Annotated in this window: 222 protein-coding genes, 4 tRNA genes, 1 other RNA gene and 2 pseudogenes (2 of these 229 running past the window's edge); 129 read left to right on the top strand and 100 right to left on the bottom strand. The window is 68.5% G+C overall.

Features of this window, described 5'->3' with window-relative positions:
- Window positions 1-415: the 5' portion of a universal stress protein gene (locus GGQ96_RS08625; protein WP_184113641.1), read on the bottom strand. Its footprint begins 41 nt before the window's first position; 415 of the gene's 456 nt are visible here — the first part of the coding sequence; the start codon lies at window positions 413-415; its stop codon lies beyond the left edge, outside the window.
- 110 nt (window positions 416-525) lie between these two features.
- Here GGQ96_RS08625 and GGQ96_RS08630 point away from each other — a divergent pair, with 110 nt between their 5' ends.
- The 7 genes from GGQ96_RS08630 to GGQ96_RS08660 all read left to right on the top strand — a co-directional run bounded on the left by GGQ96_RS08630 (window position 526) and on the right by GGQ96_RS08660 (window position 7,478).
- Entirely contained in the window at window positions 526-1,893 is a 1,368-nt protein-coding gene (locus GGQ96_RS08630) for a pyruvate dehydrogenase complex dihydrolipoamide acetyltransferase (protein ID WP_184113643.1), read from the top strand.
- Between the two features lie 23 nt (window positions 1,894-1,916).
- A complete protein-coding gene (locus GGQ96_RS08635; protein WP_343058974.1) occupies window positions 1,917-2,159 on the top strand; it encodes a hypothetical protein in 243 nt (80 codons plus the stop codon).
- The gene (locus tag GGQ96_RS08640) at window positions 2,156-2,548 is read left to right on the top strand and encodes an acyl-CoA thioesterase (protein WP_184113647.1); all 393 of its coding nucleotides are present in this window, start codon (window positions 2,156-2,158) and stop codon (window positions 2,546-2,548) included. Before GGQ96_RS08635 ends, GGQ96_RS08640 begins: the two co-directional genes overlap by 4 nt.
- A gap of 128 nt (window positions 2,549-2,676) precedes the next feature.
- Window positions 2,677-4,089 carry a dihydrolipoyl dehydrogenase gene (gene lpdA / locus GGQ96_RS08645; RefSeq protein WP_184113649.1) on the top strand — a complete coding sequence of 471 codons (1,413 nt, stop codon included), beginning with the start codon at window positions 2,677-2,679 and terminating at the stop codon, window positions 4,087-4,089.
- Window positions 4,067-5,503: a hypothetical protein gene (locus GGQ96_RS08650; RefSeq protein WP_246360346.1), complete on the top strand. Its 1,437-nt coding sequence runs from the start codon at window positions 4,067-4,069 to the stop codon at window positions 5,501-5,503. The genes lpdA and GGQ96_RS08650 overlap by 23 nt, the downstream gene beginning before the upstream one ends.
- Window positions 5,504-5,572: 69 nt before the next feature.
- Window positions 5,573-6,667, top strand: a complete 1,095-nt coding sequence (locus tag GGQ96_RS08655) for a catalase family protein (RefSeq protein WP_184113651.1) — start codon at window positions 5,573-5,575, stop codon at window positions 6,665-6,667.
- 31 nt (window positions 6,668-6,698) lie between these two features.
- Window positions 6,699-7,478 carry a metallophosphoesterase family protein gene (locus GGQ96_RS08660; protein WP_184113653.1) on the top strand — a complete coding sequence of 260 codons (780 nt, stop codon included), beginning with the start codon at window positions 6,699-6,701 and terminating at the stop codon, window positions 7,476-7,478.
- A 439-nt stretch (window positions 7,479-7,917) separates the two neighbouring features.
- On the opposite strand, the gene GGQ96_RS08665 is transcribed toward GGQ96_RS08660, so the two are convergent.
- The 6 genes from GGQ96_RS08665 to GGQ96_RS08690 form a co-directional block, all read right to left on the bottom strand.
- On the bottom strand, window positions 7,918-8,478 hold the full coding sequence (locus GGQ96_RS08665; protein WP_184113661.1) for an alpha/beta hydrolase: 561 nt from the start codon (window positions 8,476-8,478) through the stop codon (window positions 7,918-7,920).
- Window positions 8,479-8,536: 58 nt separating this feature from the next.
- Window positions 8,537-9,205 carry an HAD family hydrolase gene (locus GGQ96_RS08670; protein WP_184113663.1) on the bottom strand — a complete coding sequence of 223 codons (669 nt, stop codon included), beginning with the start codon at window positions 9,203-9,205 and terminating at the stop codon, window positions 8,537-8,539.
- Entirely contained in the window at window positions 9,202-12,339 is a 3,138-nt protein-coding gene (locus GGQ96_RS08675; protein WP_425506697.1) for a helicase-related protein, read from the bottom strand. The genes GGQ96_RS08670 and GGQ96_RS08675 overlap by 4 nt, the downstream gene beginning before the upstream one ends.
- A gap of 105 nt (window positions 12,340-12,444) precedes the next feature.
- Entirely contained in the window at window positions 12,445-13,824 is a 1,380-nt protein-coding gene (locus tag GGQ96_RS08680) for a Coenzyme F420 hydrogenase/dehydrogenase, beta subunit C-terminal domain (RefSeq protein WP_184113665.1), read from the bottom strand.
- Window positions 13,811-14,869 (bottom strand): polysaccharide pyruvyl transferase family protein, encoded by a 1,059-nt coding sequence (locus GGQ96_RS08685; protein ID WP_184113667.1) that lies wholly within the window; start codon window positions 14,867-14,869, stop codon window positions 13,811-13,813. Before GGQ96_RS08685 ends, GGQ96_RS08680 begins: the two co-directional genes overlap by 14 nt.
- Window positions 14,866-15,678 carry a TIGR04290 family methyltransferase gene (locus tag GGQ96_RS08690; protein WP_184113669.1) on the bottom strand — a complete coding sequence of 271 codons (813 nt, stop codon included), beginning with the start codon at window positions 15,676-15,678 and terminating at the stop codon, window positions 14,866-14,868. Before GGQ96_RS08690 ends, GGQ96_RS08685 begins: the two co-directional genes overlap by 4 nt.
- A gap of 163 nt (window positions 15,679-15,841) precedes the next feature.
- On the opposite strand from GGQ96_RS08690, the gene GGQ96_RS08695 reads away from it, so the two are divergent.
- The gene (locus GGQ96_RS08695; RefSeq protein ID WP_184113671.1) at window positions 15,842-16,717 is read left to right on the top strand and encodes a glycosyltransferase family 9 protein; all 876 of its coding nucleotides are present in this window, start codon (window positions 15,842-15,844) and stop codon (window positions 16,715-16,717) included.
- Window positions 16,705-17,109 (top strand): DUF6165 family protein, encoded by a 405-nt coding sequence (locus tag GGQ96_RS08700; protein ID WP_184113673.1) that lies wholly within the window; start codon window positions 16,705-16,707, stop codon window positions 17,107-17,109. Before GGQ96_RS08695 ends, GGQ96_RS08700 begins: the two co-directional genes overlap by 13 nt.
- Here GGQ96_RS08700 and GGQ96_RS08705 read toward each other — a convergent pair.
- From GGQ96_RS08705 to lepB, 3 genes are all read right to left on the bottom strand, one after another.
- Window positions 17,045-17,566 carry a hypothetical protein gene (locus GGQ96_RS08705; protein WP_184113675.1) on the bottom strand — a complete coding sequence of 174 codons (522 nt, stop codon included), beginning with the start codon at window positions 17,564-17,566 and terminating at the stop codon, window positions 17,045-17,047. The two genes, GGQ96_RS08700 and GGQ96_RS08705, sit on opposite strands and share 65 nt — an antisense overlap.
- Window positions 17,567-17,654: 88 nt before the next feature.
- Complete coding sequence (rnc, locus tag GGQ96_RS08710) at window positions 17,655-18,317, bottom strand: ribonuclease III (RefSeq protein WP_184113677.1); 663 nt, start codon at window positions 18,315-18,317, stop codon at window positions 17,655-17,657.
- Between the two features lie 2 nt (window positions 18,318-18,319).
- A complete protein-coding gene (lepB, locus tag GGQ96_RS08715; RefSeq protein WP_184113678.1) occupies window positions 18,320-19,141 on the bottom strand; it encodes a signal peptidase I in 822 nt (273 codons plus the stop codon).
- 164 nt (window positions 19,142-19,305) lie between these two features.
- Here lepB and pgi point away from each other — a divergent pair, with 164 nt between their 5' ends.
- The 3 genes from pgi (at window position 19,306) to GGQ96_RS08730 (ending at window position 23,012) form a co-directional block, all read left to right on the top strand.
- A complete protein-coding gene (gene pgi, locus GGQ96_RS08720; RefSeq protein WP_184113680.1) occupies window positions 19,306-20,799 on the top strand; it encodes a glucose-6-phosphate isomerase in 1,494 nt (497 codons plus the stop codon).
- 264 nt (window positions 20,800-21,063) lie between these two features.
- Complete coding sequence (gene gorA / locus GGQ96_RS08725) at window positions 21,064-22,413, top strand: glutathione-disulfide reductase (protein WP_184113682.1); 1,350 nt, start codon at window positions 21,064-21,066, stop codon at window positions 22,411-22,413.
- 86 nt (window positions 22,414-22,499) lie between these two features.
- A complete protein-coding gene (locus GGQ96_RS08730; protein WP_184114182.1) occupies window positions 22,500-23,012 on the top strand; it encodes a thioredoxin family protein in 513 nt (170 codons plus the stop codon).
- A 236-nt stretch (window positions 23,013-23,248) separates the two neighbouring features.
- On the opposite strand, the gene GGQ96_RS08735 is transcribed toward GGQ96_RS08730, so the two are convergent.
- A complete protein-coding gene (locus GGQ96_RS08735) occupies window positions 23,249-24,103 on the bottom strand; it encodes a manganese catalase family protein (protein ID WP_184113684.1) in 855 nt (284 codons plus the stop codon).
- A gap of 206 nt (window positions 24,104-24,309) precedes the next feature.
- Between GGQ96_RS08735 and GGQ96_RS08740 the strand changes: the two genes are divergently transcribed.
- Entirely contained in the window at window positions 24,310-24,777 is a 468-nt protein-coding gene (locus GGQ96_RS08740) for a TM2 domain-containing protein (RefSeq protein WP_184113687.1), read from the top strand.
- Window positions 24,778-25,085: 308 nt separating this feature from the next.
- On the opposite strand, the gene purB is transcribed toward GGQ96_RS08740, so the two are convergent.
- On the bottom strand, window positions 25,086-26,402 hold the full coding sequence (gene purB, locus GGQ96_RS08745) for an adenylosuccinate lyase (RefSeq protein ID WP_184113689.1): 1,317 nt from the start codon (window positions 26,400-26,402) through the stop codon (window positions 25,086-25,088).
- Window positions 26,403-26,602: 200 nt separating this feature from the next.
- On the opposite strand from purB, the gene GGQ96_RS08750 reads away from it, so the two are divergent.
- Window positions 26,603-27,103, top strand: a complete 501-nt coding sequence (locus tag GGQ96_RS08750; protein ID WP_246360348.1) for an EF-hand domain-containing protein — start codon at window positions 26,603-26,605, stop codon at window positions 27,101-27,103.
- A gap of 219 nt (window positions 27,104-27,322) precedes the next feature.
- Here GGQ96_RS08750 and GGQ96_RS08755 read toward each other — a convergent pair whose 3' ends face one another.
- Entirely contained in the window at window positions 27,323-27,757 is a 435-nt protein-coding gene (locus GGQ96_RS08755; RefSeq protein ID WP_184113691.1) for a hypothetical protein, read from the bottom strand.
- A 170-nt stretch (window positions 27,758-27,927) separates the two neighbouring features.
- On the opposite strand from GGQ96_RS08755, the gene uvrA reads away from it, so the two are divergent.
- The 7 genes from uvrA (at window position 27,928) to GGQ96_RS08790 (ending at window position 40,839) form a co-directional block, all read left to right on the top strand.
- Complete coding sequence (uvrA, locus tag GGQ96_RS08760; RefSeq protein WP_184113693.1) at window positions 27,928-30,837, top strand: excinuclease ABC subunit UvrA; 2,910 nt, start codon at window positions 27,928-27,930, stop codon at window positions 30,835-30,837.
- Between the two features lie 307 nt (window positions 30,838-31,144).
- Window positions 31,145-33,151, top strand: coding sequence for a threonine--tRNA ligase (gene thrS, locus GGQ96_RS08765; protein WP_184113695.1), 2,007 nt, complete (start codon window positions 31,145-31,147; stop codon window positions 33,149-33,151).
- Window positions 33,152-33,165: 14 nt separating this feature from the next.
- Window positions 33,166-33,738, top strand: coding sequence for a sugar O-acetyltransferase (locus GGQ96_RS08770; protein WP_184113697.1), 573 nt, complete (start codon window positions 33,166-33,168; stop codon window positions 33,736-33,738).
- Window positions 33,739-33,850: 112 nt separating this feature from the next.
- On the top strand, window positions 33,851-34,384 hold the full coding sequence (gene infC, locus GGQ96_RS08775; protein WP_184113699.1) for a translation initiation factor IF-3: 534 nt from the start codon (window positions 33,851-33,853) through the stop codon (window positions 34,382-34,384).
- Between the two features lie 626 nt (window positions 34,385-35,010).
- A complete protein-coding gene (locus GGQ96_RS08780; RefSeq protein ID WP_184113701.1) occupies window positions 35,011-37,875 on the top strand; it encodes a TonB-dependent receptor in 2,865 nt (954 codons plus the stop codon).
- Between the two features lie 152 nt (window positions 37,876-38,027).
- Entirely contained in the window at window positions 38,028-40,109 is a 2,082-nt protein-coding gene (locus GGQ96_RS08785; protein WP_184113703.1) for a catalase, read from the top strand.
- A gap of 553 nt (window positions 40,110-40,662) precedes the next feature.
- Window positions 40,663-40,839 carry a hypothetical protein gene (locus GGQ96_RS08790; protein WP_184113705.1) on the top strand — a complete coding sequence of 59 codons (177 nt, stop codon included), beginning with the start codon at window positions 40,663-40,665 and terminating at the stop codon, window positions 40,837-40,839.
- An 8-nt stretch (window positions 40,840-40,847) separates the two neighbouring features.
- On the opposite strand, the gene GGQ96_RS08795 is transcribed toward GGQ96_RS08790, so the two are convergent.
- Window positions 40,848-43,550, bottom strand: coding sequence for a [protein-PII] uridylyltransferase (locus GGQ96_RS08795; protein WP_184113707.1), 2,703 nt, complete (start codon window positions 43,548-43,550; stop codon window positions 40,848-40,850).
- Between the two features lie 434 nt (window positions 43,551-43,984).
- Here GGQ96_RS08795 and GGQ96_RS08800 point away from each other — a divergent pair, with 434 nt between their 5' ends.
- On the top strand, window positions 43,985-45,433 hold the full coding sequence (locus GGQ96_RS08800) for a DMP19 family protein (protein WP_184113709.1): 1,449 nt from the start codon (window positions 43,985-43,987) through the stop codon (window positions 45,431-45,433).
- 148 nt (window positions 45,434-45,581) lie between these two features.
- Here the strand turns inward: GGQ96_RS08800 and mutS are convergent, their stop codons facing one another.
- Complete coding sequence (gene mutS, locus GGQ96_RS08805; protein ID WP_184114186.1) at window positions 45,582-48,155, bottom strand: DNA mismatch repair protein MutS; 2,574 nt, start codon at window positions 48,153-48,155, stop codon at window positions 45,582-45,584.
- A gap of 154 nt (window positions 48,156-48,309) precedes the next feature.
- Entirely contained in the window at window positions 48,310-48,555 is a 246-nt protein-coding gene (locus tag GGQ96_RS08810; RefSeq protein WP_184114250.1) for a hypothetical protein, read from the bottom strand.
- Window positions 48,556-48,669: 114 nt separating this feature from the next.
- Here GGQ96_RS08810 and GGQ96_RS08815 point away from each other — a divergent pair, with 114 nt between their 5' ends.
- A complete protein-coding gene (locus tag GGQ96_RS08815) occupies window positions 48,670-50,928 on the top strand; it encodes an NADP-dependent malic enzyme (RefSeq protein ID WP_184113711.1) in 2,259 nt (752 codons plus the stop codon).
- A gap of 1 nt (window position 50,929) precedes the next feature.
- Window positions 50,930-51,595 (top strand): peptidylprolyl isomerase, encoded by a 666-nt coding sequence (locus GGQ96_RS08820; RefSeq protein WP_184113713.1) that lies wholly within the window; start codon window positions 50,930-50,932, stop codon window positions 51,593-51,595.
- 159 nt (window positions 51,596-51,754) lie between these two features.
- Here the strand turns inward: GGQ96_RS08820 and GGQ96_RS08825 are convergent, their stop codons facing one another.
- The gene (locus GGQ96_RS08825) at window positions 51,755-52,540 is read right to left on the bottom strand and encodes an SDR family oxidoreductase (RefSeq protein ID WP_184113715.1); all 786 of its coding nucleotides are present in this window, start codon (window positions 52,538-52,540) and stop codon (window positions 51,755-51,757) included.
- A gap of 205 nt (window positions 52,541-52,745) precedes the next feature.
- Between GGQ96_RS08825 and GGQ96_RS08830 the strand changes: the two genes are divergently transcribed.
- Entirely contained in the window at window positions 52,746-53,291 is a 546-nt protein-coding gene (locus GGQ96_RS08830) for a CHAP domain-containing protein (RefSeq protein ID WP_184113717.1), read from the top strand.
- A gap of 8 nt (window positions 53,292-53,299) precedes the next feature.
- Here GGQ96_RS08830 and msrB read toward each other — a convergent pair whose 3' ends face one another.
- Genes msrB through GGQ96_RS08845 form a run of 3 tightly spaced genes read right to left on the bottom strand, consistent with a single transcriptional unit; the run spans window position 53,300 to window position 56,003 of the window.
- Window positions 53,300-53,797 (bottom strand): peptide-methionine (R)-S-oxide reductase MsrB, encoded by a 498-nt coding sequence (gene msrB / locus GGQ96_RS08835; RefSeq protein WP_425506693.1) that lies wholly within the window; start codon window positions 53,795-53,797, stop codon window positions 53,300-53,302.
- Between the two features lie 38 nt (window positions 53,798-53,835).
- Window positions 53,836-55,068 carry an ABC transporter permease gene (locus tag GGQ96_RS08840; RefSeq protein WP_184113721.1) on the bottom strand — a complete coding sequence of 411 codons (1,233 nt, stop codon included), beginning with the start codon at window positions 55,066-55,068 and terminating at the stop codon, window positions 53,836-53,838.
- Entirely contained in the window at window positions 55,065-56,003 is a 939-nt protein-coding gene (locus tag GGQ96_RS08845) for an ABC transporter ATP-binding protein (protein WP_184113731.1), read from the bottom strand. Before GGQ96_RS08845 ends, GGQ96_RS08840 begins: the two co-directional genes overlap by 4 nt.
- Window positions 56,004-56,041: 38 nt before the next feature.
- Here GGQ96_RS08845 and queG point away from each other — a divergent pair, with 38 nt between their 5' ends.
- Window positions 56,042-57,097 (top strand): tRNA epoxyqueuosine(34) reductase QueG, encoded by a 1,056-nt coding sequence (gene queG / locus GGQ96_RS08850; RefSeq protein ID WP_184113733.1) that lies wholly within the window; start codon window positions 56,042-56,044, stop codon window positions 57,095-57,097.
- Window positions 57,098-57,152: 55 nt separating this feature from the next.
- Here the strand turns inward: queG and GGQ96_RS21385 are convergent, their stop codons facing one another.
- The 4 genes from GGQ96_RS21385 to GGQ96_RS08870 all read right to left on the bottom strand — a co-directional run bounded on the left by GGQ96_RS21385 (window position 57,153) and on the right by GGQ96_RS08870 (window position 59,839).
- Complete coding sequence (locus GGQ96_RS21385) at window positions 57,153-58,133, bottom strand: PEPxxWA-CTERM sorting domain-containing protein (protein WP_184113735.1); 981 nt, start codon at window positions 58,131-58,133, stop codon at window positions 57,153-57,155.
- Window positions 58,134-58,437: 304 nt separating this feature from the next.
- The gene (locus GGQ96_RS08860; protein ID WP_184113737.1) at window positions 58,438-58,767 is read right to left on the bottom strand and encodes an SMR family transporter; all 330 of its coding nucleotides are present in this window, start codon (window positions 58,765-58,767) and stop codon (window positions 58,438-58,440) included.
- Entirely contained in the window at window positions 58,764-59,129 is a 366-nt protein-coding gene (locus GGQ96_RS08865) for a hypothetical protein (RefSeq protein ID WP_184113739.1), read from the bottom strand. Before GGQ96_RS08865 ends, GGQ96_RS08860 begins: the two co-directional genes overlap by 4 nt.
- Window positions 59,126-59,839 carry an EI24 domain-containing protein gene (locus GGQ96_RS08870; RefSeq protein ID WP_246360350.1) on the bottom strand — a complete coding sequence of 238 codons (714 nt, stop codon included), beginning with the start codon at window positions 59,837-59,839 and terminating at the stop codon, window positions 59,126-59,128. Before GGQ96_RS08870 ends, GGQ96_RS08865 begins: the two co-directional genes overlap by 4 nt.
- Before the next feature lie 56 nt (window positions 59,840-59,895).
- Between GGQ96_RS08870 and GGQ96_RS08875 the strand changes: the two genes are divergently transcribed.
- Window positions 59,896-60,894, top strand: coding sequence for an adenosine kinase (locus GGQ96_RS08875; RefSeq protein WP_184113741.1), 999 nt, complete (start codon window positions 59,896-59,898; stop codon window positions 60,892-60,894).
- Between the two features lie 152 nt (window positions 60,895-61,046).
- On the opposite strand, the gene GGQ96_RS08880 is transcribed toward GGQ96_RS08875, so the two are convergent.
- The 10 genes from GGQ96_RS08880 to hisB form a co-directional block, all read right to left on the bottom strand.
- Window positions 61,047-62,585: an amino acid permease gene (locus GGQ96_RS08880; protein ID WP_184113743.1), complete on the bottom strand. Its 1,539-nt coding sequence runs from the start codon at window positions 62,583-62,585 to the stop codon at window positions 61,047-61,049.
- 184 nt (window positions 62,586-62,769) lie between these two features.
- Window positions 62,770-63,147 carry a histidine triad nucleotide-binding protein gene (locus tag GGQ96_RS08885; protein WP_184113745.1) on the bottom strand — a complete coding sequence of 126 codons (378 nt, stop codon included), beginning with the start codon at window positions 63,145-63,147 and terminating at the stop codon, window positions 62,770-62,772.
- Window positions 63,148-63,177: 30 nt separating this feature from the next.
- A complete protein-coding gene (locus GGQ96_RS08890; RefSeq protein ID WP_184113747.1) occupies window positions 63,178-63,492 on the bottom strand; it encodes a phosphoribosyl-ATP diphosphatase in 315 nt (104 codons plus the stop codon).
- Window positions 63,493-63,562: 70 nt separating this feature from the next.
- A complete protein-coding gene (locus GGQ96_RS08895; protein WP_184113755.1) occupies window positions 63,563-63,931 on the bottom strand; it encodes an STAS/SEC14 domain-containing protein in 369 nt (122 codons plus the stop codon).
- 50 nt (window positions 63,932-63,981) lie between these two features.
- Window positions 63,982-64,356 carry an STAS/SEC14 domain-containing protein gene (locus GGQ96_RS08900; RefSeq protein WP_184113757.1) on the bottom strand — a complete coding sequence of 125 codons (375 nt, stop codon included), beginning with the start codon at window positions 64,354-64,356 and terminating at the stop codon, window positions 63,982-63,984.
- A 35-nt stretch (window positions 64,357-64,391) separates the two neighbouring features.
- Window positions 64,392-65,162 (bottom strand): imidazole glycerol phosphate synthase subunit HisF, encoded by a 771-nt coding sequence (gene hisF, locus GGQ96_RS08905; protein WP_184113759.1) that lies wholly within the window; start codon window positions 65,160-65,162, stop codon window positions 64,392-64,394.
- Window positions 65,159-65,893 carry a 1-(5-phosphoribosyl)-5-[(5-phosphoribosylamino)methylideneamino]imidazole-4-carboxamide isomerase gene (hisA, locus tag GGQ96_RS08910; protein WP_184113761.1) on the bottom strand — a complete coding sequence of 245 codons (735 nt, stop codon included), beginning with the start codon at window positions 65,891-65,893 and terminating at the stop codon, window positions 65,159-65,161. Before hisA ends, hisF begins: the two co-directional genes overlap by 4 nt.
- Window positions 65,894-65,925: 32 nt before the next feature.
- A complete protein-coding gene (gene hisH, locus GGQ96_RS08915; protein ID WP_184113763.1) occupies window positions 65,926-66,531 on the bottom strand; it encodes an imidazole glycerol phosphate synthase subunit HisH in 606 nt (201 codons plus the stop codon).
- Window positions 66,528-66,827, bottom strand: coding sequence for a YciI family protein (locus tag GGQ96_RS08920; protein ID WP_184113765.1), 300 nt, complete (start codon window positions 66,825-66,827; stop codon window positions 66,528-66,530). The genes hisH and GGQ96_RS08920 overlap by 4 nt, the downstream gene beginning before the upstream one ends.
- The gene (hisB, locus tag GGQ96_RS08925) at window positions 66,824-67,432 is read right to left on the bottom strand and encodes an imidazoleglycerol-phosphate dehydratase HisB (protein ID WP_184113767.1); all 609 of its coding nucleotides are present in this window, start codon (window positions 67,430-67,432) and stop codon (window positions 66,824-66,826) included. Before hisB ends, GGQ96_RS08920 begins: the two co-directional genes overlap by 4 nt.
- A gap of 75 nt (window positions 67,433-67,507) precedes the next feature.
- On the opposite strand from hisB, the gene GGQ96_RS08930 reads away from it, so the two are divergent.
- Together GGQ96_RS08930 and GGQ96_RS08935 are read left to right on the top strand one after the other, a co-directional pair.
- Entirely contained in the window at window positions 67,508-67,993 is a 486-nt protein-coding gene (locus GGQ96_RS08930; protein ID WP_184113769.1) for an SspB family protein, read from the top strand.
- Window positions 67,990-68,406 carry a GNAT family N-acetyltransferase gene (locus GGQ96_RS08935; RefSeq protein WP_184113771.1) on the top strand — a complete coding sequence of 139 codons (417 nt, stop codon included), beginning with the start codon at window positions 67,990-67,992 and terminating at the stop codon, window positions 68,404-68,406. The genes GGQ96_RS08930 and GGQ96_RS08935 overlap by 4 nt, the downstream gene beginning before the upstream one ends.
- Window positions 68,407-68,543: 137 nt before the next feature.
- Here GGQ96_RS08935 and GGQ96_RS08940 read toward each other — a convergent pair whose 3' ends face one another.
- From GGQ96_RS08940 to crcB, 5 genes are read right to left on the bottom strand one after another with little or no spacing between them, the layout of a single operon-like run.
- Window positions 68,544-69,227, bottom strand: a complete 684-nt coding sequence (locus tag GGQ96_RS08940) for an ATP12 family chaperone protein (RefSeq protein WP_184113773.1) — start codon at window positions 69,225-69,227, stop codon at window positions 68,544-68,546.
- Window positions 69,224-69,442: a hypothetical protein gene (locus GGQ96_RS08945; protein WP_184113775.1), complete on the bottom strand. Its 219-nt coding sequence runs from the start codon at window positions 69,440-69,442 to the stop codon at window positions 69,224-69,226. The genes GGQ96_RS08940 and GGQ96_RS08945 overlap by 4 nt, the downstream gene beginning before the upstream one ends.
- Window positions 69,439-70,092, bottom strand: coding sequence for an HAD-IA family hydrolase (locus tag GGQ96_RS08950; RefSeq protein WP_184113777.1), 654 nt, complete (start codon window positions 70,090-70,092; stop codon window positions 69,439-69,441). The genes GGQ96_RS08945 and GGQ96_RS08950 overlap by 4 nt, the downstream gene beginning before the upstream one ends.
- A 7-nt stretch (window positions 70,093-70,099) precedes the next feature.
- Window positions 70,100-71,197, bottom strand: coding sequence for an RluA family pseudouridine synthase (locus GGQ96_RS08955; protein ID WP_184113779.1), 1,098 nt, complete (start codon window positions 71,195-71,197; stop codon window positions 70,100-70,102).
- Window positions 71,194-71,568, bottom strand: a complete 375-nt coding sequence (gene crcB / locus GGQ96_RS08960) for a fluoride efflux transporter CrcB (RefSeq protein ID WP_184113781.1) — start codon at window positions 71,566-71,568, stop codon at window positions 71,194-71,196. The genes GGQ96_RS08955 and crcB overlap by 4 nt, the downstream gene beginning before the upstream one ends.
- A 47-nt stretch (window positions 71,569-71,615) precedes the next feature.
- Between crcB and GGQ96_RS08965 the strand changes: the two genes are divergently transcribed.
- Window positions 71,616-71,873: a hypothetical protein gene (locus tag GGQ96_RS08965; protein WP_425506694.1), complete on the top strand. Its 258-nt coding sequence runs from the start codon at window positions 71,616-71,618 to the stop codon at window positions 71,871-71,873.
- A gap of 60 nt (window positions 71,874-71,933) precedes the next feature.
- Here the strand turns inward: GGQ96_RS08965 and GGQ96_RS08970 are convergent, their stop codons facing one another.
- The 9 genes from GGQ96_RS08970 to GGQ96_RS09010 all read right to left on the bottom strand — a co-directional run bounded on the left by GGQ96_RS08970 (window position 71,934) and on the right by GGQ96_RS09010 (window position 75,129).
- Window positions 71,934-72,236 carry a glycine zipper 2TM domain-containing protein gene (locus GGQ96_RS08970; protein WP_246360351.1) on the bottom strand — a complete coding sequence of 101 codons (303 nt, stop codon included), beginning with the start codon at window positions 72,234-72,236 and terminating at the stop codon, window positions 71,934-71,936.
- Window positions 72,237-72,377: 141 nt separating this feature from the next.
- Window positions 72,378-72,620: a hypothetical protein gene (locus GGQ96_RS08975; RefSeq protein WP_184113783.1), complete on the bottom strand. Its 243-nt coding sequence runs from the start codon at window positions 72,618-72,620 to the stop codon at window positions 72,378-72,380.
- A 14-nt stretch (window positions 72,621-72,634) separates the two neighbouring features.
- Window positions 72,635-72,901, bottom strand: a complete 267-nt coding sequence (locus GGQ96_RS08980; RefSeq protein WP_246360352.1) for a hypothetical protein — start codon at window positions 72,899-72,901, stop codon at window positions 72,635-72,637.
- A 24-nt stretch (window positions 72,902-72,925) separates the two neighbouring features.
- Window positions 72,926-73,255, bottom strand: a complete 330-nt coding sequence (locus tag GGQ96_RS08985) for a hypothetical protein (protein ID WP_246360354.1) — start codon at window positions 73,253-73,255, stop codon at window positions 72,926-72,928.
- Window positions 73,252-73,560, bottom strand: a complete 309-nt coding sequence (locus GGQ96_RS08990; protein WP_184113785.1) for a hypothetical protein — start codon at window positions 73,558-73,560, stop codon at window positions 73,252-73,254. Before GGQ96_RS08990 ends, GGQ96_RS08985 begins: the two co-directional genes overlap by 4 nt.
- Before the next feature lie 27 nt (window positions 73,561-73,587).
- The gene (pspC, locus tag GGQ96_RS08995; protein ID WP_184113787.1) at window positions 73,588-73,965 is read right to left on the bottom strand and encodes an envelope stress response membrane protein PspC; all 378 of its coding nucleotides are present in this window, start codon (window positions 73,963-73,965) and stop codon (window positions 73,588-73,590) included.
- 1 nt (window position 73,966) lies between these two features.
- Window positions 73,967-74,278, bottom strand: coding sequence for an envelope stress response membrane protein PspB (gene pspB, locus GGQ96_RS09000; RefSeq protein ID WP_184114198.1), 312 nt, complete (start codon window positions 74,276-74,278; stop codon window positions 73,967-73,969).
- A gap of 7 nt (window positions 74,279-74,285) precedes the next feature.
- Window positions 74,286-74,954, bottom strand: coding sequence for a phage shock protein PspA (gene pspA, locus GGQ96_RS09005; protein ID WP_184113789.1), 669 nt, complete (start codon window positions 74,952-74,954; stop codon window positions 74,286-74,288).
- Between the two features lie 37 nt (window positions 74,955-74,991).
- Complete coding sequence (locus tag GGQ96_RS09010; protein ID WP_184113791.1) at window positions 74,992-75,129, bottom strand: hypothetical protein; 138 nt, start codon at window positions 75,127-75,129, stop codon at window positions 74,992-74,994.
- 172 nt (window positions 75,130-75,301) lie between these two features.
- Between GGQ96_RS09010 and pspF the strand changes: the two genes are divergently transcribed.
- Both pspF and GGQ96_RS09020 read left to right on the top strand, forming a co-directional pair.
- Window positions 75,302-76,363, top strand: coding sequence for a phage shock protein operon transcriptional activator (pspF, locus tag GGQ96_RS09015; protein ID WP_184114200.1), 1,062 nt, complete (start codon window positions 75,302-75,304; stop codon window positions 76,361-76,363).
- Window positions 76,364-76,430: 67 nt separating this feature from the next.
- Complete coding sequence (locus GGQ96_RS09020; RefSeq protein ID WP_184113793.1) at window positions 76,431-77,042, top strand: superoxide dismutase; 612 nt, start codon at window positions 76,431-76,433, stop codon at window positions 77,040-77,042.
- Window positions 77,043-77,118: 76 nt separating this feature from the next.
- On the opposite strand, the gene GGQ96_RS09025 is transcribed toward GGQ96_RS09020, so the two are convergent.
- The 3 genes from GGQ96_RS09025 to mtaB are packed head-to-tail and all read right to left on the bottom strand — an operon-like array spanning window position 77,119 to window position 79,975.
- Window positions 77,119-77,823: an inner membrane-spanning protein YciB gene (locus GGQ96_RS09025; protein WP_246360356.1), complete on the bottom strand. Its 705-nt coding sequence runs from the start codon at window positions 77,821-77,823 to the stop codon at window positions 77,119-77,121.
- On the bottom strand, window positions 77,820-78,755 hold the full coding sequence (gene ftsY, locus GGQ96_RS09030; RefSeq protein WP_184113795.1) for a signal recognition particle-docking protein FtsY: 936 nt from the start codon (window positions 78,753-78,755) through the stop codon (window positions 77,820-77,822). The genes GGQ96_RS09025 and ftsY overlap by 4 nt, the downstream gene beginning before the upstream one ends.
- Window positions 78,752-79,975, bottom strand: coding sequence for a tRNA (N(6)-L-threonylcarbamoyladenosine(37)-C(2))-methylthiotransferase MtaB (gene mtaB, locus GGQ96_RS09035; RefSeq protein WP_184113797.1), 1,224 nt, complete (start codon window positions 79,973-79,975; stop codon window positions 78,752-78,754). The genes ftsY and mtaB overlap by 4 nt, the downstream gene beginning before the upstream one ends.
- A gap of 221 nt (window positions 79,976-80,196) precedes the next feature.
- Here mtaB and GGQ96_RS09040 point away from each other — a divergent pair, with 221 nt between their 5' ends.
- The 6 genes from GGQ96_RS09040 to GGQ96_RS09065 all read left to right on the top strand — a co-directional run bounded on the left by GGQ96_RS09040 (window position 80,197) and on the right by GGQ96_RS09065 (window position 86,554).
- A complete protein-coding gene (locus tag GGQ96_RS09040) occupies window positions 80,197-82,062 on the top strand; it encodes a methyl-accepting chemotaxis protein (protein ID WP_184113799.1) in 1,866 nt (621 codons plus the stop codon).
- 177 nt (window positions 82,063-82,239) lie between these two features.
- Window positions 82,240-83,760: a signal recognition particle protein gene (gene ffh, locus GGQ96_RS09045; RefSeq protein ID WP_184113801.1), complete on the top strand. Its 1,521-nt coding sequence runs from the start codon at window positions 82,240-82,242 to the stop codon at window positions 83,758-83,760.
- A 49-nt stretch (window positions 83,761-83,809) separates the two neighbouring features.
- Complete coding sequence (rpsP, locus tag GGQ96_RS09050; protein WP_184113802.1) at window positions 83,810-84,199, top strand: 30S ribosomal protein S16; 390 nt, start codon at window positions 83,810-83,812, stop codon at window positions 84,197-84,199.
- A 267-nt stretch (window positions 84,200-84,466) separates the two neighbouring features.
- Window positions 84,467-84,634, top strand: a complete 168-nt coding sequence (locus GGQ96_RS09055) for a hypothetical protein (RefSeq protein ID WP_184113804.1) — start codon at window positions 84,467-84,469, stop codon at window positions 84,632-84,634.
- The gene (gene rimM / locus GGQ96_RS09060; protein ID WP_184113806.1) at window positions 84,615-85,127 is read left to right on the top strand and encodes a ribosome maturation factor RimM; all 513 of its coding nucleotides are present in this window, start codon (window positions 84,615-84,617) and stop codon (window positions 85,125-85,127) included. The genes GGQ96_RS09055 and rimM overlap by 20 nt, the downstream gene beginning before the upstream one ends.
- Window positions 85,082-86,554 (top strand): amino acid permease, encoded by a 1,473-nt coding sequence (locus GGQ96_RS09065; protein ID WP_246360358.1) that lies wholly within the window; start codon window positions 85,082-85,084, stop codon window positions 86,552-86,554. Before rimM ends, GGQ96_RS09065 begins: the two co-directional genes overlap by 46 nt.
- Before the next feature lie 4 nt (window positions 86,555-86,558).
- Here GGQ96_RS09065 and GGQ96_RS09070 read toward each other — a convergent pair whose 3' ends face one another.
- Window positions 86,559-87,506, bottom strand: a complete 948-nt coding sequence (locus tag GGQ96_RS09070) for an NAD(P)/FAD-dependent oxidoreductase (RefSeq protein WP_184113808.1) — start codon at window positions 87,504-87,506, stop codon at window positions 86,559-86,561.
- On the opposite strand from GGQ96_RS09070, the pseudogene trmD reads away from it, so the two are divergent.
- The 3 genes and pseudogenes from trmD to GGQ96_RS21765 all read left to right on the top strand — a co-directional run bounded on the left by trmD (window position 87,502) and on the right by GGQ96_RS21765 (window position 90,074).
- Window positions 87,502-88,244: pseudogene (gene trmD / locus GGQ96_RS09075) on the top strand (tRNA (guanosine(37)-N1)-methyltransferase TrmD). The gene GGQ96_RS09070 and the pseudogene trmD sit on opposite strands and share 5 nt — an antisense overlap.
- On the top strand, window positions 88,241-88,633 hold the full coding sequence (gene rplS, locus GGQ96_RS09080) for a 50S ribosomal protein L19 (protein ID WP_125992964.1): 393 nt from the start codon (window positions 88,241-88,243) through the stop codon (window positions 88,631-88,633). The pseudogene trmD and the gene rplS overlap by 4 nt, the downstream one beginning before the upstream one ends.
- Before the next feature lie 130 nt (window positions 88,634-88,763).
- A complete protein-coding gene (locus tag GGQ96_RS21765) occupies window positions 88,764-90,074 on the top strand; it encodes a DUF418 domain-containing protein (RefSeq protein WP_184113810.1) in 1,311 nt (436 codons plus the stop codon).
- Here GGQ96_RS21765 and GGQ96_RS09090 read toward each other — a convergent pair.
- From GGQ96_RS09090 to GGQ96_RS09105, 4 genes are all read right to left on the bottom strand, one after another.
- The gene (locus GGQ96_RS09090; RefSeq protein ID WP_184113812.1) at window positions 90,071-90,817 is read right to left on the bottom strand and encodes a glycosyltransferase family 25 protein; all 747 of its coding nucleotides are present in this window, start codon (window positions 90,815-90,817) and stop codon (window positions 90,071-90,073) included. The genes GGQ96_RS21765 and GGQ96_RS09090 overlap by 4 nt on opposite strands.
- A gap of 11 nt (window positions 90,818-90,828) precedes the next feature.
- Window positions 90,829-92,856 carry an RNA polymerase sigma factor RpoD gene (gene rpoD / locus GGQ96_RS09095; protein WP_184113814.1) on the bottom strand — a complete coding sequence of 676 codons (2,028 nt, stop codon included), beginning with the start codon at window positions 92,854-92,856 and terminating at the stop codon, window positions 90,829-90,831.
- Entirely contained in the window at window positions 92,856-94,757 is a 1,902-nt protein-coding gene (gene dnaG / locus GGQ96_RS09100; protein WP_184113816.1) for a DNA primase, read from the bottom strand. Before dnaG ends, rpoD begins: the two co-directional genes overlap by 1 nt.
- Before the next feature lie 201 nt (window positions 94,758-94,958).
- Complete coding sequence (locus GGQ96_RS09105; RefSeq protein ID WP_184113818.1) at window positions 94,959-95,411, bottom strand: GatB/YqeY domain-containing protein; 453 nt, start codon at window positions 95,409-95,411, stop codon at window positions 94,959-94,961.
- Between the two features lie 145 nt (window positions 95,412-95,556).
- Here GGQ96_RS09105 and carA point away from each other — a divergent pair, with 145 nt between their 5' ends.
- The 4 genes from carA to GGQ96_RS09125 all read left to right on the top strand — a co-directional run bounded on the left by carA (window position 95,557) and on the right by GGQ96_RS09125 (window position 101,375).
- A complete protein-coding gene (gene carA / locus GGQ96_RS09110; protein WP_184113825.1) occupies window positions 95,557-96,750 on the top strand; it encodes a glutamine-hydrolyzing carbamoyl-phosphate synthase small subunit in 1,194 nt (397 codons plus the stop codon).
- 62 nt (window positions 96,751-96,812) lie between these two features.
- Complete coding sequence (gene carB, locus GGQ96_RS09115; protein WP_184113832.1) at window positions 96,813-100,172, top strand: carbamoyl-phosphate synthase large subunit; 3,360 nt, start codon at window positions 96,813-96,815, stop codon at window positions 100,170-100,172.
- Between the two features lie 76 nt (window positions 100,173-100,248).
- Entirely contained in the window at window positions 100,249-100,725 is a 477-nt protein-coding gene (gene greA / locus GGQ96_RS09120) for a transcription elongation factor GreA (RefSeq protein ID WP_184113834.1), read from the top strand.
- Window positions 100,726-100,730: 5 nt separating this feature from the next.
- A complete protein-coding gene (locus GGQ96_RS09125; RefSeq protein WP_184113836.1) occupies window positions 100,731-101,375 on the top strand; it encodes a rhomboid family intramembrane serine protease in 645 nt (214 codons plus the stop codon).
- 204 nt (window positions 101,376-101,579) lie between these two features.
- On the opposite strand, the gene GGQ96_RS09130 is transcribed toward GGQ96_RS09125, so the two are convergent.
- From GGQ96_RS09130 to GGQ96_RS09150, 5 genes are all read right to left on the bottom strand, one after another.
- Window positions 101,580-101,807 carry a DUF4170 domain-containing protein gene (locus tag GGQ96_RS09130; protein ID WP_184113838.1) on the bottom strand — a complete coding sequence of 76 codons (228 nt, stop codon included), beginning with the start codon at window positions 101,805-101,807 and terminating at the stop codon, window positions 101,580-101,582.
- A gap of 65 nt (window positions 101,808-101,872) precedes the next feature.
- Complete coding sequence (locus tag GGQ96_RS09135; protein WP_184113840.1) at window positions 101,873-102,313, bottom strand: hypothetical protein; 441 nt, start codon at window positions 102,311-102,313, stop codon at window positions 101,873-101,875.
- Window positions 102,310-102,651, bottom strand: a complete 342-nt coding sequence (locus tag GGQ96_RS09140; RefSeq protein WP_184113842.1) for a phosphatase — start codon at window positions 102,649-102,651, stop codon at window positions 102,310-102,312. Before GGQ96_RS09140 ends, GGQ96_RS09135 begins: the two co-directional genes overlap by 4 nt.
- Complete coding sequence (locus GGQ96_RS09145) at window positions 102,648-102,998, bottom strand: phage holin family protein (protein WP_184113844.1); 351 nt, start codon at window positions 102,996-102,998, stop codon at window positions 102,648-102,650. Before GGQ96_RS09145 ends, GGQ96_RS09140 begins: the two co-directional genes overlap by 4 nt.
- 5 nt (window positions 102,999-103,003) lie before the next feature.
- The gene (locus GGQ96_RS09150) at window positions 103,004-103,579 is read right to left on the bottom strand and encodes a hypothetical protein (protein ID WP_184113846.1); all 576 of its coding nucleotides are present in this window, start codon (window positions 103,577-103,579) and stop codon (window positions 103,004-103,006) included.
- 126 nt (window positions 103,580-103,705) lie between these two features.
- Here GGQ96_RS09150 and eno point away from each other — a divergent pair, with 126 nt between their 5' ends.
- Together eno and GGQ96_RS09160 are read left to right on the top strand one after the other, a co-directional pair.
- Window positions 103,706-104,986 carry a phosphopyruvate hydratase gene (eno, locus tag GGQ96_RS09155; RefSeq protein WP_184113848.1) on the top strand — a complete coding sequence of 427 codons (1,281 nt, stop codon included), beginning with the start codon at window positions 103,706-103,708 and terminating at the stop codon, window positions 104,984-104,986.
- A 10-nt stretch (window positions 104,987-104,996) separates the two neighbouring features.
- Window positions 104,997-105,314, top strand: a complete 318-nt coding sequence (locus GGQ96_RS09160) for an FtsB family cell division protein (protein WP_184113850.1) — start codon at window positions 104,997-104,999, stop codon at window positions 105,312-105,314.
- Between the two features lie 41 nt (window positions 105,315-105,355).
- Here GGQ96_RS09160 and GGQ96_RS09165 read toward each other — a convergent pair whose 3' ends face one another.
- Window positions 105,356-106,183, bottom strand: a complete 828-nt coding sequence (locus GGQ96_RS09165; RefSeq protein ID WP_184113852.1) for an alpha/beta fold hydrolase — start codon at window positions 106,181-106,183, stop codon at window positions 105,356-105,358.
- Between the two features lie 142 nt (window positions 106,184-106,325).
- Between GGQ96_RS09165 and GGQ96_RS09170 the strand changes: the two genes are divergently transcribed.
- A complete protein-coding gene (locus tag GGQ96_RS09170; protein ID WP_184113854.1) occupies window positions 106,326-108,059 on the top strand; it encodes a DUF885 domain-containing protein in 1,734 nt (577 codons plus the stop codon).
- Window positions 108,060-108,129: 70 nt separating this feature from the next.
- On the opposite strand, the gene GGQ96_RS09175 is transcribed toward GGQ96_RS09170, so the two are convergent.
- Window positions 108,130-108,882: an Npun_F0296 family exosortase-dependent surface protein gene (locus GGQ96_RS09175; protein WP_184113856.1), complete on the bottom strand. Its 753-nt coding sequence runs from the start codon at window positions 108,880-108,882 to the stop codon at window positions 108,130-108,132.
- Window positions 108,883-109,174: 292 nt separating this feature from the next.
- On the opposite strand from GGQ96_RS09175, the gene GGQ96_RS09180 reads away from it, so the two are divergent.
- The gene (locus tag GGQ96_RS09180) at window positions 109,175-111,289 is read left to right on the top strand and encodes a prolyl oligopeptidase family serine peptidase (RefSeq protein ID WP_184113858.1); all 2,115 of its coding nucleotides are present in this window, start codon (window positions 109,175-109,177) and stop codon (window positions 111,287-111,289) included.
- 140 nt (window positions 111,290-111,429) lie between these two features.
- On the opposite strand, the gene GGQ96_RS09185 is transcribed toward GGQ96_RS09180, so the two are convergent.
- Entirely contained in the window at window positions 111,430-111,924 is a 495-nt protein-coding gene (locus GGQ96_RS09185; RefSeq protein WP_184113860.1) for a hypothetical protein, read from the bottom strand.
- A gap of 137 nt (window positions 111,925-112,061) precedes the next feature.
- Between GGQ96_RS09185 and GGQ96_RS09190 the strand changes: the two genes are divergently transcribed.
- The 4 genes from GGQ96_RS09190 to GGQ96_RS09205 all read left to right on the top strand — a co-directional run bounded on the left by GGQ96_RS09190 (window position 112,062) and on the right by GGQ96_RS09205 (window position 114,010).
- Complete coding sequence (locus GGQ96_RS09190) at window positions 112,062-112,403, top strand: WYL domain-containing protein (protein WP_184113862.1); 342 nt, start codon at window positions 112,062-112,064, stop codon at window positions 112,401-112,403.
- A 132-nt stretch (window positions 112,404-112,535) separates the two neighbouring features.
- Window positions 112,536-113,732: an AI-2E family transporter gene (locus GGQ96_RS09195; RefSeq protein ID WP_246360403.1), complete on the top strand. Its 1,197-nt coding sequence runs from the start codon at window positions 112,536-112,538 to the stop codon at window positions 113,730-113,732.
- A gap of 56 nt (window positions 113,733-113,788) precedes the next feature.
- Window positions 113,789-113,865: transfer RNA gene (locus tag GGQ96_RS09200), tRNA-Asp, on the top strand.
- Window positions 113,866-113,933: 68 nt separating this feature from the next.
- Window positions 113,934-114,010 (top strand) — tRNA-Asp (locus tag GGQ96_RS09205).
- A gap of 25 nt (window positions 114,011-114,035) precedes the next feature.
- Here the strand turns inward: GGQ96_RS09205 and GGQ96_RS09210 are convergent.
- From GGQ96_RS09210 to GGQ96_RS09225, 4 genes are all read right to left on the bottom strand, one after another.
- Entirely contained in the window at window positions 114,036-114,242 is a 207-nt protein-coding gene (locus GGQ96_RS09210; RefSeq protein ID WP_184113866.1) for a DUF2842 domain-containing protein, read from the bottom strand.
- Window positions 114,239-114,802, bottom strand: a complete 564-nt coding sequence (locus GGQ96_RS09215; protein WP_184113868.1) for a 5-formyltetrahydrofolate cyclo-ligase — start codon at window positions 114,800-114,802, stop codon at window positions 114,239-114,241. Before GGQ96_RS09215 ends, GGQ96_RS09210 begins: the two co-directional genes overlap by 4 nt.
- 198 nt (window positions 114,803-115,000) lie before the next feature.
- Window positions 115,001-115,306 carry a cell division protein ZapA gene (locus GGQ96_RS09220; RefSeq protein WP_184113870.1) on the bottom strand — a complete coding sequence of 102 codons (306 nt, stop codon included), beginning with the start codon at window positions 115,304-115,306 and terminating at the stop codon, window positions 115,001-115,003.
- The gene (locus GGQ96_RS09225; RefSeq protein WP_184113872.1) at window positions 115,306-115,533 is read right to left on the bottom strand and encodes a hypothetical protein; all 228 of its coding nucleotides are present in this window, start codon (window positions 115,531-115,533) and stop codon (window positions 115,306-115,308) included. The genes GGQ96_RS09220 and GGQ96_RS09225 overlap by 1 nt, the downstream gene beginning before the upstream one ends.
- 153 nt (window positions 115,534-115,686) lie before the next feature.
- Here GGQ96_RS09225 and gap point away from each other — a divergent pair, with 153 nt between their 5' ends.
- The 3 genes from gap (at window position 115,687) to GGQ96_RS09240 (ending at window position 118,408) form a co-directional block, all read left to right on the top strand.
- Window positions 115,687-116,697: a type I glyceraldehyde-3-phosphate dehydrogenase gene (gene gap, locus GGQ96_RS09230; RefSeq protein ID WP_184113879.1), complete on the top strand. Its 1,011-nt coding sequence runs from the start codon at window positions 115,687-115,689 to the stop codon at window positions 116,695-116,697.
- Between the two features lie 101 nt (window positions 116,698-116,798).
- Window positions 116,799-117,221: an MOSC domain-containing protein gene (locus GGQ96_RS09235; RefSeq protein WP_184114208.1), complete on the top strand. Its 423-nt coding sequence runs from the start codon at window positions 116,799-116,801 to the stop codon at window positions 117,219-117,221.
- A complete protein-coding gene (locus tag GGQ96_RS09240) occupies window positions 117,218-118,408 on the top strand; it encodes a phosphoglycerate kinase (protein ID WP_184113881.1) in 1,191 nt (396 codons plus the stop codon). Before GGQ96_RS09235 ends, GGQ96_RS09240 begins: the two co-directional genes overlap by 4 nt.
- A 158-nt stretch (window positions 118,409-118,566) precedes the next feature.
- Here GGQ96_RS09240 and GGQ96_RS09245 read toward each other — a convergent pair whose 3' ends face one another.
- Window positions 118,567-119,025: a TlpA family protein disulfide reductase gene (locus GGQ96_RS09245; RefSeq protein WP_184114209.1), complete on the bottom strand. Its 459-nt coding sequence runs from the start codon at window positions 119,023-119,025 to the stop codon at window positions 118,567-118,569.
- A gap of 174 nt (window positions 119,026-119,199) precedes the next feature.
- Here GGQ96_RS09245 and GGQ96_RS09250 point away from each other — a divergent pair, with 174 nt between their 5' ends.
- The 26 genes from GGQ96_RS09250 (at window position 119,200) to GGQ96_RS09375 (ending at window position 143,104) form a co-directional block, all read left to right on the top strand.
- Entirely contained in the window at window positions 119,200-119,430 is a 231-nt protein-coding gene (locus tag GGQ96_RS09250; RefSeq protein WP_184113883.1) for a ribbon-helix-helix protein, CopG family, read from the top strand.
- Window positions 119,427-119,780 (top strand): type II toxin-antitoxin system PemK/MazF family toxin, encoded by a 354-nt coding sequence (locus tag GGQ96_RS09255; protein ID WP_343058979.1) that lies wholly within the window; start codon window positions 119,427-119,429, stop codon window positions 119,778-119,780. The genes GGQ96_RS09250 and GGQ96_RS09255 overlap by 4 nt, the downstream gene beginning before the upstream one ends.
- Window positions 119,781-119,814: 34 nt before the next feature.
- Window positions 119,815-120,723, top strand: a complete 909-nt coding sequence (locus tag GGQ96_RS09260; protein ID WP_184113885.1) for a class I fructose-bisphosphate aldolase — start codon at window positions 119,815-119,817, stop codon at window positions 120,721-120,723.
- Window positions 120,724-120,808: 85 nt separating this feature from the next.
- The gene (thiE, locus tag GGQ96_RS09265) at window positions 120,809-121,498 is read left to right on the top strand and encodes a thiamine phosphate synthase (protein ID WP_184113887.1); all 690 of its coding nucleotides are present in this window, start codon (window positions 120,809-120,811) and stop codon (window positions 121,496-121,498) included.
- A gap of 63 nt (window positions 121,499-121,561) precedes the next feature.
- On the top strand, window positions 121,562-122,560 hold the full coding sequence (locus GGQ96_RS09270; RefSeq protein ID WP_184113889.1) for a L,D-transpeptidase family protein: 999 nt from the start codon (window positions 121,562-121,564) through the stop codon (window positions 122,558-122,560).
- Window positions 122,561-122,563: 3 nt separating this feature from the next.
- The gene (locus GGQ96_RS09275) at window positions 122,564-123,145 is read left to right on the top strand and encodes a M23 family metallopeptidase (protein ID WP_184113891.1); all 582 of its coding nucleotides are present in this window, start codon (window positions 122,564-122,566) and stop codon (window positions 123,143-123,145) included.
- A gap of 52 nt (window positions 123,146-123,197) precedes the next feature.
- Window positions 123,198-123,761 carry an elongation factor P gene (gene efp / locus GGQ96_RS09280; RefSeq protein WP_184113893.1) on the top strand — a complete coding sequence of 188 codons (564 nt, stop codon included), beginning with the start codon at window positions 123,198-123,200 and terminating at the stop codon, window positions 123,759-123,761.
- 117 nt (window positions 123,762-123,878) lie between these two features.
- Complete coding sequence (locus GGQ96_RS09285) at window positions 123,879-124,691, top strand: inositol monophosphatase family protein (RefSeq protein ID WP_184113895.1); 813 nt, start codon at window positions 123,879-123,881, stop codon at window positions 124,689-124,691.
- 181 nt (window positions 124,692-124,872) lie between these two features.
- Window positions 124,873-125,247, top strand: coding sequence for an NADH-quinone oxidoreductase subunit A (gene ndhC / locus GGQ96_RS09290; protein ID WP_184113897.1), 375 nt, complete (start codon window positions 124,873-124,875; stop codon window positions 125,245-125,247).
- A complete protein-coding gene (locus GGQ96_RS09295) occupies window positions 125,238-125,807 on the top strand; it encodes a NuoB/complex I 20 kDa subunit family protein (protein ID WP_184113899.1) in 570 nt (189 codons plus the stop codon). Before ndhC ends, GGQ96_RS09295 begins: the two co-directional genes overlap by 10 nt.
- The gene (locus GGQ96_RS09300) at window positions 125,804-126,691 is read left to right on the top strand and encodes an NADH-quinone oxidoreductase subunit C (RefSeq protein ID WP_184113901.1); all 888 of its coding nucleotides are present in this window, start codon (window positions 125,804-125,806) and stop codon (window positions 126,689-126,691) included. Before GGQ96_RS09295 ends, GGQ96_RS09300 begins: the two co-directional genes overlap by 4 nt.
- Before the next feature lie 62 nt (window positions 126,692-126,753).
- Window positions 126,754-127,968 (top strand): NADH-quinone oxidoreductase subunit D, encoded by a 1,215-nt coding sequence (locus GGQ96_RS09305; protein ID WP_184114213.1) that lies wholly within the window; start codon window positions 126,754-126,756, stop codon window positions 127,966-127,968.
- Window positions 127,968-128,675 (top strand): complex I 24 kDa subunit family protein, encoded by a 708-nt coding sequence (locus tag GGQ96_RS09310; RefSeq protein ID WP_184113903.1) that lies wholly within the window; start codon window positions 127,968-127,970, stop codon window positions 128,673-128,675. The genes GGQ96_RS09305 and GGQ96_RS09310 overlap by 1 nt, the downstream gene beginning before the upstream one ends.
- A complete protein-coding gene (gene nuoF, locus GGQ96_RS09315) occupies window positions 128,672-129,976 on the top strand; it encodes an NADH-quinone oxidoreductase subunit NuoF (protein WP_184113905.1) in 1,305 nt (434 codons plus the stop codon). The genes GGQ96_RS09310 and nuoF overlap by 4 nt, the downstream gene beginning before the upstream one ends.
- Window positions 129,976-131,970 (top strand): NADH-quinone oxidoreductase subunit NuoG, encoded by a 1,995-nt coding sequence (gene nuoG, locus GGQ96_RS09320; RefSeq protein WP_184113907.1) that lies wholly within the window; start codon window positions 129,976-129,978, stop codon window positions 131,968-131,970. The genes nuoF and nuoG overlap by 1 nt, the downstream gene beginning before the upstream one ends.
- Entirely contained in the window at window positions 131,967-133,013 is a 1,047-nt protein-coding gene (gene nuoH / locus GGQ96_RS09325) for an NADH-quinone oxidoreductase subunit NuoH (RefSeq protein WP_184113909.1), read from the top strand. The genes nuoG and nuoH overlap by 4 nt, the downstream gene beginning before the upstream one ends.
- Window positions 133,014-133,015: 2 nt before the next feature.
- The gene (gene nuoI / locus GGQ96_RS09330) at window positions 133,016-133,501 is read left to right on the top strand and encodes an NADH-quinone oxidoreductase subunit NuoI (protein WP_184113911.1); all 486 of its coding nucleotides are present in this window, start codon (window positions 133,016-133,018) and stop codon (window positions 133,499-133,501) included.
- A gap of 43 nt (window positions 133,502-133,544) precedes the next feature.
- Window positions 133,545-134,156, top strand: coding sequence for an NADH-quinone oxidoreductase subunit J (locus GGQ96_RS09335; RefSeq protein WP_184113913.1), 612 nt, complete (start codon window positions 133,545-133,547; stop codon window positions 134,154-134,156).
- Window positions 134,153-134,458, top strand: coding sequence for an NADH-quinone oxidoreductase subunit NuoK (gene nuoK / locus GGQ96_RS09340; RefSeq protein WP_184113915.1), 306 nt, complete (start codon window positions 134,153-134,155; stop codon window positions 134,456-134,458). Before GGQ96_RS09335 ends, nuoK begins: the two co-directional genes overlap by 4 nt.
- A 4-nt stretch (window positions 134,459-134,462) precedes the next feature.
- On the top strand, window positions 134,463-136,571 hold the full coding sequence (nuoL, locus tag GGQ96_RS09345) for an NADH-quinone oxidoreductase subunit L (protein WP_184113917.1): 2,109 nt from the start codon (window positions 134,463-134,465) through the stop codon (window positions 136,569-136,571).
- 7 nt (window positions 136,572-136,578) lie between these two features.
- The gene (locus GGQ96_RS09350) at window positions 136,579-138,135 is read left to right on the top strand and encodes an NADH-quinone oxidoreductase subunit M (RefSeq protein WP_184113919.1); all 1,557 of its coding nucleotides are present in this window, start codon (window positions 136,579-136,581) and stop codon (window positions 138,133-138,135) included.
- Window positions 138,135-139,598 (top strand): NADH-quinone oxidoreductase subunit NuoN, encoded by a 1,464-nt coding sequence (gene nuoN / locus GGQ96_RS09355; protein ID WP_184113921.1) that lies wholly within the window; start codon window positions 138,135-138,137, stop codon window positions 139,596-139,598. The genes GGQ96_RS09350 and nuoN overlap by 1 nt, the downstream gene beginning before the upstream one ends.
- Window positions 139,598-140,323 carry a biotin--[acetyl-CoA-carboxylase] ligase gene (locus GGQ96_RS09360; protein WP_184114215.1) on the top strand — a complete coding sequence of 242 codons (726 nt, stop codon included), beginning with the start codon at window positions 139,598-139,600 and terminating at the stop codon, window positions 140,321-140,323. Before nuoN ends, GGQ96_RS09360 begins: the two co-directional genes overlap by 1 nt.
- Window positions 140,324-140,332: 9 nt before the next feature.
- Window positions 140,333-141,169, top strand: coding sequence for a type III pantothenate kinase (locus GGQ96_RS09365; RefSeq protein WP_184113922.1), 837 nt, complete (start codon window positions 140,333-140,335; stop codon window positions 141,167-141,169).
- 10 nt (window positions 141,170-141,179) lie between these two features.
- Window positions 141,180-142,817: a ribonuclease J gene (locus GGQ96_RS09370; RefSeq protein ID WP_184113924.1), complete on the top strand. Its 1,638-nt coding sequence runs from the start codon at window positions 141,180-141,182 to the stop codon at window positions 142,815-142,817.
- A 5-nt stretch (window positions 142,818-142,822) separates the two neighbouring features.
- A complete protein-coding gene (locus tag GGQ96_RS09375; protein WP_184113926.1) occupies window positions 142,823-143,104 on the top strand; it encodes a DUF1467 family protein in 282 nt (93 codons plus the stop codon).
- Between the two features lie 6 nt (window positions 143,105-143,110).
- Here the strand turns inward: GGQ96_RS09375 and dcd are convergent, their stop codons facing one another.
- The 7 genes from dcd to GGQ96_RS09410 form a co-directional block, all read right to left on the bottom strand.
- Window positions 143,111-143,665: a dCTP deaminase gene (gene dcd, locus GGQ96_RS09380; RefSeq protein WP_184113928.1), complete on the bottom strand. Its 555-nt coding sequence runs from the start codon at window positions 143,663-143,665 to the stop codon at window positions 143,111-143,113.
- A 175-nt stretch (window positions 143,666-143,840) separates the two neighbouring features.
- Window positions 143,841-144,710: an SGNH/GDSL hydrolase family protein gene (locus GGQ96_RS09385; RefSeq protein WP_184113930.1), complete on the bottom strand. Its 870-nt coding sequence runs from the start codon at window positions 144,708-144,710 to the stop codon at window positions 143,841-143,843.
- Window positions 144,710-145,795: a PLP-dependent cysteine synthase family protein gene (locus tag GGQ96_RS09390; RefSeq protein WP_221239877.1), complete on the bottom strand. Its 1,086-nt coding sequence runs from the start codon at window positions 145,793-145,795 to the stop codon at window positions 144,710-144,712. Before GGQ96_RS09390 ends, GGQ96_RS09385 begins: the two co-directional genes overlap by 1 nt.
- A gap of 49 nt (window positions 145,796-145,844) precedes the next feature.
- Window positions 145,845-149,186: a trifunctional glycoside hydrolase family 18/polysaccharide deacetylase/glycosyltransferase family 2 protein gene (locus tag GGQ96_RS09395; protein WP_184113934.1), complete on the bottom strand. Its 3,342-nt coding sequence runs from the start codon at window positions 149,184-149,186 to the stop codon at window positions 145,845-145,847.
- A gap of 75 nt (window positions 149,187-149,261) precedes the next feature.
- Window positions 149,262-149,819 (bottom strand): CHAP domain-containing protein, encoded by a 558-nt coding sequence (locus tag GGQ96_RS09400; RefSeq protein WP_184113936.1) that lies wholly within the window; start codon window positions 149,817-149,819, stop codon window positions 149,262-149,264.
- 227 nt (window positions 149,820-150,046) lie between these two features.
- Window positions 150,047-150,895, bottom strand: coding sequence for an AAA family ATPase (locus GGQ96_RS09405; protein ID WP_184113938.1), 849 nt, complete (start codon window positions 150,893-150,895; stop codon window positions 150,047-150,049).
- 40 nt (window positions 150,896-150,935) lie between these two features.
- The gene (locus GGQ96_RS09410; RefSeq protein WP_343058983.1) at window positions 150,936-151,532 is read right to left on the bottom strand and encodes a DUF6975 family protein; all 597 of its coding nucleotides are present in this window, start codon (window positions 151,530-151,532) and stop codon (window positions 150,936-150,938) included.
- A gap of 371 nt (window positions 151,533-151,903) precedes the next feature.
- Between GGQ96_RS09410 and GGQ96_RS09415 the strand changes: the two genes are divergently transcribed.
- The 4 genes from GGQ96_RS09415 to GGQ96_RS09430 all read left to right on the top strand — a co-directional run bounded on the left by GGQ96_RS09415 (window position 151,904) and on the right by GGQ96_RS09430 (window position 156,628).
- Entirely contained in the window at window positions 151,904-154,159 is a 2,256-nt protein-coding gene (locus GGQ96_RS09415; protein ID WP_246360362.1) for a S9 family peptidase, read from the top strand.
- A 189-nt stretch (window positions 154,160-154,348) separates the two neighbouring features.
- Window positions 154,349-155,065: an MgtC/SapB family protein gene (locus tag GGQ96_RS09420; protein ID WP_184113949.1), complete on the top strand. Its 717-nt coding sequence runs from the start codon at window positions 154,349-154,351 to the stop codon at window positions 155,063-155,065.
- 88 nt (window positions 155,066-155,153) lie between these two features.
- Window positions 155,154-156,182, top strand: a complete 1,029-nt coding sequence (locus tag GGQ96_RS09425) for an aspartate-semialdehyde dehydrogenase (protein WP_184113957.1) — start codon at window positions 155,154-155,156, stop codon at window positions 156,180-156,182.
- 2 nt (window positions 156,183-156,184) lie between these two features.
- Entirely contained in the window at window positions 156,185-156,628 is a 444-nt protein-coding gene (locus GGQ96_RS09430) for a hypothetical protein (RefSeq protein WP_184113959.1), read from the top strand.
- A gap of 24 nt (window positions 156,629-156,652) precedes the next feature.
- On the opposite strand, the gene GGQ96_RS09435 is transcribed toward GGQ96_RS09430, so the two are convergent.
- On the bottom strand, window positions 156,653-157,273 hold the full coding sequence (locus GGQ96_RS09435) for a YitT family protein (RefSeq protein ID WP_246360366.1): 621 nt from the start codon (window positions 157,271-157,273) through the stop codon (window positions 156,653-156,655).
- Between the two features lie 188 nt (window positions 157,274-157,461).
- On the opposite strand from GGQ96_RS09435, the pseudogene GGQ96_RS21395 reads away from it, so the two are divergent.
- Window positions 157,462-158,343 (top strand): annotated as a pseudogene (locus tag GGQ96_RS21395) (acyltransferase family protein); the annotation flags it as partial.
- Window positions 158,344-158,481: 138 nt separating this feature from the next.
- On the opposite strand, the gene GGQ96_RS09440 reads toward GGQ96_RS21395, so the two are convergent.
- Window positions 158,482-158,940, bottom strand: coding sequence for an NfeD family protein (locus GGQ96_RS09440; RefSeq protein ID WP_184114219.1), 459 nt, complete (start codon window positions 158,938-158,940; stop codon window positions 158,482-158,484).
- Window positions 158,941-158,942: 2 nt separating this feature from the next.
- Entirely contained in the window at window positions 158,943-159,929 is a 987-nt protein-coding gene (locus tag GGQ96_RS09445) for an SPFH domain-containing protein (protein ID WP_184113963.1), read from the bottom strand.
- A gap of 118 nt (window positions 159,930-160,047) precedes the next feature.
- Between GGQ96_RS09445 and guaB the strand changes: the two genes are divergently transcribed.
- The 10 genes from guaB (at window position 160,048) to GGQ96_RS09495 (ending at window position 170,431) form a co-directional block, all read left to right on the top strand.
- Window positions 160,048-161,505 (top strand): IMP dehydrogenase, encoded by a 1,458-nt coding sequence (guaB, locus tag GGQ96_RS09450; protein ID WP_184113965.1) that lies wholly within the window; start codon window positions 160,048-160,050, stop codon window positions 161,503-161,505.
- 1 nt (window position 161,506) lies between these two features.
- On the top strand, window positions 161,507-162,679 hold the full coding sequence (locus GGQ96_RS09455) for an RsmB/NOP family class I SAM-dependent RNA methyltransferase (RefSeq protein WP_184113967.1): 1,173 nt from the start codon (window positions 161,507-161,509) through the stop codon (window positions 162,677-162,679).
- Window positions 162,680-162,689: 10 nt separating this feature from the next.
- Window positions 162,690-163,211: a tetratricopeptide repeat protein gene (locus GGQ96_RS09460; protein ID WP_246360408.1), complete on the top strand. Its 522-nt coding sequence runs from the start codon at window positions 162,690-162,692 to the stop codon at window positions 163,209-163,211.
- A gap of 208 nt (window positions 163,212-163,419) precedes the next feature.
- Window positions 163,420-165,480, top strand: a complete 2,061-nt coding sequence (locus GGQ96_RS09465) for an alpha/beta hydrolase family protein (RefSeq protein ID WP_246360368.1) — start codon at window positions 163,420-163,422, stop codon at window positions 165,478-165,480.
- Between the two features lie 217 nt (window positions 165,481-165,697).
- On the top strand, window positions 165,698-166,423 hold the full coding sequence (gene ccmC / locus GGQ96_RS09470) for a heme ABC transporter permease CcmC (protein ID WP_184113975.1): 726 nt from the start codon (window positions 165,698-165,700) through the stop codon (window positions 166,421-166,423).
- A gap of 100 nt (window positions 166,424-166,523) precedes the next feature.
- Window positions 166,524-166,958, top strand: a complete 435-nt coding sequence (gene ccmE / locus GGQ96_RS09475; protein WP_184113977.1) for a cytochrome c maturation protein CcmE — start codon at window positions 166,524-166,526, stop codon at window positions 166,956-166,958.
- Window positions 166,955-168,877, top strand: a complete 1,923-nt coding sequence (locus tag GGQ96_RS09480) for a heme lyase CcmF/NrfE family subunit (RefSeq protein WP_184113979.1) — start codon at window positions 166,955-166,957, stop codon at window positions 168,875-168,877. Before ccmE ends, GGQ96_RS09480 begins: the two co-directional genes overlap by 4 nt.
- Complete coding sequence (locus GGQ96_RS09485) at window positions 168,874-169,398, top strand: redoxin family protein (RefSeq protein ID WP_184113981.1); 525 nt, start codon at window positions 168,874-168,876, stop codon at window positions 169,396-169,398. Before GGQ96_RS09480 ends, GGQ96_RS09485 begins: the two co-directional genes overlap by 4 nt.
- Window positions 169,395-169,802, top strand: a complete 408-nt coding sequence (locus tag GGQ96_RS09490; protein WP_184113983.1) for a cytochrome c-type biogenesis protein — start codon at window positions 169,395-169,397, stop codon at window positions 169,800-169,802. Before GGQ96_RS09485 ends, GGQ96_RS09490 begins: the two co-directional genes overlap by 4 nt.
- On the top strand, window positions 169,802-170,431 hold the full coding sequence (locus GGQ96_RS09495) for a tetratricopeptide repeat protein (RefSeq protein WP_184113985.1): 630 nt from the start codon (window positions 169,802-169,804) through the stop codon (window positions 170,429-170,431). Before GGQ96_RS09490 ends, GGQ96_RS09495 begins: the two co-directional genes overlap by 1 nt.
- 13 nt (window positions 170,432-170,444) lie before the next feature.
- Here the strand turns inward: GGQ96_RS09495 and GGQ96_RS09500 are convergent, their stop codons facing one another.
- Window positions 170,445-170,663: a DUF3072 domain-containing protein gene (locus GGQ96_RS09500; RefSeq protein ID WP_184113987.1), complete on the bottom strand. Its 219-nt coding sequence runs from the start codon at window positions 170,661-170,663 to the stop codon at window positions 170,445-170,447.
- 280 nt (window positions 170,664-170,943) lie between these two features.
- On the opposite strand from GGQ96_RS09500, the gene GGQ96_RS09505 reads away from it, so the two are divergent.
- From GGQ96_RS09505 to GGQ96_RS09515, 3 genes are all read left to right on the top strand, one after another.
- Entirely contained in the window at window positions 170,944-172,860 is a 1,917-nt protein-coding gene (locus GGQ96_RS09505) for a potassium transporter Kup (protein ID WP_184114225.1), read from the top strand.
- A complete protein-coding gene (locus GGQ96_RS09510; RefSeq protein WP_221239879.1) occupies window positions 172,857-173,393 on the top strand; it encodes a 2'-5' RNA ligase family protein in 537 nt (178 codons plus the stop codon). The genes GGQ96_RS09505 and GGQ96_RS09510 overlap by 4 nt, the downstream gene beginning before the upstream one ends.
- Before the next feature lie 54 nt (window positions 173,394-173,447).
- A tRNA-Met gene (locus tag GGQ96_RS09515) sits at window positions 173,448-173,524 on the top strand.
- Between the two features lie 32 nt (window positions 173,525-173,556).
- Here the strand turns inward: GGQ96_RS09515 and fdhD are convergent.
- From fdhD to GGQ96_RS09530, 3 genes are read right to left on the bottom strand one after another with little or no spacing between them, the layout of a single operon-like run.
- The gene (fdhD, locus tag GGQ96_RS09520) at window positions 173,557-174,357 is read right to left on the bottom strand and encodes a formate dehydrogenase accessory sulfurtransferase FdhD (RefSeq protein WP_184113989.1); all 801 of its coding nucleotides are present in this window, start codon (window positions 174,355-174,357) and stop codon (window positions 173,557-173,559) included.
- A 48-nt stretch (window positions 174,358-174,405) separates the two neighbouring features.
- Window positions 174,406-174,942, bottom strand: coding sequence for a molybdenum cofactor guanylyltransferase (mobA, locus tag GGQ96_RS09525; protein WP_184113991.1), 537 nt, complete (start codon window positions 174,940-174,942; stop codon window positions 174,406-174,408).
- On the bottom strand, window positions 174,939-177,218 hold the full coding sequence (locus GGQ96_RS09530; protein WP_184114229.1) for an FdhF/YdeP family oxidoreductase: 2,280 nt from the start codon (window positions 177,216-177,218) through the stop codon (window positions 174,939-174,941). The genes mobA and GGQ96_RS09530 overlap by 4 nt, the downstream gene beginning before the upstream one ends.
- Window positions 177,219-177,406: 188 nt before the next feature.
- Between GGQ96_RS09530 and trxB the strand changes: the two genes are divergently transcribed.
- On the top strand, window positions 177,407-178,375 hold the full coding sequence (trxB, locus tag GGQ96_RS09535; protein WP_184113993.1) for a thioredoxin-disulfide reductase: 969 nt from the start codon (window positions 177,407-177,409) through the stop codon (window positions 178,373-178,375).
- A 177-nt stretch (window positions 178,376-178,552) separates the two neighbouring features.
- Here trxB and GGQ96_RS09540 read toward each other — a convergent pair whose 3' ends face one another.
- A complete protein-coding gene (locus GGQ96_RS09540; RefSeq protein ID WP_184113995.1) occupies window positions 178,553-180,196 on the bottom strand; it encodes an alkaline phosphatase family protein in 1,644 nt (547 codons plus the stop codon).
- 68 nt (window positions 180,197-180,264) lie between these two features.
- Between GGQ96_RS09540 and GGQ96_RS09545 the strand changes: the two genes are divergently transcribed.
- From GGQ96_RS09545 to GGQ96_RS09575, 7 genes are all read left to right on the top strand, one after another.
- Window positions 180,265-182,298, top strand: coding sequence for a protein-disulfide reductase DsbD family protein (locus GGQ96_RS09545; RefSeq protein ID WP_184113997.1), 2,034 nt, complete (start codon window positions 180,265-180,267; stop codon window positions 182,296-182,298).
- A 136-nt stretch (window positions 182,299-182,434) separates the two neighbouring features.
- Window positions 182,435-183,934, top strand: coding sequence for a circularly permuted type 2 ATP-grasp protein (locus GGQ96_RS09550; RefSeq protein ID WP_184114231.1), 1,500 nt, complete (start codon window positions 182,435-182,437; stop codon window positions 183,932-183,934).
- Window positions 183,928-184,863 (top strand): alpha-E domain-containing protein, encoded by a 936-nt coding sequence (locus GGQ96_RS09555; protein WP_184113999.1) that lies wholly within the window; start codon window positions 183,928-183,930, stop codon window positions 184,861-184,863. The genes GGQ96_RS09550 and GGQ96_RS09555 overlap by 7 nt, the downstream gene beginning before the upstream one ends.
- A 69-nt stretch (window positions 184,864-184,932) precedes the next feature.
- Window positions 184,933-185,682, top strand: coding sequence for a transglutaminase family protein (locus GGQ96_RS09560; protein WP_246360370.1), 750 nt, complete (start codon window positions 184,933-184,935; stop codon window positions 185,680-185,682).
- Window positions 185,683-185,873: 191 nt separating this feature from the next.
- Window positions 185,874-187,538 (top strand): DNA polymerase III subunit gamma/tau, encoded by a 1,665-nt coding sequence (locus tag GGQ96_RS09565; protein WP_425506695.1) that lies wholly within the window; start codon window positions 185,874-185,876, stop codon window positions 187,536-187,538.
- On the top strand, window positions 187,535-187,858 hold the full coding sequence (locus tag GGQ96_RS09570; RefSeq protein ID WP_184114003.1) for a YbaB/EbfC family nucleoid-associated protein: 324 nt from the start codon (window positions 187,535-187,537) through the stop codon (window positions 187,856-187,858). Before GGQ96_RS09565 ends, GGQ96_RS09570 begins: the two co-directional genes overlap by 4 nt.
- 71 nt (window positions 187,859-187,929) lie before the next feature.
- A complete protein-coding gene (locus GGQ96_RS09575) occupies window positions 187,930-188,175 on the top strand; it encodes a hypothetical protein (protein WP_184114005.1) in 246 nt (81 codons plus the stop codon).
- Between the two features lie 189 nt (window positions 188,176-188,364).
- On the opposite strand, the gene mtgA is transcribed toward GGQ96_RS09575, so the two are convergent.
- The 4 genes from mtgA to GGQ96_RS09595 form a co-directional block, all read right to left on the bottom strand.
- The gene (gene mtgA / locus GGQ96_RS09580; RefSeq protein WP_184114007.1) at window positions 188,365-189,039 is read right to left on the bottom strand and encodes a monofunctional biosynthetic peptidoglycan transglycosylase; all 675 of its coding nucleotides are present in this window, start codon (window positions 189,037-189,039) and stop codon (window positions 188,365-188,367) included.
- A 68-nt stretch (window positions 189,040-189,107) separates the two neighbouring features.
- On the bottom strand, window positions 189,108-190,340 hold the full coding sequence (locus GGQ96_RS09585) for a flavin monoamine oxidase family protein (RefSeq protein ID WP_184114009.1): 1,233 nt from the start codon (window positions 190,338-190,340) through the stop codon (window positions 189,108-189,110).
- A 1-nt stretch (window position 190,341) separates the two neighbouring features.
- The gene (gene rpoH, locus GGQ96_RS09590; RefSeq protein WP_184114011.1) at window positions 190,342-191,247 is read right to left on the bottom strand and encodes an RNA polymerase sigma factor RpoH; all 906 of its coding nucleotides are present in this window, start codon (window positions 191,245-191,247) and stop codon (window positions 190,342-190,344) included.
- Window positions 191,248-191,303: 56 nt separating this feature from the next.
- On the bottom strand, window positions 191,304-192,251 hold the full coding sequence (locus tag GGQ96_RS09595; RefSeq protein WP_184114013.1) for an RluA family pseudouridine synthase: 948 nt from the start codon (window positions 192,249-192,251) through the stop codon (window positions 191,304-191,306).
- 18 nt (window positions 192,252-192,269) lie between these two features.
- On the opposite strand from GGQ96_RS09595, the gene GGQ96_RS09600 reads away from it, so the two are divergent.
- The 10 genes from GGQ96_RS09600 (at window position 192,270) to GGQ96_RS09645 (ending at window position 201,801) form a co-directional block, all read left to right on the top strand.
- Entirely contained in the window at window positions 192,270-192,692 is a 423-nt protein-coding gene (locus GGQ96_RS09600) for a M67 family metallopeptidase (RefSeq protein WP_184114234.1), read from the top strand.
- Between the two features lie 27 nt (window positions 192,693-192,719).
- On the top strand, window positions 192,720-193,373 hold the full coding sequence (locus GGQ96_RS09605) for a histidine phosphotransferase family protein (RefSeq protein WP_184114015.1): 654 nt from the start codon (window positions 192,720-192,722) through the stop codon (window positions 193,371-193,373).
- 53 nt (window positions 193,374-193,426) lie between these two features.
- A complete protein-coding gene (locus GGQ96_RS09610; protein WP_184114017.1) occupies window positions 193,427-195,772 on the top strand; it encodes a chemotaxis protein CheA in 2,346 nt (781 codons plus the stop codon).
- Complete coding sequence (locus GGQ96_RS09615) at window positions 195,769-196,200, top strand: chemotaxis protein CheW (RefSeq protein ID WP_184114019.1); 432 nt, start codon at window positions 195,769-195,771, stop codon at window positions 196,198-196,200. The genes GGQ96_RS09610 and GGQ96_RS09615 overlap by 4 nt, the downstream gene beginning before the upstream one ends.
- Before the next feature lie 79 nt (window positions 196,201-196,279).
- Window positions 196,280-196,645: a response regulator gene (locus GGQ96_RS09620; RefSeq protein ID WP_184114021.1), complete on the top strand. Its 366-nt coding sequence runs from the start codon at window positions 196,280-196,282 to the stop codon at window positions 196,643-196,645.
- A gap of 133 nt (window positions 196,646-196,778) precedes the next feature.
- A complete protein-coding gene (locus GGQ96_RS09625; protein WP_343058984.1) occupies window positions 196,779-197,822 on the top strand; it encodes a chemotaxis protein CheB in 1,044 nt (347 codons plus the stop codon).
- Window positions 197,822-198,670 (top strand): CheR family methyltransferase, encoded by an 849-nt coding sequence (locus GGQ96_RS09630; protein WP_184114023.1) that lies wholly within the window; start codon window positions 197,822-197,824, stop codon window positions 198,668-198,670. The genes GGQ96_RS09625 and GGQ96_RS09630 overlap by 1 nt, the downstream gene beginning before the upstream one ends.
- 46 nt (window positions 198,671-198,716) lie before the next feature.
- Window positions 198,717-199,406, top strand: coding sequence for an N-acetylmuramoyl-L-alanine amidase (locus tag GGQ96_RS09635; RefSeq protein ID WP_184114025.1), 690 nt, complete (start codon window positions 198,717-198,719; stop codon window positions 199,404-199,406).
- Between the two features lie 11 nt (window positions 199,407-199,417).
- Window positions 199,418-199,786, top strand: an RNA gene (gene rnpB, locus GGQ96_RS09640) — RNase P RNA component class A.
- Window positions 199,787-199,833: 47 nt separating this feature from the next.
- Window positions 199,834-201,801 (top strand): hypothetical protein, encoded by a 1,968-nt coding sequence (locus tag GGQ96_RS09645; protein WP_184114027.1) that lies wholly within the window; start codon window positions 199,834-199,836, stop codon window positions 201,799-201,801.
- Between the two features lie 48 nt (window positions 201,802-201,849).
- Here the strand turns inward: GGQ96_RS09645 and GGQ96_RS09650 are convergent, their stop codons facing one another.
- Together GGQ96_RS09650 and GGQ96_RS09655 are read right to left on the bottom strand one after the other, a co-directional pair.
- On the bottom strand, window positions 201,850-202,491 hold the full coding sequence (locus GGQ96_RS09650) for a carbonic anhydrase (protein WP_184114029.1): 642 nt from the start codon (window positions 202,489-202,491) through the stop codon (window positions 201,850-201,852).
- Window positions 202,488-204,065, bottom strand: coding sequence for a SulP family inorganic anion transporter (locus GGQ96_RS09655; protein ID WP_184114031.1), 1,578 nt, complete (start codon window positions 204,063-204,065; stop codon window positions 202,488-202,490). Before GGQ96_RS09655 ends, GGQ96_RS09650 begins: the two co-directional genes overlap by 4 nt.
- A gap of 173 nt (window positions 204,066-204,238) precedes the next feature.
- Between GGQ96_RS09655 and GGQ96_RS09660 the strand changes: the two genes are divergently transcribed.
- Window positions 204,239-204,769 carry a J domain-containing protein gene (locus GGQ96_RS09660; RefSeq protein WP_184114033.1) on the top strand — a complete coding sequence of 177 codons (531 nt, stop codon included), beginning with the start codon at window positions 204,239-204,241 and terminating at the stop codon, window positions 204,767-204,769.
- On the top strand, window positions 204,766-205,065 hold the full coding sequence (locus tag GGQ96_RS09665; protein WP_184114035.1) for a (2Fe-2S) ferredoxin domain-containing protein: 300 nt from the start codon (window positions 204,766-204,768) through the stop codon (window positions 205,063-205,065). The genes GGQ96_RS09660 and GGQ96_RS09665 overlap by 4 nt, the downstream gene beginning before the upstream one ends.
- Before the next feature lie 10 nt (window positions 205,066-205,075).
- On the opposite strand, the gene GGQ96_RS09670 is transcribed toward GGQ96_RS09665, so the two are convergent.
- Window positions 205,076-205,480, bottom strand: a complete 405-nt coding sequence (locus GGQ96_RS09670) for a SufE family protein (protein WP_184114037.1) — start codon at window positions 205,478-205,480, stop codon at window positions 205,076-205,078.
- Between the two features lie 291 nt (window positions 205,481-205,771).
- On the opposite strand from GGQ96_RS09670, the gene GGQ96_RS09675 reads away from it, so the two are divergent.
- Window positions 205,772-206,425 (top strand): trimeric intracellular cation channel family protein, encoded by a 654-nt coding sequence (locus GGQ96_RS09675; protein WP_184114039.1) that lies wholly within the window; start codon window positions 205,772-205,774, stop codon window positions 206,423-206,425.
- Here the strand turns inward: GGQ96_RS09675 and GGQ96_RS09680 are convergent.
- Window positions 206,401-208,365, bottom strand: a complete 1,965-nt coding sequence (locus tag GGQ96_RS09680; protein ID WP_184114041.1) for an OPT family oligopeptide transporter — start codon at window positions 208,363-208,365, stop codon at window positions 206,401-206,403. The genes GGQ96_RS09675 and GGQ96_RS09680 overlap by 25 nt on opposite strands.
- 149 nt (window positions 208,366-208,514) lie before the next feature.
- On the opposite strand from GGQ96_RS09680, the gene GGQ96_RS09685 reads away from it, so the two are divergent.
- The gene (locus GGQ96_RS09685) at window positions 208,515-209,804 is read left to right on the top strand and encodes a homoserine dehydrogenase (protein WP_184114043.1); all 1,290 of its coding nucleotides are present in this window, start codon (window positions 208,515-208,517) and stop codon (window positions 209,802-209,804) included.
- Between the two features lie 70 nt (window positions 209,805-209,874).
- Here the strand turns inward: GGQ96_RS09685 and GGQ96_RS09690 are convergent, their stop codons facing one another.
- On the bottom strand, window positions 209,875-210,660 hold the full coding sequence (locus tag GGQ96_RS09690) for a 3-hydroxybutyrate dehydrogenase (protein ID WP_184114045.1): 786 nt from the start codon (window positions 210,658-210,660) through the stop codon (window positions 209,875-209,877).
- Between the two features lie 116 nt (window positions 210,661-210,776).
- Between GGQ96_RS09690 and ypfJ the strand changes: the two genes are divergently transcribed.
- Window positions 210,777-211,700 carry a KPN_02809 family neutral zinc metallopeptidase gene (gene ypfJ / locus GGQ96_RS09695; RefSeq protein ID WP_184114238.1) on the top strand — a complete coding sequence of 308 codons (924 nt, stop codon included), beginning with the start codon at window positions 210,777-210,779 and terminating at the stop codon, window positions 211,698-211,700.
- A 42-nt stretch (window positions 211,701-211,742) separates the two neighbouring features.
- Here ypfJ and GGQ96_RS09700 read toward each other — a convergent pair whose 3' ends face one another.
- Window positions 211,743-212,729, bottom strand: a complete 987-nt coding sequence (locus GGQ96_RS09700; protein ID WP_184114046.1) for an NADP-dependent oxidoreductase — start codon at window positions 212,727-212,729, stop codon at window positions 211,743-211,745.
- A gap of 127 nt (window positions 212,730-212,856) precedes the next feature.
- Complete coding sequence (locus GGQ96_RS09705) at window positions 212,857-214,314, bottom strand: DUF2171 domain-containing protein (RefSeq protein WP_246360371.1); 1,458 nt, start codon at window positions 214,312-214,314, stop codon at window positions 212,857-212,859.
- Between the two features lie 278 nt (window positions 214,315-214,592).
- Here GGQ96_RS09705 and GGQ96_RS09710 point away from each other — a divergent pair.
- Window positions 214,593-214,668: transfer RNA gene (locus tag GGQ96_RS09710), tRNA-Ala, on the top strand.
- A gap of 95 nt (window positions 214,669-214,763) precedes the next feature.
- Entirely contained in the window at window positions 214,764-215,162 is a 399-nt protein-coding gene (locus tag GGQ96_RS09715; RefSeq protein WP_184114048.1) for an MAPEG family protein, read from the top strand.
- Window positions 215,163-215,169: 7 nt separating this feature from the next.
- Here GGQ96_RS09715 and GGQ96_RS09720 read toward each other — a convergent pair whose 3' ends face one another.
- The 5 genes from GGQ96_RS09720 to GGQ96_RS09740 are packed head-to-tail and all read right to left on the bottom strand — an operon-like array spanning window position 215,170 to window position 218,228.
- Window positions 215,170-215,754, bottom strand: coding sequence for a hypothetical protein (locus GGQ96_RS09720; RefSeq protein WP_184114050.1), 585 nt, complete (start codon window positions 215,752-215,754; stop codon window positions 215,170-215,172).
- A gap of 8 nt (window positions 215,755-215,762) precedes the next feature.
- Window positions 215,763-216,725 (bottom strand): cation diffusion facilitator family transporter, encoded by a 963-nt coding sequence (locus tag GGQ96_RS09725; RefSeq protein ID WP_184114052.1) that lies wholly within the window; start codon window positions 216,723-216,725, stop codon window positions 215,763-215,765.
- Complete coding sequence (locus tag GGQ96_RS09730) at window positions 216,722-217,681, bottom strand: aldo/keto reductase (RefSeq protein ID WP_184114054.1); 960 nt, start codon at window positions 217,679-217,681, stop codon at window positions 216,722-216,724. Before GGQ96_RS09730 ends, GGQ96_RS09725 begins: the two co-directional genes overlap by 4 nt.
- Window positions 217,678-217,881 (bottom strand): hypothetical protein, encoded by a 204-nt coding sequence (locus GGQ96_RS09735; protein WP_184114056.1) that lies wholly within the window; start codon window positions 217,879-217,881, stop codon window positions 217,678-217,680. Before GGQ96_RS09735 ends, GGQ96_RS09730 begins: the two co-directional genes overlap by 4 nt.
- A complete protein-coding gene (locus GGQ96_RS09740) occupies window positions 217,878-218,228 on the bottom strand; it encodes a lipoprotein (protein ID WP_184114058.1) in 351 nt (116 codons plus the stop codon). The genes GGQ96_RS09735 and GGQ96_RS09740 overlap by 4 nt, the downstream gene beginning before the upstream one ends.
- Window positions 218,229-218,346: 118 nt before the next feature.
- Here GGQ96_RS09740 and GGQ96_RS09745 point away from each other — a divergent pair, with 118 nt between their 5' ends.
- From GGQ96_RS09745 to metH, 4 genes are all read left to right on the top strand, one after another.
- Complete coding sequence (locus GGQ96_RS09745; protein WP_184114242.1) at window positions 218,347-219,300, top strand: ArsR/SmtB family transcription factor; 954 nt, start codon at window positions 218,347-218,349, stop codon at window positions 219,298-219,300.
- The gene (gene metF, locus GGQ96_RS09750; RefSeq protein WP_184114060.1) at window positions 219,297-220,238 is read left to right on the top strand and encodes a methylenetetrahydrofolate reductase [NAD(P)H]; all 942 of its coding nucleotides are present in this window, start codon (window positions 219,297-219,299) and stop codon (window positions 220,236-220,238) included. Before GGQ96_RS09745 ends, metF begins: the two co-directional genes overlap by 4 nt.
- Window positions 220,239-220,251: 13 nt before the next feature.
- The gene (locus tag GGQ96_RS09755; RefSeq protein ID WP_184114062.1) at window positions 220,252-221,301 is read left to right on the top strand and encodes a homocysteine S-methyltransferase family protein; all 1,050 of its coding nucleotides are present in this window, start codon (window positions 220,252-220,254) and stop codon (window positions 221,299-221,301) included.
- 85 nt (window positions 221,302-221,386) lie between these two features.
- On the top strand, window positions 221,387-223,226 hold the 5' portion of the coding sequence (metH, locus tag GGQ96_RS09760) for a methionine synthase (protein ID WP_184114064.1). Its footprint extends 758 nt past the window's final position; only the first 1,840 of its 2,598 coding nucleotides appear in the window; the start codon lies at window positions 221,387-221,389; its stop codon lies off the right edge, out of view.

The raw sequence follows: 223,226 nt of genomic DNA on the forward strand, positions 1-223,226 counted from the left end.
GGATGATCATCACCGGCACCGGCAAGGCGCCAGCATCGGTGCCGGTGAAATGGCTGATCAACGCGCCCGGCGCGCCGGCCGGGGCGGCGCCCAGCACCAGCGCCGCGATCTGCGGATCGGCGTCGATGATCTGGCGGATCACCTTGGGCGCGTCGCCCTCGCGCACCGTGATCGCCGGCCGCAGGCCCGATTCGCGGAAGATGGCGCCGGCCGCGACGCCGACCACCGCCTCGGCCTGCTGGCGCGCCTCCGCCTCGATCGTCGCCTGCACGCCGGCGAATGCGATGAATTCCTGCGGCGGCAGGATCGACAGGATGTTGACGCCGCCGCCGGTCTTCACGGCGCGACGCGCGGCGAAGCGCAGGGCGATTTCCGCCTCCGGACTGTCGTCGACCACCACCAGATAGATGCGCATGGCCCCCGGTGTGGCGCGTGGGCCGATGCGGCGCAAGAGGCGTCGGGGTTGACCCGGCGGCCCGGGGCGGCAAGAGACGGTCGCCGCTACGGAATGCCTTGAGGACCTTCATGTCGATCGAGATCAAGATGCCCGCGCTTTCGCCGACGATGGAGGAAGGCACGCTCGCCAAATGGCTGGTCAAGGAAGGGGACACCGTCAAATCCGGCGACATCATGGCCGAGATCGAGACCGACAAGGCGACGATGGAGTTCGAGGCGGTGGACGAGGGCGTGATCGCCAAGATCCTGGTCGCCGAGGGTAGCGACAATGTGAAGGTCGGCACCGTCATCGCCATCCTGGCCGAAGAGGGCGAGGACGCGTCTTCGGTCGGCACCCCGACCAAGGCTGAAATGCCCGTTCCCGCCAAGCCGATGCCGACCGACCCGACCGATCCCAACAAGACCGGCAGCGAGGCCAAGCCGTTCGACCGCACGGTCGAGCAGGCCGAGGATCATGGCAAGCCCGCCGATTCGAACGGCGCATCGGGCGGCGGCACCAGTGTCGGCAACGGTCGCGCGATCGCCAGCCCGCTGGCCCGCCGCATCGCCGCGCAGAAGGGCCTGGACCTGGCGAGCCTGACCGGCTCCGGCCCCAACGGCCGCATCGTCAAGGCGGATGTCGAGAACGCCCAGCCGGGCGCCGCGCCCGCCAAGGCGGCCGCGCCCGCCCCGCACGCCTCTGCCGAAGCGCCGGCCGCCGCCGCCGCTGCGCCGGCTCCGGCGGCCAAGCCCGCCGCCGTGCCGGACATCCCGCACGAGGCGACCAAACTCAGCAACATGCGCAAGACGATTGCGCGCCGCCTGACCGAATCGAAGCAGCAGGTGCCGCACATCTACCTGACGGTGGACGTGCGCCTGGACGCGCTCCTCAAGCTGCGTGGCGAGCTGAACGCATCGCTGGCCAGCCGCGGCGTCAAGCTGTCTGTCAACGACATGCTGGTGAAGGCCCTGGGCGTGGCGCTGATGGCGGTGCCCAAGTGCAACGTGATGTTCACGCCCGACCAGCTGATCAGCTTCAAGCGCGCCGACATCTCGGTCGCGGTGTCGACGCCGTCGGGTCTGATCACGCCGATCGTGACCGAGGCGGATACGCGCTCGCTGTCGTCGATCTCGACCGCGGTGAAGGACCTCGCCGCGCGCGCCCGCGACAACAAGCTGAAGCCCGAGGAATTCCAGGGCGGCACCGCCTCGATCTCCAACATGGGCATGTTCGGGATCAAGCAGTTCGAGGCGGTGATCAACCCGCCCCAGGGCATGATCCTGGCGATCGGCGCGGGCGAGAAGCGTCCCTATGTCATCAATGACGAACTCGCCGTGGCGACCGTGATGTCGGCGACCGGCAGCTTCGACCACCGGGCGATCGACGGGGCCGATGGTGCCGAGCTGATGAAGGTGTTCAAGGAACTGGTCGAGAATCCCCTGGGGATGCTCGCCTGAGGCTGATGGAAGGACCAGGGACGGTGGGCCGGCGGACGCTGATCGAAATCTTCTTCATCGTCGCCGGGCTGGTGATGGCCGGCCTGCTGACCCATGCCGCGCTCTGGGCCTATCCGCTCGGGCGCGAGCCGATCCTGTGGAGCGGGATCGGCGGCATGGTCGCGACGATCGCGATGGGGCTCGCCCCGCTGCGCCGCGCCATCCTGCACGATCGGGGCGGACGTGACCGTGCCGAGACGCGGCGCGGACGCGGGGAGGCCGCATGACGATGTTGCCCGACCGGTCGCCGACGATCCGCGTCACCGCCATGCCCGCCGATTCCAATCCCTATGGCGATATCTTCGGCGGCTGGTTGATGGGCCATATGGACCTGGCGGCGGGCTCGGTCGCCTCGCATCATTCGGGCGGCCGCGCGGTCACCGTCGCGGCGGAGGGAATGAAGTTCCACCGCCCGGTCGTGATCGGCGACGAGGTCTCCGTCTATGCCACGCTGGTCGCGACCGGCACCACGTCGATGACGATCGATGTCGAGGCGTGGCGACGCGGCCGCCACAGTGACGAGGCCTATATGGTGACCCAGGCGCGCTTCGTCTTCGTCGCGATCGGCGAGGACCGGCAGCCGCGCCGCGTGCCGCCCATGCCTGCAGGGGCCTGAGGCTCCGGCATCACGCGACGGATGCGGCCGGTGCGGCGAGACGCTAGGAAGGGCCGCACCGGACAGACTATCAACATCGGCCCGGCCAAGCCGCACCGCGCGGCGACCGGCCCAAACGGGATCAGATCATGGCAGACACTTTCGACCTCATCGTTCTCGGATCGGGCCCGGGCGGCTATGTCGCGGCGATCCGGGCGTCGCAGCTCGGCATGAAGGTGGCGATCGTCGAGCGCGAGCGGCTGGGCGGCATCTGCCTCAACTGGGGCTGCATCCCGACCAAGGCGCTGCTGCGCACGTCGGAAGTCTATCACTACATGACCCATGCCGAATCCTACGGCCTGTCGTGCGAGAAGCCGGGCTTCGACCTCGCCAAGATCGTCGATCGCAGCCGCAAGGTGGCGGGCCAGCTCAATGCCGGCGTCAAAGGATTGATGAAGAAGAACAAGGTTCAGGTCTACGAGGGCGTGGGTACGCTGGCGGGCCAGGGCAAGCTGACCGTCAAGCAGGGTGACAAGTCGGTCGAGCTGGCCGCCAAGAACATCATCGTCGCCACCGGCGCGCGCGCCCGCGACCTGCCCTTCGCCAAGGCGGACGGGAAGCGCGTCTGGACCTATCGCCACGCGATGGTGCCGGAGGTGATGCCGACCAAGCTGCTGGTCATCGGATCGGGCGCGATCGGCGTGGAGTTCGCCAGCTTCTACAACGACATGGGCGCGGACGTGACGATCGTCGAGATGCTGCCGCGCATCCTGCCGGTCGAGGACGAGGAGGTCTCCGCCTTCATGGACAAGGCGCTGACCAAGCAGGGCATCAAGATCCTGACCGGCGCTGGCGTCGAGAAGATCGACAGTGGCGCGAACGCGGTCAAGGCCGCGATCAAGGGCAAGGACGGCAAGGTGACCGAGGCCGAGTACAGCCACGTCATCGTCGCGATCGGCATCGTCCCCAACACCGAGCAGATCGGGCTGGAGGCGCTGGGCGTGAAGACCGAGCGCGGCCACATCGTCACCGACGGCTATGGCAAGACCAATGTCGAGGGGCTGTGGGCGATCGGCGACGTCACCGGCGCGCCCTGGCTGGCGCACAAGGCGAGCCATGAGGGGGTGATCGCGGTCGAGAAGATCGCGCAGCTCGCCGGCAACACGGATGTCCACCCCCATGCGATGGACAAGGGCAACATCCCCGGCTGCACCTATTCGCGTCCCCAGGTCGCCTCGGTCGGCATGACCGAGGCCAAGGCCAAGGAGGCCGGCCATGCGGTGAAGGTCGGCAAGTTCCCCTTCATCGGCAACGGCAAGGCGATCGCGCTGGGCGAGGCCGAAGGGTTCGTGAAGACGGTGTTCGACGCGAAGACCGGCGAACTGCTTGGCGCGCACATGGTCGGCGCGGAGGTGACCGAGCTGATCCAGGGCTATGTCGTCGCCCGCCAGCTCGAGACGACCGAGACGGAGCTGATGCAGACGGTGTTCGCGCACCCGACGCTGAGCGAGATGATGCACGAGAGCGTCCTCTCCGCCTATGGCCGCGCCATCCATATCTGACCGCGATCGGCCCGGCGCGACCGGGCCGGTCCTTATCCTCGCCGCCGGCCTCGGCCTGGTGGCGATCCTGGTCTTTTGGCCGGGCTTCGCATCCTATGACAGCGTCCTGCAATATGGGCAGGCGCTGTCCGGCCGCTATGACGACTGGCATCCGCCGGTCATGGCGCGGCTCTGGTCGCTGACCCACGGGGTGATGGCCGGGGCGGGGCCGCTGCTGGCATTGCAGATGGCCGGCTATTGGCTGGGCCTGGGACTGATCGCCGGACGAATGCGCCAGGTCGGCCGGCCCCGCGCCGCCTGGGCGGTGCTGGCGGTGGGGATCTGGCCGCCGTTCCTGGGCTGGCAGGCGATGGTGCTGAAGGATGCGCAGATGCTGGGCGCGATGCTGGCGGGCGTGGGGCTGGTCGTCGCCGCGCCGGGCCGGCCCGCGCCCGGACGGACGCGCGCCATGGTCGCCGGCGCGGCGCTGCTGCTGGCCTATGCGCTGCTGGTCCGCGCCAATGCCGTCTTCGCGGTCGCGCCCCTGGTCGCGATGCTGGCGCCGGGATGGCGCACACGCGCCCGCGTCACGCTAGCCCTGGGTCTGATCGTCGCGACGCTGGCGCTGTCGCCGCTCGTCAACCACCGGCTGCTGGGGGCGAGCGAGAGCCGGGTCACCCGCACCCAGCCTCTGTTCGACCTCGCCGGCATCGCGGTGCGGGTCGGACCGCAGGCCGCGATCGGTTTCACCCCCGCCGAGACGAGGGGACTGATCGCCAAGGGCTGCGTCCGCCCGTTCTTCTGGGACCCGCTGGGCGACGACAGCCGCTGCGCCGCCATCACCGAGCGCCTGTTCGCCCTGCCGTCCGGCCGGCTCTATCCGATGCTAGCGGCGGCGGCGCTGCGCCATCCGCTTGCCTATCTGTCGCAGCGCTTGGCGCATCTGAACTCGACCTGGCGCTGGTGGGTGCCGGCGGGCTGGATCAACGCCGCGCCGCCGCCGGGCGGCGAGCCGAACGACCTGGGGCTGGCGCAACCGGGTCGGGCGGGCATCGCCTGGGAAGTCCTGGCGGGCCGGGTGTCGGAGTGGCCGACGGGCTGGCCGATCGTCTGGATCGTGGTCGCCGCAACCTTGCTGGCGGCGACCCGCCGGTCGCGCGATCCGGGTCTTCGCCTGCCGCGCGCCTTGCTGGTGTCGGCGCTGACGCTGGAGGCGAGCTTCGCCGCGTTCAGCATCGCATCGGACCTGCGCTATCATCTCTGGCCGATGATCGCGACCGCGCTGGCGATCGTCACCCTGCCGCCGGGCAGCCTGGTCGACCGGCGTGCGCTGCGCGCTGGTACGGCGGTGCTGGCGCTGGTGCTGCTGGTCGGATTCGCTGCCCGCGCATCGCTGCCCGCGCCGCCAACCACCTATGTCGGGATGATGGGATAGCCGCGATGGAACGACCTGGATCAGCAAAGGGTTTGTAGCGCCAGATTTTCCAGACACGGGACGCCGCCCATGACTCTCCATGCCCCGACCCGCTACACGCCCGATGTCGAGGAGGTGCAGCCGGACGAGGCAGAGGTCGTCGACCAGCTCAAGGAGTCGTTCCGCCATATCCTGGACACCACGTCCCAGGATTATGGCCACGCCGTGCGCTCGGTCCATGCGAAGGCGCATGGCATCGCCAGGGGTACGCTGACCGTCCATCCCGGCCTGCCGCCCGAGCTGGCGCAGGGGCTGTTCGCACAGGCCGGCGATTACGAGGCGATCTTCCGCATTTCGACCAATCCCGGCGACATCCTATCCGACGAGATCGGCCTGCCGCGCGGGCTGGCGCTGAAGGTGCTGGGCGTGGCGGGCGATCGGCTGCCCGGCTCGGAAGGCGACACGGTGCAGGACTTCGTCATGGTCAACGGCCCGGTCTTCGCCGCGCCCGATGCCAAGGCCTTTTCCAAGAACCTGAAGCTGCTCGCCGCGACTACCGACAAGGCGGAGGGCGCGAAGAAGGTCTTCTCGCACATCCTGCGCGCGGTGGAGGCGCCGCTGGAGGCGGTCGGCCTGCCCTCGACCACGCTCAAGCAGATGGGAGGCGCGCCCAACACGCATCCGCTGGGCGAGACCTATTATTCGGCGACGCCCTATCGCTATGGCGATCATATCGCCAAGCTGGCGCTGTTCCCCGTGAGCCCGGCGCTGACTCGGCTGACCGGCGAGATCGTCTCGACGCGCGGTCGGCCCGATGCGTTGCGCGAGGAAGTCAATGCGGTGCTCGGCCGCGAGGGCGGCCAGTGGGAGCTGCGCGTCCAGCTCAACCGTGACCTGGAGGCGATGCCGGTCGAGGATCCCACGGTCGAGTGGAAGGAGGCGGATAGCCCGTTCCTGACCGTCGCGACGCTGACCGTCGACCCGCAGCCGGGCTGGACGGAGGGCGCGTCCGAGCCGGTCGACGATGCGCTGTCCTTCAATATCTGGAACGGCATCGCCGCGCACCAGCCGCTCGGCAACGTCAACCGCGCGCGGCGCGACACCTATCGCTTCTCGGCCGAGTATCGGGGAACGTTCAACGGCTGCCCGATGCACCAGCCCCGTCATCTCGCCGACCTGCCTTGACGCGCGCGGCGGCCATCGGAAAGGGTCGGACATGACCAAGCTCTTTCACGTCAGCGACGTTCATTTCGGCAAGGAGGATCCTTCCGCCATCGCCTGGTTCGCGGAGCGGGTGGCGGCGGAGAAGCCGGATGCCGTGATCATGACCGGCGACCTGACGATGCGCGCCCGCACGCACGAGTTCGAGGCGGGCGGTGCCTGGCTAAAGAGCCTCGCCGCGCCGGTGACGGTCGAGATCGGCAATCACGACATTCCTTATTACTGGGACCCGATCCGGCGGTTCCTGGCCCCCTATACCCGCTATGCCGCGATCGAGCGGATGATCGAGCGGCCCCTGGCGCTTTCGGGCGTGACGATCGTGCCGCTGAAGACGATCGCGCGCGCGCAGTGGCGGATGAATTGGTCCAAGGGCTATGTCGGCCGGTCGTCGCTGCGCCGGGCGCTGGCGCTGATCGCCGACGCGCCCAAGGGCAATCTGATCTTCGTCGCCGCGCACCACCCGCTGATCGAGGGCGGCACCAAGGGCACGGCGCGCACCTATCGCGGCGAGGAGGCGCTGGAAGCCCTGGCGGCGGCGGGCGCGCATGCGGTGCTGTCGGGCCATGTCCACGACCCGTTCGACCTCCCGGTCGAACGCGCCGGGCGGACGATCCGGATGATCGGCGCCGGCACCCTGTCCAAGCGGACGCGCAACAGCCCGCCGGGGTTCAACGAAATCCGCGTGATGGGCAGCCGGTTCGAGACGTTGGCGCGCACCCAAAGCCCGGAGCCGGTGCATCCACTGGGCGCGAGCCGCGCGGCCGATCTGGTGTGAGGACCGGCTCCGACGGCCGCCCGTTTCCCCTCCCGGTCTTTGCGGGAGCTCGGCGGAAGGCGCTGCTTCACGTTCGCCAGAGCGATTTCCCATCAGAGTGGATCATCGACCCGGCGCGGGTTTCGGTTCGGGATTGGGAGGTCGGAGTGAGCGATGCCGAGGCATCGTCACGAACACGCAACGTCCTCCGGATCGAACCCTCCGCGCCGCGACACGGCCGCCCGCATGGCGATGACGTGGAGCCTAAGCAGGTGGAAACCGCGCCAGCCTCCACTCCCGGCAGAGGCTGGCATCCCGTCATGTAAGCGATCCCCACAGCGTGCCGATGCCCCCTATGGGCCCGGCCTGCGCGGGGGGTGTTGCTTGGGGACCCTTGGCGAAGTTCCCGCTTGCGCCGGGATGGACGTGATCGGGGCTGAGAGCCGGGCCTTGCGAACGCTTAACTTCCGCCGAACCGGGCCTGGGCGCGGGCGATGTCCTGTTCGACCACCTGGCGGGTGAGGCGCTGGAACAGGCGTTGCGCATTGTGCCAGGGCGCACTGCCGCCCGTGCGGTCGGGTTGACGGTGGCGAGTGACGATGCGGCTGCCCCATTCGCCGATCTCGGCCGGCGGCGCGGCATCGCCGCCGGGGCGTACCACCAGCGAGGGGAAGGGCAGGCGGGTGCGCGGCGCGGCGAAACCGGTGTCGGTCGGGTCGCCGGACGGGAAGAGCAGCGCTCCGGCGATGCGGTCGACATAGTCGCTCGGCGACAGCCGCGCCCACCAAGCGCTGGCCGCGCAGCCGATGCCGTCCGCGACCAGCAGCACGGCCCGGTCGGCGTCGCGCACCACCCGGTCGAGCTTGGCGGCCCAGATGGTGCGGTCCCCGGCCGAGTGGATCGGCAGATGCGCCGCGCCGCCCGAGGGCCAGCCGAACATCCGCTGCCAGGCCGGCGGCGGCCCCTCCGAATCGAAGATGGTGACGATCGAGAATCGGTCCTGCGCGACGGTGGCGATCATGCGGCATCTCCCTCGTAGGCGGATTAGGCCTCTTTCGCGCGTGCGACGCAAGGGCCGTTCATCGTGCGGCCAGCGGCGATTCGTCGTAATCGGCCAGCAGTGCGGCGACATCGTCATAGATCGCCATCGCTCCCGCCCCGGCCAGCGCCGCGTCGGTGAAGCCGCCCGACCGCAGCCCGATCGCCGGGATGCCACAGCGGCGTGCCGCCTCCATGTCATACGGCGTGTCGCCCAGCACGATCGCCGCATCGGGCGACAGCGGCGCGATGCGGTCCAGCGCGGTGGCGAAGATGTCGGGCGCGGGCTTGGTCCGCTCGACATCGTCGGCGCTGGTGCCGGCATCGATCAGGTCGCGCACGCCGATCAGGCCGATATAATGGTCGAGTTCCGCCTTGGACGCCGAGGAGGCGAGCACCGCGCGCCGGCCATCGCCATGGACGCGCGCGATCAGGTCGCGCGCGCCCGGGAAGGGGCGGACCGCGTCGAGATAGTCCGCCTTGAAGATGCGGCCATGCGCCTCGCCGAGCGCGGTCTGCTCCGCCTCGTCACTGTCGGGCAGCAGCGTCGGCACCAGCATGTCGGTGCCCTTGCCGATCTGGTCGTGGATCGTCTGGCGGTCGAAACCATATCCCGCCTCGGCGAAGGCCCGTTCCCAGGCCAGGATATGCGCGTCGTTGCTGTCGACCAGCGTGCCGTCGATGTCGAACAGGATCGCCTGGGGGGTCATGATGCGTCCTTCGTGGCGGGCGTGGGGAAGGTGTCGAGCAGCGCCTCGATCCGGTCGAGCCGGTCGTGCGGATCGTCGATCCGCTCCGGCAAGAGCAGGCGGCCGTTCTTCTCGACCAGCCCGTCGGGCACGGGATCGGGCATCTGCCGGGGCGTGAGGGCGATGGCGGCGGGGCCGGCGTCGATCCGGGCGATGCCGGCCCCGCGCGCCGCCACCCGAATGCGCGCGACCGCGAGCAGCAGGCGCACCGGTTCGGGCAGCTCGCCGAACCGATCCTCCCATTCGTCCGCCAGCGCGTCCAGCCCGGCCATGTCCTCGACCCGCGCCAGCCGGGCATAGTTGGTGACGCGCAGTTCCTGCTCGGGCATCCACTCCTCGGCCAGCCGGCCGTCCAGCCCCAGGTTGAGTTCCGGACTCCACCGCTCCACCGTCTCGCCGCGCGCAGTGCGCAACGCGCTTTCGAGCAGGTGCTGGTAGAGGTCGATGCCGATCAGCTTCATATGCCCGGCCTGCGTCTCGCCGAGCAAGTCGCCCGCGCCGCGCATGTCGAGATCGCGCGCGCTGATCGCGAAGCCCGCGCCCAGCCGGTCGAACGCTTCCAGCGTCTTGAGCCGCTTGAGGGTACGCGGCGCGATCGTGGCATCGGGATCGGTCAGCAGCAGCACCTGGCCCCGCCGCGCGCCACGCCCGACCCGGCCGCGCAACTGGTGGAGCTGCGACAGGCCGAACCGGTCGGCGCGCCAGATCGCCATGGTGTTGGCGCGCGGCACGTCCAACCCCGCCTCGATGATGTTGGTCGCCAGCAGCACGTCGCCATCGCCCGCCGCGAAGCGGACCATCGCCTCGTCGATCGCGGCGGCGGGCATCTTACCATGCGCCTGGACGACCTCCAGCTCCGGCACCGCGCGCGCCAGCTTGTCGGCAAGACCCGCCATGTCCTCGATGCGCGGCACCACGACGAAGCTCTGCCCGCCGCGACTGCGCTCGCGAAGCAGGGCGGTGCGCAGCGTCGCCGGATCAAACGCGCCGACGCTGGTGCGGATCGGCTGGCGGCGCGCGGGCGGGGTGGCGATGACCGAGAGCTGTTGAAGCCCGATCAGCGCGGTCTGGAGCGTGCGCGGGATCGGCGTGGCGCTGAGCGTCAGCACATGGCCTGCCCCCAGATCGCGCAACCGCGCCTTGTCGGCGGCGCCGAACCTTTGCTCCTCGTCGATGATGACCAGCGCCAGGTCGGCATAGCTTACGCCCTTGGCCCCGACCGCGCCGGTGCCGACGACGACGCGGATCGACCCATCGGCCAGTCCCGCCTTGACTCGCTTGCGCTCGGCGGCGCCGGTAAGCCGTGACAGGCCGGCCACGGCGATGCCGCTCTCCTCCAGGCGCTCGGTGAAGCTGAGCAGGTGCTGGCGCGCCAGCACCGTGGTCGGCGCGGCGATCGCGACCTGATGGCCGGCCAGCGCGGCGAGGGCGGCGGCCCGCAGCGCCACCTCGGTCTTGCCGTAGCCGACATCGCCGATCACCAGCCGGTCCATCGGCCGCCCGCTCGCCAGATCGGTCCGCACCGCCGCGATCGCGCGGGCCTGGTCCGGCGTCTCGGTATAGGGGAAGCCGGCGGCGAAGCGTTCATAGGCGGCCGGGTCGGGCTCCAGCGCCGGCGCGGTGCGGCTGGCGCGCGCCTCTGCCAGTTCGGTCAGCGCGCGGGCGCTTTCCGCCACCGCCGCGTCGATCGCCCCGCGCCGCTTCTGCCAGCTCGCGCCGTCCAGCCGGTCGAGCGTCACCCCCTCGGCATCCGCGCCGTAGCGCCAGATGCGGTCCGCCTCCGCCACCGGGACCAGCCTGTGCCCGCCATCGGCATAGCTGAGCGCGATGGCGTCGCCGCCGGTCTCCGCCAGCGCTTCCAGCCCGGCGACGATCGCCAGGCCATGGTCCTCATGCACCACCACGTCGCCGACACGGATCTCGCCAAAGTCGAACAGCGCGGTGTCGGTGGCGGCGGTCGCATGATCGTCGCGCTCGGCGCGGCTGCCGAGCAGGTCGGCGGCGGCGACCGCGAGGATGCCCGCGCAACGGAAGCCCCGATCGGCGGCGAGCGGCAGCGCCAGCAGCGAACCCGCATCGGCGTCGCGGACCGCCTGCCACGAGTCGACGTCGGTCACGGTCAGCTTCAGCGTGCGCGCGACGCGGCGGCGCAGGAAGCGCAGGTCGCGGGCGCTGCCGAGCAGCACCAGCCGCTCGCCGGCTTCCAGCGCCTCGCGCGCGGCCTTGGCGAAGGCGCGCAACGGAGCCTTGCCTTCGACGAAGCGCGGCGGGGGTTCGGCATGGCGTTCGACCGGGGGCAGGGCGCGGTCGCCCACCGCCTTGGACCAGCGCGCCTCGCTGACGGTATCGGCGCTGGCCCGCTTGGGCCGGCGGCGCGCGGCATCGGCGGCGAGCGCCAGGAAGCGGGTGCGGCGTTCCTCCGCCGCCGGCTCAACACATATCCGGGCGTCCGGCAGATGATCGGCCAGCGTCACGCCCTTGCCCGACAGCTCGGGTTCGGACACACGGCCCAGTTCGCGCCGCTCGATCGTGCCGATGGTGCGCTGGTCGCCGGGGTCGAAGCAGCGGAGCGAATCGATCCGGCCCTCGACCGCCTCGATCCGCAGCGGTTCGAGCGAGTCGGCGGGGAAGATGTCGAGCACCTGCCCGCGCAGCGCGACCTCGCCAGGTTCGTCGACCCGCTCGTCCGCGACATAGCCGATGCCGGTCAGCTCGCCGAACAGTTGTTCCAGATCGACCGCCGCGCCCCGTTCGACCACCGGCGGCGCGGCGGAGAAGGCGGAAGGCTCCGGATAGGCGCGGGCCAGCGCCTCGCCGGTGGTGATGCAGGCAACCGGGCGATCCTCGCCCGCCTGCGCGCGGCGATAGAGGCGGTGGAGCGCGGCGACGCGCTGCCCGACATTGGCGGGGGAAGCGGGGGCGGCCTCGCCGGGCAGGGCGTCGCTGCCGGGGCAGAAGATGACCTCGGCCTCGGGCGCGGCGATCGACAGCGCGCGGGCGAGCGCGATCGCGCGCACTTCGTCGGCCACCGCATAGAGGATGTCGGCCGCCGCCAGCGGCCGGGTCAGCGCGGCGGCGACCTCCGCGACCGGCAGCGTCTGTTCGGGGGCGGGCTGGGACTGGGGCAGGAGGGGATCCTCTCGGATAGGGGGAGGAGGCAGAAGGGACTGGCAGGGTCCGGAGTTCCGGGCGACGGATAATCAGCCGTCCTGCGGTGGGATGCCCTCCAGCCGGTCGAACCAGCGGCCGACGCGGCCGCGATGGTAGATCAGCCCCTGATAGAGGGCGAGCGCGGCCCCGGCCCAGCCGACATAGAGGCTCGGCCGGCCGGTGACCTGCGCCGCCCGCGCGACCCGGTGGCTCCAGCGCGCGATGGCGAAGCGGGCGCGATAAACCAGTCGCCGCCGCCATGGCAGGCCGGACCGCGACGGGGCGACGCGCTTGCGGATCGCCACGCCGCGCGGCGGTCGCCAGGCGAGACGATAGGCCAGCCCCTCGCGCCGCTGGCGCAGGCCCGCCGCCTGGGTCTCGGCGATGAAGTCGCTGTCGACCGGCGACAGCGTCAGCCGCCCGTCCGCCACCGCGCCCGCGATCAGGTCGCGGAGTTCGGGCGAGCGGACGACCGCGACATTGGTGCCGCGCCCGTCCGAGCTATAGGGTTCGACCCAGGCGTCGCCAAACGCGATGTCGGCGGTCTCCGCGACCACATCGTCGCACCAGTTGCAGGCCGAGGCCTGGAAGAAGCCGGCGCCCCAGTCGCCATCGGCCAAATGCCACCAGTCGCGCGACGCCTGCCGCCCGTCCGCCAGGGTGAGCTGTGCCGTGTACCAGTTGGCGGGGCGGCCTTCATCCTTGCGGCGATATTCCACGGCCCGCACGTCGTCCTTCGGCACGTCGAGCTGCCAGGCGAAGCTGTCGACGAAGCGCGCGCTCTTCATATGCCCGCAGAACAGGCCGAGCAGGTGCGTGACCCGTTCGCCGATCAGCGGGTCTTGGGCGCGGAGCAGGTTGACCGCCTTGATGAAGCAGGGGACGCCGACGATCGCATAGCGGCCGGGCACGCGGCGAATCTCGTCCAGCACCGCCGCCAGGTCGACCGGGAAATAGCGCGAACGGGCACCCGCCGCGACCTGCCCGGGCGTGCGCGAGATGCCATAACGGAAGAAGACGCCGTCCGCGCCATCGGTCGGCGCGACATGCGCGACGCCGTCGATCCGCCCGGTCCGCAGCAACTCGGTCGCGACCCAGCTCACCAGCCCGCCCGAACTGCCGCCGGCGCGGAATCCCCCTTCCGCGACATGGCCGACATAGGCGCGCTCGAACCGGCCGATGCGGGGATCGCGGATCGGCGCGTGGGGGAAGCGCTCGGCAGCGATCGCATCTTCGTCGCGCGCGGCGGGGGAGAAGGGGCAGGTACGGTCGAAGCCGGGCGGCGCCCGGTCCAGCGCGCCCGCCGGCTCGCGGAGGCCGTGGCGAGTCCAGCGCATCGTCCGCTCCGCCGACGTCGCGCAGCCGCCGCAGCCGATGCACAGGCCGGCCCGGACGATGGCGCGCGGGGTGACGGCGTCAGCCAAGTGCATCGTCCAGGAAGGCGGCGGAGCGGACCCGCCCCTCGGCGATCCGGGCGCGGACCACCGGCTCGACCGGCGTCTCCAGCAGCGCGCGGGCGGCGGCGGCCGGCGTCTGCGGATCGATCAGCCGGTGCGTCGCGTCCAGTGAACCGGTCAGCCCCTCCAGCTTCAGCCGGCGATAGGGCGAGGTGGCGGCGACGAATGGCCGGCCATAGTGAAGGGCGAATACCGCGCCGTGGAAGAAGCTGGTCGCCACGGCGCGGGCGCCGGCCATCAGCGTCGCGAACGCGATCGGCCCCGCATCGCTCCGATCCGTGTCGGCGACCGGGTGCGGATAGCCGACCGTGACGATCCCCAAGCCCATCGCATCGGCCTGGGCGCGCACCTGGCGGGCGAACCAGTCGGGCAGGCCATGGCCGTAGAGCAGCAGATAGTCGCCGGAGACGGGCGGGGCGGGGGGCAGCACGTCGGGAAATTGCAGACAGGGGTCGAGCACCAGCGGCGGCGTGCGCCCGAGCGCGGCCGCGACCATGGCTTGCGAATTGGCGTCTCGCACCGACAGCGCATCGAACCGGGCGAGCCGCGCCGCCCAGCCGGCGTCGAGCCCGTGCGAAGCGTCATGGCCGCCGAAGCTGGCGGCATAGGAGACCAGCCGGCCGCGCAGGCCCTCGCCAAAGAAGAGCGGCCGGGCGCTGTACCAGGGATGGGCGAAGTTCCACACTTCGTCGCTGCCGATCACGACCGTGTCGACATCCGGAGCCCGTTCGGGATGGTCGAGCGGGAAGGCGGGCGAGCGTGGCAGATCCGCGACGGCCTGCGCGAAGGCGCGCACCTTGCGGCCGAGCGCGGGGAAATGGCGGCGCGGGGTGCGGCGCGGCAGGTCGGGCTGGAAGGCGCTGCGCAGCTCCGCCGAGCGGACTGCGGCGCTTTCATGGTCGAGCAGGGTCACGGAGCGGCCGCGACCGGCCAGCCCCTCGACCAGGCAGCGCGCCTGCCAGTAGGAGCCGTAATTGATGCTGGCATGGAAGGTGAGGACACCGACCGTCCCGCTCACGCCGCTGCATCTCCCCGGGCGGGATAGACGGCGGCCGGGCCGAGATCGGCAAAGGGCACCGGCGCGGCGCGGCACAGGAACACCTCCGGCTCCGGATTGGCGAGGATCGCAAATCCCGCCGCCCGCAGCATCGCCGCGCTGCCGGCTCGATTGGGGGCCCACCAGTTGGTCCAGTCGTCGGCATAGCGCCGTTCGATGAAGTGCATCTTGGGATAGCCGGGGTCGTCGAAATAGCCGGGCTTGCGATAAGTGCCGGGCAGGAAGAAGGGGTGGTTCTCCGGCACCTCGGCGATCGCGTCCGACCCCTGCTGCATCGTCTGGAACAGCATCAGGTCGCCCGCGACATGTTCGCGGATCAGGTCGAGCGCCAGCAGCGGATGGCGCAGGTGGTAGAGCACGCCCATGAAGATCACGAGGTCGAACCGCTCGCCCAAGGCGCCGACCTGATAGACGTCGAGCTGGCGGAACTCGATGCCGGTGAACCCCAGCGCCCGTGCGGCCAGTCGCGCCTGCGCCAGATAGCGTTCGTCGCTGTCGATCCCCAGCACGCGATCCGCGCCGCGCCGCTTCATCTCGACCGAATAGAAACCGGCATTGCAGCCGATATCGAGCACCGACTTGCCGGACAGGTCCTGCGGGATCGCATCGGCGAAGCGGGCGAACTTGTCGCTTGGATAGTTGCCCAAGAAGTGGTCCGGCGCGGTCTGGATGCCGTTCAGGTCGATATTGTGGAACCAGGGGGCGAGCGCGTCGATCTCGGCGCGCAGCGACGGGGCAGGGCCGTCATCAGCGAATTCCCCCTGTCGCATTCCGTCTCCCACCATTATCGCCCAATCGTTCCGCCAACGATCCGGACCGAGCGGCGTTCCGGTCTAAGCCCTTGATCGATATCAGCTATGTAGCTGCGGAACCGGCAGCCTGCGACGTCATTACGCTATCGTGACGGATGCGATGCAGCGATGGACGAAGGCGATGCGGTCGGGTCGCCACGAAGCGGCCTGGGCGATCCAGTTGGCCGAGCTCGCCGCGCGCGACCCCGCCGCGCGCGACGATCCGCGCCTGCCCTACCATCTGCGTTGGGTGTGGGACGGCCGGCCGTTCGACGGGCGCGACGTGTTGGTGCGTTGCTATCACGGGCTGGGCGATACCCTGCAATACGCGCGCTATTTGTCGGCGCTCGCGGCGCGGGCGCGGTCGGTGACGGTGGAGGCGCAGGCGCGGCTCGTGCCGCTGCTGGCGCAGATCGCGGACGTGACGGTGGTGCCGTTCGACCTCGCCGCGCCGCGCCTGCCGGCCGAATGCGATATCGAGATTACCGAGCTGCCGCTCGCGCTTCGCCTGCCGCCCGACGGCGTCGCCATGCCCTATCTGCACTGGCCCGCCGCCGCGCTGCCGGCCGGGACGATCGGCCTGTGCGGGCAGGCGGGCGACTGGGACCCCGACCGCTCGATCCCGCCGGGGCTGCTGGCGCCACTTTGCGCCGCGCATCCGGTCGTCATGCTGACGCCGGGCGCGACCGATCTGCCTTGTCGCAATCCCCAGGGCTGCCCGTACGACATGGCGGAGACCGCCGCGCTGGTCGCGGGCGTCGATCTGGTCATCACCGTCGACACGATGATCGCGCATCTGGCGGGGGCGCTCGGGCGGCCGACTTGGCTGCTGCTCAAGGCCGAGCCCGACTGGCGCTGGGACCCGACGCGGCGCGACACGCCATGGTATCCGGCGATGCGCCTCTATGCGCAGCCCAGGCGCGGGGACTGGACCTCCGTTCTCGCCGCCGTGCGCGCCGACCTCGACGCCTTCTCCCAGAGTCGATCCAGAAGGAGCCTTGTCGCATGGCCAGCCTAGCCGTTCCGTCCGTGCCCGTGTCCTGGGGCGAGTTGCTGGACAAGCTGACGATCCTCGACATCAAGCGCGAACGCATCGCCGCCGCCGACGCGCGCGCCAATGTGCTGCGCGAATATGAGACGCTGCGCGCGGTCGGCGCGGCGGCGCTGCGCGAGGCGGAGGTGGCGGCGCTGGTCGCCGAACTGCGCCGCGTGAATGCGGAGCTGTGGGAGATCGAGGACGATATCCGGGCCGAGGAGGCGCGGGCGCGGTTCGGCTCGGCCTTCGTCGCGCTGGCTCGCGCCGTGTATCACAAGAATGACGAGCGCGCCGCGATCAAGCGGCGGATCAACCAGGCGCTCGAATCGGAGCTAGTCGAGGAAAAGAGCTACTGGTCGGCGGGACACGCGTGAGCGAGCCGCCGGGCGCGCAGCGCGGGCCGGGCCGTTCGATCCGCTCGACCCCGGCCAGCAGCGTGTCGATCGCGCGGCGTTCCTCGACGACATGCCGGGCCAGCGCATCGAACATGCGCTGCGTGGCGGCGGCATAGTCGGACCACCGGCCATCGATCGCGGCGCTGCTCCAGCAGGCGATATAGGCCGCGAAGGACTCGCCGATCGCGGTGCAGCGCGCCTTGAGGCGGGCCGCGACCCCAAGGCGGTCGCCCTGGGCCAGTGCGGGGTCGAAGATCTCGACATGCTTGAACAGCTGGTATTCGCGCAGCAGCCGCGCCAGCATCCAGCGCCGGGTGGCCAGGGCAGGCCGGGCGCCCTCGCCCTCCGCCGCGAGCAGGGCACGATCGCTGGCGAGATGGGCGAGGATGCGATCCTGATGGCCGGACAGGATGCGGAGCGCGGCGTCGGTTTTCATGCCGCCCATCAGCGGCCATCAGCCTTGCTGGAGCATTAAAAAACCGTTTATGGAGGCGTCTTCGAAATTTTATGTCGTTTCGGTTGAATCAGCCGTCCAGTGCGCGCAGCAGCGCGCGCGCAGCGGCGGTCTCCGCCTCCTGCTTGCTGCTGCCGCTCGCCTGCGCCTCGGGCAAGGACCCGATCGCGACGGCCACGGTGAAGCGCGGCGCATGGCCCGGGCCGGACCGCTCGACCAGGCGATATTCGGGCGGCTTGCGGTTGTTCGCCGCCGCCCATTCCTGGAGCGCGGATTTGGGATGCTGCGGCACCTTGGCCTCGCGCCGCGCCCGGTCACCCCAGGCGCGGCGGATGAAGGCGCGCGCCGCATCAAGCCCGGCGGCCTGGTAATAGGCGCCGATCAGCGCCTCCATCACGTCGCCCAGCACATTGTCGCTGTCGCTGGCGCCATCGTCGCGCGCCTGCTTGCCGAGCCGCAGATGCGCCGGCACGCCCAGTTCGCGAGCCACCGCCGCGCACACCGCGCCAGTGACCAGCGCGTTGAAGCGTTTGGACAATTGCCCCTCGGCTTCGCGGGGGAACAGCTCCGACAGCCATTCCGCCATGACCAGGCCCAGCACCCGGTCGCCCAGGAACTCCAGCCGCTCGTAATTGGCGCCCGACTGGCTGCTGCCATGGGTCAGCGCGCGTTCGAACGGGGCGGGGTCGGTGGGGGTGACGCCGAACAGCGACGCCAGCCAGTCGGTCGACATGATCAGAATCCTTCGCCGATCCGGTTCCAGCGGGTCGCCGTCACCCAGGTCCAGGGCTTGATCCATTCGGCCGAGCCGTCGGTCGAGAAGAAGGTGACCAGCGCCTTGCCCTCGATCCGGTCCATCGGGATATAGCCCATGCCGACCGGCGGCGCGAAGCGGCTGTCGGCGCTGTCGTCGCGATTGTCGCCCATCAGGAAGACGTTGCCGGCCGGCACCATATAGACGCCGGTGTCGTCCGCTTCTGGGATGTCGCGCTGGTCGAGCACGAAATAGCTCTTCCCGTCGGGCAGCGTCTCGCGATAGCGGCGGTAGCGGCAGATCGCGATGCCGTCGGGCAGCGTGTCCTGGAATTGCGGGTCGCAATGCCGCGTGTCGAAATTCGGCGTCAGCTTCAGCGTGAAATCGGCGACCCGGATCTTGGGAATCGGCTTGCCGTTCAGGACGAGCTGGCCGCCGCGCATCTGCACCGTGTCGCCGGGCAGGCCGATCACCCGCTTGATGACGTCATGGCTGTCGGGATCGGGCGACCGGAACACCACCACGTCGCCGCGCGCCGGGGTGGCGGCGAAGACCCGGCCGGGGATCAGCGGCAGCCCCCAAGGCAGCGACCAGCGCGAATAGCCGTAATTCCACTTGGACACGAACAGATAGTCGCCGATCAGCAGCCGCGGCAGCATCGATTCCGAGGGGATCGAGAAGGGCGCCAGCACGAAGCTGCGGAACAGGAAGACGACCAGCGCCAGGATCAGCAGGAAGCGCAGCGTCTCGCGCGTTTCCGACTTTGCGGGGGCGGTGGTCCTTGGAGCGGGGGGCTTGGCCATGATGGCGTGGCGTGGCGCGGCGCGTGCGGGCCGTCAAGTCGGCGCGGGAGCCTTCGTCGGGGCAGGATCGTTTCGCCTGCGCCGTCGGGGCGGCCTTGGTGACTTGTCGAAGGACCTATTTTGGTATTAGCCCCGGCACCGACCCTTCTTACGGAGACTTGCGCATGGCTGACTGGTCCGCGATCGAAGCCCTTCCCACCACCAAGCTGGTCGACCTGTTTGCCCAGGACCCGGACCGGCTGTCGCGTCTCAGCCTGGATGTCGCGGGAATTCACTTCGATTGGTCGAAGACGCATCTGACCGCCGATGCGATCGCAGCGTTCGAGGCGCTGGCCAAGGCGCAGGATCTGGCCGGCAAGCGCGATGCGCTGTTCGGCGGTGCGGTGGTCAACGTCACCGAGGGCCGGGCGGTCGAGCACACCGCCGAGCGCGGCGAGGGCAAGGCGGAAAGCGTCGCGATCGCCCGTCAGAGCCACCAGCGGATGCGCGCGCTGATCGACGCGATCGAGGCGGAGGCGTTCGGCCCGGTGCGCAGCATCCTGCATGTCGGCATCGGCGGATCGGCGCTCGGCCCCGACCTGCTGGTCGACGCTTTGGGCCGCGAGGACAGCCGCTACGAGGTGGCGATCGTCTCCAATGTCGACGGCGTCGCGCTGGAGGACGCGTTCCGCCGCTTCGACCCGACGACGACGCTGCTCGTCGTCGCGTCCAAGACCTTCACCACCACCGAGACGATGCTGAACGCGCAGTCCGTGCTGCAGTGGATGACCGAGGCGGGGGTCGAGGACCCGTATGGCAAGGTGATCGCGCTGACCGCCTCGCCCGACAAGGCGGTGGAATGGGGCGTCGACGAGACCCGCATCCTGCCCTTCTCGGAAAGCGTTGGCGGCCGTTATTCGCTCTGGTCGACGATCGGCTTCCCGGCGGCGATCGCGCTCGGCTGGGACCGGTTCGAGGAACTGCTGGAGGGCGCGGCGGAGATGGATCGGCATTTCCGCCTGTCGGCGTTGCACGAGAACGCGCCGGCCATCGCCGCTTTCGCAGACCTCTACTATACCCAGGTGCGCGGCGCCGAGACGCGCGCGCCCTTCGCCTATGACCAGCGGCTGCGGCTGCTGCCCAGCTATCTCCAGCAGCTGGAGATGGAGTCGAACGGCAAGGGCGTGACGGTGGACGGCCAGCCGGTCGGCCGCCCGACCGCCGCGATCACCTGGGGCGGGGTGGGCACCGATGCCCAGCATGCCGTGTTCCAGCTCCTGCACCAAGGCACGCATCTGGTGCCGGTCGAGTTCCTGGCGGTGATCGAGGCGGGCGATTCGCTGGCCCCCGACCATCATCGCCAGCTCCTGCTCAACGCCTTTGCGCAAGGCGCGGCGCTGATGAAGGGCAAGCAGGTCGATGATCCGGCGCGCAGCTATTCGGGCGACCGGCCGTCCTCGACGCTGCTGCTCGACGATCTCGACGCGCGGACGCTGGGCGCGCTGATCGCCTTCTACGAGCACCGGGTATTCGTGAACGGCGTGCTGCTCGGCATCAACAGCTTCGACCAGTTCGGCGTCGAGCTGGGCAAGGAAATGGCCAAGGCGGCGGACAAGGGCGGGCAGGCGTTCGACCCCTCCACCACCGACCTGATCCGCCGCGCGGGGTTGGAGGGGTAGGACTGGTCCTTCTCGTGGGAGAAGGTTGTTCTCCATTCGCCCCCTCTGTTCCCCGGCGAAGGCCGGGGCCCAGTTGGGGGCGATGGTGACGCCGCGCAGCGATCCATTACATCGACCTTCCCACCTGGGTCCCGGCGTTCCCCGGGGAACAAAAGAGTGGAACGCTTTGAGCTGACTGGTCCCCGCTTCCGCTAATCCATAACGTCAAAGCCTTGCCCCCGCCGCCCCTGCGGGCCATCTCCACGCCTTGAAGCGGAGATGACGATGGCGGAATTCGATTACGACCTGTTCGTGCTGGGCGCCGGGTCCGGCGGCACGCGGGCCAGCCGGGTCGCCGCGGCGCATGGCGCGCGCGTCGCGGTGGCGGAGGAGTATCGGGTCGGCGGCACCTGCGTCATCCGCGGCTGCGTGCCCAAGAAGCTGCTTGTCTATGGCGCGCATTTCGCCGAGGATTTGCGCGACGCGGCGCATTTCGGCTGGGACGTGCCAAGCCCGTGCGCCTTTTCCTGGACGCGGCTGCGCGACAATGTGCTGCGCGAAGTCGACCGGATCGAGGGCGCCTATACCCAGACGCTGAACAGCAAGGGCGTGACCATCCTGCCGCAGCGCGCGGTGGTGACGGGGCCGAACAGCGTCCGGCTGGCCGATGGCAGCGAGGTGACCGCCGAGCGCATCCTGGTCGCGGTCGGCGCGCATCCCGCGATCCCCGAATGCCCCGGCCACGAACATGGCATCACCTCCAACGAGGTGTTCCACCTGGACGCATTGCCGCGCCGCATCCTGATCGCCGGCGGCGGCTATATCGCCAATGAGTTCGCCGGCATCTTCAACGAGTTCGGATCGCAGGTGATCCTGGCCAACCGGTCCAACGACATCCTGCGCGGCTACGATCAGCAGATCCGCGACCGGCTGCTCCAGATCTCGATGACCAAGGGCATCGACTTCAAGTTCAACGCGGCGTTCCGGGGGATCGACAAGGGCGCGGATGGCTGCCTGACCGTGCATCTCGCCAATCACGACCCCGTCGTGGTTGACCAGGTGCTGTTCGCCACCGGCCGCCGCCCCAACACCCACGGCCTAGGGCTGGAGAGCGCGGGCGTCGAGTTGGACGAACTGGGCGCGGTGAAGGTGGACGAGGACAACCGCTCGACCTGCCCGTCGATCTTCGCGGTCGGCGACGTGACCAACCGCATCCAGCTGACCCCCGTTGCGATCCGCGAAGGACAGGCGTTCGCCGACAGCTTCTACGGCAACCAGCCGAGCAGGGTGGACTATGGCTGCGTGCCCTCGGCGGTGTTCAGCCATCCGCCGCTCGCCGGCGTTGGGCTGACCGAGGCGGAGGCGCGCCAGCAACTGGGGTCGGTGAAGGTCTATTCCTCCGACTTCCGCCCGATGAAGAACGTGCTGGCCGACCGCAACGAGCGGGCGCTCTACAAGATGGTGTGCGACGGCGTCACCGACCGGGTGGTCGGCATCCACATGATCGGCCCCGACGTGCCCGAGATCCTGCAGGCGGCGGCGGTCGCGGTGAAGGCGGGACTGACCAAGGCGGATTTCGACGCCACGGTGGCGCTGCACCCGTCGATGGCCGAGGAACTGGTGCTGCTCAAGTAAAGCTGCGCTTGGTGCGGCGGGCGCAGAGCTGGCTTGCCTTTGACGGGCGGCCGGCTTTCAATGGCGACCTGTTCCAGGAGATCGCCATGCGTCGTGCCGCCACCATCCTCGCCTCCTATGCCGCGCTGGCGCTGCTGCCCGCCGCCGCGCCCGTGCCCGCGCCGCGCGTCGGCATCGCCAGCTTCGAGCGACTGCCCCAGCCCTTGCCGCTGCCCTACCATGCCGGCAGCGCCAAGGCGGCAGTGGCGGAGGCGCGGGCACGCGCGCTCAAGAGCCGCAAGCGGCTGTTGATCGACCTGGGCGGCAATTGGTGCCTCGACTGCCGGCTGCTCGCGGGCGTGATGGAGCTGCCGCGGATGCGTCCCTTTGTGGCGAAGCATTTCGAGGTGGTGACGGTAGATGTCGGCCGGTTCGACCAGAATCTCGACATCCCCGCGCATTACGGCATCAAGGACCGGCTGAAGGGGGTGCCCGCGGTGCTGATCGTCGATCCGCGCACCGACAAGCTGCTCAACGCCGGCCGCGAGACCGCACTGGCCGATGCGCGCAGCTTGACGCCGCAGGCGCTCGCCGACTGGCTGGCGGGCTGGGCGGCCTGACGGGTTTGCGCCGACGTGAGGGGGCGGGCCGCGTTTGCCGCACCCTCCACGGTCCAACCCGGTGGAGGCCGGGTCCGGTCACGGAACGATCCCGATAGGTGACTGGCGTCCCTCGGCCCGGGCCCGGCCTGCGCCGAGGTGATATGGTGGGTCTTGGAGAGGCCTCGCCTGCGCCGAGGCGGCGGTGACGATGAAGCGGGCGGCGCATCCGCAGCGATGGGCCGCCCGCTCGTCCCTCAGGCGATCTGCTGTGCCTGAGCGCCGCTGTCCGGGCGCGCCGGGCCAAGCACCGGCTTCTCGCCCAGCGGTTCGTTGCGGAACACGGTGAACTCGCCGCGTCCGTCGACCGTCGGACCACTCGTCCAGCGCCCCTCCGGCACCGATCCGTCGACCGAGGTTGCGTAGAAATTATAGTTGTTCTGCTGATCCTCCATCTCCTGCGGGAAGCTGTTGGGGATCGGCAAATTGGCGGACGGTCCGCCCAGCTCCTCCAGCACCGCCAGCCATTGCTGCTGGTGCATCGTGTCGCGCGCGATCATGTAGTGGAGCATCTTCTTCATGCCCTCGTCCTGCGTCGCGTTGAACAGCCGCACCGCCAGCACCCGGCCGGTGCTCTCCGCCGCGACGTTGCAGTACATGTCGGCCGAGATGTTGCCGCTGGCGTAGATGTGGCTCATGTCGAACGGAATGCCGTCGGAATCGATCGGCATCGCCGCCAAACCCGAGGACAGCAGATTCTTGTGGATCATGCCCTCGACCGCATGGCGGGCGTTGCTGCCGCCCATCACCGCGCCGACGATGCCGTCGGCCGACCCCTGTTCCTGCAACTCGGTCGGCGCCTTGTCGAGGTTGAGCGCGACGGCGGTCGCCAGCATCTCGATATGGCCGATCTCCTCGGTCGCGGTGTGGAGCAGCATGTCGCGATATTTCGGGTTGGGCGAGCGGTTGCCCCAAGCCTGGAAGAAATACTGCATGCAGACGCGGATTTCGCCCTCCACGCCGCCGATCGCCTGTTGCAACAGGGTCGCGAAAGCGGGGTCCGGCTTGTCCACGCGGACGGGATATTGCAGCCGGCTGTCGTGATAATACATGGTGCGCTCCCAAGATGGCAGGACTGGCTGAACGCGCAGGACGCGGATGGATCAGGCGGAAAAGCTCTGGTGCTGATCGGGATTAGGTAAGTTTTTCAGTCGCTTGATCTCGCTTAACCGGTGCCTGGCTGATGCATGGCGGTGGCCAAGCCTTGCATCCTGGGGCGGCTTGGCCATGATGCCCGGCGCTTGTGGGGAACGGCATCATGCGTGGACAGATATTGGGCGTGGACCGGCGGACCGGCGAGGGGCTGGTATCGGGCGATGATGGCCGGCGCTATACCTTCCGCCCCGACGACTGGGCGCATCAGGGCGAACCCTCGGTAGGGGCCTATGTTGATTTCGATGCCGAGCAGAGCCGCGCGCGCAGCATCTTCCCGGTTCCCGCCGCCCCCCAGGCCGTCGCGCCTCCGGCAGTCGGCGCTGTGGCGATGCCGGGCGGGCCGGTCACCGACCGCAACAAATATATCGCGGCGATCCTGGCCTTCCTGTTCGGGACGCTGGGCATCCACCGCTTCTATCTGGGCCGGACCGGGTCAGGAATCGCGATGCTGGTGCTGACCTGCACCGTTGTCGGGCTGCTGGTGACCGGGCTTTGGGCGCTGGTCGACTGCATCCGCCATCTGGTGATGTCCGACGCCGCGTTCGCGGCGCGCTATCCGCGCAAGGGGTGAAGGTTCAATTCGCGCGGAAATCCTGGAAGCCCCTGACCGCCCCCTCATAAGAGAGGGCGGGGGCCGATGCGTCAAAGGGTCGAGATGACCACCCCGATCACCAGCGCCTGTGCCGCGATCGCCAGCACCGAGCTGGTCACGGATTCGAACATACGCATGGTTGGGTCTCCAATGCCGGAGATATATCCGGCAAGGACGATATGGCGATCATGTCGCTCTGGCGCAATTTTGTAACAGGCTGCCGCAGATGCAGCGATTGCATCCTCAGCCGGGCCAGCGCATCGTCCGCTGGCCCGGCCCCTAACCGTTCACGCTTCGCCGAAGACCCGGGCGAAAATCGTATCGACATGTTTCAGATGGTAGGCGAGGTCGAACTTCGCCTCGATCTCCGCTGGCGACAGGGCGGCGGTGACCTCCGGATCGGCCTTGAGCAGGTCGAGCAGCGACAGCGCGCCGTCCGACTCCCACACCTTCATCGCGTTGCGCTGCACCAGGCGATAGGCGTCCTCGCGGCTCACGCCCGCCTGGGTGAGCGCCAGCAGCACCCGCTGCGAATGGACCAGGCCGCCCATCCGGTCGAGATTCTTCTGCATCCGCGCCGGATAGACCAGCAGCTTGTCGACCACGCCGGTCAGGCGCGCGAGCGCGAAGTCGAGCGTGATCGTCGCATCGGGGCCGATATAGCGCTCGACCGAGGAATGGCTGATGTCGCGCTCGTGCCACAGCGCGACATTCTCCAGCGCCGGGGTGACATAGCCGCGCACCATGCGGGCGAGGCCGGTCAGATTTTCGGTCAGCACCGGGTTGCGCTTGTGCGGCATCGCCGACGAGCCCTTCTGGCCGGGCGAGAAATATTCCTCCGCCTCCAGCACCTCGGTGCGCTGCAGGTGGCGGACCTCGGTCGCCAGCCGCTCGATCGAGCTGGCGATGACGCCGAGGGTCGCGAAGAACATGGCATGGCGGTCGCGCGGGATGACCTGGGTCGAGACGGGCTCGACGGTCAGACCCATCTTGCTGGCGACATGCGCCTCCACCGCCGGATCGATATTGGCGAAGGTGCCGACCGCGCCCGAGATCGCGCAGGTCGCGACATCGGCGCGCGCGGCGATCAGGCGGGTGCGGTTGCGGTCGAACTCGGCATAGGCCTGGGCCAGCTTCAGGCCGAAGGTGACCGGCTCGGCATGGATGCCATGGCTGCGACCGATCGTCGGGGTCAGCTTGTGCTCGTACGCCCGGCGCTTCAGCACCGCGAGCAGGGCGTCCAGATCGGCGATCAGCATGTCGGCGGCGCGGGCGAGCTGCACCGCCAGACAGGTGTCGAGCACGTCGGAGCTGGTCATGCCCTGATGCAGGAATCGCGCCTCCGGCCCGGTCCGCTCGCTGACATGGGTGAGGAAGGCGATGACGTCGTGCTTGGTCTCCGCCTCGATCGCGTCGATCCGCGCCACGTCGAACGGGCCAGCGGCGGCATCCGCCTCCCAGATGCGCGCGGCGGCGTCGCGGGGCACCACGCCCAGTTCGGCCAGCGCGTCGGTGGCGTGCGCCTCGATCTCGAACCAGATGCGGAAACGGGCCTCGGGCGTCCACAGGGCGGCCATGGCGGGGCGGGAATAGCGCGGAATCATCGAAGTCCTCGTCGTGCAATCGGCACGGCTCGCCGCGCCCGGCACGAGAGAGTCGTGCCTTTCGCGCCGATTAGCAGCCGGGTCCCCCCTCTGTAAATCCGACCGATCGGAACCTACATCCTCGATCACCGGTTGAATAGCCGGGTAACAAGTTTTCGCTGCACCATGCAGCCAGCGCCAAAATCGCACGGCGCTTAATAATGGAGACCAAGATGCTGAAATATGCCATGCTTGCTTCGGCGATGATCGTTGCTGCTCCGGTGGCCGCGCAAACTGCACCACAGACCGCAACGGCGGCGCCAAATGCCCAGGTGCAGGCCGGCGTGCCCGGTGCGAGCGGATCAGTTACTGGCGGTGCCGCAGTCGGCGTCCAGGCCGATCCGGCGACTGGTGCCGCGGTCGGAGCGACCGCCGATGCCAGCACGACCGCCTCGGCCGCGCAGCCCGCGCAGATCGCGCAGGTCGTCGATCAGGAGTTCGGCACCTATGACAAGGATGGCGACGGCGCGCTGAGCAAGACCGAGTTCGCCGCCTGGATGGACAAGCTGAAGGCGTCGACGCCCGATGCCAAACCGATGCCGGCGGCCAAGCAGACAGCCTGGAACAACGCCGCCTTCAAGCAGGCGGATGCGGACAAGTCGACCAAGGTCGACAAGGCCGAATTGACCGGCTTCCTGAGTGGCTCCGCCAAGGCGGGTTGATCGTTCGGACCGACGATGGAGTGGCGGCCGCCGGGGCGAACCCGGTGGCCGTTTTCGTGTCTTCGGACGGGCGGGGCGGATGGACGGCCGTAGTCCGCCATCCCGCGCGGGCGCGTTGCGAAAGCGCCCGCCGCGCCCTGTGGCCAGCCGCACTTCTCCTCGCGCGAACCTGGACCAGGCCTCGCACCGATCCTGACGAAATAGGGTCGCCGACCCCGCTCAGGCTTTCCGAGACGCGAACAGCTTGGTGAAGAGCTGGTCGGCCATGTCGCCGATCACAGTGGCGATGACCTGCGGGTCGGGTGTTTTGGTCGTGCCCTGCGGCGGCGTCGGAGGGGGTGGCGGCGGGGGCGCGCCGGCCTCCGGCTGAGGCGGCACGGGAGCCTCGGGCGGGCGGGGCGGTTCGGCCGGGCGCTGCGCGGTCTGCGCAGTCTGCGCGGTCGGGCGGGTGAGTGCGGCGCTGGCGGCGGCGGCGGCCATGGTCAGTCCGGTCGCCAGCATGTGCCGACCCTCCGGGCTGGACAGGTGGCGCGACAGCGCGGCGGCGACGCCGGCGACCTGCGGCGGCAGGCCGGATTTGGCGGAATCCGACTTGGGCGAGGTCCCCTCATGGCGATGGTCGTGCTTCTGCTTGTGCTTCTTCTTCTTGCCCATGGCCGACTCCGCATGTGTATTAGCGTTGCAACACAGATGGGGCTTCCGCCGCGAGGAGGCAAGAGGCGGGCGGCGACGGCGATCCGACGCAACTCGGCTGGCGATCGCGCGTCCTGCTTCCTATCTCGGGACACTAGCCTCCCGCGCGGAACGGAAGTAGAACCAAGCCCATGTCCCTGACCCAGATTTCGGTGCGCGGCGCGCGCGAGCACAATCTCAAGGATGTCGATATCGACATTCCCCGCGACACGTTGACGGTCATCACCGGCCTGTCCGGCTCGGGCAAGTCGAGCCTGGCCTTCGACACCATCTATGCCGAGGGCCAGCGTCGCTATGTCGAGTCGCTGTCCGCCTATGCGCGCCAGTTCCTGGAGCTGATGCAGAAGCCGGACGTCGACCATATCGAGGGCCTGTCGCCGGCCATCTCGATCGAGCAGAAGACGACCAGCCGCAATCCGCGGTCGACCGTGGCGACCGTCACCGAGATCTACGACTATATGCGCCTGCTCTGGGCGCGGGTGGGCGTGCCCTACAGCCCCGCGACCGGCGAGCCGATCGCCGCGCAGACGGTCAGCCAGATGGTCGACCGCATCCTGGCGCTGCCGGAGGGGACGCGTCTCTATCTGCTCGCCCCCGTGGTGCGCGGCCGCAAGGGCGAATATCGCAAAGAGCTGGCCGAGTGGCAGAAGGCGGGCTTCACCCGCGTCCGCATCGATGGCACCATCCACGAGATCGACGAGGCCCCGGCGCTCGACAAGAAGTACAAGCACGATATCGAAGTGGTGGTCGACCGGCTGGTGGTGCGCGAGGATATCGCGACCCGGCTGGCGGAGAGCTTCGAGACGGCGCTGAAGCTGGCCGATGGCCTGGCCTATGTCGATCCGGCCGACCCGGTCGAGCCGCATACTCCCAAGTCCGAGGTGCTGGGCGACCACGCGCCGCCGGGCCGGATCGTCTTTTCCGAGAAGTTCGCCTGCCCGATCAGCGGCTTCACCATCTCCGAGATCGAGCCTCGGCTGTTCTCGTTCAATGCCCCGCAGGGCGCGTGCCCGGCCTGTGACGGGCTGGGCGAGAAGCTGATCTTCGACGAGGATCTGGTCGTCCCCAACCACGAACTGTCGATCAAGAAAGGCGCGGTGGTGCCCTGGGCCAAGTCGAACCCGCCGTCGCCCTATTACATGCAGGTGCTGGGCAGCCTGGCCAAGGCCTATGATTTCAGCCTCGACACGCCGTGGCAGGATCTGCACCCCGAGGTGCAGGACGTCATCCTGTTCGGGACGCAGGGCAAGGCGGTGACGCTGACTTTCGTCGACGGGAAGAAGAGCTACGACGTCAAGAAGCCGTTCGAAGGCGTGATCGGCAACCTCAACCGCCGCCTGCTCCAGACCGAGAGCGCGTGGATGAAGGAGGAATTGGGCAAGTACCAGTCGTCGCAGCCTTGCGAGGTGTGCAAGGGCGCGCGGCTCAAGCCCGAGGCGCTGGCGGTCAAGGTGGCGATGCAGGACATCAGCCATGCGACGCATTTGTCGGTGGTCGACGCGCTCGCCTTCTTCACCGACCTGCCCAACCATCTGGGCGACCAGCAGCGCGCCATCGCCGAGCGCATCCTGAAGGAGATCGTCGAGCGGCTGGGCTTCCTCAACAATGTCGGGCTCGATTACCTGAACCTCAACCGGACCAGCGGCACGCTGTCGGGCGGCGAGAGCCAGCGCATCCGGCTGGCCAGCCAGATCGGCTCGGGCCTGTCGGGCGTTCTCTATGTGCTGGACGAACCGTCGATCGGTCTGCACCAGCGCGACAACGATATGCTGCTGGCGACGCTGCGCCGGCTGCGCGACCTGGGCAATACGGTGCTGGTCGTCGAGCATGACGAGGATGCGATCCGCACCGCCGACTATGTCATCGACATGGGGCCGGGCGCGGGCGTCCATGGCGGACAGGTGGTGGCGCAGGGCACGCTGAAGCAGCTCCTGAAGTCCAAGACCAGCATCACCGCCGATTATCTGAACGGCGTGCGCGAGGTGCCGGTGCCGGCCAAGCGCCGCAAGGGCAGCGGCAAGAAACTGACCGTCCACAATGCGCGCGCCAACAACCTGACCGGCGTGACCGCGTCGATCCCGCTCGGCACCTTCACCTGCATCACCGGCGTGTCGGGATCGGGCAAGTCGAGCTTTACGATCGACACGCTGTTCGCCAGTGCCGCGCGCCAGTTGAACGGCGCGCGCATCCTGGCGGGCAAGCACGACAAGGTGTCCGGGCTCCAGCATCTCGACAAGGTGATCGACATCGACCAGTCGCCGATCGGCCGCACCCCGCGGTCGAACCCGGCGACCTATACCGGCGCCTTCACCCAGATCCGCGACTGGTTCGCGGGGCTGCCCGAAGCGCAGGCGCGCGGCTACAAGCCCGGCCGGTTCAGCTTCAACGTCAAGGGCGGGCGGTGCGAGGCCTGCCAGGGCGACGGCGTGCTCAAGATCGAGATGCACTTCCTGCCAGACGTCTACGTCACCTGCGACGTGTGCCACGGCGCACGCTACAATCGCGAGACGCTGGAGGTGAAGTTCAAGGGCCATTCGATCGCCGACGTGCTCGATATGACGGTCGAGGATGCTGCCGAGTTCTTCAAGGCGGTGCCGCCGATCCGCGACAAGATGGCGATGCTGGTCGAGGTCGGCCTGGGGTACGTCAAGGTCGGGCAGCAGGCGACCACCCTGTCGGGCGGCGAGGCGCAGCGCGTCAAGCTGGCGAAGGAACTGGCCCGCCGCGCGACCGGCAATACGCTCTACATCCTCGACGAACCGACGACCGGCCTGCATTTCGAGGATGTGCGGAAGCTGTTGGAAGTGCTGCATGCGCTGGTCGAGCAGGGCAATACGGTGGTGGTGATCGAACACAATCTCGACGTCATCAAGACGGCGGACCATATCATCGATCTTGGGCCGGAAGGCGGCGTCAAGGGCGGCGAGATCGTCGCGGTCGGCACGCCCGAGCAGGTCGTGAAGGAGCCGCGCAGCTATACGGGCAAGTATCTCGCGCCCTTGCTGAAGGGACGAGGGGTGGAAGCGGAGGCGGCGGAATAGGGTGTTTCCAATGCACCGACTTACCTCTTCCCTTTGATACGATCATCGCAAAGTCAGGCGTTTCGGCCTCCGGTGGGTCCACCTCGCGGAGGCGATGCCTTTGCGGAAGCCCCCGTCCTCCGCCGGGGTGGCCCGGTGTTTCGGGCAGTGCCGTGACTCTTGTAAAGATCCGGCCGTTGCCGGGGTGGCACGGTGGGATCCGGCACCGGCCCCGTGAAGGGGAGGGACGGCGGAAACCCCTCCACCCTTGCCCCCGCATCACGCGTCGCATAAGCCTCGGCCCCCTCTCCAATCACCGAGTGTCATCATGTCCGCCCATCCGGCCGAGTTGTTCCGCATCACGCTTCCCGACGGTTCCGTCCGCGAGGTCGCGCCCGGGACTACCCCCGCCGATGTCGCGGCGGCGATCGGGCCGGGCCTTGCCAAGGCGGCGATCGCGGCGCGGATCGATGGCGAGGTGCGCGACCTGTCGCGGCCCTTCGCGGGCGATACCCAGCTCGCCCTCATCACCATGAAGGACGAGGCCGAGGCGCTGGAGCTGGCGCGCCACGACTTCGCGCATGTGATGGCGGAGGCGGTGCAGCATCTGTTCCCCGGCACGCAGATCACCTTCGGCCCGGCGACCGAGGACGGCTTCTATTATGATTTCGCGCCGAAGGACCGGCCGTTCACCGACGACGATCTGCCCGCGATCGAGGCGGAGATGCGCGCGATCATCGCCCGCAACGAGCCGTTCGTGCGCGAAGTGTGGAGCCGCCAGGACCTGATCGACCGCTGGACCGCGCAGGGCGAGACGTTCAAGGCCGAATGGGCCGCCGAACTTCCGCAAGGCGAGGAACTGACCATCTACCGCCAGGGCGAATGGCTCGACATGTGCCGGGGGCCGCACATGCCCTCGACCGGCCGGCTCGATCCTGCCGCGTTCAAGCTGACGCGCGTATCGGGCGCCTATTGGCGGGGCGACCAGAAGAACGCGATGCTCAGCCGCGTCTATGGCACCGGCTGGCTCAACAAGAAGCAGCTCGACCAGCATCTCTTCCGCCTGGAAGAGGCCGCTAAGCGCGACCATCGCAAGATCGGGCAGGAGATGGACCTGTTCCACCTCCAGTCGGAAGCGCAGGGGTCGGTGTTCTGGCACCCCAAGGGCTATCTGCTGTGGCGGTCGCTCGAGGCCTATATGCGCCGCCGCCTTGACGCGGCGGACTATGCCGAGGTCAAGACGCCGCAATTGATGGACGCGCGCCAATGGGAGCAGTCCGGCCATTGGGGCAAATATCGCGAGAACATGTTCGTCGTCCCCGACGAGATCCCCAATACCGAGGATGAGGGCGCGGTGCTGTCGGGTGAGGCGGACCTGATGGCGCTGAAACCGATGAACTGCCCGGCGCATGTCCTGATCTTCAAGCAGGGGATCAAGTCGTACCGCGACCTGCCGATCCGCATGGCCGAGTTCGGCTGCTGCCATCGCAACGAGCCGCATGGCGCGCTGCACGGCATCATGCGCGTCCGCCAGTTCACGCAGGACGACGCGCACATCTTCGTGCGCGAGGACCAGCTGGTCGATGAAGTCCGCAAGTTCTGCGAGCTGCTGCATTCGGTCTATGCCGATCTCGGCTTCACCGACTATGCGGTGAAGCTGGCGCTGCGGCCGGAGAAGCGCTTCGGCTCGGACGACATGTGGGACGTCGCCGAACAGGAGCTGCGCGACGCGGTGCAGGCGTCGAACCTGCCCGACGAGATCAAGGCGAAGTTCGAGGAACTGCCCGGCGAGGGGGCCTTCTATGCGCCGAAGCTGGAATTCCACCTGACCGACGCAATCGGCCGCACCTGGCAGGTCGGCACCATCCAGTCCGACCGCGTGCTGCCCGACCGGCTGGATGCGTCTTATGTCGGCGAGGACGGCAACCGGCACCGCCCGGTCATGCTGCACCGCGCGATCCTGGGCACGTTCGAACGGTTCATCGGCATCCTGATCGAGCATCATGCCGGCCGCTTCCCGCTCTGGCTGGCGCCGGTCCAGGCGGTGGTCGCTACGATCGTGTCGGACGCTGACGATTATGCCGAAGAGGTCGCGGCCCGGCTGCGCGCCGCCGGCCTGCGGGTCGAGACGGATCGCCGCAACGAGAAGATCAACTACAAGGTGCGCGAGCATTCGCTGGCCAAGGTCCCGAACCTGCTGGTCGTCGGCAAGCGCGAGGCGGAGGAGGGCAAGGTCGCCATCCGTCGCCTGGGCAGCCAGCAGCAGCAGATCGTGACGCTGGATGAGGCGATCGCGGCGCTGAAGGGCGAGGCGACGCCGCCCGACCTGCGCTGACCGACGTGGGCGCGATGCGGTCCGAAAAGCAGAAGATGCTGGCCGGGGAGCCCTATCGCGCCGACGATCCCGAACTCGTCGCCGATCAGGCGCGAGCGGCGGACTGGATGATCCGCTACAATGCGGCGCTCGCGGCATCGGCGGCCGAGCGGGCGGCGCTGCTCGCCGAGGGGCTGGGAACGGCCGGGGCGGGGGCGGTGATCCGGCCGCCCTTCCACTGCGACTATGGCTATAACATCCGGCTGGGCGAGGGCGTGTTCCTCAATTTCGGCTGTGTCGTGCTCGACGTGGTGGCGGTGACGATCGGCGATCGCACGCAGATCGGGCCGGGCGTGCAGATCCTGACCGCCGACCATCCGCGGGATGCGGTCGAGCGGGCGACCGGCGCGGAATGGGGGCGACCGATCGCGATCGGTCGCGACGTGTGGATCGGCGGCGGCGCGCTGGTCCTGCCGGGGGTGACAATCGGCGATGGCGCGATCGTCGGGGCGGGTAGCGTGGTGACGCGCGACGTGCCGGCCGGTGCGACGGTCGTTGGCAATCCCGCGCGCGTGCGGACGCCCGGCGCAAGCACGCCCGCCGCCTGAGCCGCGTCGCGGGACCCCGCGGATATTTGCCGGCCACCGTCTTTCCATTACGTCCGGCGTGTCTTATATTGGCAGGGCAACCGTTACAGGAGCTTTACCCATACGTCCTCCCATGATGCGCCGGCCGAACCAGGCGCCGCCAATGAATGGTCCTCGTTTCAACGAGTGGATCCAAAGCCCCAAGGTCCGCGTGATCGACCATGAGGGCGAGAATCTTGGCGTGATGTACACGCGCGAAGCGATGGCCCAGGCGCAGGAAGTCGGACTCGACCTCGTCGAGGTGTCGCCCAATGCCGACCCGCCGGTCGCCAAGTTCCTCGATGTCGGCAAGTATAAGTACGAGGCGCAAAAGAAGGCGAATCTCGCCCGCAAGTCGCAGAAGACGCAGGAGATCAAGGAGATCAAGATGCGTCCGAATATCGACGACCACGACTATGACACCAAGATGAAGAAGGTTGTCGAGTTCATCGAGGAAGGCGACAAGGTCAAGGTTACCATGCGCTTCCGGGGTCGTGAGCTGAGTCACGGCCAGCTTGGCATGAACGTGCTTCAGCGCGTCGCCGAGCAGGTGGCCGAGGTCGCCAAGGTCGAGGCCTATCCGCGCATGGAAGGCCGGCAGATGCTGATGGTGCTCGCGCCGAAGTGAGCGCCCATGGCGGGTGCGGATCGGCGCACCCGCCACGACTCGCGGGGCGAGTCGCGCAGGTCGGTCGGGCTGGTGCGAGCCGATCCATGGAATTGAGCGCTTCATTGGTCCGCCCTGGCGGACGCGCCACCGACTTTCCCAAATCCCACAGGCAAGGCCTCGGCCGGCGGCGCTCTTGCGGGCGCAGGCGGCCAATATGGCTTGATCCGCCGGCTGCCGTTCTGCCCGCCCTTTCGGCCCTGGTGTCGCCGGAGCGCAAGGGTGCTGTCGTGGCGCGATGGCTCCAGCGCATTACGCACGCTGCGCCGTCGGCCATGGCCTTATGGGGCCGTACTCCTGCCCCGGCTTGATCACGCGCGCGAGGCGTCGTCGCCGCCGGCGGCGACGCTCGGCATAATCGGTAAGCCTTCATACCCGATCGCGCCCGCGCATCGCCCGCCCGATCGCCATCCGCCCCGGCCCAGGGGTGATAAACGGCAGCGGTCTCTGCCTGTCGCGCCCGCGCAACACATGGCGACAAAGCGTATTCGTTCTTCGAAACTCTTGCTTTCCCCAAGGCAGCTCATAGGATGGCGTCAAACCAGACATTCAAAATAAAGCGAATGTCATCATAGGGAGAGATGCCAATGCGTCTGGCTGCGTATCTGCTGTCTGCCGTGGCCACCGTCGCCATCGCCGCTCCGGCCCTGGCGCAGGAGGCCACACCGCTGACCGCCAGCGAAAAGCAGGTGCCGAGCCAGGCGACGGCCAATGCGGCGGTCCAGTCGCAATCGCCCAATAGCGGCCCCGCCGCCGACAGCGAACTGAGCGGAGCGAGCGCCGGCGACATCATCGTCACCGCCACCCGCCGCGCCAGTCCGCTCAGCGACGTGCCGATCGCGGTCAGCGCGGTGACGCAGGAGAGCCTGCAGAACACCGGCGGCAACGACATCCGCCAGCTCAACCAGCTGGCGCCATCGCTGCTGGTCTCCTCGACCGGTTCGGAGGCGAACGCCTCGGCACGCATCCGCGGGATCGGCACGGTCGGCGACAATCCCGGCCTGGAGAGCTCGGTCGCGACCTTTATCGACGGCGTCTACCGCAGCCGCACCGGCGTCGGCCTCAACGAACTGGGCGAAATCGAACGGGTCGAGGTGCTGCGCGGGCCGCAGGGCACGCTGTTCGGACGCAATGCCTCGGCCGGCCTCATCAACATTGTCACCAAGGCGCCAGAGTTCGAGTTCGGCGGCATCGCCGAGGCGACCTATGGCAATTACGACAACGTCCGTTTCCAGGGCGGCATCACCGGGCCGCTGATCCGCGACGTGCTCGCCTTCCGCGTCGACGGCATCTACAACAAGCGTGACGGCTTCTATCGCAATTTGACGCAGAACGGCAACGAAGCGCGCGTCAACGATCGCAACCGTTATTTCGTGCGCGGGCAGTTGCTGTTCAAGCCGACCGATGCGATCAGCCTGCGTCTGATCGGCGACTATACGTGGCGGCGCGAAAGCTGCTGCGGGGCGACCTATTACAGCAAGAACGAGACGGTCGACCCGACGCCCGGCACCAACACCACCGCCGCCAATGGCGCGACCGTCAACACCGACGGCGCCTTCGCCTACAATCCGCAAAACCGCATCCTGGAGATCCTCAATCGCCTGGGCGCGGTGCGGCCGACCACCAGCGTCCGCGCCAATCCGTTCGACCGCGTGGTGGCGATCAGCCCCGGCAAGACGTTCCGCAACGTCACCAAGGATTATGGCGGATCTGGCCAGCTCGACTGGGACCTGGGCGGCGCGACGCTGACCTCGATCACCGCCTATCGCGAGTATAAGTCGGGCAATGCCGGCGATGTTGACTATACCAATGTCGACCTGACCAGCCGCGCCGGCGACGGCAACGCCTATCGCCAGTTCCACACCTTCACCCAGGAAGTGCGGCTGAACGGCTCGCTGTTCGATGGCAAGCTCGACTGGCTGGTCGGCGGCTTCTATTCGAAGGAGAAGCTGCGCGTCGTCGACAATATCCAGTTCGGCTCGCAATATGGCACCTTCGCTGCCTGTCGCCTGGTCGCGACGCTCAACCCCGCGACCGCGCTCCAGAACCAGGCCAATCCGGGCTGTCTGTCGGCCGTCGGCCGCGCCACGATCACTGGCGCGTTCGGCGCGACCCTGGGCGGCGCGGTGCTGGGTGGGCTCGATCGCCTGTCGCAGATCCGCAATGTCGGCGACAATGGCTCGACCTATCGCCAGGACAGCGAGAACTACGCCTTCTTCACGCACAACATCTTCAACATCACCGATACGCTGTCGGTGACGCTGGGCCTGCGCTACACCCATGAGCGGAAGGATTTCAGCGCCAATTTCAACAACAACAACACGATCTGCCCGGTCCAACAGGCGTCGCTGTCGCCGCTGATCGCCAATGCCGCCGTGCCCGCCGCGGCGCGGCAATATATCGCCGGCATCGTCACGCTGAGCTGCACGGGCAACAACAGCGCCCAGCTCAATACGCTGAACCTCAATGACGGGTTCAAGGACAGCGAATTCACCGGCACCGGCGTCATCTCGTGGAAGCCGACGCCGCGCCTGATGACCTATGCCTCCTATGCCAAGGGCTACAAGGCGGGCGGCTATAATCTCGACCGATCGGACCTGGGCGGCCTGAACGGCGTGTTCGGCCCGCGCTCCAATGCCGACGCCAGCGGCCTGCGCTTCGACGCGGAGAAGGTGAACGCCTATGAAATCGGCGCGAAGTACAACATCCGCGGCCAGTTCAGCCTGAACGTCGCCGCCTTCCGCCAGGAGTTCAAGGACTTCCAGCTCAACACCTTCAACGGCTCGGTTTTCGTGGTGCAGAATATCCAGGCCTGCAAGACCAGCCTGAACGGCGCGGATACCGACAATGTCGCGGGTAACGGCACCTGTGCCGGCAATGCCGATCGGCCGGGCGTGATCTCGCAGGGCGTCGAGATCGAGTCGACGATCACCCCGGCGCGCAACTTCAACGTGTCGGCGGGCTATACTTATGCGGACACGCATTTCCGCCGCAACCTGGTCGGCAGTTCGGAAGGGGAAGCGCTGGACCCGGCGCTGTTCCTGCTGCCCGGCAGCCAGATGTCGAACGCGCCGCGCCACGTCGTCACCAGCTCGCTGGCCTGGACGCCGGACATCGGCTCGAACGGGATGTCGGCGCTGTTCTACATCGATCAGCGCACCACCTCCGACTATAATACCGGATCGGACCTCGCGCCGGAGAAGCGGCAGGACGGCTTCACGCTGGTCAATGCCCGCATCGGCATTCGCGGCGACAAGGATCTGTGGGCGGTGGAGTTCTGGGGGCAGAACATCTTCAACAAGAATTACATCCAGGTCGCGTTCAACACGCCCTATCAGGGGGCCGGATCGATCGCGAACACGATCCGCTACGGTTCGACCGCCAACGCGCTCTACTCGGCCTTCCTCGCCGAGCCGCGCACCTATGGCGTGACGCTCCGCTCGCGCTTCTGACGGTCCAACAGGGGAAGGGGAGGGGCCGGTCCGCCAGACGCGGGCCGGCCCCTTTCGCCGGGCAGGGGATTTATCCGGCAGTCTGATACCATATCCGCAACTTGCGCGTCTTAGCCCGCGTTTATGTCCTGAATTCAGACAGGACGAACGCGATGCACGATATGGACCCCCGCAATCCCGGCAATGGCGGCGAGACCCACCAGGTCGCCGACGCCGACCATCCGGTCCTCACCACCAATCACGGCATGCCGATCGCGGACAACCAGAACCAGCTCAAGGCCGGCGCGCGCGGCCCCGTGCTGCTGGAGGACGAAGTCTATCGCGAGAAGATGAACCATTTCGACCATGAGCGCATCCCGGAGCGGATCGTCCATGCGCGCGGCACGGCGGCGCACGGCTATTTCGAATGCACCGACAGTCTGTCCGACATCACCCGCGCCGAGCTGTTCCAGAAGAAGGGCCAGCGCACCGAGGTGTTCGTCCGGTTCTCGACCGTCGCGGGCGGGGCGGGGTCGGTCGACACGCCGCGCGACGTGCGCGGCTTCGCGGTCAAGTTCTACACGCGCGAAGGCAATTGGGATCTGGTCGGCAACAACATCCCGGTCTTCTTCATCCAGGACGCGATCAAGTTCCCGGATCTGATCCATGCCGCCAAGATGGAGGCGGATCGCGGCTATCCCCAGGCGGCGACCGCGCACGACACCTTCTGGGACTTCATCTCGCTGATGCCCGAATCGACCCACATGATCCTGTGGGCGATGTCGGACCGCACGCTGCCCAAGAGCTTCGCGACGATGGAGGGGTTCGGCATCCACACCTTCCGCTTCGTCAGCGCCGAGGGGAAGAGCACCTTCGTCAAGTTCCACTGGAAGCCCAAGGCAGGGCTCGCCTCGTCGATCTGGGACGAGACGGTGAAGACCGCGGGCGCGGACCCGGATTACCAGCGCCGCGACCTATTCGAGCGGATCGGGCGCGGCGACTATCCCGAATGGGAGTTGGGCGTGCAGCTGTTCGACGAGGAATTCGCCGCCAGCCAGCCCTATGACGTGCTCGACGCGACCAAGATCATCCCCGAGGAGGTGCTGCCCGTCCGCATCGTCGGCAAGATGGTGCTCGACCGCTATCCCGACAATTATTTCGCGGAGACGGAGCAGGTCGCCTTCTGTCCCAGCCATATGGTGCCGGGCATCGATCACTCGAACGATCCGCTGCTCCAGGGCCGGCTCTTTTCCTACCAGGACACGCAGATCAAGCGGCTGGGCTCGACCAACTGGCACCAGATTCCGGTCAACCAAGCCAAGGGGCGGGCGGGCGGCTGCCCCTTCCACAATTTCCAGCGCGATGGCCATATGCAGATGCAGGTGCCCAAGGGGCGCGCCAATTACGAACCGAATTCGCTTCACCTGGCAGGCGAAGAGGGCGGTCCGCGCGAGGACCCCAAGGCCGGCTTTGTCACCTTTCCGGCGGAGGAACAGGGGCCGAAGCTGCGCATCCGCCCCGAGAGCTTCGCCGACCATTACAGCCAGGCGCGGATGTTCTGGCGGTCGATGGACCCGGCGGAACAGGCCCATATCGCCTCAGCCTTCGTGTTCGAGCTGAGCAAGGTGTCGCTGGAGCATATCCGCCGCCAGGTGATGGCCAATCTGCGCAACGTGGACGAGGCGCTGGCGACCCGCGTCGCCGACGGGCTGGCGATGGACCTGCCGGACGCCGCGCCAGCCGCGGCGCCGATCCTCGACATGGCGCCGTCGCCAGCGCTGCGCATCATTCGCGGGCCGCTGGAGAAACACACGCTGGAGGGCCGCACGGTCGGCATCCTGTTCGCCGACGGCAGCGATGCCGGCGAGCTGGAAACGCTGCGCCGGGGCGTGAAGGCGGCGGGTGGCCATCCGCTGCTGATCGCGCCGAAGGTCGGGCAGGTGCCGCTGTCGGACGGTTCGACCGTGAAAGCGGACGCGCAACTGTTCGGTCAGCCCTCGGTCACGGTCGATGCCTGCGCGGTGATCCTCTCCGCCGAGGCTGCCGCCAAGCTGACGAAGGAGGGCGCGGCGGTGCAATGGGTCATGGATGCCTTCGGCCATCTGAAGGCGATCGGCCATAATCCGGCCGCGCAGCCGCTTCTCGACAAGGCGGGAGTCGAGCCGGACGCTGGCGTGGTGGCGCTGGACGGCTTCGTCGAGGCGGCAAAGCGGCGCTACTGGGACCGAGAGCCGAAGGTGCGCACGCTGGCGTAAGGGTCGAATATCCTCCCGCCGTGACCTGTCGACGGGAGGGTTTGCAGAAGGCGGCGATCCCCGCCCGCCAGCCTTCTGGCCTGGCGGCGGGCGGGGTCCAGTCACGATCCGTATCGAAAGGATCGCGGACTTCTCCTGACGGCATCCGGGCCTCACCGACGGCATGAAAAGGGTGATTACACCGTTTCACCCTGCGTGACCGATGCGCCTCCAGCCCTGTTTCGTCGCACAGGCGCAAGTAATGCTGCGGTGCGGTGCAGCGGTGATGCGGCGGCCCGAACGCTTCACCTTTACCAACGTCAGTATCGTTCTCTTTCCACTGTGCCGTATCGACGGCGGCATTGCTTGACTCGACACGCCGCCACGCCCATTCTTTCCGCATGATCATGCCGGTGGCATACCAGCGGTTTCGCAACCATGGCGGCCAATTGGCCGCACGAGTCTAGCCCGGGCCGTCCCGGCGCGCAGGCGTCGGGGCGGGCCCGGGCCTTGTTCGACTCTTCGCGGGCAGCGTGACGCGCGCCCGCCACCTCGGATAAGCGGACCAGCCGCCATGCACCCGACCAGGATCGACCCGGGCGATCGCCCGACCCTCTATCCCCCCGACCATCCACCCGAGCGCGTCCGCTCCACCCGGATGCTGTGGCGACTGGTGGACATGCCCATCCTGCTGATGGTGCTGCTCCTCGGCGTACCGCTGCTGCTCTACTGCATCCTCACCAGTTCCTGAGCGGGGGATCAGCCGGCGGCGCCGTCCGCCGACTCCAGCAATCGCTTCTCCAGCGTCCGGATGCGGCTGCTGGCGGTCAGCCGGTCGCCGGTCAGGTCGGTGACGTAGAAGGTGTCGACCGCCCGCTCGCCATAGGTGGCGACATGGGCGGAATGGATCGTCACCTTCGACTGGAACAGCGCATGGGCGAGCTGGTTGAGCAGCGCCGGCCGGTCGCGCGCATTGACCTCGATGACGGTGAAGCGGTTCGAGGCGTCGTTGTTGATCAGGACGTTGGGCTCGATCGGAAAGGCGTCGGCGCGCGGGCGCACGGCGGGTTTGGCGACCAGCCGGTCGATCAGCTTGCCGCGATTGGCCAGCGCATCCTCGATCCCCGATTTCAGCCGGGTGAGGCGCGCTGGATCGTCGAACGGGCGGCCGAACGGGTCCTGAACCAGGAAATTGTCGATCGCCATGCCGTCGCGCGTGGTGTGGATGCGCGCGTCGATGATGTTGCCGCCGGCCAGGCTGATCGCCCCGGCGATGCGATAGAAGAGGCCGGGATGGTCGGCGGCATAGATGCTGACTAGGGTCGCGCCGCGCTCGGCATAGACCTGCGCGTCGATGGTCAGCGGCGCGTCGCCGGCCGCCGCGATCAGCCGGGCGTTGTGCGCCAGCACGTCGTCGGGCTCGGCGATCCAATAGGCGGCGGGGAAGCGATGGACGGCGGCGGCGAGCTGGTCGGCGTCCCAGCCCATCGTCTCGCGCAGCCGCTGCTGGCGATCGGCGATCCGCTCGTCGCGGCCGCGCTGCTTGTGGCCGAGGCGCAGCACTTCCTCCGCGGCCTCGAACAGGTCGCCGAGCAGTTGGCGCTTCCAGCCGTTCCAGGTGCCCGGTCCCACGGCCCGGATATCGACAATGGTCAGCACCAGCAGCATCCGCAGCCGTTCCGGACTGGCGACGGTGGTGGCGAAATCCAGGATCGTCTTGAAATCGGCCAGGTCGCGCTTGAACGCGGTCGCCGACATGAGGAGGTGATGGCGGACCAGCCAGGCGACCGTCTCCGTCTCCGCCGGGGTCAGGCCCAGCCGGGGACCGAGCTGCTGCGCCACCGCCGCGCCCAGGATCGAATGGTCGCCGCCACGCCCCTTGGCGATGTCGTGGCAGAGCACCGCGACGCGCAGCGCCCGGCGCGACACGATCTGCTGGACGATGCGCGTGGCGATCGGATGCGCCTCCCGCTCCGCGCCCGCTTCGATCCGGGCGAGCAGGCCGATCGCGCGGATGGTGTGCTCGTCGACCGTATAATGATGGTACATGTCGAACTGCATCTGCGCGACCACACGCGCGAAATCGGGAATGAAGCGGCCCATCACGCCCGCCTCGTTCATCCAGCGCAGCACCAGCTCGGGATCGCGCGGGCTGGTCAGCACGTCGAGGAACAGCGCGTTGGCGCGCGGGTCGCGGCGATGGTCGTCGATCAGCTTGGCGTCGCGGGCGGCGGCGCGCATCGCCAGCGGATGCACCTCCAGCCCATGCAGGTCGGCGAGCTGGAAGATCTCGACCAGCCGCACCGGATCGGCGCGGAAGAAGCCGTCCTCGGGCAGCGCCAGCCGGCCGCGATCGAGCACGAAGCCGTGGAGCTTGCGGGGCTTCCGCCGCAGCGCCGGCAGGCCGAAGCGGCTGCCCCGCGCCGCGAACCGCTCGTCCAGATGCGCCAGGAACACGCCGGTCAGCGTGCCGACGGCGCGCACCTGGAGGAAGTAATATTGCATGAACCGCTCGACCGCCGACTTGCCCGCGCCGTCGCGGAAGCGCATCCGCTGCGCCACCTCGCGCTGCACGTCGAAGGTCAGCCGATCCTCGGCGCGGCGGGTGATGATGTGCAGGTGACAGCGCACCGCCCACAGGAACTCGTCGGCGCGGTGGAACATTCGATATTCGGCCGGAGTGAACAGTCCGACCTCGACCAACTGCCGCGCGCGCTGCACGTCGTAGACATATTTGCCGATCCAGAAGAGCGCGTGGAGATCGCGCAAGGCCCCCTTGCCCTCCTTGACGTTGGGTTCGACGACATAGCGGGTATCGCCCATCCGGCGGTGGCGGGTGTCGCGCTCGGCCAGCTTGTCGGCGATGAACTGGCGTTCGGTGCCGTGCTGCACCTCCGCCTTGAAGCGGCGCGTCGCCTCGGCATGGACGCCCTCGTCACCCGCGACCAGCCGGCGTTCGAGCAAAGCGGTGCGGACGGTGATGTCGCCCTTGGCCTGACGGAGCATCTCGTCGATCGAACGCGAGCTGTGGCCGACCTTCAGCCCCAGGTCCCAGAGCGCATAAAGGATCGCCTCGAACACATGTTCCGCCTCGCGGCTGGCGGTGGCGCGGGTCAGGAAGCCGATATCGACATCCGAATGCGCCGCCATCTCGCCCCGGCCATAACCGCCGACCGCGACCAGCGCGATCGGCTCGGCGGCCGGATAGAGGCGCACGGCGCTGTCGAACAGCAGCCGCAGGATCTGGTCGGTCAGATACGCCTGTCCGCTTGCCGCCTCCAGCCCGCGACTGGGCCGTTCCGCCAGCCGCCGCGCAATTTCCGCGCGGCCCGCCGCCAGCGCATCCTTGAGCAGCGGCACGATGGTGGCGGGAATGGCATCGGGCATCGCCGCGATCCGCTCGGCGATCGCCCGACGGTCGATGATCGCGCGGCGGTTGGCAAGATGGTCGAACTGGCTCATGCCCGCTTCATGGCGGGGTTGGCGGTGGCGCGCCAGCGGGTTTGGGGGGTGATGGGGAAGGGGGGCAGCGGCACGGTCTGCCGACGCTCGACCGGATGCCGTGCGTCGTGATCGACGCCACGCAAGCTTGCCGATCGTTCGATCCGGCTTGTCCTGTTTTTCTGTCCTCGAACGATCGTTTCGGGAAAAGGGGAATCGGGATCGACTTCCGGGGAAGTGTGCAAGAGGAGCGCTGTTACGCAATTGCAATCAGGAGACTTTCCCAGTCAACTTCCGTTGTTGGAGAGTGGATGATCTTCTTGGCGTTTGTCCCAATGTAAGACATGCCATTAGTCAGTCGAGCCTGCGCCTTTTCTCATCGACAGCCGGTTTGCTGGACAGGCAACGCCGGCCTGTTGCAGATAGCGACCCCGTAAAGCAGGATCGATCACAGCATGCCCACCGGAACAGAATTACCGTCCACGCCACAGCTTTTTGTTCCAAACATCTTGGTGCTGAGATGTGATTTTCAAGACCTTGACCCAACCGTGTTGCCTAATGCGGTCATCTCCTTCTGCAACTGGTGTATCCATGAGGCTGACCTGCCAAGCGAATGTGTGCAGCCGGACGCTTGGCTGTTATATTGCACCAGTTTTTATGTAGGACAGGTATGCAACGGTGGGCATGGACAGTTTGCCGGTAATAGCGGAATGGATCATGCTTTCTTGGCTGAAGTCGATGCTGGATTGGAGGCATTCGGACTGAACGAGCTGAGGGAAAATTTTGATCAGTTTGTCGGTATTATGTTGGCTGACCAAGCGCTCCATGACAAGGTTGTGGATGGTTGCGGCTTTGGCGACATTCCGTCCGTTATCGAAACACTCGACGACAAATTCCTGGACTTATTCGATGTTGATCAATTCAGTCGGCGCGCCTCGGAGTGGCTACGTTGCAATCCACACGTACTGGCTCTGACCCCGGCGGAAAAATGGGCTGAGGAAAAGAAGATCATTGCTCAGACAGGTGGCACGTCTGGTCCGCCGGCGCATCCGGCCACGAAGACTGGTGACTTCTGGACGGGGTATTTCGATACACGCCCGCCTATCACCACACGGGACGATTTTGAAGCAGAGGCGGCCCGGCTCCGGAAGGCGTTCGAGGTTGCTATGTTAGAGGATGATGAAAATGGGATCGACGCGGTAATCGCTGGCTATCGGGCGTTGCAGGACGCCTGCCCCCCGGACAACCGCCAGCGATGGAGCAAACAGGTGCTGCATCTGAAAAGCCAGCTATTGTTGGCGGGTGAACGCTGGGGGCGGACGGACCTGCTGGATCAGGCTGCCGATGCCATCAGGCAATCCATAGCGGAAGATGGAGACAAGGCAGAGGGTCCCAACGCGGCCTTTGCGTGGCGTGCGCTAGGCGAGGCGCTGGTCGGCCTCGCGCAAATCAACCCTGCCAGGATTTCCGCCATGCCCGAGGCGCTAGCAGCCTTCGACCGGTCTATCGCCATCGAGGAAGCTAGTGCTGGCGGTCGGGATATAGGAGCCGCAGGTGAAAATTGGATTGGGAAAGCTGAGGCGATGATCTTGCTCGCCAAAGAAGAGGATTATGCCGCCCGACTGTCGATGGCCAGAGCGCTGCTAGACGAGGCCCCCAAATTACAGACCATGGCTGGCCCTGCGCGCATGGCGGCTGCCCGCGCCGATTTGTTGTTAATGTCGCCGTACGATGACATCACCGAGGCCGTGAAGCGGCGCACCCGGCATATGCTTGACGATGCAATAGCATGCGAACGGGATAATGATGGCGCAATTTGGTCCAGCCCATTTCGTCTCAAGCGCCTGCAACATCTACGCGCGCATCCTCGCTTGGCTGCGGCTGATGACACATTGAGTATGTGAAACCACATGGAGCAGATATCCAGGGCTGTGCTGTGGAAATCTGCCGTGCCGCGCAGCCGCGCTTCGGTGCGCCTAGTACCGAGCCTCTCTGCGCGCGCGGACCTCCGCGCGAACCACGTCGCCCGACTCACACGGAGGTGGTACCGCCTCACCCCTCCCGCGCCAGCGCCTTGAGCCGATACAGCGTGTCGAGCGCCTCGCGCGGGGTGAGGGCGTCGATGTCGAGCGCCTCCACCTCGGCGCGGATCGCGTCGCATTGCGCTTCCTCCACGGCCTGCGCGGCGGCGAACAGGGGCAGGTCGTCGAGCCCCGCCGCCAGGCCGCCGGTCTTGGCGCGGCCCGCCTCCAGCTTGGCGAGCACCGCCTTGGCGCGGGCGACGGTCGCGGGCGGCATCCCCGCCAGCCGCGCCACCGCCAGGCCGTAGCTGCGGTCCGCCGGCCCGTCGGCGAGTTCGTGGAGCAGCACCAGCTCGCCCTTCCACTCGCGCGCGCGGACATGGTGGAGCGACAGCGCCGCGCACCGTTCCGCTAGCCGGGTCAGCTCGTGGTAATGGGTGGCGAACAGGCAGCGGCAGCGATTGTCCTCATGGATCGCCTCCACCACCGCCCAGGCGATGGCGAGCCCGTCATAGGTGGAGGTGCCGCGCCCCACCTCGTCGAGGATCACGAAGCTGCGCGGGGTCGCCTGGGCCAAAATCGCGGCGGTCTCGACCATTTCGACCATGAAGGTGGAGCGGCCGCGCGCCAGATTGTCCGACGCGCCGACGCGGCTGAAGAGGCGATCGACCAGCCCCAGCGTCGCGGACGTGGCGGGGACGTAGCTACCCGCTTGTGCCAGCACCGCGATCAATGCGTTCTGCCGCAGGAAGGTCGACTTGCCGCCCATGTTCGGCCCCGTCACCAGCCACAGCCGCGACTGTTCGGACAGGTGGCAATCATTGGCGACGAAGCGCTCGCCGGCCTTCGCCACCGCCGCCTCGACCACCGGGTGGCGACCGCCGATGATCTCGAAGCAGCTATGCTCGACCAGGGCGGGCCGCGCCCAGCCGCCCTCCACCGCGCGTTCGGCCAGCGCGGCGGCGACGTCGAGCCGGGCGAGCGCGTCGGCGGTGGCGGCGATCGCCTCGCGCTGCGCCAGCGCGGTGGCGGTCAGTTCCTCCAGGTGCGCGGCCTCGGCGGCGAGCGCGTGCGCGCCCGACTGGGCGACGCGGGCCGCGACCTCGTGCAGCGCGGGGGTGTTGAAGCGGACCACGCCGGCCAGCGTCTGGCGATGGGTGAAGCCGCTGTCGGGCTTCATCAGCGCATCCGCCGCGCGCGCCGGCACCTCGACATGATAGCCCAGCACATTGTTGTGGCGGACCTTGAGCGCGGAGACGCCGGTCTGCGTGCGCATCTCCGCCTCCAGCGCGGCGATGGCGCGACGGCCGCCCGCGCCCGCGTCGCGCAGGTCGTCAAGCGCCACGTCATAGCCCGCCGCGATATAGCCGCCGTCCGATGCGTCGATCGGGGGGGAGGGGACCAGGGCGCGCTTGAGCAGGTCGATCAGCGCGCCATGCCCGCGTAGCCGCGGCGCGATCTCCGCCAGCAAGGCGGGACCATCGGCCGGCATCCGCTCGCCGAGCAGCCAGGCGCCGTCCAGCCCATCGCGAAGCTGGCCGAGATCGCGCGGCGAACCACGCCCCGCCACCAGCCGGCCGAGCGCGCGGCCGATATCGGGCAGCGCGCGCAGCGCCGCGCGCAGCCGCTCGCGCGCACCACCATCGTCGTGCAGCCAGCCAACCAGGTCGAGCCGCGCGTCGATCGCCGCCCGGTCCATCAGCGGCGCGCCGAGATCGGCCGCCAGCGCACGCGCGCCGGCTCCGGTCACGGTGCGGTCGACCGCGTCGAGCAGCGACCCCTTGCGCTGCCCGGCGGCGGTGCAGGTCAGCTCCAGGCTTTCGCGCGTGGCGGCGTCGATCGCCATGGTCGCCGAAGCGCGGTGGACGACGGGCGGCCGCAGAAAGGGCAGAGCGCCCTTGGCGGTATGGTCGAGATAGGCGACCAGCCCGCCCGCCGCCGCCAGCTCGGCGCGGCCGAATTGGCCGAAACCGTCGAGCGTCGCCACGCCGAACAGTCGCTTCAGCCGCGCCTCGGCCGCGCCACTGTCGAACTCCGCCCGGGGACGGAGCGCACCGGCCAGCTCGGCATGGGCGCTGTCCTCGGCCGCGACCACCTCGGCGGCGGCGAGGCGGGCGAGCTCGGCGGTGACGCTGCCGCCGTCGAGCGCGACGACCAGGAAGCGGCCGGTCGAGACATCGGCGGCGGCGAGCGCGACGCCGCCCGCCGCCTCGCCGATCGCGACGCACCAATTGTCGGATCGCGCGTCGAGCAGCGCCTCCTCGGTCAGCGTGCCGGCGGTGACGAAGCGGACGATGGCGCGGTTGACCAGCGCCTTGGATCCGCGCGCCTTGCGGGCGGCCTCGGGACTTTCGGTCTGTTCGGCGATGGCGACGCGGTGGCCGGCCTTGATCAGGCGTTGCAGATAGGCGGTGGCGGCATGGACGGGGACGCCGCACATCGGCACCTTGTCGCCGTCATGCTCGCCGCGTGCGGTCAGCACGATGTCCAGGCAGGCGGCGGCGACCCGCGCATCGTCGAAGAACAGTTCGAAGAAATCGCCCATGCGATAGAAGAGCAGGCAATCGCCCGCTTCTTCCTTGAGCGTCAGATATTGCGCCATCATCGGCGTGGGGGCGGCGGTCATAAGGCGATCAGTTCAGCAAGGACGGGCATCCCGGGGGACGCCGGACAGGGGGATGAAGCGGGGAGATCGCTGGCCTAGCCGAGGATTGTCTCCGGCACCATCTCTCCCCTTCGTCTTCCTTGCACCTGATGGCTCAGGGCCGGCTGCGCGCCTTCCACAGCGCGAGCGAGCCGACACCGGCCAGCGCGAGGGCGAGCAGGAAGCCGATGCCCGCGCCCAGCCGCGCGCCGCCCGGACCATCCAGCAGGCCACCGGCCGCCAGGCCGAGGATGGGGAAGATGACGAGCGCGAGGCATCCGATCATGACCATGGCGAAAACGAATATGAACGTGCGCCCGTCCTGTCCACCGACCCGGCGAGCGGCCCGGCCGGCGGACATCGCCCTGTCGGTGGATGTCGTAGGGTAAACCATGGCATCCGATCCTGCGTGACGGGTTGAAAGCCGTCCGCGAAACCGCCAAAGCCGCTGCAAAATACGCGGGAGCCAGATGCCATGTCCGACGTCGTCAACGTGCAATTTTCGGAACGCGAGGCGCTGCTGTTCCATTCCGAGGGCCGCCCCGGCAAGCTGGAGATCGTCGCCACCAAGCCGATGGCGACGCAGCGCGATCTGGCGCTGGCCTATTCGCCCGGTGTCGCGGTGCCGGTGCAGGCGATCGCCGACGATCCCGCCACCGCCTATGACTATACCGCCAAGGGCAATCTGGTCGCCGTCATCTCCAATGGCACCGCGATCCTGGGCATGGGCAATCTGGGCGCGCTCGCCTCCAAGCCGGTGATGGAGGGCAAGGCGGTGCTGTTCAAGCGCTTCGCCGATGTCGATTCGATCGATATCGAGCTGAAGACCGAGGATGTCGACCGGATCATCGACGCGGTCGAGTTGATGGAGCCGAGTTTCGGCGGCATCAACCTGGAGGATATCAAGGCCCCGGAATGCTTCATCATCGAGCAGACGCTGCGCGAGCGGATGAACATCCCGGTCTTCCATGACGATCAGCACGGCACCGCGATCATCTGCACCGCCGGCCTGATCAACGCCTGCCTGCTGACCAACCGCCGCATCGAGGACATCAAGGTGGTGGTGAACGGCGCGGGCGCGGCGGCGATCGCCTGCACCGAGCTGATGAAGGCGATGGGCGTTCGCCACGACAATGTCCTGATGTGCGACCGCACCGGCGTGATCTATCAGGGCCGCGACGACGTGAACCAGTGGCAGTCCGCGCACGCCGCGCGCACGGAGGCGCGCACCCTGACCGAGGCGCTGGTCGGCGCCGACGTGTTCATCGGCCTCTCGGCGGCGGGCGCGCTGAAGCCGGAAATGGTCAAGGACATGGCTCCGTCGCCGATCATCTTCGCGATGGCCAATCCGGAGCCGGAGATCCGCCCCGAACTGGCCAAGGCGGCGCGGCCCGACGCGATCATCGCCACCGGCCGGTCGGACTATCCGAACCAGGTCAACAACGTGCTGTGCTTCCCCTTCATCTTCCGCGGCGCGCTGGACGTGCGGGCGAGCGCGATCAACGACGCGATGAAGATCGCCGCCGCCAACGCCATCGCCGAACTGGCGCGCGAGCGGGTGCCCGAGGAGGTCGCGATCGCGTACGGCGTCCGCCACAGCTTCGGCCCCGAATATATCATCCCCGCGCCGTTCGACCCGCGGCTGATGGAGCTGGTGCCCTCGGCGGTCGCCAAGGCGGCGATGGACTCCGGCGTCGCCAGCCGGCCGATCCTCGACATGGACCGTTACCGCCAGGCGCTGCGCGAGCGGTTGAACCCGACCACCTCGCTTCTCACGCTCGCCTATGAGGGTGCGCGCGCGCATCCCAAGCGGGTGCTGTTCGCCGAGGGCGAGGAGGAGGTGGTGCTGCGCGCCGCCATCTCGTTCAAGGAGGGCGGCTACGGCACCCCGGTTCTGGTCGGCCGCGACGACGTGCACGACCGCCTCCGCGCGCTGGGCGTGACCAAGCCGGAGGAATATGAGGTCCACAACAGCCGGCATTCACCGCTGGTGCCCAAGATGGTCGACTTCCTGTACAAGCGCCTGCAACGCCGCGGCTTCCTGCACCGCGACGTGGAGCGGATGATCAACCAGGATCGCAACATCTTCGCGTCGGTCATGCTCCAGCTCGGCGAGGCGGATGCGATGATCACCGGCATCACCCGCACCTGGGCGCATACGATGCGCGAGGTGAAGCGGGTGATCGATCCGGAGCCGGGCCGCACCCCCTTTGGCATCCACATCCTGGTCGGACAGAGTCACACCGTCTTCATCGCCGACACCACGGTGAACGAGCGGCCGAGCGCCGAGGAGCTGGCCGACATCGCCGAGCAGACCGCGCAGGTCGCGCGCCGCATGGGCCACGAGCCGCGCGTCGCCTTCCTGAGCTATTCGACCTTCGGCAATCCGGAGGGCCATTACCTCGATAACATCCGCGCCGCGGTGGGCGTGCTCGACGGTCGGCAGGTCGGTTTCGAATATGAGGGCGAGATGGCCCCGGATGCCGCGCTCAACCCGCGCCAGCTGGCCAACTATCCGTTCGCGCGCCTGTCCGGCCCCGCCAACGTCCTGATCATGCCGGGCCTGCAATCGGCCAATATCTCCGCCAAGCTGCTGCGCGAGCTGGGCGGCGACACGATGATCGGACCAATGCTGATCGGCCTGGAGAAGCCGGTGCAGATCGCGCCCATGGCCTCCACCGCCGGGGAGTTGGTGACGCTGGCGGTGCTGGCGGCGGGAGGAGTCGCGCGCTGAGATGCTGAAATCCTTGTACCCGGTGGCGATCGCGTGCTTGATCGCCACTTCCGCCGGCGGCGCACGGCCGGCGGACCCGACCGGCCCCCGGCCGGGGATCGTCCGGGTGCGGCTGGAGACGAGCGCGGGGCCGATCCTGCTCGCGCTCGACGCCCGCCGCGCGCCGAAGACGGTCGAGAACTTCATGGCCTATGTCGATGACGGGCGGTTCGACGGGACCAGCTTCTACCGCGCCGCGCGGAGCAAGGCCGATCCGAAGACCGGCTTCATCCAGGCGGGCATCCGGCAGGACGCGCGCCGCATCCTGCCGCCCTTCCCGCTGGAGACGACGAAGATGACCGGCATCCGTCATCTCGACGCCACCGTTTCAATGGCGCGGGCGGCGAGCCCCGCCTCGGCTGGGGGCAATTTCGTCATCACCATCGGCCCCGCGCCGCAAATGGATTGGCGGCCGGACTTCCCTGGCTATGCCGCCTTCGGCCATGCGGTGGCGGGGATGGACGTGGCCCGCCGCATCCTGGCCCTGCCGTCGGGCGGCGGGTTCGATGCGTTCAAGGGGCAGATGATCCTCAAGCCGGTGACGCTGATCCGCGCCGTGCGGCTCGACGGCAAGCCCAAGCCGACCGGGCAGCCGAAAGTGTGGCTGCTGATGCAGGGGCGGCGATAGAGGCGGTCGGCTCCACCATTTTCCGACCTGTTCCCCGGCGAATGCCGGGGCCCAGTTCGAAAGATCGGAGTAGCGGAGCGTAAACCTTCCCGCAAAGCGTCTCCGCAAATAGGCCCCGGCCTTCGCCGGGAAACAGAAGGGGGTGCGGCAAGCGGCGTCTCACCCGTCGATGCTGGTTCCCAGCGCGGCATGGACCAGCCCGCCATCGACGGTGATCGTCTCGCCCACCACATAGTCCCCGGCGCGCGACGCCAGGTAGATGGCCGCCGCCGCCATGTCCTCCGGCGCGCCGATCCGCCCCGCCGGGATCGCCTGCGCCACCGCATCGCCATGGTCGCGGGCCGCGCGGTTCATCTCGCTGGCGAAGGCGCCCGGCGCGATCGAGGTGACGACGATCCGGTCACGGATCAGCCGCGCCGCCATCCGCTTGGTCAGGTAGATCAGCGCCGCCTTGGACGCGTGATAGCTATAGGTCTCCCACGGGTTGAGCCGCTGCCCATCGATCGAGGTGATGTTGATGACCTTGGCGGGCCGCGCCACGCCCGCCGCCTTCAGCAGCGGATGCAGCGCCTGGGTCAGGAAGAAAGGCGACTTGACGTTCAGGTCCATCACCTTGTCCCAGCCCTGTTCGGGGAAGTCCTCGAACGCCACGCCCCAGGCGGCGCCGGCATTGTTGACCAATATGTCGAGCCGCTCCTCGCGCTCCGCCAAGGCGGCCGCGAGCGCGCGGCAGCCCTCCACGGTCGCGACATCGACGGGCAGGGGGATGCAGTCCGGCCCCAGTTCCTCGGCCGTCGCTGCGCAGGCCGCCGCCTTGCGCGCGGCGATATAGACCCTGGCTCCTTGCGCCAGGAACCCCTCGGCGATCATCCGGCCGATGCCCCGGCTGCCGCCCGTGACCAGGGCGACGCGGCCATCCAGGCGGAACAGGCTGCTGCAATCCATCGGCGCTCTCCTATCGTTTCGGACAGGGTAGAAGCTTGCCGAGGCGCTGGATAGCTGGGGAAATAGGGTAGGCGTCCTGACCTGACAGGGCGTTGGACGGTGCGGTAACACGCTTCGTCGGATATGGTTCCCGCGTCCCTTTCCTTTTTCCGAAGGGGCCCGTAGCCGACCCTCACACCGATTGAGAGCCGGGGGGTTCCCGAAGATGATCAAGGCGTTGGCAGCGCGTTTCGCGCTGGTGGTTTCGTGCGGCCTGATGATGGCTGCCCCGGCGGCGGCCCAGTTCTGGCAGTGCGCGCCCTATGCCCGCGAGATTTCGGGTATCGACATCCATGGCAACGCCAATACCTGGTGGTCGCAGGCCGAGGGTCGTTATGCGCGCGGCCACGCTCCGCAGGTCGGTGCGGTGCTGGCGTTCGAGGCGACCCGCCGGATGCGCGTCGGCCACGTCGCGATGGTGTCCAAGGTCGTGAGCGACCGCGAGGTGCTGCTGACCCATGCCAACTGGTCGCGCCGCGGCGGGATCGAGACCGACGTCCGCGCGGTCGACGTCTCGGCGGCGGGCGACTGGAGCGAGGTGAAGGTCTGGTACGGGCCGCAGCACGACCTGGGCACCTCCAGCTACCCGGTCAAGGGCTTCATCTATGCCGGCCACGCACCCGAAGCCGCCGATCCGGTCGCCCCGGTGGAATATGCCCATGGCTTCGACCGCGCGTCGGGCATCCTGACCTTCGCCGCCCCGACCCGCTGATCGATCGTTCAGGCGGGGCGGAAGGTCATCGCCGCGCCGTTCATGCAATAGCGTTTGCCGGTCGGCTTCGGCCCGTCGTCGAAGACATGGCCCAGATGGCCACCACAGCGATCGCAATGCACCTCCGTTCGCCGCATCAGCATTGACCGGTCGGTCGTGGTGCCGACGCTGCCCGGCAATGACGCCCAGAAGCTGGGCCAGCCGGTGCCGCTGTCGAACTTCGTGCGCGAACTGAACAGCGGTTGCGCACAACCCTTGCACAGGAAACGCCCGTCGCGATGCTCGGCGTTGAGCGGGCTGGAATAGGGACGCTCGGTCCCCTCATGCCGCAGCACGTCATAGGCGGCGGGATCGAGCCGCTGGCGCCATTCGGCGTCGCTATGCTGAACGGGATAGGTGGGCGCGGCCTCCGCCCGGCTGCCGCGACAGCCGATCAGCGCCAGCGCGGCACTGGCCAGGCCCGCGAGACCCAGAAAGCCGCGACGATCGGATGAGTGTTCCATCATCCTGATATAAGATGGGTTCAACCGCTTTCGAGAGGGGTCTAGCCGACCTTGCGGGCCCGCCGCCAGAAGGGCGTGGCGCTGCCCGATTGCAGCACGCCGCGCCGGAACAGCCGGGCGCCGACCGTGACGAACAGCACCACCCACAGCATCTGCCAAGGCAGGGCCAGCAGGTGCGGCCAGACCTGCGGCGCGTTCGCCGCGCGGCCCGCCATGGCGAAGGGGGACGACAACGGGAAAATCTCCGCCACCGTCGCGATCCAGCTATCCGGCCGGCGCGCGGCGGCGGAGGCGAGGACGAACATGCCGACCTGGATCAGCGTGATCGGCAGCGACAGCATCTGGATCTCGCGCGGGGTCGAGGCCTGCGCGCCCAGGCCCAGGAAGACCGAGCCAAGCAGCAGATAGGCCATGGAGAAATAGGCGGCGAACAGCAGCGCGAAGGCCGGTCCGCCGATCGCGGGCGCGATGTCGCCGATCGCGCCGGCGGCGGCGGGCGGCAACAGGCTCGCGACCTGCGTCACGATCGTCCCCCAGAAGCCGACGAACAGCAGCGCCACCCCGAACATGCCGATCAGCTTGCCGCCGAACACCGCCTCCAGCGGCACGGCGGCGGCCAGCACCTCGATCACCTTGTTGTTGCGCTCCTCGGCCATGGTGCCGACCACCTGGCTGGCGAGGAAGAGCGTCAGGAAGAAAATGCCGAACACCGCGAAGAAGCCGGCCTGGTGCTGGCCGGTGATCGAGGTCGTTCGCCGCTCGACCACGGTGCGCGTCGCGGCGACGCGGGGCAGGTCGCCGCCGAGCCGCTCGGCCGCCAGCGTCGCCTGCGCCAGCGCGTCCATATAGTCACCGGTGCGCCGGTTGCGCGGGGCGAGCAGCAGCTGCGGCCGGTCGAGCGGGCCGTAGAGCACGGCGTCGACGTCGCGCGTGCGATCCGCCATCAGCGCGCGCGCCTGCGCGGCGGGATCGCGGCCGGGCGACTGGATCAGCAGGTCGGACGGCGTGTCGTCACGGCGATAGAGCGCGCGCAGCCGCACATCCTCGCGCCGCATCATATCAGCGGTGGCGGGGGCGACGATCGCGACGATCCGGCTCTTGTCGGCGGTGCTGTCGTCCATCGCCGCCGCGCTCATGCCGCCAAGCGCGCTCAGCGAGCCCATCAGCGCGGGCGCGAACAGGAAGAGGAGGAAGATGGGCGTGAATACCGTGGCGACGAAGTCGCGCCGGGCGATCGTCAGCATCTGGCGCAGCGAACGGGGCAGGCGGCTCATGCGCGGTTCTCCCCGGCGCTGCGGTCATGGCCGGCATGGTCGCCGACGATCCGCACGAACGCCTCGTGCAGGCTGGGACGCTCGATGGTGAGGCCCGCGATGCCGTGGCCGGCGGCGATCAGCGGCAGCAGCACCGGCTCGACCCCTGCGTCCGGCAGGGTGAAGCGCCAGCCGCCATCGCCCTCCGGCACCGCATCGGCGGGCAGCAGCGCGGCGATCCCGGGAGCCGGATGGCGCGGCAGGTAATGGACGCGGCTGGGCAGGGTCGCGCGCGCCTCGTCGACCGTCCCCTCGAACCGGCGCTTGCCCCCGGCGATGATCGCCAACCGGTCGCACAGCCGCTCGGCATGGGCCATGACATGGGTGGAGAAGAGGATGGTCGCGCCGCGATCCCGCTCGCCGACGATCAGCGCCTCCAGCTTTTCCTGGTTGACCGGGTCCAGGCCGGAAAAGGGTTCGTCGAGCACGATCAGCTCGGGCTGATGGACGATCGCGCCGAGCAACTGGACGAGCTGGGCCATGCCCTTGGACAATTTGCGGATTTTCTCGTCCACCGCATGGCCCAGGCCGACACGGTCGAGCAGGTCGGTGGCGCGGCGGCGGCCCTCGCTCAAGGGGAGACCACGCAGCGCGCCCAGAAATGCGACCGCTTCCCGCGCCTTCATCGTCGGATAGAGGCCGCGCTCCTCGGGCAGATAGCCGACCCGGTCGCTCGCCTCGCGCGGGACCGCCTCGCCCAGCAGCGTGCGATGCCCGGCATCGGGTTCAATGATGCCGAGCAACATTCTGAGCGTCGTCGTCTTGCCCGCGCCGTTCGGTCCCAGCACGCCATAGATCGCGCCGCTCGGCACGCGCAGATCGACGCCGCCGACCACCGGGCGCTCGCCGAACCGCTTCACCAGACCCTCGGCGGTCACCGCCCATGTTGCCGTCATGACTTATCCCCTGCCGTCCAGCGTGGTAGCGGGCGGTCATGGCCGGAGACAAGCTCGAAGACCGGATCAAGGCGATGGCGGCGGAACTCGGCTTCGCTGCCTGCGGTATCGCGCCCGCCGACGCCGCGCCGCTGGCGGGCGTCCGGTTGCGCCAGTGGCTGGCCGAGGGGCGGCACGGCGACATGATCTGGATGGAGGAGCGCGCCCACCACCGCGTCGGCCCCGCCGCGCTGTGGCCGGAGGTGCGCAGCGTCCTGTCGCTCGGCATGAGCTATGCCCCCGCCGGTGATCCGCTGGCGCTCGCGGACGAACGGGATCGCGGCCGCATCTCGGTCTATGCGCAAGGGGCCGATTATCACGACGTGGTGAAGAAGGCGCTGAAGGCGCTCGGTCGCTGGCTGGCGCGCGAAGCCGGGTGCGATCTCAAGGTCTTCGTCGATACCGCGCCGGTGATGGAGAAGCCGCTGGCCGAGGCCGCCGGGCTGGGCTGGCAGGGCAAGCATACCAATCTGGTGAATCGGCAGGCGGGAAGCTGGCTGTTCCTGGGGGCGATCTACACCACGCTCGACCTTGAGCCCGACGGCGCGGGGCGGGGCGGCTGCGGATCGTGCGACGCCTGCCTGCGCGCCTGCCCGACCGACGCCTTCCCCGCGCCGTACCAGATCGATGCGCGGCGCTGCATCTCCTATCTCACGATCGAACATGCCGGGCCGATTCCGGTGGAATTCCGGACCGGCATCGGCAACCGCATCTATGGCTGCGACGATTGCCTGGCGGTCTGCCCCTGGAACAAGTTCGCGGCGGCGGCGCGGGCGAACCTGGCCTTCGCCGCCCGCGCCGAGCTGGCCGCGCCCGAACTCGCCGACCTGCTGGCGCTGGACGATGCCGGCTTCCGCCAGGTCTTCGCGGGATCGCCGATCAAGCGCATCGGCCGCGACCGCATGGTCCGCAACGCCGCGATCGCGGCGGGGAATAGCGGCCGGCCCGAACTCGCAGGCGCGCTGCGTCCTCTGCTGGACGATCCCGATCCGGTGGTGCGCGACGCGGCGGGCTGGGCCCTGGCGCGGCTGGCGGGAGGTGACGCGGCGTCCTAGGCCGAGGAGCCGGCCGCCGGGGCGGCGCGCTCCTCGGGCTCCAGGCTGGCGACGCTCAGGCGGTCAGGCGGGCCACCGAATGACGGCCACGGCGTCGCAGCGATGTGCCGACGGCACCCAGGCCGATCATCATCAGCGCCCAGCTGCTCGGCTCCGGAACGGCCGACACGGCCGTCGCGGTGCCGTTGCCGCTGACGACCAACGTCGCCAGGAAGATGTTGTCGTCGCGCGACGGGTTGTTGGTCGTCACGCGGATCGTCGAATCGCCCGGCGTGATATAGGGGGCGATATTGTAGCGTTCATGATCGTCGGCATAGCTGGGATTGTTGGGCGAATACGGATCGTCATTGCCGCCGACCGTGATCAGCGCGCCATTGTAGGGGCTGCCATCGTCGTTGTTGCCGGCGTTGCTCGAAATCGTCCGGCCGTTCACATAGACGTTCGAGGACTGGCCGCCGGTGCTGAAGTTGATGCCCAGTCGCAGGTCGGCGACGAAATCAGGGCTGGTCGAGTTGAGCGGCTTGTCGAACGTCATCGACAAGGCGTCGCCACCCACGGCCGAATAGCCATCGAACAAGGCGACGGTCTGCTCCGCCAAAGCCGCATCCTTGTACACTACGACCAGTGCGGTGCCGTCGGTCATCCCCGAATTGCCTTCGGTCACGGCGAAGTTGTAGGTTCCGCCGGCACCGCCATCGACGATCCCGGCAACGATCGAGGTGACGTCCGCCCGGGCCGAGGTCATTGACAAGGCGCCGTTGCCGGTGGCGTTGACTGCGGGCGCTCCGAACACGATCTGTTGATTGTTGAAGGTGACCGGCTGGTTCGCCCAATTGTTGCCGAAGAAGTAGTTGGCCTGGTACAAATAGGCGCCGGCAATGGTTGCGCCCTTCGGAACAAAGGCCTGGAGACTATAGCTGCTCGACAGTGAACCGCCGCCGTCGGTCGACAGGCCATAGCTGCCATTGAACTGCTGGAACAAGGTCAGGCTTGCATTGGCAGATGCCGGCGCGACGAGTGACGTAAGTGCCAGCAAGCTCGCGATACAAAACCGTGACTGCTTCATGATATTTCCCCCCATGCTGAAAACGCGCGCCGCTGGCGATTTGCCTTGGCCCATTGGTTAATCAGACGTTAACTAAACTGGAGAGTGTTGGCTCTTCAGGGAAAATACCTAATGAAGGGGCAGGTGGCAGAGTTTGAATGCGTTGCAAGGACTTGGCTCTGCCAAGACAATATCATTCATTACGGATGGGATTGTTGCCGTGCTGGAGATAGCCTGCTCGGTCTTGCAGGGCGTGGGCGGCGGCCGGCTTGAACGCAGGCGCTGATCCGGCACCCTAGTGGCGCGCCGATCCGGAGAACAGGTTCATCACCACCACGCCCGCTACGATCAGCGCCATGCCGATCAGGGCCGCCGCATCGAGTCTCTCGCCCCGGAGCGTCCAGGCGAGGACGGTGATCAGCACAATCCCCACGCCCGACCAGATCGCATAGGCGATCCCGGTCGGGATATCGCGCAGCGCCAGCGACAGGCAGTAAAAGGCCGCGCCGTACCCCGCCGCCATGATTAGGGTCGGTCCCGTCCGGGTGAACCCGTCAGAAGCCTTGAGGAAGGAGGTGGCGACCACTTCCGACAGGATCGCCAGCGCGAGGTAGAGGTAGCTCACCGCCCGCCGTCGCGACGGACCAGCGCGGCGACGCAGCTGGCGCGGTCGATCGCGCTGCCATCGGGCTCGCGCGCGTCGACATAGGTGACCCGGGGCTCGCCGCCATCTTTGGGATAGAGATAGGCGTCGAGCACGCAGATGCCGCTGCTATATTGCAGCTTGCGAGCCGCGCCCTCGCGGACGTCGGCATCGGGCTGGCCGAACAGCTTGGTCAGGCTGGCGGCATCGGCGCCGACCACCCGCTCCAGCCCGACGCTGGTATAGGGGATGGCGACCGGCTGCGAGACGGCCGGCCCCTTGGTCGCGGGGGCGGCGCAGGCGGCGAGGGCGAGCGACAGGAGCAGCGGCGGCAGACGCTTCATGCGGATTTCCGGTGATAGAGGTGCGTGGCCATTGCCGCGCCCAGGATCGGTGCGGCCAGCGCGACGATCGGCACGACGAACAGCATGGTGCCGCCCAGGCCAAGCAGGAAGCGCTCGCCCCGCGTCCGCCGTCGCCAGGCCGCCAGCGCATCGCCGCGCAGATGGCGGCTCGCGACCATGTCGCCCAGGTCGCGGCCGAGCAGCCAGGCATTGACCAGGAAGAAGGCGGCGGCGGTGCCGATCCCGGTGGCGAGCAGCACGATATAGACGGGCAGCATGGCGATGTTGACGGCCACCACCCGCGCCGCGGCGCGCGCGCCCAGCGCCAGGCCGGCGGCGAAGGACAGGGGATGGGCGGTGGCCAGCGCGGCGGGATAGTGGCGCGCCTCGACCGCCGCGACCACCCCGTCGGCGAACAGGCCCAGCACCGCCATCGCGACCGCGCGGAACAACAGCCACAGCGCCAGCGCCGTGACGAAGATCGCGAAGGCGGCGGCCAGGCCGCTCGCGCCCCAGCCGATCCAATTGGCCAGCAACGCCTGCATGCCCCACCATACGCCCAGGCCGGCAATGGCGAAGATCGCCAGCGTCACCGCCATCGACCGGACGAAGACCCGCAGCACCGGCGGGTCGCCCAGCTGGCCGATCGACAGGAGAAGCGCGCCGAACATCGCCGATGCGATGCCGTGGCCCCGCCGATGCGTCAACATTGCGTGCGCCGCCCCGGCTCTCTAGGGCGACGACATTCAATTCTCGGAGCTTCCGCTTGACCCAGCCGCACTATGACGTGGTCGCGATCGGCAATGCCATCGTCGACATCCTCGCCCAGGCCGATGACGCCTTCATCGCCGAACAGGGCATGACCAAGGGCGCGATGCAGCTCGTCTTCTCGCCCGAGGAGGCCGATGCCCTCTATGCCAAGATGGGCCCGGGCCGCGAAGTGTCGGGCGGATCGGCGGCGAACACGCTGGCCGGCATCGCCGCGCTCGGGGGGCGGACGGCGTTCATCGGCCAGGTCGCCGACGATCAGCTCGGCGCGGTGTTCGCGCACGACATCCGCGCGGCGGGCGTCCGCTACGACACGCCGGTGCGGGCCGGCCAGCCGACCACCGGCCGCTGCATGATCTTCGTCAGCCCCGACGGGCAGCGGACGATGAACACCTTCCTGGGCGCGTCGCACTATCTGCCGGCCGACGCGCTCGACCGGTCGCTGATCGCCGACGCGGCCTATCTGTACATCGAGGGCTATCTCTGGGATCCGGAAGAGCCGCGCGCCGCGATGCGCGCCGCGATCGCGGTCGCGCGCGAAGCTGGCCGCAAGATCGCCTTCACCGCCTCGGCCGAGTTCGTGATCGATCGGCACCGCGCCGACTTCCACGCGCTGATCGATGGCGGGATGATCGACGTGCTGTTCGCCAACGAGGCGGAGATCATGGCGCTGACCGAGACGAGCGACGTCGATGCGGCGATCGCGGCCGTGCAGGACAAGGTCGAGACGGTGGTGGTGACGCTGGCCGAAAAGGGCGCCTGCGCGGTCCGTGGCGGCACGCGCACCACGGTGCCGGCCGCGCCGGTGACGCAGGTGGTCGACACGACCGGGGCCGGCGACCTGTTCGCTGCGGGCTTCCTCCATGCGCAGGCGCAGGGCCGCGACCTGGAAGCGTCGCTGACGCTGGGCGCGCTGTGCGCGGCCGAGATCATCGGCCATTTCGGCGCGCGGCCGCAGGTCGACCTGAAGGCGCTGGCGGCGCGGACGCTGGGCTGAGGGGATATTGCGGCCTAGACGCCGCGCTCTCCTCCGGTTCCCTGGCCTTCGCCGGGAAACGGTAGGAGGAGAGACGAACCCGTAAGACCGCACAGCAAAAGGGCCGCGGGAGCATCCTCCCGCGGCCCTTTTCGTACCGTTCGTCCCGGGCCTTACGGCTCGAGCGGCTTCGCCGTTTCCGGCTGGAGCGAGGGATCGGCGACATTGTCCTCGATCCCGCGGCCGACATGGCTGCGGTGGCGGCTATAGCCGAAATAGATCAGCAGCCCGACCGCCCCCCAGCCCGGCAGGACCAGGATCGCCACCAGCGGCAGCGAGAAGTAGAGATAGGCGCAGCCCGCCATCGCCAGCGGCGCGACGATCCACACGGCGGGCGTGCGGAAGGGCCGGCGGCGGCCGGGATCGGCCTTGCGCAGCACCATCACCGACAAGGCGACCATGAAGAAGGCGAACAGCGTGCCCGAGTTGGAATAGTCCGCCAGCTTGCCGACCGGCAGGAAGGCGGCGGCCAGCGTCGCGGCGCAGCCGGTGACGATGGTGACGACGTGCGGGGTCCGGTACTTCGGATGCACCGAAGCCAGCTTCTCGGGCAGCAGGCCGTCGCGCGCCATGGTGAAGAAGACGCGGGTCTGGCCGAACATCATCATCAGCACGACCGAGGGCAGCGCCAGCGTCGCCGCCAGGCCGATCAGGTTGCCGATCTTCTCCCAGCCGATCACGCGCAGCACATGGGCCAGCGCCTCGCGCGAGCAGGACAGCGGCTCCAGCGCGCCGCTGGCGACGATCGCGCGGCAGCGGTCGGCGAGTTCGGGCGTGCCCGGCGACAGCACCGCGCCGGCCGCGTCGCGAACGGGCTGCGCCCCCAGCGGCGAGCCGATGGCGCCGGCCGACACCAAGAGGTAGAAGATGGTGCAGAAGACCAGCGACGCGATCAGGCCGATCGGCACGTTGCGCTGCGGGTTCTTGGTCTCCTCGGCGGCGGTCGACACCGCGTCGAAGCCGACATAGGCGAAGAAGATCGACGCCGCGGCGCCGGCGACGCCGCCCAGACCGGTCGGCATGAAGGGGTGGAAGTTCGCGCCGTTCATCACCGGCACCGACAGCGCGATGAACAGGGACAGCGCCGCCACCTTGATCGCTACCAGCACCGCGTTGACGCGCGCGCTCTCCGTGGTGCCGATCACCAGCAGCCAGGTGACGAGCAGCGAGATGACCACCGCCGGCAGGTTGATATAGCCGCCCGAGGAGGGACCGTTGACCCATTCCATCGGTATGTCGATGTGCAGCAGGCTGCGGATCTGCCCGACGACATAGCCGGACCAGCCGACCGCGACCGCGCTGGCGCCGACCGCATATTCGAGGATCAGCGCCCAGCCGACCATCCAGGCGAGCAGTTCGCCCATCACCGCATAGGTATAGGTATAGGCGGAACCAGCGACCGGCACCATCGAGGCGAGCTCGGAATAGCAAAGCGCCGCGACCGCGCAGACGAAGCCGGCGATGCAGAAGGACAGCATCATGCCGGGTCCGGCCTTTTGCGCGGCCTCCGACGTCAGCACGAAGATGCCCGTGCCGATCACCGCGCCTACGCCCAGCATGGTGAGCTGGAACGCGCCCAGCGATCGATGCAGTCCTCGCTTCTCGGCGGTCGCCAAAATGGCGTCCAAGGACTTAACGCGTCCGAAAATCATGGATTCAGATCCCCCCAAGGGACGGCGGTCCCCGACCGGGCCGCCATGTCGTCTAGGTTAAGGGAGAGAGCCTAATCGTAAATACGGGACGCGCAATCCTTTAGTGCGGCCAAGCCCGCCGATCCGCGCCAAGCCGCGCGACCGAACTCGGGTGCCTCAAAATTCAGCGAGGCTTCGCAACGGGTTAGTTCGCGATCATACGCCCGAGCGCCGCGCCGCCGAACAGGTGCACGTGCAGGTGCGGGACTTCCTGCCCGGCGTCCGGGCCGACATTGCCGAGCAATCGGTATCCGGGCGCGACCAGCCCCTGTTCGCGCGCCACGGTGCCGACCGCCCGGACAAAGCCGGCAATCTCCTCCGCCGAGGCCTGCGCGCTGAAATCGTCCCAGGAGACATAGCGTCCGCGCGGGATCACCAGGATATGCACCGGCGCCTGGGGCGCGATGTCGTGAAAGGCCACCGCCCATTCGTCCTCGTACACGCGCCGCGACGGGATCTCGCCGCGCAGGATGCGCGCGAAGATGTTGCCGTCGTCATAGGGCAGGGTGGCGTCGATCGGCATGGGCCGGGTCTCCGGATCGAGGGAAGGGGCTCAGCGGGGTCGGGCGGCCTTTTCGGCATGGCCGGACACGCCCTCGCGTCGAGCCAGTTCGGCACGGACATCGTCCAGCGAGAGACCGGCGTCGGCCAGCAGCACGCAGAGATGGAAGAGGAGGTCGGCCGCCTCTGGCACGATGGCGCGGGCGTCGTCGCCCATCGCGGCGATCACGGTCTCCACCGCTTCCTCGCCCAGCTTCTGCGCGATCTTGCCGCGACCGCGCGCGAACAGGCTGGCGGTATAGGAGGTGGCGGCATCCTCGCCGCGCCGGGCGCGGATCGTGGCTTCGAGACGGTCGAACGCATCCATGGTCCGCCGCGTGGCCGAGGCCGGCGGCGCGGTCAATCCTCTTTGACGGGGTCGCGCCGGTTCGACCGGATCAGGCCGCGGCCGCCGTCCCCTGGATCAGCCAGGCCAGCGCCGTCTCGGCGGTGTCGAAGATCGCCAGATAGGGTTGCGGCATCAGCCTGCGCACCTGCAATCGCGCGATGCTGCTGTTGGTCACGATCGCGATCCGGCTGGCGCGCGGAAAGCCGCGGAATCGGCTGTTGATGGCGAGCACCGCCTCCTGCGGCTGCACGGCGACGCGGGAAAAATCCATCCGCAGGCGATAGCCGCTGCGGAACCCTTCGCGCACGAAGCGGCCGGTCACCTCCTCGACATAGGCATGCGCCACCGCCTCGGTCATCAGCCCGGTCCAGGCCACGTCCAGCAGATTCAGTTCGTGACGGAAATCGACCTTGTACATGGTGGTGGAGGATGGACGGCAGAGGTTGCGATATCGCTAAACGGCGCAGCTCAGGCCGCGATCTCCGCGCTCGGGCTGCCGACCAGCCAGGCCAGCGCGCCCTCCGCCGTGTCAAAGACGACGACGTAGGGCCGCGGCAACATCCGGCGAATCTGCAACCGGGTGATCGTGCTGGTGGTGACCACCGCGATCCGGCCGGCGCGTGGGACGTCGCTCAGCCCGGCCAGGATCAGCTCGACCGAGGCGGGCGGCGGGACATGGACCTGGGACAGGTCCAGTCGAAATCGATAGCCGGCCCGGAACCCCGATCGTCGGAAGCGCGCCTGTCCCTCCTCGACATAGGCGCGCGCCATCGTCTCGGTCATCAGTCCGGTCCAGGCGATATCGAGCAGGTTCAACTCCGGGCGGAAGACGATGCTGTACATGGCAGACAGACTATAATCGCGGACTTGCCAAATAGCTAATCTAGGATGGGTTTTCGCACCGGCACGCCGGCGGCGGCCAGGGCCGCGTGCGCGTCGGCGACGCTCGCCTCGCCGAAATGGAAGATGGAGGCGGCCAGCACGGCCGAGGCGTGGCCGGTGACGATGCCGTCGACCAGGTCGGACAGGCCGCCGACCCCGCCCGAGGCGACGACCGGCACGCCGGTGCGGTCGGCGACGGTGCGGATCAGCTCGAGATCGTAGCCGGATCGGGTGCCGTCGCGGTCCATCGACGTGACCAGCAGCTCGCCCGCGCCCAAATCGGCAAGACGCAGGGCATGATCGATCGCATCGATCCCGGTCGCGCGGCGGCCGCCATGGGTGAAGACCTCCCAGCCGCGCTCCGTCCGGCGCGCATCGACGCTGGCGACGCAGCACTGGCTGCCGAACCGCTCGGCGATTTCGGCGACCACCTGTGGCCGGGCGACGGCGGCGCTGTTGACCGCAACCTTGTCCGCGCCCGCCAGCAGCAGCGCGCGCGCGTCATCGGCGGTGCGGACGCCGCCGCCGACGGTCAGCGGCATGAAGCAGACCGCCGCCGTGCGCCGCACCACGTCCAGGATGGTGCCCCGATCCTCATGGCTGGCGGTGATGTCGAGGAAGCAGAGTTCGTCCGCCCCTGCCGCGTCATAGGCGCGCGCCTGCTCCACCGGATCGCCGGCATCGCGCAGCTCGACGAAGTTCACGCCCTTGACGACGCGGCCGGCGGCGACGTCGAGGCAGGGGATGACGCGCGCGCGGACGGTCATGCGGCGGCCGCGACGCTGAGCGCGGCGGCGAGGTCGAGGCGCCCATCATAGAGCGCGCGGCCGGTGATCACGCCCTCGATCCCGTCGCGGGCATGGAGCGCCAGGACATGGATGTCGGCGATGCCGGCGACGCCGCCGCTGGCGATGACGGGGATGGAGACGGCGCGGGCGAGGTCGACCGTCGCCTCGACATTGCAGCCCTTCAGCAGGCCGTCGCGACCGACATCGGTGAACAGCAGCGCGGCGACGCCGGCATCCTCGAACCGGCGGGCAAGGTCAGTGGCGCTCACCGTCGAGACATCGGCCCAGCCCTTGGTGGCGACCAACCCGTCGCGCGCGTCGACCGCCACGACGATGCCGCCCGGAAAGTCACCCGCGACGCCGCGCACGAAGTCGGGGTCGTCCAGCGCGGCGGTGCCGATGACGACGCGGGCGACGCCCAGGTCGAACCAGCGCTCGACGCTCTGACGGGTGCGGATGCCGCCGCCGAGCTGGACATGGCCGGGGAAGCGCTCGACGATCGCGCGCACCGCCTCGCCGTTCACCGACTGGCCGGCAAAGGCGCCGTCCAGGTCGACGACGTGAAGATGCTGCGCGCCGGCCTGGGCGAACAGCGTCGCCTGCGCGGCGGGATCGTCGCCATAGATGGTGGCGCGGTCCATGTCGCCCTCGGCAAGGCGGACGACCTGGCCATTCTTCAGGTCGATGGCGGGGAAGACGATCAGGCTCAAAGGGGATACTCCTGCCCGGGAAGGCGTGATGGTCAGGGCCGCCAGTCAAGGAAGCGGCGAAGGAAGGCGAGGCCGTAGTGCTGGCTCTTCTCGGGATGGAACTGCACGCCCAATATGGTGTCGCGGCCGATCGCGGCGGTGACCGGGCCGTCATGGTCGGTGGTGGCGATCACATCCGCGCCGTCGAAGGCATAGCTGTGCAGGAAATAGGCCTCGCCCGGCCGGACCAGCGCATGCTCGGCGACCGGCATCACGTCGTTCCAGCCCATATGCGGCACCTTGGCGGCGCTGTCGCTCGGCTCCAGCCGGCGGACGGTGCCGGCGATCCAGCCCAGGCCGCGATGCGTGCCCAGCTCCTCGCCCGTGTCCGCCAGCAACTGCATGCCCACGCACACGCCCAGGAAAGGCGCGGCCTCGCGCCGCACGCGCTGCTCCATCGCCTCGATCATGCCGTCGACGCCGCGCAGCGCCGCCGCGCAGGACCCGAACGCGCCGACGCCGGGCAGCACGATCCGATCGGCGCGCGCGACCACCTCCGGATCGGCGGTGACCGCCAGGTCGGTGCAGCCCGCCGCCTTCAGCGCATTGGCGACCGAGTGGAGGTTGCCCGCGCCGTAATCGATCAGCGCCAGCGTCATGCGTCGAGCGCTTCGAGCCCCGGCGCCATCACCGACGGGGCGACCTCGACGAAGCTGTACTCGGCCGCGCCATGGATGGCGAAGGGATCGGTGGCGGCCCAGGCCTTGACCTCGTCGCGGGTGCCGCGCGCGATGATCATGCCGCCATGGACCGGCCCGCCGGCCGGCGGCACCTGCCGCCCCGCGACCAGCAGCCGGCCCGAGGCCGCGCCCTCGCTCAGCCAGTCGAGATGCGGGCTGCGCAGTTCGTCGATCCGCTCGATCGGCACGACATAGGTGAGGGTGATGACGATCATGACGCGTGCTCCTCTCCGCCTAGCGTGCCCTTGGTCGAGGGGATGGCGTCGGCCTTGCGCGGATCGATTTCGATCGCGGTGCGCAGCGCCCGCGCCAGCCCCTTGAACGCGGCCTCGGCGATATGGTGGTTGTTGCTGCCGTACAGCGTCTCGACGTGCAGCGTGATGCCGGCCGCCTGGGCGAAGCTGTGGAACCAGTGCTGGAACATCTCGGTGTCCATGCCGCCCAGCCGCGGCTGGGTGAAGCCGTCCTTCCAGACCAGCCAGGGACGGCCGGAGATGTCGAGCGCGACGCGGGTCAGCGTCTCGTCCATCGGCGACAGCGCGTCGCCGTAGCGGCGGATGCCGCGCTTGTCGCCCAGCGCCTTGGCCACCGCCATGCCGATCGCGATGCCGGTATCCTCGACCGTGTGATGCTCGTCGATGTGCAGGTCGCCCTCGGTGCGGACATGCAGGTCGATCAGCGAGTGGCGGGACAGCTGTTCGAGCATATGGTCGAAGAAGCCGACTCCGGTCTTCACGTCGTACACGCCGGTGCCGTCGAGATGGACGGTGACGGCGATCCGGGTCTCGCTGGTGTCGCGGGTGATCGTGGCGCTGCGCATGAAACCGGTCCCTAACGCCAGCGACGCGCCATGCAAGCTTGACGCTCGGGGCAGGACAGGCCTAACCCCGAGGACATGAGCGATACTTTGCCCGACAGCCTGATCCCGTATGACGAGATCGTGCAGGAAGCCCTGCGGGCCGTGGTCGGCCGCGTGCTGGGATCGGTGGCCCAGTCCGGCGGCCTGCCGGGCGAGCATCATTTCTACATCACCTTCAAGACCCAGGCGCCGGGCGTCGACATCCCGAAACGCCTGATCGACCGGTTCCCGGACGAGATGACGATCGTGATGCAGAACCGCTTCTGGGACCTGACCGTCGACGACCAGCGTTTCTCGGTCGGGCTCAGCTTCAACCAGGTGCCGTCCAAGCTGGTCATCCCCTATTCGGCGATCACCGGCTTCCACGACCCGGCGGTCAATTTCGAGCTGCGCTTCCAGGCGACCGAGTCGCTGGAGGAAATGACCGACGCGCATGACGCGGCGGAGAATGACGGCCCGATCGCCACCCCGGTCGAGGACGGCTCCAACGTCGTCGCGGTGGATTTCAAGCGCAAGAAATGACGCCCGAGATCGTCGCGGCGCCCGGCAATGCCGAGCGGGAGGCGATCCTGGCGGCGCTGGTCGCCTATAATGATTCGCGGGTCCCGCCCGGCGAGCGGCATCCGGTTGCGATCGTGCTGCGCGACGATGCCGGGGCGGTGATCGGCGGACTCTGGGGCGCTGCCGGCTATGGCTGGCTGTTCGTCCAATATCTGGTCGTGCCCCAGGCGGCGCGCGGGCAGGGCCAGGGGCGCGCGCTGATGCTGGCGGCCGAGGCCGAAGCGCGGCGTCTGGGCTGCACGGGCATGTGGCTCGATACGTTCAGTTTCCAGGCGCGGGGGTTCTACGAGAAGCTGGGATACGGCGTGTTCGGCGCGATCGCCGACTATCCGCCGGGCGAGGCGCGGTATTTCCTGTCCAAGCGGCTGGATTGAGGAGCGGTCTTCCAGCAACCGGTTCCCCGGCGAAGGCCGGGGCCAGTTGGGAAGGCTGTTGTAACGGAGCGCTGCGCTTCATCACCATCGTCTCCCAACTGGGCCCCGGTCTTCGCAGAAATACAAGACGGGCGAATTTAGCGATGCAGCGCCGCCAGGAACCGCACGGCCGCATCGAATTCCGCGCGGTGCGCCTGCGTCGTGCGGGTCGCGAGTTCGTCCTCGCCCCAGCGTTCCACCTGCCAGTCGTCGTCGATCCGCGCCGCATGCCAGACCGAGTCGGCGTCCATCGCGCCCTCTGCCAGCGCCAGCCCCAGCACCAGCGATCCGGTCACCGTCACCAGCGGCGTCAGGCCGGTGATCGTCCAGGCGTCGAGCGCTGCGACCGCCTCGTGCAGCCGGGCGAGAGTCGCAGGCGGTTGCGCGACATGGATGATGCCGGTCGCGACCGCGAAATGCACGTCGTAGCGCCGCATCGCCCAGGTCAGCGGCGGATCCCAGGCGGCGGCCTGTCGCGCGACCAGTTCTGGCGGCGCATCGGCGCGGTAGCAGAGCAGGTCGCTCTCGCCGTAGCGGGCCAGCGACTCGGCATAGCGTTCGGGTGTCGGGGCGATCCGGTCGATCGCCGCATTGGCCAGACCGGTCAGCGGCATGGTGCGCGGATCGACCCGTTCGCCGACCGACCGCCATTCCCCCGCCACCGCCTCGGCCAGCGCGGCCGTCGGCAGGCGCAGCGCGAGCCGGCCGGGGGTGCGCACCGGCCGCCCGTCGAGCGACACCTCGCCGTCCGCAACCGATACCGCTTTCCAGAAACGCTTCATGATCGGTCACTCCGCCAGCGATGTGCCAGTCCGGCCGGCACGATCGCGGTCACGACGATCGCCGACAAGGTAAGCGCGATGCCGATGACCTTGCTCAGGATGTCCGGCGCGCGGGCGACCAGCATCACGCCCAGGATCGCCCCCGCCACGCCGGCGATCCGCACCGCCTGGAGCAGCAGCCAGCGTCGTCGCGCCACCGATACCGGCACGCTCATGCCAGCAGCGCCGGCAGGTCCGACGCATGGTCGGCGATCACCTCGGCCCGCGCCGCCGCCAGTTCGGCCGGGCTGTGATAGCCCCAGGCTACGCCGATCGCGCGGACGCTCGCCGCGCGCGCCATCGTCATGTCGAAGCTGGTGTCGCCGATCATCACCGTCTCCGCCGGCGTCGCGCCCGCCTCCGCCATCGCGGCGTGGAGCATCGAGGGATCGGGCTTGGACGGATGGCGGTCGGCGGTCTGGAGCGTCACGAACCGGTCGGTCAGACCGTGATGCGCGAGCAGCAGGGACAATCCCCGATCGGACTTGCCGGTGGCGACGCCAAGCCGCCAGCCATGGTCGCGCAGATGGTCGAGCGTCTCCAGGATCCCCTCGAACAGAGGTTCGGGGTCTAGCGCGTTCTCGCTGCGCAACTGGTGGAACATCGCCTTGTAGGTGGCGGCCAGTTCGCGGTGCAGCGCATCCGGAGCATCGGGCAGTAGGACCTGCATCGATTCGACCAGGCTGAGCCCGACGACCCGGCGGATCGCGGCGATGGGCGGCGGTGCCTGGTCGCAGGCCTGGAAGGCCCGGGTCATCGCCCGGCCGATATTGGCCTGGCTGTCGACCAGGGTGCCGTCGCAGTCGAACACGGCGAGACGCGGCATCGGCGGTTCAGTCGCGCGCGCCGCGACCGCGCCGCTCGCCGCGCCGTTCCTTGCGGACCGACTTGGCATGGGCCTTGGCGCGCTGCTTCAGCACCGACCTGGGCGGCGGCCCCTTGTCCTCCTCCAGCTCAAGCCGGTCGCCGACCTCTTCCTCGAAGCCCAGGCTCGCCATGCTCTCGGCGAAATGGGTCGGCAGCGATGCGGTCTCGTCGATCCGCACGCCGTCCGGATGGTCGACGCGCAGGCGGCGGGCGTGGAGGTGCATCTTGCGCGAGATGCCACCGGTCAGGAAGGCGGCGGGGCCGCCATATTTGCCGTCGCCGACGATCGGATGGCCGATCGCCGCCATATGGACGCGCAGCTGATGGGTGCGGCCGGTAAAGGGTTGCAGTTCCACCCAGGCGCAGCGATTGCCGGCGCGCTCGATCACGCGGTAGCGGGTGCGCGCGGGGGAACCATTTTCCTCGTCCACCTGCATCTTCTCGCCGCCGGTGCCCGGCTGCTTGCCGATCGGCAGGTCGATGATGCCATCGTCGATCGACGGCACGTCGACCACCAGTGCCCAATAGACCTTGCGCGCGGTGCGCGAGGAAAACGCCTTGGCGAAGAAGGCGGCGGCGCGGCTGGTGCGCGCGACCAGCAGCGCGCCGCTGGTGTCCTTGTCGAGCCGGTGGACCAGCTTGGGCCGGCCCTCTTCGTCATCGACCAGCCCGTCGAGAAGATGGTCGACATGCTCGGTCGTCTTGGTGCCGCCCTGCGTGGCGAGGCCGGGCGGCTTGTTGAGGACGAAGGCCTGCGGATCGCGGTGGATCACCATCTCGCGGATGAAGGCGCGCTGATCGTCGGACAGGGGGGCACGCGGGCGCGGCGTGCGGGCGGCCTTGTCGGCGGGCGCGACCGGCTCCTCCGGCGGCACGCGGAGCTGCTGGCCGGCGGCGATGCGGTCACCGGGCGTGGCGCGCGCGCCGTCGATGCGGAGCTGGCCGGTGCGCGCCCATTTGGCGACCGTGGTGAAGCTGGTCTCGGGCAGGTGCCGCTTGAACCAGCGATCGAGGCGGATGCCGTCGTCATCATAGCCGACGGTGAACTGACGTACCTCGCTCATGCGAAGCTCCTGGTGACAAGCAGCCCGGCGAAGAGGGCGAGGATCGCGCCGATGACCGACAGCAGGACATAGCCCAAAGCCGTCAGCATCTGACCGCGTTCCGCCAGCGTCACGACGTCGAGCGAGAAGGAAGAGAAGGTGGTGTAGCCGCCGAGCACGCCGACGCCGAGCAGCAGCCGCCACGGCTCGTTGCCGCCCATGCGGGCGAGCAGTCCGGCGAGCACGCCCATGGCGAAGCCGCCGACCAGATTGACCGTCAGCGTACCATAAGGGAAATCGGGGCCCAGACGCGCCAGCATCCAACGCCCGGTCCAATACCGCGCGCCAGAGCCGATCGCGCCGCCGAGCATGACGAGGACGAGGGGAGGCATTCTCCGCTCCCTAGACCAGCGCGCGACGCCCGGCAAATCATGCGTTCTTGTCCTGCACGAAGGGAGCGGCCATCTTCACGGCCATGCTCAATCTCGTCTCGATCCTCATCGGCCTGGTCACGCTGGCCTCCGGCATCGTCGCCTTCTTCCCCTTTCTGGGCTGGATGAACTGGCTGGTCATCCCGATCGGCATCGTCGGCGCGGCGGTCGGCGCGTTGTCGTCGAGCAATGGCGGGCGCAACCTCAACATCGTCCTCATCATCATCTTCGCGCTGCGACTGATGCTGGGCGGCGGCATCTTCTGACGACACACGAAAGGCCCGACGCGTAAGCGCCGGGCCTCCCCGTGACCAACCGTCTAGCTCTTAGCGGCAGACGACCTGCCCGCGATCGACCGAGCGGCCAAGCAACGCGCCGCCGCCCGCGCCGATCAACGTGCCAAGCAGGCTCGACCGGCCGTTGCTGATGATATTGCCCAGGGCGCCGCCCGCCAGGCCGCCGACCACCAGGCCGGTGGTGCCGTCCGGCTTGCGGCAGCGGACCCGGCCACGATCGTCGCGCCATTCACGATACTTGTAGCGACGCTGGGCGTCGGCATTCTCGGTGGTGGCGATCAGGGTCGGGGTCACCATCGCGGCACAACCCAAAACCAGCATCAGCTTACGCATCGTCTACTCCCATTTCATAGTCACGGTAGCGAAACGTAGGCCTTTAATGGCGGTTGCATGAACCCTAAACAACGTCGCGTTCATCTTCGGATCGGTTCCCATTGCGGGACAAAAAGACGATGAACGGAGCGTCCCCCGCGATCAGAGATCGACGCCGGCGGCGATCGCCTCCAGCTTGCGGATGCGCTCCTTCAGGTCGGCCATCTCGATCCGGGCGCCGGCATGAGGCATGGCGATGGATGCGCCCTCGTCGCCACGGGCGATCATCTGGCTGTGCTGGAGCTGGAGCCAGCCGCGCCAGCCGGACAGGCCGGCGGCGGCGAGGATGCCGACCCCGGCCAGGCCGGAGAGGGACAGGGTCAGGGTCGTGAACGGGTCGGTCATGATGTCGCCTCCTTTCAGCGGTCGCGCAGCCGGTCGATCTCGCGGTCGAGGTCGATGCTGCGGTTATGGTCGGTGATCACGCGCTCCAGCACGGCGACCCGCTCCTTGAGCTGGCGGATCTCGTCCTGCGCGCGCATCTGGTCGATGCTCTGGACGGAATGCGGGAGGGAGTTGGGTGTGTGCGCTTCGGCCTGCTGGCCGAGCGCGCGGTAACGGGCGGACAGGATCTGCGCGATCATCACCACGGTGACGATGCCGAAGACCATGGAAAAGAACGTCATGGCGGGCGCTCCGATGGAATGGCGTCAGTTGAGGGCGGGGGGCGGGGGCGTCGCGTCGCGCAGCCGCTCGATCTCGACGGACAGGCTGGCGCCGCGATCGGTGACGATCCGCTCCAGCACCTGGACCCGCATCTCCAGCCGCTCGGCCTGCGCCGCATATTGCGCCGCCTTCTCCGCCGCCTGGGCGTTCAGCGCCTCGGCCATGCGTTCCTTGTGGGTCAGCCAGCGCTGGAACATCGCCTGGCCGACACCCAGGATCACCGGCAGACCGACCAGCACAAAGGCGATCATGAAGATGGTGAAGCCGTTGCCTGCAAGGAAATCGAGCGGGCCGATATCGGTCACATAGGTCATTTCGGCCCCCGCAGCGCTTCGATCTCGCGGGCGGTGCGCTCGGCGGGATCGGTGGCGATGCGCTCCAGCACCGCGATCCGCTCCTCCAGCCGCCCGACTTGCCCGGTCAGCTTCTCGTTCTCGTTGGAGAGGAGCATGATCTTGCGCTCCGCCTCCAGGCTCTCTCCGCCGCCGCCCCGGCGTCGGCTGCTGCGGTAGTCCTGCGGCGCGTAGCCGTGCTTGGTGCGCAGCCAGTTGTTGGCGACCCAGGAGATCGGCCCGATCGTGATCGCCGCGATCGGAATGAGCAGAGCCAGGTTCGACATCGTCTTCGTCCCCTCTATGAGCCCGTCTTAGCGCAGGCTGTCGATTTCCTTGGCCAGCGCGCTGTTGCGGCTGGTGAAATGGGTCTCCATGTCCGCCAGGCGGCGATCGATGTCGCGCAGCTTGGAGCGGACCTCGGCGGTGGAGCGCGTCGGATTGGCGCGGACGCCCTGCCAGAATTTCTGGTCCTGCGCGTCCTGGTAGAGGCCGATCGGCTTGGTCTGCGCCATCCAGGCGATCAGCCCATAGGCGATCAGCGTCCAGGGAAAGCCGCCGGCGAAGGTCAACAGGATCAGCGCGACGCGGACCCAGAGGACCTCGATCCCCGTGTAATCGGCGATGCCGGCGCAGACGCCCTTATACTTGGCATCCTGCTTGTTCAGGTAGAATTGGGTGCGGGCAGCCATCTCAGTTGCTCCGGTTGAAGGTGCGGTCGATGCGGTCGAACCGGTTGGTCGACGGCAGATCGTTCGAATAGCCGGCTTGCGGCGCGTTCAGGCCGGGGCGGAAGTCCGGATTGTCGGCAGCGACGATGCGCTCGACGGTATTCAGCCGGTCTTCAAGGCGGCGGGCGAGATTGTACATCTCGTCCAGCATTCGCTCGTCTTCCTCGGTGATCTTCGGCGCCTGCCGCCACTTGGTCAGATAGTGGAGGATGATCCAGGGCAGGCCGATGAACAGCATGCCGACGACCATGATCGGCAGAAGGATTTCGTCCAGCATCGGGTCAGCCCTCCCGGCTCTGCAGGCGGCGCTTCATCGCGGCCAGTTCCTCGTCGACCCGGTCGCTCTGGCGCAGTTCGGCGATCTCCTCCTCGAGGCTCTTGCCGATTCCCAGGCCCATCGCCTCGGCGCGGCCCTCAGCCTCGTCGGCGCGGCGCTCCAGGTCGGTGAAGCGGCTGAATGCCTCCTGCGTCTTGGGGCCGGCGTACATGTCGCGCAGGCGGAAGCGGTTGTTGGCGGTCTCAATTCGGGTCTGGATGTTCGACTGCTTGGTCCGCGCCTCGCGGAGCCGGCCTTGCAGCTTGGCGATGTCCTCTTCCGAGGCGCGCAGCGCGTCGTCGAGCACCTGCACTTCGGCCTTGAGCTGCTCGGCCATGTCGGTGGCCTTCTGCCGCTCGACCAGCGCCGCCTTGGCCAGGTCCTCACGGTCCTTGCTGAGCGCCAGTTCCGCCTTCTCGGTCCAGTTCGCCTCCAGCTGTTCCAGCTTGGCGATGTGGCGGCGCATTTCTTTCTGGTCGGCGATGGTGCGGGCGGCGGAGGCGCGCACCTCGACCAAGGTCTCCTCCATTTCGAGGATGATCATGCGGATCATCTTCGACGGATCCTCCGCCTTGTCGAGCAGATCGGCGAAGTTGGCGGCGACGATGTCGCGGGTGCGGGAGAAGATGCCCATCATAAACTCCTGAGGGACCGTGAGTGCGTTCATCGCCTTATGCCATGAAGCGCGTGGTGCTGGCGACCGTCTTGCTGTCGCCCTGGGCGGGGCCGACGGCGGCCATGATGCAGGTGCCGCTCAGCACGACGGTGAGGGCGAGGGCGGCGAACTTGGTGGCGACGATCTTGAGCATGGAAACCTCCTGAAACCTTGTGTCTGGCCGCCGGTGCGGCGGGATATTCCAGGCATTGCACGGCCCGTGCCAGTTTCAAAAATGGCGGATTTCCGCGGTTCTTGAAAGAAAAACACCAACCCGGCCCTCTCACGACTTGCCAAGCTTTGGGGAAATGCGCCAATCCTTGGGGATGGAACGGACGAGCCAGGTGATCGGTCAGTCGGGGGCGTTCCTCGATGCCCTGGAACGCGCGAGCCGGGCGGCCGCGCTGGACCGGCCCGTGCTCGTCATCGGCGAACGCGGGACCGGCAAGGAGCTGGTCGCCGAGCGCCTCCACCGCCTGTCGCCGCGCTGGGACCAGCCGCTGGTCATCATGAACTGCGCCGCGCTGCCCGAGACGCTGATCGAGGCGGAATTGTTCGGGCACGAGGCCGGCGCCTTCACCGGCGCGACCAAGGCGCGCGCCGGGCGGTTCGAGGAGGCGGATGGCGGCACCCTGTTCCTGGACGAACTCGGCACCCTGTCGATGGCGGCGCAGGACCGGCTGCTGCGCGCGGTCGAATATGGCGAGATCACGCGCATCGGCTCGTCCCGGCCCGTCCGGGTCGATGTCCGGATCGTCGCGGCGACCAACGAGCATCTGCCCGACAAGGTCGACCGGCACGAGTTCCGCGCCGACCTGCTCGACCGGCTTTGCTTCGAGGTGGTGACCCTGCCGCCGCTCCGCGCGCGGGCCGGGGACGTGGTGGTGCTGGCCGATCATTTCGGCCGGCGGATGGCGGCGGAACTGGGCTGGCAGCGCTGGCCCGGCTTCGGCCCCGCCGCGCTCGACCATCTGAGCGGGCACCGCTGGCCCGGCAACGTCCGCGAGCTGCGCAACGTGGTCGAACGCGCCGTCTATCGCTGGGAGCAGGACGGGCCGGTCGACTCGATCGAGATCGATCCTTTCGCCTCGCCCTATCGCCCGCGCGGCCAGGCCCCCGCCGCGACGCGCGCGCAGGACGAGCGGGGCGAGCCGGAGGCGACGGCGATCGCGCCGCCGCCTCCCGGCAGCGACGACGAGGTGGCGGCGTGCGAGGTCGGCCCGTCCGACTTCAAGAGCCGGGTCGCGCGGTTCGAGCGGGAGCTGCTGGCGCGAGCTTTGGCGGAGAACCGCTTCAACCAGCGCCAGACCGCCGATGCGCTCGGCCTGTCCTATGACCAGCTCCGCCATGCGCTGCGCCGGCACGACCTGATCGGAACGGTTGCGTAACGCGCGTCGGGGGAGCAACGGGGACGGGCGTGCGTTCACCGCACGAACCCAATCAGGAGTGAGCCCGATGGCCTTCGAACTGCCGCCGCTGCCCTATGACTATGACGCGCTGGAGCCGACCATCTCCAAGGAGACGATGACGTTCCACCACGACAAGCATCACAAGGCCTATACCGACAAGCTGAACGAAGGCGTCGAGAAGGACCCGGCGCTGCAGGGCAAGTCGATCGAGGATATCCTGGCGACGATCTCGTCGCAGCCGCCGCTGGTCCGCAACAATGGCGGTGGGTACTGGAACCACGACTTCTTCTGGAAGTCGATGAAGCAGGGCGGCGGCCAGCCCTCCGGCGCGCTCGCCGAGGCGATCGAGTCGACCTTCGGCGGCCTCGACAAGCTGAAGGACGAGTTCAACACCAAGGGCGCGGGCCAGTTCGGCTCGGGCTGGGCGTGGCTGATCGTCGACGATGCCGGCGCGCTCAAGGTCACGTCCACGCCCAACCAGGACAATCCCCTGATGGACGACGTGAAGGATCGCGGTACGCCGCTGCTCGGCAACGACGTGTGGGAGCACGCCTATTACCTGACCTACAAGAACGATCGCGCCGCCTATCTGAAGGCGTGGTGGGACGTGGTCGACTGGGACACGGTCGGCCAGCGCTACGACGCGGCGAAGAAGTAAGGACGGGAAAGGGCTCCTCCGGGAGCCCTTTTTCTTTCCAGAAAACGTCTCCCCCGGTGGGGAGGCGCGAGAGGGCTCAGTCCGCTGGCGGCACGTCCCGGGGCAGGTCGCCGCCCGCCTGGAAGCCGTGGCGCAGCAGCATCGGCATGTTGGCGAGCGCGAAGCCCAGCGTCAGCGGGATCGCGCCCCACAGCTTGAACCCGACCCAGAAATTCCAGTTGGTCGAGCGCCAGACGACTTCGTTCAGCACCGCCATGGCGAGGAAGAAGAGCATCCAGTTGCGCGTCAGCTTGCGCCAGCCTTCGGCGCTCAGCCCCGGATAGGCGGTGCCGAGCAGGCCCTGGAGCAGCGGCCGGCCGGTGACCAGCCCGAACAGCAGCACCGCGGCGAAGGCGGCATAGACGATGGTCGGCTTCATCTGGATGAAGCGCGGGTCGTGGAAATAGATGGTCAGCCCGCCGAACACCACGACCAGCACGCCCGAGATCCACAGCATCGGCGAAACATGGCCCAGCTTCACCCGCGACACGACCATCGCGACCAGGGTGGCGAGGATGAAGGCGGCGGTGGCGCAGATGACGCGCGCGATCACAATCGCGCCCAGCCGCTCCATGCCCGAGAGGAAGCCGCTGAATTGCGCAACCAGCCGCATCATCGGCTCGGCCGGCGCGAGGAAATTGACGAGGAAGAAGATGACGAGCGGCGCATAGTCCACCGCCATGCGCAGGCCGGGATGAGCGTCCGTCGCGATCATGGTCGTCGCGGTGGTCGGGCGGGTCATTTGCGCTTGTCCTCCACGCCGGCGATGATGCGGCTGACCTCGTTGGCGTCGAACGGGCGCAGGTCGGTCATCCCCTCGCCGACGCCGATCGCATGGATGGGCAGGCCGTATTTTTCCGCCGCCGCGACCAGCACGCCGCCGCGCGCGGTGCCGTCCAGCTTGGTCATGACCAGGCCGGTGACCCCGGCCACGTCCTTGAACACCTCGATCTGGTTGAGCGCGTTCTGCCCGGTGGTGGCGTCCAGCACCAGCACCACGTCATGCGGGGAGGCGGGATTGAGCCGGCCGAGCACGCGGCGGATCTTGGCCAGCTCGTCCATCAGTTCGCGTTTGTTCTGGAGCCGACCCGCGGTGTCGACGATCAGCACGTCGATGCCGGTCTCGGTCGCCTGTTTCACCGCCTCAAACACGATACCGGCGGCATCGCCGCCTTCCTTGCCGGTGACGATCGGCACGCCGACCCGCTCCGCCCAGGTGCGTAGCTGCCCGATCGCGGCGGCGCGGAACGTGTCGCCCGCCGCCAGCATCACGCCATAATCCTGCTCCATCAGCAGATGCGCGAGCTTGGCGATCGTGGTCGTCTTGCCCGAGCCATTGACGCCGATCACCAGAATGACCTGCGGCCGGGGGAAGGCGGTCACCTCCAGCGGCGTGGCGACGCGGGCCAGCGCCTTCTCCACCTCCTCGGCCACCACCAGGCGGATGCCCAGCTCCTCCATGTTCCGCTCGAACGTTCCCTCCGCTAGGCGCGTGCGGATATGGCCGGCGGTCTGCGGCCCCAGGTCGGAGGCGATCAGCGCCTCCTCGATCTCGTCGAGCGTTTCGTCGTCGAGCCGCGCGCCGCCCAGGCCGGCGAGATTGCCGACCAGCCGGTCCGAGGTGCGCTTGAAGCCGCCGAGCAGCTTCTCGTGCCAGGATGGGGTGGTGCTCATAGCAGGGTTCCGATGAGGTTGGTGTCGGTCGCGCCGGTCACCGCGACGCGCCGCAGCGTGCCGGGTTCGGCGGGGGAGGTGCAATGGATATCGGCGAAGTTGCCGGCGTGGCCGCGTGTGACTGGACCGCGCGTGCCGGGCCGCTCGACCAGGATCGCCTGCTCGCTGCCGACCAGCGAAGCGAGCCAGCGGGCGCGCCGCGCCGCCGCCGCCGCGCGGAGCCGGGCGGCGCGCTCGCGGCGACGCTCGGGCGCGACCTGCGGCATCCGCGCGGCGGGCGTGCCGCTGCGTGGCGAATAGGGAAAGATATGCGCATGGACGATGTCGGCCTCGTCGATCAGCGCCAGCGTGTCGGCGGCCATCGCCTCATCCTCGGTCGGGAAGCCGGCGATCAGGTCCGCGCCGATCGCCAGCTCCGGCCGCGCCGCCTTCAGCCGCTCGACCAGCGCTATCGAGTCGCGACGGGAATGGCGGCGCTTCATCCGCTTGAGGATCAGGTCGTTGCCGGCCTGGAGCGACAGGTGGAGATGCGGCATCACCCGCGGCTCCTGCGTCACCAGCGCGAACAGCCGCTCGTCGATCTCGACCGAATCGAGCGAGGACAGGCGCAAGCGCGGCAGGTCGGGGACATGGGTCAGGATGCGCTCGACCAGCGCGCCCAGGGTGGGGCGGCCCGGCAGGTCGGGGCCGTAGCTGGTCAGGTCGACGCCGGTCAGCACCACTTCGCGGTGGCCGGCCGCTACCAGCGCGCGCACCCGCTCGATCACCAGTCCCGCCGGCACCGATCGGCTGGCCCCGCGGCCCTGCGGGATGATGCAGAAGGTGCAGCGATGGTCGCAGCCATTCTGCACCTCGACGAAGGCACGGGCATGGCCGGCGAAGGCGGCGGGCTTGGTGGAGCGGGGCGCTCCCCAGCTCGCCGGCATCAGCTTGGCGGCGTTGGCGACGACGCGCGCGACTTCGGGCATCGCCGCGAAGCCGGCCGGGTCGATCGTCGCCGCGCAGCCGGTGACGACGATCGCCGCGCCCGGGCGGTCGCGTGCGGCGCGGCGGATCGCGGCGCGGGTCTGCTTCACCGCCTCGTTGGTGACGGCGCAGCTGTTGACCACGACCATGTCGCGCGTGCCGTCGCGCCCGGCGAGCAGGCTGCGGATCGTTTCGCTCTCGGCTATGTTGAGGCGGCAGCCGAGGCTGACGACCTCCGGCTCGGGCAGAGACATGCAGGCGATCTAGTGTCCGATCGCCTCCAAGTCCATGACATGGCCGGCGCGGGGGCCGGGTGGCCGGGAGCGGTCGGGTCTTCGGGTGCAGAAAAACCATGGGTCGCGACCGGTGGCCGGACAAATCGGCCATAAGCAGGAGGTAAGCAGACGGACATCCCGCCTCGCCGAGCTTCTGCGTGTGGGGGTGTCCGCCCTCGATACCAAGACCGGGAGCCGACATGACCTTTATCCACAATCTCAGGATATCCCTGAAGATCACCCTGCTGCTGCTGGCGATGGGGGCGATCACGCTGACCGTCGCCGTCAGCGGGGTGGCTCGGCTTTTCGACTCCGATGCCGTCTATACGAAATTGCTCTCGACCAAGATGGTGCCGGCGATCCGTCTGTCCCAGGCCAATCGCCGTGTGCTGGAGATGGGCCTGCGCTCCTATCAGGTGATCGCCTACGGCGCCGATACCCCGATGGGCAGGGATGCGGCGGCGGAGGAGCTGGCGTCGTTCAGCCAGGCGCTGGTCCGGCTGAAGGAGGTCGGCACGGTCGACCCCTCCCAAAGGACAGTGATCAACGGCTTCATCACCCGCCTCCATGGTCTGCACGAGAGTTGCCAGGCGGCGATCGCGGCCGCACGGCGCAAGGATATCGTCGCTGCACGGGCGATCCTGGTGTCCGTCGACCGTCGCAGCCAGCAGATGCGAAGCGAGATGATCCCCTATTCCAACCGGCAGGTCGAATCCTCCCAGGCCGAGTCCGACCGACTGACCGACAGGATGCACGACACCGCCTTGAAGATGATGCTGACCGCCTTGCTCGGCACGCTGGCGGGGATCGGTGCGGCGATGGCGCTGACCCGGTCCAGCATCACCGGTCCGCTGAGCCGGTTGCGCGATCGGATGGATCGCTACGCCGCCGGCGACTATGCCGAACCGGTCGGCGATGCCGAACGCAAGGACGAGGTGGGCGTGATGGCGCGCGCGGTGCAGGTGTTCCGCGACAACGGCATCGCCAAAGCTGCCATCGATGCCGAAAAGGCGACGCGCGACGCCGAACAGCGGATGGTGGTGGACACCGTCTCCTCGCACCTGTCGCGCCTGTCGGACGGCGACCTGACCACGCCGATCCGTGCCGCCTTCCCCTCCGAGTACGACACGCTGAAGCGCAACTTCAACGAGGCGCTCGACAAATTGCGAGACCTGATCGGCGCGGTGTCGGACGGGGCGCTGGCGATCCGGAGCGGATCGGGTGAGATCGCCCAGGCGGCGGAGGATCTGGCGCGTCGGACGGAGACGAATGCCTCTTCGCTGGAACAGACCGCCTCCGCGATCGCCCAGATGGACGGACGGTTGAAGGCGACCGCCACCGCCGCCGGCCGGACGGTGGAGCGCGCGGACCAGACGATCGCCACGGTCGGCGGGGGCCGGGTGGTGGCGGACGAGGCGGTGCAGGCGATGGGCCGCGTGTCCGACAGCGCCAAGGGGATCGACTCGGTGATCGAGGGCCTCGACAAGATCGCATTCCAGACCCGCGTGCTGGCGATGAACGCAGCGGTCGAGTCGGGCCGGGCGGGGGACGCGGGGCGCGGCTTCGCGGTGGTCGCCGACCTGGTATCGGCGCTCGCCATGCGCTCCGAGGAGGAGGCGAAGCGCGCTCGCGAGCAGCTGACCGCGACCCAGGCCGACATCGTGACCGCCGTGGAGGCGGTGCAGAAGGTCGATGGCGCGTTGTCGGCGATTTCGGGCGACGTGACTGAAGTGCACGGCCTGCTTGCGACCATCGCCACCGACAACCAGGCCCAGGCGGCGGCGATCACCCAGGTCGCCAGCACGATCGGCAGCATGGATCGCAGCACCCAGCAGAATGCGGCGATGGTCGAGGAGACGTCGGCCGCCGCGCGCAACCTGGCGAGCGAGACCGCCAATCTCGCCGACCAGGCCGCGCGGTTCAACACGGGTGGGGGCGCGATGGCACGGCGGTTCGAGGGGCCGGTGCGGCCGCTTCCCGCCGCGGCGCTGCCCGCGCTGGTCCGCGCACCCCAGGTGCTGCCCGCGTCAGCCGGGGACAATGGCGACGACTGGACGTCCTTCTGATCCTGCGTTTCGCCCCGCGCTTGCCAAGCGCGGGGCTTTCGCTTAAGGCCGCGCGATCGTTCCGTTGTCGAACGCTGATGACACGCATGACCGCCATTGCCGCGGCATGCACGCTGGCCGGCGAGGTTTCGCCCGCCGGCGCTTTTGCGTTTGGCCCGAGTAGAGGTTGATGTCCCCATGTTCGAGAGTCTGAGCGACCGGCTTGGCGGTGTCTTCGACCGTCTGCGTGGGCGTGGCGCGCTGACCGAGGCGGATGTTCGCACCGCGATGCGCGAGGTGCGCGTCGCGTTGCTGGAGGCGGACGTGGCGCTGCCCGTCGCCCGCCAGTTCGTCGACCGGGCGACCGAGCAGGCGATTGGCCAGAACGTGCTGCGTTCGGTCACGCCGGGCCAGCAGGTCATCAAGATCGTCAACGACGCGCTGGTCGAGATGCTGGGCGCGGACGAATCCACGCTGCTGCTCGACGTCACGCCGCCGGCGGTGGTGATGATGGTCGGCCTGCAGGGGTCGGGCAAGACGACGACCACCGCCAAGATCGCCAAGCGCCTGTCGCAGGGCACGCTGGCGAACCGCGACCGCAAGAAGGTGCTGATGGCGTCGCTCGACGTCGCGCGCCCCGCGGCGCAGGAGCAGCTCGCGACGCTGGGCACCCAGGTCGAGGTAGCGACGCTGCCGATCATCGCCGGCCAGCAACCGGTCGAGATCGCGCGACGCGCGATGCAGGCGGCGAAGCTCCAGGGTTTCGACGTGCTGATGCTCGACACCGCCGGTCGCCTGCACGTCGATCAGGCGCTGATGGACGAGATGAAGGCGGTCGCCGACATCGCGAAGCCGCAGGAAATCCTGCTGGTGGTCGACTCGCTGACCGGCCAGGACGCGGTCAACGTCGCCACCAGCTTCTCCGAACAGGTGCCGCTGACCGGCGTGGTGCTGACCCGCATGGACGGCGACGCGCGCGGTGGCGCTGCGCTGTCGATGCGCGCGGTCACCGGCAAGCCGATCAAGTTCGCCGGCACCGGCGAGAAGATGGACGCGCTCGAGGCCTTCCACCCCGAGCGGGTGGCAGGGCGCATCCTGGGCATGGGCGACGTCGTCTCGCTGGTCGAGCGGGCGGCGGAGTCGATCCAGCAGGAAGACGCCGAGCGCATGGCCATGAAGATGGCCAAGGGTCAGTTCGACATGAACGACCTGCGCGGCCAGCTGGCGCAGATGCGCCGCATGGGCGGTCTCGGCGCGCTGGCGGGCATGATGCCCGGCATGAAGAAGGCGCAAGGAGCGCTCCAGCAGGCGGGCGGCGACAAGATCCTGATCCATATGGATGCGATGATCGGCTCGATGACCCCCAAGGAGCGCTCCAAACCCGAATTGATCAACGCCAAGCGCAAGATCCGGATCGCCAAGGGGTCCGGCACGACCGTGCAGGACGTGAACAAGCTCCTGAAGATGCATCAGGAAATGTCCACCGCGATGAAGAAGCTCAAGAAGATGGGCGGCATCAAGGGGATGATGGCGATGCTGGGCAAGGGCGGCCTGGGCGGCGGCCTGGGCGGACTGGGCAATGCGATCGGCGGACCCGGCATGGGCGACCTGATGCAGAAGGCCGCGGGCGGCAAGACCTTGCCCGGCCTGGACGCGCTCGGCAGCGGCGAATTGCCCAAGCTGCCCCCCGGTTTCGAAGGTTTGTTGAAGAAGAAGTGATCCGGCTCCGGCCGATATCCTGAAAACGTGAAGCAAGGACTTAAGTAACATGGCACTCAGCATTCGTCTGTCGCGTGGCGGCTCCAAGAAGCGTCCCTATTACCGCATCGTCGTGGCCGATGCGCGCAGCCCCCGCGACGGCAAGTTCATCGAGAAGATCGGCAACTACAATCCGCTGCTCGCCAAGGACAATGAGCAGCGGATCGTGCTCGACGCCGAGCGCGCCAAGCACTGGCTGGCCAATGGCGCGCAGCCGACCGACCGCGTCGCCCGCTTCCTGGACCAGGCCGGTGTCCGCGAGCGCGCCGCGCGCAACAACCCGAACAAGGCCAAGCCGGGCGAGAAGGCCACCGAGCGCGCCGAGGAGCGTGCCGAGAAGCTGAAGGCCGCGCAGGAAGCCGCCGCCGAGGCGACCGGCGAAACCGCCACCGCCGAGTGATCGTCGGGGCGAGGGGGCGTCCTGCGGGTCGTCCCCTTGCCTGCTGCATCGAGAGAGCCGATCGGCGCTCCCAGTCCCCCCGACGAAGGCCGGGAACCAGTTGGGAACGCTGCTTTGCTCTCACGACCGTTCCGCAACTGGACCCCGGCTCCGCCGGGGTGGGGTGGAACGGGCGGCGCTCGCGACGGCGTACCCGGCCCGCTGTCCCTCCTGTGGCAGCATAACGGGCCGTCATGCGTTCCCCTCCCGCATAGCAGGAGACGATGCATGACCGAACAGGATCCCGATCCCCGCACCGCGCCGGACGACGGCGAGGACGCGACCCCCAAGCCCGCGCCGCTCAGCGACGCCAGCAATGACGGCCAGTCGGCCCAGGCTCCGGCCGAAGGCGACGACAGCGCCGCCCCGGAGACCGATGGTTCCCCCCAAGGCTGATCCCGCCACCCCATCCGCACCCGCACCCGCACCCGTCACGCTGGCCGCCATCATCGGCGCGCATGGCGTGGCGGGCGAGGTGCGGCTGAAGGTGTTCGCCGACGACCTGTCGGCGTTCACCCGCTTCAACGATGGCGCGCTGACGCTGACCAGCCTGCGCGCCGGCAACAACGGCGCGATCGCGCGCTTCGCCGAGATTCGCGACCGCACCGCCGCCGAGGCGATGCGCGGCACCGCGCTGACCGTGGCGCGCAGCGCATTGCCGCCGCTGGCGGAGGGCGAATATTATCATGCCGACCTGATCGGCCTGCCCGTCGTCACGCTTGCCGGCGAGCCAATCGGCACCGTCGTCGCGGTCGATAACTTCGGCGCGGGCGACGTGATTGAGGTCGAGCGTCCGACCGGCAAGCGGTTCATGGTGCCCATGCGCCCCGAGGCGGTGCCCGAATGGTCGCCCGAGCGGATGGTGATCGAACCCGACTTCGCCGCCTGACCGCGCCGATGCCGCCATCCTCGCTTTGGCTGCGGCTGATCCGCTGCAAGCCGGTCGCCGACTATTACACCCGGCCCGAAGGGGAAGGCACGAGCGAACGCCCGCTTGCGCGCAGCTTCGGCCTGTTCCAGCTCACCATGCTGGGTGTCGGCGCGACGATCGGGACCGGCATCTTCGTGGCGCTGACCACTGCGGTGCCGGAGGCGGGACCGGCGGTCACCGTCTCGTTCGTGCTGGCCGGTATCACCGCCGCGCTGACCGCGCTCTGTTATGCCGAGCTGGCCTCGACCGTCCCGGCGGCCGGCTCCTCCTATTCCTATGCCTATGCGACGCTCGGCGAATTGGCGGCGTTCCTGATCGGCGCGTGCCTGCTGCTCGAATATGGCGTCTCCGCCTCCGCGATCGCGGTCGGCTGGGGCCAGTATCTGAATGAGCTGTTCGGGCTGACGATCGGCTGGCGGATGCCCGACGCGCTCGCCCGGCCACCGGGCGCGGGCGGGATCGTCAACCTGCCGGCGGTGCTGCTGGTTGGCCTCTGCCTGATCGTGCTGCTGCGCGGCGCACGTGAATCGGCCACCGCGAATGCCGTGCTGGTCGTCGCCAAGCTGGCGGTGCTGGCGCTGTTCGTCGGCATCGCGCTGGCGCATTTCTCGGCCGCCAACTTCCATCCCTTCGCGCCGAAGGGGCTGGCGGGGATCGGGTCGGCGGCCTCGTCGATCTTCTTTTCCTATATCGGCATCGACGCGGTCTCGACGGCGGGCGAGGAGGTGCGCGACCCCCGCCGCAACCTGCCGTTGGCGATCATCCTGTCGCTGCTGATCGTCACCGCCGCCTATATCCTGGTGGCGGTCGCGGCGCTCGGCGCGCAGCCCTGGACCGCGTTCGCGGGGCAAGAGGCGGGGTTGGCGGTGATCCTCCGCAACCTGACCGGGCAGGGCTGGCCGGCGGTGCTGCTGTCGCTGGGGGCGGTCGCGTCGATCTTCAGCGTCACCCTGGTGGTGCTCTACGGCCAGACGCGCATCCTCTTTGCGATGAGTCGCGACGGGCTGCTCCCCGCCTTTTTCCGCCAGGTTGACCCGGTGACCCAGGTGCCACGCCGCAACAGCTGGGTGGTGGCGCTGGGCGTCGCGCTGCTCGCCGCCGTGGTGCCGCTCGATGTTTTGGTCAACCTGACCAGCATGGGGACGCTGATCGCCTTCGCCGCCGTGTCGATCGGCGTCATCCTGCTGCGGCGTCGCCGGCCCGATCTGCCGCGCGGCTACCGGGTGCCGTTCTATCCCGTGCTGCCGGTGCTGAGCGTCGGCGCGTGCGTCTATCTGATCGCGGGGCTGCCGGCCGACACCTTCCTGCTGTTCGGCCTGTGGATCGGAGCGGCATGCCTGATCTATTTCGGCTATTCGATCCGGCGGTCGGCGTTGGCGGACTAGGGCGTCAGCGGCGCAGCGGCCGCTGCTCGCTCAGCATGTTGCGGATGGTGGTCGCGGCGACGCCGGCCTCGCCCATGGCGTGGCTGATCTGGTCCAGCCCCTTCACCACGTCGCCGGCCGCGAACAGGCCGGGGATCGAGGTGCGCTGGTGGTCATCCACCTCCAGACACCCTTCGTCATTGGCCCGCGCCCCGGCCTCCACCGCGAGGCGCGAGCGGATCACCGAGCCCATCGCCGGATAGACGCTGTCGAAGGCCAGTCGGCCGCCGGCGGTGTCCATCGCGAATCGATCGCCCTCGATCGCGAAGCGGCCGCACGGACCATCGATCCGCCGGATGCCCGCATCGTCCAGCGCGGCGATGCAGTCGGGGTCGAGGCCGTTCTCCGCCTCGGGGCTGATCAGCGTCACGTCGCGCGTATAGCCCCGCAGGAAGATCGCCTCGCGGGTGCCGTGCCGGCCGCGCCCGATCACCCCGACGCGCTTGTCGGTGACCTCATAGCCGTCGCAGATCGGGCAATAGCGCAGCAGCCCGGCCTGGAGCGCGCGTGCGTGCAGGTCCGCATCCATCTCCGGATGGTTGTTGACGACGCCGGTCGCCAGCAGCACCGATCGCGCGCGCGCCCCCCGATCGCCGACCTGGACGACGAAGCCATCGCCGTCCGGGCGGATCGCGGTGACGGTCGCTTCCTCGCGCACCGCGCCGAACCGTTCCGCCTGGGCTTGCATCAGCGCGAGCAGCTCGGGGCCCGGGATGCCGTCGGGATAGCCGGCATGGTTGTTGGTGCGCGGAATCCAGCGCGCGCGGCTGTCGCCCGAATCGAACAGGCGGATCTTCAGCCAGAAACGCGCCAGATAGATGGCCGCCGTGAGGCCGGCGGGGCCTGCACCGACGATGATGCAGTCGTCCACCTCTTGCGCGGCCTGCGCGAGCGGGGGAAGGGGGCGGATCATGTTCATCGCGCAGGTAATCACCCTCTACCCGGAGATGTTCCCGGGACCGCTTGGCCATTCGATCGCGGGGCGCGCCCTGCGCGAGGGGCGATGGCGCTGCGACGCCATCCAGATGCGCGATTTCGCCACCGACCGGCATCGCTCGGTCGACGACACGCCGGCCGGTGGCGGGGCCGGCATGGTGCTGCGCGCCGACGTGGTGGCGCGCGCGGTCGACCATGCCGCTGCCGCCGCGCCCGACCTGCCGGTGCTGGCGCTGACGCCGCGAGGGCGCCCGCTGTCCCAGGCCCGGGTGCGCGCGCTGGCGGCGGGGCCGGGCGCGACCTTGCTCTGCGGCCGATTCGAGGGATTCGACCAGCGATTGTTCGAGGCGCGCGCGATCGAAGAGGTGTCGATTGGCGACTATATCCTGTCGGGTGGCGAGATGGGGGCGCTGGTCCTGCTCGATGCTTGCGTTCGGCTGCTTCCGGGGGTAATGGGCGCGGCTTCCAGTGGGGATGAGGAAAGCTTCGAAAGCGGCCTTCTCGAATATCCCCACTATACCCGCCCGGCTGAATGGGAGGGGCGCACGATCCCCGAAGTGCTGCGATCGGGGGATCATGCGCGGATCGCGGCCTGGCGCACGTCCATGGCCGAGACCGATACACGGCTAAGGCGGCCGGACCTTTGGGAGCGTCACGAGGACGCTCGGGTCCCCCGCCCTCTGGCGCGCGGCGACGAATGAGAGACGTACGATGAACCTGATCCAGCAGCTCGAAGCCGAGCAGATCCAGAAGCTCACCGCGCAGCGCGCGATCCCCGAATTCCGTCCCGGCGACACGCTGAAGGTCGGCGTGAAGGTGGTCGAAGGCGAGCGTACCCGCGTCCAGGCCTATGAGGGCGTGTGCATCGCGCGCTCGAACAAGGGCATGGGATCGTCCTTCACGGTCCGCAAGATCTCCTTCGGCGAGGGCGTCGAGCGCGTCTTCCCGCTCTATTCGCCGAACATCGATTCGATCGAGGTGGTCCGCAAGGGCGCCGTGCGTCGCGCGAAGCTCTATTACCTGCGTGGCCGCACCGGCAAGTCGGCGCGTATCGCCGAGCGCCGCGACACGCGCCCCGCTAAGGGCAGCGCGGCCGCCGAATAAGCGGTCCTCGACAGTTTGCGTAACCGGAGCGGCGGTCGTCCTGACGGACGGCCGCCGCTTTGTCATGCATAGGCTTTGTCGTGCACGGGCCGGGCCTTGTACGGGGCCGGGGGGCTGATAGGCGAAAGGCGTGACCGATCCGATCGTCTCCCCCGCATCCGCGCCCGAACCGGACGGCGCGCCCCGCATCGCCGCGCTCGACATCCTGCGCGGCCTGGCGATCCTCGGCATCCTGTTCATGAACATGCCGGAAATGGCCGGCTCGATCTGGGCAGGCTGGACCGACCCACGCCATTATGGCTGGTCGCAGGCCGACCAATGGGTGTGGTGGGTGCGCGAGGTCGTCGCCGAGGGAACGGCGCGCTGCCTGCTCGAACTGCTGTTCGGCGCGGGGATGGTGATCCTGACCGACCGGATCGCGGCGCAGGCGGGCGAGGCAGCGATGCTGGGTCGCTATGCCTGGCGGCAGGTGGTGCTGCTCGCCTTTGGCCTGATCCATATGTTCGTGCTGCTCTGGCCGGGGGATATCCTTCACACCTATGCGCTGGCGGCCCTGCTCGGCCTGCTCTTCCGCACCCGCTCCCCCGGAGCGTTGCTGGCGCTGGGACTGGTGATGACGGCGTTCGATTTCGCCGGGGGGATGGCGAACTATCAGGCGGCGCGCCAGCAGCAGGCGATCGTGGCGAGCGCCACGGCGCATCACGGGCGGCCGCTGTCTGCAGCGGAGCGGGCCGGCCTGGTGGTGGAGCGCGACCGCCGCGCCGAACTGGCGCGACGCCGGGCACGGGATCAGCAGCGGATCGCAACGGAGGACCGGATGCGGAGCAGCGGCTTCACCGGATGGGTCCACTCGTCCTGGGCGACCAGCCTGCTGCTGTTGCGGGATGCCGAGCTGGACTCGGTCTGGGAAGCGCTGTCGACGATGCTGATCGGCGCGGCGCTCTATCGCTGGGGCGTATTGCAAGGGGAGCGGTCTCGACGCCTCTACGCGGGACTGGCGATGGCCGGCTATGGCGTGGGGGCCGGCCTGCGCGCGGCGAATGCGGCGGCGACGATACGGTTCGACAATGCACCGACGCTCGGCTGGGCGACCTATGAAGTCGGCCGGCTGGCGGTCACCATGGGCCATGTCGGGCTGGTGCTGCTGCTCCTGGGCACGGCGGCCGGGCGGCGCCTCCTGCGGCCCTTCGCGGCGGCGGGACGGACCGCGCTGACCCTCTATGTGGCGCAGACCCTGATCTGCCTGTGGCTGCTCTACCCGCCCTTCGGTTTGGGGCTATATGGCCGGCAGGATTGGGTGGCGATGATGGCGACCGCGCTGGCGGTGGATGCGGTGCTGCTGGTCGCCGCCATGTTCTGGCTGCGGCGCTACCGGATCGCGCCGGTGGAATGGGCGTGGCGATCGCTGGTGGAGGGGCGCCGGCTGCCGTTCCGGCGTTAGGCGCGCCGCGCCTGGCGCAGCCACTGCACCATCTCGCGCACGACCGGCACGCGATCCTTCCAGCGGAGCTGGTGGATGTCGGTGCGCGAGGCGCGCTGGTGGCCGAGGCCCGGATGGGCGACCAGCGTGACCAGGTCGGGCCGCGCGGCGCGCAGCCAGCCATAGGCACCGTCGACATGCATCGGCCCGCCCTCCGGACTGCCGGGCGACCGGGTCAGGATCGCCTGGAGATAGGGCACCGCCGCCGCGATCGCGTCGCGGCGCATCGCCAGGAAATGGCCGCCCATGATCCCCGTGGCCGGATCGGCGACGAACAGCGGAGAGGCGACGCCGCTCGGCTGCTCCTGGTCGCCATAGCGCAGGATGCCGCCATAGAAGATCGACCAGGGCCGCGCTTCCAGCGCCGCCAGCGTCGTCGCCATGCGCGCGATCTCCTTGGGCGAGAAGCTCAGATCATCCTCGACGATCAGCACCGATTCGGCATCCTCCGCCAGCGCCTGCTCCAGCACCCCAAGATGGCTCAGGAAGCAGCCGCGCGTGCCGATGGTCGGAAAGCCCGCCGCGTCGTCGCAACGGGTCGCGACATGCAGGCGGATGCCGTCGTCGAACGCCAGGCCGAGCTTGGCGAACTCGGCCTCCATCTCACGCCGCCGGTCGGTGCGGTGCGCGAGGTTGATCACGCGCACCCTGGGAAAGGCGCCCGCAAAGGCCGCGCCGGCGGCGGTCGAGGGCGTCGTTCCCATGGTGGCGATCCTTACTGGTCGAGGAAGCTGCGCATCTTGCGCGAGCGGCTGGGGTGCTTCAGCTTGCGCAGCGCCTTCGCCTCGATCTGGCGGATGCGTTCGCGGGTCACGCTGAACTGCTGGCCCACTTCCTCCAGCGTATGATCGGTGTTCATGCCGATGCCGAAGCGCATGCGCAGCACGCGCTCCTCGCGCGGGGTCAGCGAGGCGAGGACGCGGGTGACGGTTTCCTTCAGGTTCGCCTGGATCGCCGCGTCGACCGGGATGATCGCGTTCTTGTCCTCGATGAAGTCGCCGAGATGCGAATCCTCCTCGTCGCCGATCGGCGTTTCGAGGCTGATCGGCTCCTTGGCGATCTTCATCACCTTGCGCACCTTCTCCAGCGGCATGGAGAGGCGTTCGGCCATCTCCTCCGGGGTCGGTTCGCGGCCCTGCTCGTGCAGGAACTGGCGGCTTGTGCGGACCAGCTTGTTGATCGTCTCGATCATATGGACCGGGATGCGGATGGTCCGCGCCTGGTCGGCGATCGACCGGGTGATCGCCTGGCGAATCCACCAGGTCGCATAGGTCGAGAACTTGTAGCCGCGACGGTACTCGAACTTGTCCACCGCCTTCATCAGGCCGATATTGCCCTCCTGGATCAGATCCAGGAACTGCAGCCCGCGATTGGTGTATTTCTTGGCGATGGAGATCACCAGGCGGAGGTTCGCCTCGACCATCTCCTTCTTGGCGATGCGCGCCTCACGCTCGCCCTTCTGCACCATGTTGACGATGCGACGGAACTCGACCAGCGCCATGCCGGTCTGCTGCGAGATCTCGCTCACCTCGGTGCGGATGCGCTCGATCGATTCCGCCTCGTTGGTGACGAAGGCGGACCATTTCTTATCGGCCTTGCCCTGTACCTGCAGCCAGGTGTCGTCCATCTCGTGGCCGACATAGCGGTCCAGGAAGTCCTTGCGGTTGACCTTGTGGCGCTCGGCGAGGCGCAGCATCTGCCCGCCCAGCGTCGTCAGCCGGCGGTTGAAGGCGTAGAGCTGGTCGACGAGATATTCGATCTTGGCATTGTGGAACTGGACGCTCTCGACCTCGGCGGTCAGTTCCTCGCGCAGCTTCTGATACTTGCGCTCGTCTGCGGTCGAGATTTCGCCGCCCGCGGCCATTGCCTCCAAGCGGCTCTGCTGGAGCTTGGCGAACTTCTTGTAGAGCGCGGTGATGTTGGCGAACCGCTCCAGCGCCTGGGGCTTGAGCTGCTCCTCCATCTGGGCGAGGCTGAGGGTATTGTCCTCCTCCTCGTCGTCCGACGGACGCGGCGCGCGGCGTTCGGTCATGTCGTCGTCATCGTCCGACGACGCCTCCTCCGGCTCCTCTTCCTCCTTGAAGGACGCACCGGCGGTCTTTTCGCTGATCTCGTCGCCGTCTTCCTCGGCGCCCTCGACCTGCTCGGCCGACGGCCCCTTGGACAGCATCGCGTCGAGGTCGAGGATCTCGCGCAGCTGCATCGTCCCCTCGTTGAGGGCGGTCGACCAGTCGATGATCGCGTTGAAGGTAATCGGCGATTCGCACAGACCCAGGATCATCGTGTCCCGGCCGGCCTCGATCCGCTTGGCGATGGCGATCTCGCCCTCGCGGCTGAGCAGCTCGACCGCGCCCATCTCGCGAAGATACATGCGGACGGGATCGTCGGTGCGATCGACCGTCTCCTTCTTCTTCTCGACGGCGGGCGCATCGGGGCTGCCATCGTCCGACGCCTCGGCCTCGTCGCCGTCATCGGCGCGCTCCTCGGTCTCGCCGTCCTCGCCCTGTTCCTCGTTCTCGACGATGTTCACGCCCATCTCGTTGAGCGCAGACATGATGTCCTCGAGCTGGTCGGAGGACATCTGGTCCTGCGGCAGAGCCTCATTGAGCTGGTCATAGGTGATGTAGCCGCGCTTCTTGGCGCGCGCGATCAGCTTCTTGACCGACGCCTCGTTGAGATCGATCAGCGGCGCGTCGCCCGTCTCGGGTGCTTCGGTATCCGCCGCCATATTCGCCTTCGCCATCAATTACCCTCGGGTCCCAACGATCGGGCGTCTTCGTTCGCTTGCACCAGATTTGCAAGCCGAGCATCCAACGCCTGTTTCTCTTTTACCAGCGACACCTGGCGTTCGAACGCTTCATCGGTGAAGCGGGCCATCATCGCGGAGGTCGCCTCCGCCAGCTGGGCATCCACTTCCGGCCGCGCGATCAAGATCGCGATCGCTTCGTCGAGGTCGGCGCGAGCGCGTTCCTCATCCCCCGATTTCTGCGTGAACGTATAAGGCATCGTGTCGGCCCGGAGAAGGTCGCTTGCGATCCCTTCGAACCCGGACCGTGCCAATATGGTGACGAGGCGCGCGCTATCAAGCGCCGCCGCCGCCGCCGCCGCCCCGTCGCCCCGCGGCCGGGCGCGGTGCGCATCCTCCAGCGCGACGTCGACCACCGCCTCGAACAGCCGGCCGAGCGCGCCGTCCGCAAGTTTCAGGCTGCCCAGCACCTCGACATGCCGCGCGATCTCGGCCGGATGGCGGATCAGCCCCGCGAGCACCGCCTTGGCCAGCACCCGGTCGATGCCGGTCGCGCGCACCTTCTTGGCGTCCTCGGTCACGGGGGCGGGGGGCCGCCAAGGCTGCTTGCCGCGCTTGAACGGCTGGAAGGGCGCACGCTGCGGGCGCACCTGTTCGTCAGCGCGGCGGCGGAATTCGGCGAGATACTCATGCTTCACGCCCGGATCGGCGATGGTGCCGGCCAGCTCGTTCAGTCGCCGCTTGAGTCCGGCGCGCTGCTCGGGCGTGTCGAGCGGCTCGGCCGCGACCTCGCTTTGCCACAGCCGGTCGACCAGCGGTTGCGCGTCGCGGAGCAGCGCCTCCATCGCGCCCGCGCCCTTGGCCTTGACCAGATCGTCGGGGTCCTGCCCCTCGGGCAGCGTCACGAAGCGCAGGCTGCGGCCCGGCTGGAGCAGCGGCAGCGCCCGATGCGCGGCGCGGATCGCCGCCTTCTGCCCGGCCGCGTCGCCGTCGAAGCACAGGACCGGCACCTCGACCATCCGCCACAGCCGCTCGAGCTGATGCTCGGTCAGCGCGGTGCCGAGCGGCGCGACCGCCTCCGCGATCCCCGCCTGGGCGAGCGCGATCACGTCCATATAGCCCTCGACCACCAGCAGCCGGTTGGCCTTGCGCGCGGCCGGCGCGGCGCGGTCGAGATTGTAGAGCGTGCGTCCCTTGTCGAACAGCGGCGTGTCCGGGCTGTTAAGGTATTTGGGCTCACCCTGATCAAGGATGCGCCCGCCGAACGCGATCACCCGGCCGCGCTGGTCGCGGATCGGGATCATCAGTCGGCCGCGGAACCGGTCGTACGGCTCCTTGCCCTCGACCTGGATCAGCATCCCCGTCTCGACCAGCATCGGCTCGCCGAAATCCTTGAGCGCGGCCTTGAGCCTGCCCCGGCTGTCGGGCGCGAAGCCGATGCCGAACTGGCGCGCGGTCTCGGCGGTGATGCCGCGCCGGTCCAGCAGCTTGCGCGCGTCGACGCCGCCCAGGCCATGGAGCTGCTCCACGAACCAGGCCGCCGCCTCATCCATCGCTTCGTGCAGGCCCTTGGCGCGCTCGGCCCGGGCGGCGGACTGGCGGTCCATCGCCGGCATCTCCATGCCCGCCGCCTGCGCCAGTTCCTTGACCGCGTCGATGAAGGGCAGGCCGCGCTGGTCCGTCATCCAGCGGATCGCGTCGCCGTGCGCGGAACAGCCGAAACAATGATAGAAGCCCTTGTCGTCGTTGACGTAGAAGCTGGGCGACTTCTCATTGTGGAAGGGGCAGCAGCCGCGCATCTCGCGGCCAGCCTTCTGCAGCTTGGTAGTCTTGCCGATCAGCGCCGACAACGAGGTGCGGGCGCGCAGCTCGTCGAGGAAGGCGGGCGAAAGACTCATGGCCTATTGTACCGCGTTATGAGGGGAAAAGCGGAGAAGCGCAATCGGGGTGTGTCGATCGCATCTGACGCATCTGTTCCCCCGCGAAGGCCGGGGCCCAAATGGGAAGTTTGCCGTAACGGAGCGCGCACCTATCCAATCAGCGCGCCCAACTGGGCCCCGGCCTTCGCCGGGGGACAGCTTGCGCCGTATGAAATCCTCTTATGACAGCGCCGCCTTCACCAGCCCGCTGGCCTTGCTCATGTCGAGATTGGCGGCGTGGCGCGCCTTCAGCTCGGCCATCACCCGGCCCATGTCCTTCATGCCGGTCGCACTCAGATCCGCCTTGATCGATTCGATCGCGGCCGTGGTCTCCGCCTCGCTCATCTGCTGGGGCAGGAACCGTTCGATCACCGCGACTTCGCGCGCCTCGGCCGCAGCGAGCTCGGGGCGGCCGCCCTGTTCGTACATGGCGATCGATTCGCGGCGCTGCTTGACCATCTTCTGGAGCACCTCGACCACCAGCGCATCGTCGTCGGCCGGTGCCGAGCCGGTGCGGACCTCGATGTCGCGATTCTTGATCGCGGCCTGGATCAAGGAGATGGCGGCGCGCGCGTCCTTGTCGCCAGCCTTCATGGCGGTGACCTGGGCGGCCTTGATGTCGTCGCGGATCATGGTCAAACGTCTCTTTCGCACGGGAAAGGAACCATCCTAGCGGAACGGCGATCCGCCGTACACCGGTTGACCGAACGGGGCAGGGGGGCTAGCGGGCGCGGCTTAGCGACATCGCCGAACTTTTGTATGGAGTGCCCGCCTGACCATGGCCGACGCAACGCCCTTTGCCATGCCCGAAAAGCCCGAGGGCATGACCGGGTGCCTCGTTCTCGCCACGGGCGAGGTGATCTGGGGCCACGGCTTCGGCGCCGAAGGCGAGGCGGTGGGCGAGGTCTGCTTCCACACCGCCATGACCGGCTATCAGGAGATCATGACCGACCCCAGCTTCGCGGGCCAGATGATCGCCTTCACCTTCCCGCATATCGGCAATGTCGGCGCCAATCCCGACGATATCGAGGCGGACGATCCCCATGCGCTGGGCATGATCGTGCGCGAGGTGCCGACCGAGCCGTCCAACTTCCGCGCGATGGAGCGGCTGGACGGCTGGATGCGGCGTCATGCCCGCATCGGTCTGGCCGGCGTCGACACGCGCGCGCTGACCCGCCGCATCCGCGCTGGCGGCGCGCCCAACGGCGTGATCGCGCACAGCCCGACCGGTGAATTCGACCTTGACCTGCTGCTCGACATGGCGCGGAGCTGGCCGGGGCTGGAGGGGATGGACCTCGCCAAGACGGTGTCGACCGAGACGCATTATGGCTGGGCCGGCGGCCTGTGGCGGCTGGGCTTCGGCTATGACGACAGCGCCGAGGACGGCGAGCGTCCGCATGTCGTTGCGATCGATTATGGCAGCAAGCGCAACATCTTCCGCAACCTGGTCAAGGCCGGGGCGAAGGTGTCGGTGCTGCCCGCCACCGCGACCTTCGATCAGGTCATGGCGCTGAAGCCCGACGGCGTGTTCCTGTCCAACGGCCCCGGCGATCCGGCGGCCACGGGGGAGTATGCGGTGCCGGTGATCCGTCAGGTGCTGGACGCGGGCGTGCCGTTGTTCGGCATCTGCCTGGGCCATCAACTGCTGGCGCTGGCGGTCGGCGCGCGCACCACCAAGATGTTCCAGGGCCATCGCGGCGCCAACCATCCGGTCCAGCGCCTGTCCGACGGCGCGGTCGAGATCACCAGCATGAACCACGGCTTCGCGGTCGAGCGGGACAGCCTGCCGGCGAACGCGCGCGAGACGCATGTGTCGCTGTTCGACGGCTCGAACGCCGGGCTGGAGCTGACCGACCGGCCGGCGTTCAGCGTGCAGTATCACCCCGAGGCGTCGCCGGGGCCGCAGGACAGCCTGTATCTGTTCGAGCGGTTCGTGGCCTCGCTCCGTGATCGCACCATGGGCGACGGCTGACCGTCCGCACCGCATAACCCATTTCCGGCCCTAACCGGCCGCCAGCATCTCGGCGAGAACCCATGCCAAAACGCACCGACATTTCCTCCATCCTCGTCATCGGCGCGGGGCCGATTGTCATCGGTCAGGCGTGCGAGTTCGACTATTCGGGCACCCAGGCGATCAAGGCCCTGAAGGAAGAGGGCTATCGCATCGTCCTGGTCAATTCGAACCCGGCGACGATCATGACCGATCCCGAGCTGGCCGACGCCACCTATGTCGAGCCGATCACGCCCGCCGTGGTCGCGAAGATCATCGAGAAGGAGCGGCCCGACGCCGTCCTGCCGACCATGGGTGGGCAGACCGCGCTCAACACCGCGCTGGCGCTGTTCCATGACGGCACGCTGGAGAAATTCGGCGTGCAGATGATCGGCGCGGATGCCGAGGCAATCGACAAGGCCGAGGACCGGCTGAAGTTCCGCGACGCGATGGACAAGATCGGGCTGGAATCGGCCCGCTCGGCGATCGCGCATACCGAGGCGGAGGCGCTGGCCGGGCTGGACAAGGTCGGCCTGCCCGCGATCATCCGTCCCAGCTTCACCATGGGCGGCTCTGGCGGCGGCATCGCGTATAATCGCGAGGAATTTCTGGAGATCGTCCGCAAGGGTCTGGACCTGTCGCCGACCACCGAGGTGCTGATTGAGGAGTCGCTGCTCGGCTGGAAGGAATATGAGATGGAGGTCGTGCGGGATCGCAACGACAATGCCATCATCATCTGCTCGATCGAAAATGTCGATCCGATGGGCGTCCATACGGGCGATTCCATCACCGTCGCGCCGGCGCTGACGCTGACCGACAAGGAATATCAGATCATGCGCAACGCATCCATCGCGGTGCTGCGCGAGATCGGCGTCGAGACGGGCGGCTCCAACGTCCAGTTCGCGGTCAATCCCCGCGACGGCCGGCTGATCGTCATCGAGATGAACCCGCGCGTGTCGCGTTCGTCGGCCTTGGCGTCCAAGGCCACCGGCTTCCCGATCGCCAAGGTCGCGGCCAAGCTGGCGGTCGGCTACACGCTGGACGAGATCGAGAACGACATCACGGGGGCCACGCCCGCCTCGTTCGAACCGACGATCGACTATGTCGTCACCAAGATCCCGCGCTTCGCCTTCGAGAAGTTCAAGGGCGCCGAGCCGGTGCTGGGCACCGCGATGAAGTCGGTCGGCGAGGTGATGGCGATCGGTCGCAACATCCAGGAATCGATGCAGAAGGCGCTGCGCGGGCTGGAGACGGGCCTGTCGGGCTTCAACCATGTCGATCATCTCGTCGGCGCGCCGCGCGCGGAGATCGAGGCGGCGCTGGCCGCGCCGACGCCGGATCGGCTGCTGGTCGCGGCCCAAGCGCTGCGCGAGGGTTTCACCGTCGCCGAGGTCCATGCGATCGCGAAATACGATCCCTGGTTCCTGGAGCGGATCGCCGAGATCGTCGCGGCCGAGAAGGACGTGATGGAGAACGGCCTGCCGATCGACGCCCCCGGCATGCGCCGGTTGAAGGCGATGGGCTTCAGCGACAAGCGGCTGGCCTGGCTGGCGCTGCAATCGGCTAACCTGCGCGGCATGACCCGCGGCATCGCGCGCGGATCGGGTCTGATCCACGAGGTGGTGAAGGCGATGACCGGCGGCGTCACCGAGGAGGAGGTGCGCGAGCATCGCCTGAAGCTGGGCGTGCGCCCGGTGTTCAAGCGGATCGACACTTGCGCCGCCGAGTTCGATGCGCGCACGCCGTACATGTATTCGACCTATGAGGGCCCCAGCTTCGGCGCGCCCGAGGACGAGGCGATGCCGTCCGACCGCCGCAAGGTCGTGATCCTGGGCGGCGGTCCGAATCGCATCGGGCAGGGCATCGAGTTCGATTATTGCTGCTGCCACGCCTGCTTCGCGCTGGCGGACGCGGGCTATGAGACGATCATGGTCAACTGCAACCCGGAGACGGTCAGCACCGATTATGACACGTCGGACCGGCTCTATTTCGAGCCGCTGACCGCCGAGGACGTGCTGGCGATCCTGGACGTGGAGAAGACGCGCGGCGAACTGATCGGCGTGATCGTCCAGTTCGGCGGGCAGACCCCGCTCAACCTGGCGCGCGCGCTGGAGGCGGCGGGCATCCCGATTCTGGGCACCAGCCCGGCGGCGATCGACCTGGCCGAAGACCGCGAGCAGTTCGCGGCGCTGGTCGACCGGCTCAAGCTGCTCCAGCCGCGCAACGGCATCGCCCGCAGCCGCGAGGAAGCACTGATCGTCGCCGAGCGGGTCGGCTATCCGGTGCTGATGCGTCCCAGCTTCGTGCTGGGCGGCCGTGCGATGGAGATCGTCGACGGTCCCGCGCAGCTCGAGGATTATATCCAGACCGCGGTGCAGGTGTCGGGCGACGCGCCGGTGCTGATCGACCAGTATCTGCGCGACGCGGTCGAGGTGGACGTGGACGCGATCTGCGATGGCACCGACGTGGTGGTCGCGGGCGTGCTCCAGCATATCGAGGAAGCCGGCGTCCATTCGGGCGACTCGGCCTGCTCGATCCCTCCCTATTCGCTGTCGGCCGAGATCGTCGCCGAGATCGAGCGGCAGACCGAGGCGCTGGCGCGCGGTCTGAACGTCGTCGGCCTGATGAACATCCAGTTCGCGGTGAAGGACAATCAGGTCTATCTGATCGAGGTCAACCCGCGCGCGTCGCGCACCGTCCCCTTCGTCGCCAAGGCGATCGGCACCCCCATCGCCAAGATCGCGGCGCGGGTGATGGCGGGCGAGAAGCTGGCCGACCTGCCCCGGATCGACCGCGCCATTCCCTATTATGCGGTGAAGGAAGCGGTCTTCCCCTTCAACCGCTTCCCGGGCGTCGATCCGGTGCTGTCGCCGGAGATGAAGTCGACGGGCGAGGTGATGGGCATCGCCGCCGACTTCACCACCGCCTTCGCCAAGTCGCAGCTCGCCGCCTCGACCGTGCTGCCGGGCAAGGGCGCGGTGTTCGTCAGCGTCAAGGGGACGGACAAGGCGGCGATCCTGCCCGGCGTCACCGCGCTTGCGGACGCGGGCTTCGCGATCGTCGCGACCAGCGGTACCGCCGACTATCTGGAGCAGGCGGGCGTCACGGTCGAGCGGATCAACAAGGTGGCGCAGGGTCGACCCCATATCGTCGACCGGATCAAGGACGGCGGCATCGACCTGATCTTCAACACCACCGAAGGTTGGCAGTCGCTGAAGGATTCGAAACCCATCCGCCAGGCGGCACTGGGCCAGCGCATCCCCTATTACACCACCGCGCCGGCCAGCGTGGAGGCGGCGAAGGCGATCCTGGCGGCGCATCAGGCGGGCCAAAGCACGAGTGGTTCCGGCGGTGTCCTTGAAGTTCGGCCCTTGCAGGACTATTATTCGCAGTCGCACAACTGATCCCGACAGCAATGGATGATGTGCGGACGGGCCGTGTTCGGTCCGTACGGGGCGAATTGGATTTGGGGACGATAGAATGGCCACCGTCGAAAAGATGCCGATGCTCCAGGAGGGCTATGAGACGCTCACCGCGGATCTCCGGCGTCTGAAAGAGGAGCGCCCGCAGATCGTCGACGCGATCGAGGAAGCGCGGGCGCACGGCGATCTGTCGGAAAACGCCGAATATCACGCGGCGAAGGAACGCCAGGGCCAGATCGAGGCGTCGATCGCCGATATCGAGGACAAGCTGAGCCGCGCCCAGATCATCGACCCGCGCGATCTGTCGGGCGACAAGGTCGTGTTCGGAGCGACGGTGACGTTGCTCGACGAGGACGACAAGCCGATCAAATACCAGATCGTCGGCCAGACCGAAGCCAACGCGCGTACCGGTCGCATCTCGTACAACTCGCCGATGGGCCGCGCGCTGATCGGCCGGAAGGTGGACGAGGAGGTCGAGGTGTCGGTGCCGGCCGGGGATCGCTACTATCTCGTATCCAAGATCGAGTTCATCTGACCCTCATGGACGGGCGCGGATGGCGGGACTGGCCGGCCACGGCAATCATCGCCGCGGTCACGACGGTCGTGTCGCTGTGGCTCGTCTATAGTGGGCAGCTCGATGCGGCGGCGGTCAAGGCGGGGGTGATTCCGCTGCGCCTGACCTCGCCGGGCCTGTTCGACCCGGCGTTGTTCCCGGTTCCGGCCTGGGCGACGCCGTTGACCGCGACGTTGGTCCATGGCGGGCTGGCGCATCTCGGCTTCAACCTGGTGATGCTCGTCTTTTGCGGGCAGGCGGTGGAGCGGGCGATCGGGGCGGGGCCGCTGGCGCTCCTCTATGGGGTCGGTGCTTATGCCGGCGCGGCCGTTCATTGGCTGTTCGATCCGCAATCCGCCCTGCCGATGATCGGCGCGAGCGGCGCGATCTCCGCCGTTGTCGGGGCCTATGCGCTGCTATACGGCGAGCGGCGGGCAAAGGCGCTCGGGCCAGTGCCCGCGCATCTGGTGCATGTGCTGTGGCTGGCCGCCGCCTGGATCGGCATCCAGTTCCTGATCGCGGTTGCCGGCATGGGCGGCGTCAGCGTCGCGATCGGCGCGCATATCGGCGGGTTCCTCGCCGGCCTCGCCCTGGCGCGACCGTTGCTGCTGTGGAACCACCGCCACGCGTGAGGGCCGCGAAAGCCTCCCAAGGATCACGTTTTCGGGAAGCGGGCGGAGCCGTGCTCCTGCATGGGCAGGGGCCTTAGGGTTCGGAAGAACAACGCGGGGCGGTATCCGTAACCCTAAGCTAGTGCCTTTGCAGGAGCATGGAAGGATGTTGCGTGGCGAGCGTGACTCACACGCCGTGCTGCGGGCCGGCTTGGGCCCCGGATTTCAACCCGCCGGCGTGAGTTGGTCGGGCTCCAGCAGGCGATGCAGGTGGACGACCACGAAGCGCATTTCCGCGTCGTCGACGGTGCGCTGCGCGGCGGCACGCCAGGCCTTTTCGGCGCTGGCGTAATCGGGGAAGATGCCGACCACTTCCAGGGCCGAGGGATCGGCGAAGTCGAGCGTTTGCGGATCGCGGACCCGGCCGCCGAAGACGAGATGAAGCTTGCTCATATCGTCTCTTCTAGAGGGAAGCGGTGCGGGTTTGAACCCCGCACCGCAATAACGCGCTGGGACGTTTACGCGGCGTCGACCTTGCGCGCCGACTGGACTGCGGCGGTGCCGGCGCTGCTGAGTGCGCGGATCACGCCGTCGAACAGGTCCTTGCCGCGATCCTTGGCGGCGCTCTTGGTCAGGCCGGCGGAGTCGAGTTCCTGATAGCCCGCATCCTTGGCGGCGGCGAACGCCTGGCGCGCGGTCTCGCTGAGCCTGGTGCCGAGCGGACCAAGCAGCTCCTTCTCCTTGGCGGAGCGGGGGAGCAACGCGCCGATCACCACGCCGAGCGCGAGGCCGCCTGCGAGCACCAGCAGTGGATTGGCCTCGATCTCATGGGCGGCGCGGTGCGCGGCGTCCTGCACGCTGTCCTTGGACGCGGCGAGCGTCTCGGCCGCCTTGTCGCGGGCGTCGTGATAGACATGCGACACGGTGTCGCGGGCATGATCGTAGCGGCTGTCGGTCATGATTCGATCCTCGAAAGCGAAGGGTTGGTGGGCGATGACGCCGAGCGGACCTGGGCAGGCACAGGCTTGCGGCGCTGGCGGCGGCGGCGAACCGCGGCAATCTGCTGCCCGGCGAGTAGCAGTCCGAACAGGCCGGCGATCCCCGCCACGAGCGACGGGTTACGGCGCATCTGCTCGAGCCCTGCGAAAGCGGCGGCGGTGCTGGCGTCGCGCGCCTCGTCCGCCAGCAGCTTAGGGTCGAGCCGTGCCTGGACATCGGTCCAGGTGGCGGACAGGCGCGCACGGGCTTCGACGGCCTGGGCCTCGGCGGCGGCGAGCGAACGCTTGGCTGCGGTCATGCGCGATGGTCCGGCTGGGTGTGGACGGGGCTGGCGAGCTTGCCCTTGCCGATCAGGCCGAACACAGCCGCCAGGACAAAGACGATGCCGACGACGATGGCGGTCCCGCCGAGAGGCCCGATAAGTGTCGCCAGCGACAGGATCAGGCCAACCAGCAGAGCGATCAGACCCGCCAGCGCAAGCACACCGGCGATCGCGAAGAAGATCGTCGCCGATCGATAGGCATCGACCCGCTCAGCCGCCTTGGCCTTGTAGAGCGCGATCTCCGCCGAGACGACCGATCGGCCGTCGTCGACCAGCCGGCCGACCAGCGCGGCGACGCCGTCCTCCTGTCCGAACACCCGCATCCGGATCAGGCCTGGCCGGTCGTGTCGGTGGCGGCTGGCTCGACGCCCGCCTGGACGAGCCGCGCGACCGCGAAGCCGAGCGCGGCCGCGACTCCGATCGCCGCCGCCGGACTGGCGCGCACGAAGCGTCGCGCGTCTTCCAACAGCTCCTCGATATCCTTGTCCTTCACCGTGTCGGCAAAGCCTTGCACCTGGCCGGCGGCGCTGCGGGCATATTGCCCATATTGCTCGCCCAGCTTCTCGTCGACCTGCCCGGCGGCGTCGGTCAGCAACTGCGAGAGCTGGCCAAGCGCGTTGCCCGCCTTGGCCTTGCCGTCATCGGCATAGGCGCGCAGCTTGTCGCTGGCCTGTGCCTGGAGCTTGCCCGCGCCGTCGCGGATGGTCTGCTTGACGTCCGTCGCCTTGCCGCTGCCGGTGGCAGTGGTGCCGTCGGTTAGCTCGGGCCGGGTCGAGATGGTCGCGTCCTCCGGCGTGAAGTCGACGCCGCTGGTCTTCAGCGGTTCGGCGGGCGTGAAGCTCGTGGTCGCCGGGGGCGTGTCCAGATCGCTGCCGGTGGCGGGTTTCAGGTCGTTCTCTGCCATGGTTCGGTCCCTCGATCAGTCTGGCGCTTCAACATGTCGTACCAGCGGCGGTTCCATCCCCGCAACGATTGCCCGTCGCGCGGCCAGCCGCTAGAGCGACGCCCGACCTACTCGCAGGAGCAGAACTTGACCGCGATCATCGACATCCACGCCCGCCAGATCCTCGATAGCCGTGGCAATCCGACCGTCGAGGTCGATGTGCTGCTGGAGGATGGCAGCTTCGGTCGTGCCGCCGTGCCCTCGGGCGCGTCGACCGGCGCGCACGAGGCGGTCGAGAAGCGCGACGGCGACAAGAGCCGCTGGGGCGGCAAGGGCGTCGACCAGGCGGTCGAGGCGGTGAACGACGAGATCGCCGACGCGGTGCTCGGCCGCGATGCCGAGGACCAGGCCGATCTGGACCGCGCGATGATCGAGCTGGACGGCACCGAGAACAAGGGCCGGCTGGGCGCCAATGCGATCCTGGGCGTCAGCCTGGCGGCGGCGAAGGCGGCGTCGGAAGCGCGCGGCCTGCCGCTCTACAAATATGTTGGCGGCGTCGCCGCGCATCTGCTGCCGGTGCCGATGATGAACATCATCAACGGCGGCGAACATGCCGACAATCCGATCGACTTCCAGGAATTCATGATCATGCCGGTGGGCGCGCCGAACATCGTCGAGGCGGTGCGCTGCGGCTCGGAGATCTTCCACACGCTGAAGAAGGCGCTGCACGACAAGGGGCTGGCGACCGGCGTGGGCGACGAGGGCGGCTTCGCCCCCAACATCGCCTCGACCACCGACGCGCTCGACTTCATCATGCAGGCGGTCGAGAAGGCCGGCTACACGCCCGGCGAGGACGTGATGCTGGCGCTCGACTGCGCCGCGACCGAATTCTTCAAGAATGGCCGCTACGACATCTCGGGCGAGGGCAGGATCCTGTCCAGCCACGAGATGGCGGAGTATCTCGCCGACCTGACCCGCCGCTATCCGATCCTGTCGATCGAGGACGGCATGGCCGAGGACGATTGGGAAGGCTGGAAGGCGCTGACCGACCTCATCGGCGACAAGGTGCAACTGGTCGGCGACGACCTGTTCGTCACCAACCCGACCCGGCTGAAGCGCGGCATCGAGGGCGGCTACGCCAACTCGCTGCTGGTCAAGGTCAACCAGATCGGTACGCTGACCGAGACGTTGGAGGCGGTGAACATGGCGCAGCGCGCGCGTTACACCGCGGTGATGAGCCACCGGTCGGGCGAAACCGAGGATGCGACGATCGCCGACCTGGCGGTCGCCACCAATTGCGGTCAGATCAAGACGGGCAGCCTGGCGCGCTCGGACCGGCTCGCCAAGTACAACCAGCTCATCCGCATCGAGGAAGAATTGGGCGACGCCGCGCGTTATGCCGGTCGCGACATTCTGATCCGGGGCTGATCGGCAGGCGATGCGCAGGAAGAAGACCAGCGTTCGTGACGTCCTCCGCCGCGCGGCCCTGCCCGCGGCGGTGTTCGTCGTCCTGGCCTTTTTCGGCGCCTATGCGGTGGCCGGGCCGAACGGCGTGCTGGCCTATGGCGACTACAAGCGCCAGCTCGCCAAGCGCGAGCGCGACTATGCCGTGCTCGACAAACAGCGGACGGTGCTGCGCAACCGCGTCGCGCTACTCGATCCCGACCATGCAAATCCGGACATGGTCGACGAGATGGTGCGCAAGGAACTGAACGTCGCGCACCCGGACGAGATGATCGTGCCGCTGAACAAGTGATGCGCCGCCCCCGGACGCGCCGGGGGCGGGTGGTGCCGAACTCAGTGACCCAGGAAGGTCAGCAGGTCGCGGGTCAGCCGATCGCTTTCGGTGACATTCAGGCCGTGCGGCGCGCCGTCATATTCCACAAGCTGGCTGTTCGCGATCCCGGCCGCCGCGGCGCGGGCCGAGGCATCGATCGGCACCGTCTGGTCGCCGGTGCCATGAACGATCAGCGTGGGTACGCGGAAGGCGGGCAGGTCGGGGCGGAAATCGGTGTGGCTGAACGCCTGAGCGCAGGCCAGCGTCGGCTTGAGGCCGGCCATCAACGCCAGATTGGTCGAATATTCCACCACATCGTCGCTCACCGGGCTGGTGATGTAGCCGACGCCGTAGAATTGCGGCACGAAGGTGTGGCGGAAGAATTTGGCCCGGTCCTTGACGATGCCATCGGCGATCTGGTCGAAGGTGGATTGCGGCGTGCCGTCCGGATTGTCGTCGGTCTTGAGCATATAGGGCACGACCGACGAGATCAGGCCGGCCGCGACCACGCCCTGACCGTCATGCCGGCTCATGTAGCGCGCGACCTCGCCGCCGCCCATCGAGAAGCCGATGATGGTGGCATCCTGGTCGGCGCCCGCCGCCTTCATCACATCGGCCAGGTCGTCCGACAGCGTGTCATAGTCATAGCCGGACCAGGGCTGGCCCGACCGGCCGAAGCCTCGCCGGTCATAGGCGATGGCGCGGAACCCCGCCTCCGCCAGCGCCATCGCCTGCGCATCCCAGCTATCGGCGTTGAGCGGCCAGCCATGGAGCAGGATCACGGGCCGGCCGCTGCCCCAATCCTTGACATACAGGTCGGTCCCGTCGCGCGTCTTGATATAGGGCATTGATATGCTCCGGCTTTGTTGCGGGGCAGGAACGCCGCTGCGGAGCCGCTGTTCCGCCGCCCGCACTGGCGCGGGCGGCGGTGGAGTGGCAGCATCGCCCGATACGAATCACGGAGGAATGATGAAGGGGTTGAGGTTGGTCATGGCCGCGAGCATGCTCGCCGGCCTGGGTGGGGGCGGGGCCCTGCCCGTGGAGGCGCAGAGGCCGCGCGCGGCGACGATGCCGGCCGCGTCCACGCCGGCGGGGGCACGGCGCTGGCCCGCGTTCCGCGACGCGTTTATGGAGGAGCTGTTCCGGCTCGATCCGAATTTCGCTGTCTATGAGGGCCGGCATGATTTCGACGGCCAGATCCAGGACTGGAGCCCGGCTGGATTGAAGCGGCTGGGCGATTTCTATCGCCGCTCGATCGCCGCCGCGCGCGCGATGCCGGTCCGCGGCCTGAACCGAGACGAGCGGTTCGAACGCGATTATCTCGTGCAGGTGGCGCAAGGCCGGCTGTTCTGGCTGGAGGACGCCGACCAGCCGCACACCAACCCCGCCTGGTATGTCGGGACGCTCGACCCCAACGTCTATATCGCGCGCAACTATGCCGATGCGGCGACGCGGGCGCGGGCCTTGACCGCCTTCCTGCGCAACGTGCCGGCGGCGGCGGGGAATATCCGCGCCAATCTGAAGACGCCGATGCCGCTCAGCTTCGCCAATTATGGCGCGGCGGCGTTCAACGGCTTCGCGGACTATTACGCCAAGGACGCGGTGGCGGCCTTCGCCTCGGTCAAGGACGCGGCGATCCAGCGCGACCTACGCATGGCGGCGACCAGCGCCGCGGCCGCGGTGAAGGCGCTGGGCGGCTGGCTGGAGTCGCAACGGCCGGTGGCGAACGAGGCGTTCGCGCTTGGCGCGCCGCGCTTCCAGCGGATGCTGGCAGCGACCGAGGGGGTGACGACGCCGCTCGCCACGCTGGAGGCGGCGGGCCGCGCCGACCTGGCGCGCAATCGCGCGGCCTTGGTCGCCGCCTGCGCCCAGTTCGCGCCGGGCCTGACCGTGCCGGCCTGTGTCGACAAGATGGCGGCGAACAAGCCCAAGGACGGCCCCGTGGCCGAGGCGCGGCGGCAATTGCCGACCCTGCGCGCCTTCGTCACCGCGCACGACCTGGTCACCATCCCCGGCACCGAACAGGCGCTGGTCGAGGAAAGCCCGCCCTATAACCGGCAGAACAGCGCCTATATCGACCCGCCGGGGCCGTTCGAGCACAACATCCCGTCCGTCTACTACATCTCGCCGCCCGATCCCGCCTGGGACAAGGCGACGCGCGACGCGTTCGTGCCGGGCGTCGACGACCTGCTCTTCACGTCTGTGCATGAGGTGATGCCGGGGCATTTCCTCCAGTTCCTCCATGCCAACCGCTCGCCCTCGCTCTTCGGACGGGTGTTCGTCGGCTATGCCTTCGCGGAGGGCTGGGCCCATTATGCCGAGGAGATGATGTGGGAAGCGGGACTGGGCGATGGCGATCCCCAGGTCCATATCGGCCAGCTCTCCAACGCGCTGCTGCGCGACTGCCGCTTCCTGTCGGCGATCGGGCTGCACGCGCGCGGCATGACCCAGGAACAGTCGCGTCGCATGTTCGTCGAGCAATGCTATCAGGACGAGGGCAATGCGCGCCAGCAGTCGGCGCGCGGCACCTATGACCCGGCCTATCTCAACTATACGATGGGCAAGCTGATGATCCGCCGACTGCGCGCCGACTGGACCGCGCGCCATGGCGGTCGGGCGGGGTGGAAGGCGTTCCACGACCAGTTCCTGAGCTATGGCGGCCCGCCGATCCCGCTGGTCCGCCAGATGATGATGAACGAGCCGAGCGCCCGCGCGATCTTCTGATCCGGATGGGCACGACAAAGGGGCCGGAAGCATGATGCCTCCGGCCCCTTTTCGCGTCCCGGTGATCGGGTCAGGCGGTGACGACCGTCGCGCGGACCTTGCGGCGGCGCATCGTCGCGCCGACCATGGCCAGGCCGCAGAACATCAGCGCCCAGGTCGAGGGCTCCGGCACCGCCGTCGCGTCGCCCATGCCGGTGAAGTAGCCGACCGTGTGGTTGTCCGATTCATAGCCGCCGACCTGCGGCGTTTCCGCGAAGACGATCTTGTCGAACGTGCCGTTGGTGTCGAAGAAGTTGAGGAAGGCGTAGGGCTCGCTGGTGTTGCCGCTCTTGGCCGGGTTCGGATTGCCGTAATAGCCCGGCTTGTCGGTGAACAGGTTGGCGATCTGCGCGGCGGAGAAGGTGAAGACGCTGGCGCCGTTCTTGTAGAAGGTCAGCTGGTTGCCGCGGTCCAGGGCCGAGAGCCAGAAGCCGAAATAGTTGATGCCGCGGCTGTCGGTGGTCGTCAGGTCAAGCGAATAGCCGGTGCCCGAAAAGGTCGAGGCATAGTTGCCGGTGCCGCCCGCGCCGCCGAAGACATCGGCAGAGTTGACGCCGACATTGGTGTAGGTGCCGGAGATGACCCCCTTGGAGCCGAAGTCGGTCTTGAAGCTCTGCGTACCCGTGGCGCGACCGTCGAAGGTCTCGACGCCCTTGGTCGCGAAAGTCGCGGTCGTGTTCTGCGCGCCGGCGGCTTCGTAGCTGACCTTGAAGTCAGCGGCCTGGGCGGCACCGGGCAGGATCGCGGCGGCGGCGACGGCGAGCGTGGTGTAGAAGAGCTTCATGATGTGTTTCCCTCTGAATATGGAAAGTTTATATTCAGGCAGTCGTCGCGGCAATGCTTGATGCGACAAGCATTCGGGGAAAGCTGTGCCAGCCGGAGAAATGACATGGTTAATCGCGTGATTGCGTCGTTGATAATTATAGTTAACTGGAAACTTATTATAGAAAATCTATGAACAACTGGCATGTGCCCCGCGCTGGTGCCGCTGGCCAGATCGGCGACGCGAATCGGTATGGATTGCAGGGACGTGCGTCACGGGGCACAGTCCGCCCCATTCACAACAAGGGGTGATTATGCGCGGCTTCACGTTCCTGCTCGCGGCAAGCTTCCTCGCAGGCGCTCCGGCGCTTGCCCAACAGGCGAAGACGATGGACGATCCCTATATCTGGCTCGAGGACAAGGACGGCGCGAAGCCGCTCGCATGGGTGGAGGCGGAGAATGCCCGCACGCTGCCGCGCCTCCAGAACGACCCGCGCTATGCGACCTTCCATCGCGAGGCGCTGGCGATCGCCGTCGCCAAGGACCGCATTCCGATGCCGTCGCAGCGCTACGGCCGCATCCTGAACTTCTGGCGCGATGCCGATCATCCGCAGGGCCTGTGGCGCTGGACCACGCCGGCCGATTACGCCAACCCGCAGCCGGCCTGGAAGACGCTGATCGACCTCGACGCGCTGTCCAAGGCCGAGGGCAAGAAATGGGTATGGAAGGGCGCGACGTGCCTGGAGCCCGAGGAGCGGCTGTGCCTGGTCGCCTTGTCCGAGGGCGGCGAGGATGCGATCACCTATCGCGAGTTCGATCTGGAGACCGGGCGATTCGTCGACAATGGCTTCGTGCTGCCCACGTCGAAACAGGGCGCGGAGTGGATCGACAAGGACACGCTGCTGGTCAGCCGCGACTGGGGCGCGGGGACGATGACGACCTCCGGCTATCCCTTCGTCGTCAAGATGGTGAAGCGCGGCCAGCCGCTCAGCGCCGCGACCGAGGTCTATCGCGGCGCGGCCGGTGACCAGCTCGGCACCTATGCCTCGGTCATCACCGACGGCCGCGGTCATCGCATCGTCTTCATCGAGCGGCGGCAGGATTTCTTCGGCGGCGACAAGCTGGTCTGGACGCCGTCGGGCACGCGCAAGCTCGATATGCCGGCGCGCGCCTTCCCGGCGGGCATGGTCGACGGGCAGGTGGTCTTCACCACCAGCGACGATTGGGGCCGGGTGCCGGCGGGCGCGATCGCCGCGGTGCCGGTGGCCGACCTTGAGGCGGGCCGCGCCACGCCCAGCCTGGTCTTTCAGCCGACCCCGCGCCAGGCGGTGGACGGCGTCGCCACCACGCGGGACACGCTGGTCGTCACTTACATGGACAATGTCCGCGGCCGGATGGCGGTGCTGACGCCGGGTGCGAACGGCTGGACGTCGAAGCCGGTGGCGCTGCCCGACAATGTCTCGGTCGATCTGGCCAGCACCACTGACCGCAGCGACCAGCTATTCCTGACCGTCACCGGCTTCCTGACGCCGACCGCACTCTATGCGTACGACGCCGCCGGCACGGCCGCGCCCAGGGAGATCCGGGCGACGCCGGCCCGCTTCAACGCCGCCGGGCTCAAGGTCGAGCAGTTCGAGGCGACCTCGACCGACGGCACCAAGGTGCCCTATTTCGTCGTTCACCGCGCCGATGCGCCGCTGGACGGGCAGACGCCGACGATCATGACCGCCTATGGCGGCTTCGAACTGCCGATGACGCCCAGTTATTCGGGCGGCATGGGCAAGCTGTGGCTGGAGCGGGGCGGGGCCTATGTGCTCGCCAATATCCGCGGCGGCGGCGAGTTCGGCCCGAAATGGCATGATGCCGGCCTGAAGACCAAGCGGCAGGTGATCTATGACGATTTCGCCAGCGTCGCCAAGGACCTGTTCGCGCGCAAGCTGACCAGCCCGGCCAAGCTCGGCATCTATGGCGGGTCGAACGGCGGGTTGCTGATGGGCGTCGAGTTCACCCAGCATCCCGATCTGTGGAAGGCGGTGACGATCCAGGTCCCGCTGCTCGACATGGTCCGCTACCAGTCGATCGCGGCGGGCGCCTCATGGGAGGGCGAGTATGGCTCGATCACCAATCCAAACGAAGCGGCCTTCCTGCGCCGCATCTCGCCCTACGCCAATATCCGGCGGGACGTGACCTATCCCGAGCCCTATATCTGGACGACCACCAAGGACGACCGCGTCGGCCCGCAGCACGCCCGCAAGTTCGCGGCGCGGCTGAAGGAATATGGCAAGCCCTACCTATTCTACGAGGACACCGCCGGTGGCCATTCAGGCGACGCCGATATCGAGCAGGGTGCGCGGCTGCAGGCGCTGCAAATGACCTATTTCGCGCAGAAGCTGATGGGGGCGGCGCCGGCCGCGACCGAGACAAAGTGAGGTAGCTGTTCTAATAGACTGTTCCCCGGCGAAGGCCGGGGCCCAGTTGGAAAGGCCGCCGTAACGAAGCGCTGTATGCCATCACCAGCGTTCCCCAACTCGGCCCCGGCCTCCGCCGGGGTGCAGAAGGGGGGCGTGTCCTATTTGTTGAGCGCCGCCTGCAACTCGGCCCTGGTCATGGACGAGCGGCCGGCAACGGCGCGGCGTTTCGCCTCTTCGTACAATTCCGCCTTGGTGCGGTGGTCGCGGAACGGTGCCGTCTTCCTGACGATATCCTCGGGCTGGGCGGAATACTGCTTGCCTTTATGCGTATCCCGCCGCTTGGCGGCCGTGGTGCGCGCATAATCTTCGTCGCTCAGCGCCGCGCGCGCCTGTTTCGGCAGATAGCGTTCGTGCGTGTCGCCGCTTGGCTTGCCGGACCGGGTGCCCCAATCCTCCTCGGTCCACTGGTGGAGGTGGTTGTCGGGCGTCTTGCCGCCCCGATAGCCGCCGCCGCGCTTCTTGTACTCGGCGACTGCCAACTGCGCCTTGCGCGCCGACCATTCGCCAGCCTTGCCGCCTTTGGCGCCGGCGGTGATTCGGTCCTTCACCTCATCCCACAGCCGGGGATCGTCGCGGATCGCGGTGTCGCTCATGATGGTGGAACCGCCCGGGTCCGATGACGTTCCCGGCACCGGACTTGGCCCGGAACGAGACGGGGCGAAACATCCATAGCACATGATCGTTCTTGCTGCGGTGCAGCAGTTTCGGCAAAGGGGTGGGAATGAACGATATGAGCGCCACGATTGAGCGTCAGCCCACCACGCCGCCGCCATCCCCCGCCGTCATCTTCGAGGCGATCGTCAAGCAACTCGCGGTCGCCGCGACCTACAACCGCGGCGACGTGACGCTGGCGCCGCATGCCATCTATACCCGGCACGACGAAATCTATGTCGATGCGCTGACCCTCGACCGCGACGGCAAGCCGCCGCGCGAGGAGAAGATCGGCACGTTCAAGCTCGCCGGACTGGGCGCGTTGCGCATCACCCCGCGCCGTTTCCAGCCGAGCGCGCTCTACCAGCCGGGCGAGAAGCGTTACGAACATACGATGCTGATGGAAATCGAGCGGGGCTGACCTCTGCCCACCGCGCCGATCGGCCCAATTATCGTGGCGGCGGCGCGGCTTCGGGATGGCGGCGGCCAGTAAAGCGGCTAGGATGCCGCCATGACGATCAGCGACGACGACGCGCGGGACCCGGCCCCGACCATGCCGGGCGACAGCATCCTGGGGGTGCCGAGCGGCGTCGCGCCGGACGAGGCGGTGCGGATCGCGATGCGTCGCGACCGGCTGCTGGCGGCGCTGACGCTGACCGCCGGCATCGGCCTGATCTTCGCCACGCCCTTCGCCCTGAAGGAAGGGGCGGAGTTCTTCTTGCCGCTGACCACCGCACTGGTGATCGCGGTGGCGATGGTGCCGATCCTCGAGTGGCTGGAGCGGCGGCGGGTGCCGTCGGCGCTGGCGGCGATCCTGTGCATCCTGCTGTTCCTGATCGCAGTGAACATCGCGCTGGCCGCCATCGTCGTGCCGGCCACCGACTTCTTCCGCCTGTTGCCGAGCCGGATCGGGCGCATCCAGGATAACCTGGCGCCGCTGCTCGACCTCTATTCCAGCCTCGAACGCTATGCCAACAAGGCGCTGCGCCAGATCGCCTCGACGCCGGTCCGCTCCTCGCCGACCGCCGCCGTCGCGCCGCCCTCGTCGATCCTGGAACTGGCCGCCACATCCGCCCCGGCGGTGATCGTGCAATTCCTGTTCGGCGTGCTGATCGTCTTCTTCTTCCTGTCCGGCTGGACGCGGATGCGGCAGAAGACGATCACCGGCCGCACCAGCTTCGACGGCGCGATGGCGACCGCGCGGGTCATCCAGGACGTGGTCGACGACGTGTCGGCCTATCTGGGCACGATCACGCTGATCAACGTCATCCTCGGGATCGTGACGGGTGCGGCGCTCTGGGCGCTCGGCATGCCCTATCCGGCGATGTGGGGCGGCATCGTCGCGCTGCTCAACTACATCCCCTATTTCGGGCCGGTGATCGGCGCATTCCTGCTGGCGCTGGGCGGGCTGATGACGTTCAACGACATCTGGACCGCGCTATTGCCGCCGGTGGTGATGTACGGCCTCCACCTGGTCGAGGCGAACGCGATCACGCCCTTCGTCGTCGGCCACCGGCTGACGATCAGCCCGCTGCTCATCCTCATCTCGCTCAGCTTCTGGGGATGGGTATGGGGGACGCTGGGCGCGCTGCTGGCGGTGCCGCTGCTCATCATCCTCCAGACCGTGCTGGGCGCGGCGGGCAAGCCCGACATCGCCGGCTTCCTGTTCGAACATGGCACGCTGGTCCATCAGGGCCGCGAGCGGCGGCAGCGGGGCGCAGGAAATGGGACTGGCGATGCAGGAAAATGAAAAGGCCCGTTGACAGCCCCCCGCCTGTCGCATAGTGGGCCGGCCTCGCTTCGCAAGCGGGTGTAGCTCAGTTGGTTAGAGCGCCGGCCTGTCACGCCGGAGGTCGCGGGTTCGAGCCCCGTCACTCGCGCCACCCCCCAGGGGGATGGTGCCGAAGCAGCAAGTCGCCGATGTTCGCGGACCGTCCGGTCCGCAGGGTCTGCGGGTGTAGCTCAGTTGGTTAGAGCGCCGGCCTGTCACGCCGGAGGTCGCGGGTTCGAGCCCCGTCACTCGCGCCACCCGGCGCCAATTCTTGATTTAGTGTCAGCGCCAGCGCCCCGTCTCCATCCATCGGAGCAACGGCTTGAGCGGCGTGATCCAGACCAGCCCGGTGACCGCGTAGAAGGCCAGCTGCGCCGTCCAATGCCATGTCGCGACCAGGTCGGACAGGCTGGCGACCAATCCCACCCAGACCATGATCAGCGCCAGGATCAACAGCGCACCGGCGGGTTTGCGCCAGCTCGGGGTCATGCGGCAGGGTCCATGATGCTGATCCATTCCTGTTCGGTGGCGACCGCGTGCAGCGGCACGTCCCATGGGTCGGGCGCGAGCGGCGGCAGTTCCTGCACGCTCCACGCGATGCCGATCCGAATCGCCTCGGGGAAGCGGGCGAAGGCGCGGTCGTAATGGCCGGCGCCCTGTCCGATTCGGTTGCCCTTCCGGTCGAAGCCGACCAGCGGCGTCAGGATCAGGTCGGGCGCTACCTCCGGGGCATCGCCGGGGGGATTGCGCAGGCCGAAGGGGCCTGGCGCGTGGCGCCGCCCGTCCCAGGCCAGGAAGCGGAGCGGCGTCGCCCGGTCGACGACATGGGGCAGGGCCAGCCCGGCACCCGCATCTACCGCGGCGCGTGCGAAGGGGGCGGGGTCCGCCTCGCCGCCCATCGGCGCATAGCTGGCGACCGTTAACGCCGAGCGCAGCAGGCTGAGGAAAGCCGGCGGCACCGGCAGGGAGCGGGGCGGCACCGCGTCGCGCAGCGCTCGCAGCCTGGCCCGCAGCACGCGCTTGTCGGTCGGGGACGGCACGTCGGTCATGGCCGCGCGCGCATCAGGAAAGGGGGGCGGGTGGCGGGACCGCCATGGCCGTTTGCCGTTGTATCCACCGACGCCCAGTACGTCAGGTGGGGACCATGTGCGTCGGACCAGGGTCCGGGCAGGGACAGCCCCCGTGGATGATGAATAGCCTCAGGGATATAAGAAGCTCGCACCGGGCAGTACCCGCCGGTCATCTATCTAGGCGCTCGGCGGCGTTTGCTCAAGGGCGTCGGCGAGCGCTTCCAGCCGATCCGCGATCCGCAGCAGCGCCGGCTCGCTGACCGCCGAGCCTGGCGGCGGCCGGCTCTCCGATTCGTCGAGTGCGTCGGCGAGCATCAGCGCGATATAGAGCATCGCCCGCTCCGGCTGGCCATTGGCGGCGCGATCGGCGGCGGGCCAGCGTTCGGCGACCATCCGGCCGAGCGAGTGGAGCCGGGCCTCCTCGCCGTCGCGGCAGGCGACGGGAAATGGCCGGCCGCCGATGTTGAGCGTGATCGTCGCCATCAGCGGCGGCCCGGCGCGGGGGTGGTGGCGGGCGTGCGCGCGATCACGTCGTCCAGCGCCGACACCGCCTCGGCCATGCGGGCCTTCAAGGCGGCGTGGCGTTTGACGAGCGCCTCGCTATCGGCGGCGCGTACCGCGACGGCGCGCTCGATCCGGGCGATCGCGCGTTCGATCCGGTCGGCGGCGGAGGCGTCGCTGGGGTGTTGGGCGGCTGGCAGGTCATCCATCCTGCCGGAGTAGGGATGGAGCGGAGTCGCGGCAAGGGCCGCGACCGGCCGTTGCGATGGTTGACAGGCAGGGCCGACGACCCGAAAGGCCCGGACGTTCGGCCCGTCCGCGACTTGGCGGTCCCGGGGCCATTATCCGAAGGAGCAGGCGCGATGACGGTGAAGGTAGCGATCAACGGGTTCGGGCGTATCGGTCGCCTGGTCGCGCGTGCGATCCTGGAGCGCGGCGACGGCCAGCTCGAGCTGGTGGCGATCAACGACCTGGCCGATGCCAAGTCGAACGCCTGGCTGTTCAGCCGCGACAGCGTCCATGGCCGGTATCCCGGCGAAGTCTCGGCCGAAGGCAACGACATCGTCATCGACGGCAAGCGTATCCGCGTGACCGCCGAACGCGATCCCGCCAACCTACCGCACAAGGAGCTGGGCATCGAGCTCGTGCTGGAATGCACCGGCTTCTTCACCGACCGCGCGTCGTGCCAGAAGCATATCGATGCCGGCGCCAAGAAGGTGCTGATCTCTGCCCCCGGCAAGAATGTCGACCTGACCGTCGTGTTCGGCGTCAACCACGACCAGCTCGGCGCGGACCACGTCATCGTGTCCAACGCCAGCTGCACCACCAACTGCCTGGCGCCGGTCGCCAAGGTGTTGAACGACTCGATCGGCATCGAGCGCGGCCTGATGACCACCGTTCACGCCTACACCAACGACCAGAAGATCCTCGACCAGATCCATCCCGACCTGCGCCGCGCGCGTGCAGCCGCCATGTCGATGATCCCGACCACCACGGGCGCGGCGCGCGCGGTGGGCGAGGTGCTGCCGGAACTGAAGGGCAAGCTGGACGGCTCGGCGATCCGCGTGCCGGTGCCGGACGTCAGCCTGGTCGACCTCACCTTCACCCCCAAGCGCGACACCACCCGCGACGAGGTCAACGCGATCCTGAAGGCGGCGTCGGAAGACGGCCCTTTGAAGGGCGTGCTGGTCTATTCGGACGAGCCGCTGGTCTCGATCGACCTGATGCACTCGCCCCAGTCCTCGACCGTCGACAGCCTGGAGACGGCGGTGATCGACGGCAAGCTGGTCCGCGTTGTGTCCTGGTATGACAATGAATGGGGCTTCTCCAACCGCATGGTCGACACCGCGACCGCGATGGCGCGGTTCCTCTGAGCCACCGCCTGCCCGTCCACGCCGCCGCGTCCGTCGCCCCCGGGGCGGGGACGGCGGGCGTGCTGGCGGGCATCGCCCGCCATGCCCGGCCCAAGGCACTGATGGAGGTGATCGACTCGGTCGACATCTCCGTCGAGGGCGGCGTGGCGGGCGATGCCCGCGGCCTGGTCAAGCCGGGCGGGCGCGGCCGCCGTCAGGTGACGGCGATGGCGCGGGAGGACTGGGAGCGGGCGCTCGCCGAGCTCGACCCCGCGCTAACCCGGGACCTGCTGTGGCAGGACCGGCGCGCCAATCTGCTGGTCCAGGGCCTCGTGCTGCCGCAGGTGGCGGGCGCGCGGCTGCGCATCGGTGCGGAGGTGGTGCTGGCCATCACCATGGAATGTGATCCCTGCCAGCGCATGGACGCGCTCCGGCCGGGATTGCGGCAGGCCCTGACCCCGGACTGGCGCGGCGGCGTGTGCACGCGCGTGCTGGCGGGTGGGCGGATCGCCCTGGGCGACATCATCAGGATCGAGGAAGCATGACCAAGCCGTTCAAGACGCTCGACGACATGGGCGAAATCCAAGGCAAGCGCGTGCTGGTGCGCGAGGATCTCAACGTGCCGATGGCGGACGGTCGGGTGACCGACGACACGCGGCTTCGCGCGACGCTGGCGACCGTCACCGAACTGGCGGATCGCGGCGCGATCGTGCTGGTGCTGGCGCATTTCGGCCGTCCCAAGGGGCAGCGCAATCCGGACATGTCGCTGGCGATGGTGACCAAGCCCTATGGCGACGTGCTGGGCCGGCCGGTCCGCTTCATTGACTGGGACGGTGCGGCCGAAGCGGTGGCGTCCCTCCAGCCGGGCGACGTCGCGGTGCTGGAGAACACCCGCTTCTTCCCCGGCGAGGAGAAGAACGATCCGGCGCTGGTCGCGGACATGGCGAAGCTGGGCGACCTGTATGTCAACGACGCCTTCTCCGCCGCGCACCGCGCCCACGCCTCGACCGAGGGATTGGCGCATGTGCTGCCCGCGTTCGCCGGCCGGGCGATGGAGGCGGAGCTGGACGCCCTGGAACAGGCGCTGGGCAACCCCGCCCATCCGGTCGCGGCGGTGGTCGGCGGGGCCAAGGTGTCGAGCAAGCTCGACGTGCTGCGCCACCTGGTCAGCCGCGTCGATCACCTGATCATCGGTGGCGGCATGGCCAACACCTTCCTGGCCGCGCGCGGCGTCGATGTCGGCAAGTCGCTGTGCGAGCACGACCTGACCGGCACCGCCGAATCGATCCTGGATGCGGCGGACGCGGCGAACTGCACCGTCCACCTGCCCTATGACGTGGTGGTGGCGCGCGAGTTCAAGCCGAACCCGGCGACGCGCACGGTCAACGTCCATGAGGTCGCGGCGGACGAAATGATCCTGGACGTCGGCCCCGCCGCCGTCGAGGCGCTGGGCGACGTGCTGAAGAACTGCCGCACCCTGGTGTGGAACGGCCCGATGGGCGCGTTCGAGACGCCGCCCTTCGACGTCGCGACGGTGTCGCTGGCGCGCACGGCGGCGGCGCTGACCCAGGACGGATCGCTGGTTTCGGTCGCGGGCGGCGGCGACACAGTCGCGGCGCTCAACCAGGCGGGCGTGGCCGGCGCATTCACCTTCGTGTCCACCGCCGGCGGCGCATTTCTGGAATGGATGGAGGGCAAGGACCTGCCCGGCGTCGCGGCGCTGATGCGGTAAGCGTTCCAAGTTCCTCCCCCGCAAGGGGTGAGAGACCATCCGTAGGATGGTGGAGGGGTGACATCGGCGGTAATGGATCGTCCGGTCGCCACGGGATACACCCCTCCGTCACCGCTACGCACTGCCACCTCCCCTTGCTGGGGAGGATCGATGCGGCCTCACCGTTCCTTGAGTAGTGGAATCAGTTCGCGGTTCAGGTCGTCCAGATCCATCGCGCCCGCTTTGGCGTAGCGGACGATCCCGGCGCGATCGATGATATAGTTGGTCGGCACCGCCGGCATCTCGCCCGACAGCCCCTTCATCCGCTTGACCGAGGGGATCGCCATCGCCGCGAACAGCGATTTGAGCCGATGGATCGGCACCGAGCCTTCGGTCGTGACCGCGAAGGCGCGCAGCCCATGTTTCTGCGTCGTGCGGTAATAGGAGTCGAGCAGCGGCAGTTCCTGCCGGCACGGCACGCACCAGGTCGCCCAGAAATTGAGCAGCACCACCTGGCCCTTGAGGTCGGCGAGGCGCACCGTGCCGCCATCGACCAGTGTCAGTTCGGCATCAGGCGCGGGCTCGCCGACCTTCATCGTCCGGCTGCCCGCCCAGAGCGATGACGGTGAGGCCAGCATCGTCATGGCCGCCACCACGGACCAAACCCTGTTCATTCTCATCCCCCCTGCATGGTCCGCCCCCGGACCGGCGACCAGATTGGCCGTTGCCGCCTGGCCGATCAAGTGGTGTCGATCGCCGGTTGAAACAGCGGCGAGCCCTTGCTACGTTTAACACGTTAAACGGAGAACCCCATGCTCGGTGTCAGGCTCGACTCGGAACTGGAAGCACGGCTTGCGGCGGTCGCGCGGACCCAGGGCCGCAGCAAGAGCGACATCGCGCGGGAAGCGGTGCGCCGCTATGTCGACCTGCACGACGAGGCTTTTCGCCGGGAAGCGCGGCGTCAGTCGCTGCGCGCCTCCAAGCGCGACACGGCGGAGGATGACGGCTTCTGGACTGCGCTCGCCGAGGAACGCGGCGCGTGAGCCCCGGGACGGGCATGGCCGCCGCCGACCTGGCGCGCGGTGCGATCCTGCTGGTCGCAGGCTCCGATGGCGGCGAACCGCGCCCGGCCGTCGTCGTTCAGGCCGAATTGTTCAACGAGACCCATGCCACCATCACGCTCTGCCCGCTGACCCGCAGCGTCGGCGGCGAGGCGCTGTTCCGCGTCGCCATCTCGCCCCAGGAGCATACCGGCCTGCCGGTCGAATGCGAGGTGCAGGTGGACCGCATCGTCTCGGTGCCGCGTCATCGCTGCGTCAAGCTGCTCGGCCATGCTTCGGCGACTCGCATGGAGCAGGTGGATCAGGCGCTGCGCCGGTGGCTCGCCCTTTGATTTCGTTTCTATCCGATATCCTCAGGAGACGCACATGACCCCGATTGTGAAGGCCATTCTCGACAAATATGAAGGCACCAGCCCGGCGGTGAAGGCGAACCTCGCCCGCATCCTGATGCAGGGGCATCTGGGCGGCACGGGTAAGCTGGTGATCCTGCCGGTCGATCAGGGGTTCGAACATGGCCCCGCGCGGTCCTTCGCGGTCAATCCGGCGGCCTATGACCCGCATTACCACTATCAGCTCGCGATCGATGCCGGCCTGTCGGCCTATGCCGCGCCGCTGGGGATGCTGGAGGCGGGCGCCGACAGCTTCGCTGGGCAGATCCCGACGATCCTGAAGGTCAACAGCTCGAACAGCTGGGCGACCAGCATCGACCAGGCGGTGACCGCCAGCGTCGGCGACGCGCTGCGGCTGGGCTGCGCGGCGATCGGCTTCACCATCTATCCGGGCTCCGATCAGATCTTCGAGCAGATGGAGGAGATCCGGGCCCTGCGCGAGGAGGCGGAGGCCGCCGGCCTGGCGACGGTGATCTGGAGCTATCCGCGTGGCGGCAACCTGTCCAAGGACGGCGAGCTGGCGCTCGACGTCGGCGCCTATGCCGCGCACATGGCGGCGCTGCTCGGCGCGCACATCATCAAGACCAAGCTTCCCACCGACCATATCGAGCAGAAGGAAGCCAAGCCGCTCTACAAGGACGGCGACTTCGCCAGCCAGGCGGCGCGCGTGCGCCACATGGTGCAGGCGAGCTTCGCCGGGCGGCGCATCAACGTCTTTTCGGGCGGCGCGACCAAGGGCGAGGACGCGGTGTTCCAGGATGCGCGTGATATCCGTGATGGCGGCGGCCAGGGCTCGATCATCGGCCGCAACACCTTCCAGCGCCCGCGCGAGGAAGCGCTGGCGATGCTGGCGCGGATCATCCGCATCTACAAGGGCGAGGAATAAGGCGCTCCCGGCCGCCGTTCCGCCGACTGGGCGGCGGCCGATCACCACTCTGGAGCGCGGGGCCGCAAGCCGCTAGGGCGGGGGGATGACCGAAGACGATCCCCTGGGGCCCCTCGACCCGAATTTCGCCGCCGCCTTCGAACGCGATGTGCGGCGGCCACCCTGCCAGCTCTACCTGATCTCGCCGCTCGACGTGACCGGCGGCTTCGCCGACAGGCTGGCGCGCGCGCTCGACGCCGGGCCGGTGGCGGCCTTCCAGTTCCGCGTCAAGGATGTCGACCAGCATGAGGCGGCCCGTCTGGCCGAACCGCTCCAGCGCATCTGCGCGGATCGCGAGGTCGCCTTCATCGTCAACGATTCGATCAGCCTCGCCAAGCGGCTGGGCGCGGACGGCGTCCATCTGGGCCAGGAGGATGGCGACCCGCGCGAGGCGCGCGACGCGCTGGGGCCGTCGGTGCAGATCGGCGTCACCTGCCACGACAGCCGCCATTTGGCGATGGAGGCCGGCGATGCGGGCGCGGACTATGTTGCGTTCGGCAGCTTCCATCCGACCACGACCAAGGTGGTGAAGCATCGGCCCGAGCCGGTGATCCTGTCCTGGTGGTCTGCCTTGTTCGAGCTGCCCTGCGTCGCGATCGGCGGCATCACGCCGGACAATGCCGCGCCGCTGGTCGCGGCGGGCGCGGATTTCCTGGCGGTGTCGGGCGCGGTCTGGTCGGGCGACGAGGCGGCGGCGGTTCGGGCTTTCGCGCAAGTGCTTGGCGCAAAAGGCTAGAGGGGAGCCAAGCCGGGCTTCGCTCGTTTGATCCGGATGCGTAACCGTTCGGATCGGAGAGCCATGCGCCCTGTCTTCCTGTCGCTCGTCCTGGCGCTCGCGGTGCCGGCCGTCGCCCAGACCCCGCCCGTCGCGGCGCCCGTGCGGATCGATCCCGACCTGCTGAAGATGCAGGTGGTGCTCGACCGGCTCGGCTTCTCGCCGGGCGTGATCGATGGTCGGCCGGGCATGTCGCTGACCGCGGCGATCAAGGGTTTCCAGGAAAGCCGGGGCCTCCGGACGACGGGCGAACCGGATGCCGCGACCATGGCGGCGCTCCGCCCCTATTGGGGCACGGACGCCACCAAGGTGCTGACGCTCAACGCACGCGTGCTCGCCGGCCCCTATATCGACCCTATCCCGCGCGGCGAGGACCAGCAGGCCAAGCTCCCCGGCCTCTATTATCGCAGCCCGCTCGAGAAGCTGGCGGAGATGTTCCATACCACGCCGCAGGTGCTGGTGGCGCTCAATAGCCCGCAGACCTGGCTGCGGCCGGGCAGCAAGGTGACCTTTCCCAACGTTCTGCCGTCAAGCCGGGCCTATGACGCCAAGCTGCGCCCCGACTGGATCGCGACGCTGAACGGCCTCAATGTCGACGCAGTGCAGCCGCAGGCGGCGAAGGTGGTGGTCGACAAGTCGGATAAGGTGCTGCGCGTCTATGACCAGGCCGACAAGCTGGTCGCGCAGTTCCAGGTCACGACCGGATCGACTCACGATCCGCTGCCGATCGGCAAGTGGACGATCAAGGGCGCGGACTATAATCCGAAGTTCCACTTCAACCCGGCCTTGTTCTGGGATGCGGACAAGGACGACAAGAAGGCGATGCTGCCGCCCGGACCTAATGGCCCGGTCGGCGTGGTGTGGCTGGACTTGAGCAAGCCGCATTACGGTATCCATGGCACGCCCGAGCCGCAACTGATCGGCCGCACCGAAAGCCATGGCTGCGTCCGGCTCGCCAACTGGAACGCGGCGCGCCTCGCCTTGATGGTCAAGCCGGGCACCCCTGCCATCTTCCAGGAATAGGGGATGAGCCGGGTCGGCTGGGTGATCCTGGCCCTGGTGGCGACCGTCGCCGCGCTGTTCGCCTCGGTGACCCGTTTCGGTGGATCGCACCGGTCGGCACCATCGGCCACACCGCCGGTCGCCGGGACTGCGCATGACGCCGAGCCGCTCGCCGTGCCGGTGGCGGGCGTCGCGCGCGGCCGCATCAGCGACAGTTGGGGCGACCCGCGCGGTGAGGGCGGTCGTACGCATCAGGGCACCGACATCATGGCGCCGGGCGGCACCGCCGTGCTGGCGGCGGCTTCCGGCCGGGTGGAGAAGCTGTTCACGAGCGAGCGGGGCGGCCTGACCATCTATGTCCGCTCGCCCGGCGGGGGTTGGGTCTATTATTACGCGCATCTCGCCGGCTATGCGCCGGGCCTGGCCGAGGGGCAGCGGGTGGCGCGCGGACAGCGGATCGGCTTCGTCGGCGATACCGGCGACGCGGGCGCGGGCAACACGCATCTCCATTTCGGCCTGCAACGCATGGCGCCGGGCGAGGGCTGGTGGCAGGGACGGGCGGTCAATCCCTACCCGCTGCTTGCCGGATCGACCGCGGGGCGCTAAATCGCCGAGCATCGGGGCACGACGCCCCCGGCTCTTTTCAGCAGGTCAATCCATGAAGATCAGCGGCGTGGACATCCGTCCCGGCAACATCATCGAGTATGAAGGCGGCATCTGGCGCGCCGTCAAGATCCAGCATACCCAGCCCGGCAAGGGCGGTGCCTATATGCAGGTCGAGATGAAGAACCTGATCGACGGACGCAAGAACAACGTCCGCTTCCGCTCGGCGGAGACGGTCGAGCGCGTTCGCCTCGACACCAAGGATTTCCAGTTCCTGTTCAAGGACGGCGATCAGCTGACCTTCATGGACAAGGACAATTACGAGCAGATCACGCTCGACGCCGGCATCCTGGGCGACGCCGCGGCCTTCCTGCAGGACGGCATGGACGTGGTCATGGAGCTCTATGACGAGAAGCCGATCTCGGTGCAGCTGCCCGACACCATCGAGGCGACGATCGTCGAGGCCGACGCGGTGGTGAAGGGGCAGACCGCTTCCTCCTCCTACAAGCCGGCGATGCTCGACAATGGCGTGCGCGTCATGGTGCCGCCGCACATCGCCGCCGGCACCCGCATCGTTGTCGACGTGTACGAGCAGACCTACGTCCGCCGCGCGGACTGATCGTCCTCGAGCACGGGGCAGGGGCCGGCTTTTCCGTGCCGCCGCGCCTGCCCGCTATCGGTCCGTCCGACCGCCCCCTGACCAGTCCCTCCCGATCATGGGAGGATGGAGACTATCATGCCTTCGCATTCCGGCCTGATGACCGTGATCGAGCGCGCCGCGCGCAAGGCGGCGCCGCGTCTTCGGCGCGACTTCAACGAGGTCCAGCAGCTCCAGGTCAGCCGCAAGGGTCCGGCCGACTTCGTGTCGATGGCCGACCAGCGCGCCGAGCAGACCCTGTTCGAGGAACTGTCGCGCGCCCGGCCCGACTGGGGCTTTCTGATGGAGGAGCGCGGCGAGGTGGCGGGCGATCCCGACAAGCCGCGCTTCATCATCGATCCGCTCGACGGCACGTCCAACTTCCTCCACGGCATCCCGCACTTCGCGATCTCGATAGCGGTCGAGGAAGTGATGCCGAACGGCAAGCGCGAGATCACCACGGCGCTGGTCTACCAGCCGCTGACCGACGAGAGCTTCTGGGCCGAGAAGGGCCGGGGCGCCTGGCTGACCGACCAGCGGCTGCGCGTGTCGTCGCGCCGCGACCTGTCGGAAGCGCTGATCGCGACGGGCATCCCGTTCCTGGGGCATGGGGATTTCGTGGAGTGGACGCGCATCTTCGGGGCGGTCGCGCCGCAGGTCGCGGGCATCCGGCGACTCGGCTCGGCGGCGCTCGACCTGGCCTGGGTCGCAGCCGGGCGGTTCGACGGTTATTGGGAATCGGGCCTCAAGCCCTGGGACACGGCCGCCGGCCTGCTGCTGGTGAAGGAAGCCGGTGGCTATGTCACCGACTATCGGGGCGCCGACAAGGCGCAGGAACGCAGCGAGTTCCTGGCCTGCAACGACGCGCTGCACAGCAAGCTGCACAAACTGGTTGCCGGTGCTCTGCGTTAACGCGCGGGCTCTGGGAAATTTAGTAACAAGTACCTATACTTAGCTTTCGCGCTTCGGCGTGTCGCCAGGGCGATCGGATCGGCTCTCGTTGAGAGTGATTCGCAAGCGGTCGGAAACCTTGCCCGACCTGTCCGGCGCGCCTAAAGCCCTCGTTCATCCGTTCGCACGTGCGAGAACCGTTTTGGTCGATCTGTCGCAATATCTGCCGATCCTCATCTTCCTCGGGGTGGCCCTCGCGCTGTCGAGCGCGTTCGTCTTCCTGCCGATGGCGGTTGGCCGGCTCACCGGCGCCCACAAGCCCGACGAGCAGAAGCTGTCCGAATATGAATGCGGCTTCCCCGCGTTCGAGGATCCGCGCAGCCAGTATGACGTCCGCTTCTACCTGGTCGCGATCCTGTTCATCGTCTTCGATCTGGAGGCGGCGTTCATCTACCCCTGGGCGGTCTCGGTGTTCAGCATCGGCTGGACCGCGTGGATCGGCATGATGATCTTTATCGGCGAATTGGCCCTCGGCCTCGCCTATGCCTGGAAGAAGGGAGCGTTGGATTGGGAGTAGAGCTTCACTCCGGTCCGGTCGAACTCAAGGCTCGCCCGGATGGCGGCGCGGCCGTGGTGGCGCCCGACCAGGAATATTTCGACAGCCTGAACGGTGAACTGACCGACAAGGGCTTCCTCGTCACCTCGACCGAGGAGTTGTTCCAATGGGCGCGCACGGGTTCGCTCTGGTGGATGACCTTCGGCCTGGCGTGCTGCGCCGTGGAGATGATCCACGTCAACATGCCGCGCTACGACCTGGAGCGGTTCGGCGCCGCACCGCGCGCCTCGCCGCGCCAGTCGGACGTGATGATCGTCGCCGGCACGCTGTGCAACAAGATGGCGCCCGCGCTCCGCAAGGTCTACGACCAGATGTCGGAGCCGAAATACGTCATCTCGATGGGCAGCTGCGCCAATGGCGGCGGCTATTACCATTACAGCTATTCGGTGGTGCGCGGCTGCGATCGCATCGTGCCGGTCGACATCTATGTCCCCGGCTGCCCGCCGACGGCCGAGGCGTTGCTCTATGGCGTGATGCAGTTGCAGCGGAAGATCCGCCGCAGCGGGAGCATCGAGCGATGAGGGCGCCCGCCCCGGCCTATGCGGCTGCCGGCGACACGATCGCGATGGCGACCCGCGCGATCGGCGCGGGGCTGGTCGACGCGGTCGAGCTGGTCGGCGAGGTGCAGCTGCACGTCCATCGCGACGCGCTGGTCCCGGCGATGATCGCGCTGCGCGACACGCCCGGCCTCGAATATCAGCAGCTCATGGAGATTGCCGGCGTCGACTATCCGCAGCGTGCGGAGCGGTTCGACGTGGTGTACAACCTCCTGTCGCTGACCCGGAACCACCGCGTCCAGGTCCATGTCGCGACCGACGAGGAGCATCCGATCCCGTCCGTCACCGGCATCTGGCCGGTCGCGGGCTGGCTGGAGCGCGAGGTCTATGACCTGTACGGCGTGCTGTTCGAGGGCAACAAGGACCTGCGCCGCATCCTGACGGACTATGGCTTTCGCGGCCATCCGCTCCGCAAGGACTTCCCGATGACCGGCTATACCGAGCTGCGCTATTCCGAGGAGGAGAAGCGCGTGGTGTACCAGCCGGTGCAATTGGCGCAGGATTTCCGCACCTTCGACTTTCTCAGCCCTTGGGAGGGCGCCGAGTATATTCTGCCCGGCGACGAGAAGGCCAAGCCGGCTTCGGCGGCGCCCGCCGCCGCAAGCCCGGCACCCGCGGCGCTGCCGCAGGACAAGGGTGCGCCGACGCCGCTGAGCGCGGATCAGGTGCGCAAGGCCGATGCCGAGGGTTCGGCGAAGGAAGCGCCCAAGGCGTCCAGCGAACCCTATGCCAAGACCACGGCGGACAGCACAGCCGATACGGGCAAGGGCAGCGCGGAACCCGATGCGACCCCCAAGCCGGCGGATCCGGACGTGATCCCGACCGCGGGCAAAGGACAGAATCAGTGAGCCATATCCCCGGAGTCGAGGTCGCCCCGGCGACCACCACGGTCGATCCCTATGTCGACGAGCTGTTGGGCGTTCAGTCGCCCGCGCATCCGACCGAGGGCGACGTCACGATCCAGAACTACACGATCAACTTCGGTCCGCAGCATCCGGCCGCGCACGGTGTGCTGCGGCTGGTGCTGGAGCTGGACGGCGAGATCATCGAGCGGGTCGACCCGCATGTCGGGCTGCTCCATCGCGGCACCGAGAAGCTGATCGAATATAAGACGTACGCTCAGGCGCTGCCCTATTTCGACCGCCTCGACTATTGCTCGCCCATGTGCATGGAGCACAGCTATGTGCTGGCGGTCGAGAAGCTGCTCGACATCGAGGTGCCGCTGCGCGCGCAATATCTGCGCGTCTTCTTCGCCGAATTGACCCGTATCTCCAACCACATGCTGAACCTGGGTTCGCACGTGATGGACGTGGGCGCGATGACGCCGAACCTCTGGCTGTTCGAGATTCGCGAGGACTGCCTCAACTTTTTCGAACGCGCGAGCGGCGCGCGGATGCACCATAATTACATGCGTCCCGGCGGCGTCCACCAGGACGTGCCGCTGAAGCTCCTGACCGACATCGCCGACTGGCTCGACACGCGTCTGCCGCGGCTGTTCGAGGATGCGATCAGTCTGGTCGCCGACAATCGTATCTTCAAGCAGCGCAACGTCGACATCGCCACGGTCAGCCGCGACGATGCGATCGCCTGGGGTTTTTCCGGCCCGATGATCCGGGCGGCGGGCATCCCCTGGGATCTTCGCAAGCAGCAGCCCTATGACGTCTATGCGCGCATGGACTTCGAGGTGCCGGTTGGGACGCGCGGCGACTGCTACGACCGGTTCATGGTGCGCGTGGAGGAGGTCCGCCAGTCGGCGCGGATCATGAAGCAGTGCCTGGCGGAGATGCCGGAAGGGCCGATCGCCTCGGACGACCGCAAGGTGGTGCCGCCGAAACGGTCGGAGATGAAGCGTTCGATGGAGGCGCTGATCCACCATTTCAAGCTCTACACCGAGGGCTATCACGTGCCGGCCGGCGAGGTCTATGTCGCCACCGAGAGCCCGAAGGGCGAGTTCGGCGTATTCTTGGTGTCGGACGGCACCAACAAGCCCTATCGCTGCAAGATCCGGCCGACCGCCTTCTCGCACCTGCAGGCAGCGGACTTCATGAGCCGCGGGCACATGCTGGCGGACACGACCGCAATCCTGGGCGCGATGGACATCGTTTTTGGTGAGTGTGACCGATAATGGCTGACGCCGTTCATATCCCCGACGAAGCCGAGGTCCGCGCGCGCTGGGGCGCGTTCGCCTGGACCGAAGAGAATGCGCGCAAGGCGCAGGAGGTGCTGGCGCGCTATCCAGCGGGGCGCGAGCAGTCGGGTTCAATCCCGCTGCTCGACCTGGCGCAGCGCCAGGTGGGCGCGGAGACGCAGACCCAAGGGTGGCTGCCGGTTCCGGTGATCGAATATGTCGCGCGCTACATCGGCGTGCCGTACATGCGCGTGTATGAGGTCGCGACCTTCTACACCATGTTCAACCTGGCGCCGGTGGGCCGCTATCACGTCCAGGTCTGCGGTACGACGCCGTGCATGCTGGCGGGTAGCGACGACGTGTTTGCCGCCTGCAAGAACAAGGGCCTGATCAAGGGCAAGACCACGCCCGACGGCCTGTTCACGCTGACCGAGGTCGAGTGCATGGGCAATTGCTCGTCAGCGCCGATGGTCCAGGTCAACGACGACAATTACGAAGATCTCAATTACGATCGCACCACCGCGATCCTCGAGGCGCTGGCGCGGGGCGAGACGCCGAAGCCGGGCACGCAGCAACCCGGCCGCCACACCGTCGAGCCGGTGGGTGGTCCGACCTCGCTGACCGCGATGGTCACCGAGAACCACGACTATCGCGGCGAATGGAACGTCGCGGGGCAGGGGGAACAGCGCGAGGTGGAGGTATGAGCCTGCAGGACAAGGACCGCATCTTCACCAACCTCTACGGCTATCAGTCGTGGCGGCTGGACGCGGCGCGCGCGCGCGGCGACTGGGACAACACCAAGGCGCTGCTCGAACTCGGCAACGACAAGATCATCGACGTGGTCAAGGCCAGCGGCCTGCGCGGGCGGGGCGGCGCCGGCTTTCCGACCGGCACCAAATGGTCGTTCATGCCCAAGGAGCCGCGCCCCGATCGGCCGAACTTCCTGGTCATCAACGCCGACGAGTCCGAGCCGGGCTCGTGCAAGGACCGCGAGATCATCCGCCACGATCCGCACAAGCTGATCGAGGGCGCGTTGGTCGCGGGCTTCGCGATGCGCGCGCGGGCGGCCTATATCTATATCCGCGGCGAATATATCCGCGAGGCGGAGACGCTGTTCGCGGCGGTGGCCGAGGCCTATGCCGCCGGGCTGGTCGGCAAGAACGCCTGCGGGTCTGGCTATGATTTCGACGTCTTCGTCCATCGCGGCGCCGGCGCCTATATCTGCGGCGAAGAGACCGCGATGCTCGAAAGCCTGGAGGGCAAGAAGGGGCAGCCGCGCCTCAAGCCGCCCTTCCCGGCCGGGGCGGGTCTCTATGGCTGTCCGACCACGGTCAACAACGTCGAATCGATCGCGGTCGCGCCGACCATCCTGCGGCGCGGGGCCGAATGGTTCGCCAGCTTCGGCGCGGAGAACAACCGCGGCACCAAGCTGTTCCAGATCAGTGGCCATGTGAACACGCCCTGCGTGGTCGAGGAGGCGATGTCGATCAGCTTCCGCGAGCTGATCGAGCGGCATTGCGGCGGCATTCGCGGCGGCTGGGACAATCTGCTTGCGGTGATCCCGGGCGGGTCGTCGGTGCCGCTGGTGCCCGCCGCGCAGATCATGGACTGTGCGATGGACTTCGACGGCCTGAAGGCGGTCGGGTCGGGTCTGGGCACCGCCGCGATCATCGTCATGGACAAGTCGACCGACGTGGTCCGCGCGATCAGCCGCCTGTCCTATTTCTACAAGCATGAGAGCTGCGGCCAGTGCACCCCGTGCCGTGAGGGCACTGGCTGGATGTGGCGCGTGATGGAGCGGCTGCGCACCGGCGACGCCGAGGTGTCGGACATCGACATGCTCCAGCAGGTGACCAAGCAGGTCGAAGGCCATTCGATCTGCGCGCTGGGCGATGCCGCCGCCTGGCCGATCCAGGGTCTCATCCGCCATTTCCGGCCCGAGCTGGAACGCCGCATCCATGAGCGCGGCGGTTCGCTCGCGCCGATGCAGGAAGCTGCCGAATAATGCCCAAGCTGAAAGTAGACGGGATCGAGGTCGAGGTGCCGCAGGGCGCCACGGTGCTCCAGGCGTGCGAAGCGGCGGGGAAGGAAATCCCCCGCTTCTGCTATCACGAGCGGCTGTCGATCGCCGGCAATTGCCGCATGTGCCTGGTCGAAGTGAAGCCGGGGCCGCCCAAGCCTCAGGCGTCCTGCGCGCTGCCGGCCGCCGAGAACCAGGAGGTCTTCACCACCACGCCGATGGTCAAGCATGCCCGCGAGGGCATCATGGAATTTCTGCTGATCAACCATCCGCTCGACTGCCCGATCTGCGATCAGGGCGGCGAGTGCGACCTGCAGGACCAGTCGGTCGCCTATGGCCGTGGCCAGTCGCGCTTCCAGGAGAACAAGCGCGCGGTCACCGAGAAATATATGGGTCCGATCGTCAAGACGATCATGACCCGCTGCATCCAGTGCACCCGCTGCATCCGCTTCGCCGAGGAAGTCGCGGGCGTGGAGGAGATCGGCGCGATCTATCGCGGCGAGAACATGCAGATCACCTCCTATCTCGAAGAGGCGGTGACCAGCGAACTGAGCGGCAACGTGGTCGATCTCTGCCCGGTCGGCGCGCTGACGTCCAAGCCGTACGCCTATGAGGCGCGGCCCTGGGAGCTGCGGCGGACGCTGACGATCGACGTGATGGACGCGGTCGGCACCAATATCCGTCTCGACAGCCGGGGCCGCCAGGTGCTGCGCTGCGTGCCGCGCATCAACGAGGACGTGAACGAGGAATGGGCGTCGGACAAGACGCGCCATGCGGTCGACGGCCTGGTCCGTCGCCGGCTCGACCGTCCCTTCGTGCGCCGCGACGGCAAGCTGACGCCGGCGACCTGGGACGAGGCGTTCGCGGCGATCGCGGCGGTCAATCATGGTGGCAGCATCGCAGCGGTGGCCGGCGATCTGGTCGATTGCGAGACGATGTACGCCGCCAAGGCGCTGCTCCGCTCGCTGGGCTCGAACCGGCTCGAAGGCCGCCAGACCGGCATGGCTTACGACACCGGGTCGCTGGCGGCGGTCAACTTCAACAGCACGATCGCCGGCGCCGAGGAGGCGGACGCGATCCTGCTGATCGGCACCAACCTGCGCTGGGAAGCGCCGCTGGTGAACACCCGCATCCGCAAGGCGATCAAGAAAGGGGCGAAGGTCTTCGCGATCGGTCCCGAGACCGACTTGACCTACAAGGTCGAGTGGCTGGGCCAAGACCTGTCGATCCTGGGCAATCTGCCCGAGGCGCTGGTCAAGACCTTCGTCGGGGCGAGCAAGCCGATGGTGATCGTCGGCGGCGCGGCGCTGAAGGGCGGCCACGGCGCGGCGCTGAAGCTGGTCGACACGCTGGGCCTCATCAAGGACGGCTGGAACGGCTTCAACGTGCTGCACATGGCGGCGAGCCGGATGGGCGGGCTGATGCTCGGCTATGCGCAGAAGGGCGGAGTCGCCGACCTGCATGACGCCAAGCTCACCTTCTTCCTGGGCGCGGACGAAGTGGACTTCACGCCGTTCGGCGGCTTCAAGGTCTATGTCGGCCATCACGGCGATCGCGGCGCGGCCGCGGCCGACGTGGTGCTGCCGGGCGCGACCTATGCCGAGAAGTCGGGCACCTGGGTCAATCTGGAAGGCCGGGTCCAGCGCGGCGAGCGCGCGGTGTTCGCACCCGGCGACGCGCGAGAGGACTGGTCGATCTTCCGCGCCCTGTCCGACGTGATGGGCCAGCGCCTGCCGTTCGACAGCCTGGCGGGCCTGCGCGAGGAGATGTTCGGCGAAGTGCCGGCGCTCCGCCACGAGGGGCTGGTGACGTTCGACTGGCAGGTGCCGGCGCTCGACGCCACCGCCAGCGGTGCGATCGAGGGCTATCCGATCAAGGACTTCTATCTGACCAACGCGATCTGCCGGGCAAGCCCGACCATGCAGCGCTGCTCGGCCGAACTCGTCCACGGCGAGACCTTCGCGGAGGCGGCGGAATGACCTCGTTCTTCGAAACCACCGTCGGCCTGCCCTATGGCTGGGCCTGGTTCGTGTCGACGATCGTCGGCATCCTGGTCATCGCGCTGCCGCTGATGCTGGCGGTGGCGATGATCATCTATGCTGACCGCAAGATCTGGGCGGCGATGGCGTTGCGGCGCGGCCCCAACGTCGTCGGTCCGCTCGGCCTGCTCCAGTCCTTTGCGGACGGCCTCAAGGTCTTCCTGCAGGAAACGATCATCCCGACGGCGGCCAATCGCGGCCTGTTCCTGCTCGCGCCGATCATCACCTTCACGGTCGCGCTGATCGTGTGGGCGGTGGTGCCGTTCGCGCCAGGCGTGGTGCTCGCCGACATCAATGTCGGCCTGCTCTACGTGCTCGCCGCCTCGTCGCTCGGCGTCTACGGCATCATCCTGTCGGGCTGGGCGTCCAACTCGAAATATCCCTTCTATTCGGCGCTGCGGGCGGCCGCGCAGATGGTCAGCTACGAAGTCGCGATCGGCTTCATCCTGATCTCGATCGTGCTGTGGTCGGGCACCTTCAACCTGTCCGGCATCGTCGCCGCGCAGAAGGGGCTGTACGGCTTCATCAACGGCAACGGCTTCAACCCGCTGCTCTTCCCGATGGCGGTGATGTTCCTGATCTCAGCGCTCGCCGAGACCCAGCGCGCGCCGTTCGACCTGACGGAAGCGGAGTCGGAGCTGGTCGCCGGCTACCAGACCGAATACAGCTCGATGAGCTTCGCGCTCTTCTGGCTCGGCGAATATGCCAACGTTATCCTGATGTGCGCGCTCAACGCGACGCTGTTCTGGGGAGGCTGGCTGCCGCCGATCGACTGGGCGCCGCTTTATATGGTGCCGGGGATCATCTGGCTTTTCGCCAAGATCCTGTTCTTCTTCTTCGTGTTCAGCTGGATCAAGGCGACGGTGCCTCGCTACCGGTACGACCAGCTGATGCGGCTGGGCTGGAAGGTGTTCCTGCCGGTGTCGCTGTTCTGGGTGTTCCTCGTGTCCGGCGTGCTCATGTGGCACCGGGTTGGGATTTGACGATGAGTGTCGCGCAATATGTCAAGGCGTTCACGCTTTGGGAATTCGTGAAGGCGCATGCCCTCACGCTGAGATATTTCTTCAAGCCCAAGGCGACGATCAACTATCCGTACGAACGCAATCCGGTGAGCCCGCGCTTCCGGGGCGAACATGCGCTGCGTCGCTACCCCAACGGGGAAGAGCGCTGCATTGCGTGCAAGCTCTGCGAGGCGGTGTGTCCGGCCCAGGCGATCACGATCGAGGCCGAACCGCGCGACGACGGCAGCCGCCGCACGACGCGGTACGACATCGACATGACCAAGTGCATCTATTGCGGCCTCTGCCAGGAGGCCTGTCCGGTCGATGCCATCGTCGAGGGTCCGAACTACGAGTTCTCGACCGAGACGCGCGAGGAGCTGATCTACGACAAGGCCAAGCTGCTCGACAATGGTGACCGTTGGGAGCGCACGATCGCGGCGAACCTTGCCGCCGATGCGCCGTATCGTTAATGCGCCCGCACCATCCATTCAGCGCGGGTAAGGGGGCCGTCGCGTGATCCAGGCCATTGCCTTTTACCTGTTCGCCGCCATCCTGGTGGTGTCCGCCGGCTTGACGATCTCGTCGCGCAACCCGGTGCACTCCGTCATGTGGCTCATCCTGGCGTTCTTCAACGCGGCCGGGCTCATGGTCCTGGTCGGCGCCGAGTTCATCGCGATGCTGCTCGTCATCGTCTATGTCGGCGCGGTCGCGGTGCTGTTCCTGTTCGTCGTCATGATGATGGACATCGACTTTGCGCAGCTGAAGACCGACGTCGCCCGCTATGCGGCCATCGGCCTCGCGCTCGGCGCGGCGCTGGCGGCGGAGATCATGATCGCCGCCTTCGCCTGGAACGCCGGCCGCATCGACCTGACCCGGCGCGTCGCGCCGGTCGATCGTGCGCTGCCGAACATCGAGGCGCTCGGGCAGCTGCTCTACACGCGCTATCTGTTCCTGTTCGAGGCGGCCGGTTTCGTCCTCCTCGTGGCGATGATCGGCGCGATCGTGCTGACCCATCGCGAGCGGGCGGGCACGCGCGCTCAGAATATCAGCCGCCAGGTCGCACGCCGCCCGCAGGATGCGACCCGCAACGTCAAGCCGGCCGTCGGCCAGGGGGTGGAGCTGTGATCGGACTGATCCATTATCTGGTCGTCTCGGCGATCCTGTTCACGCTGGGGTGCGCGGGCATCTTCCTCAACCGGAAGAACCTCATCGTCATCCTGATGGCGATCGAATTGATCCTGCTGTCGGTGAACATCAACCTTGTCGCCTTCTCGTCCTTCCTGGGCGACTTGGTGGGGCAGGTCTTCTCGATGTTCGTGCTGACCGTCGCCGCCGGCGAGGCGGCGATCGGGCTGGCCATTCTCGTGATCTACTATCGCGGCCGCGGCACCATCGCGACCGACGACGTCAACCGGATGAAGGGGTAAACGGTTGATCCTCGCAATCGTCTTTCTGCCGCTCCTCGCCGCCGCGATCGCGGGGCTGGGGAACAAGGCCATCGGCGCGACGCCGGCGAAGCTGGTCACGACCGGCGCGCTGTTCGTCTCGTGCCTGCTGTCCTGGCCGATCTTCATCGGCTTTCTGGGCGGCCACACGCCCGCCACGGTGACGCCGGTGCTGGACTGGATCCATTCCGGCAGCCTGAACGTCGCCTGGGCGCTGCGCGTCGACACCATGACCGCAGTCATGCTGGTGGTCATCACCACGGTGTCGGCGCTGGTCCATCTCTATAGCTGGGGCTATATGAGCGAGGACCCGGACCAGCCACGCTTCTTCGCCTATCTGTGCCTCTTCACCTTCGCCATGCTGATGCTGGTGACGGCGGACAGCCTGATCCAGATGTTCTTCGGCTGGGAAGGGGTGGGTCTCGCCTCGTACCTGCTGATCGGCTTCTGGTTCCGCAAGCCAAGCGCCAACGCGGCGGCGATCAAGGCGTTCGTGGTCAACCGCGTCGGCGACCTAGGCTTCATGCTCGGCATCTTCGGGACGTTCCTGGTGTTCAACACCGTGTCGATCCCGGCGATTCTGGCCGCCGCGCCTTCGATGGCCGGCTCGACCATCGGGTTCCTCGGCTTCCGCGCCGATACGATGACGGTGCTCTGCCTGCTGCTGTTCGTCGGCGCGATGGGCAAGTCGGCGCAGCTCGGCCTGCACACTTGGCTGCCCGACGCGATGGAAGGCCCGACTCCGGTGTCGGCGCTCATCCACGCCGCGACCATGGTCACCGCCGGCGTCTTCATGGTCTGCCGCCTGTCGCCGATGTTCGAGGTCGCGCCCGCCGCGCTCGAAGTCGTGCGCTGGGTCGGCGCGGCGACCTGCCTGTTCGCCGCGACCTGCGGCCTGGTGCAGACCGACATCAAGCGCGTCATCGCCTATTCGACCTGTTCGCAGCTCGGCTACATGTTCTTCGCCGCGGGCATCGGCGCCTATGGCGCGGCGATGTTCCACCTGTTCACCCACGCCTTCTTCAAGGCGCTGCTGTTCCTGGGGGCGGGCTCGGTGATCCACGCGATGCACCACGAGCAGGACATGCGCTACTATGGTGGCCTGCGGAAGGAGATTCCGCTGACCTTCTGGGGCATGATGATGGGCACGCTCGCCATCACCGGCGTCGGCCTGCCGTTCGTCGACATCGGTTTCGCCGGCTTCTATTCGAAGGACGCGATCATCGAGGCGGCCTGGGCCGCGGGGCAGCCGGGGACGTGGTTCGTCGGCGTGCTCGTGGCGCTCCTGACCGCCTTCTACTCCTGGCGCCTCATGTTCCTGACCTTCTGGGGCAAGCCGCGCTGGGTCAATTCGGAGCATATCCAGCACGCGGTGCACGATGCGCATGGTCATGGTCATGACGACCATCACGCGCACGGCCATGATGCGCATCATGCCGACGAGACGCACCACAACCCGGCGCAGGCCGAGGATGCAGGCGACGCGCCGTCGCCGCACGGACCGCGCCAGCAGGACCTGCAGGTGGGCACCGGCGGCTATCATCCGCACGAAAGCCCGTTGCCCATGCTGGTCCCGCTGATCGTCCTGTCGATCGGCGCGATCGCGGCGGGCTTCGTGTTCGCGCCCTTCTTCATCGGGGCGGAGACCGGCGGGGCCTTCTGGCGCGGTGCATTGTTCTTCAACGAGCATCTGATGCACGGCATCCACGGCGTGCCCGAGCCGATCAAGCTGGCCACCGCCATCGCCATGCTGCTCGGTCTGGGGACCGCATGGTACGCCTATATCGCCAACCCCCGCTTCCCGGCGGCGCTCAGCGACCAGTTCGGCGTGCTGTACCGGTTCCTGCTCAACAAATGGTATTTCGACGAGCTGTACCATCTGCTCTTCGTCCGTCCCGCCTTCGCGATCGGCCGCTTCCTGTGGCACCGCGGCGACGAGCAGACGATCAACCGGTTCGGGCCTGACGGTTCGGCCTGGGTCGTGCAGATGGGCAGCCGCGCTGCCGGCAAGCTGCAATCAGGATATGTCTATTCCTATGCGTTCGTCATGCTGATCGGGCTCACCGCCGCGGTCACCTGGGTCATTGCGGGTTGATCGGGTGATGGAGGGCCTTCCCATTCTGTCGCTGATGCTCGCGGTGCCGCTGGTCGCCGCCGTCATCTGTCTGTTCCTGTCCGCGGAGGGCGCGCGCCGGCTGGCGCTCGCCGCCACGCTGGTCGATTTCGTGCTGGGTATCCTGCTCTGGCTCAACTTCGACATCGGCGGCGCGCAGTGGCAGTTCGTCGAGGCGGGGCCGCGGCTCGGCTTCTTCAGCTGGAGCCTAGGCATCGACGGCTTCGCGCTGATGCTGATCATGCTCAGCGTGTTCCTGATGCCGATCTGCATCGGCGCGAGCTGGCGCTCGGTCACGAACCGCGTACCGGAATACATGGCGGCGTTCCTGCTGACCGAGGTGCTGATGATCGGCACCTTCGCCGCGCAGGACCTGTTCCTGTTCTACCTGTTCTTCGAAGCCGGCCTGATCCCGATGTACCTGATCATCGGCATTTGGGGCGGGGCGAACCGGATTTACGCGTCGTACAAGTTCTTCCTGTACACGCTGCTCGGCTCGCTGCTGATGCTGGTGGCGATGATCTACATGGCGCAGACCGCCGGTAGTTCGTTCATTCCCGACCTGCAGGCCTATGACTTCCCGGTCCATGTGCAGACCTGGCTGTGGCTGGCCTTCTTCGCCTCCTTCGCGGTGAAGATGCCGATGTGGCCGGTGCATACCTGGCTGCCCGATGCGCACGTCCAGGCGCCGACCGCGGGCTCGGTGATCCTGGCGGGCGTCCTGCTGAAGCTGGGCGGCTATGGCTTCCTTCGCTTCTCGCTGCCGATGTTTCCGGAGGCGTCCGGTCAGTTGACCTGGCTGATCTTCGCGCTGTCGGCGGTGGCGGTGGTCTACACCTCGCTCGTCGCGCTTGTGCAGTCCGACATGAAGAAGCTGATCGCCTATTCGTCGGTCGCGCACATGGCGATCGTGACCATCGGCCTGTTCGCCTTCAACCAGCAGGGCATCGAGGGCGCGATGATCATGATGCTCAGCCATGGTCTCGTGTCTGGCGCGCTGTTCCTGTGCGTCGGCGTCATCTACGACCGGCTGCACACCCGCGAGATCGCGCGCTATGGCGGGCTCAGCATCAACATGCCGAAATATGCGGTGCTGTTCCTGTTCTTCACCATGGCCTCGATCGGCCTGCCGGGGACCAGCGGCTTCGTCGCCGAGTTCCTGTCGCTGATGGGCACCTATCAACGCTCGACCTGGTTCGCGCTGCTCTGCACGACCAGCATCATCCTGGGCGCGGCCTATATGCTCTATCTCTACCGGCGGATCGCCTATGGCGAGATCAAGTCGGACGAGGTGCGTGGCATGTCGGACCTGTCGGGTCGCGAGATGTGGCTGATGGCCCCGATCGCCGCCGTCGTGCTGTGGATGGGCGTGTATCCGGAGAGCTTCCTCGCGCCGATGCGGAGCGATGTCGCCATCCTGATGCAGCGGGTCGATCGCGCCGCGCCGCCTAGCGACAGTCGCCCGACGCCGGGCAACCCGGCCGCCGTCGCCGCCCTGAAGTCGCACGAAGCGCATGAAGAAGCCGCCCCGGGGGAGGCGCACTAATGGATTATGCCGCCAATCTGATGCTGTCGCTGCCCGAGGTGATCCTCGGGATCGGCGCGGTCATCCTCATGATGTTCTCCGCCTGGGGCGGTCCGGGTGCGACGCGCGCGGTGTCCTGGGCCTCGGTCGCGGTGCTGTTCGGCGCGGGCGTCGCGCTGACCGGTCCGGCCGGCCATGGCGGCGACGCCTATCTCGGCCTCTATCATGCTGACGCCTTTGCCGCCTTCGCCAAGGTGCTGATCTATATCGCCACGGCGGTCGCGATCATCATGGCCCCGGGCTTCTTCCAGCGGACGGCAGGGGACAATCTTCGCCCCGAATATCCGGTGCTGATGCTGCTGTCGGCGACGGGCATGGGCCTGATGGTGTCGGCCGGCGACTTGCTGACCCTTTATGTCGGTCTCGAGTTGCAGAGCCTGGCCGCCTATGTCCTGGCCAGTTTCATGCGACGCGACCAGCGATCGGCCGAAGCGGGCCTGAAATATTTCGTGCTCGGCGCGCTCGCCAGCGGTATCCTGCTCTACGGCGTCAGCCTGGTCTATGGCTTCACCGGCACGACCCTGTTCCGCGGCATCGCCGATGCCTATGCGATCGACGCGGCCAATCCGGTCAAGTCGCTGGGCATGGTGTTCGGCCTGGTCTTCGTCTTCGCCGGCCTCGCCTTCAAGATCTCCGCGGTGCCGTTCCACATGTGGACGCCGGACGTCTATGAGGGCGCGCCGACCCCGGTGACCGCCTTCTTCGCCTCCGCTCCCAAGGTGGCGGCGATCGGCCTGGCGGTGCGCGTGGCGGTCGAGGCGATGGGCCCGGCGTTGGGTGAATGGCGACAGATCGTGATCTTCGCCGCACTCGCCTCGATCATCCTGGGCGCGGTCGCGGCGATCGGCCAGACCAACATCAAGCGGCTGCTGGCCTATTCGTCGATCAACAATGTCGGCTTCGCGCTGGTCGGCCTCGCCGCCGGCACGCCAGAGGGCGTGGCGGGCGTGATGACCTATATGGCCATCTATGTCGCGATGACGCTCGGCTCGTTCCTGGTGGTGCTGCAGATGCGCGATGCCGATGGTCAGCCGGTCGAAAGCATCGCCAGCCTGTCGGGCATGTCCCGGACGCGGCCGGCGCTGGCGGCGGCGATGGCGATCTTCATGTTCTCGCTCGCCGGCATTCCGCCGCTGTTCGGCTTCTACGCCAAGTTCGCGGTCTTCTCGGCTGCCGTTCAGGCCGGACTGTTCCCGCTGGCGGCGATCGGCATCGCCGCGTCGACGATCGGCGCCTATTATTACCTGCGTATCGTCAAGACGATGTACTTCGACGATCCGGCTCCGGCCTTCGTCAAGGGGGAGGAGGGCGCGTTGCAGGGCGGCCTGATCGCGCTCGCGGCAGTGGCGGTCTCGCCGCTCGGCTATCTGGCGATCCCGGCGCTGGGCGCCTGGTCGATGGCAGCCGCGCAGGCGCTGTTCTGATCGACATCCGTACGGTCGCGGAGACCGGATCGACCAATGCCGATCTGCTTGGCCTCGCGGCGGGCGGATCGGCCACGGCGGTACCAGATGGCGCCTGGCTTCGCGCCGAGCGCCAGACCGGCGGGCGCGGGCGGCAAGGCCGCCCCTGGCAGTCCCCGCCCGGCAATCTCTACGCCAGCACCGTCCTGTATCTGCGTCCCGGCGATCCGCCCCCGGCGAGTCTGGCGCTGGTCGCGGCGGTGGCGCTGGACGAGTCCGTTCGCGTGTTCGCGACGGCCGCCGCGGGCGAGGGGCTGGCCCTCAAATGGCCGAACGACCTGTTGGCGGCGGGTGCCAAGCTGTCCGGCGTCCTGCTGGAACGCACCGGCGACGCCGTGGTGATCGGCTTCGGCGTCAACCTGGCCCATCATCCGGAACTACCGGATCGCCGCACCACCAGTCTCCGCGCGCTGGGCGCCGATGTGGAGCCGGGCGCCTTCCTCGAGGTGCTGGGCGAGGCGATGGCGCGATGGCGCGCGCTCTGGCGGGCAGGGGGGATCGACCCCGTCCGTCGCCGCTGGCTGGAGCGCGCGCATCCGATCGGCACCCCGCTCACCGCGCGCCTGCCCGATGGCAGTGCGGTCGAAGGTCTCTTCGATGGCCTCGATGCGCAGGGGGCCTTGCGGTTGCGCTTGGCGGGCGGCGAGCGGCGTGTCATCCACGCCGCCGATATCTTCCTGATCTGAGGGGCCGTCATGCTGCTCGCCATCGATGCCGGTAACACCAATGTCGTCTTCGCGCTGGTCGAGGTCGACGGGACCGAACGGCGAATCCGCGGTCGCTGGCGGCTCGCCACGGATCCGCGGCGGACGGCGGACGAATATGCGGTCTGGCTCAGCCAGCTCCTGGCGCTGGAGGGATTCGCGCGGACCGACGTGACCGACGTCATCATCTCGACCGTGGTGCCCCGCGCGCTCCACAACCTGCAGGTGCTGGCGCGCAAATATTTCGGTGGCGAGCCACTGATCGCCGGACAGGCGCCAGTCGAATGGGGCATCGAGATCGACGTCGACGAGCCGCGCTCGCTCGGCGCGGACCGGGCGGTCAACACCATCGCCGCGCATGCGCTTCATGCCGGCGACCTGATCGTCATCGACTTCGGCACCGCCACCACCTTCGACGTCAGCGACTATCGCGGCGCGTACAAGGGCGGGATCATCGCACCGGGCATCAACCTGTCGCTCGACGCGCTGGTCACCGCCGCCGCCAAGCTGCCGCGCATCGCGATCGAGGCCCCGGCGAGCGCCACCGTGGTCGGCCGCAACACGGTCGACCAGATGCATATCGGCATCTATTGGGGCTATATCGCGATGATCGAGGGACTGGTCGCGCGACTGAAAGCCGAGGTCGGCCGGCCGGTCAAGGTGATCGCCACCGGCGGCCTCGCCACGCTCTTCGAGCGCCATACCGCCGTCTTCGACGCCATCGAGCCGGACCTGACCATCCAGGGACTGGCGATGATGTGGGATAAGGCCCATATCCAACGAACCACGCCCGCGCCGGGCGACCTTCCGGCGCACCCTTCCAACTGAAAGTTGTCATTTGACCCCCAAGAACGAACTTCTCTTCTGCGCGCTCGGTGGCTCGGGCGAGATCGGCATGAACGTCAATCTCTACGGCACCCGCGGCAAGTGGGTGATGGTGGATTGCGGCATCACCTTTGCCGATCCCGCCTATCCCGGCATCGACGTGATCCTGCCCGACCTGCAATTCATCGAGGAGCGCCAGGAGGATCTGGTCGGCATCGTGCTGACGCACGGGCATGAGGACCATATCGGGGCCTTGCCCTATCTGGCCGAGGATCTCGGCGTGCCGCTCTACGCCACCGCCTTCACCGCCGGGCTGATCCGGGGGAAGCTGGAGGAAGAGGGCATCGAGAACCGCGTCAAGCTGCGGATCGTCGACTATGGCAAGCGCGTCGACGTGGGGCCGTTCGGCTTCACCTTCGTGCCCATGTCGCACTCGATCCCCGAGGCCTCGGCGTTGCTGATCGACACGCCGGACGGCCGCGTCTTCCACTCGGGCGACTGGAAGCTGGACGCCGCGCCGATCATCGGCAACCCCGCCACCGCCGAGCAGCTCGCCGCGATCGGCGACGAGGGCGTCGACGTGCTGGTGTGCGATTCGACCAACGTCTTCAACAAGGACGCGTCGGGTTCGGAGTCGACGGTCCGGCGCGGGCTGGCGGAGACGATCGCGCGCGCCAAGGGGCGGGTGCTGGTCACCACCTTCGCGTCCAACGCCGCGCGCCTGGTGACGCTGGGCGAGGTGGCGCGCGAGACCGGGCGCAAGCTGTGCGTCACAGGCCGCTCGCTCGATCGCATCCTCAAGGTCGGCCGCGCCTGCGGCTACTTCAAGGACTTCCCCGACACCGTCGATCCCGAGACGGCGATGCGGCTGCCCAAGAACAAGGTGCTGATCGTCGCCACCGGTGGGCAGGGCGAGGCGCGCGCGGCGCTGTCGCGCGTCGCGGAGGGCAGCCACACGATCAAGCTCGACATGGGCGACACGGTGGTCTTCTCGTCCAAGCAGATTCCCGGCAACGAGGTGGCGATCGGCCGCATCCAGAACCTGCTCGCCGCCAAGGGCGTGGAGATGGTGACCGAGCGCCAGGCGCATGTCCACGTCTCCGGTCACCCCGGCCGGCCCGAACTGGCCAAGGTCTATGGCTGGCTGAAGCCCGACCTGTTGGTGCCGGTCCATGGCGAGATGCGCCATTTGATGGAACACGCGCGCTATGGCCTGTCGCAGGGCGTGAAGAGCAGCGTCGTCCAGACCAATGGCGATGTGATGCGGTTGCTGCCGGGCCCGGCGAAGAAGATCGGCAACGCGCCGATCGGCCGTCTGGTGCTGGACGGCGACGTGATCCTGCCGTCGGACGGTTCGACGATCAACGAGCGGCGCAAGCTCGCGCTGAACGGCCAGATTTCGGTTGCGGTGGCGCTGGGGCGGGATGGCCGGCTGGTCGGTACGCCGCAGGTCCGCTTGCAGGGCGTGCCGGTCGAGGACGAGCGCTTGGCCTTTATCGACGATGCGGTCGACGCCGCCGCGCAGGCGGTGAAGGGCGGCCGTCGCGCCAAGGACCGGCTGCGCGAGGATGTGCGGCTGGCGGTGCGCCGCGTGGCGACGCGTTGGACCGGCAAGAAGCCGATCGTCGACGTGCTGATGATCGAGGCCTGACCGCCATGAGGTGGACGTCGGCGCTTGCGATCTACGTCCTCTTCTGGGCCTTCAGCGTCTTCCTGGTGCTGCCCTTCGGGGTCCGCACCACGGAGGAGGCGGGCGGTGAGCGCGTGCCGGGCCAGGCCGACAGCGCCCCCCATGAGTTTCGCGCCGGTCGGGTCGCGTTGCGCGTCACGATCGTCGCGACGATCCTTTTCGCGCTGTTCCAGCTCAATTACTATTATGGCTGGATCACGCCGCTCAGCGCCGATTATCTCGGGCTGGCCAACATGGCGGTGCGGTGATCGCGCTTACAGCCGCGGCAGGGTAACGCCGCGCTGGCCCATATATTTGCCGGCGCGGTCGGCATAGCTGGTCTCGCACGGCTCGTTGCCCTTCAGGAACAGGAACTGGCACGCGCCCTCATTGGCATAGATCTTGGCGGGCAGCGGCGTGGTGTTGGAAAATTCCAGCGTCACATGCCCCTCCCATTCCGGCTCCAGCGGCGTGACGTTGACGATGATGCCGCAGCGGGCATAGGTCGATTTGCCCAGGCAGATGACCAGCACGTCGCGCGGCACCCGGAAATATTCGACCGTGCGGGCGAGCGCGAAGCTGTTCGGCGGGATGACGCAGACATCGGTCTTGCGATCGACGAAGCTGTTGGCGGCGAAATCCTTGGGATCGACCACGGCGCTGTCGACATTGGTGAAGATCTTGAACTCGTCGGCGACGCGCGCGTCATAGCCGTAGGAGGACAGGCCGTAGCTGATGCAGCCGTCGCGGCGCTGCGCCTCCACGAACGGCTCGATCATGCCATGGTTGGTCGCGTGCTCGCGAATCCAGCGGTCGGAGAGGATGGACATGGGCGCATCCCTTCGCGGCAAAGCGGCAGTCGTGCAAGCGGGATGGGGAGGGGGGCAGGAAGCGCCGTGCTCCCGCGCAGGCAGGACCCCGGGGTCAAAGGCGGTGCCTGGTGATGCTCTGGGTTCCTGCGTTCGCAGCGACACCGGGTCGCGCTGGGGCGGTCGCTGCCGCCGATCAGCGGCCGCAACCGCCCTTCGTCTCCAGCGCCTCATGCGCGATGCCCTGCAACGCGGCGGTCTGTTCGGGCGAGAAGCCCAGGTCCATCGCCGCCGCCTCGTCCCGGCCCAGCACACGCGGATCGCGGCCGGTGATCTGGCCGAACAGCACCAGCGCCTCCAGATAATAGCCATAGGCGCTGGCGTGATACTGGTCCCAGGCCCAGAGCGGCAACTGGCCATAGGCGATGCCGTCATAGGGATCGGCATCGGCGACGCCGGCGCGGATCGCGCAGGTAAAGGCCTGTCCCACCGGGGCCACGCCCTGCACGCCGCGCCCGGCGGCGCGGGCGGCGCGGTCGTACCCGGCGCGAATGCTGTTCGCCATCGCGGCGATGCCCTGACCCGACCAGGGGCTGCCGGCACGATAGGTCAGGTCGGGCCGCGACCAGGTGCTGTCGAGCAGGATGCGCACGCGCGGGTTGCGCGCGGCGAACAGCCGGGCGAGCGTATCGACCGAGGCGATCGTCTCGGCCGGGTCGCCAACGCGTTCGGGGCTGAGCGTCGAATAGTCCTGGAGGACGACCCGGTCCCAGCGCCGGTCGATCTCCGACCGGCGATTGGCCAGGTGCCAGGCCAGGCTGCGCCCGCCCTCCGTCTCCAGCGACACGTCATAGTCGAGGCCGGCCTGTTCGGTGAAGCGCTTGAACAGGGCCGGTACGCCGCCGACGCCGGTGCCGTTCAGGTCGGTGACGCGGTGCGCGCCCATATGGTGGACCGGCGAATGCGCGCCGAAGGTGAAGCTGTTGCCGACGAACAGGATCGTCTCCGCCCGTACGGGCGAGGCGGCCAGCGCGACCAGCGCGGCGAGGCCGAGCAGCCGGCGCATCATCGACCCAGCAGCGCCGCGATGCGCCGCTCCTCCGCCTGCCACTGCACCGCGCGCGCGCCGAGCCAGTCGTCGTCATAGCAACTGTCGGCATAGCGTTGGCCGCTGTCGCACAGGATGGTGACGACCGCCCCCTGTTCGCCGCGCGCCGCCATCTCCTCGATCAGCATCAGGCAGGCATGGATGTTGGTGCCGGTCGAGCCGCCGACCGGCCGGCCCAGCCGCTGGCTGATCGCGCGCATCGCGCCGATGCTGGCGGCGTCGGGCACCGCGATCATGCGGTCGATCACGCCGGGGATGAACGACGCCTCGACGCGTGGCCGGCCGATCCCCTCGATGCACGAGCCGCAGCCCTGGTCGAGTGTCTGGATCGTGCGATCCGCATAGTGACGGTGGAAGACCGACGCCTCCGGGTCGGCGACGCACAGCCGGGTCGGATAGCGGCCATAGCGGATATAGCGGCCGATCGTGGCGGAGGTGCCGCCGGTGCCGGCGCCGCAGACGATCCAGGCCGGCACCGGATGATCCTCGCGGGTCATCTGCGCGAAGATGCTCTCGGCGATATTGTTGTTGCCGCGCCAGTCGGTCGCGCGCTCGGCATAGGTGAACTGGTCGAGATAATGGCCGCCGGTCTCCGCGGCCAGCCGCGCCGCCGCGCCATAGGCCTGGCGCGGATCGTCGACCATATGGATCTCGCCGCCATGGAAGCGGATCGCATCGAGCTTGGCCGAGGAGGTGGAGGCCGGCACCACGGCGATGAAGCGCAAGCCAAGCAGATGCGCGAAATAGGCCTCCGACACCGCGGTCGAGCCGGACGACGCCTCGATCAGCACCGTGTCCGGTCCGACCCAGCCGTTGCAGATCGCGTAGAGGATCAGCGAGCGGGCGAGCCGATGCTTCAGGCTGCCGGTCGGGTGGACCGACTCGTCCTTCAGGTACAGGGTGATGCCTGGGAAGCGGGGCAGCTCCACCCGGATCAGATGGGTGTCGGCGGAGCGGTTGAAGTCCGCCTCGATCCGGCGGACCGCCTCGTCCGTCCAACGGGTGGCGAGGCGCGCGGCGGGCAGGGGACTGGCGTCGGTCATCATGGCAACCGGTGCGGCAATCCGAGCGTCGTCGTCAACCCGCCCCGCTTCAACCCGTGACCCCCTCGACCCGGCCGGTCCGCTCCAGCTTGCCCCAGCCGATGCCGAAGCCGCCGACCGCCGATCCGATCGCCTTCAGCACCACCCAGTACATGAGCTGGCGATAGACGAAGCGCTGGGCGACCAGCAGGTGCGCGGGATAGTGTCTCTCGCGCGGCTCCAGCCGGTACGCGATCCACCCGCACAGGATGTCGATGGTGGTGAAGGCCAGCCAGTAGACGCCCATCTGCAGCACGTCGCTCTGCGTCTGGGCCCAGCCATGCTGCTGCACGCGCACGATCGTCGACACGACCGAGATCAGCAGCGCGAGATCGATCACCGGCGAGATCGCGGCAAAGACGATCTGGAACAGCCAGGCCTGGGGCAGGCCGATCAGGGCGAGGCCCTTGGGCTGGCGCTGCTTCAGGATCGCGGCATGTTTCCACAGGCATTGCAGCGTGCCGAACGCCCAGCGGAACCGCTGCTTGGCCAGCGCCTTGAAGCTTTCCGGCGCCTCGGTCCAGGCGACCGCGTCGACGTCATAGGCGATGCGCCAGCCGGCGCGCTGGATGGCGATGGTCAGGTCCTGGTCCTCGGCCAGCGTGTCCTCGGGATAGCCGCCCACCTGGTCGATCGCCTGCCGCCGCCACGCTCCGACCGCGCCCGGCACCACCGTCATCGCGTCGAACTGCGCCAGCGCGCGCCGCTCGACATTCTGCGCGGTGACATATTCCACCGCCTGCCAGCGGGTGGCCAGGTTCACGCGGTTGCCGACCTTGGCATTGCCCGCCACCGCGCCGATCGCCGGGTCGGCGAACCAGCGGACCAGGCGCGCGATCGTGTCGGGTTCGAACTGCGTGTCCGCGTCGAGCGCGACGATGATCTCGCCCTTGGCCTGGAGCAGCGCGCGGTTGAGCGCGGAGGCCTTGCCGCCATTGGTCAGGGTCAGGAGGCGGACGCGCGGATCGTCGCCGAACGCCGCGGCGACCAGGGCGCTGGTCCGGTCCTTGGAGCCGTCGTCCGCCACGATCACCTCGATGGTCGCGCCCTCGCTGGCCAGCACGCGCGCGACGGAGGGGACGATCACCGCCTCCTCGTTCCAGGCCGGGATGATGACCGAGACGAGCCGGTCGGGGGTGAAGGCCGGCGGCTCGATCCCGGCGGTCCGGCGGGCATTGTGGACGGCCAGCCCCGCCATCAGCACCGCGCGCGCGATGCCGAGCAAGATGGCGACGAAGAACAGCCATTTGAGCAGCCAGACGAAGCCGCCGAGCAGCGCGAAGATGCCGACATCGAGCCGCACCGCCGCCAGGTCGCTGCCGCTGACCGGCGGCATGACCTGCGCATGGCTGAGCCCCATCAGCCGCGACACGGGCACGAAGGTGAAGCCGCGCGCGCGCAAGCCCTCGATGATGCGGGGCAACGCCTCGACCGTCTGCGCGCGGTCGCCGCCGCCGTCATGCAGCAGGATGACATTGGCGGTGCCGCGATCGGGGCCTGGGTTCATCGCCTGGTCGATCGCGCGCTGGACGATGGCATCGACGCCGGGCCGCTTCCAGTCGTCCGGATCGTCGTGCAGGCCGACCACCGTATAGCCGCGCTCCTGCGCGAGCAGCGCCGGGTCGAGCTCGTCGGGCGTGGTCGGCTCGGCATCGCCGAAATAGGGCGCGCGGAACAGGCGCGTGGCATGGCCGGTATAGGCCTCGATCAGCCGCTGAGTCGCATTCAACTCCAGCGCGGTGCCGCGCGCGCTGACCTCGGCCAGGTTGGGGTGGGTGTAGCTGTGGTTGCCGATCTCGTGCCCCTCGGCGACCAGCCGGTTGAGCAGCAGCGGGTGGGCCAGCGCATTCTCGCCGATCACGAAGAAGGTGCCGGGCGCCTGTTCGCGCTTCAGCACGTCCAGGATCTGCGGCGTCCAGGTCGGATCGGGACCGTCGTCGAAGGTCAGCGCGACCAGCTTGGGGATCGCGCCGGTGCGGCGAACGACATAGGGGGTGGGAAGCGTCTGATATTGCTCGCCGACGATCAGGCCGTTGGGCTTGAACGTGATCCGGCGCGTGCCAAGCGTGGGCGTGTTGGTGATGCGCAGGATCTCGCCATCGCCCTCCACGTCGACATTGCCGACCGAGCGGAAGGTCGACAGGTCCGGCCGGGTTCCCTTCCGCCAGGTGGCGAAGTCCTTCCACACGCCAGGGTCCTCGCTGCCCAGCCGCCACAGGGCGACCGCGCCGACGCCCGAGGCCCGGGCCGCGAGCAGCTCGTTCCACACGCTCGCGGCGTCGAGCATCCACACGTCGTGGCGCTGGCCGGCGTCGTCCTGATAGGCGAAATGGCTGTTGCCGCTGGCCGGATCGAAGGCGATGGTCGCGCCGCTGTCGTGCGCGGCCAGCCATGCCTCTTCCAGGCTGAGCGCGTCGGCACGGCCGCCGTGCCAGTCATAGGCATAGCTGCCGACCGCCAGTACCAGCTTGTCGCGGTCGACCTGGGTCAGCGCGTCGCGCAACTGGCGCAGGAACCAGCCCTGCGCCGCGATCGGCCCCGGCTCGCCGCCTTGCCAATGCTGATCGTAATCCATCAGGAACAGCCGGTCGGTGGCGCCGGCGAACGCCTTCAGGTTCCAGTCGGCATCGCCGACCGGCACGGTCGCGGTCACCAACTTGCCGAGCGGCGCCCAGGCGGTGCGGGCCTCGCGCAGCAGAGTGCGATAGTCGTTCAGCGACCCGGCCGGCAGGCTTTCGAAATCGAAGACGACGCCGGCTGCCTTGGTCTGGACGAGCGACTGGCCGATCGTGTCGATCAGCATCCGCCGCGCTTTGGGATCGTGGAGCAGCGCCGCCGCGCCCGCGCCATCCCAATCGCCATCGGCGGTGTTCTGCACCATCGGCAGCACCGCCGGCCGCTTCGGGCTGGCGGCCAGGATCGCGTCGAAGCGCGGATCGGGGGTGCGGACGATGGTGTGGCGCGGACCGGTGACGCTGAACTGCGCGGGCACCACCCAGTCGAGCTGGCCGACATGGCGTTCCAGCGACACGCGGCTGGCATCCGCCCAAGGCACGTAGAACCCGACCGTCAGTGGCCGCCCGCCGGTGCCCGCCGCCGTGCGCTTCGGCAGCCAGCCGATCTGGCGCAGCTCGTGGCTGACCCCGTGGCGGAAGGCGGCGATCCGCTGCGCCAGCGGCGCGCTGCGCGGGCGCTCGAACGGCAGGCGCAGCGATGCGCCCGCCGGCACGTTCAGGATCGTCACCGCGAAGGCGATGGCCGCCAGCAGGATCACGGCCACCAGCAGCAGCACGCCGCGCAGGCTCCAGGCGCGCCGGTTGCCGCTGGGGTCGTAGAAGATCGGTTTGCTCATCGGCAGGCCCCTAGACGCGACGGTCTTCTCGCTCGGTGTCCCCTGAATGACCGATCCGTCATGCGGCGGCGGCGGTCAGCGTCCTTTGGTATCCGGGACATAGGCGTCGATCAGCGCCCCGACATAATCGGGCGCAACGCCGGTCAGCTCGCGCGCGGGCGTGCCGCCATAGATGAAGCCGTTGACCGGATAGGTGCTGCCGCCCAGCCCCTCATTGTCGCGGAACCAGACCTTCACGTCGCTCCAGTCGTTGCGGTCGCTGACGTCGTAGAGCGTCACGTCCTGCTCGGCATGGCCCCGCTCGCCATTCTGGCGCGACCAGTTGGCATGGGTCAGCATCACCACGCGCTTCTCGACCACGCGGCTGACCACGGCGACATGGCCGAGCGGCAGGCGGCTGGTGCGCGCGAACACGATGACCGCGCCGGGGCGGGGAACATGGCCGCGCGCGTAGCGGCCCTCGGCCTGGCTCCACCAGGTCCAGGCGTCGCCGAAGATCTGGATGCCGGAGGCGGCCCGGGCAAAGGGCACGCACTGCCCGACATAATCGAGCAACGAACGGGCACGGACGGGCGCGGCGACCGACAGGGCGGTGACCATCAGCGCGAGAGCGGAGGTGGCGGCGCGAAGCATACGGCAAATTATGCCGATTCGCGGTTAATGAAAGATTGTTCTCGCGATTTCCCGCGCTTTTCATCGCATTGGGGGCAGTGTTCCTGAACGATCCCCTATTGTTCTCCGGCCTTCGCCGGGGCCGTGATTGAAGAGGCAGAGGTAAGGGAGCGCTGCGCTTCGTCATTGCCATCCCCCCAACTGGGCCCCGGCCTTCGCCAGGGAGCAATAGGGGGACACGGTCGGCCTCACCCCGGCTTGCGCCGCGACAGGAAGGCGAGGCGTTCGAACAGCATCACGTCCTGCTCGTTCTTGAGCAGCGCGCCGTGCAGCGGTGGAATCGCCTTGGTCGGGTCGCGATTCTGGAGCACCTCCAGCGGCATGTCCTCGTGCAGCAACAGCTTCAGCCAGTCGAGCAGCTCGCTGGTCGAGGGCTTCTTCTTCAGCCCCGGCACCTCGCGCACCGCATAGAAGATCTCCATCGCACGGGATACCAGCATCCTCTGGATGCCGGGGAAATGCACCTCGACGATGCGCTCCATCGTTTCGCGGTCGGGAAAGGCGATATAGTGGAAGAAGCAGCGGCGCAGGAACGCGTCCGGCAGCTCCTTCTCGTTGTTGGAGGTGATGACGACGATCGGCCGCTCCGCCGCGCGCACCGTCTCCTTGGTCTCGTAGACGTGGAACTCCATGCGGTCGAGTTCCTGGAGCAGGTCGTTGGGGAACTCGATGTCGGCCTTGTCGATCTCGTCGATCAGCAGCACCGGCGGGGTGGGATGCGTGAACGCCTCCCACAATTTGCCGCGCCGGATATAGTTGCCGATGTCGTTGACGCGCGGGTCGCCGAGCTGGCCGTCGCGCAGCCGCGCGACCGCGTCATATTCGTACAGGCCCTGCTGCGCCTTGGTCGTGGACTTCACCGCCCATTCGATCAGCGGCGCGCCGATCGCCGCGGCGATCTCCTGCGCCAGCACCGTCTTGCCGGTGCCGGGCTCGCCCTTGACCAGCAGGGGCCGGCGCAAGGTGACGGCGGCGTTGACCGCGACCCGGAGGTCGTCGGTCGCGACATAGCGGGCGGTGCCTTCGAAACGGTGCATGACCGGAGACTTGGCGGATCGTTCCACCGCGCGCAAGCGGTCAGCCGCGCGCCGCCCGCCGCGCCTCCAGCAGGTCCCACAGCCCGCGATGCTGGGCGAGCAGCTGGCGGGCGCCGAACGTCATCGCCCGCTCCACCGCGGACGAGTCGGCCAGCCGGGTCATCGCGCCCTGCGTCGCGACGACGCTGGGCAACGTCACCGGCGGAGGCTCGATGCCGAAGGCGGTGGCGCAGCGGGCGAGCAGGTGGCGGATCTCCACCCAGTCGGCGACCAGCGCCGCCGCCGCGCCGGTGGCGGTGCCGCCCCGGTCGGACCGGGCGAGCATCTCAATCGCGTGGCGCACGCCGGCCAGCGCCGCCTCGCTTTCCGCCTGGCCGGGGGTGGAAGGCAGCGGCCCCGCCGCCGCGGTCAGTTGCGCGATCAGTCCGCGTTCGTCGGCGAAGCCGGCCGCCGCCGCCTCCAGCCAGTCACAGGCGTCGGGCTGCACGCAGCGCTGATACGCTTCGTCGAACAGGCCGGGATGGCTGCCATGGACCGCGCACAGCGCATGGACCGCGTCGGACAGGTCGCGGGGATGCGCCGCCGCCGTCAGCAGGTGCAGGAGATGCGGGTGCGGCGCGCTGCCCTCCTCCGCCACCAGCCCTCCAATCCTGTCCCAGGCACCCTGATGTCGTGCCAGCTGTACGCTTTCCAATGCGGTTCTTCCCGGTTGCTGCCCGACGGATTTGGCCCGGCGGGTCGGGACCATATGGGACAGTATGCGATACCGAACCGCATAGAGACGTGGTGAAACTGTCATTAACCGTCGCCCGCGTGGCGGCGGGCGGCGGGATTACGGCTGGACGCGGGCGCATGTCGTGCCGATAACGCGCCACGCGCCCGGGGCGGGCGCGGCTATGGAGACTGGGCGGGATGCGCGCATGGGTGTTGGGTTTGGCGCTGGGGACGGCAGGATGTTCGATCGCGACGGCCGCCATGGCCGCTGACCAGGCCGGGGCGACGCCCCCCATGACGCAAGCGGCCCCGACGGCGCCCACCGCCCCGGTCGATCCGGCGGACGGTCGGCTGACCCTGGCGCGCGTGTTCGGCAATCCGGACCTGTCGGGCACCCAGCCGCGCGCGCTGCGCCTGTCGCCCGACGGCAGCTTGCTCACCAGCCTGCGCAACCGGCCCGACGAGAAGGAGCGGTTCGACCTGTGGGCGGTCGACACGCGCACCGGCGCGGAACGGATGCTGGTCGATTCCAAGCGCGTCGGCAGCGGCGCGGAGCTCAGCGAGGCGGAGAAGATGCAGCGTGAGCGCGCCCGCATCGCCGGCTCGAAGGGCATCGTCGACTATGACTGGTCGCCGGACGGCAAGTCGATCCTGGTGCCGCTCGACGGCGACCTCTATCTCGCCACGCTGGATGGGCAGACGCGCAAGCTGACGCAAGGGGCCGGCGGCGCGCTCAACCCCGTGGTGTCGCCGCGCGGCCAGTACGTCACCTATGTCCGCGACCAGAATCTCTGGGCGCAACCGCTGGCGGGCGGTCCCGCCCAGCCGGTGACCAAGGGCGGCGGCGGCACCGTGCATTTCGGCGAGGCGGAGTTCGTCGCGCAGGAGGAGATGCACCGCGACACCGGCTATTGGTGGAGCCCGGACGAGAGCCGCATCGCGGTCGAGCGGTTCGACGAGGCCCCCGTCCATGTCTTCACCCGCGCGGCGATCGGCGCGACCGGCACCAAGATCTACGAACAGCGCTATCCGGCGGCGGGTACGCCCAACGCCGTGGTCGAATTGTTCGTGATGAAGCCGGATGGCAGCGGCCAGGTGAAGGTCGACCTGGGCGCCAACCCCGACATCTATCTGGCCCGCGTCGACTGGCTGCCGGACGGATCGGCGCTGCTGGTCCAGCGCCAGACCCGCGACCAGAAGCGGATGGACGTGCTGCGCGTCGACCCGGCGACGGGCCGCTCGACCATCCTGTTCTCCGAGAAGTCGGGCGAGAAGAGCTGGCTCAACCTGTCCGACGCCTACCGCGTGCTGAAGGACGGCAGCCTGATCTGGCGGTCGGAGAAGACCGGATATGGCCAGCTCTATCGCTTCGCCGCCGGCAAGTGGACGCCGCTGACCAAGGGCGACTGGGTGGTCACCAGCCTGGTCGGCGTCGACCAGGACAAGGGCCGCGTCTATTTCCTGGGCAACAAGGACGATGTGCTGGAGCAGCAGCTCTATGCGGTCGACATCGCCAAGCCCAACCAGATCACCCGGCTGACCGAGCGCGGCTATTGGAACAGCGCGACGATGGACGGCTCGGCCAGCCGCTTCATCGTCTCGCGTTCCAGCCCCAGCCAGCCGACCCAGGTCTACCTGGCCGATGCCACCGGCAAGCGCCTGTCCTGGATCAACGAGAATGCGATCCGGCCGGGCCATCCCTATTATCCCTATCTGGCCAACCACCGCGAGACCATGTTCGGCACGATCAAGGCGGCGGACGGCACGACGCTCTATTATGAGATGATCACGCCCAAGTTGGAGCCGGGGAAGAAATATCCCGTGTTCTTCCAGCATTATGGCGGTCCGGGCACTGGTCAGCAGGTGATGCGCAACTGGCAGGGCGCCTTGCCGCAATATCTGGTCGACCAGGGCTGGATCTTCTTCCAGATCGACAATCGCGGCTCGTACAACCGGGGCAAGGCGTTCGAGGACCATATCTACCATGCCATGGGCACGGTCGAGGTCGAGGATCAGCTGGCGGGCGCCAACTACCTGAAGACGCTGCCCTTCGTCGATCCGGCCAAGATCGCCACCTATGGCTGGTCCTATGGCGGCTATATGTCGATCAAGATGCTGGAGAAGACGCCGGGCGTCTATGCGGCGGCGGTGTCGGGCGCGCCGGTGACCGACTGGCAGCTCTATGACACCCATTACACCGAACGCTATCTGGGCGACCCGGCGAAGGATCCGGCAAGCTATAGCGGCTCGGCGGCGATCGCCGACGCGTCCAAGATCCGCGATCCGCTGCTGCTGATCCACGGCATGGCCGACGACAATGTCTTCCTGGACAATTCGACCGCCTTCGCCGCCGAGATGCAGCGCACCGCGACGCCGTTCGAGATGATGTTCTACCCCGGCTACACCCACCGCGTCGCGGGGCCGGGGATCAGCGAGCATCTGTGGAAGACGATCCTGAATTTCCTCGACCGCGAGGTGAAGAACAAGCCGGCGGTCGCGGCTGCAGCGGGGGACGAGGCGGAAGCAGCTGCACCGGCGGTGCCGCAATAAGGACGGCACCTTTAAATCTGAACCACCCCGGCGGAGGCCGGGGTCCAATTACGGAGCGCTTCGGGTAAGTCATTGGCGTTTCCCAACTGGATCCCGGCCTCCGCCGGGATGGTGGCGGAAGAGCAGCCAGGGTATCCCTCCATCATCCCGTAAGACGCGCGTCGCACAATCCGGCTAAGAGGCGCGGCGATGCGATTCGTCACCACCTTCCACCTCTGGCCGTTCCTCGACACCTTGGTCAGCTATCTCGCCGCCTTCGTGCTCGGCACGCTGATCGGCGCGGAGCGGCAGTATCGCCAGCGCAACGCCGGCCTGCGCACCAACGCGCTGGTCGCAATCGGCGCGGCGGCGTTCGTCGACCTGGGCCAGCGGCTGGGCGGCGACGTCGAGTCGATCCGGATCATCGCCTATGTCGTGTCCGGCATCGGCTTCCTGGGCGCGGGCGTGATCATGAAGGAGGGGCTGAACGTCCGCGGCCTCAACACCGCCGCGACGCTCTGGTGCTCGGCCGCGGTCGGCGCGATCGCGGGCAGCGACATGCTGGCGGAGGCGGTGCTGCTGACCGGCATCGTCCTCCTCGCCAACACCGCGCTGCGTCCGCTGGTCGATGCGATCAACCGCATTCCCGTGGAGGGACGCAGCGTCGAGGCGACCTATCTGGTCACGCTGACCACCACCGAGCAGCAGGCGCAGGGACTAAGCGATGAACTGGTCGCCCGGCTGGAGGCAGCGCAGCTTCCGGTCGGCGAGGTGAGGATCGAACCGCGCGCGGGCGGCGCGGCGGACGTGGTCGCGACGCTGACGAGCACGATCGTCGACGCCGTAGAGCTGGACCAGGTGACCGACGCGATGCAGGCCTTGCCCGGCGTCCGCCACGTCACCTGGCAGGGGCGCACGCACGACTGAAGCCACGCTTTATCGCGCAATAACCCGAAACCCGTTGTGCCGCGCGGCGCAATACCGTTATGGGCCGCCCTCGCATACGGAGGGTCATATGGGTTATCGGGTCGTGGTCGCGGGGGCGACGGGCAATGTCGGGCGCGAGATGGTCAACATCCTCGCCGAGCGGGAATTTCCGCTCGACGAGATCGCCGTGCTTGCCTCCAGCCGCAGCCAGGGCGACCAGATCGAATATGGTGAGACCGGCAAGATGCTCAAGGTCCAGAACATCGAGCATTTCGATCCCGAAGGCTGGGACATCGCGCTGTTCGCGATCGGCAGCGAAGCGACCAAGGTCTATGCCCCCAAATTCGCCGCCGCCGGCTGCACCGTGATCGACAATTCGTCGCTCTACCGGATGGACCCGGACGTGCCGCTGATCGTGCCCGAGGTGAACCCGGAGGCGATCGACGGCTATCGCGCCAAGAACATCATCGCCAACCCGAATTGCTCGACCGCCCAGATGGTCGTCGCGCTGAAGCCGCTGCACGATGCGGCGACGATCACCCGCGTCATCGTCTCGACCTATCAGTCGGTGTCGGGCGCGGGCAAGGTCGGCATGGACGAGCTGTTCGAACAGAGCCGCAACATCTTCGTCGGCGACCCGGCCGAGCCGAAGAAGTTCACCAAGCAGATCGCCTTCAACGTCATTCCGCATATCGACAGCTTTCTGGATGACGGCTCCACCAAGGAAGAGTGGAAGATGGTGGTCGAGACCAAGAAGATCCTCGGCCCCAGGATCAAGGTGACCGCCACCTGCGTGCGCGTGCCGGTGTTCGTCGGCCATTCCGAGGCGCTGAACGTCGAGTTCGAGCGCGAGATCTCGGCGGAGGAAGCGCGCACCATCCTGCGCGAGGCGCCGGGCATCATGCTGATCGACAAGCAGGAGGACGGCGGCTACGTCACGCCCATCGAGGCGGCGGGCGACGACGCCACCTATGTCAGCCGGGTGCGCGAGGACCCGACCGTCGAGAACGGCCTGAACCTGTGGTGCGTCAGCGACAATCTGCGCAAGGGGGCGGCGCTCAACGCGGTGCAGATCGCCGAACTGCTCGGCCGCCGGCACCTCCAGAAGGGGGCGTGACGATGCGCGCGCGGCGCGGGGCGTCCGTCGCCGCGCTGCTTGTCCCCGCGCTGCTGCTCGCCGGATGCGAACCCAACCCGCGGCGCGAGATGCCGGCGGTGGTCGGGGCGGCGTTGACCCATGTCGCGCGGCTCGGCCCGACCTGTATCGAGCGGGTCATCGCGCCGTGGACGCCCAGCCGCTCGCTGCGTCGGCACGAGGCGGATGCGCCGCCGGGGTTCGAGCGGCTGTTCCGGCCCGGCGTGTTCCGCGGCGGCGGCGGCATCAAGACCGCACCCGCCGGCATCCGAATCGCGGCGCGCAGCCATTGCCGGCCGGTGCGCGGGCCCTTGATCCTGGGCGACCGGGCGATGCTGCGCGTCAGCCTCGACGGCGGCGACCGCAAGCTGTGGCTGGCGAAGGAACAGGGCCGGTGGCAGGTGGTGGCGGACACGCCCGCCGGCTGAGCGCCAATTGAGCGCTGGTGGCGATCAGTGGCCGATATAGCGGCCGGGCCGGTGCCATGCGATCAGCATCAGACTGATCGCCACTGCGCTGATCGCCGACCAGGCGAGCTGCGGCGCGTGGACCACCGGGATGGCGGCGGCCAGGATCACCACGTCCAGCGCCATCTGTGTCCGGCCGGCGTTCCAGCCCCGGCTGCGCTGCAGCCACAAGGTCACCACGCCGGTGCCGCCGACCCCGGCCTGGTGGCGCGCCAGGCACAGGATGCCCATGCCGATCACCGTGCCGCCGACCAGGGCGGCGAAGGCGGGATGGACATGGCTGATCGTCACCGACGCGCGGGCCGACATCGTCACCGCGCTGATCCCCAGATTGGCCAGCACCGTCTTCACCGCGAAGCGCGTACCCAGCACCCGCTGCGCCAGCGCGAAGAAGGGCAGGTTGACCAAGGTGAACAACAGCCCCGCCGGCAGCGGCAGGACGTAGGACAGCAGCAGCGCGACCCCGGCGATGCCGCCAGTCACCAGCCCCGCACCCTTCAGCAGCACCAGTCCCAGCCCGATCAGGATGCAGCCGATCGCCAGCGCATAGCCGTCCTCCGCGATGCTGTGCGGACGACCGAGGGGCAGGTCGGGGGCAGGGGGCAAGGGGGGATCTCCATCGGCGAACCGGCATCCTCTCCTGCGCCCGTCTATACGCGTCCTCGGGCGGTTTTCACGCAGTAAATCGCAAGGCGCGCGACACCCGGCGGACAAACAGGTCGCCCCCGCCGGCCGGCGTCCCAGCCACGGCCGATAATCAAGGTCAACACGCCATGGCTTCGGGGGGCGACGATATGAAGCAGCGGCTGGTCGCGCTGGATGGACTGCGCGCATTGGCGGTGGTCGCCATGGTGTTCGGCCATGTGCTGATCTGGGGCCATGCCGCGGGTTCGCATGCGGTGCTCGATGCCGTGTCGCGCCTCTTCGATTCCTTTCGCGTGCCGATGCTGATGCTGTTTAGCGGCTATCTGGCGCATTCGCTTCTGTCGCGACCCATTGCGAGGACGGTGGACCGGGACATCCATCTCGCCTGGATCTACATGATCTGGCTGACGCCGCTGCTGCTGTTGTCACCCTTCGGCAATGAATGGTCGCTGCCCAATTACGTCGGCAATCTGTCGCGGCCGATGACCAGCCTGTGGTTCCTCTGGGTGCTGGGCCTGTTCACCCTGTCGGTTCCCATCACCCGGCTGGCGCCGCGCGCGGTCGTGCTCGCGGCGGCGCTGGGGCTGGGCATGGTCAGCTTCGCCGAGCTGTTGCCGCTCCGGACCTACAGCTTCCAGAACGCCGCCATCTATGCGCTGATGGTCTATGCCGGGCTGCTCTACCGGCCGGAGATCGAGCGGGCGCTGACTGCGGACATCTCCTGGCCCTTGCCCGCCAGGCTGATCGGCGTCGCGGCGATCGCCGTCCTGGCGGCGAAGGTCCTGCGCGACGCGTCCGGCCACGACCTGCTGGGCGGGGTGCAACGGCTCGCGCTCTGCGTGGCGGCGCTGTACGCCATGCGGGTGATCTTAGACCGGGTGGCGGGCATGGCGCGACTGGCCAGGCTCGGCCGGAACACGCTGCCCATCTATGTCCTGCACGTGCAGCTGATGATGATCGTGCGCGATCCCGTGGCGAGCGTCGTCGGGCCGCTTGCCCCCGTCGCCCGCACGATCGTGCTGATCGCGGGGGCGCTGCTCCTCCATGCGGTCGCGCAACGCGCGAAGCTGTCCTGGCTGTTCGCGCGGCCGCGATGGCTGGCGGCGGCGGGAAACCGGCTGATGACCGCTGAGGCCCTCGCGTGGTCCTTGGGCGGGCGGATCGCGCGGTCAGGGCCGCGGCGCGGCGATATCCGGAAGGGCCTCCACCGCCACGATCCCGCCCTCGACCGCCACGATACGCGCCGCCGCGCCTTGTGGCAGGTCCGGACCGGTCGCTGGCCAGCTTCCGTCGCCGATCCGCACCCGACCGCGACCCTGGCGCAATTCGGTGTCCACGACCACGATCTCGCCGATCAACCGGGCTGCCCGGTCGTTCAGGCGCGCGTCGCTCTCGACCGGATAGTCGCGATACCAGCGTCGGCCGATCAGCACCGCCACCACGCTCCACATGGCGAAGGCGGCGACCTGCGCGACCGGCGGCAGGTCGGGCAGCACATAGCTGGCGAGCGCGGTGATCGCCGCCGCGATCGCCAAGAAGATCAGGAATATGCCTGGCACCAGCAGTTCCGCGATGCCCAGCACCAGCGCCGCCGCCAGCCAGGCCGGTCCGCCGAGCCAGTCTTCCATGCTTAGCCCTGCGGCAGTTCGAACGGTCCCCGGCGCGGCTCGGCCCTAGACGCGGCGGCAGGCGCGGCATCGCCCTTCGGCGTATCGCCCAGCGCTTCCTTGGCCAGCGCGCCGATGCCGCCCAGCGTGCCGATCAGCTGCGTCGCCTCCACCGGGAACAGGATGGTCTTGGCATTGGGGCTGGTCGCGAACTTGCCGACCGCCTCGACATATTTCTGCGCGACGAAATAGTTGATCGCCTGCACGCCGCCGGACTCGATCGCCTCGGACACGACGCGCGTCGCCTTGGCCTCGGCCTCCGCCGCACGCTCGCGCGCCTCGGAATCGCGGAACGCCGATTCGCGCCGGCCTTCGGCTTCCAGAATGCGCGCCTGTTTCTGTCCCTCGGCGCGCAGGATCTCGGAGGCGCGGGTGCCCTCCGCCTCCAGGATGTTGGCGCGCTTCTCGCGCTCCGCCTTCATCTGACGGCCCATGGCGGTCACGATGTCGGCGGGCGGGCGGATGTCCTTGATCTCGACACGGGTGATCTTGACCCCCCAGGGCACGGTGGCGTGGTCGACCACCGACAGCAGCCGCGCGTTGATCTCGTCGCGCTTCGACAGCGTCTCGTCCAGGTCCATCGCACCCATCACCGTGCGCAGGTTGGTGGTGGCGAGCTGGAGCAGGGCAACATAGAGGTCGGACACCTCATAGGCGGCCTTGGCGGCGTCCAGCACCTGGAAGAAGACGACGCCGTCGGTGGAGACGATGGCATTGTCCTTGGTGATGATCTCCTGGCCGGGAATGTCGATCACCTGCTCCATCATGTTCACCCGCCGGCCGACCCGGTAGAAGAAGGCCGGGTAGAAGTTGAAGCCCGGCGCGGCCGTGGTGGTGTAGCGGCCGAAATGCTCGATCGTGTACTGATAGCCCTGGCGGACGATCTTGATGCTGGAAAACAGATAGAACAGCACCAGGAGCAGCGCGAGACCGGCGATCGTCAAACCCATGGTTCTTCCCCTCGTTCGCCTATGCATAGCATGGCGGGCGACAGGGGGCCTAGCGGTTCGCGCGTCATGGGGTTACATGGCGCGCCACCTGACACCCCCGCTAGGATCGGCAGCTACCATGGATATCCGCCTCGGCCTCACCTTCGACGACGTGCTGCTGGTGCCGGCGGAATCGAGCGTCCTGCCCAGCATGGCCGACACCCGCACCCAGGTGACGCGCGGCATCGCGCTCAACATCCCCGTGCTATCGGCCGCGATGGACACGGTGACGGAGGCCGACATGGCGATCGTCATGGCGCAGCTGGGCGGCATGGGCGTGCTCCACCGCAACCTGACCGTCGAGGAACAGGTCGCCGCCGTCCGCCAGGTCAAGCGGTTCGAAAGCGGCATGGTGGTCAACCCGATCACCATCGCGCCGACCGCGACGCTCGCGGAGGCGCAGGCGCTGATGGCCCGCCACCGGATCAGCGGCATCCCGGTCGTCGAGGCCGACGGCCGGCTGGTCGGCATCCTGACCAACCGCGACGTGCGCTTCGCCGGCAACCCGCACCAGCCGGTGTCCGAACTGATGACGCACGAGAACCTCGCCACCGTTTCCACCGATGTCGGGCAGGAGGAGGCGCGCCGCCTGCTCCACCAGCGCCGCATCGAGAAGCTGCTGGTGGTCGACGAGGCCTATCGCTGCGTCGGCCTGATCACCGTGAAGGACATCGAGAAGGCGGTGACCTATCCGGACGCGACCAAGGACGCCGCCGGCCGCTTGCGCGTCGCAGCCGCGACCACAGTCGGCGACAAGGGCTTCGCGCGCACCGAGGCGCTGGTCGACGCCGAATGCGACTGCATCATCATCGACACCGCGCACGGTCACAACCGCGACGTCGCGGCGGCGGTCGAGCGGGTGAAGAAGCTGTCCAATTCGGTCCAGGTCGTCGCCGGCAACGTCGCCACCGCCGAGGCGACGCGCGCGCTGATCGATGCGGGCGCCGACGGCATCAAGGTCGGCATCGGACCCGGCTCGATCTGCACCACCCGCGTCGTCGCCGGCGTCGGCGTGCCGCAGCTCACCGCCGTCATGGACTGCGCCGAGGCGGGTCACAAGGCGGGCGTGCCGGTGATTGCCGATGGCGGCCTTCGCACCTCCGGCGACCTGGCCAAGGCGCTGGCGGCGGGCGCGTCGACCTGCATGGTCGGTTCGCTGCTGGCGGGCACCGAGGAGGCGCCGGGCGAAACCTTCCTGTACCAGGGCCGGGCCTACAAATCCTATCGCGGCATGGGGTCGGTCGGCGCGATGGGGCGCGGCTCGGCGGACCGCTATTTCCAGGGCGACATCAAGGACCAGATGAAGCTGGTGCCCGAGGGGATTGAGGGCCAGGTCGCCTATAAGGGGCCGGCGCGGGACGTGATCCACCAGCTGGTCGGCGGCATCAAGGCGTCGATGGGCTATACCGGCTCGGCCACGCTGGCCGACCTACGCGAGCGGGCGCGCTTCATCCAGATCACCGGCGCCGGGTTGAAGGAAAGCCACGTCCACGACGTGACGATCACCCGCGAAGCCCCCAACTACCCGACGCGCTGAGGTGACCCCGGCCGCCCGCGTCCAGGCCGCGATCGAGATCGTCGACCAGGTGATCGACGCCGCCACCACCGGCGGCGCGGCCGCCGATACTTTGGTGCAGCGCTATTTCGCGACCCGTCGCTATGCCGGGTCGAAGGACCGGCGGGCGGTGCGCGACCATGTCTATGCGGCGATCCGGCTGTGCGGTGAGGTGCCGCCGAGCGGGCGCGCCGCGATGCTGCTGCTCGCCGACCGGGACGTCGCGGTCGCCGCCGCGTTCGACGGCTCGACCCACGGTCCCGCGCCGATCGGGGCGGACGAACCGCGCGCGGCGCCGGGCCTGGCGCCCGCCTGGCTGGAGGCGGCGCTGATCGAGTCCGGTCTGCCGCGCGAGGCTCTGCCGCCGCTGGTCGAGCGCGCGCCGCTCGATGTGCGCATCAACCCGCTGCGCCCGACCGCGACCTTGCCCGAGGGTGAGCCGTTGCCGCACGGGCTGCAGGGCCTGCGCCTCGCGAGCGGCACGCGGGTCGAAACGCTGGATGCGTATCGCGACGGCGCGATCGAGGTGCAGGACGCCGGCAGCCAGATCGTCGGCCTGGCGCTCCCGGTGTCGCCGGGGGACCGCATCGTCGACCTATGCGCCGGCGCGGGCGGCAAGACGCTGGCGCTGGGTGCGCGGATGGCGAACAAGGGCCTGCTGCTCGCCTGCGACACAGATCGTGCGCGGCTCCAGCAATTGCCGCCGCGCGCCGAGCGGGCGGGCGTGACGATCGTCGAGACGCGACTGCTCAATCCAGGCCACGAGCGTGCCATGCTGGCGGACGCGGTCGGCGTCGCGGACGGGGTGCTGGTCGATGCGCCCTGTTCGGGCACCGGCACCTGGCGGCGCAATCCGGAGGCGCGCTGGCGGCTCGATGCGGCGCGGCTCGCCCGTTTCGTCGCCACCCAAAGGCAGGTGCTGGCGACCGGCGCGGCGTTGGTCCGGCCGGGCGGATCGCTGGTCTATATCGTCTGCTCGCTGCTTGATGCCGAGGGGGCGGGGCAGGTGGCGTCCTTCCTCTCCGACCATCCCGGCTGGCGCGCCGAACCACCGGACCTGCCCGCCGGCCGTCCGCATGGCCAGGGCGTACGGCTCGACCCGGCCCGCGACGGCACCGACGGCTTTTTCGTCGCGCGGCTGCTGGCCCCATGCTAGGGCGGCGATGATGTTCCGCCTGGAGACGATCATGCGCTTCTCGTCCGTCGCCCTGGCCGCCGCGCTGGCGACCGTCAGCCTGTCCGCATCGCTGGGTGCGCAGCGGCCCGACGACCAGATCGACGCGCGCTCGCTGCAACTGCTGGAACAGGGCAAGGCCGAACGCGCTGCGGGTCGGTACGACGCCGCGACCGATACGCTGGAGACGGCGGTCGCGGTCGATCCGCGCAACCGCCAGGCGTTCGTCGTGCTGGCCCAGGTGGCGCAGGCGCGCGGCCTGCCCGGCAAGGCGATCCGCCTCTACCGCGAGGCGCTGCTGCTGGAGCCGGGCGACCGCCAGGCGCTGAAGGGTCAGGGCGACGCACTGGTCGCCAAGGGTGCGATCGCCCAGGCCAAGGTCAACCTCGGCAAGTTGAAGACGCTGTGCAAGGGGCCGTGCCCCGAGGCGCAGGCGCTCGCCGCCGAGATCGCCAAGGGCCCGCCGATCACCACCGCGCAGGTCGCGCAGAAGGACGCACCCAAGCCGGAGTGAGGGGGTAGGGTGTCGCTATTCACTCCCCTGTTCCCCGGCGAAGGCCGGGGCCCAGTTGGGAAGGCTGTAGTTACAGAACGCTGCGCTTCGTTACCATCGTCCCCCAACTGGGCCCCGGCCTTCGCCGGGGAACACGAAAATGCTCCCCCATTGAGCGGCCGGCAATAGTCTGTAATCTGCGGCAGTTCATCCCTGCCGAAAGCTCCCGATGCCGCGATCGCTCCTGCTGCTCCTGTCCGCCACCCTGTTGTCGAGCGGCGCGATGGCCGCCGCGCAGCAGGCGACGCCCGAAGCCACCCGGCCCGACCGGCGTTTCGGCCCGCGCGACGCCTTCGCGCTGTCGCAGGCGAGCGACGTCCGGATCAGCCCCGACGGCAAGCGGATCGCCTATACCCGCGCGACCGGCGACATCATGACCGATGGTGACCGCCGCCAGGTCTGGCTGGTCGATGTCGCCACCGGCCGGCAGACGCCGCTCGGCGTGCCGGGCAGCTCGCGGCCGCGCTGGTCGCCGGACGGGCAGCGGCTGGCCTATGCCGCCAGGGGCGAGGACGACCGGCCGCAGATCTTCGTCCGCTGGCTCGCGAGCGGGGCGAGCGCCGCGATCACCGCGCTGCCCGAATCGCCCGCCGACATCGCCTGGTCGCCGGACGGGCGGCTGATCGGCTTCACCATGTTCGTGCCCGGCGATGGCGTCCAGCTCGGCACCCCGCTCGCCAAGCCGGAAGGGGCGCATTGGGCCGAGCCGATCAAGATCATCGACCAGGTCCATTACCGCGAGGACGGGGGCGGCTATCTGCGCCCCGGCTACAACCATGTGTTCGTCGTCTCGGCGGACGGCGGCGCGGCGCGGCAACTGACCTTCGGCCCGCAGGACGATGGTGGCAGCGTCGCCTGGACGGCGGACGGGCGCAGCCTGCTGATCGCCGGCCATCACGGCAAGGACCCGGACCGCGATCCGATGAACAGCGACGTGTTCGCGGTCGATGCGGCGACGGGCGCGCTTCGCCGCCTGACCGATCGGCAGGGGCCCGACGAGGAACCGGTCGCTTCGCCCGATGGCCGGCTGATCGCCTATGTCGGGTTCGAGGACCGCTTGCTCGGCTATCAGAACCAGCAATTGTCGGTGATGAACGCGGATGGATCGGGCGCGCGGGTGCTGACCGCCGGGCTCGACCGCAGCGTCGATCATCCGCAATGGGCCGCCGACGGCCGCTCCATCTACGTGCAATATGTCGATCATGGCGACACCAAGGTGGCGCGGGTCGGACTGGATGGCCAGGTGACGACGGTCGCCACGGGGCTGGCCGGCGGCGAGCTGGACCGGCCCTATTCGGGCGGCGATTTCAGCATCGCGCGCGACGGCGCGATCGCCTTCACCCAAGGCGACACGACGCATCCGGCCGATGTCGCGGTGACGCGTGGCGGCGGCGCGCCCCGACGCCTGACCGACCTCAACCGCGAGCTGTTCGCGGGCAAGGCGCTGGCCCAGGTGCGACCGCTGGCGGTCACCTCCTCGGCGGGCGGGCTGCCGATCGACGCCTGGATGATGACGCCGCCCGATTACGATCCGGCGCGCAAATATCCGCTGATCCTGGAAATCCATGGTGGCCCGTTTGCCAGCTATGCGCCGGTCTGGTCGACCGACGACCAGCTCTATGCGGCGGCGGGCTATGTCGTCGTCTACGCCAATCCGCGCGGCTCGACCTCCTATGGTGAGAATTTCGCCAACCTGATCCACCACAATTATCCCAGCAGCGACTATGACGACCTGATGAGTGTGGTCGATGCCGCCATCGCGGCGGGGCCGGTCGACCGAAACAATCTGTTCGTCACCGGCGGGTCGGGCGGCGGACTGCTGACGGCCTGGATCGTCGGCAAGACCGACCGGTTCAACGCCGCTGTCACGCAGAAGCCGGTCATCAACTGGACCAGTGAGGTGCTGACCACTGACGGCTATACCAGCATGGCGCGCTACTGGTTCGGCAAGATGCCTTGGGAGGACCCGGAGCAATATTGGCGGCGCTCGCCGCTTAGCCTGGTCGGCAACGTCAAGACGCCGACCGCGGTGGTGGTGGGCGAGGAGGACCATCGCACCCCGCCGAGCGAGTCGGAGCAATATTACGCCGCGCTCCAGATTCGCGGGGTGCCGACCGTGCTGATCCGCGTGCCGAGCGCGAGCCATGGCGGTCTGGCCGACCGGCCATCGCAGCTGGTCGCCAAGAACGCTGCGATTCTGGCGTGGTTCGACCGCTACCGGAAGCGGTGACGAGGAAAGAGAACGTCCCATTCCTCTCCCACAAGGGGGGCAGCGCAGCTTGTGGAGGGGGGGGCGATGATAGAGATACAGCCGGTCCTCGCCACCGCCGACACCCGTCCGTCAGCGACACGCGTTGCCACTTCCCCGGCCAGGGGAGGAGTGGACAGACCCATTGACGCCGGGGGGCGTGACGGGCCGGCAAAGCTCGCGTAGGAAAGGATTTGCCGTGACCACGCTCCACGCCTTCGCCAACCCAGCGCGCTTCCTGAAGGTGGCGAAGCCGTTGACGCCCGTGCTGTTCTGGGCGGGCGTGCTGCTGGTCGCGATTGGCTGCTGGGCGGGACTGACGCGGACGCCGCCCGACTATCTCCAGGGCGAGACGGTCCGCATCCTCTACATCCATGTTCCCGCCGCCTGGCTGGGGATGGGCGGGTGGAGCGGCATCGCGCTGTCGTCGATCGCCTTGCTGGTCTGGCGGCATCCGCTCGCCAGCATCGCCGCGCGCGCGATCGCGCCGGTCGGCGCGGCCTTCGCCGCCTTGTGCCTGGTCACCGGATCGATCTGGGGCCGGCCGACCTGGGGCACCTGGTGGCAGTGGGACGGGCGGCTGACCGCGATGCTGCTACTGTTCTTCGTCTATTGCGGCTATGTCGCGCTCGCCCGCGCCGATGCGGAGCGGGGCGGCGACGGGCGCATCCCGGCGCTGTTCGGCATCGCCGGCACCGTGTTGCTGCCGGTCATCCGCTATTCGGTGGTGTGGTGGAACACGCTGCACCAGGGGCCGAGCATCGGCCTGACCGGCTCCAGCATCGATGGCGCGATCCTGTGGCCGCTGCCGTTCATGCTGATCGGTTTCACCGCGATCTTCGCCGCCATCGTCCTGATGCGGATGCGGACGCTGCTCGCCCGCGCCAAGGCGGAGGCGCGACTGCGCCGGATGGCGCGCGCATGAATCCCTGGCCCTTCGTCGTCGCCGCCTATGCGGTCACGCTGGGCGGCACGGCCGCCATCGCCTTCGCCGCCTGGCGCGCGATGCGCGATGCGGAGAAGCGATGACCGCCAAGACCCAACGGATGCTGCTGGTCGCACTGGCGCTGGGAGCAGTGGCACTTGCCGCGCTCCTCGCGCTGTCGGCGCTGAAGGATCAGGCGGCGTTCTTCTACGCGCCGTCGGACGTCGCGCGGCGGGCCCCGCCGCTGGATCGCGCGGTGCGGTTGGGCGGCATGGTCGCGGCCGGGTCGGTGCGCCGCGCCGCCGATGGCGTGACCGTGCATTTCACCGTGACCGACGGTCGCGCGACCACGCCGGTCACCTACGCCGGCATCGTCCCCGACCTGTTCCGCGAAAAATCGGGCGTGGTGGCGGAGGGGCGGTTCAAGCCGGATGGCGGCTTCGTCGCGACTAATCTGCTCGCCAAGCATGACGAACGCTATATGCCGCCCCAGGTGGCAGGGGCGATGCACGAGACGAAGACGCTGGCGCAATGATCGCGGAGGCCGGTCTCGCCGCCCTGTGGCTCGCCGCCGCGCTGGCCGCCGTGCAAGTACTGGTGGCGGCGCTGGGCCTACGCCCGCGCGCCGATGCCGACGCGCTGAGGGCGGCGGTCCGACCAGTCGCGATCGTGCAGGGCGCGCTGGCGTTGGGCGCGATGCTGCTGCTGATCCTGCTGTTCCTGCGCTCCGACATGTCGGTGGCGCTGGTCGTGGCGAACAGCCATTCGGCCAAACCCTGGCTGTACAAATTCGCGGGGGCCTGGGGCAATCACGAAGGGTCGATGCTGCTCTGGGTGACGATCCTGGGTCTGGCGGGCGGCGCGGTGGCGCGGTTCGAGCGGCGGCTCGACCCGCATACCCTGACCGCGACGCTGGGCGCGCAAGCGACGATCGCGCTCGGCTTTTACGCCTTCCTGCTCTTCGCTTCCAATCCCTTCGCACGGGTCGAGCCGGCGCCGGCGGACGGGGCGGGGCTCAATCCGCTGCTCCAGGACCCTGGTCTCGCCTTCCACCCACCGACGCTCTATGCCGGCTATGTCGGTCTGTCGGTCGCCTGCTCCTTCGCGGTCGGGGCGCTGCTGACGGGGCAGGTCGGGCGCGACTTCGCCCGCGCGATGCGGCCCTGGGTCCTGGGCGCGTGGATCTTCCTGACGCTGGGCATCACCGCCGGCAGCTACTGGGCCTATTACGAGCTGGGTTGGGGCGGATGGTGGTTCTGGGACCCGGTGGAGAATGCCTCGCTGATGCCGTGGCTGGCGGCGACCGCGCTGCTCCATTCGGTGACCGTGCTGGCGACGCGCGACGGCCTGCGCGCCTGGACCGTGATGCTGGCGGTGGTCGCCTTTTCCATGTCGATGCTCGGCACCTTCCTGGTCCGCTCGGGCATCCTGACCAGCGTCCATGCCTTCGCGGTCGACCCGACGCGCGGCACGTTCATCCTGGTGTTGCTGGCGGTCTATATCGGCGGCGCGCTGCTCCTATTTGGCTTGCGCGTCGGCACGGTGCGGCAGGGGCGGTTGTTCGAGCCGGTCAGTCGCGAAGGCGGGCTGGTCGCCAACAACCTGCTCTTGACGGTGATCCTGGGGATCGTGCTGATCGGCACGCTCTATCCGCTGGTCGCCGCCGGCTTTGGCGTGCAGCTGTCGGTCGGGCCGCCCTTCTTCGACAAGGCGGCGGGGCCGGTGGCGCTGCTGCTGGTGGCGCTGATGGCGATCGGGCCGCTGCTGCGCTGGCGACGCGACTCGGTCCAGGCGCTGGTGGTGCGCGCCACCTGGCCGATCGCCGCGACCGTCTTCGCCTTTGCCGCGCTGATCGTTTTCGCCATGCCGATCGGCGTGCTGCCGCTGCTGGGCCTGAGCCTCGCGGCCGGGCTGGCGGTGGCGAGCGTCGCGCCGCTCTGGGGCCGCAACCTACGCCGGACGCCAATATTCACCTGGGGCATGGTGGTCGCGCATCTCGGGATCGCGGTGAGCCTGGCCGGCATGGCCTGCGACGCCGCCTTCACCGCCGAGCGGCTGATCGCGCTGCGGCCGGGCGATGCGACGCGGGTCGGCCCATGGCGGGTGACGCTGGACGGTCTTTCGCCGGTGGTGGCGGAGAATTGGTCGGCGGTGCAGGCGCGTCTGACCGCGACCCGGGGCGACAGGTTCCGTGAACTCTTTCCCCAGTCCCGCAGCTTCACCACGCCGCCGACCACGACCAGCGAGAGCGCGATCGCGACCGTGGCCGACGGGCAGCTCTATACCGTGCTCGGACAGCCCGACGGTACCGGCCGCTGGCAGGTCCGGCTGTGGTGGAAGCCGTTCGTGACGCTGATCTGGGGTGGCGGCGCACTGGTCGCATTGGGCGGGCTAATATCGCTGGTCGGCCGCGTCCTGCCGCGTCGGCGCGCCGTGACGGAGCCGGACTGGTGAGGCGGCCCCTGCTCTGGGTGCCGCTGGCGGGCTTCGGCGTGCTGCTGCTGATCGTCGCCGTCGGACTGTTCCGCCCCGCCGACCGCGCCGTCCACTCGACGCTGATCGACCGACCTTTGCCCGATTTCGGTTTGAAGCCGATCGTGCCGGGCAAGCCGGGCCTGTCCAAGGATGACTTCACCGGCCAACCGCGCCTGCTCAACGTCTTCGCCAGTTGGTGCGTCCCCTGCATCGCCGAAGCCCCCCAGCTGCTGGCGCTGAAGCGCGCAGGCATCCCCATCGAGGCGATCGCGATCCGCGACACGGGCACCGACGTGCAGGCCTTCCTGCGCCGCAACGGCGACCCCTATGACCGGATCGGCGACGATCCGGCCAGCGCCACGCAACTCGCGCTGGGCTCCTCGGGCGTGCCGGAAACGTTTCTGGTCGACGCCAAGGGCGTGATCCGCCGCCAATATATCGGCGATATTCGCGCCGATCAGGTCGCCGGGATCGTCGCGGCGGTGGAGGCGGCGCGATGATCCGGCCGCTCGCCGTCACGCTGCTGCTCCTCGCAGTACCGGTGCAGGCGCAGACCGGGACGCCGGCGCCGCTGGCCGACACGCAGCTGCCCGATCCCAGGCAGGAGGCGCAAGCCAAGGCGCTGATGGAAACGCTGCGCTGCGTCGTCTGTCAGGGCCAGTCGATCGCCGACAGCGACGCGACCATGGCCGGCGACATGCGCGCGCTCGTCCGCACCCGCATCGCCGAGGGGCAGAAGCCGGCGGCGATCCGGCAATGGCTGATCGACCGCTATGGCCGCTATATCAGCTACGACCCGCCGCTGGATGCCGCGACCTGGCCCTTGTGGATCGCACCGGCGCTGTTGCTGGTGCTGGGCGGCTGGATCGCGCGCGGCAGTTTCCGCCGGAGCCGGGGGCGCTGATGGGCTGGGTCCTGCTCCTGCTTCTGTTGCTGGCGAGCGCGGCGGCACTGCTGCTGCTCCGGCTGCCGCGACGGCTCTGGTCGCTCGTGGCCGCGGGGCTGATGCTGGGCGCGGCGGGCTATGCATGGCAGGGCGCTCCGATGCTGGCTGGCCATCCGGTGGTGGCCGATCGAACCGCGCTGGTCAGCGATGCGGCGATCATCGACCTGCGTACGGACATGTTCGGTCGTTATGGCGCGGAGAGTGCCTATCTGACCGCCGCCGACGCGATGGCGCGGGTCGGATCGTCGCGCTATGAGGTGGAGACGATCCTGGGCGCGCTGCGCGGCGCCCCGAAGAGCGTGCAACTCTGGACCGCGCTGGGCGACGCCTTGGTCCGTCATGATGGCGGCCGGGTGTCGCCCGCGGCGCGCCTCGCCTTCGACCAAGCCAACCGTCTCGATCCGCGCCATCCCGGCCCCTATTTCTTCCTCGGCGTCGCGCTGGTGCGCAGCGGCGATTTGATCGGGGCGGAGCGCTGCTGGACGCGGGCGCTGGCGCGGACGCATCCGAAGGCCAATTATCGCCCGGCGATCGCGGAGCGGCTGGCGATGGTCCGCCAGCTCATCGCCGCGACCGGCGAGCGATAGGATCGTCCGCGGCTTACTTGCCGCGCCCGGTCTTTTCCTGCAGCGCGTCGATCCGCTTGGAGGCATCCGCCTTGGTCAGCGAGTCGTCGAAGTCCTCATCGGCCTCTTCGCTCAGCGTCTTGAGATAGCTGGCCTGCGCCCCGGTCATCGGCTCGTCCCCCGTGGTCCAGTCGCTGGGGTCCTTCTCGGCATTGGAGAAGGGCTCGCTCTTCGGATTGGCAGTATCGGTCATGCTGGGTCCTTTCGCCCGCATCAACCTTTGCGTTCGTGGGATGTTCCGCTGTCAAGTCACGGTGGCCGCGTGACAAATGCTTTCACTCGCGAGAGTGACATGGATTGCCGTCGCATCGTGGGACAGGCCTGGTTCAGGCTTGTCCCGTTGCGGGGGCGGGGGAGCCATGCTAATCGCGCCGCCTGATATCAGCGCTGGAAAGTGCGTTTTTCGCCATGACATTTCCGTTTCGTTCCCCGGATCGATCGAACCGCCGGTGAGCACCGCCACCCCGAGCGCGATCGCGCCCGACCCCGCCGCCGCCGCGTCGCCGACGCACGGCCTGCATCATCACCATCCCAAACAGGGCCTCGCCAAGCTGGCGCTGGGCGCGATCGGTGTCGTCTATGGCGACATCGGCACGAGCCCGCTCTATGCGATGAAGGAGGTGTTCGTCGGCCATCATCCGCTGACCGTCGACCAGCTCCATATCTTCGGCGTGGTCAGCCTGATCTTCTGGTCGCTGTTCCTGATCGTCACGGTCAAATATGTCCTGACCATCCTGCGCGCCGACAATAACGGCGAGGGCGGCAGCCTGGCGCTGCTGGCGCTCATCCAGCGGCGCAGCGGCGCGGGCAAGAAATGGGGCACCAGCCTGGTCATCCTGGGCGTGCTGGCGACCGCCCTGTTCTTCGGCGACTGCATGATCACGCCGGCCATCTCGGTCATGTCGGCGGTGGAGGGCCTGGCGACCGTCGAGCAGGGGTTCGACGCCTTCGTCATCCCGGTCTCGGTCGCGATCCTGGTCGGGCTGTTCTACATCCAGTCGAGCGGCACGGCGCGGGTCGGCAAGCTGTTCGGCCCGGTCATGCTGGTCTATTTCATCGTCCTGACGGTGCTCGGCATGATGCAGATCTTTGCCCGGCCAGAAGTGCTGCTGGCGCTCGACCCGCGCTGGGCGTTCCGCTTCGCGGCGGCGGATGGCGGGCTTGCCTTCCTCGCGCTCGGCTCGGTGGTGCTCGCGGTGACGGGGGCGGAGGCCCTCTATGCCGATATGGGCCATTTCGGTCGCCGGCCGATCGAGGTGGCGTGGCTGTACCTCGTCTTCCCGGCGCTGATGATCAACTATCTGGGCCAGGGCGCGCTTCTGCTCGCCTCGCCCAGCGCGGCGGAGAATCCCTTCTTCCTGATGGCGCCCGAAAGCTGGCGGCTGCCGCTGGTGATCCTGGCGACCATGGCGACCGTGATCGCCAGCCAGGCGGTGATCACCGGCGCCTTCTCGGTGGTGCAGCAGGCGGTGCAGCTCGGCCTGATGCCGCGCCTGCGCATCGAACATACCAGCGCGTCGGAGGCGGGCCAGATCTATATCCCGGTCGCCAACTGGACGCTGATGATCATGGTCGTGCTGCTGATCTTCGGCTTTCGCGAATCGTCCAATCTGGCGGCGGCCTACGGCATCGCCGTGACCGGCACGATGTTCATCAGCACCTGCATGGTCGCCGTGCTGATCAAGCGCGTGTGGCAATGGCCGAGCTGGCTGGTGATCGCGGGCACCGCGATCTTCCTGGCGATCGACGGCACCTATTTCGCGTCCAACCTGACCAAGGTGCCGGACGGCGGCTGGTTCCCGCTGCTGGTCGGCGTGATCGTCTTCACCGTGCTGACCACCTGGTCCAAGGGGCGCAAGCTGATGATGGAGCGGCTGCGCGAGGACGCGATGCCGATGAAGGTCTTCATCGATTCGGCCGCCGCCTCCGCCACCCGCGTGCCGGGCACCGCCGTCTTCATGACCTCGACGCCCGACGGCGTGCCGCACGCGCTGCTCCACAACCTGAAGCACAACAAGGTGCTGCACGAGCGGATCGTGCTGCTGACCGTCAAGATCGCCGACCAGCCCTATTGGCCCGACGCCGACCGGGTGAAGAAGGAGACGCTGGGCGAGGGCTTTCACCGCATCGTGCTGCGCTTCGGCTTCATGGAGGAGCCGGACGTGCCGGCTGCCCTGAAACAAGCGGCCGGGCCGGAAAAGGCGTTCCGGATGATGGACACCAGCTTCTTCCTGTCGCGCCAGACGCTGCTGCCGTCCGACCGGCCGGGCATGGCGCTGTGGCGCGAAAAGCTGTTCGCCTGGATGTTGCGCAATGCGGAAGGGGCGATGGAATTCTTCCGCCTGCCGACCAACCGGGTGGTCGAGCTTGGCAGCCAGGTGGAGATTTGAGCGGCGAGGGGGCGTCCGTCGCCGCGCCCATCCCCGCTCCGATCATCGTCACCGCCCTGTTCGGCCGGGCCGACCAGGGCTGGTTCGACGCGCAGCGCACCGCCTATTTCCCGCCCGAGCGCAACGTGCTGGCGGCGCATTGCACGCTGTTCCACCATCTGCCCCCGTCCAGCGCGGCGGAGCTCAAGCACCGGCTGACCCAGGCGACGCGCGGGGTCCGGGCGCCGGACGCACGGGTCAGCGGCCTGATGTCGCTTGGCCGGGGCGTCGCCTATCGCATCGACTGCCCCATGCTGGGCGAGATTCGCGCTGATCTGGTCGATGCCTTTGCCGGTCTGCTGACCCCGCAGGATGCTGGCGGCTGGCGGCCGCACGTCACCATCCAGAACAAGGTCGACCCCAAGGTTGCCAAGCTGCTGCTCGGCCGGTTGCAGGCAGACTTTGCGCCGCGCCAGGTCGAGATCGCGGGGCTGGCGGCCTGGTGGTATCGCGGGGGCCCCTGGGAATTGCTGTCGCGTCATTTGTTCGCTTGACGCCGCCGACAAGCCTGCTAAACGCGCGCCTCCACGGTGGAGCCAACGCCTTATGGCGAAGTAGCTCAGCTGGTTAGAGCACGGGAATCATAATCCTGGGGTCGGGGGTTCAAGTCCCTCCTTCGCTACCACCGTGGCCCTTTCGTCGGGCCGTACCCGCGCATCACGCGTTGCCCGTAGCATCGAAACAATCATAGGGATCGTTCGCGATCAACAGGCTGTCGCTGCGCGCCAGCGCCGCCAGGGTCAGGTCGTGCGCGGCGGCGTGATCAATCGCCAGCGTCGTCGGCGCGGAGATGCCGACCAGCATCGGCGCGCGCGCGACCAGCGCCTTGTCGACCATTTCGAAGCTGATCCGCGAGGTGACGAGCAGGAAGCCGTCGACCCGCCGATCGTGGATCGCCAGGTCGCCGACCAGCTTGTCGAGCGCATTGTGGCGGCCGACATCCTCGAACGCGGCGACGATCCGGCCAGCATTATCGCACGCGGCAGCGGCATGGACCGCGCCCGTCGCGGCATTGAGCGGCTGATGGGCGCGCAGGCCGGCCAGCGCCGCGAACAGGGCCTCCGCCGCCACCTGGGGCCGGGGCGCGGGCAGGGCTGGGCGGCGGAGCTGCTCCAGACCGGCGATGCCGCACAGGCCACAGCTCGTATCGCTGGTGCGATGACGGACCCGGTCATGGATACGGCCCCGGCACCGCTCCGACAGCGCGACGCGGACGATCCAGCCCGCCTCCGCCTCGAACGGCTCCACCGCGACCACGTCCGCCGCCGCGTCGGCCAGCCGCTCGGTCATCAGGAAGCCGGTGGCGAAGGCGGTGAGATCGGCCGGCGTCATCATCATCACCGCATAGCCCAGCCCATCGATTTCGATGGCGACCGGCGCCTCGATCGCGACCTGGCGTTCGCCCGGCGCGATGCGGTCGGGGCGGACGATACGAATGGGGCGGGTCTGGAAAGTCATGCGCCTCTCTGATGGAAATCCTCCCCTCGCAGGGGAGGCGTGAAGCGCTCAGGCCGGGGCGAAGCTCCGCGCGGCCAGTTCCGCCAGATCCCGCGGCGTGTTGACGTTGGGAATCGGGCGGTCGGGCATGATCGGCAGCGCGCCGATGCTGCGGGCCCAGCGGCGCACCGAGCGGTCCGGCGCGGTCTCGATATGCGCCAGCAATTGCGCGCCCAGCGCCGCCGGCCAGTGACCCAGGATCGGCGCTTCGCTGCAATAGGCGGGGGCACGGCGGAGCAACGCCTCGATCAGTCCGTCCGGCACCACCGGCATGTCGCAGCCGATCGTCAGCACGCAGCGATAGCCATGCGTGGAGCCGTGGTCGAGCGCCGCCGCGATCCCGCCCAGCGGCCCGAGTCCGGCGCGAGGCAGGTCGGGCAGGCCGCCCATCCGCTCGCCGACCACCACGATCGAATCGACATGGTCACGCAGCCGGTCGGCAGCATGATGCAGCAGGTCGCGGCCGTCCAGCGTCGCGGCCGCCTTGTCCGACCCGAAGCGCGAGGATCGTCCCCCCGCCAGCACCGCGCCCAGCACCCGGCTCATGTGCGCACGCGCACCGGCACCGACTTGCCGGCCGGGACATGGCTCTCCAGCGCATGATGTTCCAGCGGGATGAGGTAATTGAGTTCCGGGTAATAGCCGCCCAGATTGCCCGGCGGGATATTGTACGCGACCACTCGCAGGCCCTCGACCACCCGGTCGACGCCATCCTCGGCATCGCTTTCCAGTGCCACGGTGTCGCCTTCCTGCAAGCCCAGCCGGGCCATGTCGTCGCGGTTCATCATCACCACCATGCGCGTGCCGCGGATGCCGCGGAAGCGATCGTCATAGCCATAGACGGTGGTGTTGAACTGGTCGTTGGAGCGCAGCGTGATGAGGCGGAACCGACCATCCTTGTCCGTGAAACCGGACGCGTTGAGCGCGCGCGGCACGTTGAATTCGGCCTTGCCGCTTTCCGTTTCCCATTGCCGATGCGCGGCCGGGTTGCCTTTCCAGAAGCCGCCGGGTTCGAACATCCGCTCGTTGAAATTGGCGAACTTGTCCGGATAGCAATTCTCGATCGCGGTGCGGACCAGCCCGTAATCGCCGACCCAGGCGTCCCAGGGCACGTTGGGATTGGGCGGCAGCACCGCCTTGGCGATGCCGGCGACGATCGCCGGTTCGGACAGGAGCGTATCGGAGGCCGGCTTCACCTTGCCGATCGAGCCATAGATATGGCTGAATGAATCCTCCATCGACACCGCCTGGCGGCCGGTCGCCTGCAGGTCAGTCTCCGACCGGCCCAGGCAGGGCAGGATCCAGCTTTCCTGGCCCGGCACCAGCTGGCTCTTGTTGAGCTTGGTGGCGATATGGACGGTGATCGGCAGCTTCGCCCAGGCTTCCTTCATCTTCGCATGTTCGGGCGTGGCGCGCAGGAAATTGCCGCCGAGCTGGACGAAGCCCTGACACTCGCCGGCGATGATCGCGCGGCAGCTTTCCACCGTGTCCCAACCCTTTTCGGTCGGCGGATCGAACTGGAACAGCGTCTTCAGCCGCTCGACCGGCGCGAGTTCGGTCTTCTCGGTGATGCCGACGGTGCGCTGGCCCTGCACGTTGCTGTGGCCGCGCACGGGGCCCGGGCCGGCACCCTCGCGACCGATATTGCCGCGCAGCATCAGGAAATTGGTCAGCACGAACAGGCTGTCCATGCCGTAGCGATGCTGGGTGATGCCCATGCCATAGACGGCGATGACGCGCTCGGCGCGCATGTAGACGCGCGCCGCTGCCTCAATCGCGCCGCGGGTCAGGCCGCTGGCCCGGGTCAGTTCATCCCAGTCCGCGCGGCGGCAATAATCGGCGAATGCCTCGAACCGGACGGTGTGCTGTTCGATGAAATGATGGTCGATCACGCGCGTGCCGCCGTTCGCGATGGCGTGGTCGTCCGCTTCGATCACCAATTTGCACATGCCGACGATCGCGGCGATGTCGCCGCCGGCGTGAAGCTGGTGATATTGGGTCGAAATCTTCGTCTCGTGCCCGGCGATCATGTCGAGCGGGCTTTGCGGATCGGCGAACCGCTCCCAGCCACGCTCCCGCAAGGGATTGAAGGTGACGATCTCCACGCCCCGGTCGCGGCACGACTTCAGCGTGTGGAGCATCCGGGGGGCGTTGGTGCCGACATTCTGCCCGAAGCAGAAGATCGCGTCGCACTTGTCGTAATCCTCGAGCTGGATCGTCGCCACTGGCGACCCGATCGCCGCCTTCAGTCCGACCGAGGTCGTCTCGTGGCACATGTTCGACGAGTCGGGCAGGTTCTGCTGCCCCCACATCCGCGCGAACAGCGAATACATGAACGAGGTCTCCAGCGACGCGCGGCCGGAGGAATAGAGGACGACCTTCTTCGGGTCAGAGGCCTTCAGCTTCGCGCCGATCGCGGCGAACGCCTCGTCCCAGCTGGCGGCGACATATTTGTCGGTCGCGCGGTCGTAGCGCAGCGGATGCGTCAGCCGCCCGGTCTTCTCCAGGTCGTAATCGGGCCATTGCGCCATTTCCGACACTGTATGCTGCTGGAACAGGGCCGGGGTGGCGCGGTGCTTGGTCAGTTCCCAGGCGGTGGCCTTCGCGCCGTTCTCGCAGAATTCGGCGATATGTGGCTTGGCGGGTTTGCCCCAGGCGCAGGACACGCACATGAAGCCCTCGGGCTTGTTCTGGCGGCGCAGCGTGTCGAGCACGTCGACCCCGGGTCGCTCGCCCGGCAGCACCTCGGCCATGCCACGCATCGATCCCCAGCCGCCGGCGGGCGCGGTGTACGGCTTGATCACGATCTCCTCGCCGCTCATCGCGTCATGGTCGCCGCGTTCCCGGCCGTGCTGGTCGTCTGCTGGATGTTGGTCGTGCATGGATGTCCTCCGCCTCCCGCCTCAACGAAGATCAGGCTCGCCAGTGCCGTGACGCTTTCGTCATCCGGTTCATTTTTGCGCCGCCCGCGCCTACATGATCGGGAAACATATCTAGGACGATCGGTACCATGGCGATTCATTCCACCCGTATGCTCATCCTCGGCTCCGGCCCCGCGGGCCTGTCCGCCGCCATCTACGGCGCGCGGGCAGGGATGAAGCCGATCGTGGTGCAGGGCATCCAGCCGGGCGGCCAGCTGACCACCACCACGGATGTCGAGAACTATCCGGGCTTCGCCGACGTCATCCAGGGCCCCTGGCTGATGGAGCAGATGCAGAAGCAGGCCGAGCATGTCGGCACCACGCTGATGTGGGACACGATCGTCTCGGTCGACCTGTCGCGCCGGCCGTTCCGGCTGATCGGTGACGGCGGCGACGTCTACGAGGGCGAGGTACTGGTGATCGCCACCGGCGCCCAGGCCAAGTGGCTGGGCCTGGATTCGGAAGAGGCGATGAAGGGCAAGGGCGTGTCGGCTTGCGCGACCTGCGACGGCTTCTTCTATCGCGGCAAGAAGGTGGCGGTGATCGGCGGCGGCAACACCGCGGTCGAGGAAGCGCTCTACCTGACCAACCATAGCGACGACGTGACGCTGATCCATCGTCGCGACAGCTTGCGCGCCGAGCGCATCCTGCAGGAGCGGCTGTTCGCGCATCCCAACATCAAGGTCCTGTGGAACAAGGAGGTCCGCACCTTTGTCGACGGTGGCGGCACAGCCGGGCTGGTCGCGCTGGACCTGGAGGACACGGTGACGGGCGAGCATAGCCGGCTGGATGTCGAAGGGGGCTTCGTCGCGATCGGCCACCATCCCGCGACCGAGCTGTTCCGTGGCCATCTGGCGCTGGACGATGACGGCTATGTCGCGGTGGAGACCGGCTCGACCCGCACCAGCGTGGCCGGCGTGTTCGCCTGCGGCGACGTGGCCGACAAGGTCTATCGTCAGGCGGTGACGGCGGCGGGCACCGGCTGCATGGCCGCGCTCGACGCCGAACGCTTCCTCCAGGCGGAGGAGTTCGCCGAACTGCAGCAGGCGGCGGAGTGACGCCCGCCGTCCGGCTTCTTCTTTCCTGTTCCCCGGCGAAGGCCGGGGCGCAGGTGGGACGGCCTTCGTAACGGAGCGTTGTGCTTCGTTCACGGTAACGGAGCGCGGACCTAAATCAGCAGCGTCACCCCGGCTGGACCCCGGCCTTCGCCGAGGAACAGTAGTGGAAGCACGCCCTCACTTCGCGCAGGTGTCCGCCGGACCGGGATCGAGGTCCAGGCACCGGCCGTCCACGCCCGGCGTCTTCAGCCCGATCGTCGCGCCCAGCGTCGGCACGATGTCGACCGTCTCCACCGACAGTGGCTGTTCGAACGGGGTCATCCCCTTGCGCCAGAACAGGATCGGCACGCGGCGGTCATAATCCCAGGGGCTGCCATGCGTCTCGACATAGCCGGGGCCCGGCTTCTCGATGGTGGTGACGCGCGGCTTGAGCAGGATCAGCAGGTCGCCCGACCGCTCGGGGTCGAAGGAGGCGCGCGCCCGCTCCGCCAGCGTCCAGGTCTCGGGCGGGGAGGTCGGCATGGGGGTGGCGGCGATCTCGTCGCGGGTCAGCGCGGCCGCGACCTGCGGCATCGCGCTGTAGCGGCGCTTCGCCTCCGCCAGCACCCTGGCGCGGGTGGCGGCGGGCAGGTTTCGGTCGACATAGACGTCGCTCTCGGCGCTCAGCAGCACCGGTCCCTCCAGCTTCATCTGCTTCGCGATCGCCGCGCCGACCGCCTTGGCCTGGACCTCGGGCGAGACATGGGTCTCCATCGGCATGGCGCGTTCGATCTGGCGCTCGGTCATGTCGTGCGCGCCGTGGTCGGCGGTCAGCATCACCTCATAGTCGATGCCGCTCTCGTCCAGCACCTGGAAGAAGCCGGCCAGCGCCTGGTCGAGCTGGTCCATCTGGATGCACATCTCGGTGCCCTGGGTGCCGCGCGAATGGCCGATATAGTCGGTCGCAGACAGGCCGATCGCGATCAGGTCGGGGGCGGGGCCCTTGCCGAGCTTCATGTCCTGGACTAGCCCGGCGGCCATCGCCAGCACCGCCGCGTCCGCGGCGGGAGAGGCGCGGAAGGCGGTGGCGTCGCCCGCGTCGCGCTCGAACCGGCCCTGGCCGACCGTGACGTTGTTGACCGTGACCGGCCGGTCGAGCGGCTTGCACCATTCGGGCATCGCCAGCGGGCCTTGCGGCCTGGCGATCAGTGCCGCCACCGCGTCGCGGGTTCGCTGCACCACCGGCGGCACCGCGCGGCCGGCATAGGAGCTGTAGGTCTTGCCGTCCCACCACCAAAGCTCGTCGACCTTGTGGCCGCCCATCATCACCGCCGCCCGGTCCTTGCCCGCGACCGACACGACGCGCGTGGCGGGGTTGGCCGCCTTCATCCGCTCGCCCAGGGTCGGCACCTTCAGCGTGCGGTCGGTGACGGTGTATTTGTTATGGGTCGAACCGGGGACGGCGGTATCCTCGGCGCAGTAGACGACCTTGTCCTCCAGTCCGACAGACTGATCGATCCAGTTGTTGGCGATGATGCCGGTATGCGCCGGACGATAGCCGGTCAGGATGGTCGAGTGGCCAGGGCAAGTCTCGGTCGCCGCATGGCTCTGGTAGCCGGACGGGAACACCGCGCCGTTCAGCAGCCGCGCCATGCCGCCGGTGAAACGGTTGCGATATTGCGCAAACAGGTCGGCTGAGAACTGGTCGACCGAGATCGCGACGATCAGCTTGGGAGCGGGGCGCGGCGCGGCGGGGGCCGGGACGGTCGCCGGCGTCTGCGCCAGCGCAGGCGCGGCCGAGGCGAGGAGCAGGGCGGCGGCGAGGGGGAGGGGCGACTTCATCGACGATCCTTGGTGCGGGGGGCGGGCTTCGCTATGGAACGCTGCCCCTACGGAGACAAGACGGCCCCATGACAGCCTGGTTTTGCCGGATGATGACGGTTCTGAGCTTCTTCCTGGCCCTGCCCGCGGTCGCGCAGGCACCGGGCGAGACGCATCTGGCGATGACGCTCGCCGCAGAAAGCGCCACCCCGCGCGCCGGCGGCACGGTGACGCTGGCGATCGCCGCCAAGCCGCAGGCCGGCTGGCATGGCTATTGGAAGAATCCGGGCGATGCCGGGATCGAGACGCTGGCGGCTTGGACCCTGCCCAAGGGGGCGTCGGTGGGCCCCTTGCGCTATCCGGTGCCGCAGCGGCTGACCGTCGCCGGTCTGATGAACTATGTCTATGAACAGCCCTTCGCGATGCTGGTCGACCTGAAGGTGCCGGCGGGGCTGGCGGCCGGCACGCCGCTGCCGATCCGGGTGAAGCTCGATTATCTGGTGTGCACCGACACGGTCTGCGTGCCCGAGCGGCAGAGCCTGGCCACCACCCTGACGGTCGGCGACGGCCAGATCGCCCCGGCCGACCGCGCCCGGTTCGACGCCTGGCGACGATCGCTGCCGCGCCCGCTGGGGTCCACCGCGACCTATCAGGTGGTCGGCAAGCAACTGCGCCTGTCGGTGCCGTTCCCCGCCGATGCACCGATCGACAAGCCCTATTTCTATCCCGCCGATGCCGCCAGCATCGCCATGGCCGCGCCGCAGGCGGTCACGCGCGATGGCGATCGGCTGGTCGTGACGACCGATGCCGCCGCGACCGCGCCGACCGGCGCCATCGCCGGCGTGCTGGCGACCGCGCCGGGTGAGGGGCTGGCGCTGACCGCCACCCCCGGCACCGTCGCCGCCGCCGCCACGCCGGAGGCCGCGGGCGCGGCGGGACAGGCGAGCACCGCGATCCTCGCCTTTCTGGGCGCGGTGCTGGGCGGCCTGATCCTCAACATCATGCCGTGCGTCTTCCCGATCCTCAGCCTCAAGGCGCTGAGCCTGGCGCGGGGCGGCGGGACCGAGCGCGAGGCGCGGAGCGAGGCATTGGCCTATACGGCAGGCGTGGTGCTGGTCTGCCTGGCGCTGGGCGGCGGCCTGCTGGCGATCCGCGCGGCGGGGTCGACGGCGGGCTGGGCATTCCAGTTGCAGGACCCGCGGGTCATCGGCGTGCTGCTGCTGCTGGTCGGCGCGATCGCGCTCAACCTGGCCGGGCTGTTCGAGCTGCCGACGCCGCGCTTCGCCGGGGAGAGCGGCGCGACCGGCGCCTTCGCCACCGGCGCGCTCGCCGCCTTCGTCGCGACGCCGTGCACGGGGCCGTTCATGGGGGCGGCGCTGGGCGCGGCGCTGGTGCTGCCGACCTTCGCCGCCTTGCTGATCTTCGCGGGGCTAGGGCTGGGCATCGCGCTGCCGTTCCTCTTGATCGGCTTCGTGCCGGCGCTGCGGCGGCGGCTGCCCAAGCCGGGGCCGTGGATGGCGCGGCTGCGCCGCATCCTGGCGGTGCCGATGCTGCTGACCGCGCTGGGCCTCGCCTGGATCCTGGGGCGGCAGGCGGGAGTCGACGGCATGACGCTGGGCCTGGCCGCGCTGCTTCTGGCCACGCTCGGCCTGTGGTGGACCGGGCGGCGTCAGAGCACGGGGCGCGAGCGGGTCTGGGCGCCGGGCCTGGTCGCGCTGCTGCTCGCGGTCGCGGGCGTGATGACGGTCCGCCCCGCCTCCGCCACCGCCGAGGCCAGGATCGCCGGCGCCGAGCCGTTCAGCGAGGCGCGGCTCGCCACCCTGCGCGCCCAGGGCAAGCCGGTCTTCGCCTATTTCACCGCCGACTGGTGCCTGACCTGCAAGGTGAACGAGAAGACCGCGATCGAGACCGCCGCCGTCGCCGACTCCTTCCGTCGGGGCAAGGTATCGGTGATGGTCGGCGACTGGACGGACGGCGACCCGGCGCTCGGCCGCTTCATCGAGGCGCACAACCGCGCCGGGGTGCCGCTCTATCTCTGGTATGCACCCGGCGCCCGGGAGCCGCGCGTGTTGCCGCAGGTGCTGACCACCGGCACGCTGACCGCGCTGTCTGAGGGAACCTAACGGCCCCGCCCGCTTTAACACACGATAAGATCAAAACCGCCCTGTTCCCCTCTTGTGCGATGCCGCGAACTGCCGCAGCATCGCGGACGAGCCGGACGCCGGGGCCGAGCCAATTGGGAGAATGACGATCGTCGCGATGGGGACAGTGGCATTCGACGAGATCATGGGGAGCGACGGCGCGGCGCGCGCCGAGCTGGCGGCGCTTGGTCGTTGGCTGCAGACCACGCCCGAAAGCGAATTGCGCCGCCGCCAGGCCGCGGCGGAAGCGACGTTCCGCCAGCTCGGCATCACCTTCGCCGTTTATGGCGAGAGTGAAGCGAGCGAGCGGATCATCCCGTTCGACATCGTGCCGCGAGTCTTCCTGCCCGATGAATGGGCTCGCCTGTCCGAGGGGCTGGTGCAGCGGGTGGAGGCGATCAACGCCTTTCTCGACGACATCTATGGCGAGCGCCGCATCCTGAAGGACGGCGTGCTGCCGGCGGAGCTGATCTTCGGCAACCCGCAGTTCCGCCCCGAGATCGCCGGGATGCGCCCGCCGCACGGCGTCTGGGCGCATATCTGCGGCATCGACTTGGTGCGGACCGGGCCGGACGCCTTCTTCGTGCTGGAGGATAATGCCCGCACGCCTTCGGGCGTCAGCTACATGCTGGAGAACCGGGAGGCGATGCTGCGGCTGTGCCCCGAGCTGTTCCGCAACTTCCGCGTTGCGGCGGTGGACAGCTATCCCGACCGGCTGCTGGAGACGATGAAGTCGGTCGCGCCGGAGGGCGTGTCCGCCCCGACCTGCGTGGTGCTGACACCGGGTCATTACAACTCGGCCTATTACGAGCACAGCTTCCTGGCTGATTCGATGGGGATCGAGCTGGTCGAGGCGGCCGATCTGGTGGTGGACGACGATATCGTCTGGATGCGGACGATCGCTGGGCGGGTGAAGGTCGATGTGATCTACCGCCGCGTCGACGACGACTATCTCGATCCCCTCGTCTTCCGCCGCGATTCGATGCTGGGCGTTCCGGGGCTGATCGCCGCCTATGCCGCCGGCAATGTCGCGATCATCAACGCGCCGGGCAACGGCATCGCCGACGACAAGGCAATCTACAGCTATATGCCGGAGATCGTGCGCTATTATTCCGGCGGCGCGGCGAAACTGCCCAATGTCGAGACGTGGCGCTGCCGCGAGCCGCAGGCGCTGCGCTATGTGCTCGACCATCTGCCCGAATTGGTGGTGAAGCTGGTCGACGGGTCGGGCGGCTATGGCATGCTGGTCGGCCCGACCGCCAGCTCGGCCGAAATCGAGGCGTTCCGCGCGGCGCTCGTCGCCGAGCCGCATCGCTATATCGCCCAGCCGACGCTGGCGCTATCGACCGTGCCGACCATGGCCGATCGCGGCCTGGCCCCGCGCCATGTCGATTTTCGTCCCTTTGTCCTCACCGGATCGCGCGGCGTTCAGGTGGTGCCCGGCGGCCTGACCCGAGTCGCCCTGCGCGAGGGGTCGTTGGTCGTCAATTCCAGCCAGGGCGGCGGCACCAAGGACAGTTTCGTGCTGATGGAGGCGCCCGGCGCGCAGACACAGAGCCAGAGCCAGAGCCTGGGCGGCATGACCCAGGTGCAGACGCTGGGCGGTGCCGCATGCTGAGCCGGACCGCATCCTCGCTGTACTGGCTGGGGCGCTATTTCGAGCGGGCGGATTTCATCGCCCGGTTGGTCGAGGCGACGGTGCGGCTCGACGTGCTGTCCGCAAGGCCCGCGGGGCAGGCGGCCTGGGCCTCGGCCTTGGCGGTGACCGACACGAGCGACGCCTTCGCCGAGGGTGGCCGCGAGTTGCGGCGACGCGAGGTCGCCCGGTTCCTGACCGTGGAGACCTGTCATCCCGGCTCGATCGTGCGTTGCGTCGAGATGGCGCGGCTGAACGCGCGGGCGGTGCGCACCGCGCTGACGCGCGAGGCGTGGACCGCGATCAACCAGGCGTGGCTGACCTTCGCGGCCAAGCCCTCGGCCGACGATCCGACCGCGGTCCTGGCGCTGACCGATGCCGTGAAGCACGAGACGCGCGGCTTCGAAGGCGCGGTGCACCGGATGCTGCGCAACCAGACGACCTGGTTCATCCGCCTGGGCCAGGCGGTGGAGCGCGCCGACAACACGGCGCGGCTGCTCGACGTGAAATATCACATCCTGCTGCCGGCGGGCGAACGGATCGGCGGCGTGGTCGATCGCGACCAGTGGACGACGATCCTCCAGACCGTGTCGGCGGTGACCGCCTATCGCTGGCTCTATTCGGACGGACTGGCGCCGGCGAACGTCATCGACCTGCTGATCGCGCGCGCCGAGTTGCCTCGCAGCCTGGCGGCATCGGTCGAGGAGACGGTCGATGTGCTGGGGATGCTGGCGCGGCGCACCGGCCTGCACGGCGAGGCGGACCGGATGGCGCGGATGCGCGCGTCGCGCATGAGCAAGACCCGGTCGGGCGAGGTGATCGCGTCCGGGCTGCACCAGTATCTGCAGGCCTTCATCGAAGAGAATGCGCAATTGCACGGCGCGATCGGGCGGCAGTTCAAGTTCATGTGATCAGGGACACGTCCATCCGCCCAGGGGTGGGGCGGTTGGTTCGAACAGGGGCATCGTAGAGACATGCGGATGACGATCGAGCATCGGGCGGTCTATCGCTTCGCGGGCGCGCAGGCGGGTCTGGTCCAGGCCCTGCGCCTGACCCCGCCGACCAGCGACGACCAGACGGTGGTGCGCTGGCGGATCGATGTAGACCGCGACGCGCGGATGCGGCCGGGGCGCGACGGCTTCGGCAATGCGGTGACGATGCTCTATGTCGATGCGCCGCTCGACCGGCTGGCGATCGAGGTCACGGGCGAGGTTCTGACCAGCAACGCGCACGGCGTGCTGCGCGGTGCGACCGAGCAATTGCCACCGGCGCTGTTCCTGCGCGCGACCGAGGCGACGCCCGCCGATCCCGCCATCGCGGCCTTCGCCCACGCGGTCGCGGCGGAGCTGGAGCCGCTGGCGGCGCTCCATGCGGTCAATGCAGCAGTGCACGAGCGCTTCGTGGTCGCGCCGGTCGGCGACGCGTCGCGTCCGCTGGCCGAGGCCTTTGCCGACGGGACGGTCGATCCCGTGGAGGCGACCCATATCTTCCTGGTCGCGGCGCGTAGCCTGGGCCGACCGGCCCGCTATGTCTCGGGCTATCGCCAGGCCGATGGCGAGACGGTCGCCAGCCCGCATGGCTGGGCGGAGGCCTATGTCGAGGGGATCGGCTGGATCGGCTTCGACCCTTTGCTCGGCCGCTCGCCCGAGGAAGCGCATGTCCGCCTCGCCACGGCGCTGGACGCGGGCGGCGCCAGTCCGGTCGCGGGCGTGCCGGTGGAGGAGGCATAGGGTCGCACGGGGGACGCGGAGCTATGCGCCTGGGGCGGATGTCGTCGGGACCGTCATGTTCCTCCCCTCGCAGCGACGGAATCGTGGCCGCTGGGCTGCAAGCAGCGATTACCCCCTGACGCGGGCGCGCGGGCGGCCTATGTTGGCGGGAATGCATCCGCTTCCACCCGCCTCCGCCATTGGAGCCATCCGTGGCTGACACCCTCGACATGGACGCGCCGCCGCCCTTTGACCTGCCGATGGCCGCGCCGGTCGCGCCGGCCCCCGCGCCCGAGGCCTACCGCGTGCTCGCGCGCAAATACCGTCCGCAGACCTTCCGCCAGCTGATCGGGCAGGATGCGATGGTCCAGACGCTGGGCAACGCGATCAAGCGAGATCGGCTGGCCCATGCCTTTCTGATGACCGGCGTGCGCGGCGTCGGCAAGACCTCCACCGCGCGGCTGATCGCCAAGGCGCTGAACTGCGTCGGGCCGGACGGGCAAGGCGGCCCGACGATCGACCCCTGCGGGCAGTGCGAGCCGTGTCGCGCGATCGCGGAAGGGCGGCATATCGACGTGATTGAGATGGACGCCGCTTCGCACACCGGCGTCGACGACGTGCGCGAGATCATCGAGGCGTCGCGCTATGCGGCGGTGGCGGCGCGCTTCAAGATCTACATCATCGACGAAGTCCACATGCTGTCGAAGAACGCGTTCAACGCGTTGCTCAAGACGCTGGAGGAACCGCCCGCGCATGTGAAGTTCCTGTTCGCGACGACCGAGGTCAACAAGGTGCCGATCACGGTGCTGTCGCGCTGTCAGCGTTTCGACCTGCGGCGCATCCCGGCGGAGAAGCTGGCCGAGCACTTCGCCAAGGTCTGCGCCGCGGAGGGCGTGACCGCCGAGGGCGAGGCGCTGGCGCTGATCGCGCGCGCGGCGGAGGGGTCGGCGCGCGACGGCCTGTCCATCCTGGACCAGGCGATCGCCCATGCCGGGCTGGAGGGCGGCGGCGTCTCGGCCGAGGCGGTGCGCCAGATGCTGGGGCTTTCGGATCGCGGCGCGGTGCGCGACCTGTTCGGCCTGTTGCTGGGTGGCGACGCAGGCGGCGCACTGGCCAGCCTGCGCCGCCAATATGATCACGGCGTCGATCCCGTGTCGGTGCTGCGTGCGCTGATGGAGATGGTGCACGGCGTCACGCTGGCCAAGGTCGGTGGCGCTGACGATCCGGCGCAGGCGCTGGAGGAACGCGAGGCGCGGCGGGACTGGGCGACCAGATTGTCCTTCCCGGTGCTCCACCGGCTCTGGCAGTTGATGCTGAAGGGGCATGACGAGGTCGCGCAGGCGGCGCTGCCGATCGAGGCGGCGGAGATGGCGCTGCTGCGCGTCATCCATGCCTCGCAACTGCCCGATCCCGGCGAATTGGCGCGCCGGATCGCAGAGGGCGGGGCGCTCGCCGCGCCGCCCGCGCCGGCACCGGCGCCCGCTGCCCCGCCGGTCGCGCCGGTCTCGCTGATCCCCGCCGATTTCCCAGCGATGGTCGAGGCGCTGGACGCCGCCAACCAGCTCGCCCTGGTCGCCCGGCTGCGGCAGGGCGCGCGGCTGGTCCGCTATGCCCCGCCGGAGCTTGTGTTCAGCGGCTCGCGCCCCATGTCGGCGGATACGCTGGCGGAGCTGGCGTCGGCGCTCAAGACCCTGACGCGGCAGGTCTGGAAGATCACGCTGGACGATGTGCCGGGCGAGCCGACGCTCAACGAGGCCGAGGCGGCGGCGGACGAAGCCCGGCGTCAGGCAATGCTGAAGACCGAACTGGTCCAGGCGGCGATGGCGGCGTTCCCGGACGCGGAACTGGTTTGGAATAGCCAAAGGAGTAGCATGTGAACAATCTCGACGACATTCTGGCGATGGCGCAGAACGTCCAGAACGAGCTGCAAAAGGCGCAGGCGAGCCTCGACACGATCGAGGTCGAGGGCGTGTCGGGCGGCGGGCTGGTCAAGGTCAAGGCGTCGGCCAAGGGCCGGATCATCGGCATCGCGATCGACGATTCGCTGATGCAATTGTCCGAAAAGGGCATGCTGGAGGATCTGCTGACCGCCGCGTTCAACGATGCGCGCACCAAGGCGGATGCGGTCTCGGGCGCGGAAATGTCCAAGATGACCAACGGCCTGCCGCTGCCGCCGGGCTTCAAGCTGCCGTTCTGACCCGTTTCGGGACTGGAACAAGACTCTGATCCATGGCGTTTTTCCGATCCCAACAGGAGAGGAGAGCCGCCATGGCCGAGGACCGTTACACGACGACCGACACGCGCCCCACGACCACCATCATTGAGCGCCGCAGCGGTGGCGGCGGCACCGCGCTGATCGCGATCGTGCTGCTGATCGCGGTGGTGATTGGCGGTATCTACCTGTTCGGCCGTCAGGGTTCCGAGAACCGCAAGGATGCCGCGATCAGCTCCGCCGCCAAGAGCGTCGGCGGTGCGGCCGACAAGGTCGGCGACGCGGTCGAGGGCGGGAAGTAATCGGACGGGGCGGGGCGGGCTGCGGCCTGTCCTGCTGCCCGGCGTGTGTGCGGATTGGCGCGCCGGTCACGGCAGACGCTCAGGACCCGGTGAGGGGACGCGCTTCGGCTCGCCGGACCCCGGCGTCGTGAAGGCCACGCCCCCGCCATGGGCGCTGCGATGAGACCGCCCGTCCCGCCGGGAATCATTCTAGGACAGGCAGCGATCCAGCCCGCCCCGGCGGACCACGCCGACATAGCGGGCCAGCACGTTGCCGTGTCGGCGGACGAAACCGCGCGGCGCGATCGCGGCGCGCTTCTTGGGCAGGGGCAGGACGGCGGCGATGCGCGCCGCCTCCAGGGGCGTCAGGTGCGAGGCGTCGTGGCCGAAATAGCGGATCGCCCCGGCATTGGCGCCATAGGTGCCGATCCCCGTCTCGGCGATGTTGAGATAGACCTCCATGATCCGGCGCTTGCCCCAGAGATGCTCGATCAGGAAGGTGAACCACGCTTCGACCGCCTTGCGCAGATAGCCGCCGCCCTGAAACAGGAAGGCGTTCTTCGCGGTCTGCTGGCTGATCGTCGAGCCGCCCCGGATGCGACCACCCTCTGCGTTGCGAATCGCCGCCGCGCCGATCGCGCGGAAGTCGAAGCCGGAATGCGAGCAGAAGTGTGAATCCTCCCCGGCGATTGCGGCCCGCGCCATGTTCGGGTCCATGTCAGACAGCGTCATCCAGTCCTTGGTGACGCTGCGGCCGCCGATCACGTCGCCCAGCATCGTGAAGGTGAAGGGCGGCGGCACGATCCGGTAGGCCAGCACCCACAGCACCGAACCCAGCACGAAGACCAGGGCCGCCTTGAGCAGCCAGCGGAAGAACCAGAGCATGGCCGCGATCCTTATCGCGGCAGCGCCCGGCTTCAAGGGGGAGCAGCGGGGAGGGGGCGAGGCCGGGGTTACCGCGCCAGCGCAGCGATCACCGCATCCGCCGCGGCGCGGCCGGTGTGATAGGCACCGTGCGCGGTGGAGAAATCCTCTGTGGAGCAGGCCTCGCCGGCGAAGAACAGCCGGTCGTCGACCGGTGCCGCCAGCGTCGTGCGCGCCGCCCGGTGACCGATCCGCGCATGGCTGTAGCTGCCGCCGATATGCGCTTCGTGCCGCCAGCGCGTGGCCAGGGCGGGGTGGAGGCGCCGCCGCCAGTCGCTGCCGAGCAGGGCGACCAGTTCGTCGATCGCGAATGCGGTGGCGTCCGCCCCCGTCTCCAAGGCCTCCGCGCAATCGCCGCCGAAGAAGCTCTCGACGATCGGCTGTCCGAAGGGGGATAGTCGGTGGCTGGCGGTGCAGGCGCGACAGGGGTCGCCGGTCAGGTGCGCGCCAGCCGGCCAGATCGGGCGATCGACGGTGAGGAAGACCTTGTCCGCCAGCCCGAGCGGCAGCGAATCGGCCGCCGCCTGCTTGGCGGGGAGCGGCGGGTCGAAGGACAGCGCGCCGGTCGCCAGCATGCTGGTCGGCACCGCGACGATCGCCCGATCCGCCTCGATCGTGCCGACCGGCGTTGCGAGCCGCAACCAGCGGCCGCGATGGTCGATCCGGGTCACCGGCGTCGCCAGGCGCACCGGCAGGCCCGCAGCATGGCCGGCGACCAGCGTCCCATAGCCCCGGGCAAGCGCCCAATTGTCGTCGGTCGCCGCATCCTCATAGGCGGCCCAGTCGTGCAGCGAGACTCGGGCGAGCGGCGCGCCGTTCACATAGCCGGAAATTGCGTCGAGATGCGGCCGCCACGGATCGTCGGCGGCGATGAAATCGGACAAGGGCCGGTCGGGCCCGTCCAGCGCCGCACGGGCGGCGTCTTCCCAACGCGTCCATGCTTCGCCGAATGCCTGTTGCGCCTCGGGCGGGAAGCCCAGGTTGCGCCATTGTTTGTCCCAGTTCGGCGAGGAACGGTCGATGGCGAAGCCGGCGCGTTCGGCGATCCGCGTCCAGGGATTGCGTCCGGCGCTGTGCAACCAGCCGCAACCGAGATCGACCGTCGCCCCGCCTCCACCCGGCAGGGGGATGGATTGGCTGCGCGCACGGCCGCCCAGGCGGTCGCCAGCCTCGACCAGCAGCACGTCATGGCCGGCGTCGTGCAAGTGCCGGGTCGCGGCGATCCCGGCCGCACCGCCGCCGATGACGACGGTGCCGACCATGTCAGGCCGCGGCCAGCAGCCGCTTCTCGCCCGCGATCCGCATCATCGCCTTCTGCAGCTTCTCGAAGGCGCGCACCTCGATCTGGCGGACGCGCTCGCGACTGACGCCATAGACCTGGCTCAGTTCCTCCAGTGTCTTGGGGTCGTCGGTCAGGCGCCGCTCGGTCAGGATATGCTTCTCACGGTCGTTCAGGTCGTCCATTGCCGACACCAGCATGTCGTGGCGGACATCCGCCTCCTGCTGCTCGGCGACGACGCTGTCCTGAAGCGGCGAATCGTCGGCCAGCCAGTCCTGCCACTGACCTTCGCCGTCCTCGCGCATCGGCACGTTGAGTGACGTGTCGCCGCCCATCGCCATGCGACGGTTCATCGACACGACCTCGGTCTCGGTCACGCCCAGGTCGGTGGCGATCTTGGTGACGTCCTCGGGCCGCAGGTCGCCGTCCTCGAACGCGTCGAGCTTGGACTTCATCCGGCGCAGGTTGAAGAACAGCTTCTTCTGCGCGGCGGTGGTGCCCATCTTCACCAGGCTCCACGAGCGCAGGATATATTCCTGGATCGAAGCGCGAATCCACCACATCGCATAGGTCGCCAGACGGAACCCGCGATCCGGCTCGAACTTCTTCACGCCCTGCATCAGGCCGATATTGCCCTCGGAGATCAACTCCGAGGTCGGCAGGCCATAGCCGCGATAGCCCATCGCGATCTTGGCGACCAGGCGCAGGTGGCTGGTGACCAGCCGTGCCGCCGCCTCGGTATCGCCATGTTCCTGGAACCGCTTGGCGAGCATGTATTCCTCCTCCGGCTGGAGGAGCGGGAACTTGCGGATTTCGGACAGATACCGGTTCAGGCTCTGCTCGCCGCCCAGAGCAGGAATCGTCGCCGGGACGTTCGAGCCTTTCGCCATGATCAATACCCTTTCCTGAAGGCGGTGCGCGCCGCAGCGCGGCATACACCCGCTATTTATACGTGAAGATGACTGAACAGTTCCTGCATATCGGGCGGCATCGCGCTTTCGAACGCCATTTCCGCTCCGCTGATCGGATGCAGGAAGCCGAGATGTGCGGCGTGGAGCGCCTGGCGCCGGAAATCCAGCGCTTCCGTGACCGTGCGCGTCCAGCCCCGAGGCCGGCCATAGACGGGGTCGCCGAGCAGCGCATGGCCGATCGAGGCCATGTGGACGCGCACCTGATGCGTCCGCCCCGTCTCCAGCCGGCATTCGACCAGCGCCGAGTCGCGCAAGGGCTGGATCGTCGTGAAATGGGTGACGGCACGCTTGCCGCCCGCGACGATCGCGATTTTCTTGCGGTTCTGCGGACTGCGCGCGAGCGGCGCGTCGACCGTTCCCGCCGCCGGGCGCGGCACGCCGCCGGTGATGGCCTTGTAGCGTCGGTCGATCGAATGCGCCGCGAACTGCTTCGCCAGCCCTTCATGCGCACGGTCGGTCTTGGCGGCGACCATCAGCCCGCTGGTGTCCTTGTCGATCCGGTGGACGATCCCCGGCCGCGCCACCCCGCCGATGCCCGACAGCGAGCCGCGGCAATGGTGGAGCAGTGCGTTGACCAAAGTGCCATCGAGATTGCCCGCCGCCGGATGCACGACCAGCCCGGCCGGCTTGTCGACGACGATCAGATGCTCGTCCTCATAGGCGATGACGAGCGGGATATCCTGCGCTTCGTTGTGCGGCTCGGCCGGCACCGGGACCGCGACGGCGAAGGTCGCGCCCGCCGCCGCCCGCTTGGCCGGGTCGCGCGCCAGCACCGCGCCCTGGCTGACCGCACCCGCGGCGATCAGCACCTTCAACCGCTCGCGCGACAGGGTCGGCACGGCATCGGCCAATGCACGGTCGAGACGCCAGCCATCGGCCGTCGGCGCGATGGTCGCGTGGATGATGGAAACCCCCCGGTCCATGAGCTAGCGTACATGGCGATGGCGTTGCGGATTTCAAGCACGATCCTGGACCGGATCACCGCCGAGGCGATCGCGTCGCCCGACCGGGAGATCTGCGGATTGCTGCTCGGCACGGCGGATGCGGTGGCGGAGGCGCGGTCCTGCCGCAACGTCGCCGTCGATCCGGCGATGCGGTTCGAGATCGATCCGGCCGCTTTGCTGGCCGCGCACCGGGCGGCGCGGCGCGGGGGCCCGGCAGTGATCGGCCATTATCATTCCCATCCCAGCGGAATGCCCGAACCGTCGCCGCGCGACGCCGCCGATGCCGCGCCGGACGGCGGCATCTGGCTGATCGCGGCCGGCGGCTGCGTGACCGGCTGGCGCGCGGTGGAGAATGGCGCGCTGCACGGCCGGTTCGTGCCGCTTCGCTTGCGCCGCGCGGCCGGGCGCGCCACAGGATAGCCGACCTCCGTCCACAGGAACCCGCGCGTGACCATCAGCCCCGTCGATTTCGCCAGCCTGCTCTGCTCGCGGCTGTGCCATGACCTGCTGTCGCCGGTCGGCGCGCTCAACAACGGGTTGGAGCTGATGGCGGACGAAACCGACCCGGCGATGCGCGAGCGCTGCATGGAGTTGCTGGCGGACAGCGCGCGCACGTCGGCCAACAAGCTCAAATTCTTCCGCCTGGCATTCGGCGCGGCGGGGGGCTTTGGCGACCTGCTCGACCCGCGCGAGGCGCGAGTCGCGATCGAGGGGCTGTTGAGCGACGCGCGCCGCACCAGCCTGGGCTGGATGGTCGAGGCGGAGTCGCTGCCCAAGGCGGCGGTGAAGGTGCTGCTCAACCTGGCGATGATCGCCAACGAGGCGCTGGTGCGCGGTGGGCAGCTCGACATCGGCGCGGAGGCCGCCGGTGGCCGGATCGAGATCGTCGTGCGGATCGAGGGGCCGCGAATCATCCTCGATCCCGAGCTGCGCGCGATGCTGACCGGTGGGCTGGCGGCGAGCGCGCTCGTGTCGCGCACCGCCGCGGCCTATATGATCCACGAACTGGTCGCCGGGCCGGACGGCGCGGCGGGCGCGGTGATGATTTCCGAGCCCGCGCCCGACGTGATGATTTTCGGCGCGGTGATGGCCGCCGGGTAAAGGCGGTTTTAACGTCTTTGGCGCCATGAGGGTGGTCGAACGCCCGGAGGCCCATGGACGAGCTGCTGCAGGATTTCACCGCCGAGACGCGCGAGACGCTGGAAGCGATCTCGGGCGAGCTGGTCGCGTGGGAAGCCGATCCGACCGATCGCACCCGACTGGATGCGATCTTCCGTTTCGTCCATACGGTGAAGGGCAGCTGCGGCTTCCTCGACCTGCCGCGTCTGGGCCGGCTCGCCCATGCCGCGGAGGATGTGCTGGCGGCCGCGCGCGACGGCACGCGCCACCCCGATACCGCGCTGGTCAGCGCCGTGCTGGCGATCGTCGACCGGATCGGCGAGCTGAACGAGGCGATCACGGTGGGATCGCCGCTGGACGACAGCACCGACGACCTGCTGATCGCCGCGCTGGCGGAGGATGCCGCCCCGGTCGCCCCGGTCTCCGGCGCGGCGCCGTCGCGAACCGCGATCCGCAGCGTGCGGCTGGGCGTCGACCTGCTCGACCGGATGATGATCGGCATGTCGGACATGGTGCTGGCGCGCAACGAACTCGCCCGCCGACTGCGCGATGCCGCGCCCGATCCCCGGATCGAGGGTGCGCTGGAACGCCTGTCCTCCAGCGTCGCGGAGATGCGCGACACCGTCACCCGCACCCGGATGCAACGGGTCGAGACGCTGTTCGCCGCCATCCCACGCATGGTCCGCGACACCGCATCGGCGCTGGGCAAGGCCGTGGCGCTGACCGTCGAGGGCGCCGATGTCGAGCTCGACCGCGAGATGATCGAGCTGCTGCGCGATCCGCTCGTCCACATCATCCGCAATGCGGTCGACCATGGCATCGAGGCTCCGGTCGAGCGGCGCGCCGCCGGCAAGGCGGAAGCGGGGCGGCTGATCGTCTCCGCCCGCCAGTCGGGCAACCGCATCCTCATCGAGATCGCCGATGACGGTCGCGGCATCGACACCGACCGCGTCGCCGCCAAGGCGGCCGCCGCCGGCCTCCACAGCGAAGCCGAGATCGCGCGGATGGACGAGGCGCAGCGCGCCCGGCTGATCTTCCATGCCGGCCTGTCGAGCCGCGATACGGTGACCGACGTGTCGGGACGCGGGGTCGGCATGGACGTCGTGCGCGCCAATATCGAGCACTTTGGCGGTCGGGTCGAGCTGCGCAACCAGCGCGGCCAGGGCCTGACCATCACGCTCCAGGTGCCGCTGACCCTGTCGATCATCCCGACCATCGTCGTCGGCGTCGGCGACCAGCGCTTCGCCGTGCCGCGCCAGGCGATCGAGGAGATCGTGTCGCTGACCGGCGGCGCGGTGCGGATCGATTCGCTGGGCAGCCGACAGGTCGCGACGGTGCGCGGCCGGCGGCTGCCGATGGTGGGCCTGGGCGCGGTGATGGGGATCGCGGGCGAGGCAACTCGCGCGCTGGCGATCGTCTCCACCCGCGACGGCGACTATGCGCTGGGCATCGACGCGGTGCTCGACAGCGAGGAACTGGTGGTGAAGCCGGCCGCGCCGGCGGTGATGGCCTGCGGCATCTATGCCGGGCAGACCCTGCCCGACAGCGGCCTGCCGCTGCTGCTGCTCGACTGCGGCGGCATCGCCACGGTCGCCGGCCTGCGCTTCGGCCTCGCCGCCGATATGGCGGCGGAGCAGGGGGCGGCCGAGGCCCCCGGCATCCCGGCCCTGTGGTTCGACGATCTCGACGGTCGCCGCCGCGCGGTCGCCCTGGCGGTGGTCGACCGGGTCGAATCGGTCGAGGCCGAGGCGATCCGCTGGAGCGGCGGGCGGTTGCACCTCGCGCTGGACGAGCGGGTGATCCCGCTGGTCGCGATGGGTGACGTGCCGGTGGCCGGCGAGGTCACGTTGCTGCGCCTGACCGATGGCCAAGTCGAACTCTTCTATGCCGTGGCCGAGGCGCACGAGATCGTTCGCCTGCCCGCCACCATGGCGCCCGCGCGTGAGCGGCCGGGGATCGCCGGGGTGGTGGTGATCGAGGGCGAACAGGTCGAGCTGGTCGATCCTCACGCGCTGTTCGCGGGCGAGGTGCGCGCGCCCGCCAGCCGGCCGCTCTGCCACCTGCGCTGCGACGGCTCCGGCTGGATGGACACCTTCCTGCGTCCCGTGCTGGAGGCGGCGGGCTATCGCTGCACGACCGCGCCGGGGGATGGCGACGCGGTGGCGGTGACGCTGGCGATGGAGGAGGCGGCGATGGAGCCGGGGGCGATGACCGGAGCCACCACCATGGATGCCGATGCCGAGCGGCTGGTGCGGCTCAGCCGGCGTCCGCTGGGGCCGGCCGCCCGGGTGGGCGGCGACATGGCCGCCACCGTCTATCGCTACGACCGCGCCGCGCTGATCGCGGCGGTGGCCGAACGCGCCGGGAGGGTCGCCGCATGAACCGCCAATTGTTTCTGATGGCGCATGTCGCCGACCGCTGGGTCGCGATCGATGCCGGCGATGTCGACTCGGTGGTCGATATCGGCGGGATCGTCGCGGTGCCGCGCGCGCCGGGAGCGGTGCGTGGTCTGGCGGCGCTGCGCAGCCGGGTGGTGACGGTGATCGACACGCGGGTGACGCTGGGCCTGGCGCCGACCGCCACGCCCAAGCGTGCGGTGATCGCGCAGATCGACGGCCATCACTACGCCTTTCTGGTCGACGCGCTGGAGGACATCGCGCCGTTCGAGCGGCATCCGCTGTCGGCCGGTCTGGCGCTGGACGGCGGCTGGGACGCCGCCGCCGCCGGCATTGTCGAGCGTGACGGCGAGCCGTTGCTGGTGATCGACCTGAAGGCGCTGATCCCCGTGGCGGATCGCGCCGCCGCCTGAGCGAAAGGCGAGGACGATTAAGCCGATGCTTACGCCTTGCCGCGTAGAAACATTTTGCCGCGTTACGGAAGGTGAACGGATGAAGACGTGTCTGGTGGTCGATGACTCCAAGGTGATCCGGAAGGTCGCCCGCCATATCCTGGAAACGCTGGCCTTCGAGGTGCGCGAGGCCTGTGACGGCCGCGAGGCGCTGGACGCCTGCCGGGTCGCCGTGCCCGACGTGGTGCTGCTCGACTGGAACATGCCAGTGATGAGCGGCATGGATTTCCTGCGTGCGCTGCGCGACGCCGACCTGCCCAGCCGGCCCAAGGTGGTGTTCTGCACCACCGAGAACGGCATGGCCTATATCCGTGCCGCGATCGAGGCGGGGGCGGACGAATATGTCATGAAGCCGTTCGATCGCGAGACGCTGGAAAGCAAGCTGCAGATCGTCGGCCTGGCCTGACGCGGCGTCTTTTTCCTTCCGCAACTGCTCCCACGGAATCGAGGTCGTCCTGTACCCGTCTCCCGCCCTTGCCGATACGGCCGACCTGCCGCCGCGCGTCCTGATCGTCGACGATTCGGTCGTCGCGCGGGCGGTGCTGTCGCGGCTGATCGACGCGGGCGACCGGTTCATGGTGGCCGGCGCGGTCGGGTCGGTGGCGGCGGCGCTCGACTTTCTGGGCCGCACCCGGGTCGACATCCTGCTGCTCGACGTGAACATGCCGGGGGTCGACGGGCTGACCGCCTTGCCCCAGCTGATCGCGGCGGGGCAGGGCGCACGGATCGTCGTGGTCTCCTCCTCGGTCGGCGACGGCGCGGCCGCGACCGTGCAGGCGCTGGCAATGGGCGCCGCCGATACGCTGGTGAAGCCCGATGCGGCGGCGCTGACCAGCGCCTTCGGCCGCACCCTGCTCGACCGGCTGGAGCGGCTGATCGATCGACCGGCGGCGGCGGCGGCGGCGGTGGTGGCCGACGAGCCGCAAGCGGCGTCGCCGCGTCGGCCGGCCGCCCCGCCGCCGCCCAGCCTGGCGGCGACCGTCGCGTCGGCCGAGTCGTTCGACCTGGTCGCGATCGGTGCGTCGACCGGCGGCATCCACGCGCTGGGCCAGGTGCTGGGCCGGCTGCCTGCGACCTTCCGTGCGCCGGTGCTGGTGACCCAGCATCTGCCGGCCGCCTTCATGCCCTATTTCGCGGCGCAGCTCGCGACGATCTCCGGCCGCCCGTGCGACGTGGCGCAGGACCGGATGCGAATCCGGCCCGGCCGGCTGATCGTCGCGCCGGGCGATGCGCACCTGCGCTGCGTGGCGCTGGGCGAACGGAGCGGCGATCGTGGCGCGGCGGTGAAGCTGTCGACCGCGCCGGCGGCCAGCGGCTGCCTGCCCTCGGTCGATCCAATGCTGTCATCGCTGGCGGCGATCTATGGCGAGCGGCTGCTGGCTATCGTGCTCAGCGGCATGGGCCGCGACGGGGCGGAGGGCGCGGGCCACGTCCGCGCGGCAGGAGGACGGGTGATCGTACAGGATCAGGCGAGTTCGGTCGTATGGGGAATGCCGGGCGCGGTGGTCGCGGCCGACTGCGCCGACGCGGTGCTGACCCCGGCGGCGATCCGTACGCTGCTGGTCGGCGGCGAGGCGCGGTGATGGCGAGTTCGGCCACCTCGTCCGTCTCCAGCAACGCCGCGGCGGTGCTCGGCGCGCTGCTGGAGGCGCGCACGGGTCAGCAACTGGCCAGCTATCGGAGCTGGCGGCTGGACACGGCGCTAATCCCGTTGCTGCGCGAGCGCGGCCTCGATACGCTCGACCAGCTCGTCGCGCTCCTTCTCAGCGGCCGCGATCCGGGCATCGGCGACCGCATCGTCGACGCGCTGGTCAATGGCGAAAGCTCTTTCTTCCGCGATTCGGCGGTGTTCGACCAACTGGTCGAGGCGGTCGCCGAGCATGAGGCGGCTGGCCATCGCGTCCGGCTGTGGAGCGCGGGTTGCGCGACGGGACAGGAGCCTCTGTCGCTGGCGATGATCTTCGCCGAGCGCCAGGCGGATCAGGGCGCGGCGATGCCGGAGATCGTCGCCAGCGACGTATCGGAACAGGCGCTGGCCCGCGCCCGCGCCGGCCGCTTCACCCAGTTCGAGATCCAGCGCGGCCTGCCGATCCGGCGGATGATGCGCTGGTTCGAGGGCGACGGTGGCGACTGGCAGGCGCGGCCGGACCTGGTCCGCCTGATCCAGTTCCGCCGCCAGAACCTGGTCGCCGACCGCGCGCCGCCCGGCCGGTTCGACCTGATCCTGTGCCGCAACGTGCTGATCTACCTGTCGCCAGCCACCAAGGCGCGGGTGTTCGAGACGCTGGCCCAGGCGCTGCGGCCCGGCGGGACGCTGGTGCTGGGCGCGGGCGAGACGGTAATCGGCCACAGCGACGCGTTCGAGCCGTGCCGGCGCTTCCGCGGCTTCTATCGCCGGGTCGGCGGTGAGGAGAAGCTGGCGGCGGCGTGATCGTGCCGTCTTGCCGTTGCAACAGTTTCGGGCCAACGGTCGGGTCATGACGATCATCGATACGCCCTCGCCCAACTGGGACGAGCGAACGCTCCCTGTGTCGATGATCGTGCTCCATTATACGGGGATGCAGGACGCCGACAGCGCGATCGCGCGACTGCGCGATCCGACGGCGAAGGTGTCGTGCCATTATCTGGTCGCCGAGGACGGCACGATCCTGCGCATGGTCGACGAGGACAAGCGCGCCTGGCACGCCGGCAAGTCGCACTGGCGCGAGATCGACGATGTGAATTCCGCCAGCATCGGCATCGAGATCGTCAATCCCGGTCACGACTGGGGCTATCGCCCGTTCCCCGACGAGCAGATCGCGGCGGTGATCCGGCTGGTGATGGCGGTCAAGGACCGGCACGGCATCACGCGCGGCAATATCGTCGGCCATTCCGACATCGCGCCGGCGCGCAAGCGCGATCCGGGCGAGCTCTTTCCCTGGCACAGCCTGGCGCGGTTGCGGCTGGCCCTGCCCCGGCCGACCAAGAACCTGCTGGACCCGGACTGGAGCGAGGCGGGCTTCTGCCTGGCGCTGGAGCGGTTCGGCTATGACGTGTCGGACCGGATGGCGGCGATCATGGCGTTCCAGCGCCGCTTCCGCCCCGAGATGATCGATGGCGAGATCGATGCGGAATGCCGCATGATCCTGCTCGCGCTGCTGCTTCCCAAACCGCAAGGCGATGACTAAGAGGACCGCAGCCAGAGGATCGGGCGACCGCGGCTCCCCGCAAGGGGGGGCGAGGAAAGTCCGGGCTCCATGAAACAGCGGTGCCGGGTAACGCCCGGCGGGGGCGACCCCAGGGACAGTGCCACAGAGAGCAGACGGCGACCGCTTCGGCGACGTCAGGGTGAAAGGGTGCGGTAAGAGCGCACCGCGCGACCGGTAACGGAAGCGGCATGGTAAACCCCACCGGGAGCAAGACCGAATAGGGACGGCGCATGGGCGTGTTTCCGCCCGTCGTCCGGGTTGGTTGCTGGAGGCGATGCGCAAGCATCGTCCTAGAGGAATGGTCGCCCATCCTGCCTCGCGCAGGAGGACAGAACCCGGCTTACAGATCCTCTGGCTATTTTCCCGCCCGCGCGGCACCAATGGTGCATCGACAGGGGGATGGATTATGAACCGCAGCGTCATGGCGACGATGATGGCGACCGGGGCGGCGATCGGCCTGGCCGGCGCGGTGCCGGGCACGGCGCAGCAACCGGCCGGCAGCGTGCAGCAGGCGTTCGAAGCCGCGACGGCGCTCGCCGACAAGCCCGATCAGCAGGCAGCGGCGCTGGCGGCATGGCAGGCGCTGGAGAAGCGGGTGAAGCCTGGCAGCCGCAGCCAATCGATCGTGCTGGTTCGCAAGGGCGGCACGCTGTTCAAGTTGCGCCGCTATGACGAGGCGCTCGATTCGCTGCGCACCGGCCTGTCCGGTCTGCCCAAGGCGGATGCCAGCCTGCGCGAGGACCGGTCGCTCGGTTTCATGATGCTGGGCGCGGCGCTGATGGAAAATCTGGACTATGCGGGCGGCGCGTCCGCCTATGCCCAAGCGCTGGAGGCGGCGGATGCGCCGTCATTGAAGCTGGGCGCGATGCTGGCGCTGATCAAGGCGCAGACCTTCGTCGATCCCAAGGCGGCGGCGGCCACGCTGGCCAGCGCCGATGCCTTTGTCGCGACGACGCCGGTCGACAAGGGCGTGCGGGTCCGGCTGGAGCGGGCGCGGAGCGAGTTGCGGCTGAACAGCGGCGATATTCCGGGCGCGGTCACCGCCGCGACCGCCGCCGTCACGGCGGCCGGCGGCCTCACCGCGTCGACCGACTTGGTCGACGTATCGGTGCGGTCGGACGCGGCAATCGCCTATCTCCTGTCGGGCAAGCCGGACAAGGCCCGCGAATTTATGGCGATGAGCGGCGCCGGACGCCTTTCTAAGGGAGACCTCGACCCCGCCAGCCGGATGTCGCCGCCCGATTGCGGCGGCGATGCCGATTTGAAGCCCGAGGATATGGCGGTGGTCGAGTTCAGCATCGCGCCCGATGGCGCAACGACCGCCGTCTCACCCGTTTATGCAGCAGGGGGCGGAAAGGTCGCGCTCGAATTCGCGCGCGCGGCTCGCCAATGGTGGTGGCCGGTCGAGGAGGTGAAGGCGATTGCGGCTTTCTTCCGCTACAACGTACGGGTCGAGATGCGCTGTTCGCGCGCCTTCCCGCATCCCGATATCAGCGACCGGATCGACCAGGCCATGGAGGACTGGCTGGGCGAGCATGGCGTGGTCCTGCCGGACAAGGCGGAAGGCCCGGTGGCCATTCCGGCCCAGCGTGCGCAGGTGGACAAGGCTCCGGCCGGATCGATCGCGCTGCTGGCGGCGCTGTTCCGCATGGCGCAGAACTGGGCACTGCCCGAAGAGGAGCGCGGCGCGCTCTATGCGAGGGCGACGACCATCGCCCAGGCGCAGAATGTCCCGGCCCTGCCGCGCCTTGCCGTCGATCTCTCCGCCCAGGCCTTCGCCTTGGCCGGCACGTCCGGATCAGGCCGGTGGGAGGACAAGGTGAATGAGCTGCTGGCCCAGCCTTTCTATGCCAATGATCCCCAAGCAAACGGCGCGCTTCGATTCGTGCTGGCCGATGTGGCGCGATCGCATCGCAACACGGATCGCGAACTGCTGTTGCTGCATCAGATCGCCGATACGGCAGCCCTGCCCAAGTCGGATCCGATGCGGGTTGGCGCGCTGGTGCGGATCGCCTCGCTGGAGCAGCGAAAGGGCGACGTGGCGGCGGCCCGTTCCGCCTTCGCCGCGACCGGCCTGAGCGGCGATCAGTGCGCGCTCCTCGATGCGCCGCCGCGTCTTGTCAGCAGTGGCGGCATCTTCCCGATGGAGGCGCAGCGCTGGGGCTTCGAGGGGTGGATTCGCAGCGAGTTCGACGTGGCGGCCGATGGCCGCGTCACTGGCGAGCGGGCGATCCTCAGCTATCCGGCTTTCGTTTTCACCAAGGCTGGCGTGGATACGGTGAAAGCCGCCCGCTTCAGCAAAAGCTATCGTCCCGATGGCGGCCTGGGCTGCGGTTCGATGGTGCAGACGGTCAAGTTCCGGCTTGGCGTCTGATCCTCAAGGGCAGGGCGCCGGGCCTTCATGCCCGCCCCTGCCACCCGCTCACGACTCGATCAGCACCGTCTCCGGCCGGCCGACCCGGCCGAGATCAGTGTGGCGGTCGATCTCCATCAGCGGCTTCAGCCGCCCGTCGCGGATGTCATAGACCCAGCCGTGCAGCGTCAGGTCGCGGCCTTGCGCGAAGGCGTTGGCGACCGTGTCGATGCGCGCCAGGTGGAGCAGCTGGTCGCGCACGTTCATCTCGACCAGCCGGTCAACGCGCTGGTCGGGGGGCAGATGGTCCAGCTCGTCGGCATGGGCGCGGCACACGTCGCGCGCATTCTCCAGCCAGCGGTCGACGGGGCCGGTGACCCCACCGTCCAGCGTCGCGCGGATGCCGCCGCAGCCATGATGGCCGCAGATGACGATATGGGGCACGTCCAGCACATCGACCGCATATTGGATGACCGACAGCAGGTTGAGATCGTCGTCATGCACCAGATTGGCGATGTTGCGGTGGATGAACATCCGGCCGGGCAGCGACTGGGTCTTCTGCTCGGGGCTGACCCGGCTGTCGGAACAGCCGATCCATAGGAATTGCGGCTTCTGCCCCGCCGTCTGGCGCGTGAAGAAGTCGGGATTCTCGTCTGTCAACTCCTTGGCCCAGGCCTGGTTGGCGAGCAGGATCTGCTTGGTGACTTTCATGCGAAACGAACCTCGGCGGCGGGGGCGTTGATCAGCGGCAGCGTCCGCTCGGCGATGTCGCCGCGCACCACCACCCTGATGCCGCGATAGGCGGCGTTCTTGATGAAGGCGTTGATGATGTCGACATTGTCCAGATCGACATAGCTGGTCGACGACAGATCGATCAGCAGGTCGCTGTCGGCCGGGACCTTCTCCAGCTTCTTCTGCAGCTCGTATTTGTGGATGAAGTAGAGGTTGCGCCGCGCCCGGATCAGGCAGTCGCTACCGTCGCAGGCATAGGTGATGGCGGTACGGAAGTTGCGCGCGATCACGAAGACGAAGCCGACCGCCAGGCCGATCAGGATGCCGATCAGCAGGTCGGTGAACAGGATCGCGACGACGGTGACGACCAGCGGCACGAACTGGCTCCAGCCCTGCTTGTAGCGCTCCAGGAACAGCTTGGGCTTGGCCAGCTTATAGCCGGTCGCGATCAGCACGGCGGCCAGCGCCGACAGCGGAATCAGGTTCAGCACCGCCGGGATCAGCGCCACCGACACCAGCAGCCAGGTGCCATGCAGGATGGTCGACAGCTTGCTGTCCGCGCCCGCATCGACATTGGCCGAGGAGCGCACGATCACCGAGGTGACGGGCAGGCCGCCGATCAGGCCGGAGACGATGTTGCCGCCGCCCTGCGCCATCAGTTCCCAGTTCTTGTCGGTGGTGCGGCGCTTGGGATCGATCTCGTCCACCGCCTTGACGCTGAGCAGCGACTCCAGACTGGCGACGATCGCCAGCGTCGCCGCCGTGGTCCAGACCGCCGAACTGCCGATGGCGGAGAAATCGGGCAGGGTGAACAGGCCGACGAACGCGGAGGCGCTGTCGGCGATCGGCACCTGCACCAGATGCTTGGGGCCGAGCTGCCATTCGGGGTGGATCAGGCCGAGCAGCACATTGCCGACCACGCCGATCACCACCACCACCAGCGGGCCGGGCAGGAAGCGCAGCGGCCCCTGTTTCGGCTTGGCGTGATCCCACCAGAACAGGAACGCCAGGCTGATCCCGCCGATCAGCACCGCACCCGGCGTCAGGCCGCGGCTGACGCTGTTCCACAGGTCGACAAAGGTATTGCCGCCGGCGGTGGCGAATTCGAACGATCCCTCGAAATCGCCGTCATAGCCGACCGCATGGGGGATCTGCTTCAGGATCAGGATCAGGCCGATCGCCGCCAGCATGCCCGTAATGACCGAGGAGGGGACGAACTCCGCCAGGATGCCGGCGCGGGTGAAGGAGAAGGCGAGCTGGAGGATGCCGGCCAGCACCACCGCCAGCGTGAACACTTGATAGCTGGGCAGGCGTTCGATCGCGGCGAGCACGATCACCGTCAGCCCCGCCGCGGGCCCCGCCACCGACAGCGACGACCGCGACAGGCTGCCGACGACGATGCCGCCGATGATGCCGGCGATCAGCCCCGAGAACAGCGGCGCGCCCGATGCGAGCGCGACGCCCAGGCAGAGCGGCAGGGCGACCAGCGCCACCACGATCGAGGCCGGGATGTCGCTGCGCGCCGTCGCCAGCAGGGATTTGGACGGGGACACCTTGGCTCCTGACTCCACGTCGTCCGGGGCGCGGGCGCGACGGACATGACGTTCTGATGACGTTTATGTCATCTATAGATGCCATGACCTTGGGTCCGACGCAACGCGGCCGTCGCGGACTTTCACGACGAAGGCGGTTGCACGGCGACGCGGGCCGCTTATGTCATCACGCCATGGCGCATCGCCCGATCCGATCCAATGACTGGGGCTTTCCCCGCTGGCGTGGCTATGGCTCGGGCCGCGAGGCGAAGCCGGTGCGGCTGTGCGATCGGCATGGCTGCGACAAGCCGGGCGACTGCCCCGCGCCCAAGTCGCCCAACAGCCCGGATCGCTGGTATTTCTGCCAGGATCATGCCGCCGAGTATAATCGCGGCTGGGACTATTTTCAGGGCCTGTCGGCGGAGGAGGCTGCCGAGCGCGAGCGCAACGAGGCACGGGGCGCGGCGGGTTATGAACGGTCGCGCCATTATGCCTGGGCGGGGCCCGGCGACGGCACCCGGTCGCGCGACGAACGCCGGGCGCTGGAGGCGCTGGGGCTGGACGAGGATGCCGACTTCGAGGCGGTGCGCGGCGCATGGCGGCGGCTGGCCAAGGAGAACCATCCCGATGTGCGGCCGAACGATCCCCAGGCGGCCGTCCGCTTCCAGACGGTGCAGGCCGCCTATGAGGTGCTGCGCGCCGCCGAGGAACGCCGCGCCGCATGATCCGGCGCGCCAAGGCGGACTGGCAGGGCGTGGTGCTGGTCTGCGGCAAATGCTCGCGCAAGGTCGATGGCGGCTTCGGGCCAAAGGGGCGTACGCCGCTCGCCAAGCTGCTGCGGTCGATCTGGGGCAAAGGCCGCAGGGCCGAGCGCGGCGTGATCGAGACAAAATGCTTGAAACTTTGTCCCAAGCGGGCGGTGGCGGTGGTCGACGCGACGCGGCCGGGCGAGTGGCTGGTGGTGCCGGCGGGCGAACCGGTCGATACGCTGCTCCAGCGATTGTCTCGGCCGGACGCCTGACCGGCGGCGATCAGGCCAGCCGCGCCGCCGTCTCGCGGATCAGCGCGATCATGTTGGGAATGCCCTGCGTGCGGTTGGAGCTGAGCTGGTTCCTGAGGTCGAAGGGGGCGAGCTCGGCGGCGATGTCGGTCTCCACGATCGCGCCGGGCGCGCGGTCCTGCACGGTCTGGAGCACCAGCGCGATGATCCCCTTGGTGATCGCGGCATTGCTGTCGGCCAGGAAATGCAGCGTGCCGTCCTCAGCCCGCGTCGGATAGACCCAGACCGAGGCGGAGCAGCCGCGCACCAGCGTCGCGTCGGTCTTCAGCGCCTCGGGCATCGGCTCCAGCGCGCGGCCGAGATCGATCAGCAGCCGATAGCGATCGTCGGCATCGAGGAATTCATATTCGTCGCGAAGCTCGGCCAGGCTGGTCATGCCGCGCGAGGTAGCGATGGGGGAGGCTGGGGGCAACCGGGGATGGGTGTTGATGTCTGCCGCAAGCCGTCCACTTGCTCGTTCCCCGGCGAAGGCCGGGCCTAAATGTGGGGCGGCAATGATGACGCGCAGCGCTCCGTTACATCAGCCCTCCCAACTGGGCCCCGGCCTTCGCCGGGGAACAGGGGAGGGTGGCGGAGTGCTGCCATGCGGCATGGCGTCAGCGGCCCTAAACATCCTTTTGCCGCCGAATCAGGCGCGCCGCCGTGCGATCCGTCCTACAGGACCGGCATGATCCCGCCCGTTCCCTTGCCCGATGCCGCCCTCGTCCTGCCCGCGGCGGCGCGGTGGCTCGACATGGCAGGGCTGGCGGTGTTCGCCGCCTCCGGAGCGCTGGCGGCGGCGGGGCGGGGGCAGACGCTGGTCACGCTCGCCTTTTTCGCGCTCATCACCGGGGTGGGCGGCGGCACGGTGCGGGACCTTCTGATCGGTGCGCCGGTCTTCTGGGTGCGCGATCCGCATGTCGCGGCGCTGTGCATCGGCCTCGCCATCGCGATCTGGGTGACGCCGGGGCGCTGGTGGTCCGGCTCGGCCCTCGCCTGGCTCGATGCGGTCGGGCTGGCGGCCTATGCCGTCTATGGCGCGGCGAAGGCGCTGGGCCACGGCGTGCCGCCGGTGCCGGCGATGGTGATGGGCGTGGTCAGCGCCTGTGTGGGCGGCATCATCCGCGACGTGCTGGCGGGCGAGCCATCGATCCTGATGCGGCCCGAACTCTATGTCACCGCCGCCGCCCTGTCCTCGACCAGCTTCGTCACGCTCCAGGCGCTGGGTGTCGGCACGGGCGTCGCGGCGACGGTGGCGGCGCTGCTCGGCTTCTCCTTGCGCGCCGCCGCGATCCGGTGGAAGCTGGCGCTACCCGCCTATCGCGCCACGCCGCGCGTGTAGCGGTAGAGCAGGGCGACCAGCGCCAGGAACAGGATCGTGCCGCCGCCCAGCGCGACCGGCTCGAACGAGTCGCCGACGAGCGCGATCGGCGCATCGCTGTTGGTGGCATAGACCAACCCGGCGAACGCCACGCCCCACAGGCTTTCGCCCACGATCATGCCGGTCGCCGCCAGCACGCCCATCCGCTCCGCCGCCTCCGGGTCGGCCTGGCGCCGGGCCCAGCGGTCGTAGAGCGCGCCGATCACCGCGCCCAGGACCACGGGCAGCGTCACCGCCATGGGCAGGTAGACGCCCAACCCGACGCCCAGCGGCGGCAGGCGCAGCTTGCCCGCGCGGCCCAGCATCTCGTCGAGCATGATCACCACCGCGCCGGCGACCGCGCCCCAGCCGATCATCGCCCAGTTGAGATTGCCGCCCAGCACCCCCTTGGCCAGCGCCGAGATCAGCGCGGCCTGCGGCGCGGCGAGGGCGTTGGGCCCGGCCCCCGGCGCGCCGACGAAGCCCAGCGTCGATCCCAGCAAGTTGAGCACCGGCGGCACGACCAGCGAGCCGAAGACGACGCCGAACATCAGCGCGACCTGTTGCTTCCACGGCGTCGCGCCGACCAGTTGCCCGGTCTTCAGGTCCTGGAGATTGTCGTTGGAGATGGTCGCCACGCCGAACACGATGCCGGTGACGATGAGGGCATAGGCGACCAGCGCCTGGGTCGTCTCGGGAGGCTGGCCCCGGCCGAACAGCCCGACCAGCATCAGGCTGGCGGCCAGCACGGAGAGGATCCCGATGCCCGACACGGGCGAGTTGGACGCGCCGATCAGGCCCGCCATGTAGCCGCACACCGCCGCGATCACCAGGCCGATGACCAGCACGAACAGCAGCGCGCCGCCGATCAGCAGCACCTCCGACCCCGCCAGCGGCCCGCCCGCGATCACCGACCAGAGCAGGCCGGCGATCGGCACCAGGGTCGCCAGCGCGAGCAGCGCGACCAGGCCGATCGGCAGGTCGCGCTCGGTCACGTCCAGCACCGCGCCGCCGCGCCGGGCCTGCGAGGCGGCGAGGGCGGAGCGGATCCCGGCGGCGACCGGGCCGATGATGCGCAGCAGCGTCCAGATCGCCGCGACCCCGATCACGCCCGCGCCGAAGAAGCGCACGTCATTGCGGAACACCGTGCCCGCCCATTCGGCGACGCTGGCGGCGGGCATCGGCGCAGCGGCGGTCAGGATCGGCAGCACGATCCACCAGCCGAGCACGATCCCCGCCAGCATCGCCACGCCGACCGATAGGCCGACCAGATGTCCCGCGCCGATCAGGGCGAAGGACAGGCCGCCGGCGATGCCGGTCGCGCCTCTGCCGGCGCGGAACCACAGGGCGGCCTCCGCGACCGCCAGCTTGGTCTGGGTCAGGATGGCGAAGCCGGCCGAGCTCAGCGCGGTCCAGATGATGACCCACAGGCCCCGGGCGCTCTCCGCCGCGCCTTCGCGGCTGCCGGCGCCGACCTTCAGCACCTCGGCGGCGGCGCGGCCCTCGGGATAGGGCAGGGGGGTGTCGAGCACCAGCGCGCGGCGCAGGGGGACGGAGAACATCACCCCCAATATGCCGCCCGTGCCGGTGATCAGCGCCGTCGTCAGATAGGGGAAGCCCTGCCACCAGCCGATCATCACCAGGCCGGGCAGCACGAAGATGATCGCCGCCAGCGTGCCCGCCGCCGAGGCGACGGTCTGGACGATGTTGTTCTCCAGGATCGTCGCGCCGGGCAGGTAGCGCAGCACCGCCATCGAGATGACGGCGGCGGGGATCGAGGTGGCGAAGGTCAGCCCGACCTTGAGGCCGAGATAGACATTGGCGGCGGTGAACAGCAGCGTGATGACGCCGCCGAGCAGGATGCCGCGGACGGTGAGTTCCGCGACCGGACGCCCGGCTGCGGGCGGGGGAGAAATGGCCATGGCGCGCAACATGCCGCAGCCGAGGCGGGTGCGGCAAGCATTCCTCGCCGCCGCCCGCGATATTGTATCCGCCGGCGGGGCTGACGTGGCGAGCGGACTTCGCTAGGCGGGCTGCTCGATTACAAGCCGGACAGACGAAGGGGCGGACGATGGCGGAAGCATTGCGGGTGGCACTGGCGGGGCTGGGCACGGTCGGCGGCGGGGTGGTCAAGCTGCTCGACGCCAATCGCGACCTGATCGCGCGCCGCGCCGGCCGGCCGATCGAGGTCGTCGCCGTTTCCGCCCGCGACCGCACCCGCGACCGCGGCATCGACCTGTCGCGCTTCGCCTGGGTCGACGACAGCTCCTCGCTCGCCACGCTGGACGAGGTCGACGTGGTGGTTGAGCTGGTCGGTGGCTCGGACGGCCCCGCGCTGACGCTGGCGCGCGCGACGCTGGCGGCCGGGCGGCACCTTGTCACCGCCAACAAGGCGCTGCTCGCCCATCACGGGCTGGAGCTGGCCGAGACCGCCGAACGCGGATCGGCAGCCCTGAAGTTCGAGGCGGCGGTGGCGGGTGGCATCCCGGTCATCAAGGGCCTGCGCGAGGGCGCGGCGGCGAACGAGATCGGCCGCGTCTACGGCATCCTCAACGGCACCTGCAATTTCATCCTGTCCAAGATGGAGGCCGAGGGCCGCGACTTCGCCGAGGTGCTGAGCGAGGCGCAGGCGCTGGGCTATGCGGAAAGCGACCCGACCTTCGACATCGACGGCATCGACGCCGCGCATAAATTGTCGATCCTCGCCAGCCTGGCTTTCGGGTCGCAGCCGGCGTTCGGAGCGGTGGCGGTGCACGGCATCCGCCATGTGCTGGGCGCGGACATCGCGGAGGCGGCGGCGCTCGGCCACCGGGTCCGGCTGGTCGGCGTGGCGGAGGCGGGTCCGCAGGGCCTGTTCCAGCGCGTCCATCCGCATCTCGTGCCGCTCGACCACCCGCTGGCGCATGTCACCGGATCGACCAATGCGGTCGTCGCGGAGGGCAATTTCGTCGGCCGTCTGCTGTTCCAGGGCGCGGGCGCGGGCGAGGGGCCGACCGCCAGCGCGGTGGTCGCCGACCTGATCGACATCGCGCGTGGCGAGTTCGGCCCGGCCTTCGCGATGCCGGCGGGGTCGCTCAGTGCGGCGTCGGTCGCGGATAGCGGCGAGCGGCGCGGCCGCGCCTATCTGCGTTTCACCGTCGAGGACCGCGTCGGCGTGCTGGCGGAGATCGCGGCGGCGATGCGGGATGCCGGCGTCTCGATCGAAAGCCTGATCCAGCGCGGCGTAGCCGCCGATGGTCGCGCGCTGGTCGCGATCGTCACCCATGAGGGACCGGAGCGCAGCGTCGCGCAGGCGCTGGAGCGGCTGCGGGGTTCGTCCAGCATCGCGGGGCAGCCGCTCTGGATGCCGTTGCTGGGGTGAGGCCCAGGGGGGGCTGGCCAGCCTCACGGATGGCAGCCCCTCAAGCGGTCAGGCTGGCGGCGCGAACAGGTCAGGCCGCCGTCCAGCCGCCATCCATCGTCAGGTTGGCGCCGGTGATCGCCGCCGCCTCGTCCCGGCACAGGAACAGGCCGAACGCCGCGACCTGTTCGGGGGTGACGAACTGCTTGGTCGGCTGCGCGGCGAGCAGCACGTCGGCGATGACCTGGTCGCGGGTCAGGCCGCGCGCCGTCATCGTGTCGGGGATCTGGTTCTCGACCAGCGGCGTCCAGACATAGCCGGGCGAGACGCAGTTCACGGTGATGCCGCATTGCGCCACCTCCAGCGCCACCGTCTTGGTCAGCCCCGCCAGGCCGTGCTTGGCGGCGACATAGGCGGCCTTGTTGGGGCTGGCGACGAGCGAATGGGCCGAGGCGGTGGAGATGATCCGGCCCCAGCCCTTTGCCCTCATGTGCGGGATCGCCGCGCGCATCATGTGGAAGACGCTGGTGAGGTTGATCGCGAGGATCGCGTCCCATTTGTCCACCGGAAACTGGTCGACCGGCGCGACATGCTGGATGCCGGCATTGCTGACGACGATGTCGCACCCGCCCGTCTCCGCCATCGCCCGCTCGACCAGGGCGGCGATCTGGTCGGGCTCGCGCATGTCGGCGGGGTCGTAGAGCGCGGCCGCGCCACTCGTCGCCGCCAGTTCGACACGGATCGCCTCGATCGCGTCGGCGTCGCCGAACCCGTTGAGGACGACCGACGCGCCCGCCGCCGCCAGCGCGCGGGCATAGGCCAAGCCGATGCCCGAGGTGGATCCCGTCACGATCGCGGTCTTGCCGGTCAGGAACATGCCGATTCTCCTTCGCCGCGCCTTGTGCAATCGGGCGCAGCCCGGATCAACCGGCGGATGGACCCCGAACCGCCCCTCGAGCATTTCAGGGTCGCAACGAAAAGGCGGGGATGGCCATGCGGCTGGACGATTTCGATCCCAATATCAATGTCGAGGACCAGCGCGGCCAGGGTGGCGGCTTTGGCGGCGGGGGTGGCGGCGGCGGGCTGATCTTCGGCCTGTTGCCGTTGATCGGCAGTCGCTTCGGCTGCGGCGGGATCGTCGTGGTGCTCATCCTGCTCGCGGTGTTCGGGGGGCTCGGCAATCTCGGCTCGCTGGTCGGCGGCGGTGGCGGGACGTCCCAGCCCCGGGTCAGCCAGAGCGAGCCGCGCGGGGAGGGTGGGACCGCCGCTCAGAATGCGTGCACCGTCAACGCCGACAGCCGCGCCGCCTGCAACGCCTTCAGCTCGGCGCAGAAGACCTGGGCGACGATCTTCGCGCAATCGGGCCAGCGCTTCCAGGCGCCAAGTCTGGTTTTCTATGGCGGCAACGGCCGGTCTGGCTGCGGCGCGGCGCAGGCGGCGATGGGCCCCTTCTACTGCCCGACCGACCAAGGCATTTACCTGGACACCAGCTTCTTCAACGAACTGGCCAACCGCTTCGGCGCCAAGGGCGATTTCGCCCAGGATTATGTGATCGCGCATGAATTCGGCCATCACATCCAGAACCTGCTCGGCACCTCGGACCAGGTCCAGCGGATCCAGCGTTCCTCCTCGGAGCGCGAGGGCAATGCCGCCTCGGTCCGGCTGGAGTTGCAGGCCGATTGCTATGCCGGCGTCTGGGCCGCCGCCAATCGCGACCGCCTGGAACCGGGCGATGTCGAGGAAGGCATGACCGCCGCTCAAGCGATCGGCGACGACACATTGCAGAAGGAATCCAGCGGCCGGGTCATGCCCGACAGCTTCACGCATGGCACCTCGGCGCAGCGTATGACCTGGTTGCGGCGCGGACTGGAGACGGGCGATCCAGCCCAGTGCGACACGTTCAAGGGCGCCATCTGAACCGGAACGGCCCCGCCCGGAGAGGGGCGGGGCCGGCCTTCCTTACACCCGGACCAGCATCTTGCCCCGGTTGCCGCCGCTGAACAGGCCGAGAAAGGCGTCGGGCATCGCCTCCAGGCCGTCATGCACGGTCTCCTCGCTGCGCAGCTTCCCGTCCGCCAGCATCGCGCCCATGTCCCGGTGGAACTCGGCGGCGCGGCCCATATGGTCGCTGACGATGAACCCGCGCATCGTCACCCGGTTGCCGATCAGCCGCGCCAGATACTTGAGCTGGGTCGGCTTGGCGTCGTTGTACACGTCGATCATGCCGCAGATCGCGAAGCGCGCGCGCGGCCGCGCATGGGCCAGCGCCGCATCGAGATGGTCGCCGCCGACATTGTCGAAATAGACGTCGATCCCCTCCGGCGCGGCCTCGCCCAGCGCCTTGACGATCGACCCCGCCTTATAGTCGATCACCGCATCGGCACCGAGCGAGCGGACCCATTCGACCTTCTCCGCGCCGCCGGCCGAACCGATCACGGTCATCCCCTTGGCCTTGGCGACCTGCACCACGGTGGAGCCGACCGCGCCAGCCGCAGCCGAGACGAAGACCGTATCGCCCGGCTTGGCCTCGGCGACGGCGAGCAGCCCGAAATAGGCGGTCATCCCCGGCATGCCGAGCTGGCCCAGGAACGCCTGGGGTGGCGCGCCCAGATCGGGCAGCGGCGTGAAGGCGGCGGCGGGGCCGACCGCCTCGTCGCGCCAGCCGAGCATATGGAGCACCCACTGGCCCGGTTCGATCCCCTCGGCCCGGCTCTCGATCACCTCGCCGACCGCGCCGCCCTCCATCGGCGCGTCGAGCTTGAACGGCGGGACATAGCTTTTCACGTCGTTCATCCGACCGCGCATATAGGGGTCGACCGACAGCCAGCGATTGGCGACGCGGACTTGTCCGTCCTCCAGCGGCGTCGCGGGCTGGTCGACCAGCGCGAAGTCGCTCTGCCGGGGCGTTCCTTGTGGTCGGGCGACGAGGGTCCAGGCACGAGGCATCGGCAATTCTCCTGATGTTTTCCAACGCATGACGTGGGCGGAAGCGCCACGCAAATAAAAACCCGGACGCGGCGGGCCGCGTCCGGGCATGGGTACGGATGCCGTAGCGTCCGTCGAAATTCGCGACTTAGTAGCTGGTCGTGCCGCCCTTGTTCAGGCTGCCCGCAGTCGTCGAATCACCGCCGGTCGTGCCCGACGACAGCGAGGAACCGCCGGTCGTGGTCGCCGTGCCCGACGAGCTGGCGCCAGTGCCGGCGGTGGAGCCGGTGGTGGACGATGCCGTCGAACCGGTGCCCGACTGGCTGGACGAACCATAGTTCGAGCCGTAGCCAGTCGACCCCTGGTTGCGGCCGCCCGCCTGGGCCGAGCCATAGCGATCGTCGCGCTGATAGGAGTCGTTCTGGCCGAACATGGCCTGATTGTTCTCTTCGTCGCGCCACGCCTTCTTGGCTTCGTCGGCGGTCTTGGACAGGGTGACCTTGTCGTCGACGCTCGTCAGCCAGCTCGACGGGATCGAATGGTGGCGGCCGCCGGCGTCGCTGTCATTCTTGGTCAGGATGATGCGGTCGCCGCGCACCTTGTCGACGGTGCCGACATGGCTGCCGTCGCTGCCGACAACCTCCTGATGCTCCTTCACCTTGTCCAACGAGTCGCGCTGGGTCTGACGGTTGCTGCGCCAGGACGAGAACTCGTTGTGGAACTTCGACTGATTCTCACGGCGATATTCCGCATAGTCGCGGTCGAACGACTGCATCTGGCTGGAGCGCCAGCTATGATAGTCGGCGTCATGGTTGCGCTGGCCGTAGCGATCGTCGCCGCCATAGGCGCGCTCGTCGTAACGGGCATCCGCCTCGCGACGGCGCTCCGCCTCGTCGTCGCCGAACCAGGAACGGACCTCATCCCCGGCCCGCGCCAGGAAGCCACGCTCCTCATAGTCATAGCCCTGGGGCTGGCGGCCATATTGGCCCTGGCTCCGATCGCGGTCCCGGCCCTGCTCGCGATTATAGCCCTGCTCGCGGCCGTAACGCTGGTCGCGGCCGTCGCGCGACGCCGAGCGATCCCGGTAGTAATCGTCGTCATCGTGCGCGTGCGATCCCACGTCGAGGAAGCGATGGCCGTCATGCGCATAGGAGCCGTGGTATTCGGACGATCCGCCGCGATCTTGGCGCCAGTCGCCACGGTTCCCGTCGCCGCGATAGCTGGACTGGTCGCGTCCGCCATAATTGCCGGCATAGCTGGAGTTGCCACGGTCGCGCGCGCCATAGGCGCTGCGATCATCATCGTTGCGCAGCCCGAACGCGCCGCGCTCGCCATCGCGATAATGCGAATCCCGTCCGCTCTGCGACTGGCCATAGGCACCGCGCTGACCGTAGTCGTCGCGGCGACCACTCTGGTCGCCATAGCCGCGCGCGCCATAACCTTGGCGGCCGTCCTCGTTCCGGCCATATCGGTCGTCGCGCTGATCGTTCCGCCCGAGGCGGCCGGCGGCCGCATATTCGCGTGCGCTGGAATAAGTGTAGTCGCGTCCGCTGCCGTAATCCGAGTCCGACTGATAGCCTCGCGGGTAACGCTCATATACCATCATGGGTCTCCATCATCCTGCGGTTCCGGTCGCGTCTGAAACGCGATCGCGGGTCCGGAGGGGAAAACGGACCGTCCGAATTGATGTTCCTCAATGTCCGAGCTTTCATCAATGCCGGCCGCATCGGCGGGGCGGCTGGTCGCCTCTCCTGCTTGAACGGGTCATCCGCAGATATTTCGGTCGTCCCGCGCATTTCGACGAAGGAGGCTGTTGCATACCCGGAAAACGCCCGCTAAAGGCGGCGCTCCCGGCACGACGCCGGGGCCGATCCGGACGGGTGCGGGGCTGTAGCTCAGATGGGAGAGCGCTGCAATCGCACTGCAGAGGTCAGGGGTTCGATTCCCCTCAGCTCCACCACCCGCCCCGGTCCTTCGTCTCGCGTCTGAGACTCGCCGCCATCGCAACCCCGATCCCGCCCGCACGTTGCCGTGACGGTTGAACGAGGTGCATGCATGATTCCCCTGCCTGTCGAAATCCAGCTACTTGGCTGGTCCGTGGTCCTGTTGTTCGTGCATATCATGGTGCAGGGCCAGACCGCGACCCGCGATCGGGGGTTGGACTGGAATGCGGGCCCACGCGATGGCGATGCCAAGCCCCTGGGGCCACTCGCCGGACGCGCGCAGCGGGCCTTGTCGAATTTTCAGGAGACCTGGCCCGCCTTCATCGCGCTGGCGCTGGCGGTCACGTTGACCGGACGGAGCGGTGGCTGGAGCCAGATCGGCGCGTGGATCTGGTTCGGCGCGCGCATCGCCTATATCCCGCTCTATCTGGGCGGCGTGAAATATGTCCGCAGCCTGGCCTGGCTGGTGTCCGCGCTCGGCCTGCTGCTGATGCTCGTGCAGCTTCTCTGACCCGGCGCTACCGCGTGGCGGCCGTGCCGCCGGGCAGGGCGGGCAAAGTGTCTAGCCAGTCGCGGCCATGCACGTTCAGCACGACCACCCGGCCCGGATTGGCCGCGGCGACCGCCCGCAGATAGGAGCGCGGCTTCTTCATCAGCGCGGGCTGGTCGGTGCCGGTCAGCCCCACGCGTCGGGCTGCTTCCTGCACGAAGTGGACGCAGTTGCGACGGTTGAGATTGTAGCGGGTATCGCCTGTCTCGCCCCATTCGCGCACCAGGGCCAGCACCGCCGCATATTGCGCGTCGGTCAGCGTCACGCTGAACTGCACGTCGCTGCGTCGCATATAACTGGGCGTGGCGAGATCCAGCCGGCCGCGCACCGTGCCGAACAGGATGGCCGGGGTCAGCGACCGGGCGGTGAAGCCGTAATTGACGTCGACCGGCGAGCCGCCCGCATCGGGCACGCCGCGCAGCGCGAAGAAGGCGTGCGGGAATTCATTGCCCAGCTCATGGCTCCAGAAGGTCATGGTGATCGCCGCCTGGACAGGCTGGACGGTGCCGATCGCCAACAGCAGGGCCAGGAGCAGGCGGCGCAGGATCGGCATGAGGCGGGCTACCTTCCAGGCGAACGGGGCGGGGCGAAGCCGGCGGGGGCATCGTCGTGCCGCTCCGGCCGGATGTAGATGGACTTCAGGGATGGGAACGTCTCGCGCAATTCGGCCTCGATCCGCTCCACCAGTGGCTCGGCCTCGCCCATGGTCAGCGCGTCGTCGAAATCGGCGCTGATCGCCACGAATACCGCATCCGGCGCGGTATGGACGGTACGGACATGGTTGACCGTGCTGATGCCGGGATGCGCCCCGACCATCTGGCGGATGCGCGCGATCGTCGCCGGGTCGGCCCGCTCGCCGATCAGCAGCCCCTTGGCCTCGCGCGCCAGCAGCACCGCCACCGCCGCCAGGATGCCGCCGATCACGATCGAAGCGATGCCGTCCAGACGTGGGTCGCCCAGCGCATGGCTGGCCCAGACGCCGATCCCCGCGACCAGCAGGCCGGCGAGCGCCGCCGAATCCTCGAACAGGACGATGAAGGTGGCCGGGTCCTTCGACTCGCGCACCGCCTGCCACCAGCCGGCCTCGCCCTTGGCGCCGGCGAACTCGCGCATCGCCAGCGTCCAGGACGTGCCCTCCAGGGCGAAAGCGATGGCGATGACGACGTAATTGACCGTCGGATCGGTCAACTCCTCGGGCTCCCGGATATGGAGCCAGCCCTCGTAGATCGACACGCCCGCGCCAACCGCGAAGATCAGGATGGCGACGACGAAGGCCCAGAAATACAGTTCGCGCCCATAGCCGAACGGATGCGCCGCGTCGGGTGCGCGGCGCGACCGTTTCTGACCATAGAGCAACAGCACCTGGTTGAGGCTGTCGACGCAGCTATGCACCCCCTCGGTCAGCATCGACGAGGAGCCCGTGATCCCGGCCGCGACGAACTTGGCGATGCCGATGCCCAGATTGGCGGCGAGCGCGCCGTACAGGACGATGTTGTCGCGGACCCGCGACAGCAAATCGCTCATGCGCCCGCGACGGTCAGCCGGTCGAGCTGGTCCTTGTCCAAAGTCAGCGTCATCGCGCCGAGCAGCTCCTCGGCCTGGGCGACCTTGGTGGCGCTGGCGATCGGTGCGGTGATCCCGGGTTGTGCGATCAGCCAGGCGAGGGCGATCTGCGCCAGGCTGGCCCCGGTCTCCGCCGCGACCTGATCCATCGCGGCCAGCATCGCGCCGTGCTTGGCCAGCATCTCGCCCATCCGGCCGCCGCGCGGGCTCTGGCCGAAATCCGCAGAGGTCCGGTACTTGCCGGTCAGGAAGCCGGAGGCGAGGCCGTAATAGGGCAGGACGCCGATATTCTCGGTCACCGCATAATCCTGCAATTCGCCCTCGAACTTGTGGCGGCTGACCAGATTATACTCGGGTTGCAGCACGTGATAGCGCGGCAGGCCGGCGGGGAGCGCCCGATCATTGGCCGACTTCAGCCGCGCGGCGGTGAAATTGGACGCCCCGAGCACCCGGATCTTGCCGGCCTGGGCGAGCCGGCCGAACGCCTCCAGTGCTGCCTCCTGCGGTACCGTCTCGTCATCGCTGTGCGCATAATAGAGGTCGATCCGGTCGGTGCCGAGGCGGCGCAGCGACGCTTCGCAGGCCGCGACGATATTGGTGGGGGACAGGCCCTCGCCATCGACGGGCAGCATGCCCACCTTGGTCGCGATCAGCACCGAATCGCGCTTGCCCGACCGTTGCAGCCATTCGCCGATCACCGTCTCGGACTCGCCGCCGCGATGGCCGTCGACCCAGGCGGAGTAGACGTCCGCCGTATCGATCATCGTGCCGCCCCCCGCGACAAAGGCGTCGAGCACGGCGAAGCTCGCCTCGCGATCGGCGGTCCAGCCGAACACGTTGCCGCCCAGCACCAATGGCGCGATCTTCAGGTCGGTCGACCCCAGGCGGCGGAGGGGGGCGGGGGCCGGATCGGTCATGGCTGGTCCTGTCGGTTGGCGGTCACGGCATCCAGCGTGACGCTGTCGTTTGCGAGCATGGCGGCGGCGTCGTTGAGCTGGGCATTCCGGTCCGCCGACAGCGCGCCCGGCTGCTCGGTCCCTGCCGAGCAGCCGGGCGTGAGGCAGGCGAGCAGCGGAGCGGCCACCGCCGCCACGCCTGCCGCCCGCTGTCGCGTCACTTGTCGCGCAGCGCTTCGCCGGCCTTGACCAGCGTGTTGCCGGTGGCGTCGGCGGCGCGGTCCGCCGCGCGGTCGATCGCCCGGCCGGCCCGATCCGCGCCATTCTCGATCGAATCGCCAGCGCGATCCAGGCTGCGGTCCGCCTTCGCGCCGGCATTGTCCATCGACCGCTCGGCCGAGTTCAGCGCGCGGTCCGTGGACGCGTCGACATTCTCGGCGGCGTTGCGGGTCGAGGTGCTGACATCGTTCGCGATCGCGTCGCCGGCCTGCGCGGTCTGATCCTGCGCATTCTGGCTGCACGCGGCGAGCGCGAGGGCGGCGATGGCGGGGACGATCAGCTTCTTCATGGACTACACTCCCTGTCACGTCATGATAACGGCCGATTGTAACGCCGGTGAAAGGAGTTGGCTCCGCTTCGATCCATCGATTGACCGCATATAAAGATATCTTTATATGTTGATGGCGATGATCGACCCGCTTCCCATCTTCGGCGCGCTCGCCGACCTGACGCGGTTGCGCATCCTGGCGCTGCTGCGGCAGATGGAGCTGTCGGTCGGGGAACTGGCGCAGGTGCTGGGGCAGAGCCAGCCACGCGTGTCGCGCCATGTGAAGATCATGGTCGATGCCGGGCTGGCCGAACGCCGCAAGGAGGGTAGCTGGGTGTTCGTCGCGCTGGGCGCGGTGGCGGTGGTGCAGCCGATCCTGGACGCGCTCGACCGGTGGAGCGGCGGCGCGGCCGACCATTGGACGGTGGCCGACGCCGCCCGGCTGGCGGCGGTGCGCGCCGACCGCGCCGCCTCGGCGGCCGCCTGGTTCGAGAACCATGCCGACGAATGGGACGCGATCCGCTCGCTCCACGTCGCCGAAAGCGAGATCGAGGCGGCGATGGCCATGGTGCTGGGCGACCAGCCGATCGACACGCTGATCGATATCGGCACCGGCACCGGGCGGATGCTGGAGCTGTTCGGCGCCCGCGCGCGCACCGCGCTTGGCATCGATCGTTCGTCGGAGATGCTGCGCCTGGCCCGCGCCAAGCTGGCGGGTGCGGCGAATACCGAGCTTCGCCAGGCCGATCTTTATGCTTTGCCCATGGCGGACGGCGCGGCCGACGTGGCCATATTGCACCATGTGCTCCATTACGCCCAGCAGCCGGGCGCGGCGATCCGCGAGGCCGGGCGCGTTCTGGCGCCGGGCGGGCGGCTGCTGATCGTCGACTTCGCACCGCACGACCGCGAGGAACTGCGCAGCCAGAGCGCGCATGTCCGCCTTGGGTTCGGCGATGAGCAGGTCGCGGGCTGGGCGGAGGCGGCGGGACTGATGATGGCGCGGGTCGAAATGCTGGTCGGCGGCACGCTGACGGTGAAACTATGGCTGGCGCGCAAGTCCGCGCCGGCCCTGCACGAGGTGAAGGCGGCATGACGATCTCGGTGGACCAGTTGGCGGAGGCGCGCTGCGCGCTCGAATCCCCCCTTTATGCGGATGTCGGCGGCGACCTGGACGTCAGCTTTGAATTCTTTCCGCCCAAGTCGGAGAAGATGGAGGCGCAGCTCTGGGATGCGATCCGCACGCTGGAGCCGTTGGGGCCGCGCTTCGTCTCGGTCACCTATGGTGCGGGCGGCACCACCCGCGAGCGGACCCATGCCACGGTCGCGCGCATCCAGCGCGAGACCAGCCTGGCCGCCGCCGCGCATCTGACCTGCGTCGAGGCGACGCGCGAGCAGATCATCGAGGTGGCCGAGGAATATTGGGCGGCGGGCGTGCGCCATATCGTCGCGCTGCGCGGCGACCCGCCCCAGGCGGGCAGCCGCTTCGTGAGCCATCCCGGCGGGTTCGAGAATGCCGCCGCGCTGGTCGCCGGCCTGCGCAAGCTGCACCCGTTCGAAATCTCGGTCGCCGCCTATCCGGAAAATCATCCGGACTCGGCCAGCGACGCCGCCGATCTCGACAATCTGCGCGCCAAGCTGGACGCCGGCGCGAACCGGGCGATCACCCAGTTCTTCTTCGAGCCCGAAACCTTCTTCCGCTATCGCGACAAGGTCGCCGCGGCGGGCATCCGGGCGGAGATCGTGCCCGGCATCATGCCCGTGTCCAACTTCGCCAGCGTCCAGCGGATGAGTGCGATGTGCGGCACCGCCGTGCCCCCCTGGATGGCGCGGCTGTTCGAGGGACTGGACGATCACCCCGCCGCCCGCCAGCTCGTCGCGGCGACGGTGGCGGCGGAACTGTCGCGCCGGCTCTATGCGGGCGGCGTCAAGCATCTCCACTTCTATACGCTCAACCGCGCCGAACTCGCCTTCGCCATCTGCCACCTGCTCGGCGTCCGGGCCAAGGGGCAGGTGGGGCAGGCCGCCGCCTGAAGGATCGCCAGCCATGACCAGCCCCCGCGAACGACTGATGGCCGAGGCGGCCAAGCGCATCCTGGTGACCGACGGCGCGTTCGGCACCGAGATCCAGAACTGGAAATTGTCCGAGGCGGACTATGCCGGCGATCTTGGCCTGTCGCACGATCAGAAGGGCAATAACGACATCCTGGCGCTGACCTTGCCGAAGGTGCCGGAGTCGATCCACCGCGCCTACTTCGAGGCGGGGGCCGACATCGCCGAGACCAACACCTTCTCCGCCAACCGGATCAGCCAGGCCGATTACGGCGCGGAGCATCTGGTGCGGGAGATCAATGTCGAAAGCGCGGCGATGGCCCGCCGCGTGGCGGACGAATTCGAGGCGCGCGACGGCCGCCCGCGCTTCGTCGCGGGCGCGATCGGCCCGACCAACAAGACGCTGTCTCTGTCGCCGGACGTCAACGATCCCGGCTATCGCGAGATCGACTTCGACTATCTGAAGGGCGTCTATCGCGAGCAGATCGATGCGCTGGTCGAGGGCGGCGCGGACTTCATCCTGATCGAGACGGTGTTCGACACGCTGAACGCCAAGGCCGGGATCATGGCGACGCTGGACGCCGCCGCCGACCTGGGCCGCGACCTGCCGCTGATGCTGTCGATGACGCTGACCGACCTGTCCGGACGCAACCTGTCGGGCCATACCGTCGAGGCGTTCTGGCACGCGGTGCGGCACGCCAAGCCGGTGACGATCGGGCTCAACTGCTCGTTCGGCGCGGAGCAGCTCCGCCCGCATGTGAAGACGCTGAGCGAAATTTGCGACACGCTCATCATGATCTATCCCAATGCGGGCCTGCCCAACGAACTGGGTGCCTATGACGAGGCGCCGGCGACCACCGCCGGCTTGGTCGGCGAATGGGCGGTCGCGGGGCAGGTCAATGTGCTGGGCGGCTGCTGCGGCTCGACGCCCGCGCATATCCGGGCGATCGCCGAGCAGGTCCGCGGCCTTGCCCCCCGCGCGATCCCGACGCCGCCGGTGCGCACGCGGCTGGCCGGGCTGGAGCCGTTCACCATGGCGGCGTGACGGCCGCTCGCCTCCAGAGCGCGACACCCCTCCGTCACGCTGACGCGTGCCACCTCCCGTGCAGGGGAGGATTTGAAGAGAGACGATGACCACCCAATCCTCCGCCCAGTTCGTCAACATCGGCGAGCGCACCAACGTCACCGGATCGGCGGCGTTCAAGAAGATGATCATGGCCGGCGACTATACCCGCGCCATCGAGGTCGCGCGCAGCCAGGTCGAGAACGGCGCGCAGGTGGTCGACGTCAACATGGACGAAGGGCTGCTCGACGCCGAGTTCGCCATGACCACCTTCCTCAAGCTGATCGCCGCCGAACCGGATATCGCGCGCGTGCCGATCATGATCGACAGCTCCAAATGGAGCGTGATCGAGGCGGGGCTGAAATGCGTGTCCGGCAAGCCGATCGTCAATTCGATCAGCATGAAGGAGGGGGAGGAGGCGTTCCTTCATTATGCCCGCCGCTGCATGGCGTATGGCGCGGCGGTGGTCGTCATGGCGTTCGACGAGGTGGGACAGGCGGACACCAAGGACCGCAAGGTCGAGATCTGCGCCCGCGCCTATGACCTGCTGATGGGCATCGGCTTTCCCCCTGAGGATATCATCTTCGATCCCAATGTCTTCGCGGTGGCGACGGGGATCGAGGAGCATAATAACTACGGCGTCGACTTCATCGAGGCATGCCGGGAGATCAAGGCGCGTTGCCCGCACGTCCATATCTCGGGCGGCCTGTCCAACCTGTCGTTCAGCTTCCGCGGCAACGAGCCGGTGCGCCGGGCGATGCACTCGGTCTTCCTCTATCATGCCATCCCCGCCGGGATGGACATGGCCATCGTCAATGCCGGGCAGCTCGACGTGTACGACACGATCGACCCCGAGCTGCGCACCGCGTGCGAGGATGTCGTCCTCAACCGCGATCCCGAGGCGGGCGACCGGCTGGTCGCGCTCGCCGAACGCTATCGCGGCACCGACGCGGTGGCGGAGAAGCAGGCGGCGGAATGGCGCAGCCTGCCGGTGGTGAAGCGCCTGGAATATGCGCTGGTCAAGGGCATCGACGCGCATGTCGTCGACGATACCGAGGAATGTCGCCAGGCCTTCGCCCGCCCGATCGAGGTGATCGAGGGGCCGCTGATGGACGGCATGAACGTGGTCGGCGACCTGTTCGGCTCGGGCAAGATGTTCCTGCCCCAAGTGGTGAAATCCGCCCGCGTCATGAAGAAGGCGGTGGCGCATCTGCTGCCCTTCATCGAGGCGGCGAAGGAGCCGGGCGCCAAGGGCAAAGGCCGGATCGTGCTGGCGACCGTCAAGGGCGACGTGCACGATATCGGCAAGAACATCGTCGGCGTCGTGCTCCAGTGCAACGGCTTCGAGGTGGTCGATTTGGGCGTGATGGTGCCCTGGTCGAAGATCATCGCGGCGGCGAACGAGAATGATGCCGACATGATCGGCCTGTCGGGCCTCATCACCCCCTCGCTCGACGAGATGGTGACGGTGGGCGAGGAGATGCAGCGCGCCGGCATGACCATGCCGCTGCTGATCGGCGGCGCGACCACCTCCAAGGTCCATACCGCCTTGCGCATCGCGCCCGCCTATACGGGGCCGGTCGTCCATGTGCTCGACGCCTCGCGCGCGGTGGGCGTGGCGACGACCTTGGTCAGCGACACAGGCCGTGACGCCTATGTCGAGGGCGTCGCCGCCGACTATGCGGCGGTGCGCAAGGCGCGCGAGGGCAAGTCGGGCAATGCGCTGCTGCCGCTGGCGGAGGCGCGCGCGCGCGGATTTGCGGCCGATATGCTGCTCAAGGCGTCCGAGCCGAAGCAGCCGGGACTGCATGTGTTCGACGGATGGGACCTGAGCGACCTGCGCGACTATATCGACTGGACCCCCTTCTTCCGCGCCTGGGAGCTGGCGGGCAACTTCCCCGCCATCC

This window comes from Sphingomonas abaci (assembly GCF_014199625.1).
In the GTDB taxonomy this organism is placed as follows: Bacteria; Pseudomonadota; Alphaproteobacteria; order Sphingomonadales; family Sphingomonadaceae; genus Sphingomonas; species Sphingomonas abaci.

Bases quoted from the DNA above. Each gene is read 5' to 3' on its own strand.
- GGQ96_RS08750 (WP_246360348.1), top strand. From the start codon at position 26,603: ATGGAGACCAAGATGCTGAAATATGCCATGCTTGCTTCGGCGATGATC.
- GGQ96_RS09745 (WP_184114242.1), top strand. From the start codon at position 218,347: ATGATCGACCCGCTTCCCATCTTCGGCGCGCTCGCCGACCTGACGCGG.
- GGQ96_RS08820 (WP_184113713.1), top strand. From the start codon at position 50,930: ATGCTGAAATCCTTGTACCCGGTGGCGATCGCGTGCTTGATCGCCACT.
- mobA (WP_184113991.1), bottom strand. From the start codon at position 174,942: ATGAGCCGGGTGCTGGGCGCGGTGCTGGCGGGGGGACGATCCTCGCGC.
- hisB (WP_184113767.1), bottom strand. From the start codon at position 67,432: ATGCGCAGCGCCACGATCACCCGCGACACCAGCGAGACCCGGATCGCC.
- GGQ96_RS09145 (WP_184113844.1), bottom strand. From the start codon at position 102,998: ATGCGGGTGTTCGGACAGGAGGACGGCGTCGCCGCGCTGGTCGGCCGG.
- GGQ96_RS08930 (WP_184113769.1), top strand. From the start codon at position 67,508: ATGAGCGATACTTTGCCCGACAGCCTGATCCCGTATGACGAGATCGTG.
- GGQ96_RS09545 (WP_184113997.1), top strand. From the start codon at position 180,265: ATGACAGCCTGGTTTTGCCGGATGATGACGGTTCTGAGCTTCTTCCTG.
- GGQ96_RS09645 (WP_184114027.1), top strand. From the start codon at position 199,834: ATGAACCGCAGCGTCATGGCGACGATGATGGCGACCGGGGCGGCGATC.
- efp (WP_184113893.1), top strand. From the start codon at position 123,198: ATGAAGATCAGCGGCGTGGACATCCGTCCCGGCAACATCATCGAGTAT.
- GGQ96_RS09165 (WP_184113852.1), bottom strand. From the start codon at position 106,183: ATGCCCTATATCAAGACGCGCGACGGGACCGACCTGTATGTCAAGGAT.
- GGQ96_RS09715 (WP_184114048.1), top strand. From the start codon at position 214,764: ATGATTCCCCTGCCTGTCGAAATCCAGCTACTTGGCTGGTCCGTGGTC.
- GGQ96_RS09420 (WP_184113949.1), top strand. From the start codon at position 154,349: ATGCGATTCGTCACCACCTTCCACCTCTGGCCGTTCCTCGACACCTTG.
- GGQ96_RS09180 (WP_184113858.1), top strand. From the start codon at position 109,175: ATGCGCGGCTTCACGTTCCTGCTCGCGGCAAGCTTCCTCGCAGGCGCT.
- GGQ96_RS09070 (WP_184113808.1), bottom strand. From the start codon at position 87,506: ATGATCCGCCCCCTTCCCCCGCTCGCGCAGGCCGCGCAAGAGGTGGAC.
- GGQ96_RS08920 (WP_184113765.1), bottom strand. From the start codon at position 66,827: ATGATCGTCATCACCCTCACCTATGTCGTGCCGATCGAGCGGATCGAC.
- GGQ96_RS09025 (WP_246360356.1), bottom strand. From the start codon at position 77,823: ATGACCCGCCCGACCACCGCGACGACCATGATCGCGACGGACGCTCAT.
- nuoN (WP_184113921.1), top strand. From the start codon at position 138,135: ATGGATTATGCCGCCAATCTGATGCTGTCGCTGCCCGAGGTGATCCTC.
- GGQ96_RS08650 (WP_246360346.1), top strand. From the start codon at position 4,067: ATGGCCGCGCCATCCATATCTGACCGCGATCGGCCCGGCGCGACCGGG.
- GGQ96_RS08830 (WP_184113717.1), top strand. From the start codon at position 52,746: ATGATCAAGGCGTTGGCAGCGCGTTTCGCGCTGGTGGTTTCGTGCGGC.
- GGQ96_RS08695 (WP_184113671.1), top strand. From the start codon at position 15,842: ATGCGGTCGGGTCGCCACGAAGCGGCCTGGGCGATCCAGTTGGCCGAG.
- GGQ96_RS09425 (WP_184113957.1), top strand. From the start codon at position 155,154: ATGGGTTATCGGGTCGTGGTCGCGGGGGCGACGGGCAATGTCGGGCGC.
- GGQ96_RS08700 (WP_184113673.1), top strand. From the start codon at position 16,705: ATGGCCAGCCTAGCCGTTCCGTCCGTGCCCGTGTCCTGGGGCGAGTTG.
- GGQ96_RS09490 (WP_184113983.1), top strand. From the start codon at position 169,395: ATGATCCGGCCGCTCGCCGTCACGCTGCTGCTCCTCGCAGTACCGGTG.
- GGQ96_RS09090 (WP_184113812.1), bottom strand. From the start codon at position 90,817: ATGGGAACGACGCCCTCGACCGCCGCCGGCGCGGCCTTTGCGGGCGCC.
- uvrA (WP_184113693.1), top strand. From the start codon at position 27,928: ATGTCCCTGACCCAGATTTCGGTGCGCGGCGCGCGCGAGCACAATCTC.
- GGQ96_RS09310 (WP_184113903.1), top strand. From the start codon at position 127,968: ATGGCTGACGCCGTTCATATCCCCGACGAAGCCGAGGTCCGCGCGCGC.
- greA (WP_184113834.1), top strand. From the start codon at position 100,249: ATGGCCACCGTCGAAAAGATGCCGATGCTCCAGGAGGGCTATGAGACG.
- GGQ96_RS09615 (WP_184114019.1), top strand. From the start codon at position 195,769: ATGAACCGCCAATTGTTTCTGATGGCGCATGTCGCCGACCGCTGGGTC.
- GGQ96_RS09225 (WP_184113872.1), bottom strand. From the start codon at position 115,533: ATGGATGACCTGCCAGCCGCCCAACACCCCAGCGACGCCTCCGCCGCC.
- GGQ96_RS08740 (WP_184113687.1), top strand. From the start codon at position 24,310: ATGCGTGGACAGATATTGGGCGTGGACCGGCGGACCGGCGAGGGGCTG.
- GGQ96_RS08990 (WP_184113785.1), bottom strand. From the start codon at position 73,560: ATGTCGAACCTGGCTCTGCTCATTCCGATCGCGGCGATCACGATCGGG.
- GGQ96_RS09705 (WP_246360371.1), bottom strand. From the start codon at position 214,314: ATGATGGTATATGAGCGTTACCCGCGAGGCTATCAGTCGGACTCGGAT.
- GGQ96_RS08985 (WP_246360354.1), bottom strand. From the start codon at position 73,255: ATGACCTATGTGACCGATATCGGCCCGCTCGATTTCCTTGCAGGCAAC.
- mtaB (WP_184113797.1), bottom strand. From the start codon at position 79,975: ATGTCTCTGCCCGAGCCGGAGGTCGTCAGCCTCGGCTGCCGCCTCAAC.
- GGQ96_RS08825 (WP_184113715.1), bottom strand. From the start codon at position 52,540: ATGGATTGCAGCAGCCTGTTCCGCCTGGATGGCCGCGTCGCCCTGGTC.
- GGQ96_RS08950 (WP_184113777.1), bottom strand. From the start codon at position 70,092: ATGCCGCGTCTCGCCGTGTTCGACTGCGACGGCACCCTGGTCGACAGC.
- GGQ96_RS09260 (WP_184113885.1), top strand. From the start codon at position 119,815: ATGACCCCGATTGTGAAGGCCATTCTCGACAAATATGAAGGCACCAGC.
- GGQ96_RS09725 (WP_184114052.1), bottom strand. From the start codon at position 216,725: ATGAGCGATTTGCTGTCGCGGGTCCGCGACAACATCGTCCTGTACGGC.
- GGQ96_RS09675 (WP_184114039.1), top strand. From the start codon at position 205,772: ATGATCCCGCCCGTTCCCTTGCCCGATGCCGCCCTCGTCCTGCCCGCG.
- gap (WP_184113879.1), top strand. From the start codon at position 115,687: ATGACGGTGAAGGTAGCGATCAACGGGTTCGGGCGTATCGGTCGCCTG.
- rplS (WP_125992964.1), top strand. From the start codon at position 88,241: ATGAACCTGATCCAGCAGCTCGAAGCCGAGCAGATCCAGAAGCTCACC.
- GGQ96_RS09700 (WP_184114046.1), bottom strand. From the start codon at position 212,729: ATGCCTCGTGCCTGGACCCTCGTCGCCCGACCACAAGGAACGCCCCGG.
- nuoI (WP_184113911.1), top strand. From the start codon at position 133,016: ATGAGTGTCGCGCAATATGTCAAGGCGTTCACGCTTTGGGAATTCGTG.
- GGQ96_RS09730 (WP_184114054.1), bottom strand. From the start codon at position 217,681: ATGACCGATCCGGCCCCCGCCCCCCTCCGCCGCCTGGGGTCGACCGAC.
- GGQ96_RS09465 (WP_246360368.1), top strand. From the start codon at position 163,420: ATGCCGCGATCGCTCCTGCTGCTCCTGTCCGCCACCCTGTTGTCGAGC.
- GGQ96_RS08935 (WP_184113771.1), top strand. From the start codon at position 67,990: ATGACGCCCGAGATCGTCGCGGCGCCCGGCAATGCCGAGCGGGAGGCG.
- GGQ96_RS08890 (WP_184113747.1), bottom strand. From the start codon at position 63,492: ATGGATGCGTTCGACCGTCTCGAAGCCACGATCCGCGCCCGGCGCGGC.
- GGQ96_RS09440 (WP_184114219.1), bottom strand. From the start codon at position 158,940: ATGGAAGACTGGCTCGGCGGACCGGCCTGGCTGGCGGCGGCGCTGGTG.
- nuoG (WP_184113907.1), top strand. From the start codon at position 129,976: ATGCCCAAGCTGAAAGTAGACGGGATCGAGGTCGAGGTGCCGCAGGGC.
- GGQ96_RS09195 (WP_246360403.1), top strand. From the start codon at position 112,536: ATGCCGGGCGACAGCATCCTGGGGGTGCCGAGCGGCGTCGCGCCGGAC.
- GGQ96_RS08865 (WP_184113739.1), bottom strand. From the start codon at position 59,129: ATGAAGCGTCTGCCGCCGCTGCTCCTGTCGCTCGCCCTCGCCGCCTGC.
- GGQ96_RS09670 (WP_184114037.1), bottom strand. From the start codon at position 205,480: ATGACCAGCCTGGCCGAGCTTCGCGACGAATATGAATTCCTCGATGCC.
- GGQ96_RS09235 (WP_184114208.1), top strand. From the start codon at position 116,799: ATGGAGGTGATCGACTCGGTCGACATCTCCGTCGAGGGCGGCGTGGCG.
- GGQ96_RS09430 (WP_184113959.1), top strand. From the start codon at position 156,185: ATGCGCGCGCGGCGCGGGGCGTCCGTCGCCGCGCTGCTTGTCCCCGCG.
- thiE (WP_184113887.1), top strand. From the start codon at position 120,809: ATGACCGAAGACGATCCCCTGGGGCCCCTCGACCCGAATTTCGCCGCC.
- dnaG (WP_184113816.1), bottom strand. From the start codon at position 94,757: ATGAGTCTTTCGCCCGCCTTCCTCGACGAGCTGCGCGCCCGCACCTCG.
- GGQ96_RS08900 (WP_184113757.1), bottom strand. From the start codon at position 64,356: ATGTACAGCATCGTCTTCCGCCCGGAGTTGAACCTGCTCGATATCGCC.
- pspA (WP_184113789.1), bottom strand. From the start codon at position 74,954: ATGGGCATCTTCTCCCGCACCCGCGACATCGTCGCCGCCAACTTCGCC.
- GGQ96_RS09530 (WP_184114229.1), bottom strand. From the start codon at position 177,218: ATGAGCGGCGAGGAGATCGTGATCAAGCCGTACACCGCGCCCGCCGGC.
- nuoF (WP_184113905.1), top strand. From the start codon at position 128,672: ATGAGCCTGCAGGACAAGGACCGCATCTTCACCAACCTCTACGGCTAT.
- rpsP (WP_184113802.1), top strand. From the start codon at position 83,810: ATGGCACTCAGCATTCGTCTGTCGCGTGGCGGCTCCAAGAAGCGTCCC.
- GGQ96_RS08945 (WP_184113775.1), bottom strand. From the start codon at position 69,442: ATGAGCGTGCCGGTATCGGTGGCGCGACGACGCTGGCTGCTGCTCCAG.
- GGQ96_RS08630 (WP_184113643.1), top strand. From the start codon at position 526: ATGTCGATCGAGATCAAGATGCCCGCGCTTTCGCCGACGATGGAGGAA.
- GGQ96_RS08895 (WP_184113755.1), bottom strand. From the start codon at position 63,931: ATGTACAAGGTCGATTTCCGTCACGAACTGAATCTGCTGGACGTGGCC.
- GGQ96_RS09595 (WP_184114013.1), bottom strand. From the start codon at position 192,251: ATGGACCGGGGGGTTTCCATCATCCACGCGACCATCGCGCCGACGGCC.
- GGQ96_RS08980 (WP_246360352.1), bottom strand. From the start codon at position 72,901: ATGACGTTCTTTTCCATGGTCTTCGGCATCGTCACCGTGGTGATGATC.
- infC (WP_184113699.1), top strand. From the start codon at position 33,851: ATGATGCGCCGGCCGAACCAGGCGCCGCCAATGAATGGTCCTCGTTTC.
- rnc (WP_184113677.1), bottom strand. From the start codon at position 18,317: ATGTCGACCGACTGGCTGGCGTCGCTGTTCGGCGTCACCCCCACCGAC.
- GGQ96_RS09665 (WP_184114035.1), top strand. From the start codon at position 204,766: ATGATCCGGCGCGCCAAGGCGGACTGGCAGGGCGTGGTGCTGGTCTGC.
- GGQ96_RS09610 (WP_184114017.1), top strand. From the start codon at position 193,427: ATGGACGAGCTGCTGCAGGATTTCACCGCCGAGACGCGCGAGACGCTG.
- trxB (WP_184113993.1), top strand. From the start codon at position 177,407: ATGGCGATTCATTCCACCCGTATGCTCATCCTCGGCTCCGGCCCCGCG.
- GGQ96_RS09620 (WP_184114021.1), top strand. From the start codon at position 196,280: ATGAAGACGTGTCTGGTGGTCGATGACTCCAAGGTGATCCGGAAGGTC.
- pspC (WP_184113787.1), bottom strand. From the start codon at position 73,965: ATGGCTGCCCGCACCCAATTCTACCTGAACAAGCAGGATGCCAAGTAT.
- GGQ96_RS09170 (WP_184113854.1), top strand. From the start codon at position 106,326: ATGGCCGCGAGCATGCTCGCCGGCCTGGGTGGGGGCGGGGCCCTGCCC.
- rimM (WP_184113806.1), top strand. From the start codon at position 84,615: ATGGTTCCCCCCAAGGCTGATCCCGCCACCCCATCCGCACCCGCACCC.
- GGQ96_RS08705 (WP_184113675.1), bottom strand. From the start codon at position 17,566: ATGAAAACCGACGCCGCGCTCCGCATCCTGTCCGGCCATCAGGATCGC.
- GGQ96_RS09240 (WP_184113881.1), top strand. From the start codon at position 117,218: ATGACCAAGCCGTTCAAGACGCTCGACGACATGGGCGAAATCCAAGGC.
- pspF (WP_184114200.1), top strand. From the start codon at position 75,302: ATGGAACGGACGAGCCAGGTGATCGGTCAGTCGGGGGCGTTCCTCGAT.
- GGQ96_RS09390 (WP_221239877.1), bottom strand. From the start codon at position 145,795: ATGACCGACGCCAGTCCCCTGCCCGCCGCGCGCCTCGCCACCCGTTGG.
- GGQ96_RS09160 (WP_184113850.1), top strand. From the start codon at position 104,997: ATGCGCAGGAAGAAGACCAGCGTTCGTGACGTCCTCCGCCGCGCGGCC.
- GGQ96_RS08780 (WP_184113701.1), top strand. From the start codon at position 35,011: ATGCGTCTGGCTGCGTATCTGCTGTCTGCCGTGGCCACCGTCGCCATC.
- GGQ96_RS09585 (WP_184114009.1), bottom strand. From the start codon at position 190,340: ATGGTCGGCACCGTCGTCATCGGCGGCGGTGCGGCCGGGATCGCCGCG.
- rpoD (WP_184113814.1), bottom strand. From the start codon at position 92,856: ATGGCGAAGGCGAATATGGCGGCGGATACCGAAGCACCCGAGACGGGC.
- GGQ96_RS09635 (WP_184114025.1), top strand. From the start codon at position 198,717: ATGACGATCATCGATACGCCCTCGCCCAACTGGGACGAGCGAACGCTC.
- GGQ96_RS09300 (WP_184113901.1), top strand. From the start codon at position 125,804: ATGAGGGCGCCCGCCCCGGCCTATGCGGCTGCCGGCGACACGATCGCG.
- purB (WP_184113689.1), bottom strand. From the start codon at position 26,402: ATGATTCCGCGCTATTCCCGCCCCGCCATGGCCGCCCTGTGGACGCCC.
- GGQ96_RS09175 (WP_184113856.1), bottom strand. From the start codon at position 108,882: ATGAAGCTCTTCTACACCACGCTCGCCGTCGCCGCCGCCGCGATCCTG.
- crcB (WP_184113781.1), bottom strand. From the start codon at position 71,568: ATGCCTCCCCTCGTCCTCGTCATGCTCGGCGGCGCGATCGGCTCTGGC.
- GGQ96_RS09010 (WP_184113791.1), bottom strand. From the start codon at position 75,129: ATGCTCAAGATCGTCGCCACCAAGTTCGCCGCCCTCGCCCTCACCGTC.
- gorA (WP_184113682.1), top strand. From the start codon at position 21,064: ATGGCGGAATTCGATTACGACCTGTTCGTGCTGGGCGCCGGGTCCGGC.
- rpoH (WP_184114011.1), bottom strand. From the start codon at position 191,247: ATGGCGAAAGGCTCGAACGTCCCGGCGACGATTCCTGCTCTGGGCGGC.
- GGQ96_RS09575 (WP_184114005.1), top strand. From the start codon at position 187,930: ATGGCCGAGGACCGTTACACGACGACCGACACGCGCCCCACGACCACC.
- GGQ96_RS09270 (WP_184113889.1), top strand. From the start codon at position 121,562: ATGCGCCCTGTCTTCCTGTCGCTCGTCCTGGCGCTCGCGGTGCCGGCC.
- GGQ96_RS09740 (WP_184114058.1), bottom strand. From the start codon at position 218,228: ATGAAGAAGCTGATCGTCCCCGCCATCGCCGCCCTCGCGCTCGCCGCG.
- GGQ96_RS09150 (WP_184113846.1), bottom strand. From the start codon at position 103,579: ATGGCAGAGAACGACCTGAAACCCGCCACCGGCAGCGATCTGGACACG.
- GGQ96_RS08770 (WP_184113697.1), top strand. From the start codon at position 33,166: ATGCGGTCCGAAAAGCAGAAGATGCTGGCCGGGGAGCCCTATCGCGCC.
- GGQ96_RS09220 (WP_184113870.1), bottom strand. From the start codon at position 115,306: ATGGCGACGATCACGCTCAACATCGGCGGCCGGCCATTTCCCGTCGCC.
- GGQ96_RS09130 (WP_184113838.1), bottom strand. From the start codon at position 101,807: ATGAGCAAGCTTCATCTCGTCTTCGGCGGCCGGGTCCGCGATCCGCAA.
- GGQ96_RS09285 (WP_184113895.1), top strand. From the start codon at position 123,879: ATGCCTTCGCATTCCGGCCTGATGACCGTGATCGAGCGCGCCGCGCGC.
- GGQ96_RS09350 (WP_184113919.1), top strand. From the start codon at position 136,579: ATGGAGGGCCTTCCCATTCTGTCGCTGATGCTCGCGGTGCCGCTGGTC.
- ftsY (WP_184113795.1), bottom strand. From the start codon at position 78,755: ATGAGCACCACCCCATCCTGGCACGAGAAGCTGCTCGGCGGCTTCAAG.
- guaB (WP_184113965.1), top strand. From the start codon at position 160,048: ATGGATATCCGCCTCGGCCTCACCTTCGACGACGTGCTGCTGGTGCCG.
- carB (WP_184113832.1), top strand. From the start codon at position 96,813: ATGCCAAAACGCACCGACATTTCCTCCATCCTCGTCATCGGCGCGGGG.
- GGQ96_RS09125 (WP_184113836.1), top strand. From the start codon at position 100,731: ATGGACGGGCGCGGATGGCGGGACTGGCCGGCCACGGCAATCATCGCC.
- GGQ96_RS09480 (WP_184113979.1), top strand. From the start codon at position 166,955: ATGATCGCGGAGGCCGGTCTCGCCGCCCTGTGGCTCGCCGCCGCGCTG.
- GGQ96_RS08870 (WP_246360350.1), bottom strand. From the start codon at position 59,839: ATGTTGACGCATCGGCGGGGCCACGGCATCGCATCGGCGATGTTCGGC.
- GGQ96_RS08670 (WP_184113663.1), bottom strand. From the start codon at position 9,205: ATGACCCCCCAGGCGATCCTGTTCGACATCGACGGCACGCTGGTCGAC.
- GGQ96_RS09250 (WP_184113883.1), top strand. From the start codon at position 119,200: ATGCTCGGTGTCAGGCTCGACTCGGAACTGGAAGCACGGCTTGCGGCG.
- GGQ96_RS08735 (WP_184113684.1), bottom strand. From the start codon at position 24,103: ATGTATTATCACGACAGCCGGCTGCAATATCCCGTCCGCGTGGACAAG.
- GGQ96_RS09245 (WP_184114209.1), bottom strand. From the start codon at position 119,025: ATGCTGGCCTCACCGTCATCGCTCTGGGCGGGCAGCCGGACGATGAAG.
- GGQ96_RS08755 (WP_184113691.1), bottom strand. From the start codon at position 27,757: ATGGGCAAGAAGAAGAAGCACAAGCAGAAGCACGACCATCGCCATGAG.
- ypfJ (WP_184114238.1), top strand. From the start codon at position 210,777: ATGCGGCTGGACGATTTCGATCCCAATATCAATGTCGAGGACCAGCGC.
- GGQ96_RS08800 (WP_184113709.1), top strand. From the start codon at position 43,985: ATGCCCACCGGAACAGAATTACCGTCCACGCCACAGCTTTTTGTTCCA.
- GGQ96_RS09680 (WP_184114041.1), bottom strand. From the start codon at position 208,365: ATGGCCATTTCTCCCCCGCCCGCAGCCGGGCGTCCGGTCGCGGAACTC.
- GGQ96_RS09400 (WP_184113936.1), bottom strand. From the start codon at position 149,819: ATGCTTCGCGCCGCCACCTCCGCTCTCGCGCTGATGGTCACCGCCCTG.
- pgi (WP_184113680.1), top strand. From the start codon at position 19,306: ATGGCTGACTGGTCCGCGATCGAAGCCCTTCCCACCACCAAGCTGGTC.
- GGQ96_RS09105 (WP_184113818.1), bottom strand. From the start codon at position 95,411: ATGATCCGCGACGACATCAAGGCCGCCCAGGTCACCGCCATGAAGGCT.
- GGQ96_RS09275 (WP_184113891.1), top strand. From the start codon at position 122,564: ATGAGCCGGGTCGGCTGGGTGATCCTGGCCCTGGTGGCGACCGTCGCC.
- GGQ96_RS09630 (WP_184114023.1), top strand. From the start codon at position 197,822: ATGGCGAGTTCGGCCACCTCGTCCGTCTCCAGCAACGCCGCGGCGGTG.
- GGQ96_RS09020 (WP_184113793.1), top strand. From the start codon at position 76,431: ATGGCCTTCGAACTGCCGCCGCTGCCCTATGACTATGACGCGCTGGAG.
- GGQ96_RS09190 (WP_184113862.1), top strand. From the start codon at position 112,062: ATGAGCGCCACGATTGAGCGTCAGCCCACCACGCCGCCGCCATCCCCC.
- GGQ96_RS09405 (WP_184113938.1), bottom strand. From the start codon at position 150,895: ATGCACCGTTTCGAAGGCACCGCCCGCTATGTCGCGACCGACGACCTC.
- GGQ96_RS09215 (WP_184113868.1), bottom strand. From the start codon at position 114,802: ATGACCGACGTGCCGTCCCCGACCGACAAGCGCGTGCTGCGGGCCAGG.
- GGQ96_RS08680 (WP_184113665.1), bottom strand. From the start codon at position 13,824: ATGCACTTGGCTGACGCCGTCACCCCGCGCGCCATCGTCCGGGCCGGC.
- GGQ96_RS09685 (WP_184114043.1), top strand. From the start codon at position 208,515: ATGGCGGAAGCATTGCGGGTGGCACTGGCGGGGCTGGGCACGGTCGGC.
- GGQ96_RS09495 (WP_184113985.1), top strand. From the start codon at position 169,802: ATGGGCTGGGTCCTGCTCCTGCTTCTGTTGCTGGCGAGCGCGGCGGCA.
- GGQ96_RS08810 (WP_184114250.1), bottom strand. From the start codon at position 48,555: ATGTCCGCCGGCCGGGCCGCTCGCCGGGTCGGTGGACAGGACGGGCGC.
- msrB (WP_425506693.1), bottom strand. From the start codon at position 53,797: ATGATGGAACACTCATCCGATCGTCGCGGCTTTCTGGGTCTCGCGGGC.
- GGQ96_RS08940 (WP_184113773.1), bottom strand. From the start codon at position 69,227: ATGAAGCGTTTCTGGAAAGCGGTATCGGTTGCGGACGGCGAGGTGTCG.
- fdhD (WP_184113989.1), bottom strand. From the start codon at position 174,357: ATGACTTTCCAGACCCGCCCCATTCGTATCGTCCGCCCCGACCGCATC.
- GGQ96_RS09600 (WP_184114234.1), top strand. From the start codon at position 192,270: ATGGCGTTGCGGATTTCAAGCACGATCCTGGACCGGATCACCGCCGAG.
- GGQ96_RS09140 (WP_184113842.1), bottom strand. From the start codon at position 102,651: ATGACCGCAGCCAAGCGTTCGCTCGCCGCCGCCGAGGCCCAGGCCGTC.
- ffh (WP_184113801.1), top strand. From the start codon at position 82,240: ATGTTCGAGAGTCTGAGCGACCGGCTTGGCGGTGTCTTCGACCGTCTG.
- dcd (WP_184113928.1), bottom strand. From the start codon at position 143,665: ATGTCCATCCTCTCCGACCGCTGGATTCGCGAGCACGCGACCAACCAT.
- GGQ96_RS09395 (WP_184113934.1), bottom strand. From the start codon at position 149,186: ATGAGCAAACCGATCTTCTACGACCCCAGCGGCAACCGGCGCGCCTGG.
- lepB (WP_184113678.1), bottom strand. From the start codon at position 19,141: ATGGCCAAGCCCCCCGCTCCAAGGACCACCGCCCCCGCAAAGTCGGAA.
- GGQ96_RS08640 (WP_184113647.1), top strand. From the start codon at position 2,156: ATGACGATGTTGCCCGACCGGTCGCCGACGATCCGCGTCACCGCCATG.
- GGQ96_RS09365 (WP_184113922.1), top strand. From the start codon at position 140,333: ATGCTGCTCGCCATCGATGCCGGTAACACCAATGTCGTCTTCGCGCTG.
- GGQ96_RS09500 (WP_184113987.1), bottom strand. From the start codon at position 170,663: ATGACCGATACTGCCAATCCGAAGAGCGAGCCCTTCTCCAATGCCGAG.
- GGQ96_RS09065 (WP_246360358.1), top strand. From the start codon at position 85,082: ATGGTCGCCCGAGCGGATGGTGATCGAACCCGACTTCGCCGCCTGACC.
- GGQ96_RS08845 (WP_184113731.1), bottom strand. From the start codon at position 56,003: ATGACGGCAACATGGGCGGTGACCGCCGAGGGTCTGGTGAAGCGGTTC.
- GGQ96_RS09555 (WP_184113999.1), top strand. From the start codon at position 183,928: ATGCTGAGCCGGACCGCATCCTCGCTGTACTGGCTGGGGCGCTATTTC.
- mtgA (WP_184114007.1), bottom strand. From the start codon at position 189,039: ATGCTCTGGTTCTTCCGCTGGCTGCTCAAGGCGGCCCTGGTCTTCGTG.
- GGQ96_RS09415 (WP_246360362.1), top strand. From the start codon at position 151,904: ATGACGCAAGCGGCCCCGACGGCGCCCACCGCCCCGGTCGATCCGGCG.
- GGQ96_RS09445 (WP_184113963.1), bottom strand. From the start codon at position 159,929: ATGGGTTTGACGATCGCCGGTCTCGCGCTGCTCCTGGTGCTGTTCTAT.
- GGQ96_RS09385 (WP_184113930.1), bottom strand. From the start codon at position 144,710: ATGCGCCGGCTGCTCGGCCTCGCCGCGCTGGTCGCGCTGGCCGCCTCG.
- nuoH (WP_184113909.1), top strand. From the start codon at position 131,967: ATGACCTCGTTCTTCGAAACCACCGTCGGCCTGCCCTATGGCTGGGCC.
- GGQ96_RS09375 (WP_184113926.1), top strand. From the start codon at position 142,823: ATGAGGTGGACGTCGGCGCTTGCGATCTACGTCCTCTTCTGGGCCTTC.
- GGQ96_RS09460 (WP_246360408.1), top strand. From the start codon at position 162,690: ATGTTCCGCCTGGAGACGATCATGCGCTTCTCGTCCGTCGCCCTGGCC.
- GGQ96_RS08785 (WP_184113703.1), top strand. From the start codon at position 38,028: ATGCACGATATGGACCCCCGCAATCCCGGCAATGGCGGCGAGACCCAC.
- GGQ96_RS09055 (WP_184113804.1), top strand. From the start codon at position 84,467: ATGACCGAACAGGATCCCGATCCCCGCACCGCGCCGGACGACGGCGAG.
- GGQ96_RS09040 (WP_184113799.1), top strand. From the start codon at position 80,197: ATGACCTTTATCCACAATCTCAGGATATCCCTGAAGATCACCCTGCTG.
- hisH (WP_184113763.1), bottom strand. From the start codon at position 66,531: ATGACGCTGGCGCTGATCGATTACGGCGCGGGCAACCTCCACTCGGTC.
- mutS (WP_184114186.1), bottom strand. From the start codon at position 48,155: ATGATGGCGCAATATCTGACGCTCAAGGAAGAAGCGGGCGATTGCCTG.
- GGQ96_RS09185 (WP_184113860.1), bottom strand. From the start codon at position 111,924: ATGAGCGACACCGCGATCCGCGACGATCCCCGGCTGTGGGATGAGGTG.
- GGQ96_RS08795 (WP_184113707.1), bottom strand. From the start codon at position 43,550: ATGAGCCAGTTCGACCATCTTGCCAACCGCCGCGCGATCATCGACCGT.
- GGQ96_RS09650 (WP_184114029.1), bottom strand. From the start codon at position 202,491: ATGAAAGTCACCAAGCAGATCCTGCTCGCCAACCAGGCCTGGGCCAAG.
- GGQ96_RS09540 (WP_184113995.1), bottom strand. From the start codon at position 180,196: ATGAAGTCGCCCCTCCCCCTCGCCGCCGCCCTGCTCCTCGCCTCGGCC.
- GGQ96_RS08840 (WP_184113721.1), bottom strand. From the start codon at position 55,068: ATGAGCCGCCTGCCCCGTTCGCTGCGCCAGATGCTGACGATCGCCCGG.
- hisF (WP_184113759.1), bottom strand. From the start codon at position 65,162: ATGACCGTCCGCGCGCGCGTCATCCCCTGCCTCGACGTCGCCGCCGGC.
- metF (WP_184114060.1), top strand. From the start codon at position 219,297: ATGACGATCTCGGTGGACCAGTTGGCGGAGGCGCGCTGCGCGCTCGAA.
- lpdA (WP_184113649.1), top strand. From the start codon at position 2,677: ATGGCAGACACTTTCGACCTCATCGTTCTCGGATCGGGCCCGGGCGGC.
- GGQ96_RS09755 (WP_184114062.1), top strand. From the start codon at position 220,252: ATGACCAGCCCCCGCGAACGACTGATGGCCGAGGCGGCCAAGCGCATC.
- carA (WP_184113825.1), top strand. From the start codon at position 95,557: ATGGCCGACGCAACGCCCTTTGCCATGCCCGAAAAGCCCGAGGGCATG.
- GGQ96_RS09720 (WP_184114050.1), bottom strand. From the start codon at position 215,754: ATGCCGATCCTGCGCCGCCTGCTCCTGGCCCTGCTGTTGGCGATCGGC.
- GGQ96_RS08730 (WP_184114182.1), top strand. From the start codon at position 22,500: ATGCGTCGTGCCGCCACCATCCTCGCCTCCTATGCCGCGCTGGCGCTG.
- GGQ96_RS08955 (WP_184113779.1), bottom strand. From the start codon at position 71,197: ATGAGCGAGGTACGTCAGTTCACCGTCGGCTATGATGACGACGGCATC.
- GGQ96_RS08815 (WP_184113711.1), top strand. From the start codon at position 48,670: ATGTCCGACGTCGTCAACGTGCAATTTTCGGAACGCGAGGCGCTGCTG.
- GGQ96_RS08690 (WP_184113669.1), bottom strand. From the start codon at position 15,678: ATGCGACAGGGGGAATTCGCTGATGACGGCCCTGCCCCGTCGCTGCGC.
- GGQ96_RS09210 (WP_184113866.1), bottom strand. From the start codon at position 114,242: ATGACCCCGAGCTGGCGCAAACCCGCCGGTGCGCTGTTGATCCTGGCG.
- GGQ96_RS08660 (WP_184113653.1), top strand. From the start codon at position 6,699: ATGACCAAGCTCTTTCACGTCAGCGACGTTCATTTCGGCAAGGAGGAT.
- GGQ96_RS08885 (WP_184113745.1), bottom strand. From the start codon at position 63,147: ATGCCGATCGACGCCACCCTGCCCTATGACGACGGCAACATCTTCGCG.
- GGQ96_RS08970 (WP_246360351.1), bottom strand. From the start codon at position 72,236: ATGCGTAAGCTGATGCTGGTTTTGGGTTGTGCCGCGATGGTGACCCCG.
- GGQ96_RS08880 (WP_184113743.1), bottom strand. From the start codon at position 62,585: ATGATTTTCGGACGCGTTAAGTCCTTGGACGCCATTTTGGCGACCGCC.
- GGQ96_RS09560 (WP_246360370.1), top strand. From the start codon at position 184,933: ATGACGATCGAGCATCGGGCGGTCTATCGCTTCGCGGGCGCGCAGGCG.
- GGQ96_RS09690 (WP_184114045.1), bottom strand. From the start codon at position 210,660: ATGTTCCTGACCGGCAAGACCGCGATCGTGACGGGATCCACCTCGGGC.
- ccmE (WP_184113977.1), top strand. From the start codon at position 166,524: ATGACCGCCAAGACCCAACGGATGCTGCTGGTCGCACTGGCGCTGGGA.
- GGQ96_RS09550 (WP_184114231.1), top strand. From the start codon at position 182,435: ATGGGGACAGTGGCATTCGACGAGATCATGGGGAGCGACGGCGCGGCG.
- GGQ96_RS08655 (WP_184113651.1), top strand. From the start codon at position 5,573: ATGACTCTCCATGCCCCGACCCGCTACACGCCCGATGTCGAGGAGGTG.
- GGQ96_RS08975 (WP_184113783.1), bottom strand. From the start codon at position 72,620: ATGACCGACCCGTTCACGACCCTGACCCTGTCCCTCTCCGGCCTGGCC.
- GGQ96_RS08665 (WP_184113661.1), bottom strand. From the start codon at position 8,478: ATGATCGCCACCGTCGCGCAGGACCGATTCTCGATCGTCACCATCTTC.
- GGQ96_RS09660 (WP_184114033.1), top strand. From the start codon at position 204,239: ATGGCGCATCGCCCGATCCGATCCAATGACTGGGGCTTTCCCCGCTGG.
- queG (WP_184113733.1), top strand. From the start codon at position 56,042: ATGGCCGGAGACAAGCTCGAAGACCGGATCAAGGCGATGGCGGCGGAA.
- GGQ96_RS08790 (WP_184113705.1), top strand. From the start codon at position 40,663: ATGCACCCGACCAGGATCGACCCGGGCGATCGCCCGACCCTCTATCCC.
- thrS (WP_184113695.1), top strand. From the start codon at position 31,145: ATGTCCGCCCATCCGGCCGAGTTGTTCCGCATCACGCTTCCCGACGGT.
- GGQ96_RS09135 (WP_184113840.1), bottom strand. From the start codon at position 102,313: ATGACCGACAGCCGCTACGATCATGCCCGCGACACCGTGTCGCATGTC.